At 73.0% G+C, this 223585-nt stretch carries 209 protein-coding genes, 1 tRNA gene and 7 pseudogenes (1 of these 217 cut by a window edge); 123 read left to right on the forward strand and 94 right to left on the reverse strand.

Going from position 1 to position 223585, the window contains the following annotated elements:
- The first annotated feature begins 241 nt into the window (after nucleotides 1-241).
- The 3 genes from lnt to FH608_RS15335 all read left to right on the forward strand — a co-directional run bounded on the left by lnt (nucleotide 242) and on the right by FH608_RS15335 (nucleotide 3619).
- A complete protein-coding gene (gene lnt / locus FH608_RS15325; protein WP_226899560.1) occupies nucleotides 242-2275 on the forward strand; it encodes an apolipoprotein N-acyltransferase in 2034 nt (677 codons plus the stop codon).
- The gene (locus FH608_RS15330; RefSeq protein WP_139631166.1) at nucleotides 2275-3030 is read left to right on the forward strand and encodes a polyprenol monophosphomannose synthase; all 756 of its coding nucleotides are present in this window, start codon (nucleotides 2275-2277) and stop codon (nucleotides 3028-3030) included. The genes lnt and FH608_RS15330 overlap by 1 nt, the downstream gene beginning before the upstream one ends.
- A gap of 118 nt (nucleotides 3031-3148) precedes the next feature.
- On the forward strand, nucleotides 3149-3619 hold the full coding sequence (locus FH608_RS15335) for an FxsA family protein (protein ID WP_139631167.1): 471 nt from the start codon (nucleotides 3149-3151) through the stop codon (nucleotides 3617-3619).
- Between the two features lie 69 nt (nucleotides 3620-3688).
- Here the strand turns inward: FH608_RS15335 and FH608_RS15340 are convergent, their stop codons facing one another.
- Entirely contained in the window at nucleotides 3689-4033 is a 345-nt protein-coding gene (locus FH608_RS15340) for an RNA polymerase-binding protein RbpA (protein ID WP_020539796.1), read from the reverse strand.
- 124 nt (nucleotides 4034-4157) lie between these two features.
- A complete protein-coding gene (locus tag FH608_RS15345; protein WP_139631168.1) occupies nucleotides 4158-4775 on the reverse strand; it encodes a hypothetical protein in 618 nt (205 codons plus the stop codon).
- Between the two features lie 129 nt (nucleotides 4776-4904).
- Between FH608_RS15345 and FH608_RS15350 the strand changes: the two genes are divergently transcribed.
- From FH608_RS15350 to FH608_RS15370, 5 genes are all read left to right on the forward strand, one after another.
- The gene (locus tag FH608_RS15350; RefSeq protein ID WP_226899561.1) at nucleotides 4905-5405 is read left to right on the forward strand and encodes a MarR family winged helix-turn-helix transcriptional regulator; all 501 of its coding nucleotides are present in this window, start codon (nucleotides 4905-4907) and stop codon (nucleotides 5403-5405) included.
- A complete protein-coding gene (locus tag FH608_RS15355; RefSeq protein ID WP_139631169.1) occupies nucleotides 5396-6646 on the forward strand; it encodes an MFS transporter in 1251 nt (416 codons plus the stop codon). Before FH608_RS15350 ends, FH608_RS15355 begins: the two co-directional genes overlap by 10 nt.
- A gap of 72 nt (nucleotides 6647-6718) precedes the next feature.
- Nucleotides 6719-7189 (forward strand): DoxX family protein, encoded by a 471-nt coding sequence (locus FH608_RS15360; protein WP_226899562.1) that lies wholly within the window; start codon nucleotides 6719-6721, stop codon nucleotides 7187-7189.
- 64 nt (nucleotides 7190-7253) lie between these two features.
- Complete coding sequence (locus FH608_RS15365; RefSeq protein ID WP_139631170.1) at nucleotides 7254-8738, forward strand: glycoside hydrolase family 3 protein; 1485 nt, start codon at nucleotides 7254-7256, stop codon at nucleotides 8736-8738.
- A 132-nt stretch (nucleotides 8739-8870) separates the two neighbouring features.
- Entirely contained in the window at nucleotides 8871-9224 is a 354-nt protein-coding gene (locus tag FH608_RS15370) for a DoxX family protein (protein WP_139631171.1), read from the forward strand.
- A 25-nt stretch (nucleotides 9225-9249) separates the two neighbouring features.
- Here the strand turns inward: FH608_RS15370 and FH608_RS15375 are convergent, their stop codons facing one another.
- The 8 genes from FH608_RS15375 to FH608_RS15405 all read right to left on the reverse strand — a co-directional run bounded on the left by FH608_RS15375 (nucleotide 9250) and on the right by FH608_RS15405 (nucleotide 15834).
- The gene (locus tag FH608_RS15375) at nucleotides 9250-10683 is read right to left on the reverse strand and encodes an MFS transporter (RefSeq protein ID WP_139631172.1); all 1434 of its coding nucleotides are present in this window, start codon (nucleotides 10681-10683) and stop codon (nucleotides 9250-9252) included.
- Nucleotides 10684-10775: 92 nt separating this feature from the next.
- The gene (locus tag FH608_RS15380) at nucleotides 10776-11576 is read right to left on the reverse strand and encodes a glycerophosphodiester phosphodiesterase family protein (protein ID WP_139631173.1); all 801 of its coding nucleotides are present in this window, start codon (nucleotides 11574-11576) and stop codon (nucleotides 10776-10778) included.
- Between the two features lie 36 nt (nucleotides 11577-11612).
- Complete coding sequence (locus FH608_RS15385; protein WP_139631174.1) at nucleotides 11613-12152, reverse strand: TrmH family RNA methyltransferase; 540 nt, start codon at nucleotides 12150-12152, stop codon at nucleotides 11613-11615.
- Nucleotides 12149-12739, reverse strand: coding sequence for a class I SAM-dependent methyltransferase (locus FH608_RS15390; RefSeq protein WP_139631175.1), 591 nt, complete (start codon nucleotides 12737-12739; stop codon nucleotides 12149-12151). Before FH608_RS15390 ends, FH608_RS15385 begins: the two co-directional genes overlap by 4 nt.
- A gap of 86 nt (nucleotides 12740-12825) precedes the next feature.
- The gene (locus FH608_RS15395; protein WP_139631176.1) at nucleotides 12826-13773 is read right to left on the reverse strand and encodes a VWA domain-containing protein; all 948 of its coding nucleotides are present in this window, start codon (nucleotides 13771-13773) and stop codon (nucleotides 12826-12828) included.
- Nucleotides 13770-13907: a hypothetical protein gene (locus FH608_RS51465; protein ID WP_153262664.1), complete on the reverse strand. Its 138-nt coding sequence runs from the start codon at nucleotides 13905-13907 to the stop codon at nucleotides 13770-13772. The genes FH608_RS15395 and FH608_RS51465 overlap by 4 nt, the downstream gene beginning before the upstream one ends.
- Nucleotides 13904-14836 carry a DUF58 domain-containing protein gene (locus FH608_RS15400; RefSeq protein WP_317135564.1) on the reverse strand — a complete coding sequence of 311 codons (933 nt, stop codon included), beginning with the start codon at nucleotides 14834-14836 and terminating at the stop codon, nucleotides 13904-13906. Before FH608_RS15400 ends, FH608_RS51465 begins: the two co-directional genes overlap by 4 nt.
- Nucleotides 14833-15834, reverse strand: coding sequence for an AAA family ATPase (locus FH608_RS15405; RefSeq protein ID WP_139631177.1), 1002 nt, complete (start codon nucleotides 15832-15834; stop codon nucleotides 14833-14835). The genes FH608_RS15400 and FH608_RS15405 overlap by 4 nt, the downstream gene beginning before the upstream one ends.
- A 55-nt stretch (nucleotides 15835-15889) precedes the next feature.
- Between FH608_RS15405 and FH608_RS15410 the strand changes: the two genes are divergently transcribed.
- Both FH608_RS15410 and FH608_RS15415 read left to right on the forward strand, forming a co-directional pair.
- On the forward strand, nucleotides 15890-16660 hold the full coding sequence (locus FH608_RS15410; RefSeq protein WP_193318433.1) for a hypothetical protein: 771 nt from the start codon (nucleotides 15890-15892) through the stop codon (nucleotides 16658-16660).
- A 44-nt stretch (nucleotides 16661-16704) separates the two neighbouring features.
- Nucleotides 16705-17568: a DUF2268 domain-containing protein gene (locus FH608_RS15415; RefSeq protein ID WP_139631178.1), complete on the forward strand. Its 864-nt coding sequence runs from the start codon at nucleotides 16705-16707 to the stop codon at nucleotides 17566-17568.
- A 176-nt stretch (nucleotides 17569-17744) separates the two neighbouring features.
- On the opposite strand, the gene FH608_RS15420 is transcribed toward FH608_RS15415, so the two are convergent.
- Nucleotides 17745-18389 carry a response regulator transcription factor gene (locus FH608_RS15420; protein ID WP_139631179.1) on the reverse strand — a complete coding sequence of 215 codons (645 nt, stop codon included), beginning with the start codon at nucleotides 18387-18389 and terminating at the stop codon, nucleotides 17745-17747.
- 149 nt (nucleotides 18390-18538) lie between these two features.
- On the opposite strand from FH608_RS15420, the pseudogene FH608_RS15425 reads away from it, so the two are divergent.
- Nucleotides 18539-19731, forward strand: a pseudogene (locus FH608_RS15425) (RNA-guided endonuclease InsQ/TnpB family protein); the annotation flags it as partial.
- Nucleotides 19732-19763: 32 nt separating this feature from the next.
- On the opposite strand, the gene FH608_RS15430 reads toward FH608_RS15425, so the two are convergent.
- On the reverse strand, nucleotides 19764-21218 hold the full coding sequence (locus FH608_RS15430) for a sensor histidine kinase (protein ID WP_139631180.1): 1455 nt from the start codon (nucleotides 21216-21218) through the stop codon (nucleotides 19764-19766).
- Between the two features lie 141 nt (nucleotides 21219-21359).
- Between FH608_RS15430 and FH608_RS15435 the strand changes: the two are divergent.
- Nucleotides 21360-21590, forward strand: a pseudogene (locus FH608_RS15435) (ATP-dependent Clp protease proteolytic subunit); the annotation flags it as partial.
- 679 nt (nucleotides 21591-22269) lie between these two features.
- Nucleotides 22270-22707, forward strand: a pseudogene (locus FH608_RS15440) (IS5 family transposase); the annotation flags it as partial.
- Between the two features lie 37 nt (nucleotides 22708-22744).
- On the opposite strand, the gene FH608_RS15445 reads toward FH608_RS15440, so the two are convergent.
- Nucleotides 22745-23074 carry a putative quinol monooxygenase gene (locus FH608_RS15445; protein WP_139631181.1) on the reverse strand — a complete coding sequence of 110 codons (330 nt, stop codon included), beginning with the start codon at nucleotides 23072-23074 and terminating at the stop codon, nucleotides 22745-22747.
- A 64-nt stretch (nucleotides 23075-23138) separates the two neighbouring features.
- On the opposite strand from FH608_RS15445, the gene FH608_RS15450 reads away from it, so the two are divergent.
- From FH608_RS15450 to FH608_RS15490, 9 genes and pseudogenes are all read left to right on the forward strand, one after another.
- Nucleotides 23139-23552 (forward strand): MerR family transcriptional regulator, encoded by a 414-nt coding sequence (locus tag FH608_RS15450; protein ID WP_139631182.1) that lies wholly within the window; start codon nucleotides 23139-23141, stop codon nucleotides 23550-23552.
- A gap of 656 nt (nucleotides 23553-24208) precedes the next feature.
- Nucleotides 24209-24436 (forward strand): integrase core domain-containing protein, encoded by a 228-nt coding sequence (locus FH608_RS15455; RefSeq protein WP_139631183.1) that lies wholly within the window; start codon nucleotides 24209-24211, stop codon nucleotides 24434-24436.
- A gap of 36 nt (nucleotides 24437-24472) precedes the next feature.
- Nucleotides 24473-26566 carry a SpoIIE family protein phosphatase gene (locus tag FH608_RS15460; protein WP_226899563.1) on the forward strand — a complete coding sequence of 698 codons (2094 nt, stop codon included), beginning with the start codon at nucleotides 24473-24475 and terminating at the stop codon, nucleotides 26564-26566.
- A 197-nt stretch (nucleotides 26567-26763) separates the two neighbouring features.
- The gene (locus FH608_RS15465) at nucleotides 26764-27336 is read left to right on the forward strand and encodes a DUF4158 domain-containing protein (RefSeq protein ID WP_226899564.1); all 573 of its coding nucleotides are present in this window, start codon (nucleotides 26764-26766) and stop codon (nucleotides 27334-27336) included.
- The gene (locus FH608_RS15470) at nucleotides 27251-27829 is read left to right on the forward strand and encodes a Tn3 family transposase (RefSeq protein ID WP_193318436.1); all 579 of its coding nucleotides are present in this window, start codon (nucleotides 27251-27253) and stop codon (nucleotides 27827-27829) included. Before FH608_RS15465 ends, FH608_RS15470 begins: the two co-directional genes overlap by 86 nt.
- Nucleotides 27830-28251: 422 nt before the next feature.
- Nucleotides 28252-28407 carry an acyl-CoA thioesterase domain-containing protein gene (locus FH608_RS15475; protein ID WP_193318437.1) on the forward strand — a complete coding sequence of 52 codons (156 nt, stop codon included), beginning with the start codon at nucleotides 28252-28254 and terminating at the stop codon, nucleotides 28405-28407.
- A 463-nt stretch (nucleotides 28408-28870) separates the two neighbouring features.
- A complete protein-coding gene (locus FH608_RS15480; protein ID WP_139631187.1) occupies nucleotides 28871-30487 on the forward strand; it encodes a phytoene desaturase family protein in 1617 nt (538 codons plus the stop codon).
- A gap of 455 nt (nucleotides 30488-30942) precedes the next feature.
- Nucleotides 30943-31335 (forward strand): annotated as a pseudogene (locus FH608_RS15485) (ATP-dependent Clp protease proteolytic subunit); the annotation flags it as partial.
- Between the two features lie 325 nt (nucleotides 31336-31660).
- Nucleotides 31661-32425, forward strand: a complete 765-nt coding sequence (locus FH608_RS15490) for a sulfite exporter TauE/SafE family protein (RefSeq protein WP_139631188.1) — start codon at nucleotides 31661-31663, stop codon at nucleotides 32423-32425.
- Nucleotides 32426-32740: 315 nt separating this feature from the next.
- Here FH608_RS15490 and FH608_RS15495 read toward each other — a convergent pair whose 3' ends face one another.
- Nucleotides 32741-33580, reverse strand: coding sequence for an SDR family oxidoreductase (locus tag FH608_RS15495; RefSeq protein ID WP_139631189.1), 840 nt, complete (start codon nucleotides 33578-33580; stop codon nucleotides 32741-32743).
- A gap of 75 nt (nucleotides 33581-33655) precedes the next feature.
- Here FH608_RS15495 and FH608_RS15500 point away from each other — a divergent pair, with 75 nt between their 5' ends.
- On the forward strand, nucleotides 33656-34027 hold the full coding sequence (locus tag FH608_RS15500; protein WP_139631190.1) for a winged helix-turn-helix transcriptional regulator: 372 nt from the start codon (nucleotides 33656-33658) through the stop codon (nucleotides 34025-34027).
- Nucleotides 34028-34110: 83 nt separating this feature from the next.
- Here FH608_RS15500 and FH608_RS15505 read toward each other — a convergent pair whose 3' ends face one another.
- Both FH608_RS15505 and FH608_RS15510 read right to left on the reverse strand, forming a co-directional pair.
- The gene (locus FH608_RS15505; protein WP_226899565.1) at nucleotides 34111-35262 is read right to left on the reverse strand and encodes an MFS transporter; all 1152 of its coding nucleotides are present in this window, start codon (nucleotides 35260-35262) and stop codon (nucleotides 34111-34113) included.
- Nucleotides 35259-36014 (reverse strand): DeoR/GlpR family DNA-binding transcription regulator, encoded by a 756-nt coding sequence (locus FH608_RS15510; protein ID WP_226899566.1) that lies wholly within the window; start codon nucleotides 36012-36014, stop codon nucleotides 35259-35261. The genes FH608_RS15505 and FH608_RS15510 overlap by 4 nt, the downstream gene beginning before the upstream one ends.
- A 43-nt stretch (nucleotides 36015-36057) precedes the next feature.
- Between FH608_RS15510 and FH608_RS15515 the strand changes: the two genes are divergently transcribed.
- The 4 genes from FH608_RS15515 (at nucleotide 36058) to FH608_RS15530 (ending at nucleotide 38721) form a co-directional block, all read left to right on the forward strand.
- Nucleotides 36058-37029: a helix-turn-helix transcriptional regulator gene (locus tag FH608_RS15515; RefSeq protein WP_139631191.1), complete on the forward strand. Its 972-nt coding sequence runs from the start codon at nucleotides 36058-36060 to the stop codon at nucleotides 37027-37029.
- Between the two features lie 133 nt (nucleotides 37030-37162).
- Nucleotides 37163-37774 carry a LysE family translocator gene (locus FH608_RS15520; RefSeq protein ID WP_139631192.1) on the forward strand — a complete coding sequence of 204 codons (612 nt, stop codon included), beginning with the start codon at nucleotides 37163-37165 and terminating at the stop codon, nucleotides 37772-37774.
- Nucleotides 37771-38505: an alpha/beta fold hydrolase gene (locus FH608_RS15525; RefSeq protein WP_139631193.1), complete on the forward strand. Its 735-nt coding sequence runs from the start codon at nucleotides 37771-37773 to the stop codon at nucleotides 38503-38505. Before FH608_RS15520 ends, FH608_RS15525 begins: the two co-directional genes overlap by 4 nt.
- A 3-nt stretch (nucleotides 38506-38508) precedes the next feature.
- The gene (locus FH608_RS15530) at nucleotides 38509-38721 is read left to right on the forward strand and encodes a hypothetical protein (protein WP_139631194.1); all 213 of its coding nucleotides are present in this window, start codon (nucleotides 38509-38511) and stop codon (nucleotides 38719-38721) included.
- A 101-nt stretch (nucleotides 38722-38822) separates the two neighbouring features.
- On the opposite strand, the gene FH608_RS15535 is transcribed toward FH608_RS15530, so the two are convergent.
- Nucleotides 38823-39293 carry a MarR family winged helix-turn-helix transcriptional regulator gene (locus FH608_RS15535; RefSeq protein WP_139631195.1) on the reverse strand — a complete coding sequence of 157 codons (471 nt, stop codon included), beginning with the start codon at nucleotides 39291-39293 and terminating at the stop codon, nucleotides 38823-38825.
- 84 nt (nucleotides 39294-39377) lie between these two features.
- Here FH608_RS15535 and FH608_RS15540 point away from each other — a divergent pair, with 84 nt between their 5' ends.
- The 5 genes from FH608_RS15540 to FH608_RS15560 all read left to right on the forward strand — a co-directional run bounded on the left by FH608_RS15540 (nucleotide 39378) and on the right by FH608_RS15560 (nucleotide 42583).
- Entirely contained in the window at nucleotides 39378-40025 is a 648-nt protein-coding gene (locus tag FH608_RS15540; protein WP_139631196.1) for an FMN-dependent NADH-azoreductase, read from the forward strand.
- A gap of 133 nt (nucleotides 40026-40158) precedes the next feature.
- The gene (locus FH608_RS15545) at nucleotides 40159-41133 is read left to right on the forward strand and encodes a zinc-binding alcohol dehydrogenase family protein (RefSeq protein ID WP_139631197.1); all 975 of its coding nucleotides are present in this window, start codon (nucleotides 40159-40161) and stop codon (nucleotides 41131-41133) included.
- A 69-nt stretch (nucleotides 41134-41202) separates the two neighbouring features.
- Complete coding sequence (locus FH608_RS15550) at nucleotides 41203-41772, forward strand: TetR/AcrR family transcriptional regulator (RefSeq protein ID WP_226899620.1); 570 nt, start codon at nucleotides 41203-41205, stop codon at nucleotides 41770-41772.
- Nucleotides 41773-41838: 66 nt separating this feature from the next.
- Nucleotides 41839-42180, forward strand: a complete 342-nt coding sequence (locus FH608_RS15555) for a cupin domain-containing protein (protein WP_139631199.1) — start codon at nucleotides 41839-41841, stop codon at nucleotides 42178-42180.
- Between the two features lie 4 nt (nucleotides 42181-42184).
- Nucleotides 42185-42583: a tautomerase family protein gene (locus FH608_RS15560; protein WP_139631200.1), complete on the forward strand. Its 399-nt coding sequence runs from the start codon at nucleotides 42185-42187 to the stop codon at nucleotides 42581-42583.
- 71 nt (nucleotides 42584-42654) lie between these two features.
- On the opposite strand, the gene FH608_RS15565 is transcribed toward FH608_RS15560, so the two are convergent.
- The 5 genes from FH608_RS15565 to FH608_RS15585 all read right to left on the reverse strand — a co-directional run bounded on the left by FH608_RS15565 (nucleotide 42655) and on the right by FH608_RS15585 (nucleotide 48914).
- Nucleotides 42655-43803: a LacI family DNA-binding transcriptional regulator gene (locus FH608_RS15565; protein WP_226899567.1), complete on the reverse strand. Its 1149-nt coding sequence runs from the start codon at nucleotides 43801-43803 to the stop codon at nucleotides 42655-42657.
- Between the two features lie 85 nt (nucleotides 43804-43888).
- Nucleotides 43889-45931 carry a hypothetical protein gene (locus tag FH608_RS15570; RefSeq protein ID WP_139631201.1) on the reverse strand — a complete coding sequence of 681 codons (2043 nt, stop codon included), beginning with the start codon at nucleotides 45929-45931 and terminating at the stop codon, nucleotides 43889-43891.
- The gene (locus FH608_RS15575) at nucleotides 45928-47196 is read right to left on the reverse strand and encodes an ABC transporter substrate-binding protein (protein WP_139631202.1); all 1269 of its coding nucleotides are present in this window, start codon (nucleotides 47194-47196) and stop codon (nucleotides 45928-45930) included. Before FH608_RS15575 ends, FH608_RS15570 begins: the two co-directional genes overlap by 4 nt.
- 19 nt (nucleotides 47197-47215) lie before the next feature.
- A complete protein-coding gene (locus FH608_RS15580) occupies nucleotides 47216-48040 on the reverse strand; it encodes a carbohydrate ABC transporter permease (protein WP_139631203.1) in 825 nt (274 codons plus the stop codon).
- Nucleotides 48030-48914, reverse strand: coding sequence for a carbohydrate ABC transporter permease (locus FH608_RS15585; RefSeq protein ID WP_139631204.1), 885 nt, complete (start codon nucleotides 48912-48914; stop codon nucleotides 48030-48032). The genes FH608_RS15580 and FH608_RS15585 overlap by 11 nt, the downstream gene beginning before the upstream one ends.
- Before the next feature lie 302 nt (nucleotides 48915-49216).
- On the opposite strand from FH608_RS15585, the gene FH608_RS15590 reads away from it, so the two are divergent.
- From FH608_RS15590 to FH608_RS15600, 3 genes are all read left to right on the forward strand, one after another.
- A complete protein-coding gene (locus FH608_RS15590) occupies nucleotides 49217-50413 on the forward strand; it encodes a cytochrome P450 (protein ID WP_139631205.1) in 1197 nt (398 codons plus the stop codon).
- Nucleotides 50414-50524: 111 nt separating this feature from the next.
- Nucleotides 50525-51382: an LLM class flavin-dependent oxidoreductase gene (locus FH608_RS15595; RefSeq protein WP_139631206.1), complete on the forward strand. Its 858-nt coding sequence runs from the start codon at nucleotides 50525-50527 to the stop codon at nucleotides 51380-51382.
- A 107-nt stretch (nucleotides 51383-51489) separates the two neighbouring features.
- Nucleotides 51490-53328, forward strand: coding sequence for a serine hydrolase domain-containing protein (locus tag FH608_RS15600; RefSeq protein WP_193318438.1), 1839 nt, complete (start codon nucleotides 51490-51492; stop codon nucleotides 53326-53328).
- Nucleotides 53329-53368: 40 nt separating this feature from the next.
- Here FH608_RS15600 and FH608_RS15605 read toward each other — a convergent pair whose 3' ends face one another.
- Nucleotides 53369-54025 (reverse strand): response regulator transcription factor, encoded by a 657-nt coding sequence (locus FH608_RS15605; RefSeq protein ID WP_139631208.1) that lies wholly within the window; start codon nucleotides 54023-54025, stop codon nucleotides 53369-53371.
- Entirely contained in the window at nucleotides 54022-55185 is a 1164-nt protein-coding gene (locus FH608_RS15610; protein ID WP_139631209.1) for an ATP-binding protein, read from the reverse strand. Before FH608_RS15610 ends, FH608_RS15605 begins: the two co-directional genes overlap by 4 nt.
- An 86-nt stretch (nucleotides 55186-55271) precedes the next feature.
- On the opposite strand from FH608_RS15610, the gene FH608_RS53825 reads away from it, so the two are divergent.
- Nucleotides 55272-56882, forward strand: a complete 1611-nt coding sequence (locus FH608_RS53825; protein WP_139631210.1) for a DUF1349 domain-containing protein — start codon at nucleotides 55272-55274, stop codon at nucleotides 56880-56882.
- 144 nt (nucleotides 56883-57026) lie between these two features.
- On the opposite strand, the gene FH608_RS15620 is transcribed toward FH608_RS53825, so the two are convergent.
- Nucleotides 57027-58598 (reverse strand): MDR family MFS transporter, encoded by a 1572-nt coding sequence (locus FH608_RS15620; RefSeq protein ID WP_139631211.1) that lies wholly within the window; start codon nucleotides 58596-58598, stop codon nucleotides 57027-57029.
- Between the two features lie 103 nt (nucleotides 58599-58701).
- On the opposite strand from FH608_RS15620, the gene FH608_RS15625 reads away from it, so the two are divergent.
- The 8 genes from FH608_RS15625 to FH608_RS15660 all read left to right on the forward strand — a co-directional run bounded on the left by FH608_RS15625 (nucleotide 58702) and on the right by FH608_RS15660 (nucleotide 67804).
- Nucleotides 58702-59286, forward strand: coding sequence for a TetR/AcrR family transcriptional regulator (locus FH608_RS15625; protein WP_139631212.1), 585 nt, complete (start codon nucleotides 58702-58704; stop codon nucleotides 59284-59286).
- A 424-nt stretch (nucleotides 59287-59710) separates the two neighbouring features.
- Nucleotides 59711-61033, forward strand: coding sequence for a nitroreductase/quinone reductase family protein (locus tag FH608_RS15630; protein ID WP_139631213.1), 1323 nt, complete (start codon nucleotides 59711-59713; stop codon nucleotides 61031-61033).
- Nucleotides 61034-61112: 79 nt separating this feature from the next.
- Nucleotides 61113-61814, forward strand: coding sequence for a response regulator transcription factor (locus tag FH608_RS15635; RefSeq protein WP_139631214.1), 702 nt, complete (start codon nucleotides 61113-61115; stop codon nucleotides 61812-61814).
- Nucleotides 61811-63271: a sensor histidine kinase gene (locus FH608_RS15640; protein ID WP_193318439.1), complete on the forward strand. Its 1461-nt coding sequence runs from the start codon at nucleotides 61811-61813 to the stop codon at nucleotides 63269-63271. The genes FH608_RS15635 and FH608_RS15640 overlap by 4 nt, the downstream gene beginning before the upstream one ends.
- A 90-nt stretch (nucleotides 63272-63361) precedes the next feature.
- The gene (locus FH608_RS15645) at nucleotides 63362-64291 is read left to right on the forward strand and encodes a polyphosphate polymerase domain-containing protein (protein WP_139631215.1); all 930 of its coding nucleotides are present in this window, start codon (nucleotides 63362-63364) and stop codon (nucleotides 64289-64291) included.
- Nucleotides 64292-64297: 6 nt separating this feature from the next.
- A complete protein-coding gene (locus tag FH608_RS15650) occupies nucleotides 64298-64975 on the forward strand; it encodes a DUF4956 domain-containing protein (RefSeq protein ID WP_139631216.1) in 678 nt (225 codons plus the stop codon).
- Nucleotides 64976-64983: 8 nt separating this feature from the next.
- Nucleotides 64984-66555: a CotH kinase family protein gene (locus FH608_RS15655; protein ID WP_139631217.1), complete on the forward strand. Its 1572-nt coding sequence runs from the start codon at nucleotides 64984-64986 to the stop codon at nucleotides 66553-66555.
- Between the two features lie 43 nt (nucleotides 66556-66598).
- The gene (locus tag FH608_RS15660) at nucleotides 66599-67804 is read left to right on the forward strand and encodes an acetate/propionate family kinase (protein ID WP_139631218.1); all 1206 of its coding nucleotides are present in this window, start codon (nucleotides 66599-66601) and stop codon (nucleotides 67802-67804) included.
- An 80-nt stretch (nucleotides 67805-67884) separates the two neighbouring features.
- On the opposite strand, the gene pta is transcribed toward FH608_RS15660, so the two are convergent.
- On the reverse strand, nucleotides 67885-69966 hold the full coding sequence (pta, locus tag FH608_RS15665) for a phosphate acetyltransferase (RefSeq protein ID WP_139631219.1): 2082 nt from the start codon (nucleotides 69964-69966) through the stop codon (nucleotides 67885-67887).
- Nucleotides 69967-70111: 145 nt separating this feature from the next.
- Here pta and FH608_RS15670 point away from each other — a divergent pair, with 145 nt between their 5' ends.
- A complete protein-coding gene (locus FH608_RS15670; RefSeq protein WP_139631220.1) occupies nucleotides 70112-71521 on the forward strand; it encodes a PP2C family protein-serine/threonine phosphatase in 1410 nt (469 codons plus the stop codon).
- 385 nt (nucleotides 71522-71906) lie between these two features.
- Here the strand turns inward: FH608_RS15670 and FH608_RS15680 are convergent, their stop codons facing one another.
- Nucleotides 71907-72617, reverse strand: coding sequence for a TetR/AcrR family transcriptional regulator (locus FH608_RS15680; RefSeq protein ID WP_139631221.1), 711 nt, complete (start codon nucleotides 72615-72617; stop codon nucleotides 71907-71909).
- A 133-nt stretch (nucleotides 72618-72750) separates the two neighbouring features.
- On the opposite strand from FH608_RS15680, the gene FH608_RS51470 reads away from it, so the two are divergent.
- Nucleotides 72751-73203: a hypothetical protein gene (locus FH608_RS51470; protein WP_226899568.1), complete on the forward strand. Its 453-nt coding sequence runs from the start codon at nucleotides 72751-72753 to the stop codon at nucleotides 73201-73203.
- Nucleotides 73200-73937: a nitroreductase family deazaflavin-dependent oxidoreductase gene (locus tag FH608_RS15695; protein WP_226899569.1), complete on the forward strand. Its 738-nt coding sequence runs from the start codon at nucleotides 73200-73202 to the stop codon at nucleotides 73935-73937. The genes FH608_RS51470 and FH608_RS15695 overlap by 4 nt, the downstream gene beginning before the upstream one ends.
- Here the strand turns inward: FH608_RS15695 and FH608_RS15700 are convergent.
- Nucleotides 73910-74485, reverse strand: coding sequence for a TetR/AcrR family transcriptional regulator (locus FH608_RS15700; RefSeq protein ID WP_139631222.1), 576 nt, complete (start codon nucleotides 74483-74485; stop codon nucleotides 73910-73912). The two genes, FH608_RS15695 and FH608_RS15700, sit on opposite strands and share 28 nt — an antisense overlap.
- Nucleotides 74486-74563: 78 nt before the next feature.
- On the opposite strand from FH608_RS15700, the gene FH608_RS15705 reads away from it, so the two are divergent.
- Nucleotides 74564-75712, forward strand: coding sequence for a serine hydrolase domain-containing protein (locus FH608_RS15705; RefSeq protein ID WP_226899570.1), 1149 nt, complete (start codon nucleotides 74564-74566; stop codon nucleotides 75710-75712).
- A 7-nt stretch (nucleotides 75713-75719) separates the two neighbouring features.
- Here FH608_RS15705 and FH608_RS15710 read toward each other — a convergent pair whose 3' ends face one another.
- On the reverse strand, nucleotides 75720-76598 hold the full coding sequence (locus FH608_RS15710) for an alpha/beta fold hydrolase (protein WP_139631223.1): 879 nt from the start codon (nucleotides 76596-76598) through the stop codon (nucleotides 75720-75722).
- 113 nt (nucleotides 76599-76711) lie between these two features.
- On the opposite strand from FH608_RS15710, the gene FH608_RS15715 reads away from it, so the two are divergent.
- The 3 genes from FH608_RS15715 to FH608_RS15725 all read left to right on the forward strand — a co-directional run bounded on the left by FH608_RS15715 (nucleotide 76712) and on the right by FH608_RS15725 (nucleotide 81168).
- Nucleotides 76712-78676 carry an AfsR/SARP family transcriptional regulator gene (locus FH608_RS15715; protein WP_139631224.1) on the forward strand — a complete coding sequence of 655 codons (1965 nt, stop codon included), beginning with the start codon at nucleotides 76712-76714 and terminating at the stop codon, nucleotides 78674-78676.
- A gap of 109 nt (nucleotides 78677-78785) precedes the next feature.
- Nucleotides 78786-79787: a BtrH N-terminal domain-containing protein gene (locus FH608_RS15720; protein WP_139631225.1), complete on the forward strand. Its 1002-nt coding sequence runs from the start codon at nucleotides 78786-78788 to the stop codon at nucleotides 79785-79787.
- Between the two features lie 16 nt (nucleotides 79788-79803).
- Complete coding sequence (locus FH608_RS15725; RefSeq protein WP_139631226.1) at nucleotides 79804-81168, forward strand: CBM96 family carbohydrate-binding protein; 1365 nt, start codon at nucleotides 79804-79806, stop codon at nucleotides 81166-81168.
- A 68-nt stretch (nucleotides 81169-81236) separates the two neighbouring features.
- Here the strand turns inward: FH608_RS15725 and gap are convergent, their stop codons facing one another.
- Nucleotides 81237-82241, reverse strand: a complete 1005-nt coding sequence (gene gap / locus FH608_RS15730; RefSeq protein WP_139631227.1) for a type I glyceraldehyde-3-phosphate dehydrogenase — start codon at nucleotides 82239-82241, stop codon at nucleotides 81237-81239.
- Nucleotides 82242-82332: 91 nt separating this feature from the next.
- Here gap and FH608_RS15735 point away from each other — a divergent pair, with 91 nt between their 5' ends.
- The 5 genes from FH608_RS15735 (at nucleotide 82333) to FH608_RS15755 (ending at nucleotide 86528) form a co-directional block, all read left to right on the forward strand.
- Nucleotides 82333-82800, forward strand: a complete 468-nt coding sequence (locus tag FH608_RS15735; protein WP_139631228.1) for a MarR family winged helix-turn-helix transcriptional regulator — start codon at nucleotides 82333-82335, stop codon at nucleotides 82798-82800.
- A gap of 144 nt (nucleotides 82801-82944) precedes the next feature.
- Nucleotides 82945-83796: an ABC transporter ATP-binding protein gene (locus FH608_RS15740; RefSeq protein WP_193318440.1), complete on the forward strand. Its 852-nt coding sequence runs from the start codon at nucleotides 82945-82947 to the stop codon at nucleotides 83794-83796.
- Nucleotides 83789-84643 (forward strand): ABC transporter permease, encoded by an 855-nt coding sequence (locus FH608_RS15745; protein WP_139631229.1) that lies wholly within the window; start codon nucleotides 83789-83791, stop codon nucleotides 84641-84643. The genes FH608_RS15740 and FH608_RS15745 overlap by 8 nt, the downstream gene beginning before the upstream one ends.
- Entirely contained in the window at nucleotides 84601-85881 is a 1281-nt protein-coding gene (locus tag FH608_RS15750; protein ID WP_139631230.1) for a sensor histidine kinase, read from the forward strand. Before FH608_RS15745 ends, FH608_RS15750 begins: the two co-directional genes overlap by 43 nt.
- Nucleotides 85878-86528 (forward strand): response regulator, encoded by a 651-nt coding sequence (locus FH608_RS15755; protein WP_139631231.1) that lies wholly within the window; start codon nucleotides 85878-85880, stop codon nucleotides 86526-86528. The genes FH608_RS15750 and FH608_RS15755 overlap by 4 nt, the downstream gene beginning before the upstream one ends.
- On the opposite strand, the gene FH608_RS15760 is transcribed toward FH608_RS15755, so the two are convergent.
- The 5 genes and pseudogenes from FH608_RS15760 to FH608_RS15780 all read right to left on the reverse strand — a co-directional run.
- Nucleotides 86520-88487 carry a S9 family peptidase gene (locus FH608_RS15760; protein WP_139631232.1) on the reverse strand — a complete coding sequence of 656 codons (1968 nt, stop codon included), beginning with the start codon at nucleotides 88485-88487 and terminating at the stop codon, nucleotides 86520-86522. The genes FH608_RS15755 and FH608_RS15760 overlap by 9 nt on opposite strands.
- Before the next feature lie 158 nt (nucleotides 88488-88645).
- Nucleotides 88646-88738: a hypothetical protein gene (locus FH608_RS54365; RefSeq protein ID WP_394367681.1), complete on the reverse strand. Its 93-nt coding sequence runs from the start codon at nucleotides 88736-88738 to the stop codon at nucleotides 88646-88648.
- An 85-nt stretch (nucleotides 88739-88823) separates the two neighbouring features.
- Nucleotides 88824-89936, reverse strand: coding sequence for a GTP-binding protein (locus FH608_RS15770; protein WP_139631234.1), 1113 nt, complete (start codon nucleotides 89934-89936; stop codon nucleotides 88824-88826).
- Nucleotides 89933-90160 carry a 30S ribosomal protein S18 gene (gene rpsR, locus FH608_RS15775; RefSeq protein WP_139631235.1) on the reverse strand — a complete coding sequence of 76 codons (228 nt, stop codon included), beginning with the start codon at nucleotides 90158-90160 and terminating at the stop codon, nucleotides 89933-89935. Before rpsR ends, FH608_RS15770 begins: the two co-directional genes overlap by 4 nt.
- A 98-nt stretch (nucleotides 90161-90258) precedes the next feature.
- Nucleotides 90259-91338, reverse strand: a pseudogene (locus FH608_RS15780) (CobW family GTP-binding protein); the annotation flags it as partial.
- A gap of 31 nt (nucleotides 91339-91369) precedes the next feature.
- On the opposite strand from FH608_RS15780, the gene rpmG reads away from it, so the two are divergent.
- Genes rpmG through rpmF form a run of 5 tightly spaced genes read left to right on the forward strand, consistent with a single transcriptional unit; the run spans nucleotide 91370 to nucleotide 92481 of the window.
- On the forward strand, nucleotides 91370-91534 hold the full coding sequence (gene rpmG, locus FH608_RS15785; RefSeq protein WP_139631237.1) for a 50S ribosomal protein L33: 165 nt from the start codon (nucleotides 91370-91372) through the stop codon (nucleotides 91532-91534).
- Entirely contained in the window at nucleotides 91531-91776 is a 246-nt protein-coding gene (locus FH608_RS15790) for a type B 50S ribosomal protein L31 (RefSeq protein WP_139631238.1), read from the forward strand. Before rpmG ends, FH608_RS15790 begins: the two co-directional genes overlap by 4 nt.
- Entirely contained in the window at nucleotides 91776-92012 is a 237-nt protein-coding gene (gene rpmB, locus FH608_RS15795) for a 50S ribosomal protein L28 (protein WP_139631239.1), read from the forward strand. Before FH608_RS15790 ends, rpmB begins: the two co-directional genes overlap by 1 nt.
- Nucleotides 92012-92311: a 30S ribosomal protein S14 gene (gene rpsN / locus FH608_RS15800; RefSeq protein WP_139631240.1), complete on the forward strand. Its 300-nt coding sequence runs from the start codon at nucleotides 92012-92014 to the stop codon at nucleotides 92309-92311. Before rpmB ends, rpsN begins: the two co-directional genes overlap by 1 nt.
- Nucleotides 92312-92313: 2 nt before the next feature.
- Complete coding sequence (gene rpmF / locus FH608_RS15805) at nucleotides 92314-92481, forward strand: 50S ribosomal protein L32 (protein ID WP_139631241.1); 168 nt, start codon at nucleotides 92314-92316, stop codon at nucleotides 92479-92481.
- A 97-nt stretch (nucleotides 92482-92578) separates the two neighbouring features.
- Here rpmF and FH608_RS15810 read toward each other — a convergent pair whose 3' ends face one another.
- From FH608_RS15810 to FH608_RS15825, 4 genes are all read right to left on the reverse strand, one after another.
- Nucleotides 92579-93364, reverse strand: coding sequence for an ABC transporter ATP-binding protein (locus FH608_RS15810; RefSeq protein WP_139631242.1), 786 nt, complete (start codon nucleotides 93362-93364; stop codon nucleotides 92579-92581).
- The gene (locus tag FH608_RS15815) at nucleotides 93361-94383 is read right to left on the reverse strand and encodes a FecCD family ABC transporter permease (protein ID WP_139631243.1); all 1023 of its coding nucleotides are present in this window, start codon (nucleotides 94381-94383) and stop codon (nucleotides 93361-93363) included. Before FH608_RS15815 ends, FH608_RS15810 begins: the two co-directional genes overlap by 4 nt.
- On the reverse strand, nucleotides 94380-95147 hold the full coding sequence (locus FH608_RS15820) for a class I SAM-dependent methyltransferase (RefSeq protein WP_226899572.1): 768 nt from the start codon (nucleotides 95145-95147) through the stop codon (nucleotides 94380-94382). Before FH608_RS15820 ends, FH608_RS15815 begins: the two co-directional genes overlap by 4 nt.
- A gap of 72 nt (nucleotides 95148-95219) precedes the next feature.
- The gene (locus FH608_RS15825; RefSeq protein ID WP_193318441.1) at nucleotides 95220-96080 is read right to left on the reverse strand and encodes an ABC transporter substrate-binding protein; all 861 of its coding nucleotides are present in this window, start codon (nucleotides 96078-96080) and stop codon (nucleotides 95220-95222) included.
- 313 nt (nucleotides 96081-96393) lie between these two features.
- On the opposite strand from FH608_RS15825, the gene FH608_RS15830 reads away from it, so the two are divergent.
- The 11 genes and pseudogenes from FH608_RS15830 (at nucleotide 96394) to FH608_RS15885 (ending at nucleotide 105856) form a co-directional block, all read left to right on the forward strand.
- A complete protein-coding gene (locus FH608_RS15830; protein ID WP_139631245.1) occupies nucleotides 96394-98130 on the forward strand; it encodes an ATP-binding cassette domain-containing protein in 1737 nt (578 codons plus the stop codon).
- Between the two features lie 395 nt (nucleotides 98131-98525).
- Nucleotides 98526-99884 (forward strand): annotated as a pseudogene (locus FH608_RS54370) (ATP-binding cassette domain-containing protein).
- Nucleotides 99885-99951: 67 nt separating this feature from the next.
- A complete protein-coding gene (locus FH608_RS15845; RefSeq protein WP_193318442.1) occupies nucleotides 99952-100467 on the forward strand; it encodes a MauE/DoxX family redox-associated membrane protein in 516 nt (171 codons plus the stop codon).
- Entirely contained in the window at nucleotides 100467-100976 is a 510-nt protein-coding gene (locus FH608_RS15850; protein WP_139631249.1) for a TlpA family protein disulfide reductase, read from the forward strand. Before FH608_RS15845 ends, FH608_RS15850 begins: the two co-directional genes overlap by 1 nt.
- Nucleotides 100973-102784 carry an ABC transporter ATP-binding protein gene (locus tag FH608_RS15855; protein ID WP_139631250.1) on the forward strand — a complete coding sequence of 604 codons (1812 nt, stop codon included), beginning with the start codon at nucleotides 100973-100975 and terminating at the stop codon, nucleotides 102782-102784. Before FH608_RS15850 ends, FH608_RS15855 begins: the two co-directional genes overlap by 4 nt.
- The gene (locus FH608_RS15860; RefSeq protein WP_139631251.1) at nucleotides 102781-103215 is read left to right on the forward strand and encodes a S26 family signal peptidase; all 435 of its coding nucleotides are present in this window, start codon (nucleotides 102781-102783) and stop codon (nucleotides 103213-103215) included. Before FH608_RS15855 ends, FH608_RS15860 begins: the two co-directional genes overlap by 4 nt.
- Nucleotides 103212-103433, forward strand: coding sequence for a hypothetical protein (locus tag FH608_RS15865; RefSeq protein WP_139631252.1), 222 nt, complete (start codon nucleotides 103212-103214; stop codon nucleotides 103431-103433). Before FH608_RS15860 ends, FH608_RS15865 begins: the two co-directional genes overlap by 4 nt.
- A 171-nt stretch (nucleotides 103434-103604) precedes the next feature.
- Nucleotides 103605-104480 carry an NmrA family NAD(P)-binding protein gene (locus FH608_RS15870; RefSeq protein ID WP_139631253.1) on the forward strand — a complete coding sequence of 292 codons (876 nt, stop codon included), beginning with the start codon at nucleotides 103605-103607 and terminating at the stop codon, nucleotides 104478-104480.
- 6 nt (nucleotides 104481-104486) lie between these two features.
- Entirely contained in the window at nucleotides 104487-104867 is a 381-nt protein-coding gene (locus tag FH608_RS15875) for a DoxX family protein (RefSeq protein ID WP_139631254.1), read from the forward strand.
- A 135-nt stretch (nucleotides 104868-105002) separates the two neighbouring features.
- Nucleotides 105003-105485, forward strand: a complete 483-nt coding sequence (locus FH608_RS15880; protein WP_226899573.1) for a MarR family winged helix-turn-helix transcriptional regulator — start codon at nucleotides 105003-105005, stop codon at nucleotides 105483-105485.
- Nucleotides 105482-105856 carry a nuclear transport factor 2-like protein gene (locus FH608_RS15885; RefSeq protein ID WP_139631256.1) on the forward strand — a complete coding sequence of 125 codons (375 nt, stop codon included), beginning with the start codon at nucleotides 105482-105484 and terminating at the stop codon, nucleotides 105854-105856. The genes FH608_RS15880 and FH608_RS15885 overlap by 4 nt, the downstream gene beginning before the upstream one ends.
- Nucleotides 105857-106115: 259 nt before the next feature.
- Here FH608_RS15885 and FH608_RS15890 read toward each other — a convergent pair whose 3' ends face one another.
- Complete coding sequence (locus tag FH608_RS15890; RefSeq protein WP_139631257.1) at nucleotides 106116-106985, reverse strand: GNAT family N-acetyltransferase; 870 nt, start codon at nucleotides 106983-106985, stop codon at nucleotides 106116-106118.
- Between the two features lie 238 nt (nucleotides 106986-107223).
- On the opposite strand from FH608_RS15890, the gene FH608_RS15895 reads away from it, so the two are divergent.
- Both FH608_RS15895 and FH608_RS54375 read left to right on the forward strand, forming a co-directional pair.
- Entirely contained in the window at nucleotides 107224-108627 is a 1404-nt protein-coding gene (locus FH608_RS15895) for a sensor histidine kinase (RefSeq protein WP_139631258.1), read from the forward strand.
- Nucleotides 108628-108742: 115 nt separating this feature from the next.
- Nucleotides 108743-108976, forward strand: a pseudogene (locus tag FH608_RS54375) (DUF5360 family protein); the annotation flags it as partial.
- 71 nt (nucleotides 108977-109047) lie between these two features.
- On the opposite strand, the gene FH608_RS15900 reads toward FH608_RS54375, so the two are convergent.
- Nucleotides 109048-109701: a response regulator gene (locus FH608_RS15900; protein ID WP_139631259.1), complete on the reverse strand. Its 654-nt coding sequence runs from the start codon at nucleotides 109699-109701 to the stop codon at nucleotides 109048-109050.
- 102 nt (nucleotides 109702-109803) lie between these two features.
- Complete coding sequence (locus FH608_RS15905) at nucleotides 109804-110922, reverse strand: sensor histidine kinase (RefSeq protein WP_139631522.1); 1119 nt, start codon at nucleotides 110920-110922, stop codon at nucleotides 109804-109806.
- Between the two features lie 152 nt (nucleotides 110923-111074).
- Here FH608_RS15905 and FH608_RS15910 point away from each other — a divergent pair, with 152 nt between their 5' ends.
- On the forward strand, nucleotides 111075-111446 hold the full coding sequence (locus tag FH608_RS15910; protein WP_226899574.1) for a DUF6069 family protein: 372 nt from the start codon (nucleotides 111075-111077) through the stop codon (nucleotides 111444-111446).
- Nucleotides 111447-111527: 81 nt separating this feature from the next.
- On the opposite strand, the gene FH608_RS15915 is transcribed toward FH608_RS15910, so the two are convergent.
- Both FH608_RS15915 and FH608_RS15920 read right to left on the reverse strand, forming a co-directional pair.
- The gene (locus FH608_RS15915; protein WP_139631261.1) at nucleotides 111528-111842 is read right to left on the reverse strand and encodes a DMT family transporter; all 315 of its coding nucleotides are present in this window, start codon (nucleotides 111840-111842) and stop codon (nucleotides 111528-111530) included.
- Complete coding sequence (locus FH608_RS15920; protein ID WP_139631262.1) at nucleotides 111839-112465, reverse strand: FMN-dependent NADH-azoreductase; 627 nt, start codon at nucleotides 112463-112465, stop codon at nucleotides 111839-111841. The genes FH608_RS15915 and FH608_RS15920 overlap by 4 nt, the downstream gene beginning before the upstream one ends.
- Nucleotides 112466-112540: 75 nt before the next feature.
- On the opposite strand from FH608_RS15920, the gene FH608_RS15925 reads away from it, so the two are divergent.
- The 3 genes from FH608_RS15925 to FH608_RS15935 all read left to right on the forward strand — a co-directional run bounded on the left by FH608_RS15925 (nucleotide 112541) and on the right by FH608_RS15935 (nucleotide 116136).
- The gene (locus FH608_RS15925; RefSeq protein WP_139631263.1) at nucleotides 112541-113101 is read left to right on the forward strand and encodes a TetR/AcrR family transcriptional regulator; all 561 of its coding nucleotides are present in this window, start codon (nucleotides 112541-112543) and stop codon (nucleotides 113099-113101) included.
- A gap of 120 nt (nucleotides 113102-113221) precedes the next feature.
- Entirely contained in the window at nucleotides 113222-113569 is a 348-nt protein-coding gene (locus tag FH608_RS15930) for a VOC family protein (RefSeq protein ID WP_139631264.1), read from the forward strand.
- A 173-nt stretch (nucleotides 113570-113742) separates the two neighbouring features.
- Nucleotides 113743-116136, forward strand: coding sequence for an ATP-binding cassette domain-containing protein (locus FH608_RS15935; RefSeq protein WP_139631265.1), 2394 nt, complete (start codon nucleotides 113743-113745; stop codon nucleotides 116134-116136).
- 25 nt (nucleotides 116137-116161) lie between these two features.
- On the opposite strand, the gene FH608_RS15940 is transcribed toward FH608_RS15935, so the two are convergent.
- The 3 genes from FH608_RS15940 to FH608_RS15950 all read right to left on the reverse strand — a co-directional run bounded on the left by FH608_RS15940 (nucleotide 116162) and on the right by FH608_RS15950 (nucleotide 119878).
- The gene (locus FH608_RS15940) at nucleotides 116162-116578 is read right to left on the reverse strand and encodes a VOC family protein (protein WP_139631266.1); all 417 of its coding nucleotides are present in this window, start codon (nucleotides 116576-116578) and stop codon (nucleotides 116162-116164) included.
- A gap of 10 nt (nucleotides 116579-116588) precedes the next feature.
- Entirely contained in the window at nucleotides 116589-116963 is a 375-nt protein-coding gene (locus FH608_RS15945; RefSeq protein ID WP_226899622.1) for a helix-turn-helix transcriptional regulator, read from the reverse strand.
- 92 nt (nucleotides 116964-117055) lie between these two features.
- Nucleotides 117056-119878, reverse strand: coding sequence for an AfsR/SARP family transcriptional regulator (locus tag FH608_RS15950; protein WP_193318443.1), 2823 nt, complete (start codon nucleotides 119876-119878; stop codon nucleotides 117056-117058).
- Nucleotides 119879-120117: 239 nt separating this feature from the next.
- On the opposite strand from FH608_RS15950, the gene FH608_RS15955 reads away from it, so the two are divergent.
- The 5 genes from FH608_RS15955 to FH608_RS15975 all read left to right on the forward strand — a co-directional run bounded on the left by FH608_RS15955 (nucleotide 120118) and on the right by FH608_RS15975 (nucleotide 124266).
- Complete coding sequence (locus FH608_RS15955; RefSeq protein WP_139631269.1) at nucleotides 120118-120774, forward strand: maleylpyruvate isomerase N-terminal domain-containing protein; 657 nt, start codon at nucleotides 120118-120120, stop codon at nucleotides 120772-120774.
- Nucleotides 120775-120999: 225 nt separating this feature from the next.
- Nucleotides 121000-122046 (forward strand): hypothetical protein, encoded by a 1047-nt coding sequence (locus tag FH608_RS51480; protein ID WP_193318444.1) that lies wholly within the window; start codon nucleotides 121000-121002, stop codon nucleotides 122044-122046.
- 2 nt (nucleotides 122047-122048) lie between these two features.
- A complete protein-coding gene (locus FH608_RS15965; protein ID WP_139631271.1) occupies nucleotides 122049-122441 on the forward strand; it encodes a GntR family transcriptional regulator in 393 nt (130 codons plus the stop codon).
- Nucleotides 122438-123316 carry an ABC transporter ATP-binding protein gene (locus FH608_RS15970; RefSeq protein WP_139631272.1) on the forward strand — a complete coding sequence of 293 codons (879 nt, stop codon included), beginning with the start codon at nucleotides 122438-122440 and terminating at the stop codon, nucleotides 123314-123316. The genes FH608_RS15965 and FH608_RS15970 overlap by 4 nt, the downstream gene beginning before the upstream one ends.
- The gene (locus FH608_RS15975; protein WP_139631273.1) at nucleotides 123313-124266 is read left to right on the forward strand and encodes an ABC transporter permease; all 954 of its coding nucleotides are present in this window, start codon (nucleotides 123313-123315) and stop codon (nucleotides 124264-124266) included. Before FH608_RS15970 ends, FH608_RS15975 begins: the two co-directional genes overlap by 4 nt.
- Before the next feature lie 38 nt (nucleotides 124267-124304).
- Here the strand turns inward: FH608_RS15975 and FH608_RS15980 are convergent, their stop codons facing one another.
- Nucleotides 124305-125330 (reverse strand): aldo/keto reductase, encoded by a 1026-nt coding sequence (locus tag FH608_RS15980; RefSeq protein WP_139631274.1) that lies wholly within the window; start codon nucleotides 125328-125330, stop codon nucleotides 124305-124307.
- Nucleotides 125331-125460: 130 nt separating this feature from the next.
- Here FH608_RS15980 and FH608_RS15985 point away from each other — a divergent pair, with 130 nt between their 5' ends.
- Nucleotides 125461-126054 (forward strand): TetR/AcrR family transcriptional regulator, encoded by a 594-nt coding sequence (locus FH608_RS15985; protein WP_226899575.1) that lies wholly within the window; start codon nucleotides 125461-125463, stop codon nucleotides 126052-126054.
- 25 nt (nucleotides 126055-126079) lie between these two features.
- On the opposite strand, the gene FH608_RS15990 is transcribed toward FH608_RS15985, so the two are convergent.
- On the reverse strand, nucleotides 126080-127012 hold the full coding sequence (locus tag FH608_RS15990; RefSeq protein ID WP_139631276.1) for an AraC family transcriptional regulator: 933 nt from the start codon (nucleotides 127010-127012) through the stop codon (nucleotides 126080-126082).
- Between the two features lie 82 nt (nucleotides 127013-127094).
- Between FH608_RS15990 and FH608_RS15995 the strand changes: the two genes are divergently transcribed.
- Both FH608_RS15995 and FH608_RS16000 read left to right on the forward strand, forming a co-directional pair.
- A complete protein-coding gene (locus FH608_RS15995) occupies nucleotides 127095-127823 on the forward strand; it encodes an SDR family NAD(P)-dependent oxidoreductase (protein ID WP_139631277.1) in 729 nt (242 codons plus the stop codon).
- 346 nt (nucleotides 127824-128169) lie between these two features.
- Entirely contained in the window at nucleotides 128170-129030 is an 861-nt protein-coding gene (locus tag FH608_RS16000) for an alpha/beta fold hydrolase (RefSeq protein WP_226899576.1), read from the forward strand.
- 37 nt (nucleotides 129031-129067) lie between these two features.
- Here the strand turns inward: FH608_RS16000 and FH608_RS16005 are convergent, their stop codons facing one another.
- Both FH608_RS16005 and FH608_RS16010 read right to left on the reverse strand, forming a co-directional pair.
- Entirely contained in the window at nucleotides 129068-130366 is a 1299-nt protein-coding gene (locus tag FH608_RS16005) for an FAD-binding oxidoreductase (protein ID WP_139631278.1), read from the reverse strand.
- A gap of 90 nt (nucleotides 130367-130456) precedes the next feature.
- Nucleotides 130457-130912, reverse strand: a complete 456-nt coding sequence (locus FH608_RS16010; protein ID WP_139631279.1) for a carboxymuconolactone decarboxylase family protein — start codon at nucleotides 130910-130912, stop codon at nucleotides 130457-130459.
- A gap of 157 nt (nucleotides 130913-131069) precedes the next feature.
- Between FH608_RS16010 and FH608_RS16015 the strand changes: the two genes are divergently transcribed.
- Nucleotides 131070-134177 carry an AfsR/SARP family transcriptional regulator gene (locus FH608_RS16015; protein ID WP_139631280.1) on the forward strand — a complete coding sequence of 1036 codons (3108 nt, stop codon included), beginning with the start codon at nucleotides 131070-131072 and terminating at the stop codon, nucleotides 134175-134177.
- A gap of 85 nt (nucleotides 134178-134262) precedes the next feature.
- On the opposite strand, the gene FH608_RS16020 is transcribed toward FH608_RS16015, so the two are convergent.
- The gene (locus tag FH608_RS16020) at nucleotides 134263-135015 is read right to left on the reverse strand and encodes an SDR family NAD(P)-dependent oxidoreductase (RefSeq protein ID WP_139631281.1); all 753 of its coding nucleotides are present in this window, start codon (nucleotides 135013-135015) and stop codon (nucleotides 134263-134265) included.
- 26 nt (nucleotides 135016-135041) lie between these two features.
- Complete coding sequence (locus FH608_RS16025) at nucleotides 135042-135911, reverse strand: helix-turn-helix transcriptional regulator (protein ID WP_139631282.1); 870 nt, start codon at nucleotides 135909-135911, stop codon at nucleotides 135042-135044.
- A 116-nt stretch (nucleotides 135912-136027) separates the two neighbouring features.
- Here FH608_RS16025 and FH608_RS16030 point away from each other — a divergent pair, with 116 nt between their 5' ends.
- Entirely contained in the window at nucleotides 136028-138817 is a 2790-nt protein-coding gene (locus FH608_RS16030; protein ID WP_226899577.1) for an AAA family ATPase, read from the forward strand.
- 7 nt (nucleotides 138818-138824) lie between these two features.
- Here FH608_RS16030 and FH608_RS16035 read toward each other — a convergent pair whose 3' ends face one another.
- From FH608_RS16035 to FH608_RS16045, 3 genes are all read right to left on the reverse strand, one after another.
- A complete protein-coding gene (locus tag FH608_RS16035; RefSeq protein ID WP_139631284.1) occupies nucleotides 138825-141164 on the reverse strand; it encodes a hypothetical protein in 2340 nt (779 codons plus the stop codon).
- Nucleotides 141165-141292: 128 nt separating this feature from the next.
- Nucleotides 141293-142534 carry an FG-GAP-like repeat-containing protein gene (locus FH608_RS16040; RefSeq protein WP_139631285.1) on the reverse strand — a complete coding sequence of 414 codons (1242 nt, stop codon included), beginning with the start codon at nucleotides 142532-142534 and terminating at the stop codon, nucleotides 141293-141295.
- Between the two features lie 77 nt (nucleotides 142535-142611).
- Nucleotides 142612-143292 (reverse strand): TetR/AcrR family transcriptional regulator, encoded by a 681-nt coding sequence (locus FH608_RS16045; protein ID WP_139631286.1) that lies wholly within the window; start codon nucleotides 143290-143292, stop codon nucleotides 142612-142614.
- A 97-nt stretch (nucleotides 143293-143389) separates the two neighbouring features.
- Between FH608_RS16045 and FH608_RS16050 the strand changes: the two genes are divergently transcribed.
- A complete protein-coding gene (locus tag FH608_RS16050) occupies nucleotides 143390-144343 on the forward strand; it encodes an NAD(P)-dependent alcohol dehydrogenase (protein ID WP_139631524.1) in 954 nt (317 codons plus the stop codon).
- A 44-nt stretch (nucleotides 144344-144387) separates the two neighbouring features.
- On the opposite strand, the gene FH608_RS16055 is transcribed toward FH608_RS16050, so the two are convergent.
- Nucleotides 144388-145125: an SDR family NAD(P)-dependent oxidoreductase gene (locus FH608_RS16055; RefSeq protein WP_193318445.1), complete on the reverse strand. Its 738-nt coding sequence runs from the start codon at nucleotides 145123-145125 to the stop codon at nucleotides 144388-144390.
- A 131-nt stretch (nucleotides 145126-145256) separates the two neighbouring features.
- Here FH608_RS16055 and FH608_RS16060 point away from each other — a divergent pair, with 131 nt between their 5' ends.
- The 4 genes from FH608_RS16060 to selB all read left to right on the forward strand — a co-directional run bounded on the left by FH608_RS16060 (nucleotide 145257) and on the right by selB (nucleotide 149177).
- Nucleotides 145257-145901, forward strand: a complete 645-nt coding sequence (locus tag FH608_RS16060; protein ID WP_193318446.1) for a TetR/AcrR family transcriptional regulator — start codon at nucleotides 145257-145259, stop codon at nucleotides 145899-145901.
- Nucleotides 145902-146050: 149 nt separating this feature from the next.
- Nucleotides 146051-146144 (forward strand) — tRNA-Sec (locus FH608_RS16065).
- 28 nt (nucleotides 146145-146172) lie between these two features.
- A complete protein-coding gene (selA, locus tag FH608_RS16070; RefSeq protein WP_226899578.1) occupies nucleotides 146173-147453 on the forward strand; it encodes an L-seryl-tRNA(Sec) selenium transferase in 1281 nt (426 codons plus the stop codon).
- A complete protein-coding gene (gene selB, locus FH608_RS16075; protein ID WP_139631289.1) occupies nucleotides 147444-149177 on the forward strand; it encodes a selenocysteine-specific translation elongation factor in 1734 nt (577 codons plus the stop codon). Before selA ends, selB begins: the two co-directional genes overlap by 10 nt.
- Nucleotides 149178-149203: 26 nt before the next feature.
- Here the strand turns inward: selB and FH608_RS16080 are convergent, their stop codons facing one another.
- The gene (locus FH608_RS16080) at nucleotides 149204-149608 is read right to left on the reverse strand and encodes a hypothetical protein (protein WP_139631290.1); all 405 of its coding nucleotides are present in this window, start codon (nucleotides 149606-149608) and stop codon (nucleotides 149204-149206) included.
- 140 nt (nucleotides 149609-149748) lie between these two features.
- On the opposite strand from FH608_RS16080, the gene FH608_RS16085 reads away from it, so the two are divergent.
- From FH608_RS16085 to FH608_RS51490, 9 genes are all read left to right on the forward strand, one after another.
- On the forward strand, nucleotides 149749-150273 hold the full coding sequence (locus FH608_RS16085; RefSeq protein ID WP_193318447.1) for a MauE/DoxX family redox-associated membrane protein: 525 nt from the start codon (nucleotides 149749-149751) through the stop codon (nucleotides 150271-150273).
- A gap of 1 nt (nucleotide 150274) precedes the next feature.
- On the forward strand, nucleotides 150275-150799 hold the full coding sequence (locus tag FH608_RS16090) for a hypothetical protein (protein WP_139631292.1): 525 nt from the start codon (nucleotides 150275-150277) through the stop codon (nucleotides 150797-150799).
- A gap of 11 nt (nucleotides 150800-150810) precedes the next feature.
- Nucleotides 150811-150969 (forward strand): hypothetical protein, encoded by a 159-nt coding sequence (locus FH608_RS51485; protein ID WP_193318448.1) that lies wholly within the window; start codon nucleotides 150811-150813, stop codon nucleotides 150967-150969.
- Between the two features lie 18 nt (nucleotides 150970-150987).
- Nucleotides 150988-151530: a hypothetical protein gene (locus FH608_RS16095; protein WP_139631293.1), complete on the forward strand. Its 543-nt coding sequence runs from the start codon at nucleotides 150988-150990 to the stop codon at nucleotides 151528-151530.
- Nucleotides 151531-151582: 52 nt separating this feature from the next.
- The gene (locus tag FH608_RS16100) at nucleotides 151583-152098 is read left to right on the forward strand and encodes a DUF5666 domain-containing protein (protein ID WP_139631294.1); all 516 of its coding nucleotides are present in this window, start codon (nucleotides 151583-151585) and stop codon (nucleotides 152096-152098) included.
- Nucleotides 152098-152625 carry a hypothetical protein gene (locus FH608_RS16105; protein WP_139631295.1) on the forward strand — a complete coding sequence of 176 codons (528 nt, stop codon included), beginning with the start codon at nucleotides 152098-152100 and terminating at the stop codon, nucleotides 152623-152625. The genes FH608_RS16100 and FH608_RS16105 overlap by 1 nt, the downstream gene beginning before the upstream one ends.
- A complete protein-coding gene (locus tag FH608_RS16110) occupies nucleotides 152622-152954 on the forward strand; it encodes a hypothetical protein (RefSeq protein WP_139631296.1) in 333 nt (110 codons plus the stop codon). The genes FH608_RS16105 and FH608_RS16110 overlap by 4 nt, the downstream gene beginning before the upstream one ends.
- 466 nt (nucleotides 152955-153420) lie before the next feature.
- On the forward strand, nucleotides 153421-153777 hold the full coding sequence (locus FH608_RS16115; protein WP_139631297.1) for a hypothetical protein: 357 nt from the start codon (nucleotides 153421-153423) through the stop codon (nucleotides 153775-153777).
- A 184-nt stretch (nucleotides 153778-153961) separates the two neighbouring features.
- Entirely contained in the window at nucleotides 153962-154129 is a 168-nt protein-coding gene (locus FH608_RS51490; protein ID WP_193318449.1) for a hypothetical protein, read from the forward strand.
- A gap of 21 nt (nucleotides 154130-154150) precedes the next feature.
- Here FH608_RS51490 and FH608_RS16120 read toward each other — a convergent pair whose 3' ends face one another.
- Nucleotides 154151-154552 carry a winged helix-turn-helix transcriptional regulator gene (locus tag FH608_RS16120; protein WP_139631298.1) on the reverse strand — a complete coding sequence of 134 codons (402 nt, stop codon included), beginning with the start codon at nucleotides 154550-154552 and terminating at the stop codon, nucleotides 154151-154153.
- A 106-nt stretch (nucleotides 154553-154658) separates the two neighbouring features.
- On the opposite strand from FH608_RS16120, the gene FH608_RS16125 reads away from it, so the two are divergent.
- Together FH608_RS16125 and FH608_RS16130 are read left to right on the forward strand one after the other, a co-directional pair.
- Nucleotides 154659-154976, forward strand: a complete 318-nt coding sequence (locus tag FH608_RS16125) for a hypothetical protein (protein WP_139631299.1) — start codon at nucleotides 154659-154661, stop codon at nucleotides 154974-154976.
- A 53-nt stretch (nucleotides 154977-155029) separates the two neighbouring features.
- Complete coding sequence (locus tag FH608_RS16130) at nucleotides 155030-155704, forward strand: SDR family NAD(P)-dependent oxidoreductase (protein WP_139631300.1); 675 nt, start codon at nucleotides 155030-155032, stop codon at nucleotides 155702-155704.
- A 112-nt stretch (nucleotides 155705-155816) separates the two neighbouring features.
- Here the strand turns inward: FH608_RS16130 and FH608_RS16135 are convergent, their stop codons facing one another.
- Nucleotides 155817-156098 carry a Rid family hydrolase gene (locus tag FH608_RS16135; RefSeq protein WP_139631301.1) on the reverse strand — a complete coding sequence of 94 codons (282 nt, stop codon included), beginning with the start codon at nucleotides 156096-156098 and terminating at the stop codon, nucleotides 155817-155819.
- Between the two features lie 56 nt (nucleotides 156099-156154).
- A complete protein-coding gene (locus FH608_RS16140; protein WP_226899623.1) occupies nucleotides 156155-156670 on the reverse strand; it encodes a TetR/AcrR family transcriptional regulator in 516 nt (171 codons plus the stop codon).
- Nucleotides 156671-157010: 340 nt separating this feature from the next.
- Here FH608_RS16140 and FH608_RS16145 point away from each other — a divergent pair, with 340 nt between their 5' ends.
- Together FH608_RS16145 and FH608_RS16150 are read left to right on the forward strand one after the other, a co-directional pair.
- Nucleotides 157011-157964 (forward strand): alpha/beta hydrolase family protein, encoded by a 954-nt coding sequence (locus FH608_RS16145; protein ID WP_139631303.1) that lies wholly within the window; start codon nucleotides 157011-157013, stop codon nucleotides 157962-157964.
- Between the two features lie 77 nt (nucleotides 157965-158041).
- Nucleotides 158042-158365 carry a rhodanese-like domain-containing protein gene (locus tag FH608_RS16150; RefSeq protein ID WP_226899579.1) on the forward strand — a complete coding sequence of 108 codons (324 nt, stop codon included), beginning with the start codon at nucleotides 158042-158044 and terminating at the stop codon, nucleotides 158363-158365.
- A 51-nt stretch (nucleotides 158366-158416) separates the two neighbouring features.
- Here FH608_RS16150 and FH608_RS16155 read toward each other — a convergent pair whose 3' ends face one another.
- From FH608_RS16155 to FH608_RS16165, 3 genes are all read right to left on the reverse strand, one after another.
- Nucleotides 158417-160408: a sensor histidine kinase gene (locus tag FH608_RS16155; protein WP_139631304.1), complete on the reverse strand. Its 1992-nt coding sequence runs from the start codon at nucleotides 160406-160408 to the stop codon at nucleotides 158417-158419.
- Complete coding sequence (locus FH608_RS16160) at nucleotides 160368-160832, reverse strand: response regulator (protein ID WP_226899580.1); 465 nt, start codon at nucleotides 160830-160832, stop codon at nucleotides 160368-160370. The genes FH608_RS16155 and FH608_RS16160 overlap by 41 nt, the downstream gene beginning before the upstream one ends.
- A 277-nt stretch (nucleotides 160833-161109) precedes the next feature.
- Entirely contained in the window at nucleotides 161110-162909 is a 1800-nt protein-coding gene (locus FH608_RS16165) for a DJ-1/PfpI family protein (protein WP_139631305.1), read from the reverse strand.
- A 329-nt stretch (nucleotides 162910-163238) separates the two neighbouring features.
- Between FH608_RS16165 and FH608_RS16170 the strand changes: the two genes are divergently transcribed.
- Nucleotides 163239-163844, forward strand: a complete 606-nt coding sequence (locus tag FH608_RS16170) for a response regulator transcription factor (protein WP_139631306.1) — start codon at nucleotides 163239-163241, stop codon at nucleotides 163842-163844.
- Between the two features lie 31 nt (nucleotides 163845-163875).
- Here the strand turns inward: FH608_RS16170 and FH608_RS16175 are convergent, their stop codons facing one another.
- From FH608_RS16175 to FH608_RS16190, 4 genes are all read right to left on the reverse strand, one after another.
- Nucleotides 163876-166656 (reverse strand): ATP-binding protein, encoded by a 2781-nt coding sequence (locus FH608_RS16175; RefSeq protein ID WP_139631307.1) that lies wholly within the window; start codon nucleotides 166654-166656, stop codon nucleotides 163876-163878.
- 70 nt (nucleotides 166657-166726) lie between these two features.
- Complete coding sequence (locus tag FH608_RS16180; protein WP_139631308.1) at nucleotides 166727-167527, reverse strand: GNAT family N-acetyltransferase; 801 nt, start codon at nucleotides 167525-167527, stop codon at nucleotides 166727-166729.
- Nucleotides 167528-167591: 64 nt separating this feature from the next.
- Nucleotides 167592-168437 carry an ABC transporter permease gene (locus FH608_RS16185; protein WP_139631309.1) on the reverse strand — a complete coding sequence of 282 codons (846 nt, stop codon included), beginning with the start codon at nucleotides 168435-168437 and terminating at the stop codon, nucleotides 167592-167594.
- On the reverse strand, nucleotides 168434-169450 hold the full coding sequence (locus FH608_RS16190) for an ATP-binding cassette domain-containing protein (RefSeq protein ID WP_139631310.1): 1017 nt from the start codon (nucleotides 169448-169450) through the stop codon (nucleotides 168434-168436). Before FH608_RS16190 ends, FH608_RS16185 begins: the two co-directional genes overlap by 4 nt.
- A gap of 63 nt (nucleotides 169451-169513) precedes the next feature.
- On the opposite strand from FH608_RS16190, the gene FH608_RS16195 reads away from it, so the two are divergent.
- Nucleotides 169514-170125, forward strand: a complete 612-nt coding sequence (locus FH608_RS16195) for a TetR/AcrR family transcriptional regulator (protein WP_139631311.1) — start codon at nucleotides 169514-169516, stop codon at nucleotides 170123-170125.
- On the opposite strand, the gene FH608_RS16200 is transcribed toward FH608_RS16195, so the two are convergent.
- Nucleotides 170122-171741: a multicopper oxidase family protein gene (locus FH608_RS16200; RefSeq protein WP_226899581.1), complete on the reverse strand. Its 1620-nt coding sequence runs from the start codon at nucleotides 171739-171741 to the stop codon at nucleotides 170122-170124. The genes FH608_RS16195 and FH608_RS16200 overlap by 4 nt on opposite strands.
- Nucleotides 171734-172135 (reverse strand): hypothetical protein, encoded by a 402-nt coding sequence (locus FH608_RS16205; RefSeq protein WP_139631312.1) that lies wholly within the window; start codon nucleotides 172133-172135, stop codon nucleotides 171734-171736. The genes FH608_RS16200 and FH608_RS16205 overlap by 8 nt, the downstream gene beginning before the upstream one ends.
- 110 nt (nucleotides 172136-172245) lie before the next feature.
- Here FH608_RS16205 and FH608_RS16210 point away from each other — a divergent pair, with 110 nt between their 5' ends.
- Nucleotides 172246-173160, forward strand: coding sequence for a LysR family transcriptional regulator (locus FH608_RS16210; protein WP_226899582.1), 915 nt, complete (start codon nucleotides 172246-172248; stop codon nucleotides 173158-173160).
- Nucleotides 173161-173201: 41 nt separating this feature from the next.
- Here FH608_RS16210 and FH608_RS16215 read toward each other — a convergent pair whose 3' ends face one another.
- From FH608_RS16215 to FH608_RS16225, 3 genes are all read right to left on the reverse strand, one after another.
- Nucleotides 173202-173429, reverse strand: a complete 228-nt coding sequence (locus FH608_RS16215; RefSeq protein WP_193318450.1) for a hypothetical protein — start codon at nucleotides 173427-173429, stop codon at nucleotides 173202-173204.
- Between the two features lie 230 nt (nucleotides 173430-173659).
- Nucleotides 173660-173899: a hypothetical protein gene (locus tag FH608_RS16220; protein WP_139631313.1), complete on the reverse strand. Its 240-nt coding sequence runs from the start codon at nucleotides 173897-173899 to the stop codon at nucleotides 173660-173662.
- Nucleotides 173900-173908: 9 nt separating this feature from the next.
- Nucleotides 173909-174199: a type II toxin-antitoxin system Phd/YefM family antitoxin gene (locus tag FH608_RS16225; RefSeq protein WP_139631314.1), complete on the reverse strand. Its 291-nt coding sequence runs from the start codon at nucleotides 174197-174199 to the stop codon at nucleotides 173909-173911.
- 481 nt (nucleotides 174200-174680) lie between these two features.
- Between FH608_RS16225 and FH608_RS16230 the strand changes: the two genes are divergently transcribed.
- Nucleotides 174681-174920 (forward strand): hypothetical protein, encoded by a 240-nt coding sequence (locus tag FH608_RS16230; protein WP_193318466.1) that lies wholly within the window; start codon nucleotides 174681-174683, stop codon nucleotides 174918-174920.
- Here FH608_RS16230 and FH608_RS54380 read toward each other — a convergent pair.
- The gene (locus tag FH608_RS54380; protein WP_394367684.1) at nucleotides 174841-175203 is read right to left on the reverse strand and encodes a helix-turn-helix domain-containing protein; all 363 of its coding nucleotides are present in this window, start codon (nucleotides 175201-175203) and stop codon (nucleotides 174841-174843) included. The genes FH608_RS16230 and FH608_RS54380 overlap by 80 nt on opposite strands.
- Nucleotides 175204-175323: 120 nt before the next feature.
- On the opposite strand from FH608_RS54380, the gene FH608_RS16240 reads away from it, so the two are divergent.
- Entirely contained in the window at nucleotides 175324-178095 is a 2772-nt protein-coding gene (locus tag FH608_RS16240) for a helix-turn-helix transcriptional regulator (RefSeq protein WP_139631316.1), read from the forward strand.
- A gap of 19 nt (nucleotides 178096-178114) precedes the next feature.
- On the opposite strand, the gene FH608_RS16245 is transcribed toward FH608_RS16240, so the two are convergent.
- From FH608_RS16245 to FH608_RS16255, 3 genes are all read right to left on the reverse strand, one after another.
- Entirely contained in the window at nucleotides 178115-179353 is a 1239-nt protein-coding gene (locus tag FH608_RS16245) for a carboxylesterase family protein (protein ID WP_226899583.1), read from the reverse strand.
- Nucleotides 179354-179356: 3 nt separating this feature from the next.
- Nucleotides 179357-180235, reverse strand: a complete 879-nt coding sequence (locus FH608_RS16250) for a VOC family protein (protein ID WP_139631317.1) — start codon at nucleotides 180233-180235, stop codon at nucleotides 179357-179359.
- Between the two features lie 115 nt (nucleotides 180236-180350).
- The gene (locus FH608_RS16255; protein ID WP_139631318.1) at nucleotides 180351-181001 is read right to left on the reverse strand and encodes a TetR/AcrR family transcriptional regulator C-terminal domain-containing protein; all 651 of its coding nucleotides are present in this window, start codon (nucleotides 180999-181001) and stop codon (nucleotides 180351-180353) included.
- A gap of 55 nt (nucleotides 181002-181056) precedes the next feature.
- Between FH608_RS16255 and FH608_RS16260 the strand changes: the two genes are divergently transcribed.
- The 3 genes from FH608_RS16260 (at nucleotide 181057) to FH608_RS16270 (ending at nucleotide 184528) form a co-directional block, all read left to right on the forward strand.
- The gene (locus FH608_RS16260) at nucleotides 181057-181869 is read left to right on the forward strand and encodes an alpha/beta fold hydrolase (RefSeq protein ID WP_139631319.1); all 813 of its coding nucleotides are present in this window, start codon (nucleotides 181057-181059) and stop codon (nucleotides 181867-181869) included.
- A 200-nt stretch (nucleotides 181870-182069) separates the two neighbouring features.
- Complete coding sequence (locus FH608_RS16265) at nucleotides 182070-183578, forward strand: carboxylesterase/lipase family protein (protein ID WP_139631320.1); 1509 nt, start codon at nucleotides 182070-182072, stop codon at nucleotides 183576-183578.
- Between the two features lie 134 nt (nucleotides 183579-183712).
- The gene (locus FH608_RS16270) at nucleotides 183713-184528 is read left to right on the forward strand and encodes an AraC family transcriptional regulator (protein WP_139631321.1); all 816 of its coding nucleotides are present in this window, start codon (nucleotides 183713-183715) and stop codon (nucleotides 184526-184528) included.
- A gap of 25 nt (nucleotides 184529-184553) precedes the next feature.
- Here FH608_RS16270 and FH608_RS16275 read toward each other — a convergent pair whose 3' ends face one another.
- The 3 genes from FH608_RS16275 to FH608_RS16285 form a co-directional block, all read right to left on the reverse strand.
- On the reverse strand, nucleotides 184554-185276 hold the full coding sequence (locus tag FH608_RS16275) for an SDR family oxidoreductase (RefSeq protein ID WP_139631533.1): 723 nt from the start codon (nucleotides 185274-185276) through the stop codon (nucleotides 184554-184556).
- Nucleotides 185277-185278: 2 nt separating this feature from the next.
- A complete protein-coding gene (locus tag FH608_RS16280) occupies nucleotides 185279-186115 on the reverse strand; it encodes an oxidoreductase (protein ID WP_139631322.1) in 837 nt (278 codons plus the stop codon).
- Between the two features lie 83 nt (nucleotides 186116-186198).
- Nucleotides 186199-187014: a helix-turn-helix domain-containing protein gene (locus tag FH608_RS16285; protein WP_139631323.1), complete on the reverse strand. Its 816-nt coding sequence runs from the start codon at nucleotides 187012-187014 to the stop codon at nucleotides 186199-186201.
- A gap of 250 nt (nucleotides 187015-187264) precedes the next feature.
- On the opposite strand from FH608_RS16285, the gene FH608_RS16290 reads away from it, so the two are divergent.
- From FH608_RS16290 to FH608_RS16305, 4 genes are all read left to right on the forward strand, one after another.
- On the forward strand, nucleotides 187265-188098 hold the full coding sequence (locus FH608_RS16290) for a class I SAM-dependent methyltransferase (RefSeq protein ID WP_139631324.1): 834 nt from the start codon (nucleotides 187265-187267) through the stop codon (nucleotides 188096-188098).
- 82 nt (nucleotides 188099-188180) lie between these two features.
- Entirely contained in the window at nucleotides 188181-188705 is a 525-nt protein-coding gene (locus FH608_RS16295) for an RNA polymerase sigma factor (RefSeq protein ID WP_139631325.1), read from the forward strand.
- Complete coding sequence (locus tag FH608_RS16300; RefSeq protein WP_139631326.1) at nucleotides 188702-189193, forward strand: hypothetical protein; 492 nt, start codon at nucleotides 188702-188704, stop codon at nucleotides 189191-189193. Before FH608_RS16295 ends, FH608_RS16300 begins: the two co-directional genes overlap by 4 nt.
- A 217-nt stretch (nucleotides 189194-189410) precedes the next feature.
- Entirely contained in the window at nucleotides 189411-190319 is a 909-nt protein-coding gene (locus FH608_RS16305) for a GNAT family N-acetyltransferase (RefSeq protein ID WP_139631327.1), read from the forward strand.
- A 63-nt stretch (nucleotides 190320-190382) separates the two neighbouring features.
- On the opposite strand, the gene FH608_RS16310 is transcribed toward FH608_RS16305, so the two are convergent.
- The 8 genes from FH608_RS16310 to FH608_RS16345 form a co-directional block, all read right to left on the reverse strand.
- Complete coding sequence (locus FH608_RS16310) at nucleotides 190383-191096, reverse strand: SDR family oxidoreductase (protein WP_139631328.1); 714 nt, start codon at nucleotides 191094-191096, stop codon at nucleotides 190383-190385.
- 25 nt (nucleotides 191097-191121) lie between these two features.
- On the reverse strand, nucleotides 191122-191730 hold the full coding sequence (locus FH608_RS16315; RefSeq protein WP_139631329.1) for a TetR family transcriptional regulator: 609 nt from the start codon (nucleotides 191728-191730) through the stop codon (nucleotides 191122-191124).
- Nucleotides 191731-191810: 80 nt separating this feature from the next.
- Nucleotides 191811-193040, reverse strand: a complete 1230-nt coding sequence (locus FH608_RS16320; protein WP_139631330.1) for an ROK family transcriptional regulator — start codon at nucleotides 193038-193040, stop codon at nucleotides 191811-191813.
- A gap of 59 nt (nucleotides 193041-193099) precedes the next feature.
- On the reverse strand, nucleotides 193100-194206 hold the full coding sequence (locus FH608_RS16325; protein ID WP_226899584.1) for a hypothetical protein: 1107 nt from the start codon (nucleotides 194204-194206) through the stop codon (nucleotides 193100-193102).
- 56 nt (nucleotides 194207-194262) lie between these two features.
- Entirely contained in the window at nucleotides 194263-196053 is a 1791-nt protein-coding gene (locus FH608_RS16330; protein ID WP_139631331.1) for an FtsX-like permease family protein, read from the reverse strand.
- 5 nt (nucleotides 196054-196058) lie between these two features.
- On the reverse strand, nucleotides 196059-196808 hold the full coding sequence (locus FH608_RS16335; RefSeq protein WP_139631332.1) for an ABC transporter ATP-binding protein: 750 nt from the start codon (nucleotides 196806-196808) through the stop codon (nucleotides 196059-196061).
- The gene (locus FH608_RS16340) at nucleotides 196805-197338 is read right to left on the reverse strand and encodes a PadR family transcriptional regulator (protein WP_139631333.1); all 534 of its coding nucleotides are present in this window, start codon (nucleotides 197336-197338) and stop codon (nucleotides 196805-196807) included. The genes FH608_RS16335 and FH608_RS16340 overlap by 4 nt, the downstream gene beginning before the upstream one ends.
- A 320-nt stretch (nucleotides 197339-197658) precedes the next feature.
- On the reverse strand, nucleotides 197659-197988 hold the full coding sequence (locus FH608_RS16345; RefSeq protein WP_139631334.1) for a helix-turn-helix transcriptional regulator: 330 nt from the start codon (nucleotides 197986-197988) through the stop codon (nucleotides 197659-197661).
- Nucleotides 197989-198147: 159 nt separating this feature from the next.
- Between FH608_RS16345 and FH608_RS16350 the strand changes: the two genes are divergently transcribed.
- A complete protein-coding gene (locus FH608_RS16350; protein ID WP_139631335.1) occupies nucleotides 198148-198579 on the forward strand; it encodes an STAS domain-containing protein in 432 nt (143 codons plus the stop codon).
- Between the two features lie 99 nt (nucleotides 198580-198678).
- Here the strand turns inward: FH608_RS16350 and FH608_RS16355 are convergent, their stop codons facing one another.
- Nucleotides 198679-201435 (reverse strand): LuxR family transcriptional regulator, encoded by a 2757-nt coding sequence (locus tag FH608_RS16355; protein WP_226899585.1) that lies wholly within the window; start codon nucleotides 201433-201435, stop codon nucleotides 198679-198681.
- Between the two features lie 304 nt (nucleotides 201436-201739).
- On the opposite strand from FH608_RS16355, the gene FH608_RS16360 reads away from it, so the two are divergent.
- Nucleotides 201740-204040 carry an ATP-binding protein gene (locus tag FH608_RS16360; protein ID WP_193318451.1) on the forward strand — a complete coding sequence of 767 codons (2301 nt, stop codon included), beginning with the start codon at nucleotides 201740-201742 and terminating at the stop codon, nucleotides 204038-204040.
- A 78-nt stretch (nucleotides 204041-204118) separates the two neighbouring features.
- Here the strand turns inward: FH608_RS16360 and FH608_RS16365 are convergent, their stop codons facing one another.
- The 4 genes from FH608_RS16365 to FH608_RS16380 all read right to left on the reverse strand — a co-directional run bounded on the left by FH608_RS16365 (nucleotide 204119) and on the right by FH608_RS16380 (nucleotide 219398).
- On the reverse strand, nucleotides 204119-205456 hold the full coding sequence (locus tag FH608_RS16365; RefSeq protein WP_139631338.1) for a hypothetical protein: 1338 nt from the start codon (nucleotides 205454-205456) through the stop codon (nucleotides 204119-204121).
- A gap of 188 nt (nucleotides 205457-205644) precedes the next feature.
- Nucleotides 205645-217200, reverse strand: coding sequence for a Tc toxin subunit A-related protein (locus tag FH608_RS16370; protein ID WP_193318452.1), 11556 nt, complete (start codon nucleotides 217198-217200; stop codon nucleotides 205645-205647).
- 441 nt (nucleotides 217201-217641) lie between these two features.
- Nucleotides 217642-218739: a sensor histidine kinase gene (locus FH608_RS16375; RefSeq protein WP_139631340.1), complete on the reverse strand. Its 1098-nt coding sequence runs from the start codon at nucleotides 218737-218739 to the stop codon at nucleotides 217642-217644.
- Nucleotides 218736-219398 (reverse strand): response regulator transcription factor, encoded by a 663-nt coding sequence (locus tag FH608_RS16380; RefSeq protein WP_139631341.1) that lies wholly within the window; start codon nucleotides 219396-219398, stop codon nucleotides 218736-218738. The genes FH608_RS16375 and FH608_RS16380 overlap by 4 nt, the downstream gene beginning before the upstream one ends.
- 118 nt (nucleotides 219399-219516) lie before the next feature.
- Between FH608_RS16380 and FH608_RS16385 the strand changes: the two genes are divergently transcribed.
- The gene (locus tag FH608_RS16385; protein ID WP_193318453.1) at nucleotides 219517-221109 is read left to right on the forward strand and encodes a DUF1349 domain-containing protein; all 1593 of its coding nucleotides are present in this window, start codon (nucleotides 219517-219519) and stop codon (nucleotides 221107-221109) included.
- Here FH608_RS16385 and FH608_RS16390 read toward each other — a convergent pair.
- Nucleotides 221037-222014 carry a phosphotransferase gene (locus FH608_RS16390; RefSeq protein WP_193318454.1) on the reverse strand — a complete coding sequence of 326 codons (978 nt, stop codon included), beginning with the start codon at nucleotides 222012-222014 and terminating at the stop codon, nucleotides 221037-221039. The two genes, FH608_RS16385 and FH608_RS16390, sit on opposite strands and share 73 nt — an antisense overlap.
- Nucleotides 222015-222241: 227 nt before the next feature.
- Between FH608_RS16390 and FH608_RS16395 the strand changes: the two genes are divergently transcribed.
- Both FH608_RS16395 and FH608_RS16400 read left to right on the forward strand, forming a co-directional pair.
- Nucleotides 222242-223561 carry a DUF1254 domain-containing protein gene (locus FH608_RS16395; RefSeq protein ID WP_226899586.1) on the forward strand — a complete coding sequence of 440 codons (1320 nt, stop codon included), beginning with the start codon at nucleotides 222242-222244 and terminating at the stop codon, nucleotides 223559-223561.
- A protein-coding gene (locus FH608_RS16400) for a hypothetical protein (protein ID WP_139631344.1) crosses the window boundary here: on the forward strand, nucleotides 223558-223585 show its beginning. 419 nt of this gene lie beyond the right edge of the window; the window shows 28 of its 447 coding nt (coding positions 1-28); its start codon is at nucleotides 223558-223560; its stop codon lies beyond the right edge, outside the window. The genes FH608_RS16395 and FH608_RS16400 overlap by 4 nt, the downstream gene beginning before the upstream one ends.

A 223585-nucleotide genomic window follows, 5' to 3' on the forward strand; every position in this document is an offset into this window, starting at 1 on the left:
GCCCTCTTCCCGCTCTCGTGCGCAGGACCGACATGTGCGCCGGGTGGTCCCGTCGGTCGCGGGATCACCCTGCCGCCTCCCGGCGGGGAAACGCCGATTTCTTCGATCTTCCGGTGCTGCGCTGGCTTGAGCGCCCCCGCGGGGCGGTAGCGTTTTCGCAAGCAGGCGTGCGATTCGGCTGAGGAGACCCGGAGTGGTTCAGGAGCGAACGAACCTACCGCCCACCCCCGGGGCGGATACGGTGCTCCCCGACGCGGATGTTCCGGAGGGCGCGCTGCCGGACGCCGAGCCACGTGACGAGGCGCTTTCCGGCGCGGCCGCCCAGGACAGGTCGCCCGGATCGACGGCCGTCCCAGAGGCAGCGGTCCCAGAGGCAGCGGTCCCGGATGCGGTCGCCCCGGATGCGGTCGCCCCGGACGCCGGGCTCACGCACACGGCGGCCGGCGACGCGCCTGGCCACGACGCGCCCGCTCAAGGCGCGGCTGCTCAGGAGGCGCCCGCTCAGGAGGCGGCCGGCCGTGGCGCGGCTGACCGTGGCGCGGCCGGCAGTGGTGCGGCTGACCGTGACGCGACGCTCTCGGGCACGGCGGGCCGGGCAGATGGCGAGCTCCCCGAGTCGGGCACCAAGCCCACGAAGGGCGACACGTCAGTGCCGGACACCCCCGCCAAGGGCAGGGAAGGGCGTTGGGTGCTGCTCGGACGGGTGGTCGCGGGCGTGCTCGGCGGGATCGCGCTCTACGCCGCCTTCCCCCCGCTCGACTGGTGGCTGTGCTCGCCCCTCGGCATCGCGCTCATCGTCCTGTCCCTGTACGGCACCAGGCCCAGGCGGGCCGCCTGGCTCGGCTACCTGATGGCCGCGGTGTTCCTGTTCCCCACCCTCGCCTGGGTGCGGACGATCGGCGACGACGTCTGGCTCATGCTGGTGGGCACGGAGAGCGTCTTCTACGCCGCGATGGCGGCCCTGGCGGCGCTGGTGTTCCGCCTGCGGGCCTGGCCGTTGTGGTTCGCCGGGCTGTGGGTGCTCATGGAATGGGCGCGCGGCCTGGTGCCCATCGGGGGGTTCCCGTGGGCGCGGGTGGCCTTCAGCCAGAGCGAGTCGCTGTTCACCGAGTACGCCGCGCTGGGCGGCGCGCCGCTGGTGTCGTTCGCCGTCACCCTGTGCGGCGCGCTGCTGGCCCAGGCCGTCCTGGCCGGGTCCGCGCCCGTCCGTGCCCGGGAAGGCGTGTGGGCCTCGGCGGGGTCGAGGGCCGGCGCCGCGAGGAGCGCGGTGTGGCTCACGAGGAGCGCGGTGTGGCTGAGGGGGGCGCCGGTGGCCATGGCGCTGGCCGTGCCGCTGCTGACGCTGGCGATTCCCCGGCCGGGCGACGAGGGGCGGACCGTCAACATCGGCATCGTCCAGGGGAACGTCCCGGGCAGGGGCATGGGCTTCATGGGCGACGAACCCGCCGTTGTCCTGAAAAATCATGCCAACGAGACGAAACGCCTCGCCCAGGCCGTACGCGAAGGAAAGCTTCCCAAGCCCGACCTGGTCGTCCTCCCCGAGAACTCCACCGACATCGACCCCTACCGCGACGCGTACGCCAGCCAGATCATCCAGGACTCCGTCACCGACGTCGGCGTGCCGACGCTGATCGGCGCGGTGGTCGCCATCGGCGACGAGCACCGCGCCACCCGCAGCCTCGTGTGGGACCCGGTGACCGGCCCGGGCGCGTACTACGACAAGCAGCACCTGGTGCCGTTCGGGGAGTACACCCCGTTCAAGGAGATCGTGCTGGCCCTGTGGGAGCGGGCCAACCTGGTCGGCCGGCAGTCGGTCGCGGGCGACAGGCCGGGCGACCTCAGGATGGGGCCGGTCACGGTCGGCGCGGTCAACTGCTACGAGGTGGCCTACGACGACACCGTGCGCCGCACCGTTCGCGCCGGCGGCACCCCGCTGGTGATGCAGGCCAACAACGCCACCTACGCCCTGTCCAACCTGCCGCCGCAGCAACTGGCCATGTACAAGCTGCGGGCCGTCGAGCACAACAGGGCGGTCGTGGCCGCCGCCACCACCGGGATCTCCGCCTCCATCGGACCTGACGGTAAGGTCTCCTGGCGGACCCGCGAACTGGTCGCGGACATGAACGTGGTCACGGTGCCCGTCCGCACCGAGGAAACGATCGCCACGAGGGTGGGCGCGGTTCCCGAGTGGGCATTGATGATGATGGGAGCGGCGGCGGCAGGAGTCGCCGCGTGGCGCGGCAGGCGGCGAGGCGATCGCATGAGGAACGACTGATGGTGGAGACTCTCGGCCGGGTGCTCGTCGTCGTGCCCACCTATGACGAACGCGACAATCTGCCCGCGATCGTCGGCCGGATCCGGGCCGCGGTGCCGGAGGTCCACGTACTGGTGGCCGACGACGCCAGCCCCGACGGCACCGGCGAGGTCGCCGACGAGCTGGCCGCCGGCGACGACCACGTGCACGTCATGCACAGGGAGTCCAAGCAGGGCCTCGGCGCCGCCTACATCGCCGGGTTCCGCTGGGGCCTGGACGAGGGCTTCGACGTCCTGGTCGAGATGGACGCCGACGGCTCCCACCAGCCCGAGGAGCTGCCCAAGCTGCTGGAGGCGCTGGCCGACGGCGCCGACCTGGCGATCGGCTCCCGCTACGTCGCGGGCGGCAAGGTGGTCAACTGGCCGCAGCGACGCGAGCTGCTGTCCAAGGGCGCCAACCTCTACACCCGGGTCATGCTCGGCCTGCCCGTACGCGACGCGACCGCCGGGTTCCGCGCCTACCGCGCCGCCACCCTGGAGAAGGTGGGCCTGGCCGGGGTGGAGTCGCAGGGCTACTGCTTCCAGGTGGACCTGACGCTGCGCACGTCCAAGCACGGGCTGCGGGTGGTGGAGGTGCCGATCACGTTCGTGGAGCGCACGGTCGGCAGGAGCAAGATGAGCGGCAAGGTCATGTCCGAGGCGCTGTGGCGCATCGGGATGTGGGGCGTCACGGGCCTGCCCAAGCGCCTGCGCGGCAGCGGCGGCGAGCGCCCCTAGACGGCGCGACCGACGGCCGGGCGGAGCAGCCTGGGCGGGATCTCCGCGCGGGCGGAACGGTTTGCGGGCCCCGGGCGTTGTTCCTGACGTAGCGCATGTGTGCGGAATCGAGGAAACGATGCGGCTGCTGCTCTTCCTGGCCTTCCTGGCCGTCCCCGTCCTGGAGATCTGGCTGATCATCCAGGTCGGCTCGGTGATCGGCGGGCCCGCGACCGTGGCCCTGCTCATCGCCGACAGCCTGTTCGGCGCCTGGCTGGTGCGCCGCGAGGGGCGCAGGGTCTGGCGGGCGCTGCAGGAGTCGCTGCGCTCCGGCCGGATGCCGGACCGGGAGCTGGCCGACGGCGGCCTGGTGCTGGTGGGCGGCACGCTGCTGCTGACGCCGGGCTTCTTCACCGACGTGCTCGGGTTCCTGTGCATCCTGCCGTTCACCCGGCCCCTGATGCGCCGTCTGGGCTCGTGGTTCTTCGACCGCAGGGTCAAGAAGATGGCCGCCGCCTCGCCGTACTCTCGTCTCTTCCCGCCCCGTGAGGACGCCTCGGCGCCGCACGGCGGCCGGGTGGTGCACGGGGAGGTCATCCGCGAGGACTGACCGCCGAGATTCGCGGAAACGAAGAACCCCCGGGAGGTGATGTCCCGGGGGTTCGACCGTGAGAGAAGGTCAGGCGCTCTTACGACGCTGGGCCCGCAGCACGGCGAGCCGCTCGTTGAGCACCTCCTCAAGGTCTTCGATGGACCGTCGCTCCAGGAGCATGTCCCAGTGGGTCCGCGGGGGCTTGGTCTTCTTCGACTCCGGCTGCTCACCGTCCACGCGCAACGCGGTCGCGCCGCACATGCGGCACTCCCAGGTCGCCGGGATCTCGGCTTCTGCTGCAAGCGGAACCTCGAAGCGATGGCCCTTAGGACAGGTGTAGGACACCTCCTGGCGCGGGGCCAGATCCGTGTTACGGTCGTTCTCGTAGCTGGTTGCCCCGAGCCGGGTGCCACGAAGCGCGCGCTCGCCCATGTCTAAATGCCTCCTACAGGGCCCCCTTGCGTGGGGGGTCTGTCTCCCACGGTGTCTAACGCTTGGTACCGTGATGGGATTCCCACCCTCGGGGTGATCCAATCGCGCTTGGGCCGTCGGTTCTTCACGCACTCGCCGATCGGGCCCGCGTTCCGGCGCCCATCAGGGCCGCCGCCAGCCAGAGCCCGCCGATCATGATCAGCACGCCATGGGCGATACGCAGCGGGTACGGCCCGAAGAACTGCGGGATGAACAGCGCGAACCCCACCGCCAGCGCCGTGCCGCTCCACCGGGGCAGCGTGCTGGAGCGCCAGATCGAGATCGCGGCCATGATCGTGCCGACGCCCAGCAGGACGAGCCCCGCGGCGAACATGGTGACCGGCACGGTTCCGAATCTGAATTCTCCGGCCAGCTCCATGAGCGCCGGTGCCTGGTCGCGCAGGGAGCGCTGGGCGATCACGTGGAGCCCGAAGTCCTCGGCGCCGTAGTAGGGGAGTGTCAGGCCCGCGCCCGCCCACGTCACCGCCGCGGCGCGCAGCGACAGGCGGTCGCCGAGCAGCTGGTGCAGCCCGAGCACGGCGAGGCCGAGCAGCACGAACCCGACCATGGCGGCGGCGTGCCCGGCGACCCACGCGCCGGAGGCCATGGCCGCGGCGTCGTCGCCGGAGGGGCGGATCGCGGGATAGACGAGGAAGAGGACGCCGGCGGCGGCGAAGGCGGCGGACGTGAGCCTGGGGGACATCGGTGCTCCTGAAAATGTACTCTGCTCTTATGCGAGAGCAATGCTCTCGCTTCAGTGCGCCGTTGTCAAGAGCGGTGCTCTCGCTTCCGATGTAACAGTGCTTATATAAGTGCTGTTATGATTCGGCTCATGACCGATCCCCGTGTCCCCGACCCCAGCGAGCAGAGCCTCTGGCGTCCCCTGCGGCTGCTCCAGGCCGCCATGGACGCCGACATCGCCCGCGTCTACGCCGACGGCCACATCGACGGGCTCAAGCCGAGCTACGTGATGGAGCTGCTCCGGCTGCACGCCCGCGGGCCGCTGACGATCACCGAGCTGGCCGAGTCGGTCGGCCGCACGCATTCGGCGCTCAGCCAGAAGGTGGCCGCGATGCGCACGGCCGGCTGGGTCGAAACCGTCGCGGGCGACGACGCGCGCAGCAAGAAGGTCGCGCTCACCGGAAAGGCCCGCGCCGTCGTGGGCCGCCTGGCGGCGGAGTGGCGGGCCACCGAGGCCGCCCTCGCCGACCTCGAGGCCGAGATCCCCTATCCGCTCTCCCGGGTCGTCACCGACATCGAGCGGGCCCTGGAGCGCAGGAGCTTCCACGACCGGATCGCCGAGAAGCTGGCGCAGGACCCCGCATGGGGCTGAGGCGCGCGCTGCTCGACGTGGCCCCGCTCCGCTCCTCGCCGGCGTTCCGGCGGTTATGGATCGGGCAGTCCCTGTCCGGCTTCGGCAGCCAGATGACGCTCGTCGCCGTCATGTTCCAGGTCTGGGAGACGACCAGGAGCACCGCCTGGACCGGCGCGGTCGGCCTGGCGCAGGCGCTGCCGATCGTCGTGCTCGGCCTCTTCGCCGGGACGGTCGTCGACCGCGTGGACCGCCGCAGGCTCTATCTGCTCACGACCGGCGGGACGACCGTGTGCCTGCTCCTGCTCACCCTGCAGGGCTTCCTCGGGCGTCTCCCGGCCGCCGGGGTCCTGGCGCTGGTCGTGGCGCAGGCCTGTTTCGGCGCCTTCGGCGGCCCGGCCTCGCGCTCCTTCATCCCGCAGCTGCTGCCCGAACACCAGGTGGCCGCCGGGCTGGCGCTGCGGCGGATCGCCTTCCAGGGCGCCATGCTGGTCGGCCCCGCGCTGGGCGGCCTCATCGTGGGCGCGTTCGGGGTCGGCGGCTGCTACCTGATCGACACGCTCACCTTCGCCGGCGCGCTCTACGGCGCCTTCGGCCTGCCGCCGCTGCGCCCGGGAGCCGGGCCCGCCCGTCCCGGGCTGCGCGGCGTGCTGGACGGCCTGGTCTTCCTGTCGGGCACTCCGGTCGTCCGGGGAGCGCTGCTCACCGACCTGGCCGTGACCGTGCTGTCGATGCCGATCAGCCTGTTCCCCCTGATCAACGCGGAGCGGTTCGGCGACGACCCGCGCACGCTGGGGCTGTTCCTCACCGCGATAGCCGTCGGCGGCGTCGTGGCCTCCGCGTTCTCTGGGGCGTTCACCCGGCTGCCCCGCCCCGGCCTGGTCATGCTCGCCGGGTCGGCCACGTGGGGCGCGGCGCTCACGTTGTTCGGCCTGTCGCCGCACCCGTGGGCCGGGCTGGCCTGCCTGGTCCTGGCCGGCGCCGCCGACACCGTGGCCGTGGTGTCGCGGAGCACCATCGTCCAGACGCGCACCCCGAACGAACTGCTCGGCCGGGTCGGCGCCGCCGAGCAGATCGTCGGCCAGGCCGGCCCCGACCTCGGCAACCTGCGCGGCGGCCTGGTCGCGCACGCCACCTCGGGTGCGGTGGCGCTGGTCAGCGGCGGCCTGCTGTGCCTGCTGGCGGTCGCGGCGGTGGCGATCGTCACGCCGGACCTCCGCCGCACCGCCGTGGCGTCCCCAACGCGGGCCTCTCAGTCCTGATCCCGACAAGCCTTTACTCTTAGGAAAGTTTCTTTTATATTTCGCGGTACCCCCCACGTAAGGAGCCTCTTCATGAGAAGGACGCTCACGTTGCTCGCCGGCGAAGGCTCCCGCTCCCCGGCGGCCGGGCCGGTCATGGGCAGGATCCGCGATGCCGTGGTGTCGCTGTTCCGCATCGTGGTGGGCCTGCTGTTCGCCTGCCACGGGGCCGCGACCCTGTTCGGCGTGCTCGGCGGCCCGCGCGGCGGCACGATCCCCGCGGTCGGGGAGTGGCCCTCGTGGTGGGCGGGGGTGATCGAGCTCGGCGCCGGCGGCCTGGTCGCCCTCGGGCTCGCCACCCGCGCCGCCGCGCTGGTCAGCTCCGGCACGATGGCCTACGCCTACGTCACCGTCCACCTTCCCAAGGGCGTGCTCCCGCTGACCAACGGGGGCGAGCCCGCCGCGCTGTTCTCCTGGTCGTTCCTGGTGCTGGCGCTGCTGGGCAGCGGCGCGTGGTCGCTGGACCGCCTCCTCGCCCGCGCCCGGCGCACGCACCAGACCTGAGCGGACCGGCCGGCACGGTCAAGGGCCGGCGCCGCACCACCCCGGCACCCGCGAAGGAGCGCTCATGGACGACCTCGAACGGCTCGCTCACGCCGTCCTCTTCCCCGCCCTGGGCCGGCCGGCCGTGCCCCGCTGGGTCGAACGGCCGGTCGCCGCCGGGCTCGGAGGGTTCGTCCTGTTCGGCAAGGACATCGTCACCGAGCCCGGGCTCCGCGACCTCACCGCCGGCCTGCGCGACCTTTCCCCCGCCCTCCACCTGGCCATCGACGAGGAGGGCGGCGACGTCAGCCGGCTGGAGGGCGCCGGCGGGCTCTCCACGCCCGGCAACCTCGCGCTCGGCCGGATCGACGACGTCGAGGCGACCCGGGCGTGCGCCCACCAGATCGGGCTCGCGCTGCGCTCGGCCGGCGTCACCTGGAACCTCGCCCCGGCGGCCGACACGGCCGTCAACCCCTTCAGCCCGAACGGCGTCCGCTGCTTCGGCGGGGACCGGGCCCACGTCGCCAGGCACGCCGCCGCCTGGATCGAGGGTCTCCAGGAGACCGGGGTGAGCGCGTGCGCCAAGCACTTCCCCGGCCACGGCCTCAGCGGCACCGACGCCCACCTCGGCACGCCGGTCATCGACCTCAGCCGCGACGAGCTCGTCGAGCACTACCTCGACCCCTTCCGCGCGGCCGTCGCGGCGGGCGCCGACTCCGTCATGGTCTCCCACCCGCGGGTCCCCGCCCTGGACGAGGCGCCGGCATCGATCAGCCCGGCGGTGGTGACCGGGCTCCTCAGGGACGAACTGGGCTTCGACGGGGTCGTCATCACGGACGCGCTGGAGATGCGCGGCGTGGCCGACGTGGCGCCGCTGCCCGAGACGGCGGTCCGCGCCCTGCGGGCCGGGGCGGACGCGCTGTGCCTGGGCGCGTGGGCGTACGGCGAGCAGGTACGGATCGCCGTACGGGCGATCACCGAGGCCGTCCGCGCGGGCGAGCTCCCGGTGGCGCGGCTGGAGCATGCCGCCGGCCGGCTGGCGCGGATGCGCCGGAGGGGCGCGTCGCGGCCCGGCGCCCGCGACGACGGCCTCGGGCTCCGGCTCGCCCGCCGCGCCCTGCGCCTGACCGGTGACCCGCGCCTTCGCGGTGCCGCCACCCTGGTGGTGCGCCTGGAGCCGGCCGCCTCGCCGGCCTCGGGCGACGGGCCGGGCCACGTGGAGTCCCTGCTCGCCACGCCCGGCCGTACGGTGGAGCGCGTGGCCGTCGCCGCCGGCACGTACAACGGCCCCGGCATCGTGCACGCGGCCATCGCGGAATTCCGCGACGAGTACGGCGCCGCCGGGGACGTGGTGGTCGTCGTCCGGAGCCCGCACCGGTACGCCTGGCAGGAACCCGTCCTCGACCGGATCCTGGCGACCACGCCCGGCGCCGTCGTCCTCGACATGGGCTTCGTCCACCGCGACTTCTCCGCCGCGCGCGGCTGGGTGCGCACCTACGGCGCGTCCCGGGTGTGCGCGGTGGCGGCGGTCGAGGTGCTCAACGGACGATCGGAGACCTCCATCGCGTGATCGCGACCTCACATTCCCGGTGGCTGCTCCGTCGGACGACTGGAGATCGCACGACTCCAACGTCCGTGAGGCCCGGAGGCCGGGTGGAAGAACCCGCCCGACCTCACGCCGGCCGTCACCAAAGGAGGGCTCATGTTCGCCGTCTATGCCACCGTCACCATCTTCGCCTCGCTCCTGTACGGCAGCGCCGCCGTCGTCTACCTGATCGGCCACGAGTTCCCCAAGGCCCAGCTGGACATGAAGCGCCTGCCGCGGTCGTGGGTGCCGGTGCTCGGCACGATGCTGGCGGCGGGCGCCCTGGGGCTGCTGGGCGGGTTCGCCGTGCCCATGCTGGGCATGCTCGCCGCCCTCTGCCTCGTGCTGTACTTCGTCGGCGCGCTGCTCGCGCACCTGCGGGTGGGGTCGCGCAAGCTCGCGAACTGGGCCGGGTTCTTCGCCACCGCCGTGGCCGCGCTCGGCGTGAACCTGGCCTACTACTGGACGTGACCCGCAGGCGACGGCCTCGCGCGGCTCAGATGCGGTCGGGGACCTCGTTGCCGGCCGCGCGGATGGCCTTGGGCAGGTTGGTGAGGGCCAGGAGCACGAAGCCGACGACGAAGAAGATGATCATGGAGACGATGGCGATGCGATAGCTGTTGGTCAGCTGCAGCGCGATGGTGACCGTCAGGGAGCCGATGAACGCCGACCCCTTGTCGCTGATCTGCAGCAGGCTGAAGTACTCGGCCTCGCGCCCCTTCGGGATCACCTGCGAGAACAGCGACCGCGACAGCGCCTGCGTGCCGCCCAGCACGATCGCGATCGCGAACGCCATCAGGTAGAACTGCAGGTCCTGCCCCTCCGCGACGAACATGGCGGCCGCCACGATCGCCGTCCACACCACCAGGCTCGCCAGGACGGTGCGCTTGGTCCCGAAGCCCCGCGCCAGCCACCCGAGCAGCAGCGCCCCGAAGAACGCCACGAACTGCACCATCAGGATGGCCGTGATCTGCACCGTCTTGTCCAGCTTGAGGGCCTCGGAGGCGAAGGCCGCGCTGTTGCCGATGACGGTCTGTACACCGTCGTTGTAGACGAGGTAGGCCACCAGGAACAGCAGCGTCAACGGGTAGCGGCGCAGCTCGGCCAGCGTGCGGCCGAGCTGGCGGAAGCTCCCGCTCACCGAGCGCAGCGCCGTGGTCTCGTGGGCGGGCACGGGCTGGTTGCGCAGCCGCAGCAGCGGCACGATCGTGAAGATCGCCCACCACAGCCCGGCCGACATCATGCTGATGCGCACCGCCATGCCCTCGGCCAGGCCCAGGCCGTCGTGGTTGAGGTAGAGGACGAGGTTGAGCGCCAGCAGCACGCCGCCGCCCAGATAGCCGATGGCCCAGCCACGCGAGGAGACCCCGTCGCGCTCGGCGGGCGTCGAGATCTGCGGCAGGAACGAGTCGTAGACCACCACCGAGGAGCCGTAGGCCAGGTTGGCGAGGACGAACAGCACCCCGCCCAGCATGTAGCGGTCGCCCTCGACGAAGTACAGGCCCATCGTGGCCAGCGCCCCGGCGTAGGCGAAGCCGCCGAGCAGCTGGCGCTTGCGGCCGGTGTGGTCGGCCAGCGCGCCCACGACGGGCAGCGCGACGATCTGCAGCAGCACCGCGACCGTCATCGTCAGCCCGAAGAACGCGGCCGGCCGGATGTCGGCGCCCAGCACGTCGACGTAGCCCAGGCCGGGGTTGTCGGCGGCCAGCTTGTCGAAGGTGTCCACGCACGTGGCGGAGGCGATGCCGGGGAAGTCCTTGGCGCAGGCCGCGGTCTTGGCGACCGGGATGAGGTACGGGCCGAGGAAGACCGAGATGATCGTGGTGTAGAAGGCGGAGTTGGCCCAGTCGTAGATGTACCAGCCGCGCTGCTCGCGCCTGCGCGCTGCGGGGGAGTCGTCGAGGGCCGCGGGGGGTGCGGGTACGGACATGGTGTCGGGTCGCTCCTCTGCGGTGGCGAGGGCCGGGCGGTCGTGGATGTGTCGGGTGTGCTCAGGGGGCGGGGCCCGCGGGGCGGAGGCGCTCAGGCGGCCAGGCTGCCGGGGTGCCACTGGCCGCGGCGTTCGAGCACCGCGCGCAGGCCCGTGACGTTGTCGGTCATGATGCCGTCCACGCCCAGGTCGAGCAGGTGCTCCATGCGGCCGGGGTCGTTGATGGTCCAGACGTGCACCTGCATGCCGATGGCGTGCGCCGTGCGCACCAGGTGGCGGGTGGTCACGCGCAGGCCGCGGAAGCCGACCGGCACCTGCGCGCACGGGACGCCTGAGCGCGACAGGCGGGTCAGCAGGCGGCCGTAGCCGGAGGTGGCGGCGGCGGCCCGCAGCGCGGCGACGCCGCGCGGGCCGAGCGCCGAGCAGACCTCCCTGCCTAGCGCCGCCCTGGCCAGCACCAGGCGCTCGTCGGAGAAGGAGGTCAGGCAGATCCGGTCATAGGCGTTGGTACGCCGGACCGCCTCGGCCAGCGGGGCGATGGCGGCGGCCTCCTTGACGTCGATGTTGAACCGGACCTCCGGCCAGGTGCCGAGCAGGTCCTCCAGCAGCGGGATCTCGTGGACCCCGCCGATGCGGGCCTGCCTGACCGCCCGGTAGGGCAGCTCGGAGATGCGGCCCCGCTGGTCGGTGACGCGGTCGAGCGTGTGGTCGTGGAAGGCGAGCAGCACGCCGTCGGAGGTGGCGTGCGCGTCGGTCTCGAGATAGGAGTAGCCGAGCCCGACCGCCCGCTCGAAGGCCGCGGCGGAGTTCTCGGCGCCCTCGGCGGCGCCGCCCCGGTGGGCGAAGGCCAGCGGGCCCGGGTGGTCGAGAAAGGCGAATCGACGGCTCAGCACGTACGGAAGTATGCCTTTCGTGGGTGAACGGTTCGGTTACGGTTCGGGGAGATTCTCCCACTCCTGGCGGCGCGCCTCGGACAGCGCGATGGCCGCGGCCACGGCGACGTTGAACGAGCCCACCCGCCCGACCTGCGGGATGTAGCAGACGCCGTCCACGGCGTCGAGCAGGGCGGGGGAGCAGCCGTGGTCCTCGCTGCCGACCACCAGGCACACGTCGCGGCCGAGCGCGGCGCGGTGCAGCGGCACGGCCTCGGCGGTCAGCTCGATGGCCAGCACGGTGTAGCCCTCCTCCCTCGCGGCCTTGACCGCCTCGGTGGCCGGGACCGGCTCGTGCCAGGTGACCAGGCGTTCGGTGCCGAGGGCGGTCTTGCCCGCCTTGGGGTTGGTCGGCGGGGTGGCGTTGCCGGCCAGCCAGATCTCGTCCACGCCGAACGCGGCGGCGCTGCGGAAGATCGAGCCGATGTTGAACGGGCCGGTGACCGACTCGATGATCATGGCCAGGCGGTTGGTGGTGTTTCTGCGCCAGGTGCGGTTGAGCCGCTTGACGTCGGTGGGGCGCAGCTGCCTTCTCATCGGGTCACCTTCAGGATGCGGTAGGAGGCCCGGCTGGCCTCGCGGGAGGCCTGCCAGCCCTGTTCGCCGAGCCAGCGTTGCAGGGAGTCGGAGCCGAGGTGTTTCTGGACGACCAGGTAGGCCACGCCGTCGGGGGTGAGCCGCGTGAGCCACCTGGTGAGCATCTCGTGCAGAGCCTGCTTCCCTATACGGATCGCAGGATTCGACCAGATTGCCCGAAATTTCACTTCTTCTGGTACGTCGTCGACATGTGCGGCCCTTACGTGGTGAAGGCCGAGGGTCCGGGCGTTTCGCGTGGTCAGCTCCAGGCTCCGCCGGTTCACGTCGACGGCCCACACCGTCGCGCCGGGCGCCCGCGAGGCCATGGTCAGCGCGATCGGGCCGTAGCCGCAGCCGAGGTCGAGCAGGTCGCCCTCCTGCGGCGGGGGCGGGACGCTCTCCAGCAGGACGCGGGTTCCCACGTCGACCCGCTCCGGCGAGAACACGCCGCTGTCGGTCTCCAGCCGCAGGTGCAGATCGGGCAGGACCAGGTCGACGGAGCCCGGCCTGCTCGCGGTGCTCGGCTGCTCGGAGAAGTAGTGGGCCACGTCGGAAAACGTTACCGGACCGCGCCGGGTCCGATCGTGGTCAGGGGATCCGGGGGCTCGTGGTCAGGGATCCCGTGAGCCCACGGTCAGGGGATCCGGGAGCCGAAGAGCACCGCCGCGCCCGCCACCATCAGGCCGGCGATGATGGCGGCGACGATGAACCACTGCGTGATCTCCTGGTTGACCACCTTGTAGCCGAGCGAGGTGCCGATCTGCTCGTAGACCTCACGCAGCTCGGTGCCCGACTCGGCGGTGTAGGCGCGGCCGCTGGTGCCGTCGGACAGCGACTGGAGGGTCTGCTTGTTGACGGGCACGTTGACCGGCCGGCCGTCGATGTTGACGGTGCCCTCCTGCGTGCCGTACGCGATGGTGGAGACCGGGACGCGGGCCTGCTGGGCCGCCTCGATGGCCTCGTTCACCGATCTGCCGGAGGTGTTGTCGCCGTCGGACAGCAGCACGACGGCGGCGGGCGGCGGGTCGGTGACGGCCTGCTGGTCGAAGGAGCGCAGGGAGTCGAGGGCGTTGAAGACCGCCTCCCCGATGGCGGTGCCGGGGCGGGTGGTGAGGGTGCCGAGCGCCGTGATGACGGCCTGGTGGTCGGCGGTGGGGGAGATGACGACGTTGGCGGAGCGGGCGAAGGAGACGACGCCGACGTTGAAGCGGTCGGGGAGCTCCTTGACGAAGGCCTGGGCGGCGGCCTTGGCGGCGCTGATGCGGTCGGGCTGCACGTCGGCGGCGTCCATGGACAGCGACACGTCGAGCGCGATCATGATGGTGGCGCGGTCGCGGGGCACGCGTACCTCGCCGGCGGGTTTCGCGGCGCCCACCACGAGCAGCGTCATCATGGCGAGGAAGAGCGCGGGGGCGACGTGGCGGCGCCAGCCCGGTCCGGCGGGGGCGACGAGGTTGAGCAGCGCGAGGTTGGTGAAGCGCACGGTGTAGCGGCGGCGGGCGAACATCGCGGCGATGTAGCCGGCCACCAGCAGCCCGATCAGGAGGAACAGCCACAGCCAGCCGGGGGCGAGGAAGGTCACCGATGGCCTCCGGCGCGCGGGCCGCGTCCTGCGGACTCCGGCCGGGCCGCGCGGGACTTCCCGGCCTCCCGGGCCTCCCGGGCCGCCATGGCCTTCTCGGCCTTCTCGGCCTCGCGGGCCGCGGTGGGTGTCACTTGGGTCTCCTGTGGGCGAGATGGCTCATGTGGCGCTGGCGCAGGACGAACTGCGCGACGTCGAACACCCAGTCGCGGTCGGTGCGCAGCACGAGGTGCGCGATGCCGGCGCGGCGCAGCGCGGCGCGGGTGCCCTCGCGCTGGAGGGCGGCGGCGTCCGCGTAGGCTTGCCGAACCTTGGGTGAAAGATGCACTTCGCGTACGTTCCCGGTCTCGGGGTCGGTGAACGCGACGCGGCCCACGTCGGGCAGTTCGAGCTCGCGGGGGTCGATGACCTCGACGGCCAGCACCTGGTGGCGGGCGGCCAGGCGCCTGATGGGGCGCTCCCAGGGGCGTTCCTCGTCTGGGTCGAGAGTGGGGTGGGCGTCGAGGAAGTCGGAGACGATCAGGCGCACGCCGCGGCGTCTGCGGCTGGCGGCCAGGACGTCGATGCCTTCGGCGAGGTCGGGCGGATCGGGCACGACGCGGCCGCGCGGGGCGTCCATGAGGGAGTGCAGCAGGCCGTAGAGGGCGGGGCGGCCGGTGCGGGCGGGCATGCGGTGGAGGTGCTCGTCGTGCAGGACGAGCGCGCCGAAGCGGTCGCCCATGCGGCTGGACAGGAAGCCGATGGCGCCGACGGCGGCGACGACGAGGTCGCGCTTGTCGGTGTCAGCGGTGCCGAAGTCCATGCTGGGTGACAGGTCGGCCAGGGCCCAGGTCTCGAGTTCGCGGTCGGCGATGAGGTCGCGGACGTGGGGGACGGTGGTGCGGGCGGTGACGTTCCAGTCCATGCGGCGTACGTCGTCCTCGCCGGGGACGTAGACGCGGCTGTCGCCGGCCTCGCTGCCGGGGCCGGGCAGGAGCCCCTGGTGGGCGCCGTGCAGCAGCCCGTCGAGGCGGCGGGTGACGGTGAGCTCCAGCCGTCTGAGCGCTTGTTCGGCGGTGCTCACCGGTTCTGGTTCCAGACGACGAGGGGCGGGGGGACGGCGTGCAGGATCTGCCTGACGACCTGTTCGGGGTCGACGCCGTCGGCCAGGGCGTCGAAGGTGAGCATGAGCCGGTGCGACATGACGTCGACGGCGACGTCGCGTACGTCGTCGGGCAGCAGGTAGTCGCGGCCGCGCAGCAGCGCCAGGGCGCGTCCGGCCGAGACCAGGCCGAGGGTGGCGCGCGGGCTGACGCCGATCTCGATGGTCTCGGCGAGGTCGCTCAGGCCGTATTCGGCGGGGTTGCGGGTGGACATGACGAGCCGTACGACGTAGTCGGCGACGAGCTGGTGGACCGAGACCTGCTCGGCGGCGTCCTGGAGGGCGAGAAGCTTGTCGGGTTCGAGCACGCGCTCGGGGACGGGCGGGGTGACGCTCATGCGCTGGAGGATCTCCAGCTCCTCGTGGGCGCTGGGGTGGGGGACGCGCACGCGGAACAGGAAGCGGTCGCGCTGCACCTCCGGCAGGGGGTAGACGCCCTCGGACTCGATGGGGTTCTGGGTGGCGAGCACGATGAACGGCCTGGGCAGGGGGTGGGTGACGCCGGCGAGGGTGACCTGGCGTTCGGCCATGACCTCCAGCAGGGCCGACTGGACCTTGGCGGGGGCGCGGTTGATCTCGTCGGCCAGCAGGAAGTTGACGAACACCGGGCCGAGCTCGACGTCGAACTTCTCGTTGGAGGGATGGTAGACGCGGGTGCCGATGATGTCGCTGGGCACGAGGTCGGGGGTGAACTGGATCCGGGCGAACGTGCCGCCCACGACGGTGGCCAGGGTGGAGGCGGCGAGGGTCTTGGCGACGCCTGGGACTCCTTCGAGCAGGCAGTGCCCGCGGGCGAGCAGGGCCACGATGAGCCTTTCGACCATGTGGTCCTGGCCGACGATGACACGCCGGACCTCGTCGAGACTTTGACGCAGCAGCGTGACGTCGTTTCCGCCTGGCAACTCTTCGGCGACGCTCATGACGCCATTCCACCAAACGCGCCGCAAACGTGCACGACGCCACGTCTGTGCTTTCATGGCAAACGTGGCAAGTCCCCTGCAGTTCGGCGATCCTCCCCGCCTGGGGCCGTACGTGGTCCAGGCGCGGCTGCACACGGCCGCGGCGGGCCTGGTGTATCTGGGACAGGGTCCGGACGGTCGCGCGGTGTCGCTGGCGGTGCTGACCCGGGGGGCGGCGTTCGACGCCGCGGCTCGGGATCGGTTCGTGACCACGGTGCGGGAGGCCAGGAGCGAGCGGTCGGGGGTGCGCGGCTGGTTCGCGCGGTCCGGGCGGTCGCGGGGCGCGGTGCTGGACGGCATGCCGGAGGTGCTGGGCTTCGACGGGGGTCCGGCGCCGTGGGTGGCGGTGCCGTACGTGCCGGGGCGGCCGGGGGCCGAGCGCTTCCTGGAGCCGGTCATGGTGGGCGGGACGCTGATCGGGCAGGCGCACGGGCCGGACTTCGTGCCGTACTGGCTGACCGACCGCGCGCCCGCGCTGCCGGGAGTGGTGCGGCGACGCAGGCCCCTGACCGAGACCCGCAAGCGGGTGCTGACGGCGGCGCTCGTGCTGGTGCTGCTGCTGATGCTGGTGACGGCTATCGTGCTGGTGCTCCTGCTGGGCAGGCAGGACAGCGAGCCGCAGCCCCGGCAGCTGCCGCCGACGGTGGTCGTCCCGTCGCCGCCGCCGACGCCGGCCAGCCCGGAGCCGCGGCCCTCGCGGACCCCGTCGCCGTCGCCGTCGGAGAGCGGGCAGGTCACGCCGGGGCAGACGCCGGGCGAGGACCTGGGCGACGAGGCTCCCCTTTAAATGATTTGAGCCTCACGTTACGGGAGGCTTTAGCGTTCCGCGGCATGGAGTTCATCGTTCACGACACGCTCGCGGCCATGGCCGCGCTTCTTGAGGGGCCGCTGGAGCGGCGGCCCGACGCGCTGCGGAAGATCATGGCGCCGACACGGGACGCGATACCGATGCCGGGCGACATCGTCGACATCCACCACCAGGGCGGCGGGTTCCGGGTCGACGTCGACGATCCGCGCTACCTGCCGGCCGTGCGGCGCATGATCGAGGCCGACGTGCTGGGGCAGGTGCGGCGCGAGCTGGAGCGCGCCTCCGACCGGCTCGGCGGGGCCAAGCAGGTCGACTCGCTGCAGGTCATGTTCATGCTGGGCAATCCGGACAACACGCACCTGATGGAGGTGGCCGGCGGCTACTACGGGATGGGCGGGGCGCCCGGCTGGCTGTACCTGCTCGCCTGGCCCACGGATGAGGTCATCGGGCGGATCGGGCACCTCGCCGTCCACGAGTTCCACCACAACGTCCGGTACACGAACGTCGAGTGGAACCCGGCGACGGTGACCGTGGGGGAGCACATCGTGGCGGAGGGGCTGGCGGAGGCCTTCGTCCGGGAGCTGTCGGGGGCCGAGGCGATGGGGCCGTGGTCGTCGATGGTGACGGGGGAGGCGTTCGATCGGGCGTACGAGCGGATCATGGCCGATTTCGAGGTGGAAGGGATGATGAACACGCCGGCGTACGTGCTGGGCGATACGGCGGTGCGGAACTTCGGGCAGGAGCCGCGCGGCATTCCCGACATGGCGGGATATGCGGTGGGGCTGCGGCTGGTCGACCAGGCGCTGGCCGCCACGGGACTGACCGCCACCGAGGCCACCGTCATCCCGGCCGCCGACCTCCTGCGCCGCGCCGGCATCCGCCCGTAACCGCCCGCCGGTCTCCTGCGCCGCGCCGGCATCCGCCCGTAACCGCCCGCCGGTCTCCTGCGCCGCGTCGGCCTTCGCCGGTGACCCGCCCGCCTGCCCGTGTCCCGCCCGCCTGCTCGCGCGTCGGGCGCCTCAGACCCGGAAGGCCGGCGGGTCGGCCTCGGCGAGGAGGCGGATCAGCGCGGGGAGACGAAGCCGGACTCGTAGGCGGCGATCACCGCCTGGGTCCGGTCCCGGGCGCCCAGCTTGGCCAGCACGTTCCCCACGTGGGTCTTGACCGTCTCCTGGCTGACCACCAGCTCGGCGGCGATCTCGTGGTTGGACAGCCCCCTGGTCATCAGGCGCAGCACGTCGCCCTCGCGCCCGGTCAGCCGGTCGATGCCGGGCACCCGCGCCGGAGCCCCGCGGCGGCGCCCGGCCAGCGACCTGATCGCGGCGGGGAAGAGCAGCGACTCGCCCGCCGCCACGAGCCGGACGGCCTGGACCAGGTCGTCCGGCCGGGTGCGCTTGAGCAGGAAACCGCTGGCACCGGCGCGCAGCGCGTCGTAGACGTAGTCGTCGTTCTCGAACGTCGTCACCACCAGCACCTTGGGCGGGTCGTCCAGGGCCAGGAGCCGCTCGGTGGCCTGGATGCCGTCGAGCGCGGGCATGCGTACGTCCATGAGGACGACGTCGGGCCGCTCCCGCCGCACCACGGGCAGCACGGCGGCGCCGTCGGAGGCTTCGCCGACCACGGCCAGGTCCGGCTCGGCGTCGATGATGATCCGCAGGCCCGCGCGGACGAGGTCCTCGTCGTCGGCGATCACGACTCTGAGCGTCACCAGATACCTCCGAGGAAACCCCCGCCTTTTGGCGGGGAGGGAATTCGACGCCTGCGGAGCAGGGCAGGGATAGGCGATTCGCCGTCAGGCGAACCGCTGTATCGAACAACTGCGCGACTCTCAGCTGATCGCGCGATAGAATGTGAGGCGTGGCGCAGATCGTGAAGCGGGCCTAAAAGTATCGCTTCTATCCGACCCCCGAGCAGGCCGAAGAGCTTGCGCGGACGTTCGGCTGTGTCCGCCTGGTCTACAACAAGGCCCTGGAGGAACGCACCCGCGCTTACACCCTGGAGGCGCGTCGTGTCTCCTATGTGGAGTCGTCGGCCCAGCTGACCGAGTGGAAGCGCAGCGGCGAGTTCGACTTCCTGTTCGAGGTGTCGTCGGTGCCGCTTCAGCAGGCGTTGCGCCACTTGCAGGCGGCGTTCGCGAACTTCTTCGCCAAGCGCGCCAAGTACCCCACGTTCAAGTCGCGCAAGAAGTCGCGGGCCTCGGCGGAGTACACCCGCTCGGCGTTCCGCTGGCGCGAGGGCGCGCTGACCCTGGCGAAGATGGACACGCCGTTGGCGATCGTGTGGTCGCGTCCCCTGCCTGAGGGGGCGCAGCCGTCCACGGTCACCGTCAGTCGGGACGCGGCCGGGCGGTGGTTCGTGTCCCTGCTGGTGGAGGAGAAGATCCGTCCGCTGCCGCGGGCCGAGCGGTCGGTAGGCGTGGACGCGGGCATCACCGCACTGGCCACACTCTCCACCGGCGAGAAGATCGTCAACCCTCGCCACGAACGGCGAGACCGTCGCACGCTGGCCAAGGCGCAACGTGCACTGGCCCGTAAGGAGAAGGGCTCGAACAACCGGGCCAAGGCCCGGCTGCGGGTGGCCAGGGTGTACGCCCGGATCGCCGACCGGCGCCGGGACCATCTGCACAAGGTCACCACACGGCTTGTTCGCGAAAACCAAGTGATCGCCGTGGAGGATCTGACCGTCCGCACCATGGTCAAGAACCGCTCGCTGGCCTGCGCCATCTCGGATGCGGCCTGGCGCGACCTGCGGATGATGCTGGAGTACAAGGCCGCCTGGTACGGGCGCACGCTGGTGGCGGTGGACCGCTGGTTCCCCTCCTCGAAGCTGTGCTCTGCGTGCGGCACCCTGCACGACACAATGCCGCTGAACGTCCGCGAGTGGACCTGCGCGTGTGGCGCGGCCCACGATCGAGACGTGAACGCGGCCAAGAACGTGCTCGCCGCCGGGCTGGCGGAGAGCTGAAACGCCTGTGGAGCTGGTGTAAGACCTCAACGAGAGTCCTCTCGGGCGGGCAACCGGCGGTGAAGCAGGAAACCTCACGGGCGACCGTGGGAATCCCCCTCGTTTACGAGGGGGGATGTCAAGGGCTCGACCGTAGCGGCAGGCGTACGGTGACCTTCCACCCGGTCTCGGTGGGACCGGCCTCCAGCTCGCCACGGAGCAGCCGGACCCGCTCGCGCATCCCGGTCACGCCCCTGCCACCGGAACGCGAGCCCTTCCCGGCTCCGGGGTTGGTGATCTCGAGGCGCAGGTCGTCACCCTGGACGGCGGCCCTCAGGCGTACGGGGCCGTGGCCGTGCTTGATGGCGTTGGTGAGCGCCTCCTGGACGATGCGGTAGGCCTCCCTGGAGACCACGGCGGGGACGGCGGACAGATCGCCCACCTCCTGGCGTACCTGCGCGCCTGAGGCGGTGACCAGCTCCCCGAGATCGGCCAGCGTGGCCACCGGTGCCCTGACCGGCCGCCCCCGCCCTTCCGCTGCCTCGCCCTGTCGCTCTGCCTCGCCTTGCCGGCCTGTCGCGCCCTGTCGGCCTGCCTCGCCCTGTTGGCCTGTCGCGTCATGCCGCGCCGCCACGCCTTCTCGCACCACCGGGTCGTGGTGCGCCGTCACACCGTCCCGCACCGCCGCGTCACGCCGTACCGCCGGGTCGTGGTGCGCTGCCGTGGCTTCCTGAGCTCGTGCCGGATCCCGACCGTCCCCTTCGCTCCTGGGCGGCGCGGCATCGGCCGGGGCGTCGTCGCGGAGGAGGCCCAGGACGTGGTCCAGGTCTTCCAGGGCGGTGCGCGCCGACTGCTCGATGGCGGACAGGGCGCCTCGCACCGTCTCCGGGTCGCGGTCGAGCACCCGCCCAGCGGCGGCGGCCTGCAGGGTGACGACGCTGAGTGCGTGGCCGACCGAGTCGTGCAGCTCGCGGGCCAGCCGGTTGCGTTCGGCGAGCGTACGGGCGTGCTGTTCCGCGGCGGCCAGGTGTTCGGCGGGGGTGGGTCCGAGCAGGACGGGAGCCAGCCTGGCCAGCAGCTCTCCCGCGCCCGCCGCCATCGCGACCAGCGCCGCCAGCAGCGCCAGGCCGCCTGCCGCCCACCCCACGGCCGGCCAGCCCGGCTCCACCGTGGTGCCGAGGATCGGCGTCGCCCGGCCGATGAACGGGAGCGCGAGCGTGACCGCCGTGAACGGCACGATCGCCAGCGTGCAGCCGCTGACCACGCCGCCGACCGCCAGGTGCAGGGTGAACCAGGCGGCGGTGCGGCGGCGTTCCTGCCAGGAGCGGCCCGCCTGCCGGGGCGGCGTCTCGACGTGCGCTCCGAGCAGGCCCTGCGCCGCGTTCACCTCCAGCGCGCGTACGGGCAGGAACAGCCCCGTCACGGCCACCACCGGCAGGACCGCCACGAACACCCCGAGCTGCACGGGCAGCAGCAGGTTGGCCTGCTGTCCCTGCCACTGGGCCGTGACGACCACCCCGGTCATCATGTACGGCATCAGCAGCGCGCCGCCCAGGACGAGGCACGCCCACCGGCGGGGCAGGTTCTTCCTCACATCGGCGATTGTATGTTGGTTATTCGCTCCCGGTGGAATGCGCCCTTAGAGTAATGCGCCGCCAGCGAAATGATTCCAGAATTCCGGCCGGCCGGGTCCAGCGTTTTCCCAGAAACAACCAGCACGGAAAGGCGGCCGGACATGACGGAGACCCAGCGCGTACCCTGGCCTGACCAGCTCAGTCAGCGCCTGCTGAAGGAGCGCATCCTCGTCCTGGGCCAGGAGGTCGACGACGACATTTGCAACCGGCTCTGCGGAAAGCTCCTCTTGCCGGCGGCCGAAGACCCCAAGCGCGACATAACGCTTTACATCAATTCGCCGGGCGGATCGGTGACCGCCGGGATGGCCCTCTACGACACGATGCAGTTCATTGAGCCTTTCCAACCTGATGATGCGGGTCAGTAGCGGTAGGTGCAGTCGAACATGATCCGATCCCCCATGGCAGCCTCGTTGTGGCCTTACCGGTTACGGGTGCCGCTGCCTCATCACACCGTGGTCCGGGTGGCTGTGCTGATCCAAGCGTCGCGGCCTGATCCCCTCGTCCAGGGCCGCGGGTCGGTCTTCTCTACCCCAGAGCTGGCTTATCAGGAGATCTGGGCCTACCTGCTGACGCACTGGGCGTTATGCACGCTGATCTGTACCGCCGCCACCGCTGCCGGGATCGATCCTCGACCGGATCACGTTCCTGGGCACCGTCGGCATCGTGCGTCGCTCGGTCACCGACTGCGCGGCTTTTCCCCCTGAGCCACCTCACGCGTCCTGGACGCGCGCCCTCCATGAGGTCGCACACCGACGGAACGTCAACCCGTGCCGTCGGCACCGCTCCTATCCGCGAGCCGTCAACGCTCGCGCCGCAGCAGCTACCGTGAACGCCGCCCTTCCGACAAGGGGATCCGGTACGCGGGGCCGCCGACCGTCGCGCTCTCGCCCACGCACCGGGCCACCCGAACGCCGTGATCATACTTATCCAATAAGTCCTAACAAAATGATCTAGGAATAACGGTGATCGTCCGCGGGTTGATCAGCGCGTGAGGAATGGCGAGCAGCCACCGTGGATCGTGCCCGAACAGGCTCGAAACATCGTCTGATCACCGAAGGGCACGGCATTCCGCTGATGGTGTCGCTGACCGGCGGGAACCGTAACGACGTCACCCAGCTCATGCCTCTGATCGAGGCCATCCCGCCGGTACGCGGCCGGCGAGGACGACCACACCGACGGCCGGATGCGATCTATGCCGACCGCGGCTACGACCACGACAAGTACCGCAAGAAGGTCCGAACTGCCGGGATCACTCCGGTCATCGCCCGGCGTGGCGTCGAGCACGGTTCGAGACTGGGCATGCATCGGTGGGTGGTCGAGCAGAGCTTCGCGCTGTTGGACTGGTTCCGCCGACTGCGCATCCACTGGGAGATCCGCGACGACATCCACGAAGCCCTTCTCAGCCTGGCCTGCGGCATCATCTGCTGGCGCCGACTGGCCGAACTCTGACTCCGTCAGGAACTCTTCGAGTCTGTCGCGAGCTCGGTCAGGCCACGATGGCCGGATAGGGACTCCTCATCGCGCCAAAGTAGGCCTCGGGCGCTCCTTCGATGTGCGCGGGCAGTTCGTCCATGAAGGCGCGCAGCAGTGGGGTCGCGTTGTGCCGGTCGAGGTCCTTCTGCGAACGCCAGACCTCATAGAGGAAGAATCGGCCGTCCTCCTGCTCGTGGAGGTGGTATTGAAGGTTGCCCTCGTGCCCTCGAGACGGCTCGACGAGGTCCATCAGGAGCTTCCTGAACTCGTCGGCGTGTCCGGGCTTGGGGGTCAGGAATCCGTAGAGCGAAACGGGCGCTGGTGCAGTCGAAGTCGTCGTCATGTGATCAACGTTAAGATGTGACATATATGTCAGATTCAAGCCGCTGACCTATGAGGTGGGTCACATGAAGATCGGGGAGTTGTCCCGCGAAACAGGCGTGGCCGTACGTCTCCTTCGCTACTACGAGGCCCAGGGGCTGCTCACCTCCCACCGCAGCGAAGGCGGCCACCGCCATTACGATCCCGAGGCCCCTGCCACCGTCGCCCGCATCCGTACCCTGCTCGCCGCAGGGCTTCCTACCAAGGTCATCCGCGAGCTCATGCCCTGCTTCGTCGGCAACGGCACCGAGCTCCAGGCCTGCGTTCTCGACCACCTCAGAACCCAGTACGCCGAGCTGGACTCCCGCATAGCCGACCTCACCCGAGCCCGCACCGCTCTGGGCGACATCCTCGAAGCCTCCGCCCGAGCACTCACCCACGTCCAAACCGGCCGTCACGCGTCGCAAAGCCGTGACCGAGCCTGCGCCGAACAACGGTGATCAACCTACGGAACAGAAGATCAATACCCATCCCGAGATCATTCTGTCAGGAGTTCTGAACGGCATTGGATCAACGCCCACTGCGCGTCGGATAAGTCGCTCGGGTATGGCTTGCGCTCAGTCGCGCGGCCATCCCAGCACATCCGGCCCCATCAGCCGGCGGTAACGCTACAAATCCATACGATCACAGCGACATCACGGGCATAGATTCGCGAACCGCGCTCTGATGAGACGGCGTCATGCCCGTATGTGCCGGCCGAAGCGGCCAGGGCGCCTGCCCACGGGTCCGCTCCATCCGAGTTCTCATCCTGCGCCTGGTCCGGGAGAACCGTCCTGGGGATATCGGCGCGTGCACGGCGAACTGGCCATGCTGGGCATCAAAGTCGCGTCCTCAACCGTGTGGGGGATCCTCTGAGACCGCCCCCCTCACGGGCAGCGCCAGTACATCTTGGCCGCCATCGACCGCACCACCCGGCGCTTCCGCGTGCTGGGCACCGCCTCACACCCGACCGCGAGCTGGGTCATCCAGGCGATGAGGAACCTCGTGACGGACCTGAAGGAGACCGGCTGCCAGACTCGCTACTTGATCCGGGACCAAGACGGGAAGTTCCCCGCCCTCATGGACGAGATCCTGGCCGAGGCCCGGCATACGGACCGTGCTCACCGGGATCCGGGTGTCGCGCATGAACGCGGTCATGGAGCGGTGGGTGCAGTTGTTCCGCCGCGAGCTGCTCGACCGCTGCCTGCTGTGGAACGAACATCGCCTGCGGTGCGCTCTGCGTGAGTACGGGCGGTTCTACAACCAGCACCGCGCCCATCCGGATCAGGCCCTGTACCAAGCGGCCGCGCTACGCGCCGTCCCGGACCCGATGCCAGCGCCGTAGTACGAAGGAGCTCGGTGAGCAATTCCTCATTCAAGCATGAACAAGGATCTTACTGGCTGTTTATTCAGTGAACGTAGCCTAACTGGACGAAAGCGCGACATGTGGAGGTTGCGGAAGACAATGTTTTTGCGCCTAGACCCCAACGCCCTTGATGTACTGCCCGTCGGCGTGTTGTTGACCGGCGGCTCGGATCACCGGCTGCTCTACACCAACCGCGCCTGCCAGGAGATGGTTGGCCAACTCGAGCTCGGAGTGCCGATTCAGGAGGCGTTGAGTGACGTATGTCTGGAGGACGATTTCGCGCCGTTCGACCGGGTGCTGGAAACAGGTGATGCTACGACGGTCGAGGCGATCCCCTTCAAATACGACGAGCAAGGACGCCTGCGTTTCGCTTCCCTGAGCATGTTGAAGATCATGCGGGAAGACGGGGAGGGTCTGCTGGTCGTGGCCGTCGAGGTCACCGACCGCGTCGCCGCCGGGCGGCCGACCGGCTCCGTCGCCGGGGACCAGGAGAGGTTGCTGCAGCGCTATCAGAGCTTGGTACAGCTGCAGACACAGGCGGTCTGGGTGGCCGACCCCATGGGCGCAGTGAGCGAGCCGATAGCCGGCTGGCAGCAGCTGACCGGCCAGTCATGGGAGGAGCACCGGGGCGACGGCTGGCTGAACGCCGTGCACCCGGATGACCGGGAATCGGCCAAGGAGAGATGGGCCGGAGCGGTGGAACGGAAGCGTAACCTGGATAAGGTACACCGCGTACGGACGCCGGACGGCGCCTACCGGCATGTCCGCGTGCGTGCCCTGCCGATCGTCGAGGACGGCGCGATAGTCGAGTGGGTTGGCACCATCGCCGACATCGAGCAGGAGTGGCAGGAGGAACAACACAGGCTGCTGCTTGACCAGGTCGCCGCGGCGACCGCCAATCTCGCGGATCTGGACGAGGTGCTGCGCGCACTGGCCGAGGTGATCGTGCCCAATCTGGCCGACGGGTGCAGCATCTACCTGCTGCCGGGGCTCGAGGACCAGTCCATTCCGCGGCCCGTGGTCGGCGAGCGCCTGGTCAGCCTCGTACCAGACGAGCCGATGTCGACCGGCCGACAGGTGTTCAGTCCTGCGAGTGCGTTCGCCAAGGCGATCAGGAGCCGCCGGCCGAGCCTCCACGTCTTTCCCGGGAAGCAGCCGCCACCGGGCATCACGCCACCGAACGTCGAGGATTGGTTGCGTCTCGCGGACGTCAACAGCGTCGCGCTGGTGCCGGTGATCGTGGACGGTGAGGTGGCGGCGATGCTGGTCGCCGGCGCGTGTGGCGAGCGCGAACCGCTCGGCAAGGCGGAGGTCGATCTGCTGGGCCGGATGCTGGATCACGCGCATGACCATCTCAGGAACGCGATGCAGTTCCAACGGACCCAGCGCATCGCGCTGGCGCTGCAGAATTGCCTGTTGCCGGATCCGCCGGACGTGCCCGGCCTGGAGGTCACGGCCCGGTACCGGCCGAGCGCGACCGCGGAGGAGGTCGGCGGCGACTGGTACGACTCGTTCGTGCTGCCGGACGGGTCCATGGTCCTGACCATCGGTGACGTGGCGGGGCACGACCTGACGGCCGCCGTCACCATGAGCCAGATGCGTAACGCGCTCAGGGGTCTGGCGATCGACCGGAGGGAGCCTCCCGGGGACATCCTGCGGCGCCTGAACGTCGCCACCGAGATCCTCTACCCCGAAGACACCGGCACTTGCATCCTCGCCCGGCTGGAATACCAGGGCAATCGCGAGTGGCAGCTCCACTACTCTGTGGCCGGCCACCCGCCACCTCTGCTCGTCACCCAAGACGGTGAGGCGCGTTACCTCGAAGACGCCGTCAATCCCATCCTGGGTGTGGGGTACGACATGCCGCGTACCAGCACCGTCGCGACGCTGCGGCCGGGCAGCACGCTGCTGCTCTACACCGACGGCCTCGTGGAAGTGCCAGGAGGGCACCTTGATGCGGGGCTGGAATGCCTGCGCCGCGCCGCCGCCTCCATGGCCGGCGCGTCCCTGGAGGCTCTTTGCGACGAACTGCTCAGCCGGATGCCGATGATGCCGGTCGCGCGCAGGGACGACATCGCCATCATCGCCGTACAACTGCCCCGCGTCTGAACCAGTCACAGCCCACCCCGTCGATGATGACCACCCACCCCACCCAGCGCTCCTGGAGCCTGTACGGAGTTCGGATCTTCACGCCATCTGCGCTCGTTCCCGGAGATCGGCGCAGATGAGGTGATCCGGTATTTCACGCCGACGGCGGCTGACGCGGCGTTCGTGAGTCCCGGCGGCGCCCTGTCGATCGGCTGGGCGTGGCGCCGGTGGCGCTGCGGCTGTACGGCAAGCGCGATCAGACCCGCTCGGACGATCTGGGCCTGGTCGCCAAGTATCTGGAGTGGCAGACCGCTGCGGCGGGCAGCCAGGCGATGAAGGAACTGGAGCAGTTCCTGCTGGACCGGGCGATGGAGCACGACTCGCCGACGCTGTTGTTCGACCTGGCGCGCGAGTATCTGATGGCGGCCAAGGTGATCCGGCCCGGCGTGTTCATCCTGGCCAAGATGGTCGGCATGGGCCGCAAGGGGGCCTCCGATCTGACCTCGCAGCTGGTGGGGCATCTGCTGGCGGCGGAGGTGTGCGCTGATCTGGAGCGGATGCCGGTGGTGGATGCGGGGCTGGGGATGACCCGGCTGGAGTGGCTGGTCAGCCCGGCCCGGGACGCGTCGGCGACCTCGGGTGAAGACCGCGATCGACAAGCTGACCTGGTTGCGCGCGATCGACGCCCGCCAGATGGATGTGTCGGTGCTGCCGAACGAGCGGCGCCGGTTCCTGGCCCAGGTCGCGCGCCGTTCGACCAACCAGGGGCTGGAGCGGCGCAAGGAGCGTAAGTTCCCGATCCTGCCGGCGTTCGTCGCCCAGGCCGTGGTCGACCAGCTCGATGAGGTGGTGGCCCTGTTCGACCAGGCCGTCAGCGCACGGGAGTCGCGGACGAAGTCCAAGACGGACGAGGCGCTGGTCGAGCGGGCCACGAAGGGCGAGGCCCGGCAACTGGTGATGGAGATGATCCTGCCGGTGCCGGCTGACCCGGCGATCCCCGACGATGAGGTGGGCGGGATGCTACGCGAGCGGATCGGCATGCGGATGGCCGGGTCGCTGAAGTACGGCCAGGCCACCGCCTCGCTGATCGTCGGCAAGTGGTCGGCCGCCTCGCGGCAGCACACCCTGGCCGCCGCGCTGAAGGAGTGGGGCATCCTGCGCAGGACCGTGCACCTGGCCAAATACCTGTCGGACCCGGCCTTCCGCAGGAGCCTGCACGCGCTGCGCCGCGACCTGCACTACGCCCCAGCGACTACCGCAACCGCGGCCGCACCGTACCAATAGATCGACGAATGTGGTGCCGGGGAAGCGTCCCCGCGCTTCGGCACGCGCTTGAGCAGGGTGCCAAGCCGCGCCAGACAACTCGAACCCGAAACTATTACTTGACGTACGGCATCACGGCATTGCGAGAAGAAGGGCCAATAGTGCCGCCGTCGTAGGACTGAATCTGCATTCGACGCGGTTGACTGGGATGCCCAAGTGGTCCGAGCCATGGACCATCTCCCGCTCCCGCGACGACGGGCTTGGAACACAGATGGGCACATTCCAGGAAGCGATGGCGATCCTGCGGCGTGGAGACGTCTACGAGACGGATCTGCGCCCACTGCGGAGCGTGGGTGGCCAGGTGCACGGCGGCTACCTGCTCGCGGTGATGAGCCGCATGGCCGGTGAGGGCGCTGTCGGGGAGCACCCGCATCCGAGCAGCGGTGCGTGGGCCCTTCGTCTCGGCGGCCGGTCCACGTCCCGCCGAGATCCACGTCGAGCCGCTGCGGGCCGGGCGGAACGCCACCCAGGTGCGGGTCCGCCTGTCTCAGGGCGGTGCCGTCCGCATCGAGGCGTTGATCACGCTGGAGCGGCTGTAGCGTACCGGGCTCCGGGTGGTCGGGGCCGGCGCGGGTATGGCTCCCTCGGAGCAAGAACGCCCAGCCCTCGGCCCGTACTGTCGGTCAACTTCGGCCTGGGCCTTCCGGGCTGGCGGATGGACGAGACCGCGCCCCCTGGGACAGCAAGGATCGTCTGGTCGCACAGGCCACGCAGCCACCGTGGGCAAGTGACGCAACAGCCGGACGCGGCCGCCGCCGCCCCATCCGGCTTTGCAGCGTTCCTGTCTCCAACAATCGCCCGAAGTGCTTCGGACAGCTGGGCCGGCGTGTCGGTGGCGTGCCGGGCACTCGAGGCGATGACACCGCTCGGGCCGCCCGACCGTGGCACCGGTGACAGGTCCAGGCGGAGCGCAGGGTTCAGCAGGCAAAAGCCCCGTGTCCGCGTCGCGCGGGTGGAGCCTTCGCCGGATGTGGTCGAACGATGGCGGCTCGGGGGTGAACGGTGCGCGACGAAGCCGATGCTGTAGTGATCGGAGCGGGCATCAACGGCCTGGTGGCCGCGGCCGAGCTCGCGGGCGCGGGATGGACATTGGTGCTGCTCGAAACGCGCGACCGTCTCGGCGGGTTCATCGACTCTGAGCAGCTCACCATCCCCGGGCACGTGCACGATACCTTCTCGTCGTGGCATCCGCTGTTCGTCGGAGGCGGCGCATACGCCGAGCTCGGCGCGGCGCTCCACGAGCGCGGCCTGGAGTACGCCAACACGGATGGCGCCGTGACCGCGTCGATCTCCGAGCGCGGCGTCGTCTTTGCCAACCGGGCCCCAGAGGCGACCGTCGCCCGTCTGGCCCACTCCGCCGATCAGGCGGCGTATCTCGCCATGCTCGATGAGCTCGACCGGCGTGCGGGCGTCGTGTTCGGAGTACTCGGCTCGGAGTTGCGCGCCCGGGACGTCGCGCGGCTTGGCGCGTCCGCGCTGCGGGGCCTGGGCGTGAGCGGAGCGATGGAGCTGGCTCGGGTCGCCGTGCAGAGCGGCCGCGGCTTCGTACGCGAGCGCTTCACCGGATGGGAGGCCGACCAACTCTGGACACCGTGGCTGCTGCATGCCGGGCTCGGCCCCGATCACGCCTGTGGCGGCCTGATGCTGCCGGTGATGGCGGCCACCGTACACCGCGTCGGCCTTCCGGTGGTGAAGGGCGGAGCGCGGCAGTTCATCGCGGCCTTCGAGCGCCTGCTCGCTGACCGGGGCGTCGAGGTCCGTCTGGGTGTCGTCGCCGAGCGTATCGAGGTCGCTGGCGGCCGTGCGGTCGCCGTCCACGCCGGCGGCCGGCGTATCGCCGCCCGAAAGGCGGTACTGGCCTCGACCTCGACCGGCGATCTCTACGACCGGTTGCTGGGCCGTGGCGCCGCAACCGAGAAGGGGCGGCGCGCGGCGCGGCTGCACCGGCCGGGCCGGGCCGCCATGCAGATCCACCTCGCCCTCGATGAGCGGCTGTGGTGGAGCGATGCCGGCCTGGACCCGGTGCCACTGGTGCACGTCTCGAACGGCGCCGACAGCACCGGCATCGCCTGTGCCCAGGCCGAGGCCGGGTTGTTGCCCGCTGCGCCTACGGTCGTCGTGGGACAGCAGACGGTTCTCGACCCCAGCCGCGCGCCGGAGGGCGCCGGCACGCTGTGGATTCAGCTCCAGGAACTGCCGTTCGTTCCCCGCGGCGACGCCGCGGGCGAGATCGACGTGGCCGATGGCTGGAGCGAGGAGGTCGTGGCGGCATACGTCGATCGGGTGATCGACCGGATCGCACAATTCGCCCCCGGTCTTCGCGACAGTATCCGCGGCAGCGTCGCCCTGCCGCCGCCCGCCCTGCTCGCCGCGAACCCGAATGCGGTCGCCGGTGACCCGTATGGCGGCGCCGCCGAACTCGACCAGAGCGTCTTGTGGCGTCCCGGCACCGGGACCGGCCACCGGACGGGCGTTGGCGGACTCTGGCACATCGGCGCCTTCACCCATCCGGGCGCCGGTCTCGGCGGCGGCTCGGGACACATCGTGGCCCAGCGACTCCTTTCGACCGGCAGCGTCCGGGCAAGGATCTGTCGCCTTCGCGAGGGCCTCGGGCAATGAGCATCGGCCTCCGCGGTCGGGCCCTGCTCCCGGGTGTGGACACCTTGAATACCGGATGATGGAGACAAGGAGTTCCAGCTGGCCACTGCCGGTCGCCCGCTCTGTGGGCGCGCATGACGGAGGCGGCCACCATGCCGGCAACCAGCAGGCTGGGCGTGAGCGGTGACGACGGTGGACACACGACGCAGCAGGTGGCCGTTGATCGCATGCAGCGGGCCAGACTCATCGTCGGCGGCATACCTCATCCATTCGCGGCACGAGGCCCACCTCCTGCCGTGAGAACGTTCCTGCGACCGCAGACGTGGGCGGAACTGCCGCAGAACGTGATCGACCATCCCCAGGCGCTGCGCACCTCCGGGCTCGGCGAGCGGTGCTGCTGGAACACCGTCATCGAGTATGCCTTGCCACAGCCCTTCGCTATCAAGACGGTCCTCAGCCCCCAAGACCACGACGTCGGTCGAATGTTGACCTCGATGACGGCCATCTACGACACGATGCAGTTCGTCCGGCCGGAGATCCACGCGGTCTGCGTCGGCGAGGCCTCCTCGGCGGCGGCCGTGCTGCTGGCGGCGGGCTCGCCCTGCAGGCGAGCCGCGCTCCCGCACGCCCGCGTCCTGCTGCACCAGCCCCACACGGAGGGCGGGCGCGGGCAGGGGAGCGACCTGGAGATCCACGCCAGGGAGATCCTGCGGATGCGCGACCAGCAGGAGGAGATCCTCGCCCGGCACACGGGGCGGGAGGTTCTGGACATCAGGAAGGACATTGAGCGGGATCGCATCTTCACGGCGGAGCAGGCGCGTGCGTATGGGCTGGTGGATGACGTCTACGCCTCCAGAAAGCGCGCCCTGACGGTGGCTCCTCCGCGACGTCGGCTCGTCCGTGACGGTGGCTCGCCTACGACGTTGGTTTGTCCGCGACCTCGGCGTGCTGGCAGCGGTGGCTCACCCGTTCACCTCGGCCCACCCGCTCACCGGACCACGGGACATTCACCGGGACCTTCACCGGGACCAACGGTGCACTGCTCTGCGCGCGGCGCTGCCCGCCGATCCCGGGTTCGCCCGCTCCGCTCGCTGGTGTCGTACCGTGCTCAGCCTGCGGGGGAGGGGAGTAATTGCGTTCAGAGTGCGACTTGTACACTCTTGCACGTTTCTTGGGGGAAATCGGGGGAGTGGCGTGCCGCTGGAGCAGATCCTCGTGTTGCTGGCGGCAGCCGCGGGAGCCGGGTGGGTCGACGCCGTCGTGGGCGGTGGCGGGCTGTTGCAACTGCCCGCCATCCTGATCACCGGAATGCCGACGGTCGAGGCGATGGCCACCAACAAACTGTCGTCCGTCTTCGGGACGGCGTCGGCGGCCGTCGCCTACGCCCGTTCCACCAAGGTCGACCGGCAGGTGGCGCTGCCGGGTGTCGGCCTGGCCGTGGTGAGCGCGGGGCTGGGGGCGTGGGCCGCGGCGTCGATCTCGACCGAGGTGCTGCGGCCGGCCGTCATGGTGGTGCTGCTCGGGGTGGCCGCGTTCGTGACGCTGCGTCCTGGGTTCGGGGCGGTGCCGGTGCCGCACCTGCGTACCAACGCCAGGGTGATCGCGGCCGTGGCGACGGCGGGGGTGGGGATCGCGTTCTACGACGGGATCATGGGGCCGGGTACGGGAACGTTCCTGATCATCGCCTTCACCACCATCCTCGGGCTGGACTTCGTGTCGGCGTCGGCCTCCGCCAAGATTATCAATATCGGGACGAATGTCGGTGCGCTGGCGGTGTTCGCCTCGCAGGGGCATGTGAACTGGGCGCTCGGGCTGGGGATGGCCGTCTGCAACGTGGCCGGGGCCCAGTTCGGGGCGCGGATGGCGCTCCGGCGCGGCACCTCGTTCGTACGGATCGTCCTGCTGTGCGTGGTAGTGGCCATGGTGGTTCGGCTGGGGTGGCAGCAGTTCGGGTCGTGAGCGGCCACGACCGACGCCTCTGCGAGATGGGGCCGCCGGGTCTGGCGGTGGCGTAGGTCGAACCGTGCCTCCCGGCCGTAGACGTGCGGACAGGCGAGCGGAAGGCGAGAGGCCGACTCCGTGAGCGGCGTCGTCTCATCACGGCCAGGCCGGCCGAAGAGCGGGGGTGTGAGCGCGTCCTCCGGTGACGGCCGGGCGAGGGTGGATGCGGGGTCGTGTCGTCTGGGCATGGTCGGGTGATCGTGGACGGCCGAAACGACTGGTGGCGGGCCGGTTGATGAGGGGCGGGTGGGCGCCCCTCACCGGTGCGCGCGGTCAGGCGGGTAGCAACGAGCGGACGTAGTCGCCGATCGGCTGGGGGCGGCGGCCGGCGATCTCGTGCAGCGTGCCCGGGGTGTCGGCGAGCCAGCCGCGGCCGATGTTGACGTCCACGTCGGCCATGATCCCCGCCATCGGGGCCGGCAGGCCGGCGCCGGCCAGGACGCGCGCGTACTCGTCCTCGGGCAGGTCCCGGTAGGCGACCTCCTTGCCGCTGGCCCGGGAGATCTCGGCGGCCAGCTCGGCGAGGCTCCACGCGGTGTCGCCGCCCAGCTCGTACACCTTGCCCTCATGCCCCTCGCCGGCCAGCACGGCGGCCGTGGCGGCGGCGTAGTCGGCGCGGGAGGCGGAGGCGATCCGGCCGTCCCCGGCGGCGCCGAAGACGGCGCCGAGCTGCGGTGCCGTGACGATCGCCCGCTCGTAGTTCTCGTGGTACCAATTGTTGCGCAGGATCGTGTACGTCACCCCCGACGCCTTGATGTACGCCTCCGTCGTCTTGTGGTCGGCGGCCAGCGCGGCCTCGGTGGTGTCGGCCTTGGGCGCGCTGGTGTAGACGAGCGTGGCCCCGGCCCGTTTGGCGGCGTCCACGACCGTGGCGTGCTGGCGGGCCCGCTGGGGCTCGATCCCGGAGATGAGCAGCACCTTGGTGGCGTCCCGCAGGGCCGTCTCGATCGTCTCGGGCCGGTCGTAGTCGGCCTGGCGTACCTCGACGCCCAGGCCGGCGGCCTTGTCGGGGGTGCGCGCGGCGGCGACGATCCGCGCGGCGGGCACCCGTGCGGCGAGTTCCCCGATCACCAGCCTGCCCAGGTGCCCGCCGGCTCCGGTTACCACGATCATGGTTACTCTCCCTCAGTACTTTCGATTGGTTAGTGCTTTCTATCAGAAAGTACATGCTGAGCGTAAGCTGGTCGCATGGAAGAGTTCGATCAGCTGGTGGCCGACGTCTTCTCGCGCCGATGCACCTCGCGCACGGTGCTGGAGACGCTCACCGGCCGCTGGGCCATCCTGGCGCTGGTGGCCCTGCACGAGGGGCCCTACCGCTTCAACGCGCTGCGCCGCCGCGTCGACGGGGTGAGCGAGAAGATGCTGTCCCAGACGCTGCACGCCCTCGAACGCGACGGCATGGTGCTGCGCGTGGCCGAGCCCTCGATCCCGCCCCGGGTCGAGTACAGCCTCACCCCGCTCGGACGCGAGGCCGCCGAGCGGCTGATCCCGCTGATCGAGTGGGTGGAGGAACGGATGCCGCAGGTCGCCTCCGCCCGCGAGGAGTACGCCTCGCGCTGATGCCCCGTTACGGCCGCGCCCGTTCCCCCGGCGCGGCGACCGTTCAGGCGCCCCGGCCGGGGTTCCTCCGGCGCGGCGACCCGTTAGGCGTCCTGGTCGTGCCGGCGGCGCAGGGCCGTGGCGGTGAGGGCGACGAAGGCGGCCAGCAGGGCGGGGATGCCCAGGGCGAGGGGGAGGCCGGCCAGCTGGGCCGCGGCCCCGATGAGCACCGGCCCCGACAGCATGCCGAGATACCCGATCGAGGCCACCCGCGCCAGCGCCCGGCCGGCGAAGGCCGGGTCGCGGTGCCCGGCGGCCGAGAACACCTGCGGCACGATGCACGACAGCCCCGCCCCGAAGGCGCCGAACCCGATCACCCCCGCCACCGGATGCCCGCCCAGCAGCGCCAGCCCGAGCCCCGCGGCGGCCAGCAGGCCGCAGCAGCGCACCAGCGGCACCGGGCCGAACCGGGCCGCGAGCCGGTCGCCCGCCAGCCGTCCCGCCGTCATCATGATCGAGAACGCGGCGTAGCCGGCGGCGGCGAACCCCGGTGAGGCGGCCAGGTCCTCGCGCAGGTAGACCGAGCTCCAGTCGGCCGAGGCCCCCTCGCCGACCAGGCAGCAGAACGCCAGCACGCCGAGGAACACGATCCCCTTGGGCCGCCCGGCCGGCGTGCCCGCGTCCTGGGCGGGGGCGGGCACCGGGCGCAGGGCCCAGCGGCCGGCCCACAGGGCGAGCAGCACCAGCACCACGCCCACCGACAGGAACGTGGCCCCCGGTGACACGTCCAGGTGCGCGAACACGCCGCCCGCCGTGGCCCCGGCGAAGCCGCCGATGCTGTAGACCGCGTGGAACGACGACATGATCGGCCGCCCGTGGGCCCGCTCGACCTCCACGGCGTTGGCGTTCATGGCCACGTCGAGCATCCCGTGCACGGCCCCGAACGCCAGCAGCGCCCCCGCCAGCGCGCCCAGGTTGGGGACGTGGGCGGGCGGGACGAGCACGAGGCCCTGCAGGAGAGCGGCCGGGATCATGACGCCGGCGCTGCCGCGGCGGTCCACCAGCGGGCCGATCGCCGTCATCCCCGCCATCGCCCCGGCGGCGATGGCCAGCAGGGCGAGGCTGAACTGGCCGTCGCTCAGCCCGAGATGTCCCTTGACGGCGGGAATGCGGGCCGTCCAGGTGCCCATGGCCGTGCCGGCCAGGAAGAACAGCAGGTAGACCGCCGTACGCTCCCGTACGAGCCCTCGCCTCACCCGGCCGCCACCCTGACCGTCACCCCGGCCGCGACCAGCGCCTCGCGCTCCTCACGGGGGATGCCCGGATCGGTGACCACCACGTCCAGCCGCGAGATCGGGCACACCGCGCCGAAGGCCGTGCGCGTGAACTTGCCCGAGTCGCAGGCCACGATCACCCGCCGTGCCGCGGCGATGGCCGCCTGCTTGACCGCCACCTCCGGCAGGTCGTGCGCGGTCAGCCCGTGCTCGGCCGACAGCCCGCAGCAGCCGATCACCGCCGTGTCGAACCGCAGCGCCCGCAGGGAGGTCTCGGTCAGCGGCCCCATGACGTTCAGCTCGCCGTGGCGCACCTCGCCGCCGGGCAGCACCAGGCGCACCCGCGGCGCCGTGGCCAGCAGCGCCACCGACTGCAGGGCCAGCGGCAGCACGGTCAGGCGGCGGTCGTGCAGCGCGCGGGCCACCTCCAGCGCGGTCGTGCCGCCGTCCAGCACCACCGCCTCGCCGTCGGCGATCAGGGCGGCCACCTCCGCGCCGATGAGCCGCTTGGCCTCCGCCGCCTCCCGTTCGCGCACGCCGAACGGCGGCTCCTCGCCGCGCAGCAGCAGCGACAGCGCTCCGCCCCTGACCCGGCGCACCACGCCCTGCTGGGCCAGCTCGTCCAGGTCGCGCCTGATGGTCATCTCCGACACGCCGTGCTCGGCGGCCAGCTCGGCGACCGAGACGCTGTCGTGGGTGCGCAGGGCGTCCATGATGGCTCGCAAACGTTCCATACGTTCATACAAACACGGTTCATGTGCGCAATACAATGGGCGCATGCGTGCCAGCCGCCTGCTCTCGCTGCTCCTCCTCCTGCAGACGCGGGGCCGCATGACCGCGCCCGAGCTGGCCGCCGAGCTGGAGGTGTCGGTCCGCACGGTCTACCGCGACGTCGAGGCGCTGTCGGCGGCCGGCGTGCCGGTCTACGCGGACCGGGGGCCGGCGGGCGGCTACCAGTTGCTCGACGGCTACCGCACCCGCCTGACCGGGCTGACGGCGGAGGAGGCCTCGTCGCTGTTCCTCGCGGGGTTGCCCGGGCCGGCGGCCGAGCTGGGGCTGGCCGACGTGGCCGCCACCGCCGAGCTGAAGCTGCTGGCCGCGCTGCCGCCCGAGCCGCGCTCGTACGCCTCGCGGATGCGCGAGCGGTTCCTGCTGGACGTGCCGAGCTGGTATCGCTCGGCCGACGACGTGCCGCATCTGAGCGAGGTGGCCGAGGCGGTGTGGGAGCGGCGGCCGCTGCGCATGACCTACCGTCGCTGGGGCCGGCAGGAGGTCGAGCGGCTGGTGCACCCGTACGGGCTGGTGCTCAAGGGCGGGTCGTGGTACATGGTGGCCGCGCCGCCGGACGGCAGCCCTCGCACGTACCGGGTGGCGCGGATCCTGACGCTGGAGACGGTGCCGGGCCACTTCGCCCCGCCCGCGGGGTTCGATCTGGGGACGTTCTGGCAGGAATACGCCAAGGAGTTCCGGGAGCGGATGTACACCGCGGAGGCCGTCATCCGGCTCGCGCCCGGCCGCGGCGACCTGCTGGCGTACACGATGGGCTCCGACGTGGTCGGCGCGGCGCTGGCCGCGGCGGGCGAGCCCGATCCCGAGGGCTGGCTGACGCTCACGCTGCCCGTCGAGTCGCTGACGCACGCGCGCTGGCAACTGCTGCGGATGGGGGCCGACGTCGAGGTGCTCGGGCCGCCGGAGCTGCGCGCGCTGATGTGCGAGGCGGTGGCGGAACTGCACAAGATGTACGGATGACGCACGATCGACCGGGCGCAGGTGACGACTGACCGGACAGGCGCGATGGCGCGCGTCATGGCGGCGAGCGGGCGGCGCCAGAGCGGTGATAAAGCGGGCGATATTTGGATGCCCGGTCTGCGAGCATCCTGCCATGTACATTGTCGCTTTCATAGGAGCGTGCGTCCTGGTGGCCATGGTCCCAGGAGTCAGCACAGCGATCATCCTGCGCCAGACGCTGCGCGCCGGCCGCGGGTCCGGCCTGGCGGCCACCCTGGGCAACGAGACGGGCATCCTGCTGTGGGGGCTGGCCGCGGCGTTCGGGCTGTCCGCGCTGCTGGTGGCCTCGCAGGTCGCCTATGACGTGATGCGCGTCGTGGGCGCCGTCGTGCTGGTGGTGATGGGCGCCCAGGCGCTCTGGCACGCGCGCAAGGGCGCGCCGCCGCAGGACGGGGCGGTCGTGCCAGGCCTGCGAGCCCCGTACCTGGCGGGCGTCGGGACGTGCCTGGCCAACCCCAAGGCGGCGGTGTTCGCGATGTCGTTCCTGCCGCAGTTCGTCCCGCCGGGGCAGAACGTGCCGCTGACGCTGGTGACCCTGGCCGCCGTCTGGGTGCTGGTCGACCTGCTCTGGTACGGGCTGCTCATCTGGATGGTCGACCGGGCCAAGGCGTGGCTCGGCAGGCCCGCGGTACGGCGGCGGCTGGAGCAGATCTCCGGCGCGGTGCTGATCGGCCTGGGCGTGCGGCTCGCCGTGGAGTCACGATGACGATCTGGCACGCCGAGCACGGCTCCGGCACGCCGGTGGTGCTGCTGCACTCCTCAGCGGCCGACTCGGGCATGTGGCAGGCGCAGGTGGAGGCGCTGTCCGGCCGGTTCCGGGTGATCACGGTGGACTTCCGCGGGTACGGACGCAGCGCGTACCGATCGGACGGCCCCTACAGCGACGCCGGTGACGTGACCCGGCTGCTGGCCGACCTGAAGGTGGACCGCGCGGCGGTGGTCGGGTCGTCGGGCGCGAGCCAGGCCGCGCTGGAACTGGCCGCGGCCGGGCTGGCCGACCGGCTGGTGCTGCTCAATCCCGTCTCCACGCTGGAGCCCACGGCCGACGTGCGGGCGTACTGGAGCGAGGAGAACCGCCTGCTGGAACTCGGCGACGTCCAGGGGGCGGCCGAGCTGAACGCCCGCACCCTGCTCGGGCCGGAGGCGACGCCTGAGGCGTTCGGGCGGGTGGTGGAGATGCAGCGGCACGCGTTCGAGGTGCAGCTGGCCGCCGATCCGGAGCCCGAGCAGGTCGAGGGGGAGGTCTCGCCGGCGGAGATCGACGTGCCCGCGCTGGTGGCGGTAGGCGCGCACGACCTGCCGTACTTCGTGGCCAGCGCCCGCCACCTGGCCGGCGAGCTGCCCCGCGCGCGGCTGGTGGAGCTGGAGTGGGCCGGGCATCTGCCGGCCATGGAGCGTCCTGATGAGATCAACCGGCTGCTCCTGGATTACCTTTAGTGCATGACGAACGACCTGGCGACCCTCGTGAGGCAGGCTCAGGACGACGACCCGGTGCTGGCGCTGCGCGCCACGACGTTGCTGCGCCGTGAGATCGAGCGCCTGGAGGCGGTCCAGGTGCGGCGGGCCAGGGTGGCCGGGCTGGCGTGGGCGCAGATCGCCGACGCGATCGGGGTGAGCAAGCAGGCCGTCCACAAGAAGTACGGCCGCCGCTGAGCCAGGCCGGACCATGTAACATGCCCGGCCGCTGCTGAGCCGGGCCGGATCACGTAACACGCCCGGTCGCCGATGTGCCGCGTGCGCATCGGCGGCCGGGCTCAACAGTCTTCGACGTTCTCCGTGCAGACGATCGTGCTGTTGCTGACGGCCTGCTGGAGCAGGGCGTAGAGCGCGTCACGCTGCGCGATGTCGAGCTTCCCGAGCACGTCCTCCTCGACCGCGGCGAGTTGTGTCTCGATGTAGGCGAGGCGTTCCTCGCCGATCTCCGTGAGCTGCACGACGTGACGGCGGCGGTCGTGCGGCGCCCGGCGCCGCTCGATGAGCTGCTGCGCCTCGAGGTCGTTGAGCAGGCCGACGACGTTGGTGCCGTCCATCTCGAGCACGGCGGCCAGATTCTGCTGCGTGCACGCGCCGCCGTCGCGCAGGACGGTGAGGGTCACGAGGTGACGTGGCCGTAGGCCGAGCGGGCCCAGCACGGACTCCGAACGCATGCGGATGCGCCGGGCCAGGTGATCGAGCAGGGGGCCGGAACGGCATTGGCTCTGGTCGGCGGCGGGCGGGGACGTCATGTCTCGAGTCTACCGGCTTGGCAGGATCGTCGATGTAGTGGTAATGATTAGTGCGTCACAAACGATTTATTGAGGAAGAACGATATGTCTCACCTCCTTCACATCGACTCCAGCATCCAGGGCGAGCGTTCGACCAGCCGCAAGCTCACCGCGCAGGCGGCCGCCGTCTGGCGGGCGGCACACCCCGGCGGCACCGTCACCTACCGCGACCTGGGCCGCAACCCGCTGCCGCACCTCGACGAGGCGGGCGGCCTGGCCCGGCTGGTGCCGGCCGAGCAGCACACGGCCGAGCAGGCCGTCTCGTGGAAGCTGACCGAGCAGCTGGTGGCCGAGGTCAAGCGGGCCGACACGATCGTGCTGGGCCTGCCGCTGTACAACTACAGCGCGCCGAGCGCCGTCAAGGCCTGGGTGGACCACCTGATCGCCCCGGGGCTCGCCTTCGATCCCGAGACCAGGGAGGGGCTGCTCGGCGGTCGCGACTTCATCGTCCTGGCCACCCGCGGCGGCGGCTACGGGGCGGGGACGCCGCGTGAGGGCTGGGACCACGCCGGGCCGTGGCTCCCCCACGGGCTGTCCGCGGTGGGGCTGGAGCCGCGGTTCATCACGGCCGAGCTGACGCTGGCCGAGACGACTCCGGCGATGTCCGGGCTGATCCCGCTGGCCGTCGAGAGCCTGGCGGCGGCGCAGCGCGAGATCGACACGCTCTGGTCCGCGGTACGGGTGTCCGCCTAAGCGTGGCCGAGGGATGACGGGCCGGTCGCGGGGGGCCGGTCCGTCGTCGTGCGGGGGCCGGATCTTGACCGGCGCCTGACGCGGGTCTTTCCAAGCCCGGCGTAGCGTGGACCGGAGACTCTGGGGGACCCTGATGCGTGCCATCGTCATCGAGAGATTCGGCGGGCCGGAGTGCCTGGTCTACACCGAACTGCCCGACCCTGAGCCGGTCGCCGGCCAGGTCGTCATCGACATCAAGGCGTTCGGCATCAACCACGCGGAGATGCACATGCGCCGGGGGGAGTGGGCGGAGGCCGCGAAGGTGAGCGGCATCGAGTGCGTGGGGCTGGTGAAGGCCTGTCCCGGCGGGGAGTTCCCCGTCGGGGCGAAGGTCGCGGCGCTCATGGGCGGGCTGGGGCGCACCATCAACGGCAGCTACGCCGAGCTGACGCGGGCGCCGGTGTCGAACGTGGCGCTCATCGAGTCGGACCTGCCCTGGGAGCAGCTCGCCGCGATCCCGGAGACGTACGCCACCGCCTGGACCTGCCTGTTCCGCAACCTGGAGATCGAGCCGGGGCAGCGGCTCGTGATCCGCGGCGCGACCTCGTCCTTCGGGCAGGCCGCGCTCGGCATGGCGGTCAACGCGGGCGCGCGGGTGATCGCCACCAGCCGCAACCCCGAACGGTTCGCCCTGCTGGAGGAGCTCGGCGCGGAGCGGGCCGAGCGGGAGGTACTGGATCTGTCACGGCACATCGCCGAGGCCAAGCAGCTGGACGCGGTGCTCGACCTGGTCGGCAACAGCACCATTCTCGACTCCCTCGACATGCTGCGGCGGGGCGGGCGCGCCTGCCTGGCGGGCTGGCTCGGCGGTCTCGACCCGATCGCCGACTTCAACCCGCTGCTGCAGATGGCGAGCGGCGTCTACCTGACGTTCTTCGGGAGCTTCGTGTTCGGCACTCCCGGGTTCCCGCTGTCGGACGTGCCGCTGCAGGAGATCGCCGAGCAGGTGGCGCAGGGCCGTCTCAAGGCCCGGCCGTCGCGGGTCTTCGGCTTCGAGGAGGTACGCGAGGCGCATCGCGTCATGGAGGCCAACGAGGCCAGGGGCAAGATGGTGGTCGTCAACGCCTGAACCGGCCGGACGATGCCGCCGCGGCGGTTGCCTCTGTACCTACTAGTATGTACGCTGGCGCTCGTGGACATGAGGGAACGGCTGATCGAGAGCACCAGGGAGCTCCTGTGGGAGCGCGGATACGTGGGCACCTCGCCCAGGGCGATCCAGGAGCGGTCGGGCGCCGGGCAGGGCAGCATGTACCACCACTTCCGCGGCAAACCCGATCTGGCGCTCGCCGCGATCACCCGTAGCGCCGAGGACCTGCGCGCCCGCGCCGAGGCGGAGCTGTCCGGCGGCGGGACGCCGCTGGAGCGGGTCGTGACCTACCTGCGCCGCGAGCGCGACGCCCTGCGCGGCTGCCCGGTCGGGCGGCTCACCCAGGATCCCGACGTGATGGCCGACCCCGCCCTGCGCCGCCCGGTCGAGGAGACGTTCTCCTGGCTGCGCGGCCGGCTGGCCGGGGTGCTCGCACAGGCCCAGGCCGGCGGCGAGCTGGCCGCCGCGCCCGACCCGGCGGCCACCGCCACGGCGCTGGTCGCGGTGCTGCAGGGCGGCTACGTGCTGGCCCGCGCCGCCGCCGACGCCGAGGTGTACGCCCAGGCGATCGACGGGGCGCTCGGCCTGCTCGTCCCCGCCGCGCCACCGCGGTCCCGCTGAGCCGCCGCAGTCGGTCCCATCCGCTGTGCCACACACGTCCGACATACGACAGACGGGAACGCAACGATGAGCGAGGTTCGCCGCCGGCACCTGCTGACGGGCGATGTGACCGGCCGGCCGGAGCCGGTCGAGCGGGTGGAGCTGCACCAGGTCACCCTGGCGCCGGGCCAGGCCAGCGGCCGGCACACCCATCCCGGCGGCGTCGCGGGCCACGTCACGGAGGGCCGGATCGTGTTCGAGCTCGACGGCGAGCCCCCGCGCGAACTCGGGGCGGGCAGCGCCTTCTTCGAGCCGCCGGGCGCGACGGTGCTCCGCTTCGACAACCTCTCGCCCGCCGAGCCGGCCACGTTCGTCGCCTGCTACCTGCTCGCGGGCGACCAGCCACTGATCGAACCACTGGAAGGATGATCCGATGCCTTTTGTCCGTATCGACGCGGTCCGCGCGGACGGCGAGCGGCTGGAGGCCCTGGGCCGGGCCGTGCACGACGCCCTGGTGGACGCCCTCGGCATCCCGCCGGACGACCTGTTCCAGGTGCTCAACGGCCACGACGGCACCCACCGCCTGGTCCGCTACGACCCCGCCTACCTCGGCATCCGCCGCGACGACGACCTGGTGTTCGTCTCCGTCACCATGCGCTCGGGGCGCACGCCCGAGCAGAAGCAGGCCCTCTACCGCAGGATCGCCGACCTGGCGGAGGAGTACGCCGGCACCGAGCCGCGCAACGTGTTCGTCTCGATCACCGAGTCGGAGCTGATCGACTGGTCGTTCGGCGAGGGCGTGGCGCAGTACGCGGCCCTCGACGCGAAATAGCGAGGTAGCGGCCGCCGTCGCGGAAGGAGCCCCGCACGATCGGGCGGGCCCGCGCGCCCCGTCCGGTTGGTCTACGCGTCCCGGCGCAGGGGGGCGGTGCTGTCGCGGATGAGCAGGCGGGGCTGGTAGCGCACGTCGTAACCGCCGCCCTCGCCGTTCATCAGCGCCCACAGACGCTGCCACGCCTGGGCGCCGAGCTCGTTCTTCGGGATGGACGCGGTCGTGAGCGGCGGGGTGGTGTAGCGGGCGAAGGCGATGTCGTCGAAGCCGGTGACCGAAACGTCGGCGGGCACGCGTACGCCCAGCTCGTGCAGCCCCGTCAGCGCGCCGGACGCGACCATGTCGTTGAAGGCGAGCACGGCGCTGGCGCCGCAGGCGGCCACCGCGCCGGCGGCGGCGTGGCCGTCGTCGAACATCGACCCGCACGCCAGCACCGTCAGCCGCAGGCCGGGATCGGCGGCCGCGGCGGCGCGCAGCGTGGCCAGCCGCTCGGCGTTGCCGGCGCTGCCCTCCGGTCCCGCCAGGTAGGCCAGGTGTCGGTGGCCCAGGGCGGTGAGGTGGGCGAGGATGGCGCTGATGCCGGCGGCGTTGTCGACGGTCAGCGACGGCGCGCCCGAACCGGGCACGTGCCGGTAGAGCAGCACGAACGGGGCGAGCCTGGCCGACAGGGCGACCAGGTGCTCGTCGGAGGCGCGGGGCGAGGCGAGCACGAGCCCGTCGGAGTTGCGCCGCGCCTCCAGCGCCAGCACGGTCTCCTCGTGCGGGTCCTCGTTGGACTCGGCCACCAGCAGCCGCCGCCCGGCCTGGCCCGCGGCCTGGCTGAGGCCGCGCAGCACGCCCTGGAACAGCGGGTTGGCCAGGTCGGGGACGATGAGAGCGATGGTGCCGGTACGGCCGAGCGCCAGGCTCCTGGCCGCCACGCTCGGCTCGTAGTCCAGCGCGCGGGCGGCGGCGCGGACCCGTTCGGCCAGCTGCGGGTTGACCGTGGTGGAGCCGTTCATCACCCGCGAGACGGTGGCGCGCGAGACGCCGGCCGCCTCGGCGACGCGGCTGATCGTGGCGCCCCCGGCCGGACGCGGCCCGCGCCGACCGGGCCGGGACGAGGCCTGCCGCTCCTGCCCGGCCTCTCCGGCGCTCCAGCCCGCGGCGCCCGCGTCTCCGGTGCCCGCGTCTCCGGTGCCCGCGTCTCCGGTGCCCGCGTCTCCGGTGCTCGCCCTCACTCCACTCTCCCGCACACTCGGGGGCACATTAGCGGCCCTGGCTGCATGCACTCATTCAAGCGCCCCCGGCGACCGGCCAGGACGGCTACGGCATCGGCCGCAGCCCTTCCCAGGCGACCGTCCAGGAGGCCGGGAAGCCGGGGGTGGGCGGCCCGCCGTCCCAGCCGGCCGCCATGAGCGCGACCGCCGCCAGCAGCCCGCCGTTGCCCGGCAGGTACGCCGGCAGGGTGGAGCTCTGCCGGTTGTGCCCGTTGGGCAGGTACGCGTTCTTGACGACGGGCATGAGCAGCGTCTCGATCGCGGTGTCCGGCTCGCCCAGGCGGGTGGCGGTCATGGCCATCGCCGGGTAGTCCCAGCCCCACGTGGTGTCCCACTGCCAGCCGGCCAGGACGTGGCGGAGCGTGGCGCGCATGACAGTGGGGTCGATGAGCCGGGTCGGCGGGACGAAGCCGAGCGCGTACAGCATGGAGGGGTGGTCGTCCGTCACCGTGTACGGCGGCACGGCCATCGCCGCGTACACCCCGTCGCGCACCAGCGGCGGGCGCATCCCGTCCGCGACCCGCGACCAGGACGGCTCGGGCGCCAGGCCGAGCAGGCGCCGCCAGCGCTGGGCCACCTCCAGCGCCCACGACCAGTAGGCCAGCTCGAACGTCGGGTCGGCGGCGCCGGCGCGTACGGCGGCGTAGGACTCCTGGGCGGGCACCAGCGGCGGGCCGAGCGTGTACCCGGCGGGGCCCTCGGCGGCGAAGGAGGCCATGAACGCGGCCGTCTCCAGCACGAGGGGGGCGTAGCGCTCGAGCGCGTGGCGGGTGCCGCGGGCCCGGCGCACCAGCTCGGCCAGGTAGATGGGGTGCGGCTGCTGCCAGATGAGGAACGGGCCGATCGGGCTGGGGCTCTCGCGGGCGTCGGGGCCGACCTGTTTGGGCCAGCGCGCGCCCGCGCAGCCCTGGGCGCGGGCGGTCCGCCTGGCGGCGGGCAGCGCCGTGCCGTACCAGGTGAGGCTGCGCTCCAGCAGCTCGGGGCGGCCCCACAGCGGGAAGTGCGCGGCGTGCCACCAGTGCATCTCCAGGTGGAAGCGGCCCCGCCAGCTGTTGGCCAGCAGCCCGGTCTCGGCGGGAGGCAGCGGGCCGGCGCTGTGGAGGGCGGTGAGGTACTGCGACAGGACGATGCGGCGCTCCAGTTCGGGGGCGCGCTCGTCGTGGGAGGCCGACAGGTCGACGGCGCCGCCGGTGCTCCAGAACCGGGCCCAGTGCTCCCTGGCGGCGGCGGCGACCTCCTCGAAGGAGGGGCGGGAGGCCGGGACCTCCTCCGAGGGGACGGCGGGGTGGAAGGCGATGACCAGGTCGGCGACGGTGGCGCCGGTGAAGGTGACGGTGAACTCGTGCGGCCCCGCCCGCCGCATCGTGCCGGAGGTGGCCACGGCCACGTCGTAGGAGGTCTCGTCGAGCACGCGCTCGACGGTGAACCCGCCGGGGGAGGGCCGCACGCGGGAGGTGTGGGCCTGCGGGCGGGTCCAGTCGGCGGCGTTGCCCCAGGCCTGCGACCCGTACGGGAAGGCCAGCCGCACCGGCGGCACGCGGGCGGACTCCATGCGCACGGCCAGCACGTCGAGGTCGGGGTGGCAGGCGGTGGTGACCCGCACCGGGATGCCGCGCAGCAGGTAGCGGCTGGTCAGCGTGCCGCTCCACAGGTCCAGCCGCTGCCGCACGTCGCTCACCTCGCCGGGGGCGACGCCGTCGAGGCCGACGCGGGCCAGGTCGAGCCGGTGCGGGTTGGCGCGCAGCCACGCCTCGGCGGCCGTGGCGGGCGACTCGCCGGAGCCGCTGAGGTCGCCGCGCATGTCGACGTACGGGGCCGGCCCGCGCGGTGTCCGGTACGCGCGCACCGAGTCGGCCACATCGTACGAGCCGGGCACGCTGTGCCAGCCCCAGGAGGACATGGTCGACAGCAGCGTGCCGGGCCCGGTCCCGGTGCGGTCCTCGACGGGGTAGCGGCCGGGGAAGGTCTGCAGCCCGGTGACGTCGGCGGTGAAGCACAGCCGGCCGTTGCCGACCGACAGCGGCGAGCGCGGGTCGATCCCCGTGACCTCCACCGCGTGCCGGTCGGCGAGCGCGCGCCGGTCGATCATTGCTTGATCGCCGTGGCGACCTGCTTGACGAAGTCCGCCGCGGCCTCGGCCGGGGTCTGGCGGTCGAACAGCACCTCGGCGTTGACCCGGTCGAGGATCTTGGGCGTGTCGGTGGAGCCGGTCGGGCCGATCACCAGCGGCGGGCCGGCCTTGGGCGTCAGCTCGTCGATGAACGCGGCCTGGGCCTTCTCGTCGTCGGTGAGGACGCTCTGGATGCCCTCGCGCACCTCGGAGTTGGCCGGGATGCCCCGGTCAGCCAGGATGATCTTGCCGGCGTCGACGCTGTTGACCAGGAAGTCGACGAGCTCGGCGGCCTCCGCGGGGTGCTCGCTCTTGGCGTTGATGCTGTAGATCTGGGAGGCCTGCAGCCACATGCCCGGCGTGGGGGTCTCGCCGGGCAGCCGGATGAGCTTCAGCGGCTGACCGGAGGCCTTGCGCAGCGCGGTGAGCTGGTTGCTCCAGTCGAACTGCATGGCGGCCAGGCCGCGGCCCATCAGCGACTGCTCGGGCGCGGGCTGGGTGATGAGCTCGGCCGTCTGCGAGGCCGGCGGGGTGGCCCGGGCGTCGCGCAGCTCCAGCGTCATGGTCCACCACTCGACGAGGGTCTGCTCGCTGATGCCGACCTTGCCGTCGGCCGTGTAGAGGGCCTCGCCGCGCTGGCGGGAGAAGGCGTCCAGCATGTCGGTACGGGTCGGGTCGGCCAGCGCGAAGCTGCCGTCGGGGAGCTTGGCGGCCAGGTCCCTGGCGATGCGCTTGAAGTCGTCCCAGGTCCAGGTGTCCTGGTCGGGCAGTTCGACGCCCGCCTTGTCGAAGACGGACTCGTTGACGACGACGGAGATGGCGTTGACGCCGGTCGGCACGCCGTACTGGACGCCGTCGAACATGCCGTTGCCGAGCGCGGCGGCGCCGATCTTGTCGGTCTTGAGGGCGACCTTGGACAGGTCGAGCAGCGCGCCGCGGTCGCCGTACTCGCGCGGGTAGGCGCCGCCGAGGGTGATGACGTCGGGGGCGCGCCCGCCGGCGACCTCGGTGGCCAGCCGGTCGAAGTACGAGTTGAAGTCGGTGTAGGTGCCCTTGACGGTGATGCCGGGGTTCTTGGCCTCGAAGGCGTCGATGACCTTCTGGGTGGCCGCCGCCCTGTCGTTGTTGCCCCACCAGCCGAAGCGCAGCTCGATGGTGCCGTCGTCGCCGCCGGACGAGCCCGAGCAGGCCGAGGCCGCCAGCACGAGGCCGGCCAGGCAGAGAGCGGTGAGTCTCCTTGGCATGACTCTCTCCTCAAACGTGTTACTTGAAGCCGGTGGTGGCGATGCCCTGCGTGAGGTAGCGCTGGCCGGCGAGGAAGAACCCGAAGATCGGGACCAGGCCCACGATCGACATGGCGAACAGCTGGCCCCAGGCCGTCTCGCCCTGCCCGTCCATGAACGAGCGCAGCGCCACCGGCATGGTCCACAGCTCGGGGTCGGTCAGGAAGACCAGCTGGCTGAAGAAGTCGTTCCAGGTCCAGATGAAGGTGAACAGCGCCGAGGTAGCCAGCGCCGGCACCGACAGCGGCATGATGATGCGCCAGTAGATGCGGATGTGCCCGCAGCCGTCGATGCGGGCCGCCTCGTCCAGCTCGCGCGGCAGGCCGCGGATGAACTGCACCATCAGGAAGATGAAGAACGCGTCGTGGGCCAGGAACTTCGGCACCACCAGCGGCAGGTCGGTGTTGATCCAGTCGAGCTGGGAGAACAGCACGTACTGCGGGACGATCAGCACGTGGATCGGCAGCATCAGCGTCGCGAGCATCGCGGCGAAGAACAGATTGCGGCCGGGGAAGCGCAGCCGGGCGAAGGCGTAGGCGGCCAGCGAGCACGACAGCAGGTTGCCCGCGACCGCCAGGACCGCGATCACGGCGGAGTTGAGCAGGTAGAAGTGGAAGGGGTGCTCCAGGGCCGTCCACCCGCCGGCGTAGTTGCCGAAATCGGTCTCGGTGGGCCAGATCGACGGGTCACGGAAGATCGTCTCGGTGGGTTTGACCGAGCTGGAGACCATCCACAGCAGCGGATAGAGCATCACCAGGCCGAAGCCGATGAGCAGCACGTGCTTGGACAGGCGTTCAGCTCCCATAGAAGACCCACCGCTTGGCGAAGAGGAAGTTGAGCCCGGTCAGCGCCGCGATGACGGCCAGCAGCACCCACGCCATCGCCGAGGCGTAGCCCATGTCGAAGGAGCCGAAGCCGCGCTGGTAGAGGTAGAGCGTGTAGAGCAGGGTGGAGTCGGACGGGCCGCCCTGCCCGCCGCTGATGACGAACGCCTGGGTGAAGCTCTGGAAGGCGCCGATCATCTGCAGCACCAGGTTGAAGAAGATGATGGGGGTCAGCAGCGGCAGCGTGATGTGGAAGAAGCGCGACACGGTGCCGGCGCCGTCGACCTGGGCGGCCTCGTAGTAGGTGGCGGGGATCTGGCGCAGCCCGGCCAGGAAGATCACCATGGGGGCGCCGAAGGTCCAGGCGTTGAGCACCACGAGGGTGCCCAGGGCGAAGTCGGGGTGGGCGACCCAGCTGACGCCCTCGACGCCGAACGGCTCCAGCAGCTGGTTGACCAGGCCGTCCTTGCCGAAGATCTGCCGCCACAGGATGGCGATCGACACGCTGCCGGCCAGCAGTGAGGGCAGGTAGTAGACGGAGCGGTAGAAGCTCAGGCCGCGTACGCCGCGGTTGAGCACGAGCGCCAGCGCCAGCGCCAGCACGAGCTGGACGGGCACCGACACGAACACGTAGACGAAGGTGACCGCCAGCGACTTGTGCAGCCGCGGGTCGGCCAGCATCTCGCGGTAGTTGTCCAGGCCCAGCCATTCGGGCGGCTTGAGCAGGGTGTACTCGGTGAACGACAGGTAGAGCGAGGCCAGGATGGGCCCCACGGTGAAGGCGGCCATGCCGATGAACCACGGCGTGAGGAAGAGATAGCCGATCCGGTCGGCTCTCTCCAGGCGTTTGCTCATGAATCACCCTTCGCCAGGGCATGCGAGGCGAGGTACGAGGGGGTGGGTGGCGTCGAGGGTGGGGGACGAGCGCTGGTCCAGACGCGAGTAACCAGTTTCTAACAGAGCCGGTCAATGGTGTCAACGGTGGGTGACCAAGCCCTTGAACTGGGTGAACGCCGGATAACCCCATGTCGGCAACCGGTTGCAAACCATAGGGAGAAACCGGTATCTCCGGCGGCGGTGCGGAGCGCCTCCGCCCGCCGGGCCGTACGCCGCCATAGACTCCAAGGGGTTGCAGGCGATCCCTTCGAGGAGCTGGCATGAGCGAGCCCATGACCGTGCCGCTGTACATGCGGCGCCACGCGTTCGACCCGGATCCCGAGCTCACCGCGGCCCGCGACGACGAGCCGGTCCGCAAGGAGAGCACCGCCTTCGGCCTCGACGTGTGGATGGTCACCCGCTTCTCCGACGTCAGGCAGGTGCTGGGTGACCCGGCCCGCTTCAGCAACGTCCAGCGCGCCATGCCGCGGCTGCCCGGCATGCCGGCGCTGAGCGAGGAGGAGCTCGCCCGGCTGCGGGCCGGCAACCTGCTGTCGGTCGACCCGCCCGAGCACACCCGGCTGCGCCGGATGCTGACCCCCGAGTTCACCATGCGGCGCATGCGCCGCATGCGGCCGCGCGTCGAGGACATCGTCACCGAGCACCTGGACGCCATGGAGGCCGCCGGCCCGCCCGCCGACCTCGTCACCTCCTTCGCCCTGCCGATCCCGTCCCTGGTGATCTGCGAGCTGCTGGGCGTCCCCTACGCCGACCGGGCCGGCTTCCAGCGCCGCTCGGGCGCCATCCTCGACATCTCGCTGCCCGTGCGCGAGCGCGCCGCGGCCCAGCTCGAATCGCGCGCCTACATGGCCGAGCTGGTCGCCCGCACCCAGGCCGAGCCGGGCGACGACCTGCTCGGCATGCTGGTACGCGAGCACGGCGACGACCTGAGCACCGACGAGCTCATCGGCATCGCCGGGCTGCTCCTGCTGGCCGGTCACGAGACGACCTCCAACATGCTCAGCCTGGGCACGCTGGCCCTGCTGCGCCACCCCGACCAGCTGGAGCAGCTCAGGAAGGAGCCCGAGCGCGTCGACGCCGCCGTGGAGGAGCTGCTGCGCTGGCTCAGCATCGTGCACTCGGGCACCTTCAAGATCACCACCGCCGACGTCGAGCTGGCCGGCCGGCACATCCCGGCGGGCGAGCTGGTGGTGTGCGCCCTGCCCGTGGCCAACCGCGATCCCGGCTTCATCGCCGATCCCGACCGGCTCGACATCGGGCGCGGCGAGATGGGGCACCTGGCCTTCGGCCACGGCGTGCACCACTGCCTGGGCGCGCCGCTGGCCCGCATGGAGATGCAGATCGCCTTCCCCGCCCTGTTCGAGCGGTTCCCCGGCCTGCGCGAGGCCGGGCCGCCCGCCGAGTTCCGCTCCTTCAACGTCGTGTACGGGCTCCGCTCGCTCCACGTGACCTGGTGAGCGGCCCCGACCGGCCCGGCCCGCCGGGGCCGGGCCGCCCCGGGCGCCCTCGCGGGCGACACGCCTGAAAGGCGTTTGCCGTCCCGCGCCGCCACCCAGCAGCATGGCGGGATGCGCTTTTCGGTCAACATCCCGAACTTCGGCGACTTCGCCGACCCCCGTACCGTCGCCTCGCTGGCCGTCACGGCGGAGCAGGCCGGCTGGGACGCCCTGTTCGTCTGGGATCACGTCGTCCACGCCAAGAGCCGGCGCCGCTCGTTCGGCGATCCCTGGATGCTGCTCACGGCGGCGGCGATGACGACCACCCGCCTCAAGCTCGGCACCCTGGTCACCCCGGTCGCGCGGCGCCGGCCCCACCAGCTGGCCCGCCAGGTCGCCACGCTCGACGTGCTCAGCGGCGGGCGGGTGATCTTCGGCGCGGGGCTGGGCGGGCCGATCGAGGACGAGTACGGCTCCTTCGGCGAGCCCACCGACCCCGTCGAGATCGCCCAGCGCCTCGACGAGGGGCTGGAGCTGCTGGCCCGCTACTGGAGCGGCGAGCAGGTGACCCATCACGGGCGTCACTACCGGGCCGAGGACGTGGCCCTGCTGCCCCCGACCGTGCAGCGCCCCCGACCGCCGGTGTGGATCGCCGGGTTCTGGCCCAACCGCAGGCCGATGCGCCGGGCCGCCCACTGGGACGGCGCGGTGCCGCTGTTCGGGCCGGGCTCGCACGGCCGCGCCCCGGACGCCGGCCAGGTGCGCGAGCTGGCCGGCTTCCTCGGAGAGCAGCGCGGCGAGGGCGGGCCCTTCGAGATCGTCGTCGGCGGCGTCAGCCCCGCCGAGCCGTCGCGTGCCCGCGACCTGCTCGGGCCGCTCCAGGAGGCCGGGGCCACCTGGTGGGACGAGCGCCAGCTCATCGACGGCCCCGACATCGACCGGCTCCCCGCCGTGCTGCGCCGCGTCGAGCAGGGCCCGCCGTCGGTCTAGTCGAGCAGGGCCCGCCCTCGGTCCGGCGGCCGCGGTGGCCTGATGGCCCGGCACGATGTGGTGGTCTGCCATGATTCATGGTGATCAGGACTTGGAGGAGCAGCACCGTGGACCGCAGACGTTTCCTCGCCGTGACCGGCGCCGCCGGCCTGGCCGCCGTGAGCGCGGCCGGGCCGGCCTACGCGGCGAGCTACCCGTACGCCACCAGCGGCGTGCCAGACGAGATGCGCACGAAGATGGGCCAGCTGGCGCCGTACGGCATCACGACCGTCGCGTTCACCCCGTCCGGCGGCTGGGTGATCGTCACCCAGGACGGCCGCTACTTCGCCCGCGGCGTGCCGGACGCGTGTTTCGCGGAGCTGGGCGCGATGGTCAAGGCCGGCACGAGGATCCACGGCGTGGCCTTCCCGCCCGAGGGCGGCGACCGCTGGGTGATCACCGGCGACCGTGACTGGTCGGCGCGCGGCCTGCCCGAGGAGTGCCACCAGCGCGTGGCCGACGTCTACGCCGCCGGCCGGCAGGTCGTGCAGGTCGCGTTCCCGCCGCGCGGCGGCAACAGCTGGGTGGTGGTCGACACGCGGACCACGTTCTCCCGCAACATCGACGACGAGTGCTACCAGATGATGCGGAACCTCACGCAGGGCGGGCGCCGGGTGAGCCAGGTCGCCTTCCCCAAGGCGGGCGGGTGGGCGGTGGTCGCGCAGGACGAGTTCTACGTGCGCCGCATCGACGAGGGCTGCTACACGCAGCTGAAGAAGCTCGACGCCGGCGGCTGGCAGGTGCACACCGTGGCCTTCTCGCCGGGCGGCGGCTGGTCGCTGAGCTCGCGCGGCAAGGCGCCCGCGCTGCCGGCCGACCGGGTCAGGCAGGTGGAGAACGCGGTGGGCGGCTCGACCATCTGGAGCCGGATGAGCGCGTGGAAGACGCCGGGCGTGGCCGTCGCGGTGGTGACCGGCAACACGATCTCCTGGTCCACCGGGTACGGCTGGCTGAAGGCCGGCGGCGCCGCGGCCACCCATCCCGAGTCCGCCTTCCAGGCCGCCTCCATCAGCAAGGCCGTGGCCTCCCTCGGCGTGCTGCGCCTCACCCAGACGCTCAAGCAGCCGCTGACCGGCGACATCCGCCCCCTGCTCAACTGGGAGCTGGGGCGCCGCTCCTGCGTCTCGGCCGGCGCCGTGCCCACCATCGAGCGCGTCATGACCCACCGGGCCGGGGTCATCGGCCGCGGCTCCACCACCCCCTCCGGCGCCTGCTCCGGCTTCGGCTCGGGCGGCGGCGGCTTCGCCGGTTACGGCCCGGGCGCCGACGTCCCGACGCTGCCGCAGGTCATGAACGGCGAGGGCAACTCCCCGAAGATCGAGCTCACCACCGACCCGGGCGCTGAGTACCACTACTCCGGGGCCGGGTTCGTCCTGCTGCAGCGCATGATCGAGGAGCAGGCCGGCCGGCCGCTGGCCCCGTACATGGACGAGCAGATCTTCGCGCCGCTGGGCATGAAGACCAGCTCGTACGAGCTGTCGCCCGGCTTCGAGCTGGCCGCCGGCCACACCGCGGCCGGCACCGTCATCCCCGGCGAGCGCAACCGCTACCCCGAGTCGGCCGCCGCCGGCCTCTACACCAACGTCCTCGACCTGTGCCGCCTGGTGTGCTACCTCAACAAGGCGTGGACCGCCTCCGGCGACATCGCGGGGCCGCTCACCAGGGCGTCCGTGCGGTCGCTGCTGACGCCCGGGCCCGAGCCCACCATGGGGCGCGGCTTCTTCGTCTCGGGCTCCGGCACCAAGAACTTCTCCTACACCCACGACGGCTCCAACTACGGCTTCAAGTCCGTCGTCAAGGGCTACCCGGAGCTCGGGGCCGGCTATGCCGTCCTGGCCAACGGCGACGACTTCGGCCTGGTCGGCGAGGTCGCCTCGGCCATCCGCGGGGTCTACGGCTGGGCCTGACCCGGACGGCGGCGCCCGCGCGGGCGCCGCGGAGCCCGGCTCAGGCGAGCCGGTAGCCCACACCCGGTGTCGTCGTGATGACCGGCGGCTCGCCGAGCTTGCGGCGCAGCCGCCCGACCGTCACGGTCACCGTGTTGGTGAAGGGGTCCGCGTTCTCGTCCCACACCCGCTCCAGCAGCGCCTCCGCGCTGAGGAAGCCGGGGCTGGCCCGCATCAGCGCCCCCAGCACCGCGAACTCCTTCACGGACAGGCTCAGCGGCCGGCCGTCGCGCACCGCGGTCCTGCGTACCGGGTCCAGCTCGATCCCGGCGGCGCGCAGGATCCGCGGCTGGGCGTCCGGCCGGCGGCGGGCCAGCGCCTGGACGCGCAGCACCAGCTCGGGGAAGTGGAACGGCTTGGCGAGGTAGTCGTCCGCGCCGAGCGTCAGGCCGCTGACGCGGTCGCCGGGGGCGGCGGCCGCGGTGAGCATCAGCACCATCGGGCGGGCCCGCCGCTCGGTGATCATCTGGCAGAGCGTGTCGCCGTGCAGGCCGGGCAGGTCGCGGTCCAGGACCACCACGTCGTACGCCGTGAGGTCGAGCTTGGCGGCGGCCGACAGCCCGTCGTACGCGAGGTCGACGGCCATCCCCTGGTCGCGCAGCCCCTCGGCGACGACCTCCGCGAGCGGCCGGGCGTCCTCGACGACCAGGACCCTCATGCCCCCGCCCCGGCCGGGACGGCGGCGGACGGCAGCGCGATCGAGACCCGCAGGCCGCCCTCCGGCCGGGCGAGCAGGTCGAGCCGCCCGCCGTGAGCGGCCGCGACCGCCGCCACGATGGACAGCCCGAGGCCGGAGCCGTCCCCGGACCCGGTGCGGTCCGTGCCGAGCCGCTCGAACGGCCGCGCGAGCCGGTCCACGTCCCGCTGGTCGAGCACGGGGCCGCCGGTCTCCACGACGAGCCGGACCTCGGCGTCCTCCCGGCGGGTCGCGACCCGGATCCAGCCGCCGTCCACGTTGTGCGCGACGGCGTTGGCGACCACGTTCGCCACCATCCGGGACAGCAGCGCGGCATCGCCGCGGACGGCCGCGCCGGCGCGCAGGTCCTCGGTCACGTCCAGCCGCTTCGCCGCGACCCCGGTGGTGTGGTCGCCCAGCGTCCGCGCGACCAGCAGGTCCACGTCGACGTCGGCGGCGCCGGTCAGCGCGCCGTGCTGCGCGCGGGCCAGCAGGAGGAAGCCGTCCAGCAGCCGGTCCACCTGGTCGAGCTGCGTGCGCAGCCGGTCGCCCAGCACGAGCGTCTGCCGGACGGCGCCGGGCTTGGCCACCGCGACGTCCAGGGACGCCCGCATGGTCGCCAGCGGGGTGCGCAGCTCGTGCGCGGCATTGGCGACGAACCGGCGCTGCGCCGCGAACGACGCCTCCAGCCGCTCCAGCAGGCCGTCGATGGTGTCGGCCAGGTCCTTCACCTCGTCCGCCGGGCCGCTCACGGCCAGCCGCCGGTCCAGGCTGTCGGCGGAGATGCGCCGGGTCGCCGCGGCGATCACTCGCAGCGGGCGCAGCACCCGGCGGGCCAGCGCGCGGCCGGCCAGCAGGGAGACGGCCGCCATCACCGCCAGCGCGAGCAGGGAGCCGTACAGCAGCTGCCGCGACTGCTGCGTGTGCACCTCGGCCAGCTGCTGCTCGAGCAGGCGGATGCGCAGGTGCGCCTCGTCCGTCGGGACGGCGGCCGGCGGTCCCAGGCCGGCCGGGACGCTGACCCCTGACTCGCCGGCCAGCAGGAAGGTGAGGGCCAGCAGCCCGATCGCGGACAGGAGGAACACCCCGGCGTACAAGATCGTGAACCGGAGTCCCACGGTCCCGTTGCGCAGCCTGAACATCCCTCCAGCATGCCCGGCCCCACCTAACAGCGATGTGACAGGTACGGTTCCGGCCGGGTTAGGTCCGTGCCCGTAGGAACGGCGGCATGCTCACCCGACAACTCCTGCACCGGCAGTGGACGGCCTTCCGCCGCCCCGCCCGGCTGATCGCCCTGGTGGCGGCGGCCCTCGCCGTCATCGCCATCGGCCTGCTCTTCGCCCTCGGCAACCAGGTGTCCTGCGACGGGCCCTGCCCGCGCGACCCGGTCGCCGCGGACGGCTCGACCGTCGGCGACCGGTTTTGGTTCCTGCACCGCGACCTCGGCCCGCGGGGCGTCATCACCGTACGGATGACCTCGATGACCGGCACGATCACCTACCCTCCGCCCGACCACGACCGGATCGTCCCCGGCCTGGTGCCGTGGGCCAAGGCCGGGATCATCATTAAGGACGGCGTGCGGCAGGGCTCCTCCTACGCTGCGCTCATGATGACCGGCGCTCACGGCGTGCGGATGCAGTACGACTACCGGCACGACGTCGCCGGGAGCGCCGGGGGCCCCGGTGGCCTGTCGGCACGGTCGCCGCGCTGGCTGCGCCTGGCGCGCTCCGGCGACACCGTCACCGGCTCGGAGTCGGCCGACGGGCGGCGCTGGAGCACCGTCGGGACGGTGACCGTGGCCGGCCTTCCGGAGACGGCGCAGGTCGGGCTCTTCGCCACGTCCCCCGGGGACCTCACCCTCCGGGAGGTCGGGCTGGGCGGAGCGGTCGAGGAGGTCCGCTTCACGCAGGCCACGGGCGTGTTCGACCACGTCACCGTGGAGGGCGCGGCCGGCGGCGGGTGGCGTGGCGAGGCGGTCGGCGAGATGAACAGGACCGACTGGGAGAAGTACCACAACGCCTCGGGTGCGGTGGAGAAGGACGGCGTCATCACCGTGAGCGGGACGGGGGACATCGGGCCGAGCGGGAGCGAGGGCGGGGTCAGCGCCGAACGGACGCTGTCCGGTCTGCTGATCATGCTCATCGTCGTCGTGGCCCTGTTCGCCCGCTTCGGCGCCCGCCCGGACGCGCGGCGCGCATCGCGAACCCCGGAGACGCCGGACGGCGCCCGCCCGGACATACGGGACGTCCCGGCCCCAGACGCCCCGGCCTCGGACGTCCCGGCCCCGGATGCGCCGGGTGCCGGGGTGTCTCGGCGCGTCGTAGCCGCGCGGGCCGTCGTCGTCGGGGGCGCGACCTTCGTGGCCGGGCTGGTCGCCGCCGGTGTGGTGCTCCCGGCGGCGCTCGCGATCCTGCGGGACAACGGCGTCCCCGTGCAGCCGGTCACCGCGCTGACCGGCGTCCGGGTCGTGGTCGGCGTGGCGGCGGTGCTCGCGCTCTGCGCCGTCCTGTCGTACGGGCTCGGCGTCCTGCTGCGGCGCGGCTGGGTGGCAATCGCCCTCGCGCTGGCGCTCGTCGCCGTACCCTACGCGGTGACCGCGGCGCCGTTCCTGCCCGACGCCGCGTCGCGGTGGCTGCTGCGGCTCACCCCGGCCGCGGGCTTCGCCGTCCAGCAGACGGCGGTGGAGTATCCGCAGGTGGTCGCCCACTACGCGCCGTCCGCCGGCTACTTCCCGCTTCCTGGCTGGGCGGGGCTGGCCGTGCTGTGCGCGTACACGCTGATGGTCGTGTGGCCCGCCGTCAACCGCGCGCCGCGCGCCCGCACGGCGAGCCGGCGGTAGCAGGCGGCGGACCCGGAAGGCGCGGCGGACGCGGAAGGCGCGGCGGACGCGGAAGGCGCGGCGGGCCTGGAAAGGGCGGTGTGGCTGAAAAGGCGGAAGGCCGTGCCGCCGCGGGCGATGCGGGGCACGGCCTTCCGGGTCCGGTCAGGCCCTGGCCGGGGCCTCCTGCCTGGGCTGTTCCGGCAGGTCCAGGCTGTCACGCAGTTTCGCGGGCTTGAGGAAGGCCGCGGCGACCAGGCCGACGACGGCGATCGCGGCCGAGATGAGGAAGATGTGGCCGGTGGCGTCCCCGTACGCGGACCGGACGATGCCCTTGATCGGCTCGGGCAGCGCGGCGATGTTGAGGCTGCCGCCCGCCGCGCTCGCGCCGGCCGGGATGCCGGCCTTGGCCAGGCCCTCGGCGATGCTGGTGGAGACCCGCCCGGCCAGCACCGCGCCGAGCACCGAGACACCGACGGTGCCGCCGAGCGAGCGGAAGAACGTGACCGCGCCGCTGGCGGCGCCGATCTCGCGCAGCGGGACGGTGTTCTGGATGACCAGGACGAGGTTCTGCATGGACATGCCGACACCGACGCCGACCGCCAGCATGTAAACCGAGACCAGCACGATCGGCGTCTCGTGGTCGATCGTGCCCAGCCCGGCGAAGCCCGCCAGCAGGACGATCAGGCCGACCAGGATGTACGGCTTGGTCCTGCCGCTCCTGGAGACCATCCGGCCGCTGACCGTCGAGGAGATCAGCACGCCCACCATCATGGGGATGGTCAGCAGGCCGGCGGCGGTGGGGCCGTAGCCGCGGCCGATCTGGAAGTACTGGCCCAGGAAGACCGATCCGCCGAACATGGCCATGCCGACCGCGAGGCTGGCCAGGATGGCGAGGGCGGGGGTGCGGCGGCGGATGACGTGCAGCGGGACCACCGGCTCCTTGACCCGGGACTCCACCCAGGTCGCCAGGACGAGCAGCAGCGCGCCGCCGCCCGCCATGACCGCGGTCTGCCAGGACAGCCAGTCGAAGGAGTTGCCGACGAAGGTGATCCAGATGAGCAGGACGCTGACGCCGGCGGCGATGAGGGTGGCGCCCCAGTAGTCGATGCTGACGTCGGTGCGGCGCACGTCCGGGATGCGCAGGGTCTTGGCCAGCAGCGCGAACGCCAGGACGGCGAACGGCACCGCCACGAAGAAGCACCAGCGCCAGCCGAGCCACGAGGTGTCGGCGATGAGGCCGCCGAGCAGGGGGCCGCCGACGGTGGCGACGGCCATGACCGCGCCGAGGTAGCCGTTGTAGCGGCCGCGCTCCTTGGGGGTGATCATCGCGGCGATGACGACCTGCGACAGGATCTGCAGGGCGCCCATGCCGAGGCCCTGCACGGCGCGGAAGGCGATGAGCTGCCCGGTGTTCTGGGCGAACCCGCAGGCCAGCGAGCTGAGCATGAACGTCGCGATGGAGATCTGCAGCAGCAGCTTCTTGTCGAACAGGTCGGCCAGCTTGCCCCAGATGGGGGTGGAGGCGGTCGAGGCCAGCAAGGACGCGGTGACGACCCAGGTGTACTGCGACTGGCTGCCGTTGAGGGCGCCGATGATCTGGGGGAGCGCCACGGAGACGATGGTGCCGCTGATCATCGCGACGAACAGGACCAGCAGCAGACCGCTGAGGGCCTCGAGGATCTGGCGGTGACTCATCGGCTCCGCCGTGGACGGCTCAGCCGTCTGTGCGCTCATGCGCGACCTCCAAGGTGATGGATATGACCGGGACACCATACATGCACATTGAGAAACTTTGCGCACTGGGCATCTATTCCCGGCGGGTAAGCTGGGCCGCGTCATGGACACCACAGTGGGGTTGCGCGAGCGCAAGAAAGCCGAGACCCGCCAGGCGGTGCACGAGGCCACGCTGCGGCTGGCGATCGAGCACGGCCTGGACAACGTCACGGTCGAGGCCATCGCCGACGCGGCCAACATCTCGCGCCGCACGTTCTCCAACTACTTCGACAACAAGGAGGACGCGCTGCTCTACGGAGACGAGCAGCGCATGGGCGAGCTGGTGCAGCGGGTGCGCGACCAGCCCGCCGGGCTGACCGGCTGGCAGGCGCTGCGCGCCGCCTTCGAGAGCCTCTACGCCGAGAGCGGCGACCCCGACCGCGAGTGGATGACCCGGGCCAGGCTGGTCAAGCAGCACCCCTCGCTGCTGGCCAGGCAGCTGGCCGGCCGCGTGCGCCTGGAGAACGAGCTGAGCCGGGTGGTCGGCGAGCGCGAGGCTGCGGCGGGCGTCGGCGCCGTGGTGCTCACGGCGGCCTTCCTGACCGCGCTGCGCATCGCCACCCTCCGGTGGGGGGCGGACCACGAGACCAGGTCGCTGTGGGAGCTCACGGACGAGACGCTCGACCAGATCGCCCGGCCCTTCACCTGACCGGCCCTTCACCTGACCGGCCCTTCACCTGACCGGCCCTTCACCTGACCGGCCCTTCACCTGACCGGCCCGCTCGCCGTGTCGCGACCGCCCGCCGTGCCGTGACCACCGGCGGACCCGGCCCGCGTCTTCCACCCTTGGGAACGGCCCGTGCGGACGGGCGCCACGTTGCTCAGCCGTCGATGGTGGCGATAACGTACAGAACGTGACTGCCGGGTCGGCCATGGGCCAAGAGCGAGTGAGGCACCCGGCCACGGCGTGAGCGCCGGGCGGGCGCGAGGCCCGCCACCTTTTCCGATGTGACGCCGACAGCCGGCGTACCCACCCTTCCTCGAACCACTGACGTCGTTTCGTCACGTGGTCGATGCGCCATGCCCGTGAACGCCCACCGCCCGACAAGAAACGCCCGACAAGAAAGCTGAGAATGCCGCACGACTTCAACCAGCAGATCATCCAGGAGTTCCGCGCCCGCGGCGGAAAGGTCGGGGGCCCCTTCGAGGGCGCCCGGCTGCTCCTGCTGACCACCACCGGCGCCCGCTCGGGCGCCCGCCACACCGTCCCGCTCGGCTACCTGCACGATGGCGCGGGCCGCGTCCTCGTCATCGCCTCGGCCGGCGGGGCGCCGCGCCACCCGGCCTGGTACCACAACCTGCGGGCCCATCCCCGGGTCACCGTGGAGACCGGGGCCCACACCGTCGAAGCCGAGGCCACCGTGCTGGAGGGCGAGGAACGCGACCGGTTCTTCGCCCGCGCCGTGGAGGCCGACCGGGGCTGGGCCGACTACGAGGCCAGGTCCGGCCGCGTCCTGCCCGTCGTCGCCCTGACCCCGGTCTCCGGCGCGTTCCCCGGCCCGGAGGGGGCGATCGACGCCGTGGAGACCCTCGTTCCCGCCGGGCCCGACGACCACGCGGCCGTCATGAACGAGATCCGGGCCCTGATGTCCCAGGCGCCGCCGCTCCCCGCCGGCGCCGACCCGGCCCCCGCGCTCCCGCGGACCGGCGGCGTGCCCGGACGGTGGGTCAACGCCACCGAGCGCTCGGCGGGCGAGGCGGGGGTGCTCCTGTACGTGCACGGAGGCGGATTCGAGCAGACCCAGCCCGAGCTGGAGCCGCTCATGGCCTACCGCCTGTCCCAGGCCGCCGGCCGCCCCGCCTTCAACATGGACCAGCGCCTGGCCCCCGCCCACCCGTACCCGGCGGCCCTCGACGACGTCGTGGCCGTCCACCGGAGCCTGCTCGACCAGGGCGTCCCCGCCGGCCGCGTCATCCTGTCGGGCGAGTCGTCCGGCGGCACCCTCGTCCTGTCGGCGCTGCTGGCGCTCAAGCAGGCAGGCGTCCCGCTGCCCGGCGCGGCCGTCGCGGTCTCCCCGCTCACCGACCTGACGCTGTCCAGCCCGTCCCTGGACGCGAACGACGGCCGGGACGTGGTCGGCCGCCCCGTGGTCGAGCACATCACCACCCAGTACCTGGCCGGCGCGGCGGCCGACCGGGCGCCCCAGTCGCCCCTCCACGGCGACCTGCGCGGCCTGCCCCCGCTGCTGCTCGTCGCCGGCACCCGGGAAGTGCTGCTGGACGACGCCCACCGCTTCGCGGCCGCCGCCTCGTCCGCCGGCGTCGACGTCACCCTCGACCTGTACGAGGACATGCCGCACGCCTTCCACACGGCCGTGATGTCGGAGGATCCGCCGCCCCCGGCCGCGACGTTCCTGCGCCGCCTCGCCGGCTGGATCGGCGGCACGGCCCCCTAGGCACGCACGCGGGCCGCGGCCTCCCGCTCCGGGCGGCGGTTCACACCTTTCTCTCACCAAGGGCAGGTAGAACGATGTCGTGAACCAACACCGTGCCGCGAAAGTGCTGGTGGTCGACGACGAGCCGAACATCCGCGAGCTGCTGTCGGAGGCTCTGGAGCTCAACGGCTTCGTCGTACGGACCGCCGCGAACGGCCGCCAGGCGCTGGAGGCGGTGGCCCGCGAGCGGCCCGACCTCATCGTGCTGGACGTGATGATGCCCGGCCTGGACGGATTCACGGTCGCGCGCAGGCTGCGCGAGGCCGGCGACAGCCCCATGATGCTCTTCCTGACCGCCAAGGACGCGGTCTCCGACCGCATCGCGGGGCTGACCGCCGGTGGCGACGACTACGTCACCAAGCCGTTCAGCCTGGAGGAGGTGGTGCTGCGGCTGCGCGCGATCATGCGCAGGATGCGGCCGGCGGAGGAGCAGGTCGACGACGGGGTGCTGCGGTACGCGGATCTGGAGCTGGACGAGCAGGCCCACACCGTACGGCGGGCCGGGCGGGCGATCCACCTGTCACCGACGGAGTTCAGCCTGCTGAGATACCTGATGATCAACGCCGAGCGGGTGGTCAGCAAGGCGCAGATCCTCGACCGCGTGTGGGACTACGACTTCGACGGCGAGAGCAGGATCGTCGAGTCCTACATCAGCTACCTGCGACGGAAGATCGACGCCGACGGGCCACCGCTGATCCACACGCTGCGCGGCGTCGGCTACCGGCTGCAGGGGCCCTCGTGAGACGCGCCTGGCCCCTGCGCCACCGGCTGCTGGCCGCGCTGCTCGGCCTGTGCGCTGTCGGCCTGGCGGCCTTCGCCACGGCGAGCGTGCTGCTCCTGGACCACTCGCTGCAGGCCAAGATGGACGCCCAGCTGACCGAGGCGGCCACCACCTTCGGCCGGCGCCCGCTGCCCCCTCCTCCGCCGCCGCCGGACAGGGGCGGGCCGGTCGAGCTGCCGACGCAGTACAGGATCGCGTTCTACAGCCCCGCCGGGGCGCTGCTGCGCGACCTGCCCTCCGGCACGGCCGGCGGGCCGGCCATCCCGCCCGAGGTGATCTCCGCGGCCCCGCTCGCCCCCGTCACCGTGCCCGCCACGACGGGGGCGGAGGAGTGGCGCGTGCTGGTCAGGCGCCTGCGCGACGGCACCAGGCTGGCGGTGTCGATGTCGCTGGAGCCCAACCGGGCGACCGTGCACCAGATCCTGGTCATCGAGGTGGCGGTGGGCGGTCTCGTGCTGCTGCTGCTCGGCACGCTGGCCCTCGCCGTCGTGCGGCTGGGGCTGCGCCCGCTCACCCGCATGGAACGTACGGCCGAGGCCATCGCGGGCGGCGACATCGACCGCAGGGTCGGCGACACCGATCCGCGCACCGAGACGGGACGGCTCGGCAGGGCGCTCAACGTCATGCTGGAGCGCCTGGCGACCGCGCTCCGCGAGTTCGAGCGCTCCGAGCGGCGGCTGCGCCGCTTCGTCGCCGACGCCTCCCACGAGCTGCGCACGCCGCTCACCTCCATCCGGGGCTTCGCCGAGCTCTACCACCACGGCCAGGGCACCCGCGACCCGGCGGCCGAGCGGCTGCTGCGCAGGATCGAGGCCGAGGCCGCGCGGATGGGCGTCCTGGTGGAGGACATGCTGCTGCTGGCCCGGATGGACCAGGAGCCCGCGCTGGAGCCCAGCACGGTGGACCTGCACGTGCTGGCGGGCGACGTGGTGCACGCCGCCCGGGCCCGCGATCGCGAGCGGCCGATCCGGCTGGCCGTCTCCGACGAGCCGGTGTTCGTGCTCGGCGACGAGCACCGGCTGCACCAGGTCATCGCCAACCTGGTCGGCAACGCCGTCCAGCACACCGATCCGGGCGCCGAGATCCGCGTCGAGGTCGGCCCGCGGGCGGTCGCCGGGGTGCCCGCTCCCGGGGTGGTGCACGCCGGGTCCGGGCCCGATCCCCGGGTCAGGGCCGCGCTGATCGAGGTACGCGACCAGGGCCAGGGCATCGATCCCGAGCACCTGCCGCACGTCTTCGACCGCTTCTACCGGGCCGACCCCGGCCGCTCCCGCGACAGCGGCGGAACCGGGCTGGGCCTGGCCATCGCCGCCGCCCTCGTACAGGCGCACGGCGGCCGGATCGAGGTGACGAGCACCCCCGGCCACGGCACCGCCTTCCGCGTGCTCCTCCCGCTCGAACAGCCCCAGGACGGCTGAGCACACCGCCGGTTCACCTCCGCGTCAGCCGCGGTTCACACACTTCTCCCAGCTTCGTGCTGTCAGATGTGTGCTGACGAAAGGAGGGACATGCTGGCAAGGTTCCGCAAACCAGCTGTTTCCGCAGGTCGCAGCGGTGATCAGCCGGTGTCGGGCGCCGAGGCGAACGGCGACCAGGGCCACCGGCTGCGGGCGCCGAGCGCGCTGCACGCCTTCAACCGGTACGAGATCAAATACCTCGTGGACACGGCCGAGGCGGCCGAACTGCGCGAGGAGATCGGGCAGCGGCTGGATCCCGACCGCCACAGCGGCGACCGCGGCTACGGCATCTGGAGCGTCTACTACGACACCCGGCAGCTCCGCTTCTACTGGGAGAAGATCGAAGGGCTGAAGTTCCGCAGGAAGCTGCGGGTGCGCCACTACGGCGACCGGTTCGCCGTGGAGGACGGCACGCCGGTGTTCGTCGAGATCAAGCAGCGGGTGAACCGGGTCACGCAGAAGCGCCGGGTGCGCCTGCCGTACCGGGACGCCCTGCGCCTGTGCGACGGACGGCGGATGGTCGAGCACGAGCCCGCCCAGCGCGCCTTCCTGGAGGAGGTGCTCGACCTGGTCCTCCGGCTGGACCTGCGGGCCGTCGCGATGACCGGCTACATCCGCCACGCCTACGTGGGCCGCGACGCCGACGTGGGCCTGCGCGTCACCTTCGACCACCGCGTCCGCGGCCGTGACCGGGACCTCCACCTCGGCGCCGACGCACAGAACCGGCTCATCGTCCCCGCCCGCAAGACGATCGTCGAGGTCAAGGCCAACGAGCGGGTGCCGTACTGGCTGACCGACCTGACCGCCAGGCGGAACCTGCAGGTGGTGCGGGTCTCCAAGTACTGCCAGAGCGTGGAGGCCCACGGGCTGGCCCCGCGCTCGATCTTCCACGTCCCCGGCCACGACCTCGACCTCCACCTCGACCACGACCTCGACCACGAATCCGGCCGCCCCAGGCCGGCCGCTCTCTCGGAGGCATGACCCCCCATGGACTTCTCCTTCCAGGATCTGTCCGGCACCTTCAGCGTGGCCGACATCGCGATCGCGATGTCGCTGTCGTTCGTGCTCAGCGCCATGATCGGCTGGGTGTACCGGGCCACGCACCGCAACGTGTCCTACAGCCAGTCGTACGTGCAGACACTGGTCGTCCTCGGCATGCTGATCTCGCTCATCATGCTGGTCGTCGGCTCGAACATCGCCCGCGCCTTCGCCCTGGTCGGCGCCCTGTCGGTGGTGCGCTTCCGCAACGCCATCAAGGAGACCCGCGACGTCGGGTTCATCTTCCTCGTCATGGGCGTCGGCATGGCGGTCGGCACCCGCTTCTACCTGCTGGCCGTCGTGGCCGCGATCGCGATCTCGCTGATCGTCATGGTCATGCACCGGTTCAACTGGTTCCAGCTCAACGTGCGGCGGCAGGTCGTCAAGGTCCAGGTGCCGCCGGACGAGGACTTCACCGCCACGGTCCAGGACGTGCTCATCCGGCACACCGACGAGTTCGAGCTGGTCAGCATGGAGTCGATCCGCGGGGGAGCGCTGACGGAGCTCATGTACACCGTCAAGATCAAGAAGGGCAGCGAGCCGGCCGACCTGATCGCCGGACTGCGCGAGCGCAACCACGGCCAGTCGGTCACGGTCCTGACCGGATACGACCAGACGGATCTGTAGGCCGGCACATGGCACCGTCCAAGCGGCTCAAGCATCGCATCCCCGTCAAACTCCGGCACAACTGGAAGCTGGTCGCGCTGTGCGTGGCGTTCCTGGCCGCCTGCTGGGGCGTGTTCGGCAGCGGGACGATCCGCCCGTACGTCACCAGCGCCCAGGCCGCCGAGGCCGGCACCGTCATCACCGACCTGACCGGCACCAAGGACCTCTTCGACCCCTCCGTGGCGCACGAGGTGACGCTGACCTTCGCCGACGCGGCGTACGAGGACATGCTGAACGAGTACTTCAAGGAGGGGGAGAAGGAGTACGTCGAGGCCGACCTGACCGTCGACGGCACCAGGATCCCCAGCGTGGGCGTACGGCTCAAGGGCAACTCCACCCTGATGAGCCTGACCTGGAAGGGGCAGTCCAAGCGGCGGAGCGTGCCCGGCGGCGGCCGGCAGCCCGCCGGGCCGCCGGAAGGCTTCCGCCCGCCCGGCGACGGACAGCAGCCCGTTGACGGACAGCAGCCCGTTGACGGACAGCAACCCCAGCAGGGGAACGGCCGGCCGCGCGGAGGCGGCGGGTTCGGCGTGTCGCTGAAGGGCGAGGAGCCGGAGAACCTGCCGTGGCTGATCAGCTTCGACGAGTTCGTGGAGGGCCGCCGCTACCAGGGCCACAGCCAGGTGGCCGTGCGGCCGGCCGCGACCGCCTCGCCGGCGATGCTGAACGAGGCACTCGGCATCGCGATGGTCGGCGCCTCCGATGAGCCGACCCAGCGCTCCGCCTACAGCTCCTTCACCGTCAACGGCCGCTCCTCGGCGCCGCGCCTGCTGGTGGAGTACCTCGACGAGGGCTACGCCGAGCGCCTCGGCGACGGGGTGCTGTACAAGTCGCTGGCCGGCGGCGGCTTCAGCTACAAGGGCGAGGACCAGACCGGCTACACCACCGACTTCAAACAGATCAACAAGGTCGGCGGCAAGGACCTGCAGCCGGTCATCGACCTGGTCAAATGGGTGAACGCGGCCTCCGACGCCGAGTTCGCCGAGGGCCTCGCCGAGCGCCTGGACGTGGAGTCGTTCGCCCGCTACCTGGTCCTGCAGAACATGATGGTCAACTTCGACGACATGGCCGGCCCCGGGCGCAACTACTACCTGTGGTACGACCTGGACAGCGAGAGGTTCACGGTCATCACCTGGGACCTCAACCTCGCCTTCAACGGCGACGCCGAGAGCGGCGTGAACGACGCCATCGGGATGGGCTTCGGCCGGGGACGCGCCGGGCAGCAGGGCGGGCCGCAAGCAGGACTGACGCAAGCGGAGCCGCCTCAGGGCGGTGGCATGAACCGCATGGGGCACCCCCTCAAGGAGAGGTTCCTCGCGAACGCCACGTTCAAGAAGATGTACGAGGAGCAGTACCGCGCCCTGTACGCCAAGCTGCTGAGCAGCGGCGCCGCCTCCCGCCTGCTCGACGAGCTCGTCGCGTCGTACGAGCTGAACGAGCGGGCCGACCCCGCCGAGGTCGGGGAGGAGGCGAAGACCCTGCGCACCTTCCTGCGGACCAGGACCGAGACACTCGGCTCCGACAAGGCGATCACGGGGTGACCTGCGGGTGATCGTGGAACCGGACGGACATAGGCTCGTGCCCATGGCCGACCCCATCCTCGTCCTGAACACGGGATCCTCCTCCATCAAGTACGAGCTCCTGGACCCGCACACCCGCACGCGCTCCGCCAGGGGCCTGGTCGAGCGCATCGGGGAGGCGCGGGGGCGGCTGACCCACCACGCGGGGGACGGGCCGCCGTACGTGCGTGACCGTCCCTTCCCCGGCCACGCCGACGGGCTGGAGGCGATGATGGAGGCGTTCGCCGCCGCGGGCCCGGAGCCGTCCCCCGTGGCGGTCGGGCACCGGGTGGTGCACGGCGGCACGCGCTTCACCGAGGCCGTGCTCATCGACGACGCCGTCATCGCCGCCATCGAGGAGCTGTCCCCGCTCGCCCCCCTGCACAACCCGGTCAACCTGACCGGCATCCGGCTCGCGCTCAAGGCGTTTCCCGAGGTGCCGCAGGTGGCCGTCTTCGACACCGCGTTCCACCGCACGCTGCCCCCGGAGGCGTACACGTACGCGGTGCCGCGAGAGTGGCGCGAGCGGCTCGGCGTGCGCCGGTTCGGCTTCCACGGCACCTCGTGCGCGTACGTCTCCCGCCGCGCCGCGGCCGTCCTGGGCCGCGACCTCGCCGAGCTCAACCTGATCGTGCTGCACCTGGGCAACGGCGCCAGCGCCACCGCGATCTCCGGCGGGCACAGCGTCGACACCTCCATGGGCATGACGCCGCTCGAAGGGCTGGTCATGGGCACCCGATCCGGCGACGTCGACCCCGCGCTCGCCGGTTACCTCGCCCGCACGGAGGGGCTGGACGCCCAGCAGGTGGAGCACGCGCTCAGCCACGGAGGCGGCCTGCTCGCGCTCGCCGGGTCCGGCGACATGCGGGAGGTGCGCGCCCGCGACGACGACGAGGCCGGGCTGGCGCTGGAGGTCTACACCAGGCGGATCCGCAAGTACGTCGGCGCCTACCACGCGCTGCTCGGCTGCCGGGTGGACGCGATCGTGTTCACCGGCGGCGTGGGGGAGCACGACGCCGCCACCCGCGCCGCCTCCCTGGCGGGGCTCGACCGGCTCGGCATCGCCGTGGACCCCGCCCTGAACGCGACGGCATCGCTGGAGGAGCGGGCGGTGTCGCTCCCCGGCGCCGAGGTGGCCGTCCTCGTCATCCCCACCGACGAGGAGTGGGAGATCGCCCACCAGACCCTCGCGCGACTGGCCGACTCGCCCTCGCCGACCGGCCGTCCCTGAGCGGAGCCCGTTCCTGAGTCTCCGAGCGGGGCCCGTTTCCTGGGGACGGCCGTCCCTCAACGAGCGGGTGCCCGCCGCGGTCAGTCGCGGGCCGCCGTCTCCAGCGGCTCCTCCTCATGAGGACGCGGCTCCTCGTCACGCACCTGCGCGGCCGTGACCGCGACGGTGGTGACGATGTCGGCGACGGTGGCGCCGCGCGACAGGTCGTTGACCGGCCTGCGCAGCCCCTGCAGCACCGGCCCGACCGCGACGGCGCCGGCGCTGCGCTGGACGGCCTTGTACAGGTTGTTGCCGGTGTTGAGGTCGGGCACCACGAAGACGGTGGCGTGGCCGGCCACCTGGCTGCCCGGCATCTTGGTCCGGGCCACCGAGGGGTCGACCGCGGCGTCGTACTGGATGGGCCCTTCCACCAGCAGGTCGGGCCGGAGGTCGCGGACCAGCTCGGTGGCGGTGCGCACCTTGTCGACGTCGGCGCCCGCGCCCGAGGCGCCCGTCGAGTACGACAGCATCGCGATCCTGGGCTCCACGCCGAACCGCGCGGCGGTGCCGGCCGAGGCGATCGCGATGCCGGCGAGCTGCTCGGCGCTCGGGTCGGGGTTGACCGCGCAGTCGCCGTACACCAGCACCCGATCGGCCAGGCACATGAAGAACACGCTGGAGACCAGCCCCAGGCGCAGGATCTCGAACGCCGGCCTGATGGTGTGCGCGGTGGTGTGCGCCGCGCCCGAGACCATGCCGTCGGCCAGGCCGGTGTGGACCATCAGCGTGCCGAAGTAGGAGACGTCCGTGACGGTGTCGCGGGCCAGCTCGACGGTCATCCCCCGGTGCGCCCGGACTCTGGCGTACTCGCGGGCGAACCGCTCGCGCAGCTCCGCGTCGAAGGGGCTGAGCACGCGGGCCTCGTCCAGGTCGAGACCGAGCTGGGCCGCGCTCGCCCTGATCCGCTCCTCGTCACCGAGCAGGGTGAGGTCGGCGACGCCACGGCGCAGCAGGACGTCGGCCGCCCGCAGGATGCGCGGCTCCTCTCCCTCGGGCAGCACGATGTGCCGCCGCGGGGAGCGCGCCCGGTCCAGCAGCTCGTACTCGAACATCAGCGGGGTGACGACGCCGGTCTTGGCGATGTCGAGGCGGTCGAGCAGCGACCGCCCGTCGACGTGCTCGGCGAACAGCCGCAGCGCCGTGTCGACCTTGCCGCCGGCCTCGGGCGTGAACTGGCCCTCCACCGCGGACAGGCGGGTCGCGGTGTCGAAGGTGTCGCGGTCGGTCGCGATCACCGGCAGGGGGATCGCCATGCCGCTCAGCAGCCGGTCGACCGGGGCCGGCAGATCGGTGCCGCCGGTGACCACGACCGCCGACAGGGCGGGGAAGCCCGGCGCGGTGTGCGCCGCGATCAGGCCCGGCAGGAGCGCGGCTGCCCGATCGGACGGGATGATCACCGCGGCGCCCTCGGTGCAGCGCTCCAGGATGCCGGGCAGCGACATGGCGCCCACCATCAGGTCGCTCGCCTCGCGGCCCAGCCCGTCGCGCTCGCCGAGGAAGAACCTGCCGTCGCACGCGTCGAGCAGGTCGGCGACGGTCGGCGCGCGCAGGGACGGCGTCTCCGGCAGCACGAACACCGGCGTCGGGTGCTCGACCGCGAGCGGCTCCGGGGCCTCCGACCGGGTCACCACGACGGCCAGCTCGTGGGCGTGATGCTGCGCCAGCTCCCTCGACGACAGCTCGATCGCGGCGGCGATCCGCGACGGCGTCCTGCCTCGCTCGCTCACCACGTTGACCACGGGCGTGCCCAGATCCGCCGCCAGCCTGGCGTTGAACTCCAGCTCCGTCGGCGCGCCCACGTCGGTGTAGTCGGTTCCCACCACGACCACCGCGTCGCACCGCAGCGCGAGCGCGCGGTAGCGGGCCACGATGTCACCGGCCGCACGCTCGGCGTCGGCGTGCACCTCGTCGTAGGTGACGCCCGCGCACATCTCGTAGGGCAGGGCGAGCTGGAACCTGCCGCGAATCGTGTTGACGAGGTTGTCCTCGCGGCCGGCCCGCACCACCGGCCGGAACACGCCCACGTTCTCCACCTGCCGTGACAGCAGCTCGACCAGGCCGAGGGCCACGGTCCCCTTGTTGCTTCCCGCCTCGCCCGCCGCGACGTACACCGCACGTGTCATGCCCCCATTGTCCACGGCATCGTCCACGGCCTCTCACGTGCGTGGACGGGCACGAGGCGGTGCGGCGCCGCTGTCGGTTCCCGGTCGGATGAGCGCGTACTGTGACAAGAAGGTGACGTGATGAGAGCGCCGGGAGGAAAGCACCATGGCGCACGATCGGGGGCGCGGCCAGGCCGGTGACGGCGAGGCCGCGTGGCCGCCGCAGCGCGTTCTGGACCGGCCCCGGCTGCGGCGGCTGCTGGACGGGGTGGTGGCGGTCAGCTCCGGCATGGACACCCGTACGGTGCTGCATCGCATCGTGGAGGCGGCCACCGACCTGGTCGCGGCGCGCTACGGGGCGCTGGGCGTGCTCTCGGAGAGCGGCGAGGTCATCGACCTGATCACCGTGGGCGTCGACGAGCAGCGCCTGTGCGCCGCCATGGGCCTGCCGCAGGGTCACGGCCTGCTGCACAGCATCGTGGACGAGCAGGCGCCGCTGCGGGTGGCGGATGTGGCCGGGCACCCTCACGCGGTCGGCTTCCCGGCGGGCCATCCCGTCATGCGGACCCTGCTGGGCGTCCCGCTCATGGTGCGCGGCACCGTCTACGGCGACCTCTACCTCGCCGACAAGCTGGACGGCACGCCCTTCGACGACGACGACGAGGGCCTGCTGATGGCCCTGGCCAGCGCCGCGGGCGTCAGCCTGGAGAACGCCCGCCTGTACGAACAGCTCAAACGCGCCGCCGAGCAGCTGCAGCGCGGCATGCTGCCCGTCCTGCCCGACCTCTCACCGTTCAGGGCCGCGGCCCGCTACGAGCCCGCCTCCGACCTGCCGAGGCTGGGCGGCGACTGGTACGACGCCATGATGCTGCCCGACGGCGCCACCTGCGTCGTGGTGGGTGACGTGACCGGCCACGACGTCGAGGCGGCCCCGCTGATGGGGCAGATCCGCAACATGCTGCGGGCCATCGCCGTCGATCGGTGCGGCCCGCCCGATCTGATCGTGTCGAGACTGGACCACGCGCTGACGATGTTCGACGAGCCGCCCATGGCCACGTTGCTGCTCGGCCGCATCGAGCGCGTCCGTGGCGGGGGCGTCGGTGGCGAGGGTGCCGGTGGCGAGGGTGCAGGTGGAGAGGGTGCAGGTGGAGAGGGTGTCGGTGGCGAGGGTGTCTGCGGCGAGGGCGGCGGGTGCGTCTTCAGCTGGAGCAACGCCGGGCACCTGCCGCCGCTCCTGCTCGGCGCGGACGGCGGCGCGCGCTACCTGGCGCCCGCCTGTCACGGGATCCCCGTGGGCATCGACGCGTCCGTCGCCCGGTTCAGTCACGAACAGTCCCTTGGGCCCGGCGACACCCTGCTGCTGTTCACCGACGGGCTGGTCGAGCGGCGCGACCAGGACATCGACACCGGGCTGGCCGACCTGGCCGAGCAGGCCGCCCTCCTGGCCGAGGCCCCGCTCGAGGAGCTGTGCGACACCCTGATCGGCCGGAGCCGGCGGGTGTTCGACGACGATGTCGCCCTGCTGGCGCTGCGCATCCCGGCGGACTCGCGGGGGCGGGCCGGCCCGCCGGCCTGAGCACGTCCGTAGCAGCGAGGAGGTCCACCCAGGCGTGGAGCATTCCCGTACGTCCCGGGCGACGTCCGCGTCCAGGACCGCCAGGACCCGCGGATCGAAGGCCCACGTACGCGCTCATCCGCCTGGCCGCCACCTGTGTGTGCGGCTCCGACGTGTGGCCGTATCGCGGCATCGCGCCCGTGGACGGGCCGACCCCGATGGGCCACCAGTAGGCCGGCGACCAGGCCACCACGGTCAGGCCGGGCCGGTTCGCGGTCGGCTCGTTCTTCGCCTCCGACAACACCAGACGTCCTGCGTCAACCGGGAGATCCGGTCCGCCGGTTCCTGCCGGAGCTGATCGGGCTGGTCTGGGAGCGGGAGATCGATCCCGGCAGGGTGTTCGCCCTCACCCCGCCCCTGGACCGGGCGGCTCCTGGCCGGGCGACGGCCAGATGCCGCGGAGCGGTCGCATGCCCTCCTCGACGTAGCCGGCGATGGGGCGGTCGCCTCCGTCGAGATACCACTGCTCGAGCGCGGCGAAGTAGCCGAAGGCGAGGGCGTTCGCGAGCACGCGGGCCTGCGTCTCCGTCAGCCCGCCGCTCGCCGCGATCAGGGGGGCGATCCGCTGGCCGGCGCGGTCGAGCGTGCCGCAGACGGCCGTGCGCACCGACGGCTCGGCGAAGAAGTAACGGACCCGGCGCCAGGGGCTCCGCTCGGTCCGGGAACGCCCGGCCCCGGAACCATCGGGACCGCCTGAACCATCAGGGTTGCCGGAACCATCGGGACCGCCGGAACCATCGGGATCACCGGAACCAGAGGCGGGTTCAGGGCCGGATTCGTACGCTCGCACGGCCCGCAGCAGGCTCCCGACGGGATCGCCGGGATCCAGGACGTCCTTGAGCGCCTCCGGGCTCATGCTGTCGAACTCGACGTCGGCGACCACGATGCCCTCCTTCGTGCCGAAGAAGCGGTACACCGACGACGGCGAGACCTCGGCGGCGGCCGCGATCTCCTCGATCGTGACGGCGGTGAACCCCTTCTCGTCGAACAGGTCGAGGGCGCGTTCCTGGATCGTGCGCATGGCCTTGAGTCGCCAGCGTTCGCGAAGCCCGCTCATGCGGCCAGCCTAACAGGAAGTCACTCCCAACAGACATTGACTGTCTGAAAACAGCGACGTACAGTCACTGTCTCAAGAAAGTGACTGTCTCAATCGGGCGAGTGGCCCGACCGAGGCTGGAAGGACTCATGTCATGACGACGACGAAGCAGAGATCACGCAACGGCGGAGCCCTGGCGGCGATGTACGTCGGGATGGGGCTCACCGTGATCGCCGCCCTCTTCCCGTACGTCGACCGGGCGACCACGACCGTGCTGGCGGACCATCTCAGGGCGGGCTATCCCGCCTACGGGCCGGACATGATCGACGCCGGCGTCACCGCGTACCTGACGATCCTGTCGATCGTCGGCGCGCTGGGCCTGCTCGGCTGGCTCGGCACCGTGTGGGCGGCGCGCGCCGGCAAGAGGTGGGCCTCCTGGCTGGCGGCCGTGCTGCTCGTGGTCGCGGCCTGCTTCGCGATCGCCGCGCTGACCATCCAGGACACCTCGGGTGATGTCGGGCTCGCGCCGCTGCTGGGCTGGCTGCAGGTCCTCCCGTGCGTCGCCGGTCTCGCCGCGGTCACGTTGCTGTGGCGCCGCGCGAAATGACCGACCGCGAAGCGGCCGGCCCGGAAGCGGCCGGCCCGGAAGCGGCCGGCCCGGAAGCGGCCGGCCCGGAAGCGGCCGGCCCGGAAGCGGCCGGCCCGGAAGCGGCCGGCCCGGAAGCGGCCGGCCCGGAAGCGGCCGATCCCGAACCGGCCGATCGCGAAAGGGCCGACCGCGAAAGGGCCGGCGTAGGGAGCGTGGTGTGGGGCGCCGGCCGTGCCGTCCTGCGCGGGGTGGGGGCGCTCAAGCGCGCGATGTATCGGGGCGGGCGGCCCGGCGGGCTCATGCGGCTCCTGAACCGGCTGGACGCCCTGATGTACGGGGCCCGGTGGCTGCCGCTGTCCCGGACCGCCGTGCTGAAGGTGGCCGGGCGCCGCAGCGGGGCCATCACCTCGGTCCCGGTCGCGGTCACCCGCCACCGCGGCGGTGAGTACCTCGTCTCGATGCTCGGCCCGGACGCGAACTGGGTGCGCAACGTCCGGGCCGCCGGCGGCAGGGCCGTGCTCCGCCGCCGGGGGAGCGAGCAGCCGATCCTGCTGAAGGAGATCCCGCCCGAGCACCGCGCCGAGATCCTGCGGCGCTACCTCGCCGTCGCGCCCGGCGCGCGGCCGCACCTGGGGCTGAGCCCGGAGTCGCCCCTGCCGGAGTTCCGCCGGATCGCGGCGGCTCATCCCGTCTTCCGCATCCGCCCCGCCGGAGGCGACGGCCTTCAGGCCGGGCAGGTGCCGCCGTCGTAGTAGGACAGGACCATCTCCACCAGCGCGGTGACGTCCGACTCGACCATCGGCTCGCCGGTCATGCCCATCCGGTGCAGCAGCGCCCCGACGACGACGTCGATGAAGAACAGGATCCGGCTGTCGGGCTCGCCGAGCGCGTCCCGGAGCGCGAGCCGGTACGGCTCCTGCAACCGCCCGGCCAGGATCACGCGCAACTCCGGGTCGCTGACCGCGTCGCTGAACACGCCCGCGAACGCGTCGCCCACCCCGGGCTCGCCGACCTTCGCCGCGATCCAGCGGATGGCCGAGGCCATGAGCTCGGCCCGGTCGGTGCCCTCCAGCGGCACCGGGCCGAACGCGTCCAGCAGGCAGTCGACGACGAGCGCGCCCTTGGTCGGCCAGCGGCGGTAGATCGTCGTCTTGGCGACGCCGGCCGCGGCCGCGATGCGGTCGACGGTGGCCCGCGCGTAGCCGAGCTCGTGCACCGTGCTCAGCGTCGCGGCGAAGACCTCGGCGGTGACGCCGGCGCGCGGGCGACCGGGCGGCCTGCCGGATGTGGGCGATGTCATGCGCACACGATACCGATTTACGCTACCTTAGGTATCGATACCTCTAGTAGCGAAACTCCCATCACGAGAGGACGTGTCGTGCAGAAGTCACTCGATGCCACCCGGCTGGACGCCGCCATGAAGAACGTCCACCGCGCGGGGATGCCCGGACTGTTCGCCGAGGTGCGCGACGGCGACCAGGTCTGGCGCGGCGCGGCCGGGCTCGCCGACGTCACCACCGGCCGCCCCATGACCGCCGGCCTGCGGCACCGCGTCGGCAGCATCACCAAGACCTTCACCGCCGCGGCCGTGCTGCGGCAGGTCGAGAGCGGCCGGATCGGGCTCGACACGCCGATCGGCCACTACCTGCCGCGGCTCGTCCCCGGGGAGCGCGGCGAGTCGGTCACGGTCCGGATGCTGATCAACCACACCAGCGGCTTCCCCGAATACCTCCCGTACGCGTACCCGTCGCTCAAGGCGTTCCCGGTCCTGGCGGACACCACGCCCGAGAGCCTGGACGACAACCGGTTCAGGCACTTCGACCCGGACGAGCTGATCGGGATGGGCGTCGGGGCGCCCCCCGTCAACGTGCCGGGCGGCACTCCGGGGGTGTACTCCAACACCAACTACCTGCTCCTCTGCCGGCTCCTGGAGCACGTGACCGGCACCACGGCGGCGGAGTACATCACGAAGGACGTCATCGAGCGCGCCGGACTCCAGGACACCGAGCTCCCGGACGGACCCGAGGTCGACGGCCCGCACGCGCGGCTCTACGAGTCGTGGTTCGGCATGATCGACCCGCCGCGCGACTACAGCGTCTTCGACATGTCCTGGGTCGGTCCGGCGGCCTCCCTGATCTCGACCGTCGCGGATCTCAACCGCTTCTTCGGCCTGCTGCTCGCCGGCGAGATCGTCGACCCCTCGTCGCTGGAGCAGATGCGGCGCACCGTCCCGGTCATCTCCTTCGAAGGCAAGATCATCGACTACGGCCTCGGCCTGATCAAGAAGGAGATCCCCGGTCACGGGACGTTCTGGGGCCACGACGGCTCCGTCTGGGGCGGCGGAGCGGTGTCCATGACGCGCGCCGACGGCGAGCGGCAGATGTCCGTCGCGGTGAATCTGCAGCGGTGGAACACCCTCGACGCCTCCGGCAAGCCGCAGCCCCACCCCATCGACGGCGCGCTCGCGGCCTTCCAGCAGCTGGCGATGTGCGGTGAGGCGGAGGAGCCTTCGCGGGAGGAGCGGTGAGGGCCGTTCAGCGGGCGAGCAGCTCGCGAAGCGCCCGCACGACCTGCTCGGGGGCCTCCTCGGCCATGAAGTGGCCGCAGGAGACCGTCGCGTGCCGCAGGCCGGGCGCCCACGCGCGCCACAGCTCGGCCGCGTCGTAGCCGAGGGCGGCCCCCCAATCCTGCTGGAGCACGGTGACCGGCATCCGCAGGCGGGTGCCGGCCGCCCTGTCGGCCTGGTCGTGCTCGACGTCGATGCCGGCCGAGGCGCGGTAGTCGGCGACGATCGAGGGCACCGCCTGGCGGCAGGCGTCCAGGTACGCGGTGCGGACGGCGGCCGGGACGGCCCCGGCGTCGCCGGCCCAGGCGTCGAGGAAGTGGCCGAAGAAGGCGTCCGCGCTCGCGGCGATCATCCGTTCCGGCAGGCCGGGGGGCTGCGCCATCAGATAGAGGTGGAAGCCGACGGCGGCCTCGCGCCCCCGCATCACCTCCCACATGTCCACCGTCGGCAGCACGTCCAGGCAGGCCAAGTGGGTGACGGCCGCCGGGTGGTCGAGGCCGGCGCGGAAGGCGACCAGCGCGCCCCGGTCGTGCCCGGCCAGCGCGAAGCGCTCGTGCCCCAGCGCGCCGGCCAGGGCCACGACGTCGGCGGCCATGGTGCGCTTGGCGTAGACAGCGGGACCGGTCTCGGCGGGCTTGTCGCTCGCGCCGTAGCCACGCAGGTCGGGGCAGATCACGGTGTGGTCGGCCGCCAGGTCGGCGGCGACGTGCCGCCACATCAGGTGGGTCTGGGGGAAGCCGTGCAGCAGCACGATCGGGCTGCCCGAGCCCGCGACGGCCACGTTCAGGGAGACGCCCTCGGCGACGGGGACCCGCCGGTAGTCGAAGCCGGCGATGGCAGAGGTCATGATGGTCCTTTTCCTTCGGTAGATGCCCAGGTGCTCCAGGCTGCCGGGCGCGAATGAGCATCCGATGAGCGCGCTACCGTGACGGAGGGCGGATACCGGGGAAAGTGGTCGGGGTGCGGGTCGGATTCGGGGTGCTCGGGCCGGTGACGGCCTGGAACGGCGCTGGAGACGCGATCGAGTTGAAGGGGCCGCGGCACCGCGCGGTGCTGGCCCGGCTGATCGTCGCCCGCCGCCGCGTCGTCCCGGTCACCCGCCTGGTCGAGGACCTGTGGGAGGACCCACCGCCGGGCGCGGTGGCCGCCCTCCGCACGTTCGTGGCCGCGCTGCGCCGCGCCCTGGAGCCGGAGCGCCCGCCCCGCGCCCCGGCCCGCCTGCTGGTCACCGAGGGGCCGGGCTACGCGCTGCGCGCCGGCCCCGACACGGTGGACGCCTGGCGCTTCGAGCAGGCGGTGGCCGCCGCCGCGACGCTCGCGCCCGCGGACGCGCTCGTACGGCTGGCCGAGGCGCAGGAGTGGTGGCGGGGGCCCGCCTACGCGGAGTTCGCCGAGGAGCACTGGGCCCGCGCGGAGCGTTCCCGCCTGGCCGAGCTGCGGCTGCGGGCCGTCGAGCGCCAGGCCGAGGCCCGCCTGGCCCTGGGGCGGGCGGCCGAGGCGGTGCCTGACCTGGACGCGCACGTGGCGGCGCACCCCTGGCGCGAGGACGCCTGGCGGCTGCTGGCGCTCGCGCTGTACCGGACCGGCCGCCAGGGCGACGCGCTCGCGGTGCTGCGCCGGGCACGCGAGCTGCTGGCCGAGCACCTCGGCGTGGATCCGGGCCCGCCGCTCCGCCGGCTGGAGGCCGACATCCTCCACCACGCCGATCACCTCGACGCGCCCCCCGGCCCGGCCGAGGCGGCGGCCCGCGTGTGGGCGCGGGCGGCGGCCGTCTACGACAGCACCGTGGCGTCCGGGGCGCGGGCGCGGCTGGAGTCGACGGTGGGCCTGCTGCGCGGCCTCGCGGTGACCGGGGGAGGCGGCCTGGAGGCCGCTCGCGAGCACCGCATGGCGGCCGTCACGGCGGCCGAGGAGCTGGGCGACGCCGAGCTGACCGCGCGGGTGATCGGCGCGTACGACGTACCGGCGATCTGGACCCGCTCGGACGACCCGCAGCAGGCCGCGAGCATCGTGGCGGCGGCCCGGCGCACCCTGGCCGCTCTCCCGCCCGGCGTGCACGAGGCGGCCAGGGCCCGCCTGCTCGCCACCATCGCCCTGGAGTCGCGCGGCGACCGCACCGATCACGGCGCGCGGGCCGCCCGCGAGGCCGAGGAGATCGCCCGCCGCCTGGACGACCCCGCGCTGCTGGCCTTCGCGCTCAACGGCGTCTTCATGCAGGCGTTCCACCGCGCGGGGCTGGCCCCGCGCCGCGACGAGATCGGCGCCGAGCTGATCGCCCTGTCCGCCAGGCACGGGCTGACCACGTTCGAGGCGCTCGGGCACCTCATCCAGCTCCAGGCCCGCAGCGCGCTCGCCGACTTCCCGGCTGCCGACGTCCACGCGGCCGCGGCCGACCGGCTGGCCGAGCGCCACGAGCTGCCGCTGCTGGGGGTCTTCACCCGGTGGTACCGGGCGCTGCGGCTCGACGCGACCGGACGCGCCCCGGTCGGCGAGGTGGAAGCGGCCTACCGGGCCGCCGCCGCGCGGCTGGACGGCGCCGGCATGCCCGGCCTGGAGCACGGCCTGCTGCCGCTCGCGCTGCTGTGCCTGCGCCTGCGGCACGGGCTGCCCCCGCCCGCCGTTGATCGCGCGGCCTGGGGCCCGTACGAGCCGTGGACCCGCCCCCTGCTCCTGCTGGCCGGCGGCCGCGAGGCGGAGGCGGCGCGGGCGCTGCGCGAGGCCCCCGATCCGCCACGCGACCTGCTGTTCGAGGCCACATGGTGCCTGATCGCCCGCGCGGCCGTCGCCGTCGGCGACCGCGAGACCATGGAGCGCGCCCGCGCCGAGCTCGCCCCCGCGGCGGCCGAGCTGGCGGGGGCCGGCAGCGGCCTCCTCACCCTGGGCCCGGTCTCCCGGCACCTCGCCGCCCTCCGCCCGGCCCGGTAGCCGCCGTACCGGACGCCCGGCCCGGTAGCCGCCGTACCGGATCGACCCTCCCCCCGGGGGAGACCCCATCCTTGATGCCGACGGCCGGCGAAGGAGAGCAGGACGACGTATGACCATCGTTAAGGACATCGAGGCGCGCGGCACGCACCACTGCGAGACCACGGCGCTGGGCGTGCTGCTGCGGCACGAGGGGCTCGACCTGTCCGAGCCGATGCTGTTCGGGCTGGGCTCCGGCCTGTCCTTCATCTACTGGGACAGCAAGGCCATGGCGTTCCCCTTCCTCGGAGGGCGGGTCAAGCCCTTCGAGCTCACCAGGAACCTGGCCGCCAGGCTGGGGCTGACCCTGCGGGTCGAGGAGACCACCTCGGCGCGCAGGGCGTGGGAGAACGTGGCCGCCCCCATCGACGCCGGCCGGCCGGTCGGCCTGCAGCTCGACTGCTACCACCTGGAGTACTTCCGCTCCCAGGTGCACTTCGGCGGCCACGTCGTCGCGATGTACGGCTACGACGAGCACGACGCGCACCTCGTGGACACCGGCCGGCAGGGGGGAGCGGTGCGCACCAGCAGGGACAGCCTGGCCAGGGCGCGGGCCGAACGCGGCCCGATGACCGCCAGGAACCGGTCCTTCACCATCACCCTGCCGGAGCGGCCGCCCCGCTGGCAGGACCAGATCGTCCCCGCCATCGAACAGTGCGCCGGCGCCTTCCTCGCCGCCCCCATCGCCAACCTCGGCCACCGCGGCATCGAGAAGGCGGCGCGGAAGGTGCCGACCTGGCTGAAGCGCACCGATGACCCGCGGCACGACCTCCCGCAGGCCGCCGTCCTCATGGAGGACGCCGGCACCGGCGGCGCCCTGTTCCGCGCCCTCTATCGCGACTTCCTCGGTGAGTGCGCCGAGCTGGTCGACGACGGCGCCCTGCGCACCGGCCACCGGCTGTACGGCGAGGCCGCCACCCTGTGGACGGAGGTGGCCACCCTGATCACGAAAGCCGGGGAGAGCGGCGACGCCAGGCGGCTGGAGCAGGCCGGCGCCGTGCTCCGCGACCTGTCGCGCGTCGAGAGGGAGGCCATGGAGGCGCTGCGCCGTTTGCAGTCCCCGCCACCGGCGTGATCATTATGGTGAGGGGATGCACTTACCTCAGGCCGCGGTCCTGGCTCTCAGCATGCTGGGCCCGCTCACCCTCGTGCCATCCCCCTCAGCCGCCGCCGCCCGTGACGGCATCGCCCCCGTGGCCGACACGTACGTCGTGACGGAGTCGCCCGGCAGCACGTACGGATCGGCCACCAAACTGGCGGCCTCCAACTGGAGCACCCCCTGGCACAGCCAGGCGTACCTCAGGTTCTCCGTGCCCGCCCCGCCCGCCGGCCGGAGCATCGCCTCGGCCCGGCTGGAGCTGCTCTATCAGAAGACCACCCAGCAGGCGTCGGTCACCGAACTGCACGCGGTGGCCGACAACACCTGGCCCGAGTCCATGACGTACACGGACCGCCCCGCGCTCGGCCCCGTCGTCGCGACCGTGACCCTGCCCGAGGCCGGCGCCACGAGCCTGTCCTTCGACGTCTCCGGCACGGTCCGCACGGCCGGCACGTACTCCTTCGCCATGACCAACCCGACCGCCCAGTCGGCCACCGTCGTGCACTCCCGCGAGGCCGGCGACCTCGGCCCCCGCCTCGTCGTCACCTACACCCAGCAGGCGCAGCCGACCCTGTGCGGGGCCTCCTTCATCCAGGAGGGCAGCGAGACCTACCAGCAGGCGCTGGCCCGCGAGGACGCGCTGTTCGGCGGCCTGAAGGCGGTGCGCGTCTTCTACGGCGGCCTGCCGCAGAGCTGGCCGGGCAAGCTGGACGCCGGCGGGCGGCCCATGGTCATCTCGTTCAAGGCCAGCCCCCGCGACATCATCGCCGGGACGCACGACGCCGCCATGCGCGCCTGGTTCCGCGGGGCGCCCGCCGGCCAGGACATCTACTGGACCTTCTACCACGAACCCGAGGACAACATCGCGAAGGGCGAGTTCAGCGCCGCCGACTACCGCGCCGCCTGGCAGCACCTGACCGCGCTGTCCCGCGAGGCGGCCAACCCCCGCCTGCGCGCCACGCTGATCCTCATGGGCTGGACGGTGGACCCTGCCTCGGGCCGCGACTGGCGCGACTACTACCCGGGACGCGGCGCGCTCGACGTGCTCGCCTGGGACATCTACAACTACGACTCGAAGGCCGCCAAGGGTGAGTACCTCGACGCGGGCTTCCTGCTCGACGCGAGCCTCGCCGTGAACCGGGCGGAGGGCCTGCCGTACGGGGTGGCCGAGCTGGGCAGCCACATCGCGGCGGGCGACGACGGCACCGGCCGGGCCGCCTGGCTGAGCCGGATGACCGCCCACCTGAGCGACAACGACGCCCTGTGGGCCCTGTACTTCGACATCGACTGGTCCAGCGGCGACTACCGCCTGCGCGACCCGGACGGCCGCGCCGTCTGGACCGCCTTCTGCGCCTGACCCGCTCCCGCTGACGGCCGCCACGGCACCGGCCCGCCAGGCCGGGTGCCGTGCGGCGGCGCGAGCGCCTACAGCCTGGCGCCGACCATGAGGGCCAGGTCGATGAGGCGGTTGGAGTAGCCCCACTCGTTGTCGTACCAGCCGACGACCTTGACCTGCGAGCCGAGCACGCGGGTGAGCTGGGCGTCGAAGACGCACGAGGCGGGATCGGTGACGATGTCCGTGCTGACGATCGGCGCCTCGGTGTAGGACAGCAGCCCCTTGTACGGCCCGGCCGCCGCCTCGGCGTACGCGTCCTTGACCTCCTGCACCGTCGTGGGCCGGCGGGTGGTGACGGTCAGGTCGGTGACCGAGCCGGTCGGGACGGGCACCCGCAGCGCGAAGGCGTCGAGCCGGCCCCGCAGCTCGGGCAGCACCAGGCCGATCGCCTTGGCGGCGCCGCTGGAGGTCGGGACGATGTTGAGCGCCGCCGCGCGGGCCCGGCGCAGGTCCTTGTGCGGGCCGTCCTGGAGGTTCTGGTCCTGGGTGTACGCGTGCACCGTGGTCATCATCCCGGAGTCGATGCCGACCGCGTCGTGCAGCACCTTCGCCAGCACGCCGAGGCAGTTGGTCGTGCACGAGGCGTTGGAGATGATCGTGTGGCGCTCCGGGTCGTAGGCGTCGTCATTCACGCCCAGCACGATCGTGACGTCCTCGCCGCTGGCCGGGGCCGCGATGACGACCTTCTTCGCGCCGCCCGCGACGTGCGCGCGGGCCCTGGCGGCGTCGGTGAAGACGCCGGTCGACTCGATCACCACGTCCACGCCCAGTTCGCCCCACGGCAGGTTGGCCGGGTCGCGCTCGGCCAGCACCTTCACCGTCGCGTCGCCGGCGCGGATGGCGCCCGGCTCGGCGGCGACCTCGCCGGGGAACCGGCCCAGGACCGAGTCGTAGGCCAGCAGATGGGCCATGGTCGCCACGTCGCCGAGGTCGTTGACGGCGACGATCTCCAGGTCGGCGCCGCGCGCGGCGGCGGCGCGGAAGACGTTGCGCCCGATCCGCCCGAAGCCGTTGATGCCAACGCGAACTGTCATGAGTGCTCCTAGCGTCGCGACGCCCCCTCTCGGGGCGCCTGCCATAACATCATAAGTACCTTATATAAATGCACGATATATCCTCTCTGGCATGGACCCCACCCCGGACGCTCTCCCGGACGACGACCTGGACGTGGACGCCTTCACCACGGCCATCGAGAGCTTCAACCGCTTCTACATCCGGCTGCCGACGCTGGAGAAGCTGTCGTTCACGACGCTGTCGGTGCTGGACACCCTCGCCTCCGCCGGCGGCCCCATACGGCTGACCGACCTGACCAGGACCGAGCAGGTCAGCCAGCCCGGCCTCACCCAGCTCGTCACCCGGCTGGAGCGCGACGGCCTGGTCGAGCGCCGGCCCGACCCGAGCGACGGGCGCGCGGTGCTGGTGCACCTCACCGAGGCCGGCCGCCAGGTGGGGCGCTCCCGGCACGCCGACCGTACGCGCCACCTGGCCCCGCTGATCGCCCGGCTGAGCCCCGAGCAGCGGCGCGCCATCGCCGGGGCGCTGCCCGCCCTGACCCGCCTGGCCGAGCTCGGGCGCGCCCGGCCGTCCGGGTGACGAGGGGCGGGACGGCCGGCAGGCCACCGGCGCGCGCCGTCCGCTGATCACGAGAGCCGGCCACGCGTGTCCACCGAACGGTGGACACGAACTGTCCACCGGTCGATGGTGCCGCGGCGGCCGTACACCGACGACGATCGAAGCATGACACAGACAGCGGTGAAGGTCCGCGGCCTGGCCAAGCGCTACGGCGACGTGCGGGCCGTCGGCGGGATCGACCTCGACATCCGCCAGGGCGAGGTCTTCGCGATCCTCGGGCCGAACGGGGCCGGGAAGTCCACCACGGTGGAGATCCTGGAAGGCTACCGCACGCGCGACGCGGGCGAGGTCAGCGTGCTCGGCACCGACCCCGGCCGCCCGACCCGCGCATGGCGGGCCAGGCTCGGCATCGTGCTCCAGACCGCGAACGACGCCGCCGAGCTGACGGTACGCGAGACGGTACGCCACTTCGCCACGTACTATCCCGACCCGCGCGACCCCGACGAGGTGATCGCCAGGGTGGGGCTGGAGGAGAAGGCGGGCAGCCGGATCCGCCAGCTGTCCGGCGGGCAGCGCCGCCGGGTGGACGTGGCGCTCGGCATCATCGGCCGGCCCGAGCTGATCTTCCTCGACGAGCCGACCACCGGGTTCGACCCCGAGGCGCGCCGGCGGTTCTGGGAGCTGATCGACAGCCTGGCCCACGACGGCACCACCATCCTGCTGACCACCCACTACCTGGACGAGGCCGAGGCGCTCGCCGACCGCGTCGCCGTGATCGCGCGGGGGCGGATCGCGGCCGAGGGCGAGCCGGCCACGCTGGGCGGCCGGGCCGCCGCCAAGGCCACCGTCGCCTGGGCCGAGGACGGCGTGCGCAGGACCGTCAAGACCGACGAGCCCACCAGGACCGTGGCCGAGCTGTCCCGCCGCTTCGACGGCGAGATCCCCGAGCTGACCGTCACGCGCCCGACCCTCGAAGACATCTACCTCGACCTCGTCCAGGGAGCCACGCATGAGTGAGAGCACCACGGCCGCCGTCACGGCGGACACCGCCCGGCGGGGCGGCGGCGAGCTGCCCTCGGCGCTGCGGATCGGGTGGGCCAGAGCGGTCGTGGAGACCAAGATGTTCTTCAGGGAGAAGGACTCGGCGATCTTCATCTTCGCCTTCCCGATCATCATGCTGATCATCTTCGGGACGATCTTCTCCGGGCAGTTCGAGGGCACCGGGGTCACCGTCTCGCAGGTGTACGTCGCCGGGCTGCTCGGTGCCGGCGTGATGACGGCCTTCCAGAGCCTGGCCATCGGCATCGCGGTGGACCGCGAGGACGGCACGCTCAAGCGGCTGGCGGGCACGCCGCTCCCGCGCTCCTCCTACTTCATCGGCAAGGCCGCGCAGGTCCTGCTCTCCTCGGCCATCCAGGCCGTCCTCCTGCTGGCCATCGGCTTCGCCTTCTACGACCTGCCCGTCCCCGCCGACGCCGGCAGGTGGATGACCTTCGCGTGGGTGGCGCTGCTCGGCATCAACGGCTCGGCGCTGCTGGGCGTGGCCGCGAGCAGCCTGCCCCGGTCGGGCAGGAGCGCGGCGGCGGTGGTCACGATGCCGTTCGTCGTCCTGCAGTTCATCTCCGGCGTCTACATCCCGATCTCCACGCTTCCCGAGTGGTTAGTGCGGATCGCGTCGTTCTTCCCGCTGAAGTGGATGTGCCAGGGGTTCCGGTCGGTCTTCCTGGGGGACGCGGGCCTGTCCCTTGAGGTGGCGAAGTCGTACGAACTGGACCGGGTGGCGCTCGTCCTGGGAGCCTGGGTCCTTGGAGGCTTGGTGCTGTGCCTGACGACATTCCGCTGGAAGAGCCGGCGCGACGGATGACCGCGGCCGGGCCCGCGGAGGCGGCCGGGCCTGTGGGCGGGGCCGGGCCTGTGGGCGGGGCCGGGCCTGTGGGCGGGGCCGGGCCGCACGCGTGGGAGCGGTGGCCCGGCTGGGACGTGATGCTGGTCGCCTCGGTGACGATCCCCACGGTGTTCGTCCTGCTGAGCGGCCGGCCGGCGGCGGACAAGGCCGTCGTGGCCGCGCTGCTGCTCGCCATCATCCCGCTGTACGTGTTCGTCGGGCGCCCGGCGATCCGGCGCGACGACCGGGGACCCGCGATCGTCTACCTGGTCCTTCTGGTGGCGCTGTTCACCCCGGCGGTGTTCGTCGCACCCGACGCGTCGTTCGCGCTGTTCGGGCTCTGCCCGCAGTGCTTCATGGCGCTGCCGCACCGGCCCGCGCTGGTCGGCGTGGTCGCGCTGAGCCTGGCCCCCGCGATCCGCTTCGTCGCCGTCGACTGGGACGAGAGCACGGCGTTCAACCTCCTGACCGTCGCCGCGATCACGATCTTCTTCAGCGTCGTGTTCGGCGACTGGCTGGAGCGGATCACCAAGCAGAGCCGGGAACGGGCCGAGCTCATCGCGGAGCTGGAGGCCAGCCGGGCGGAGGTGGCGCGGCTGTCGGCCGAGCGCGGCGCGCTGGCCGAGCGCGAACGCCTCGCCGGCGAGATCCACGACACCCTCGCCCAGGGCTTCACCAGTATCATCATGCTCGTCCAGGCCGCCCAGAAGCAGCCTGACCCGGCCCGGCACCTGGCGCTGACCGTACAGACCGCGCGGGAGAACCTCGCCGAGGCGCGGGCGCTGATCGACGCGCTCAGCCCGGCGCCGCTCGACGGCTCGTCCCTGGACGAGGCGCTGCGCCGGATCACCACCAGGGCCGGCGACGAGCTGGGCATCGAGGCGGCGTTCGCGGTGACGGGCCGCTCCCGCCCGCTGCCGCCGCGGACCGAGGTGGTGCTGATCAGGTCGGCCCAGGAGGCGCTGGCCAACGCCCGCAAGCACGCCGCCCCGGCGTCCGTGGCCGTCCACCTCGAGTACGGTGAGCGCGACGTCGCCCTGCGCGTCAGCGACGACGGCGGCGGCTTCTCGCCCGGATCCGTCGCCGGCACCGGCGGCTACGGCCTGCGGGCGATGCGGCAGCGGGCCGAGCAGGCGGCGGGCGCCTTCGAGGTGCGCAGCGCCCCCGGACAGGGGACCCAGGTGACCGTACGGCTGCCCGCGGAGGAGAAGGCGTGATCACGGTGCTGCTGGTCGACGATCACCCGGTCGTGCGGATGGGGCTGCGCGGCATGCTGGAGGCCGACCCGCGGATCACGGTGGCCGGCGAGGCCGGCTCCGGCGACGAGGCCGTGGCGCGGGCCAGACAGCTGGCCCCCGACGTCGTCCTGATGGACCTGCGCATGCCCGGCGGCGACGGAGTGAGCGCCACCGCCCGCATCCTCGCCGAGCGGCCGGAGAGCCGGGTGATCGTGCTGACCACGTACGAGAACGACCAGGACATCGTGCGCGCGGTCGAGGCCGGCGCCGCCGGCTACCTGCTCAAGGACACCTCCGTGGCCGACCTCGTGTCCGCCGTCGCCGCCGCCCACCGCGGCGAGACGGTCCTGTCGCCCTCCGTGGCCACCAGGCTGGTCGGCCGCATGCGGGCGCCCGCGGCCGAGACGCTGTCGCGGCGCGAGACCGAGGTGCTGGCGCTGGTGGCCAGGGGGCTGACCAACGCGGAGATCGGCAGGCGGCTGTTCATCAGCGAGGCCACCGTCAAGACCCACCTGCTGCGGATCTTCGGCAAGCTCGGCGTCTCCGACCGCACGGCGGCCGTCACCACCGCGCTCGACCGGGGCCTGCTCCCGCCCCTCAACCGAACCCCCGGCCACTCACCCTGACCCGGTGGGGCCGAGCCACCGGGCGAACCACGCCCGGGTGCGCCGGAGCACGTCGAGCTGGTGGCCCCGCTCCCGGATCACGTGGCCCTCGCGCGGATAGACGACGAACTCGTGCTCCACCCCGAACCGGCGCAGGGCCCGGTGGAAGTACACCGCCTGGCCGACCGGCACGTTCGTGTCGTCCTCGCCGTGCAGGATCAGCACCGGCGTGCGGACCCTGGAGGCGTACGAGATCGGGCTGACCCGGTCGTGCGGATGCGGCCCCGGCCCCTCCCAGCCGCAGCTGCCGCCGAGCCCCGCCTCCAGAACCCCGGCCTCGCCGGTCGCGACCAGCATGCCCCAGTCGCTGATGCCGGCGCCCATCAGCGCGGCCTTGAACCGGCCCGTCTGCCCGACGGCCCAGGCCGCCATGAACCCGCCGTGGCTCCACCCGCCGATCCCCAGCCGGTCGGGATCCGCCACGCCGTCGGCGACCAGCAGGTCGATCCCGCTGACGATGTCCGCCCATTCGTCCTGACCGACCGCCCCCGCCACGGCCGAGGCGAAGGCGTGACCGTGGCCCTCGCCACCCCGCGGGTTGGGCAGGAACACCGCGAACCCCGCCGTCGCGAGCCACTGCCCGGACGGGATGGCGCCGAGCGTGAACTGGTCGGCGTGCCTGGCGTACGGACCGCCGGGCACCAGCGTGCCCAGCGGGAAGGGCCCGTCCTCCCGGCCCTTGCCGGCCGGCAGGATCACCAGCCCGTCGAGCCCGAGCCCGTCACGGGCCCGGTAGGACAGGCGCTCGCGCACGCCCCACCTGACCTCGCGCAGCTCCGGCCTGGTGTCGCTGAGCCGGGCGAGTGGTCCGGCGAGCGGTCCGGCGTGGACGTTCACCGGCTCGTACGACGTGCTCACCAGCGCCGCGACGGCCTCGCCCGTACGGCTCGCGGTGAGCGCCCCGGCCCATCCCGCCACGGGTGACATCCGCCGGAACCGCCCCTCCCGGGGATCGAGCCGGTACATCGCGCTGTCGAGCCCTTCGGCGAACAACGCCAGCGGCGGCCCCTCCGCGACCTGCGCCAGCGCGGTGGGGCAGACGTCCATGCCGAGCGTCAGATTGCGGTGTTCATCCGCCTCACCCACGCCGAGCGTGAGATTGCGGTGTTCGCCCGCCTCGCCCACGATCAGGTCGAAGACGGCGCGACCGCCCACCGGGCCGGGCGGGGTCTGCGCCAGGTAGCCCAGGTGCCAGCCGTCGTCCGCGCGCCACCAGACCGGCGAGGACGCCTCAGGCGCGGTCCGGCCCAGCCGCGTCGCCTTCCCGGTCTCGAGGTCCACCAGCCACAGCTCGGAGCCGTCGGCGACCGGGTCGAGACCGGAGGAGGGCCGGGCGAGCACCGCGAGCGGCCCGCCGTCAGGACGCTGCGCCAGCTCGGCCACGTGCCTGTCGCCGAGCCCCGCCACCAGGTCCAGCTCGCCGGTCGCCAGGTCGAGCAGGCGTAACCGGGCGCGGGACGGCCGCTCGCCCCACACGATCGCGTCGTCGCCCTCGGCGGCCCGCCTGCGCTCGTCCTCCACGTCCGGCTCGTCGGCGGCCACCACCGCGACCAGCCGGCCGCCGGCCGGCGGAAGGAAGCCGGAGATCCCGCTCTCCCAGGCCGTCAGAGCCTCCGCCGCCCCGCCGTCGAGGCGGATCCGATGCAGCTGCGCGGTGCCCCGCCGCGTACGGTCCGACAAGAAGAAGAGCAACCCCGGATCTTCCGCCCATCGGGGGAGGACGTCGTACGCCGCGCCCGAGGTCAGCCGCCTGGGCGGCGTGCCGCCGTCCGTGGCGGCGACCCAGATCGCGCCGGCCGGATGCTCCCGCGCCCGGCCCATCGGCGTCACCGTCCAGGCGACGTGGCGGCCGTCCGGAGAGATCGCCGGATGCAGCGGCACGGCGCCGTCCACGATCAGCTCCGGGGTCACTTCACGCATCAGGGCCGTCCTCTCCTGTCACCGACCGCACGGCCCGCGCCGCCGTCTCCGTCGTCGCCGATCATGCCGCACGGCCGCTCGCGGTAGGCGAGGATCACGGCCGGATGCTCCACCGGCATTCAGCGCGGCCTGTCCGTGGGCTGGTTCGAGAGCCCTTCTCAGGCCAGTGGTTCGACCGTGCCGCGCTCGGCGTCCACCCTGATCCGGTCGCCGTCGCGCGGCCGCATGGTGGCGTTGGGGGTGCCGACCACGGCCGGGATGCCGAGCTCGCGCCACGATGGAGGCGTGGAAGCCGGACGTCCGTGCCGGTCCGATGCGGTGGCGGGCCGCCCCCGGTCATGTTCGGAGTCGGTACGGGGCGAACGGATCGTCGTAGCGGGCCCAGGCCGCGGCACCCGGCAGCAGGTCGCCCTGGCCGATCATGCAGGAGTCCAGCAGGCCGCAGATGCGGGCGCGGTCGATGCCGGGCCCGGTGAAGACGAGGTGCTGGACGCGGTCGCCGATGATCGGGTTCCAGTCCAGGGCGGCGGCGGCCCGGCGGGCCGGGGAGACCAGGTCCCAGGCGGCCTCGGGCAGGGCCGCGAGCCAGGGGCCGGCGTCCGTCACGGAGATCGCGCCGGCGACGGCGTCCCAGGCCAGCATCCGTTCGTGCCGGTTGGCCGGCCAGAAGCGGCCGCGGGAGCGGACCGTGGTGGTGACGAGCTCGTCCATGACGTCGAACAGGCGGCCGGGGTGGAGCGGGCGCAGGCGGTGCCAGACGACCGTGGTGACCTCGCCGGTCTGCCTGTCGGCGGGGAGCTGGGCGGTGGCCGGGTCGACGCGTGCGGCGAGTTCGTGGACGTCCAGCCCGGCCACGGTGGTCTCGGGGGTGGTGACGATCGGCGTGTGCGGCGCCAGGTGGCCCAGGACGGCGGCCGCCAGGTCGGCGTCCTCGGGGTCGCCCTCGTGCAGGGACAGGCTGGTGGCGTACTCGATCTGGCGCACCAGCACGCCGGCGAGGTGGCGTCGATCGCCGGCTGCCGTGGCCTGGCCGGACCCGGCCAGCCGGTCGCCCCGGCAGATGTCCACCGGCAGGTGCCGGGCGTCCAACGCCGCGTGCACGCAGGCCAGGCGGAGCCGGCCGGTGCGGGCCAGCGTCTCGGCCACCGGGCGCGGCTCGATCGAGTCCCAGAGGTCGATGACCAGCGGCGACGCGCCGGCTGCCGGCCCGGCGAGCATGTCGAGAAGATCTTCGCCGATGGTACGGGTGGCATCGCCGCGGGCGTCTCCCACCCCGGTACGGTCCAGGACGCCGGAGGCGTCGCGGACCACGCGCTCGACCCGGCCCGCGGCGACGGCGTGATGGATCGCGACGGCTCTCGGGTGGCGGCGCAGCAGCCGATCGACCGTGGCGGCCCGGGCCCTGCCGTACAGACCGCAGACCAGGGCAACGGGGACGGGCTCGTTCATGCGCTGGGGCGCGAGGCGTAGGGGAGCAGGGCCATCTCGCGGGCGTTCTTGACGGCTCTGGCGATCATGCGCTGCTGCTGCACGGTGACGCCGGTGACCCGGCGGCCGCGGATCTTGCCCCGGTCGGAGACGAACGTGCGCAGAAGGTTGACGTCCTTGTAGTCGACCCGGTCGACGTTCAGCAGGCGGTTGGGCTTCTTGCGCGGGGTGCGGCGGGTCTTCACGCGTTCTCCTTGATGAGGACGGGGGCGAACGGGTCGTCGTAGCGGGCCCAGGCGTCCATGCCCGCTTCCTCCTCCTCCGGGGTGAGCAGGCAGGAGCCGAGCAGGGCGTGGAAGCGGTCGGTGTCGAGGCCGGGCCCAGTGAAGACGAGGTGCTGGACGCGGTCGCCGTGCTCCGGGTCCCAGGCCAGGTCGGCGGCCAGGCGGCGGGCCGGGGAGACCAGGTCCCAGGCGGCTCGGGGCAGCGCGGCCAGCCAGGGGCCGGCGGCCTCGACGGAGACGATGCCGGCCACGGCGTCCCAGGCCAGCAGCTCGCTGGGGTGGTTGGCCAGCCAGAAGCGGCCGCGCGAGCGTACCGACTCGGTCACCAGCTCGTCGACGGCCTCGAACAGGCGTCCCGGGTGCAGCGGGCGGCGGCTGCGCCAGACGGTCGTGACGATCTCGTCGGTCTGAAGATCGCCGGGGAGCTGGGCGGTGGCGGGGTCCACGCGTTCGGCCAGTTCGCCGGTGCACACCGTGGCTCGGGCGACCGGAGGGAGGGCGCCGGCGCCGTGGACGGGGGTGAAGGGCGTGAGGTGGGCGAGCACCCGCAGCGCCAGCTCCCGGTCGTCCTCGTCGCCGCCGTGCAGCACCAGGCCGGTCGGGTATTCGAGCTGCCGGGCCAGCACCTCGGCCAGGTAACGCCGGTCACCGGCGGCCGCGGGCCTGCCGATCTCGGTGAGGCGCTCGCCGCGGGTGATGTCGTCGGGCAGGGCCGCGGCGTCCAGCGCGGTGAGCACCGCGGCCAGGCGCAGGACCTCCCGTGCCGCGTCGCAGTCGATGGCCTCGGCCACGGAGCGGGGCTCCACCGAGTCCCACAGGTCGACGATCAGCAGGGTGGCGGTGGGGGCCAGCGTGACGAGCCGGGGCAGGAGGTCCTCGCGCACGGTGCAGGTGACGCAGCCGTGCGCGAGGCGTACCTCGGCCGTGTCGAGTACGCCCGTGGTGTCTCGAACGGTGCGGCGCACGCGGCCGTGGGTGACGTGGCTCAGGTCGTGGTGGATGGCGAGTGAGCCGGGATGTTCGGCGAGCAGCCGGTCGACGGCGGTGGTGCGGGCGGCGGCGTGCAGGCCGGCGACGAGGACGACGGGGGTGGGCAAGGAGCCTCCCATTTCCGAAATGAAAACCGTTGTCGTTATCATGGCATACCACCGCAAGTGGAAAGGAACCGTCTTGGCCAGAAATGAGGTGCGCCCCGTGATCAAACTCAGATCCACGGCCGGCACCGGCTACACCTACGTGACCAGGAAGAACCGCCGCAACACCCCCGACAGGCTCACCCTGCGCAAGTACGACCCCACCGTCCGCCGGCACGTGCTCTTCCGGGAGGAACGATGAAGAAGGGCATCCACCCCGACTACCACCCCGTCGTCTTCCGCGATCCCGGCGCCGGCTTCGCCTTCCTCACCCGCTCGACGATCAGCAGCGACAAGACGATCGAGTGGACCGACGGCAATACCTACCCGGTAATCGACGTCGACGTGTCCTCGGCCAGCCACCCCTTCTACACCGGCCGCAGCCGCGTCCTGGACACCGCCGGCCGCGTCGAGCGGTTCAACCAGCGCTACGGAAGGACCTGATGTCCGCGTACTGCCTGCTCACCGGCGTCAAACCGGTCTTCGGCAACAACGTCTCCCACTCCCACCGCCGGACCCGGCGCCGCTGGAACCCCAACATCCAGCAGCGCCGCTACTGGCTGCCCAGCGAGGGCCGCCACGTCCGGCTCACCCTCAGCGCCCGCGCGATCAAGACCATCGACAGGATCGGCATCGAGCGGGCCGTCGCCGTGATCCGCGCGAGAGGAGAGAAGATCTGATGGCCAAGAAGAGCAAGATCGCCGCGAACGAGCGGCGCAAGGCCGTCGTCGCCCGCTACGCGGATCGGCGCGCCCGGCTGAAGGAGATCATCCGTACCGGCACGCCGGGGGAGCAGGCCGAAGCGGTCCGGGCGCTGGCCCGCCAGCCGCGCGACGCCAGCGCCACCCGCGTCCGCAACCGCGACTCCGTCGACGGCCGCCCCCGCGGGCACCTGACCCGGTTCGGCCTGTCCCGGGTGCGCTTCCGGGAGATGGCCCACCGCGGCGAGCTGCCGGGTGTCACGAAGGCGAGCTGGTAGCCGTGGCCGTGCCCAAGCGCAGGACCTCCCGCAGCAACACCCGCCACCGCCGCAGCCAGTGGAAGGCCACCGTGCCCGACCTCGTCCCCATCACCGTGGACGGACGGGACCTGCTCGTCCCCCGCCGCCTCGTCCGCGCCTACCAGCGGGGGCTGATCGCCATCAGCTGACGACCTGACCCGGTCACCGGGCTCCTGCCGTGCGCGGAAAGCCGGGCGCGGCGGCACGGCAGGACGCCTGGTGGCCGACACGGTGCTCACTCGATGCTCAGAGAGATGGTGCTCGGAGAGACGGGCCGAGGAAGTGCAGGCCGGGGCGGCCCGTCGGGGAGGTGGTGATCTCGGCCCGCACGCCGTAGACGCGTTCCACCGTCTCCCCGGTGAGGACCTGCTCGGGCGGGCCCGCGGCGACGAGCCGCCCCCGGTGCAGCAGGAGCAGGTGGTCGCAGTACCGGGCGGCGAGATTGAGGTCGTGCAGGGCGGTGACGACCGTGACGGGGATCGCCGCCAGCAGGTCCAGCAGGGCGAGCTGATGGGCGATGTCGAGGTGGTTGGTCGGCTCGTCCAGCAGCAGCTCGGTGGGCTCCTGGGCGAGCGCGCGGGCGATGTTCACCCGCTGGCGCTCCCCTCCGGAGAGCGTGGGCCAGCGGCGCTGCTCCAGCTCGGCCGCACCGCATCGGCCCAGGGCCCGGCGGGCGTACGTCAGGTCCTCCTCGCCGGCGACGGCCGCCAGGCGGCGGTGGTGCGGGATGCGCCCGAGCAGCACCACGTCCAGCACGGTCATCTCCACCTCGGAGCTCACCTCCTGGGCGACCACCGCCATGCGGCGGGCGACCGCGCGCCGCGGCAGGCGGTGCAGGTCGTGGCCGCTGAGGAGGACCGTGCCGCCCTCGGGCCGCAGCAGCCCCGCCAGCAGGCGCAGGAAGGTCGACTTGCCCGAGCCGTTGGGGCCGAGCAGCGCCGTGTGGCCACCGGGAGGGATCTCCACGGTGACCCCGTCGATGACCGGCCGGCCCTGGGCCGTCCACGTGACGTCATGGGCGCGCAGGCTCATGCGCGTGCCTCCTTGGTCCGGCGCAGGACGAGCGCGAAGGCGGGCACGCCGATCAGCGCCGTCAGCATGCCCACGGGTATCTCACGGGGCGCGAACGCGGTGCGGGCGACGGCGTCGGCGGCGAGCAGGAACACGCCGCCGTACAGGGCACAAGCCGGAAGCAGCACGCGGTGCCGGCCCCCGGTCAGGGCGCGGACGGCGTGCGGGACGATCAGGCCGACGAAGCCGATCGCGCCGCTCGCCGCCACCAGCACCGCCGTGGTGAGCGCGGTGACCGTGAACAGGAGCAGCTCCGTCCTGGCCGGGGCGATGCCCAGCGACGCGGCCGCCTCCCGGCCGAAGGCGAACGCGTCCAGCGCGGAGCAGGCCGGCAGGCAGGCGAGCATCCCCGCCGCCGCGACGGCCGCGCACAGGCCGGCACTCGCCCAGCTCGCCGAGGCCAGCGAGCCCAGCAGCCAGAAGGTCACGCCGCGGGTGCTCTGCGCGTCCGCCGCCCAGATCACCGTGAGACTGGTCAGGGCGCTGAACAACTGCGACACCATGACCCCTGCCAGCACGACCCGGACCGTGTTGCCGAACCCGCGGCCGATCACCGCCAGCACGCAGCAGAAGGCGAGCGCGCTTCCGGCGAACGCCCCCGCCGACAGCGCCGCGGCACCCGCGCCCAGGCCCAGGACCAGCACGGCGACCGCCCCGGTCGAGGCGCCCGAGGAGATCCCCAGCAGGTACGGATCGGCCAGCGGATTGCGGGCCAGCGCCTGCAGCACGGCGCCGCACACCGACAGGCCCGCCCCCACCAGCACGGCCAGCAGGACCCGCGGCAGGCGCAGCTCCCAGATGATGCCGTCGTCCAGCGGCGCGAGCGGCTCCACCGGCAGGCCCGCATGGGCGGCGACCGTGCGCACCACGTCGGCGGGCGACAGCCCGGCCGCCCCCACCACCGACGCGGCGGCGATCGACAGCAGCAGGAGCAGCAGGCCGAGGACGATCAGGAGGGCGGCGCCGGGTCGCCGCCTCATCGCCTGGCGAAGACGACGTAGTCGTCGAGGTACTGCCAGACGGTGCCGACCTCGGTGAAGCCGGCGGTACGCAGCGCGGCGTGGTGGAAGGCCGGCGAGGCCGGCGGCTGGGGCGGGCGGCCGGCGAAGCGCCGCTCGCGCTCGGCGACGCGGCCGGCGAGGTCGGGCACGCGCGCGGCCAGGGCCCACCATTCGTCCCAGGTGCCGGCGCCGGCCGTGAAGGCCGCCTGCTGCACCTGCTCGTCATGGCGGGCCGAGATCTCGGCGAGCGCGGGATGCTCCGGCCCGAAGCGGAGGTGGTCGGCGTTGAGCAGCACGGCGCCGGGCCGCAGCAGGGCGGCCAGTTCGGTGTAGACGCCGAGGAGTTGCTGCGGGGACAGCCAGTGCAGGGCGGTGGAGGTCAGGACGGCGTCGAAACGCCACTCGGTGAAGCGCCGGCTCCAGCCGCGTTCGGCGAGGTCCGCGTCGACCACGCGGGCGCGGTCGCCGTACTCGCCGAGCACGGTTTCGGCCAGCCGGGCCAGCACAGGGTCGTAGTCGGTGGCCACCACGCGAGAGGCGGGCACGCGGGACAGCACCCGGTCCGCGATCGAGCCGGGCCCGCAGGCCAGGTCCAGGACGGTCGGCTCGGCGGGGGCGTGCAGACGCAGGACGTCCAGCATGACCTCGAAGCGGTTCTCGCGGTGGGCGACGTAGGCGCTCTGCTGCTCCTCCCAGCGGGCAAGCAGATCGCGGGGGGACAGGGACGCCGTGGGGGCGGTCAAGGTGTTCTCCTTCGGTGGTGCCTCAGCCGTACGGGCCTGGTCGCGCTGCGGGCGTACAGGCTTGGTGGTGCTTCAGCCGTACAGGCGGGCCAGGCCCTGGCCGACCTGCTCGACGGCGGTGACGCTGCGGACGGACGGGTCCACGGATGAACCGGGGACGACGATGAAGCGGTCGTTCTTCACCGCGGTGAGCTTGGAGGCGACGGGGTCCTCGCGCAGGAAGCGCTTCTTGGCCTCGGCGCTGTCGCCGTCGCCGCCGCGGGTGAGGTCGGCGAGCACGATCACGTCGGGGTCGCGGGAGGCGATCTCTTCCCAGCTGCCCTCGGTCCACTGCCGCGCGACGTCGGCGAAGGCGTTGCGGACCCCTAGCAGTGCGGTGATCGTGGCGGGCAGGCCGGTGCTTCCGGCGATGGCGGGCGTCCTGGTCCCGGAGTAGTACCACATGACGGTGGCATCGAGATCCCGTGGTGCCGATCGCTCGGCCGCCTCCAGGCGCTCGCTGAGGCCGGCGACCACCGTACGGCCCCGGTCGGGCACCCCGAAGATCGAGGCGATGTCGCCGATCTCCTTGAAGATCGCCTCGAATTCCGCGGTGGCGGGGATGTCGGCCTGGTTCTCGCAGTCGTTGGACGACAGGTAGGCGGGGATGCCCAGCTTGGCGAGGTCCTGCCGGGCCCCGGCGGCCTCGGGAGCGAACGCCGAGGCGCGCATGGAGTAGACGAAGTCGGGTTTCTCGGCCAGCAGCGCCTCACGGCCCGGGTACTGCCGCGCGAGCACGGGCACGCGGTCGTAGGACTCGCGCAGCGCGGGCAGCACCGGGTCGGTCTGGTAGGCGGTGCCGGCCATGCGGTCGGCCAGCCCCAGAGTCAGCATGATCTCCGCCGCGTTCTGCTCCATGGCGACCGCCCGCCGGGGGACGGCCGGGATCTCCAACGTGATCCCGCAACTCGCCAGCCGGGTGTGCGGAGGAGCGGAGGCGGTGGAGGCCGCTTCGCCAGTGCCGCAGGACCACCGCGACGATCGACACCGCTCGCGGCAGGTCGATGAACCGCTCCCGCGACGGCGGTGTCCGCTCCGCGAGCCGCCGGACCTCTCGCAACGCGGTGCTTATGCCCTGCACCTGCCCAGCAGGCATGGAGGTTCCGGCGGACGGGTGCCGGAACGCCGCGTACGCGGAGCGGCCGGCGGACGGTGTGGCCTGGCCGGAAAGCCCGGCCTCACCGCCGATGCCGCGGATAAGGTGCGGATGGTGATCTTATCTCCCAGGCGCCGGCTCCTGGCCTTCCTCCTGCTCGCCGGCCGGCCGTGGCTGGCGGCCGTCGCCCTTCTCGAGCTGTTCCTCCTGGTGGAGCCGACCGCGGTGGCCCTGGCGATCGGCGAGCTGGTGGGCCGGCTGACGCAGGGCGCGGTCCGGCGCGATGCCGCCTGGAGCGACATCGGGACGCTGCTCGCGCTGCTCGGCGCACTGCTGGTCACGGGCAACGTGCTGCGCTCGATGTCCCAGCCGCTGGCCGAGCGGGTGGGATGGCGGATCGACGCCGCGGTGCGCGAGGAGCTCACCTCCCGGGTGCTGGCGCTGCCGAGCCTGGATCGGGTCGAGGCGGCCGCCGTCCAGGACGAGCTGGCCGTCATGCGCTCGCCGCTGCTGACCTGGACCGACGAGGGCATCGGCGCGGCGGCGGTGGGCCGGTTCAGAGCCGGCCTGACCATGGCGGGCCTGGTGACCGCGATGCTGGTGCTCTCCTCCGTGGTGTGGTGGTGGGGTCCGGCGACGGTCGCGGCGGCGCTGCTGCTGGGCCGCTACCGGTCCGGCATGTGGCGGGAGTTCTTCAAGGTCGTGTCCGGCACCATGCCGGCGGCGATGCGCGGACGCGCGTGGGCCGCGATGCTGTCGGACAACCGGGACGCCAAGGAGGTGCGGGTCTTCGGGCTGACCGGCTGGCTGGAGGAACACGCGGAGGAGAACATCGCCGACGCCGCGCGGCGGGTCGTCGACGCGAGGACCGCCCTGCTCCGGCGTGAGATGTCGGTCTTCCTCGGGTGGGCGGCGACCGCGTCGGTGGTGTACGTGGCGGTGGCCACCTCCGGCGAGGCGTCGGTCGGCCGGATCGCCGCGGCCGTCGGCGCGGTCTCCGCCATGTTCGTCATCTCCATGTCGAGCCAGGGTGAGGACATGGACGAGGTCGCGATGCCCGCGGTGGACGCGGTCACCCGGATTCGCGCCCTCGCGCCCGAGGTGACGCCGCCGCCCGCACCGGACGGAGCGCGCGAGATCGTCCTGCGGGACGTGGTCTTCGAGTACGGGCAGGTCCGCGTGCTGAACGGCGTGACGCTGACCCTCCGGCCCGGCGAGGTGATCGCGGTCGTGGGCGTGAACGGCGCGGGGAAGACGACCCTCGCCAAGCTCCTCACCGGGCAGTATCGGCCGAAGAGCGGCACTCTGGTCATCGAGCCCGCGGCGTACGCGGTCTACCAGGACTTCAACCGCTACGAGCTGAGCGCGTACGAGAACATCAGGATCGCGGCGCCGGAGGCGACACGGGAGCAGGTCGAGGCGGCGGCCGTCGCGGTGGGAGCGGCGGCGCTGATCGAGAGGCTGCCCCGAGGGTGGGCCACGGTCCTCTCGCCCAAGTACGCCGGCGGCGCCGACCTGTCCGGCGGGCAGTGGCAGAAGATCGCCCTGGCCCGGGCGGCGCTGGCGGCCGCTCGCGGGGCGCGGCTGCTCGTGCTGGACGAGCCGACCGCCAACCTGGACATCGAGGCGGAGCTGGAGACCTTCGACCGGATCCGCCAGGTCCGCGGGCGGGCGGCCGTGGTTCTCATCTCGCACCGGTTCTCCACGGTGCGCAAGGCGGACCGGATCGTCGTGCTGTCCGGCGGGCGGATCACCGAGGACGGCACCCACGACGACCTGCTCGCCGCAGACGGGGAGTACGCGCGCATGTTCCGCCTCCAGGCCCGGCAGTTCAAGGAGAGCGCATGAAGGTCGCCGAGATCCGTACCCTGCTGGGCGAGTGCCTGCGCCACGCGCCGGGCAGGACGTGGCTGCTGCTGGCCCTGATCCCGCTGCTGGCGCTGAGCCCCGGGTTGACCGCGCTGGGCCTGCGGTGGATCGTCGACGGCGTCCTGTCCGGGTCCCGCCCGCTGCTCGTCGGCGGAGCGGTCTGCGCCGCGACCGCGGGCGCCTTCGTCCTGGCCGGCGGACGAGTCGTCCAGGTGCAGACCGGCCTGCTGGGCAGCGAGGTCGGCACCGTCCTGGACCGGCGGATCATGCGGTGGTGCGCGACCCTGCCGACCACCGCCCACCTGGAGGACACCGGGTCGCTGCGCCGGATCGAGCAGATCCGCGGGCTGGGCCCCCGCACCATCGTCACCTCCATGTCCTTCCTGGGCGTGGCGCAGAGCGGACTCTGGCTGGTCGTCACGGCGATCCTGCTGGCCGGGGTGCATCCCCTGCTGCTCGTCCTGCCTCTCTTCGCGCTGCCGTCGATTCTGGTCACCCGTACCGCCTCCCGCAGGACCGAGGCGGCCAGGGTGCGGACCGCCGAGCACAACCGGGCCGAACAGCACCTCTTCACCACGATCACCGAGGCCACCTCGGCCAAGGAGCTCCGGCTCGGCAGCTCCGGCATTCACGCCGCGGCGCTCGCGCGCGGCCTGCGCGAGGAGCGGACCGCGATCCTGTGGCGGGCCACGCTCACCGTCACCGGCCTCCACCTCATCGGCTCGCTCGTCTTCGTGGCGGCCTTCATCGGGGCGCTGCTGCTCACCGCCCGGCTCGCGCTCTCCGGAGCGGTCAGCGCGGGCGCGCTGCTGCTGGTGGCCACGCTCGGCGGCCAGATCAGAGGCCAGCTCGACCTGCTCACCATGGCGATCACCCGCTCCGCCCGCGGGCTGACCATGGCGGGGCACTACCTCTGGCTACGCGGCCTGTACGAGGCGAGCACCACCGGCACGCTCTCCCCGCCTGAGCGGCTCCGCGACGGCATCACCCTGTCCGGCGTGGACTTCTCGTACGGCGGGCCGCCCGTGCTGCGCGGCATCGACCTGCGCCTGCCGTCCGGGGCCACGGTGGCGCTGGTCGGCGACCACGGCAGCGGGAAGACGACGCTGGTCAAGCTGCTGTGCGGGTTCTGCCGGCCCACCGGCGGAACCGTCACGGTGGACGGCACGCCTCTCACCGAGATCGACCCCGCGGCCTGGCGGGAGCGCGTGACCTCGGCCTTCCAGGACTTCAGCCGCTTCCCGTTCCTGGCCCGTGAGGGCGTCGGCGTGGGCGACCTGCCCAGGATGCACGAGATCGCGGAGGCCGCCGAGAAGGGCGGCGCCGCCCAGGTCTTCGCCCGCCTGCCGGAAGGCTAGCGGACCCGGCTCGGCAAGGTCCTCGGTGACGGCGTCGAGCTCTCCGGCGGCCAGTGGCAGAAGATCGCCCTGTCCCGGGCGTTCATGCGCTCCACGCCGCTTCTCGCCGTGCTCGACGAGCCGACGGCCGCCCTGGACGCGGCCAGCGAGCACGAGGTCTACCAGCGGTACGCGGAGGCGGCCCGGGAGTGGCAGCACGCCACCGGCGGCATCACCCTGCTGGTCTCGCACCGCTTCGCCACCATCCGGATGGCCGACCTGATCGTCGTGCTCGACGGCGGCCGCGTCATCGAATGCGGCACGCACGCCGAGCTCATCGCTCGCGCGGGCCGATATGCCCGCCTGTACGACCTGCAGGCCTCCGCCTACGAGTGACCACCTGGGACGACGGCGCTAGTGGCGCGCTAGGGAGCGGCTAGCGCGATCGAGAAGTATCCCCGCCGTGAGTCTTCTGCTCGTCGCGTGCCAGGTGCTGATCGGGGCCGTGTTCGCGGTCTCCGCGTTCACCAAGCTCCGCGGCCGCGCTGCCATGCGGTCGTTCGCGTCGTCCCTGACGATGCTGCCCGCGCGCCTCCGCCTTGCGGCGGCCGGCGTGGTGGCGGCGGGTGAAGCGGCCGTGGCCGCGCTCATGGTGGTCCCACGGGCGGGCCTGCCCCTGGCGGGGGTCCTGCTGTGCGGGTTCTGCGCCGTGATCGTCATCACGATGCGGCAAGGTCTGCGGGTGCCCTGCCGCTGCTTCGGCTCGTCGGGCTCCCACCTCGGCCCGGTGCACCTGGTCAGGAACGGCCTGCTGCTGACCGTGGTCGCCCTCGGCTGGACGGCGCTCGCCGTCTCCGGCGCGCCGCCCACCGTGGCGCAGCTGGCGATAGCGGTGCCCGCGGGCCTGGCCGGGGCGATCCTGATGATCGCCTGGGACGACATCGCTGATCTGTTCAAGGAAACCTCGGGGAGTGTGTGATGCCCTATCTGATTGCCGCGTCCGTCCTGGTCGGGCTGCTGAGCCTGGTCAACCTGCTGCTGCTCATCGGCGTGATCCGGCGGCTGCGCACGATGCGGGACACCTCCCGGATGCCGCTGGAGGGACTGCAGCCCGGTGAGGCGATCCCCGACTTCACCGCCACGGCCACCGACGGCGCGCCGGTCTCCGCGGCGTACCTGGAGGGGCGCGCCCTGATCGGCTTCTTCTCCCCTGGCTGCGGGCCCTGCAAGGAGCTGCTGCCGCGGTTCGTCGAGCAGGCCGAGCAGGCGCCGGGCCCGGTGCTCGCCGTCGTGGTCGCCACCTCGCAGGACGATCCCGCGGCGGACATCGCGCGGCTGGAGAAGGTGGCGCGCGTGGTGAGCGAGGCGCCCCAGGGCCCGGTCCAGCAGGTGTTCAAGGTCTCCGGCTACCCGACGGTGATCGCGACGGACGCCACGGGCACGGTGGTCTTCAGCGACGCGGACGTGCCGTCCCCGGTTCACGCATGATCGGTGCGGCCCGCGCGGCGGCCGACGTCGCGCTGCGGACGGCACCGGGCATGCTGGCCGCGTACGTCCTGGTGATGCTGGTCGAGGCGGTCACGCCGATCGCGATGGCCTGGCTGACCAAGCTGGTCGTGGACGACCTGGCCGGCGGCGGCCCGGCAGCGGAGCTGATCTCGCTCGCCGTCGCGCTGGCCGTGACCGGCGTGCTCATCGCGGCGCTTCCCCAGGTCAGCCAGTATCTGGGCAGCCAGATGGCCAGGGCGTTCACCGCGCGGACCACGGCGCAGCTGTTCACGGCGACCCTGCGCTTCGCCGGCCTGAAGCCCTTCGAGGACCCGGACTTCCACGACCGGCTGCGGCTCGCGCAGAGCAGCCTGCAGTCCGGCCAGAGCATCGTCGCCGGCTCGTTCGGCACCATCCGGTCGTCGATCACCCTGGTGGGGATGGTCGGCTCGCTCCTGGTGATCAGCCCGATCCTGACCGGGATCGTCCTGCTGACCGGAGTCCCCGCCCTGGTGGCCCAGCTGCGGCTGTCCCGCCGCCGCGCCTCCCTGATGTGGGAGATCGGCCCGACGGAGCGCCGCCAGATGTTCTACGGGTCGCTGCTGGGTACCGTCGAGGCCGCCAAGGAGATCAGGCTGTTCGACAGCGGCAGGTTCCTTCGCGGCCGGATGATGACCGAGCTGCGGACCGCCAACGCCGCCCACCGCCGGATGGACCTCAGGGAGCTGGCCGTCGAGGGCGCTCTGACGCTGATGGGCGCGGCGGTCGCCGGGGGCGGGCTGGTCTGGGCCGTGGCCGCCGCCAGGTCCGGCGCGCTGAGCGTGGGCGACGTGTCCCTGCTGATCGCGGCCGTGGCGGCGGTCCAGGGCGCACTCCACAACCTCGTCAGCGGCATCGCCGCCCTGCACCAGGACCTGATCCTGTTCGGCCACTACGTGGCGGTGACCCGGGCGGGCTCCGACCTGCCGGTCCCCGCCGAGCCCCGGCCACTGCCCCGGCTGAGCCACGGCATCGAGTTCTCCGACGTCTGGTTCCGCTACAGCGACCGGCATCCGTGGATCCTGCGCGGCGTGAACCTGTTCATCCCCGCCGGCCGGGCGGTGGCCGTCGTGGGCCTGAACGGCGCGGGCAAGAGCACCCTCGTCAAGCTGCTGTGCCGGTTCTACGACCCGCAGCGCGGCTCCATCACCTGGGACGGCGTGGACATCCGCCTGGTCCGCCCGGAGGACCTCCGGCATCGCCTCACCGGCCTCTTCCAGGACCACATGACCTACGACATGTCCGCGGCCGACAACGTCTCCATCGGCTTCGTCGCCGCCCGCGACGATCGCGAACGCATCCGCGCCGCCGCCCGGAGAGCGGGCATCGACGACAAGCTGGTCTCCCTTCCGCGCGGCTACGACACCCTGCTCACCAGGGTGTTCTTCGAGGAGGACGAAGCCGACGATCCCGAGATCGGCGTGCAGCTCTCCGGCGGCCAGTGGCAGCGCACCGCGCTCGCCAGGGCCATGTTCCGCGGCCACCGCGACCTGATGATCCTGGACGAGCCCTCCGCCGGGCTCGACCCCGAGGCGGAGGCCGACGTGCACGCCAGGACCCGGCACCAGCGCGAGGGCGCCACGAGCGTGCTCATCAGCCACCGGCTCAACACCGTCCGCGACGCCGACCACATCGTGGTCCTGGAGCACGGCCGCATCGTCGAGGCGGGGACCCACGACGAGCTCATGACCGCCGGCGGCCGGTACGCGCGCCTGTTCGGCCTGCAGGCCCAGGGGTACGCCGAGCCGCCCCGGGCAGTGGTCTCGTGACGCTCTGGCTCCTGCCAGGCGCGTGCCTGCTCGTCGCCCTGCTGGTACGGCTGCGCCGCACGTACTCGATCGTCCGCGTCGACGGCGACAGCATGGCCCCGGCCCTGGCCGACGGGGACAGGGTCCTCGCCCGCCGCGTCCCGCCGTCCCGGCTGCGGCGCGACCAGATCGCCGTGGTCGTAGACCGGTTCTCCGGCGGCGCGGGCTTCGTCATCAAGCGCATCGCCGCGCTCCCGGGAGACCGGGTGCCCGAGATCGCGAAGGACGTCATCGCCGACGAGCGGGTGCCCGAGGGGCGGCTCGTCCTGCTCGGCGACAACCCGAGCACGAGTTTCGACTCCCGTGCCCTCGGCTTCTTCGCGATGTCCGATGTCCACGCCGTCACCGTCAGGAAGGTGACGGCGCTGACCCAAGACGAAGGAGAAGGATGAAAACCATAGGAACACTGGCGGACCGCGCCCTGAGCTGGGTGATCCCCGCGGAAAGGGCCTCCGCCGTCACCTGCCCGTACGACGGCTACTCCTACTGGACCCGGTGCTACTACAACCCCGGCTGCAGCAGCGGGTACGAGAAGACGAAGCGCACCTGCTACTGCCCGCCGAACGGCGGTTGCTTCTGGTACAAGTACCCCTCGCGGAAGTGCTGCTGACCAGGTAGCGGCGGCAGCGGCCGGGCGCGCTCCGGCGACGGGGCCCGCCCGGCGCATCCCGCGGCAGGCACCGGGGGTGAGGCGCGCGTCACATTCACGCGGCGGGCGTCACACTCCCGGGCGCGCGGGACCTCTCAGGGGTGACCATCCACCCCCTAGGGAGGACACATCATGACGATCCTCGTCACCGGAGCCACCGGAACCGTCGGGCGCCACCTCGTCCGGCACCTGCTGGAGCGCGGCGCGCGCGTGCGCGCCCTGACGCGGGACCCCGCGACCGCGGCCCTCCCCGAGGGCGTCGAGGCGGTCGCGGGCGACCTCGCCGACACCACCACGCTGGAGCCCGCCTTCGACGGGGTCACCGCCGTGCACCTGATCAACTTCGCCGGCGACTACCGGCCGCTCCGCAACGGCGGGCAGATCGTGGACCTCGCCGTACGGGCCGGCGCCCGCAGGGCGACGGTGCTGGGCGGCTGGCGGGAGGGCACGCTGGAGCCCGCGGTCAGGGCGAGCGCCCTGGAGTGGACCGTGCTCAACCCGGTGAACTTCATGGCCAACGTCCTCACCGACTGGGGCGAGGCGCTGCGGAGCGGCGACCGGGTGCGCGAGCCGTACGGCGACCGCAAGAGCCCGGCGATCCACGAGGCCGACATCGCCGGCGTGGCCGCCACCGTGCTGGCGGAGGGCGGGCACGGCGGCGCGTCCTACCACCTCACCGGTCCGGAGGTGCTGACCGCCCGCCGGATGCTCGCGATCATCGGCGAGGCGACGGGCCGCCGGCTGCGGTTCGAGGAGCTCACGCCCGAGCAGGCGCGCGAGGAGTGGAGCCGGCCGGGGGAGCGGCCGGACCTGGCCGTCTTCCGGGCCTTCAACCAGGACCCTTCGGTCACCGCGGCGGACGTGGTGGAGATCGTCCTGAGGATGTACGCGGCGCCGAACGAGTACGCCACCACCCTGACCGGCCACGTGGAGCAGGTCACCGGCCGGCCGCCGCGCACGTTCGCGCAGTGGGCGGCCGAGCACGCCGCGGCCTTCCGGAGGCGGTGACCTCCCATGTCCACCGCCTATGTCGTCACCGCACTGGTGACCGTCGCCGCCAACGCCTTCTCCGGCTTCGCGGCCATGACCAGGCTCGGGCCGGTCATGCGCGTGCTCAGCCCGGCGCTGGCCAGGGCCGGCGTGCCGGAGTCGTGGCTGGTCTGGCCGATCGGCGCGCTGAAGGCGCTGGGCGCGCTCGGGCTGGCCGTCGGCCTGGCCGGTGTGCCGCTCGTCGGGACCGCTGCCGCCGCCGGTCTCGTGCTCTACTTCGTCTGCGCCCTCTACACCCACCTGCGCGTGAGCGACTTCTCTCCGCAGTTCTACCTGGCGATCGCGTTCCTGGGGCTGGCGGTGGCCACGCTGGCGCTCGACCCGGCGCTGCTGCTCGACCCCTGACCGCCCCTGCCCGGCCGCCGGCGAGGTGGCAAACTCTAGAAGTACGTACTATTCTCCAACTTTACTATGAATGATGTACACATCTTTGACACCGACGCGGACGGGCGCCTCTTCGATCCGCGGGTCAGAGCGTCCATGGCCCGGTTCATCGACGGCGACCTGCCGGTCTTCGAGGCGGGCGCCGCCGTGCGCACCGCCTATCACGCCGTCGAGCGCATGCGCTCCCACGGCTCCGAGGGCAGAGGGGTCAGCGCGGGCGCCCTCGACCTGCTGATCCGGCTCGGCGCCGCCGACCAGGGCATCAGCATCGGCGACCTGGCCAGGGCCGCCGGGGTCAGCTCCCGAAATGTCACAGGACTGGTGGACACGCTCGAACGCGACGGGCTGGTGCGCCGCGTTCCCGATCCGAAGGACCGGCGCTCGGTCCTCGCCGAGATCACGCCCGCCGGGCAGGCGTGGATCGAGGCGTTCCGCGAGCCGTCGCGCCTGGCGATGCGGGCCATGTTCGAGGGCTTCGCGCCCGAGGAACTCGTCGTCTTCCGCGACCTGTGCCTGCGCCTGGCCGCCAACCAGCACCGCCTCGCCGACCGCCTTCGCCAGATCGGATCCCGGCCGTGACCGCCCGGGAGCGGACCCGCCGCGCCGTACGCGGCTATCACGAGGCCCGCTTCCGCGGCGACGTGGACGCGGCGGCGGCGCACGTGGGGGAGCCGTTCCGGTTCCGGAGCCCGTTCATCGACTCCGCCGACAGGACGGGCCACCTGGCCACCCTGCCGGGGTTCGTGTCGATCGTGACCGGGGTCGAGCTCATCAGCGAGTTGTACGGCGACACCGAGGCGACGCTCGTGTACGACGTGCACACCGCCACACCGGCCGGCACGCAGCGCACGGCCGAGCACTTCCGCCTGGAGGACGGCAAGATCGTTTCGATCATGCTGGTGTTCGACGCCTCGCCCTGGCAGCCGATGAAGGCGCACATCGAGCCGTGAGGCGACGGGACGGCGCTTCATCGGCCGCCGGCCGTCCGGTCAGCCGACGGTGGCGGGCCGGGCGGGCAGCGGAATCCGGGTCCAGCCCCTGGCGTCGACGGTGTCCCGGCCTGTCGTAGGGGTCGCGGTCGATGTAGCGGCGGACCGAAGTGCACCGTACGCAGCCTGCCGGCGAAGCGGGCGGCTCTGCTCCAGTCGCCGTGGGCGTGCTTGATGCGCTCGGCGGCGCGGGAGAAGCCGGCCCCGCGCATCCGCGGCCTCAGGAAGCGTCGCGGTACAGGTCCCGTCTCTCGGGCAGCGTCTCGAGGCCGGCCGACCGGTAGGTGGCGACGGCGCCGACGTTGGAGCTCGGGGTGCACACGACCACGCTGGACGAACCCGACTCCCGCAGCGCGTGCGCCGCGGCGAGCGTGATCGCCCGGCCGTAACCGTGGCGGCGGTGGTCCCGGTGCACCCCCATCGGCTCGATCAGCCCCGGCCGGCCTTTACCCGCCGGCCACACCGCCACGGCCGCCACCGCCTCGCCCTTCTCATGGCGGATGACGAGGCACCGCGCGCCGGCGTACGGCGCGCCCGCCGCCATCGCGTGCCAGCGCTCCTCGGTGAACGTCGATCCGTCGAACGACGCGCGCAGGACAGCGGCCCACTCGCGCGCCCGCTCCGGCCCGATCACCTCGACGGGAACGCCGGGGTCGGGCACCGGGGCGCCGAGGTCACGCCGGAGCGGTGTCCACGGCTCGCCGCTCTCCCAGCCGCCCTCCAGCAACAGGTCCTGGACCAGCGCGCCCGTCGGCGCCTCGACGTGCACCTTGCCATCGGGGAGCACACCGTGCTCGGGCGCCGACACGTCCTGGGCCACCTGCCGGGCCACCTCCCGGTCGCGGAACGCCTCGGGCGCGAACGCCAGCCGCAGCAGGTCCGCACCGTCCAGCAGCCCGACCGCCACGACCTTCCCGGCCCGGCTCCAGGTTCGCGTGGCCTCCGCCGTCCGCTCCGCGCCGAACCGCCAGAACCACCCCACATCGCCCGGATGCAGCTGCACGGGCGCCGCGTCGTCCTGCCACTCCCGCAACACCCGCACCACGTCACCGAGGGCGCCGGCCTCCGGCCGCCCCATCTCGATCGCCATCCCTCGATCACACACCACCCCACCGGCCCGGCGCATCCGGATTTCCCGGCGTTGCGGGGCCCTGGAGCTCGCCGATCGGGACGGGGCACGGGCTGGTACAGGCACCGTGATGGCGTGCCATGGGCGTCCCGTGTGCCTGTGCTGACGTTTGCCGCTCGTTGGTACTGAGCCACCCTTGTGCCGGTAATGACCCGATAGGGATGGGATTGCGGTGCTTTTGATCATGAGGGGGTGATCAATGGTGAACGCATGGCATCGCTACTCGATCCGGGCCCGCCTGGCCATGGTGGCCACCGCCGCCATGGCCGTGATCTGCACCGCCGTCGCGGTGTTCGTCCTGCTGGAGGCCCACCACGCGGCCGTCGAGACCCGTGCGGATCAGCTGGCCGCCCACGCCGTGGCCTTCGGCAGCCGGGCGCGCCGGCAGGCGATCTCGCCGCGCCTCCTGCGGATCGGCTCGGGGCGGGTGGTGCAGGTGCTCAACCCGGCCGGCGCCGTCGTGCTGTCCACGCCCGGGATGGCGGGCAAGCCGCCGATGACCACGCTGCGCCCCGACCCCGACGCGTACACCACCACGCGCTCGTGCGGCGGACCGGTGTTCCCCGGCCGGTGCATGATCGTGCTGGCCTATCCGTTCCACCGCGCCGACGGCGTCTGGCAGCTCAACATGGCCGTCCCCGACATCCCCTGGTACGTCGGACCCCGCGTCCTGGCGCCCCTGGTCGCGGGCTGGCTGCTGCTCGTCGGAGCCACCGCCGCGGGCAGCTACCGGATCGTCGGCAAGACCCTGGAGCCGGTACGCGCCATCAACGGCAAACTCTCCCAGATCACCGCCAGCGACCTGGGCCACCGGGTTCCGGTGCCGAACTACCGGGACGAGCTGCGGGACCTGGCCGAGTCCGCGAACCGTACGCTGGACCGCGCCCAGTCGGCGGTCGAGCAGCAGCTCCGCTTCGCCTCCGACGCCTCCCACGACCTGCGCAACCCGCTGACCGCCATGCGGACGCGGATCGAGGAGATGCTGATGTGCCCGGGGGAGAGCGACTGGCCGGGGACCGCGGACGCGCTGCTGGACAGCGTGGAACGCATGCAGGCCCTGGTCGGCGACCTGCTGGAGACGGCGCGGCTGGACGCCGGCGTGACCGGCCGGCGCGAGGAGCTCGGCCTGACCGAGCTGGTGCGGTGCGAGGTGGAACGGCACCCCCGCAAGGTCGCCGTACGGCACCGCCTCGCCCCCGGGGTGATCGTGAACGGCGAGCGGGTGGGGCTGACCAGACTGCTGAACAACCTACTGGACAACGCCGAACGGCACGCCGCCTCCGCCGTCACCGTGACCCTGGAGCACCGTCCCGGGACGGCGGTGCTGGAGGTGTGCGACGACGGCGAGGGCGTCGCGCCCGAGCAGCGGGAGGTCATCTTCACGCGGTTCGCCCGGCTGGAGGCCTCCCGCGTCAGGGACCCCGGCGGCACCGGGCTCGGGCTGCCGATCGCGCGGCAGATCGCCGAAGCCCACGGCGGCACCCTGACCATGGAGGACAGCCCTCGCGGCGCGCGGTTCGTCCTCCGCCTGCCCGCCATGTGCGCGGGCCCTCCCTCCGGCGGGACGCTCGTGCCCGCCGATCCGGCGGCACCCGGCAAGTGAACTTTACCGGTCAGCCGGTATAGTTTCCGCCGTGCCGCGATCAGGCTCGAACGTACGGCTCCTCGGGCTCGGCGAACCCGGCGCGGCCCCGCACCAGCAGACCAGGCGCTACCTGATGGAGGAGATCGGCCGTGCTACGGGTCACCAAGGCGTCGGCGCCACGGGCCTGGCGAGCCTGCACCTGCTGCGCCGGGGCTCCCCGTTGGGTTCGGGGCTGATGCTGGTCTCGCTCGTGCTGACCATGGCCTCCGGCCTGATGGCGATCGCGTTCTGGACCCTGCGCGGCGACTTCTCGCTGATGTGGTGGCTGCCGAACCTCTACCTCATGCTCTTCCCGATCCCCGCGATCGTCCGCCTCGCGCGGGCGCGGCCGGACCTCGCCGCCTCGTCCGGATGGCCGCGGTGTCTTGATGGCCGCGGTCAGGTGAGGCCCGCGTCGTGGGCGAGCAGCGCGATCTGGGTGCGGTTGTCCAGGCCGAGCTTGGTCAGGATGCTGGAGACGTGCGCCTTGACGGTCGTGACGCCCATGGCGAGCTCCGCGGCGATGTCGGCGTTCGTCCGGCCGCGCGCGATCGCGAGGGCCACCTCGTGCTCGCGCGGGGTGAGGGCGGCCAGCGCGGCACGCGCCCGCTCGTAGGCGCCGGCCTGCGCGACCGCGCGCTCCATCAACCGCCGGGTGACGCGCGGGGACAGGATGGCGTCGCCCGCCGCGATCCGGGTGACCGCCTCCACGATCTGCGGCGGCGGCGTGTCCTTGAGCAGGAACCCGCTGGCGCCGGCCCGCAGCGCGTGCAGGATGTTCTCGTCGGTGTCGAAGGTGGTCAGCACGATCACCTCCGGCGGGCGGGCGCGGGCGCGCAGCCGGCGGGTGGCGGTGATGCCGTCGACCCGCGGCATCCGCAGGTCCATGAGCACGACGTCGGGGGCGTGGGCGTCGGTGGCGGTGACGGCCTCCTGGCCGTCGGCCGCCTCGCCGACGACGGTGATGCCGGCGGCGCCGTCCAGCATCATGGACAGCCCGGCACGGACCAGGGCGTCGTCGTCGACCAGCAGCACGCGGATCACGCGGGCCATGGTAACCGGGCCCGGAACACGCGGCTCGCGGCGGTCATGGCCGGCCGGATCCGGAGCACGCGGCTCGCGGCCTTCATGGCCGGCCGGATCCGGAGCAGCGGATCACGCCGGCCACGGTAGCCAGGCCTGGAGCCGGAAGCGCCCGCCGGTGCTCTCGTGGTCCAGTTGCCCGCCGGCCAGCCGGACCCGCTCGGTGAGCCCCACCAGCCCGAGGCCGCTGCCGGGCGCGGCCGGGTCCGAGCCGGGCGCGGGCAGCGGGTTGCTGACGTCGATCAGCAGGCGCGCGCCGGGAGCGCCGCGCAGCAGCACCTCCACCGGCTGGCCGGGGGCGTGCTTGCGGGCGTTGGTCAGCGCTTCCTGGACGACGCGGTAGCCGGTCCTCGCGGCGGCGGGCGGGGCGGCGCCGGAGGTCTCGTCGCTGATCCGTACGGACTGGCCCGCCCCACGCGCCTCGTCGGCCAGGCGCGGCAGGTCGGCCAGCCCGAGCCGGGGCTCCCGCTCGTCCAGCAGGTCGTCCTCCTCGCGCAGCAGGCCGATCACCTGCCGCAGCTCCTCCAGCGCCTGGTGCACCCCGGTGCGGACCACCCCGGCGGCGCGGGCGAGCTGGTCGGGGGAGGAGTCGGGACGGTACTCCAGCGCCCCGGCGTGGGTGGCCACCAGGGACAGGCGGTGGGCCAGCACGTCGTGCATCTCGCGGGCGAGCCGGCGGCGCTCGGCCATGCGCGCCTCGGCGACACGCCTGCCCTGCTCGGCCTCGGCGCGGCGGGCCCGCTCGCGCAGCGACATGAGCAGGGCGTGGCGGGAGCGGGCCAGCGCGCCCCAGCCGAGCAGCGCGCCGTACGAGGCGAAGATCAGCACCAGCCACCAGGTCAGTGAGATGCCGGAGTTCGGCCGCCACAGCCCCTGGACGACGTGGGCCGCCATGCCCGCCGCCGTCACCGCAGCCGCGACGGGGAACGGCCTGCGCCGGGCCACCTGCACCGCCGCCATCGTCGCCGCCGGCGTGGCGACCGGGGAGGCCACGGCGAGGACGGTGGCGGCGAGCGCCCCGGGGACCGGCCACCACAGCTGGGCGAGGGCCGCGGCCAGGCTCGCCACCGCGACCGCGAGGTCCAGCTCCGGCATGGGCCCGCCGGACAGGCCCCACCAGGTCACGGCGGTCAGCCCGCCCACCCCGAGGACCACGATCGTCACGGCCACGATCCACCGCGGGTATCCCATCACGCTCACCGGGCCAGGGTAGTCACCGGTACGGCGGCGCCATCACCTACCAAAGTCGGAGGCCGGCCCCACCGGCGGAGGACGAAGTCCGGCCGCGCGCCCGATGTGGCGGCCCGCCCCGCCCGGCCAGGCTGTCCGGCATGAACACCCCCATGAGAAGACTCCTCCTCACCGTGATCGGCGCACCGGCGGCCGCCCTGGCCGTGTGGGCCCTGGCGGTGCCGCTGGCCGGAATCACGCTGACCGCGCGGATGGGCGCCGCCCCGCAGCCGGTCGGCCCCGTGCTCGTCATCGTGGCCAGCCTGGTGGCCGGGCTCGCCGGCTGGGCGCTGCTGGCCGTCCTGGAACGCCGGGCCACCCGGCCCGGCCGCAACTGGACGATCATCGCGCTCGTCGTGCTCGTCCTGTCCCTGTCCGGCCCGCTCACCAGCGCCGTCGGCGCCGCTGCGACGGTGGTACTGCTGCTCATGCACCTGGTCGTGGGCGCCGTCCTGATCCCCGGGCTGGTACGCGCGGCCACCTGACCCCCGCCCGTCCGCGAGGCGCAATCGCCACGCGGCCGGGACCGTCGCGCGCGGCCTGCCGGCGGCTGAAGGGGGCCTGGGTCAGCTGGTGACGCGGGCCAGCACGATTCCGCCGACGATCAGGGCGAGCGCCGCTATCCTTCCCACGGAGACGGGGTCGTCGTGGAGCACGGCGCCCAGGACGATCGCGCCGACGGCGCCGATGCCGGTGAAGACGGCGTACGCGGTGCCGACCGGCAGCGTGTTCATGGCCTGCGAGAGCAGCCAGACGGCGGCGGCCATCAGCACCAGGCAGACCAGCGTGGGAACCGGGCGGGTGAAGTTGTGCGTCGGCCTGATGCTCTGCGACCACGCCACCTCCACCAGCCCGGCCAGCAGCAGGACCAGCCAGCTCACCGGGACACCTCCTTGATCGCCGCCGCCAGGGACTCCTCGTGCCGGTCGCGCAGGTGCGCCAGCGCCGGGTCCAGCCGGGCGTTGACCAGCTCGGCGTGGACGAACGTCACGTCCTCGACGCGGAAGTGGCCCCGGAAGAAGTCGCGCAGGTAGCGCTCCTGGTGGTCGTACGGCTCGCGCGGTGTGCCAGGGCCGTACGCGCCGCCGCGCGCGCCGGTCACCACGAACGACCGGCCCGCCAGCGACATCTTCGGGAACGTGATCTGGTCGATCCAGGCCTTGAGCGACGACGGGATCGAGTAGTTGTACATCGGCGTGCCGATCAGCACGACGTCGGCGGCCACCACCTCGTCGAGCAGCGGTTCCACAACCGCCCACGCCTCGCGCCGGGCGGGCGTGCGGACCGCCTCCCGGTAGCGGGAGATGTCGGTGATCTCGTGTTCCAGGATGTGGTCGCACAGCTCGGTCCACGCCTCGCCGATGTGCGGCACGGGCCGCGCGGCCAGGTCGCGGTAGACGTATCCGGCCTCGGGATGGGCGGCCCGCCAGGTCTCGGCGTACAGGTGCGACAACCTGCGCGAGATCGACGCGCGGCGGGCGCTGGCGTCCAGGTGCAACAGCATGATTTCTCCCCTTATAAGTGGACACCATGTCCGCATCACTATAAGCGGACATCGTGTCCATATACAATCCGTGGCATGGAGAGAGCCGACGCCGCGCGCAACCGCGCCAGGATCCTGGAGGCGGCCGCCCTGCTCTTCGCCGAGAAGGCGCCGCAGGACGTGACGATGGACGACATCGCGAAGAAGGCCGGGGTGGGCCGGGGCACGCTCTACCGCCGCTACCCCGACCGGGCCTCGATCGCCGTCGCCCTGCTCGACGAGCACGAGCGCGACCTGCAGGAGCGGCTGATCCGGGGCGACCCGCCGCTGGGTCCCGGCGCGCCGCCCGCCGAGCGGCTGGCCGCCTTCTACGCCGCCATGGTCCGGCTGCTGGAGGACCACCGGCACCTGGTGCTCGGCTCGGAAGTGGGCCGCTCCCGCTTCGAGACCGGCGCGTACGGGTTCTGGCGCGCCCACGTGCGCGCGCTGCTGGCCGCCGCCGGCACGCCCGGCCCCGACGCGCTGACCGACGTGCTGCTCGCGCCCCTGGCCCCCGAGGTGTACGGCTACCAGCGCGACGTGCTCGGGCTGACCCCCGCCCGGATCACCGCGGCGCTGGCGAGGCTCACGGCCACCCTCGCCCCCGGCGCCACGTGACCAGGGAAAGGGGCCGGCGGCGCGGGCGGCCGGATCGGTCAGGAATGGAGAAGCACCGGTCGCGGAGCCGCGACTAACGTCATGGGCAACGGCGCATCCGACCGACCATCAGGAGAAACCATGTCCACCCTGGGAATCAAGACCGTCCTGCACCCCGTGTCCGACCTGGAGAAGGCCAAGACGGTGTACACAGCGCTGCTCGGCACCCCGCCGCAGGCCGACTCGTCCTACTACGTCGGCTACGAGGCCGAGGGCCAGCACATCGGGCTGGTCCCGAACGGCGGGCCGCAGGGCATGACCTCGCCGGTGGCCTACTGGCACGTGACGGACATCGAGGCCAAACTGGCCGAGCTGACCGCCGCCGGGGCCACCGTCAAGGAGGCCGCGCACGACGTCGGCGGCGGCCGGCTGGTGGCCACCGTCACCGACCCCGACGGCAACGTCCTCGGACTGGTCCAGGACCAGTGATCGCACCGGCACCGGCCGCCCTCAGGCAGACCCATCAGGTAGACCCATCAGGTAGACCCATCAGGTAGACCCATCGGGTAGACAGGGAGCCGGTGCCATGGCCGCGCCGGCCGGGAGCCGGCAGCAACCGAGCCACCGAGAGCCGACGAGACCGCGAAGCAGATGGAGCCACGATGACCACGCCCACGAGGACGGACCCGCAGTCGCGCGAGCCGCACGTCGCCGACAGCCACGATCTGATCCGCGTGCACGGCGCGCACTCGAACAACCTCAAGGACGTCAGCCTCGATCTCCCGAAGCGCCGGTTGACGGTGTTCACCGGCGTCTCCGGCTCGGGCAAGAGCTCGCTGGTGTTCGACACGATCGCCGCCGAGTCGCAGCGGCTGATCAACGAGACCTACAGCACCTTCGTCCAGGGCTTCATGCCGTCGCTGGCGCGGCCGGAGGTGGACGTCCTCGAAGGGCTGACGACCGCGATCATCGTGGACCAGCAGCGGATGGGCGCCGATCCCCGCTCCACGGTCGGCACCGCCACCGACGCCAACGCGATGCTGCGCATCCTGTTCAGCAGGATCGGGCAGCCGCACATCGGCCCGCCCAGCGCGTTCGCGTTCAACGTCCCGTCGGTGCGGGCGAGCGGCGCGATCACCGTCGAACGCGGCGCGGGCAGCAAGGCCGTGAAGGCGACCTTCAACCGCCTCGGCGGCATGTGCACGCGCTGCGAGGGCCGCGGCACGGTCTCCGACATCGACCTCACGCAGCTCTACGACGACACCAAGTCGATCGCCGAGGGCGCGTTCACCATCCCCGGCTGGAAGTCGGACAGCTTCTGGACCGTGCGGGTCTACGCCGAGTCGGGCCTGCTCGACCCGGACAAGCCGATCCGCGAGTTCACCAAGGAGGAGATGCGCGACTTCCTGTACAGGGAGCCGACCAAGGTGAAGGTCGAGGGCGTGAACCTCACCTACGAGGGGCTGATCCCCAAGATCCAGAAGACGTTCCTGTCCAAGGACAAGGAGGCGATGCAGCCGCACATCCGGGCCTTCGTGGAGCGGGCGGTCACCTTCACGACCTGCCCCGACTGCGACGGCACCCGGCTCAGCGCGGAGGCCCGGTCGTCGAAGATCGACGGGGTCACCATCGCCGACGCGTGCGCGATGCAGATCAGCGACCTGGCCGACTGGGTCCGCGGCCTGGACGAGCCGTCGGTGGCGCCGCTGCTCGCCACGCTGCGGCGCACCCTCGACTCGTTCGTGGAGATCGGGCTCGGCTACCTGTCGCTCGACCGGTCCTCGGGCACCCTGTCGGGCGGCGAGGCGCAGCGGGTCAAGATGATCCGTCACCTCGGCTCCTCGCTCACCGACGTCACGTACGTCTTCGACGAGCCGACCGCCGGTCTGCACCCCCACGACGTCCAGCGGATGAACAAGCTGCTGCAGCGGCTGCGCGACAAGGGCAACACGGTGCTCGTCGTGGAGCACAAGCCGGAGACGATCGCGATCGCCGACCACGTCGTCGACCTCGGCCCCGGCGCCGGCACGGCGGGCGGCACCGTCTGTTTCGAGGGCACCGTCGAGGGACTGCGGGCCAGCGGCACCATCACCGGCCGCCATTTCGACGACCGGGCCGTCCTGAAGGAGACCGTGCGCCGATCCACCGGCGCGCTGGAGATCCGCGGCGCGACCACGCACAACCTGCGCGGCGTCGACGTCGACATCCCGCTCGGCGTGCTCGTGGTCATCACCGGCGTGGCCGGCTCGGGCAAGAGTTCGCTCGTGCACGGGTCGATCCCCGCCGGCGCGGGCGTGGTCTCGGTCGACCAGGGCGCGATCCGCGGCTCGCGCAGGAGCAACCCGGCCACGTACACCGGGCTGCTCGACCCGATCCGCAAGGCGTTCGCGAAGGCCAACGGCGTGAAGCCGGCGCTGTTCAGCGCCAACTCCGAGGGCGCCTGCCCCGCCTGCAACGGCGCCGGCGTCATCTACACCGACCTCGGGATGATGGCCGGCGTGGCCACCACCTGCGAGGAGTGCGACGGCAAGCGCTATCAGGCCGCCGTGCTGGAGCATCACCTCGGTGGCCGCGACATCAGCGAGGTGCTCGCGATGTCGGTGACCGAGGCCGAGGAGTTCTTCGGCGCGGGCGACGCGCGCACGCCGGCCGCGCACGCCATCCTCCGCCGGCTCGCCGACGTCGGGCTCGGCTACCTGAGCCTCGGCCAGCCGCTCACCACGCTGTCCGGCGGCGAGCGGCAGCGGCTCAAGCTGGCCACCCACATGGCCGAGAAGGGCGGCGTGTACGTGCTGGACGAGCCGACCAACGGCCTGCACCTCGCCGACGTGGAGCAGTTGCTCGGCCTGCTCGACCGGCTGGTCGACTCGGGCAAGTCGGTCATCGTCATCGAGCACCACCAGGCGGTGATGGCGCACGCCGACTGGATCATCGACCTGGGCCCCGGCGCCGGTCACGACGGCGGCCGGATCGTCTTCGAGGGCACCCCCGCCGACCTGGTCGCCGCCCGCTCCACCCTGACGGGGGAGCACCTGGCGGCCTACGTCGGCGCCTGACCGGGCGGGCGTCCGCCCCCTCGGCTCATCTGGCGAGGGGCTGGGTGAAGCGCAGCAGGTTGCCGGCGGGGTCGCGGAAGGCGCAGTCGCGCACGCCGTAGAACTGGTCCATCGGCTCCTGCAGCACCTCGCCGCCCGCGGCGCTGATGCGCTCGAAGGTGGCGTCGCAGTCGTCCGTCTCGAAGATGACGCCGCGCAGCAGGCCCTTGGCCAGCAGCTCCATCATGGCCTGCTTGTCGGCGGGTGACGCGTTGGGATCGGCGGCGGGCGGCTCCAGGACGATGTTCACGTCCGGCTGCGAGGGCGACCCGACGGTCACCCAGCGCATCCCCTCGTAGCCGACGTCGTCACGCACCTCGAGGCCGAGCGCGTCGCGGTAGAAGGCGATCGCCTTGTCGTGGTCGTCGACGGCGATGAAGCAGTGGGCGAGCTTGATGTCCATGCCGTTCAGGTTACGGCCGGGTCGCGGAGCCCGCTTCCCCGTTCTTGACCGGCCGGGTGTGGACCATGACCATGCACGCCGGGATCGCGGCGCCCTGGTCGTGGTCCCTGGCCCGGTAGGCGCTCGGGCTCTCGCCGACCAGCTGGGTGAAGCGCGAGCTGAACGACCCCAGCGACGTACAGCCGACCGCGAAGCAGACCTCGGTCACCGTGAGGTCGCCGCGCCGCAGCAGCGCCTTGGCCCGCTCGATGCGGCGGGTCATCAGATAGCTGTAGGGCGTCTCGCCGTACGCGGCGCGGAAGCTGCGGGAGAAGTGGCCGGGCGACATCAGCGCCTCGCGCGCCAGCGCCGGGACGTCGAGCGGCTCGGCGTAGTCGCGGTCCATCCGGTCGCGGGCCTTCCGCAGCCGGACGAGGTCGTCGAGGTCCTGCCGTTTCACCCGCCCAGTCTCCCACAGCCCCGCGGCGGGGGAGCAGGTCAGAGCATGTTCCTGAGAGGTGGCGGCATCTCGGGAACGGGCTGGGCGAGCAGCTCGTCGACCTCCTTGCGGGTGAGGAGGCGGGCGTCGAGCAGCAGTGAGGCGGACTCGCGCCAGGACTCCCCGGCCTCGGCGTGCCGTCCCAGGGCGTGCAGGGTGTCGCCATAGTGCCAGGCGGACACGGCGCACCCGATGCGGTAGCCCGCCTCGCGCAGGAACGTGAGCCCCGCTCGGTACTGCTCGGCGGCCTCGGTGAGCATCCCGGCGTGGCGGTAGGCGTCGGCCAGGGTGGAGTGGGCCGTCCCCTTCCCGTACAGAGTGCTCAGCCCGCCCCACATGTCGACGACCACCTCGGCCTCCGCGATCGCCTCGTCGTGGCGGCCCTGCCGGAAGAGGACGTGGGCGCGGTTGTTGCGGACGGCCGCCTGGTCGTAGCGCTTGCCGGTCTCCTCGGCGATGGCGAGCGCCCGCTCCAGATGGCCGATCGCGAGGTCGAACCTGCCCATCAGGGTGTGGACGATGCCGAGGTTGTTGTAGCTCCCGATCTTCCGCAGCGGCAGGCCGGCGCGGTCATAGCAGTGCAGCGCCTGCTCCAGGTGGGAGACCGCCAGCTCGTAGTTCCCCTGGTCACGGTAGGCCCAGCCCAGGAAGCTCAGCACCTGAGCCTGGCCGGCCGGGTCGCCGCAGCGCGCGGCGATGTCGATGGCGCCCCGGTGGACGTCGATCAGGTGCGTGAGCCAGCCCCGGTAGTTGAAGGGCCAGTGCAGCCCGATGGACAGGCCGATGGCCGTGCCGGGGTCGGCGGACTCGGCCGCCTGGTGCGCGGCGGCGAGGAGGTTGTCGCGCTCGTCCACGACCCAGCCGGACGCCTCACGCGCGTCGGCCAGCGCCAGGCCGGGCTCGTCGGACGGGTACACGGGCGGGGCCGGGAGATGCAGGATCAAGGTCGCGGTGTTGGCCGTGGCGAGGTAGTGGTGCAGGCCACGGCGCAGCGCGGCGGCCCGCTCGGGCGCGGGCAGGTGGGCCATGGCCTGCTCGCGGGCGTACAGACGGATGAGGTCGTGGAAGCGGTACCTGCTCCGTCCGGCGGGCTCCAGCAGCCGGGCGTCGAGGAGCCGCTCGAGGGCCGCCTCCGCCCGCGACTCCGGCCACCCGGCGAGCGCGGCGGTGGCGGCCGGGGTGTGGGTGGGGGTGTCCAGCAGGCCCAGGAGCGTGAGCGCCTGCGCGGCGTCCTGGCCGCTGGGCTCCTCGCGGAGATGCCGGTGGCTGACCGCGATGCTCGTGCGTACGGCGAGGTCGGCGTACTGGAGCGTGTCGAGGCGGCGGGCGGTGTCGGCGAGCCGGTCGGCGAGGTCGGACAGCGTCCAATGGGGCCGCGCCGCCAGGCGCGCCGCGGCGATGCGGATGGCCAGCGGGTAGCCGCCGCACAGCTCGGCGATCTTCGCCGCGACCGCCGGTTCGGCCTGGACCCGGGCGGGCCCGGCGATCCGGGCGAGCAGCGCGGTGGCGTCGCGATCGCCGAACCCGGCCAGGTGCAGGTGCCGGGCGTTGTCGAGCGTGGCCAGCATGTCGCGGCTGGTGATGAGGACCCGGCAGCCCGATCCGGCGGGGATGAGCGGGCGGACCTGGAGGGCGTCGTACGCGTTGTCGAGGATCATCAGCAGGTCGCTCGTCGCAGTGAGAGAGCGATACCGGGCGAGGGCCCCGTCGAGGTCGGCGGGCACGGCGTTGCCGTCGAGCCCCAGCTGGCGCAGCAACTGGCCCAGCGCCTCGATCACGGAGAGCGGCTGGAGCCCGGGGGTGGCGCCGTGCAGGTTGACGTAGACGACGCCGTCGGAGAAGCGGGAGGCCACCTCGCGCGCGACGTGAACGGCGAGCGCGGACTTGCCGAGACCGCCGGGACCGTCGATGACGGCCACGGTCGGCGCGCCGGGCGTGGACTCGGCCAGCACCACCTCCCGCACCCAGGTGATCTCCGCCTGACGGGCGGTGAACGCGTGGGTGTCGGCGGGCAGCTCGGCGGGCGCGACCGGCCGGGAGAGCGTGCTCTGCTGTGCCGGGGAGGTGAGGTCGAGCGCGGGATCGCCGGTCAGGATGGCGTGCTGCAGCCGGCGCAGCTGCGCGCCCGGCTCGATGCCGAGCTCCGCCACCATGACCTCGCGGATGTCCTGGTAGACGGCGAGCGCTTCCGACAGCCGGGCCGCCCGGTACAGCGCCAGCATCAGCTGGGCGCGCGGGCGTTCGCGCAGCGGCTGCGCCAGGACGTGGGTGGAGAGCTCCGGCACCACCGCATGGTGGTCGCCCGCGGCCAGCCGCAGGTCGAAATGGTCCTCGACGGCGGCGAGGCGCTGCTCCTCCAGCCGGCTGGACTCGATCTGCGCCCACGGCTCGGCCAGCTCGGCGAGGGCCCGGCCCCGCCACAGGGCGAGCGCCTGCCGGAACAGCTCGGCAGCCCCCGCCGTGTCGCCCTGGTCGCGGGCCAGCTGGGCCTGCCGGGCCAGGCGGGTGAACCGGTGCGCGTCGACCCGGTCGTGCGGCAGGTCGAGCCGGTATCCGCCGGCCACCGTCCCGATGACCTCGCCGCCCACGTACGGCTCCAGCGCGCGCCGCAGCTTCGACACGACGATCTGGAGCTGCTTGGCGGCCGTGGCCGCCGGGCTCTCCGCCCACACGTCGGTGAGGAGCTGCTGCGAGGTCACCGGCCGGCCGGCGTTGAGCGCCAGCCGCGTCAGGACCGCGATGCGGCGGCGGCCGGTCAGGCGCACGGGCAGCCCGTCCACCCTGATCTCCCAGGGTCCGAGAAACCCGATCTCCAATGTCACCGTGGAAGTCCCCCCATCCCGATCACACACCCCCACCAGGCCGCGCACCTCCCACCGGTGGCCGTGGAAGCGGGCGTCCTCGCCATCGCGGCCGATGCCACCGTACTGGAGGACGGGGGAGGAGACCGGATCTTCGCCCGAGCCGAGGGAAGCGCCGCCTGCCGGGAACCGGTGCCGTACGGTGCGGGTTGGCCCCGGGCCGGTTGTCGGCCATGGCGGCAGCACACTAGCGTGCCGATGTGGATCTCTTCTCACGCTCGTGGACGGCGTTGCGCGCGGCGGTCGCCGAACTCCCCGACGAGGACTTCGAGCGGCCCTCCGGGTGTGCCGGCTGGCTCGTCCGGGACCTGGCGTGCCACCTGGTCATCGACGCCCAGGACGTCCTGATCACGCTCGTGACGCCCGCCGCGACGGAGCCGACCCGCGACGCGGCGACCTACTGGGAGGTCGCCGACACGCCGCCCACCGGCGACGACCCGCTCGACGCGCTGATCGTCCGGCTGGCGGCCGCCTACGTGGAGCCCCGGCTGCTCAAGTTCCACCTCGACGACGTAGGGTCCGCGGCCGGCCGCGCCGCCGAACTCGCCGACCCGAACCTGCGGGTGGGCACCCGCGACCAGGTGCTCACCGCGGGCGACTACCTGTCCGCGTACGTCCTGGAATGGACGCTGCACCACCTCGACCTGGTCGCGGACCTCCCGGACGCGGCGGGTCCGCCCGCGGAGGGGCTGGCCGCGTCCCGCGAGCTGCTGGAGAGGATCGCCGGGGCCCCGTTCCCGGCGTCGTTCTCCGACACGGACGCGCTGCTGGTCGGCACCGGACGGCGCGCCCCGACCGAGGCGGAGCGGGCCGAGCTGGCCCGGTCGGCCGCGAAGGTCCCGCTCTACCTCGGATGACGGGACCCCGGCCGTCGGCGGGCCGGGCCGTGCCGGCGCAGGGGCGGCCTGCCGCAGTCGCCGTACGATGTCCAGCCGCCGTAGGCGTTGACGCTGGCGGTCCGCTATCACGTGAGCAAGACGCTCTGGGGCGAGTGCCGTTCGGGCCAGAAGATCATCCCGTTGGAGCTGCTGAAGCGGCTCGTACGCGACCACGCGCCGGACGAGCCCACCCGTCACCTTTAGATGGAGACCGCCGTCCGGCTGCACGCGGCGGCCCTCGAAGGAGCCCGCCGGCCACCCGAGCCCGAGCCCGAGCCCGGGCCTGGGCCTGGGCCTGGGCCTGGGCCCGAGACTCAACCTCGGCCCGAGCGCGAGCCCGGGTCTGAACCTGAACCTGAGCCCGTACTCGCGCTCGCCGATGGGCCGGTCCCGAACCCCCGGGAGGCCGAACCCGCGGGCAGGCGCCGCGGGTGGTCGCTCGCCGCCGGTGGCGCCGCGATCTCGGTCCTCGCGCTGCTCGCCCTGCTGCTCCGGCCGGGCCAGGCGAGCGGGGACGAGGTGTACGCCGTGGGCCCGGGCGGCCACGGCGTCTTCCGGCGGGACGGCACGGACGCGGCCGGCCGGACCAGGATCGGCGACGGGACCAAGCGCCTCTACGCCGGGCCCGCCGGGCTGTTCGCGACGGGCATGGACGACCGCCTGTACCGGTACGGGTGCCGCCCCGGCCGGTGGACGCTCATCAGCGAGCCGGGCGGCGGCTTCGCGGTCAGCGGCGCGCACCTGCACCGGATGCCGGCCGGCCGCCGGTCGGTGGAGGTGTGGGACGGGCACGGCACCTCGTGGACCGCGATCGGCGGCCCGGCCGCGCGCTTGTACGGCGGCGCGCCGGGGCTGTTCGCCACGAGTCCGAAGGACGGCTGGATCTTCCGTTACAGGGGCCGCTCCTTCGACTGGGAGGGCGTCGGCACGGCGGGAGCCTCGTTCGCGCTCACCGGCAGCCACCTGTACGGCCTCACCCCGGACCGCGCCATGGTCAACCGCTGGCTCACGGGCGGCCCGCCGGCACCGTGGCCGCCCTGGACCTGCGCGGCGGGCCCGGCGGGGGAGCTGTACGGCGGCCCCGCCGGGCTCTTCTCCACGGACCCGTCGGGCCGGCGCCTGCGCGTCCTCGCGGAGATGGAGACGGAGGCGGGGGAGGTGATGGGGGAGGCGGCGGGCCGAGCCGGAGTTGACAACGGAGGGCGGCATCCAACACCCTTTCCCTATTCCAATAGTGAAAGGGTGGTTTAAGGTTGATCGAGTTCACCCTCGACCGCGGCTCGGGCGTCTCGACGTACCTGCAGCTCGTTCACCAGGTCAAACAGGCCCTCCGGCTCGGCACGCTGCGGCCCGGCGACCAGTTGCCGACCGCCCGCCAGGTGGTCGAGAGCCTGGCCATCAACCCCAACACCGTGCTCAAGGCGTACCGGGAGCTGGAGCGCGAGGGGCTGGTCGAGGGGCGGCCGGGGATGGGGACGTTCGTCCGGCAGGGCGTCGCGGGCGCGACGCTCGCCGAGCACACGCGGCTGCGGCGCGCGCTGGAGGCGTGGGTGCGCGACGCCCGCGCGGCCGGGCTCGACCAGGAGGACCTGCGGGCGCTGTTCGCCGTGGTGCTGGCCGACGCGGCGAAGGAGGGCGTGGCATGAGTCCGGGGCTGGAGGTGACGGGTCCGCGCCGAGCGCCGGCGCTGGAGGTGACCGGCCTGGGAGTCCGCTACCGCCGTACGTGGGCGCTGCGCGACTGCTCGCTGTCCGTGCCGAAGGGGAGCGTGGCGGCGCTCGTCGGGCCCAACGGCGCGGGCAAGACCACGCTCATGCACGCGGCCGTCGGCCTGCTGCGGCCCGCGCTGGGCGGCGTCCGCGTGGCCGGCGAGGCGGCGTTCGTGGCGCAGGACAAGCCGCTGTACGAGAGCTTCACCGTCGCGGAGATGCTGGTCTTCGGCCGCCGCACGAACACCCGCTGGGACGGCGCCGCCGCCGCCGACCGGCTGGCCGGGCTGGGCATCCCGCCGGGGCGGAAGGTGGGCGCGCTGTCGGGCGGGCAGCGGGCGCAGGTGGCGGTCACGCTGGCGCTGGCCTGCCGGCCCGACCTGCTCGTGCTGGACGAGCCGCTGGCCAACCTCGATCCCCTGGCCCGCCACGACGTGATGCGCTCGATCATGGCGGAGGTGGCCGAGCGGGAGCTGACCGTGCTGCTGTCCTCGCACGTCGTCTCCGACCTGGAGGAGACGTGCGACTGGCTGGTCGTGCTGAACGGGGGGCGGTTGCAGGTCAGCGGCGACATCGAGGAACTGCTGGACGGACACCTCGTGCTCACCGGGCCGGACGGCGCGTCGGCGGCGGGGACGCGGGTGGTGGGCGCGAGCCGTACCGGCAGGCAGGTCACCATGCTGGTCAGGGGCGCGCCGCCGCTCGATCCGCGCTGGCAGGCGCGGCGGCCCGGGCTGGAGGAGCTGGTCATGGGCTACCTGCGCAGCCCCGAGTCGGCGGCGCTGCCGGGGCTGGCGGGGGTGGGCGCGTGATCTGGGTGACGTGGCGCCAGCACCGGGCGCAGATCATCGTGACGGCGGGCTTCCTGGCCGTGCTGGGGGTGCTGCTGCTGGGCTCGGCGGTGGAGGCGAGCCGGTACGTGGCCGAGCACGCCCCGCCCGGCTGCCCCGGCCCCGCGGTGGCCTGCGGCGAGGTGGCGGTGGCGCTCGGGCGGCGCTACGACGCGGTCTACTCGGTGTTCGGCTGGATGCCGCTGGTGCTGCCCGCGCTGATCGGGGCGTTCTGGGGCGCTCCGCTGCTCGCCCGCGAGTACGAGCGCGGCACCCACCGCCTGGCCTGGACGCAGTCCGTGCCCGTGTGGCGGTGGCTGGCGGTCAAGCTGTCGCTCCTGGGCGGGGCGGTCGTGGCCGGGGGGCTGCTGCTGTCGGTCATGGTGAGCCTGTGGCGGCCGGTGTTCAGGACGGGGGTCGACTCCACGTTCGGCAACATCGGCGTGTTCAACATGGTCGGGGTGGCGCCGGCGGCGTGGTGGCTGTACGCGTTCGCGCTCGGCACCGCCGCCGGCAGCCTGTTCCGGCGCACTCTGCCCGCGATGGCCCTGGTCGTGGCCGGGGTGGCGGTGTCGATGTTCACGCTGTTCCAGCTGAGCGACCACTACGCCGAGCCGGCGCGTGCGGAGCTGTCCGGCACGGTGCTGCTGGACGATCACGACGCCCGGCTGGTGAGAGCCGCCTGGGTGGAGCCGTCCGGGAGGGAGGTCGCCGAGCCGGCCGGCACCGGGTGCCCGCGCCGGGTGGATGTCGGGCAGAGCAGCAGGAACGCCGAGGCGTGGCAGGCGTGCCTGTTCGGCAAGGGATACCGGTACGCGGTGTACTACCACCCGCCGTCCAGGTTCTGGCGCTTCCAGTGGACGGAGGCGGGGATCCTGGCGCTGGCGTCGGCGGCCCTCGGAGCCCTGGCCGTGCGCCGCACCCTCCACTGAATCTACATTGTAAAGGCGTCGGCCCGGGTCGGGACCGGTCAGGCGGCGGCGCGTTCAGCGGTGGGGCGGCGGCGGAGGCCGGGGAGTTGGAGGGCCTGGGGGCGGTAGGCCATGTCGAGGGTGCCGACGTCGGTGCCGGGCGGGACGATCTCGTCGATCCGGTCGAGGAGGTCGTCGGTGAGGGTGACCTCGGTGCCGGCGATCAGGTCGTCGAGCTGTTCCATGGTGCGGGGGCCGATGATGGCGCTGGTCACGCCGGGGTGGGCGATGGCGAATGCCATGGCCAGGTGGGTGAGTGGCAGGCCGGCGTCCTCGGCGAGCGGGATGAGCCGTTCGACGGCGTCGAGGCGGCGCTCGTCGCTGAGGTGCTTGAAGTAGGCGGCGCGCCGGAGGTCGGTCTGCTGTCCCTTGCGGATGCGGCCGGTGAGCAGACCCTGCGCGAGGGGGCTCCAGACCAGGGTGCCCATGCCGTAGCGCTGGGTGACGGGGAGCACCTCGGTTTCGATGCCGCGGTTGAGGATCGAGTAGGTGGGTTGTTCGGTGCGGAAGCGTTCGAGGTTGCGGCGTTCGGCGACCCATTGGGCTTCGACGATGTCGGAGGCGGGCATGGTGGAGGAGCCGATGACGTGGACTTTGCCGCTGTGGACGAGGTCGGAGAGTGCGGAGAGGGTTTCTTCGACGTCGGTGTCGGGGTCGGGGCGGTGGATCTGGTAGAGGTCGATGTGGTCGGTCCGCAGGCGGCGCAGGGAGTTCTCGACGGCGGTCATGATCCAGCGTCTGGAGTTGCCGCGCTGGTTGGGGTCGTCGCCCATGGGGAGGTGCAGTTTGGTCGCCAGGACGACGTTGTCGCGGCGTCCTTTGAGTGCCTTTCCGATGATCTCCTCTGATTCTCCGTGGGCGTAGGCGTCGGCGGTGTCGATGAAGTTGATCCCGGCGTCGAGGGCTCTGTGGACGATGCGGATGGAGTCGTCGTGGTCGGGGTTGCCGATGGCTCCGAACATCATGGCGCCGAGGGCGTACGGGCTGACTTTGATGCCGGTGCGGCCGAGGGTGCGGTACTGCATGGGTTTCTCCGGGGATCGTGGCCGGGGGTGTAGCAGGCGGTTGTGGATGCCGTACTCTTGGAGCTAAGTGGAAAGCTCTTCCGGAACTATACGGAAAGGCTTTCCGTTTATGCAAGAGCGAAGGAGTGTCGTGACGGAGAACACGGCGCCGCGCCGGCTGCGCGCCGACGCGCAACGCAACGTCGACTCCTTGCTGGAGGCGGCCAAGGCGGTCTTCGGCACCTCGGGCGTGGACGCGCCCGCGAAGCAGATCGCCGATCTGGCCGGCGTGGGCGTCGGCACGCTGTACCGGCACTTCCCGCAGCGCTCTGACCTGGTCAAGGCCGTGTTCCAGCGCGAGGTGGACGCCTGCGCCGACGCGGCTCCGGCGCTGAGCGCGGCGCACGAGCCGGGAGTGGCGCTGGACAAGTGGCTCCAGCGCTACACCGAGTTCCTCGCCACGAAGCGGGGGCTCGCGAGCGCCCTGCACTCGGGTGATCCGGCGTTCGACGCCCTGCCCTGCTACTTCATGCAGCGGCTCGGGCCCACCTGCGCGTCGCTGCTCGAAGCGGCGGCGGCGAACGGCGAGGTGCGGGCCGACGTCAGTGCCAAGGACCTCCTGTACGCCGTCGCCAATCTGTGCCTGCCCGTGGAGGACGAGGGGGTCGCGTACAGCCGGCGCATGGTGGCGCTCCTCGTGGACGGGCTGCGTTACGGCGCCGCGGTGAGCCGGTCCGGCGCCTGATCCGGCGCGGTTCGGGGGCCGCCGGTCAGGGGGAGGAGCCGCGCCAGGCCGAGGGCGTGTGCCCGCGGGCGCGCTTGAACGCCACGCTGAACGCGAACGGATCCTGGTAGCCGACCTGGCGGGCCACGGCGGCGACGGTCTGCCGGGTGTCGCGCAGCAGGTCGGCGGCCAGGGTCATGCGCCACTCGGTGAGGTAGCCGAGCGGTGGCCGGCCGACCAGGGCGGTGAAGCGCTGGGCGAAGGCGGCGCGGGACATGCCGGCCTTGGCGGCCAGCGAGGCGACCGTCCACCGGTGGGCGGGATCCTCGTGCAGCAGGCGCAGCGCCTCGCCGATCGCCGGGTCGGCCAGCGCGCGGTACCAGGCGGGCGGCGTCGCCTCCGGTCTGGTGCACCAGGCCCGCAACGCGAGCACGAGGACCAGGTCGAGCAGCCGGGCGAGGACCGCGTCCTGGCCGGGCTCGTCGCGGGCGGCCTCGGCGGACAGCAGGTCGAGTGCCGCACGGGTGCGTGGCCCCGCGGGCACGACGGCCAGCGGCGGGAGCAGGTCGAGCAGGCGGGAGGCCGCGTCGCCGTGCAGGTCGTACACGCCGCGCAACATGACGGTGGCCCCGGGCGGGCCGGCGCCGTACGTGCGGGGGGCGAGCGCCGGGTGCGGGGCGGCCGGTGCGCCGGTCGGGAGGTGTTTGCGGCCGTCGCGGATCACGAAGCGGGGGACGGTCGCCGGGTCGTCCGCGATCGTGTAGCCGCCGGGGGCGGTGATGAGGGCGATGTCGCCGGCGGCGAGCCGGGTGGGAGCGGCGTCGCCGAGCCGGATCACGGCGTGACCGCCGAGCGTGGCCGCGACGGTGAGCGGCGGCGCGTCGGCGTAGGTCACGGCCCATGGTGGCGGCTGGATCAGCTGCCTGACGAGGGCGCTGTGCGCCCGGGCGCGGTGGAGCAGGTCGGTCAGCACGTCCACGTCCGTAGCGTAGACGATGGCAAAGGCATTTCGGTGTTTCGCCCATGGATCGTCTGGGGGCCGGTGGGATTGGCTGGGCGGCATGACGAAATCCATCGCAGTGTTCGGCACCGGTCCGGGCGTCGGCCAGGCCGTCGCCCGCCGATACGGCAAGGAGGGGTACGACGTCGTCCTCGTCGCCCGCCGCCAGGGGCCGTTGGACGAGCTCGCTCGGGAGCTGTCCGCCGGCGGCGTCACCGCCCATGCGGTCACCGCCGACCTCGACCGGACCGACGCCGTCCCGGCGCTCGCCCGGCGCATCCGCGCCCGCGTCGGGGATCCCACGGCGTTGTACTACGGGCCGGCGCCCACGGACCCGGCGTTCCTCCCCGCGGCCGACCTCACCCCTGAGGCGCTGCGCGATCGCCTGCCGATCACGCTGTACACGCTGCTGGCGCTGGTCGGGGAGTTCCTGCCGGCCATGGTCGAGCGGGGCGACGGCGCTCTCCTCAGCGCTCAGGGGGCCGCCGCCGTCCAGGGCCGGCCGTACATGAGCGGCTGGCCCACGATCCTGGCCGCCCAGCGCAACTACCTGCAGTCGCTCGCGGCCGAGGTCGCCGGCAAGGGCGTGTACGTCGGCGCGCTCTACATCGGAGCCCGCATCCTGGGCACCCCGTTCGAGGCGGACTACCGGCGGCGACAGGCCCAGGGCGAGCCCGTGCCCGAGATGGCCGCCGCCGACCCGGCCGAGCTGGCCGACATCCTGTGGGACATGCACGCCGGGCGGGACCGGCACGAAGCCGTCTTCCCTGCCGGTCTCCTGGACGGCTGACACCGCTTGCGGCGGCCCGGGTCACCACCTCGGAGGCGATCGGGTGGCCCGCGCCCTCGGTGCCGGGAGCAGTGACCGGCCGGCGCGCGGTGCGGGTGCTGCGCACCGTACGTACCTCGGGCAGTCTGACGGTCCGGGGGCCGAGCCCGCGCGGGTCGAGTCCCGGCCGCGGCATGGTGATCGGCGGCCGTGGCAGGTCGGGAGCGACCCCGGCGGGAAACGGGTCGACGGCGCGGTCGGCCATCACGATGTTCGACCGGCGATCGACGTCCGGCGCCCACCGCCCGACAGCGCCGGCGGGAAAACCGGGTGCGGCTGCGGCTCGGGCGCGGCCAGGATGGGGGTCATGAGCGTGCGCGTCGATGATCCCGCCCGGCTCGGGGAGAGCCGGCTCCCCGACGGACGGCTGCTCGGCTGGGCCGAGTGGGGGCCTTCGGACGGCATTCCGGTCGTGCTGTGCCCGGGGGCGGCCACCAGCCGGTGGCTCGGCTTCGGCGCGGATGCCGTGGACGCGCTCGGGGTGCGTCTGGTCTCCGTCGACCGTCCGGGGCTCGGCGCCTCGACCCCCGCGCCCGGCCGGACGTTCGGCGACTTCGCCGCCGATCTCCGCCATCTTTCCGAGGTGCGGGGGCTGGGGTCGCCGGCGGTGGTCGGCAACTCGCAGGGCGCGCCGTTCGCGCTGGCGTGCGCGGTGGAGGGCGTCGCGTCGGCGCTGGCCCTCGTGTCGGCCGCGGACGAGGTCGCCGCGCCGGAGTTCGCCGGGGCGCTGCCCGCCGAGCTGCGCGGGCTCGTCGACACGGTGGCCCGCGACCCGGCCGGAGCCGAGGAGATCTTCGCCGGCTTCGGCGCGGGCGCCATGCGGGACATGGTCATGCGGGGGAGTCCGGAGACCGACCTGGCGGTGTACCGGGAGCCCGGGTTCGAGGTGGCCTACGGCCGGGCCCTGGACGAGGGGTTCGCCCAGGGCCCGGCCGGCTACGCGCGCGACGCGGTGCTGGCCATGGGGCGCTGGCCGTTCGACCTCGCGAAGATCGCCGTCCCGGTCGACGTCTGGTACGGCGAGCAGGACACCGGCCACTCGCCGGACAACGGGGCGACGCTCGCCGCCCGCATTCCCGGCGCGGTCCGGCACCTCGTGCCGGGGATCGGCGGCGCGGTGCTGTGGACCCATGCCGGGCCCATCCTCCGCTCCCTGATCGGGCGCTAGCCGGCACGAGCCCCCCTCCGACCGGGGGCGCTCGCCCCTAGACGGGGAAGTTGGCCCGGAAGACGGCCTGCGGGTCGCGGGCGCGCTTGAGTTCGCGCAGCCGCGCCAGGCTCTCCTCCGTGACCGCCTGCGCCGCCGTCTCGCCCGGCGCCAGGAACGTGTACGGCTTGCGCCCGCTGACCGCCGCCCCGAGCCGGGCCGTCAGGGCGGCCTGCCTGGCCGCCACCGCCGCGGCCACGGCCGGGATGCCGAGCCCGAACATGTACAGCAGGTACGGCTCGGCGACGGCCCCGGCCGCCCCCTCCGAGGGGTCGGCGAGCGCGCCGCCCAGGTGCCGGAGCTGGACGTTGAGCAGCGGGTCCATGGGCTCGTCCAGCAGCGTGTCGATCGCCTGGTCGTCGAGCCCGGTCAGCAGTTCGACGCGGGAGGCGGCGGGGCTGGGGTCGACGGGTTCCGCGGTGATGTCGCCGAGGTCGGCCACGGCGATCACGCCGCGCTTGTCGGCGATCACGCCGTCGATCTTGCCGAGCCGGTCCAGCAGCGCCGCCCCGTCGTCGGGGTCGCCCAGGTAGGTGGCGTCGAGGGCGACCATCGGGGGCGCCTGGGGGATCTGCAGCCGGTTGACCCACAGCGACAGCTCCGGCGGGGCCTGGTCGGTCAGGTCGCGGAAGGCCTCGAACACCTCCCGCGTGCGGTCGCCCTGCCACATGATGCGCCCGCCGTACACGCTGGGCGCGGGGTACAGGTCGATCTCGACGGCGGTGACGACGGCGTAGTCGCCGCCGCCTCCGCGCAGCGCCCAGAACAGCTCGGCGTCGCTGGCGGCGCTCACGCGGGCCTGGCGGCCGTCGGCGTCGACGATCTCGAAGGCCCGCACGCTGCCGGAGGCCCAGCCGTACCTGCGGCTGAACCAGCTCAGCCCGCCGCCCAGCAGGTAGCCGACGACGCTGACGGCGGGCGTGCTGCCGGCCAGGCCGGTCAGCCCGTGGGCGCCGGCCTCGGCCTGCACGCGGCCCCACATGACGCCGGCGCCCACCCGCGCCCACCGCTCGTCCGGGTGAACGGTCAGCTCGTCCAGCCGCCCCGTGCGCAACAGGATCACGCCGTCGGTGTCGCCGGTGGCGCCGTGCCCGCTGGGCTGGGCGGTGATGGTCAGCCCGGCCTGGCGGGCGTAGCGGACCAGCGCCGCGACGTCCGCCGCGTCGGCGGCCTCGACCACGGCGGCCACCCGCTGCGTGACCGCGAGGTTCCACGGTCGGGCGGCCTGCTCGAACTCCGGCTCGCCGGGCAGCAGCACCCGGCCGGAGACGGCACGTCGCAATTCGGTGTCGGTCATCAAAGAGCTCCTTAGGTCATCACGGCAGGAGGCCGTGCTCGTAGCGGGGAAATGTCGCCGGCCGGGTTCGCGGATTGGCGAGGGCGACGGCTACGACGCCGTGCCCGCGATCTGCCGGGTGGCGGCGTTGAGCCGGTTCCACAGGTTGATGCCGGCGATCGCCATCAGCAGGGCGGCGAGTTCGGTCTCGGAGTAGTGGTCGGCGGCCTCGTCCCACACCTCGTCCGGCACCGCGTCGGCCGTGTCGGCCAGCCGGGTGACGGACTCGGCCAGCGAGAGGGCGGCGCGCTCGGCGTCGGTGAAGTACGACGTCTCGCGCCAGGCGGCCACCGCGAACAGCCGCTCGTCGCTCTCGCCCTGCTTGCGCAGGTCCTTGGCGTGCATGTCGACGCACACGCTGCAGCCGTTGATCTGGCTGGCCCGCAGCAGCACCAGGTCCACGGTCACCTTGGGCACCCCCGCCTGCTCGAAGGTCTTGCCCAGGCTCAGGAGCGCCTCCATCGCTCCGGGCAGGACCATGGCGGGGTGCTTCATACGTGCTTGCAAGGGTTCGTCTCCTCGGAGAAGGTTCTGTTCGCTGACATGACGACAGAGGGCGGGAAAAGGTGACCGCCGTGCCGTACGCCCAGCATCACGAGGGCCGTTAATACGTCCGCGATGTGCGGAAGATGCGGCGTTGGCCGCCGCCGATACACTTCTGCGAGTGTTTGAGGGGAATGTACGGTTCACGGTCCTGGGGGCGGTCGAGGTGTCCGTCGAGGGCCGGGCGCTTCCCCCGCTCGCGCCGCGGCACCGCGCCTTCCTCGGCTACCTGCTGCTGCACTCCGGCACGGCGATCGGCATCGAGCGGCTGAGCGAGGCGATCTGGGGTCCGACGCCGCCGGAGACCGCCAGGGCGCAGGTGCACGCGGCGCTGACCGCGATCCGGCGCACGCTGCGCGCGGCCGGCGCCGACCGGCTGCTGCGGACCCGCCCGGCGGGATACGTGATCGACCCGGAGCCGGGGCAGCTCGACGTACGGGAGTTCAGCGCGCTCGTGACCGGGGCGGAGTCCGAGCCGGACACGGCCGTGGGCAGGCTGCGCGAAGCGCTCGCGCTGTGGCGGGGACCCGCGTTCGCCGGCGTCCACGCCGCCTACACCGACGCGGCCCGAGCCCGGCTGGAGGACCGGCGGCTGGGAGCCCTGGAACGGCTGGCCGAACTCGAGCTCGCCGCCGGGCGGCACGAGCAGCTCCTCGATCAGCTGGCCGGCGAGGTGGCCGCGCACCCGCTGCGCGAGCGGCTGGCCAGGCAGTTGATGCTGGCCCTGCACCACGCCGGGCGCCAGGCCGACGCGCTGGCCGTTGGCCGCGACTACCGCCGCAACCTGGCCGACGCCCAGGGCCTCGACCCAGGCCCCGCCTTTCTGGCCGTGGAGAAGGCCGTCCTGCGGGGCGAACCCCCCACACCGCCCCCGTTCATGGTGGCGACCCCACCCACCGTCCCACCGTCCGCGCCGACCATCGCGCCGCCGACGGCTACATCCGCCGTCCCACCGGCCGCATCGCCCGGCGTCCCACCTGCGTCGGCGGGCGGGCCGGCCGCGATGGTGGGCGCGCCGGGGGCGACGAGTGGACCGGGCGCGTCGGCGGTCGGGACCGTTGCGTCGGTGGGTATGCCAGGCACGACGATGAGCCGGACTCCCGCGTCGGCGGGCGGGCCAGGTGTGACGGCGGGTGTGACCTCCGCGGTCGCGGCCGTGGCCGGGCCGGGCACCGTCACGGCGATCGGCAGGCCCCCGTCGGCCTTCCTCCCGTACGACGTCGCCGACTTCGCGGGCCGCTCCGTACAGGTGGAGGAGCTGTGCGAGCCCGCCCCCCAACCGGTGACGATCCACGCGATCGACGGCATGGCCGGCATCGGCAAGACGGCGCTGGCCGTCCACGCCGCGCACCGGCTCGCCGAGCGGTATCCCGACGCCCAGCTCTTCATCGACCTGCAGGCCCACACGGCGGGCCGGCCGCCGCTGGAGCCGGGCGAGGCGCTGGAGGTGCTGCTGCGGCAGGCCGGCGTGCCGGCCGAGCGCATCCCCGCCTCCGAGCCGGAACGGGCCGCGCTGTGGCGGGCCGAGCTGGCCGGCCGCCGGGTGCTGCTGGTGCTGGACAACGCCGTCGACGCCGCGCAGGTCCGTCCCCTGCTGCCGGGCGCCTCCACCAGCCTGGTGCTCATCACCAGCCGCCACCGGCTCACCGACCTGGACGGCGCGCGGCCCCTGTCCATGGACGTGCTGCCGCTCAGCGACGCCGCCGCGCTCTTCGCCGGCATCGTGGGGGAGCGCGCGGACGCCGAGCCGGAGACGGTCACCGAGGTGCTGCTGCTGTGCGGGTTCCTGCCGCTGGCCGTACGCATCGCCGCCACCCGCCTGCGCCACCGCCCCCGCTGGAGCGTGGCCCATCTCGCCGAGCGGCTGCGTGACGAGCGCCGCAGGCTCACCGAGCTGGCCACGTCGGAACGCGGGGTGGCCGCCGCGTTCACCCTGTCCTACCGGCAGCTCCCGGCCGAGCAGCAGCGGCTGTTTCGCCTGGTCGGGCTGCATCCCGGCCGCGACATCACCCCCCACGCCGCCGCCGCGCTGGCCGGCCTGTCGCCGGAGGACGCCGCGGACCTGCTGGAGGAGCTGCTGGACGCGCACATGCTCCAGCAGCACGCGTTCGGCCGCTACCTCTTCCACGACCTGCTGCGCCGCTACGCCGCGCAGCTGGCGGCCGAGCAGGAGCCGCCGGAGGCCCGGCAGGCCGCGCTGGCCCGGCTGCTGGGCCACCAGCTGTCCACGGCGGCCGCCGCGATGGACGTGCTCTATCCCGACAGCGCGCACCGCCGGCCGGGCGTCGAGCGCTCGGCCCGCCCGCCGTTCGCCCCGGGCGACGCGTCGGGGGCGCTGGCCTGGCTGGACGCCGAACGCGCCAACCTCGTCCTGGCCGCCGACCAGGACCCGGGGCACGCGAGCGCCCTGGCCACCACGCTGTATCGCTACCTCTACGACCACGCCCACCACGACGACGCGCTCATCCTGTACGGCAAGGCGCTGCGCGCCGCCCGGCACCGGGAGGACGCGGCGGGTGAGGGGCGGGCGCTGACCGACCTCGGCTGGGTCCATCAGGTACGGGGCCGCCACGACCTGGCCCGCGAGCACTTCGAGCGGGCGCTGGCCGCCTGCGCCGCGGCCGGGGACCGGCGGGGCGAGGCGAGGGCGCTGGTCGGGCTGGGCCGGGCGCGGTCGGAGGAGGGCGACCACGAGGCCGCCGGGGAGGCGAACCTGCGGGCGCTGCGGCTGTTCCGCGAGCTCGGCGACGCTTTCGGGGAGGCCGTGACACTGGATCGTCTCGGCGTGGTACGCGAGCGGCTCGGCCGGTACGCGCAGGCGGCCGATCTGCATCGCCAGGCGGTCGCCCTGTCGCGCGAGATCGGCAGCGGGGGCGTGGAGGCCGACGCCCTGGACAACCTCGGCGTGGCCTGCGCGCGGCTGGGCCGGCACGCCGAGGCCCGCGAGCACCATGAGCGCGCGCTGGAGCTGTATCGCCGGTTCGGCTACCGGCGCGGCGAGGCCAAGGCGCTCAACGGCCTGGCCGAGGCCACGGCCGCCATGGGGGAGCCGGGCCAGGCCGCGCGCCTGCGCGGTGCGGCGCTCGATCTGGCCGTGGAGCTGGGCGACCGGCGCGAGGCCGAGCGGGCCGCGGACGCCCTGCCCCGCGTGTCCGGAGCATCCTCACCGCGGCCTGGGGAAGGCGGCGCGCAGCCGGCGCCCGTTGACGAGGAAGGCGGCCCCACCTGAACGAGGTCACCGGTGATCGCCAGGACGGCGACCGCGGCGAGCAGGGCGGCGCTCGGCGCGCACTGCCACGACTGTTGTACGGCTGTCAAAGACGCAGCCCGAGGGGCGCCGCTCCCACGAGGCCGCCGTCGATGACGAGGTCCTGGCCGGTGATGTACGACGCGTCGTCCGAGGCCAGGAAGGCGACGGCGGCGGCGACATCGTCCGGGTGGCCGAGCGAGCCGAGCGGCACCTCCGCCGTGATGCGGGCCTCCGCGTCGGGGTCGATGGCGGACCGGTACATCTCGGTCTCGATGTAGCCGGGGCTGACGGAGTTGACGCGGATGCCGCGCGGCGCGAGGTCGGTGCCGAGCGTGCGGGCGAGATTGTGCACGGCGGCCTTGCTGGCGGCGTAGATCGAGGCCACCGGGAGGCCGCGGTGCAGGGTCCAGGAGGCGTTGATGACGACGGCGCCTCCGTCGCCCATCAGCGGCAGTGCCTTCTGGATCGTGAAGAACACTCCCTTGAAGTTGATTCCGACGGTGTGGTCGAAGTCCTTCGGGCTGAACTCCGGCCTGAAGTCCGCGATTCCGGCATTGGCGAAGACCGCGTCGAGGGCGCCGCGCCAGGTCTCGACGCGCCGCACGAGGAGATCGAGGTCGGCGTCGACGCTGACGTCCGCGCGGACGGGCAGGACCCGCCCGGAGCCCAGGCGTTCCGCCGCGGTGTCGAGGCGGGCCTGGTCGCGGCCGGTGATGACGACGTACGCGCCCTCGTCGAGGAGCCTGCGCGCGGTCGCGAAGCCGATGCCGCTGGTGCCGCCGGTGATCAAAGCTGTTCTGTTCGTGAATCGCTTCATGCCGACGATCCTCGAACGGTGCGAGCTCACGCGGCAGTGTTGGCCGAACCTGGGTCTGACACCACCACCAAGCGCTCCAGCAGAGCCTTCGTTCCCGTCCCTGGTGCGGGGGTGAGCAGCGACAGGCGGTGGCCGGGCAGTTCGGGCAGCGGCAGGACGGTGGCCTCGAAAGTCAGCGTCCCCAGGCCGGGAATCTCCAGGGCCTTGGTGCCGTGGGTGGAGCCGCCCACGGGGAGTTCCGCCCAGATCTCGGCGAAGGCGGGGCTCGCGGCGCACAGGTCCGCGGCCAGGCGGCCGAATTCGGGATCGTCCGGGTAGCGGGCGGCGTCCGCCCGGAACAGGCCGATCATCGCTCGCGCCGCGTCGTGCCAGTCCACGACCGCCGCACGGTAGCGGGCGTTGGTGAAGAAGCTGACCAGGCAGTTGTGGTCGTACTCGTTGCACTGGAACACGATCTCCGCCGCGCGGTTGACCGCGAGGACGTTCCAGTGCCGGTCGATGACGTACGCGGGCCGCGGCAGCCAGCCCTCCAGCAGTCGCCGCACGGCATCGGGGACCCGTCCTTCGGACGGCGGCGCCTGCGGCGGGTTGAGACCGGCGAGGAGGTACAGGTGCTCACGCTCCGCGGGCTCCAGGCGCAGCACCCTGGCGATGGCGTCCAGGACGTCGGCGGAGACGTTGATGTCGCGTCCCTGCTCGAGCCAGGTGTACCAGGACACCCCTACGCCGGCGAGCACCGCCACCTCCTCCCGCCGGAGCCCGGGCGTACGGCGGCCCCCGCCCGCCGGCAGACCCACGTCAGCGGGAGCCACCCGGGCTCGCCGCGACCGGAGGAATGCGCGCATCTCGGAACTGCGCCGCTGCCGCGCATCTGTGGAGAGCCGGGAAACACCCATCACGTCATGCTATGTCCCGGGCGACCGTGCGGGCGGTGGTGTCTGCGGCGCGGGCGTCTCGGCTAGTCTGCTGGACAGAGGCCCCATGCACCGCAAACACCACCGAAGGGGGCATCGTGCGCGATAGCGTGCCGCTGCGGGGACGGCGACGTGAGCTGGCGGAGCTGGACGCGCTGGTGCAGCATGCCCGCGCCGGCCGCAGCGGCGCACTGGTCGTCTCCGGCGAGGCGGGCGTCGGCAAGACCGCGCTCCTGGACCGCATGGCGGCCCGCGCCGCGACCGGCGTCCGGATCGAGCGCATCGTCGCGTCGGAGTCCGAGATGGAGCTCGCCTACGCCGGCCTGCAGCAGCTGTGCGGGCCGATGATGAGCTCGGCCGCGAGCCTGCCCGCCCCGCAGCGTGAGGCCATCGAGGCGGCGTTCGGGCTGCGCCGCGCCTCCGCGCCCAGCCCGTTCCTCGTCGGCCTCGCCCTGCTCGGGTTGCTCACCGAGCGCGCGGGCGAGCGGGCGCTGCTGTGCGTCATCGACGACGCCCAGTGGCTGGACGAGGCGTCGGCGCGCGCCGTCGCGTTCGCCGCCCGGCGCCTGGACGCCGAGGGCATCGCCGTCGTGCTCTCCATGCGCGCCGTCGGCGAGGCGTTCGCCGGGCTCCCGCAGCTGGTCGTCGAGGGGCTGGGCCACGAGGACGCGCGCGAGCTGCTGCGCCTGGCCGCGCCCGGCGGGCTCGACCGGCGGGTACGCGACCAGCTGATCGCCGAGGCGCGCGGCAACCCGCTCGCGCTGCGCGAGCTGCCCCGGGCGCTGAGCCCGGCGCAGGTCGCCGGCGGGTTCGCCTTCACCGGCTCGATGCCGCTGCAGAGCCGCATCGAGCAGAGCCTGGTCGCCCAGCTCGAACCGCTGCCCGGCTCGGCCCGCCTCCTCCTGCTGCTGGCCGCCGCGGACCCGACCGGCGACCCCGGGCTGCTGTGGCGGGCGAGCACCGCCCTGGGGCTCGGCCCGGAGGACTTCGACGCCGCCGAGGCCGCCGACGCGCTCGTCGTCGGCACGCGCGTCGGCTTTCGCCACCCGCTCGTGCGCTCGGCCGTCTACCGGGCCGCCTCGCCGGAGGAACGGCGGCGCGTGCACGCCGCGCTGGCCGGCGTCACCAGCGCCGAGCAGGACCCGGACCGCCGGGCCTGGCACCGGGCCGGCGCGACGCTGCTGCCGGACGAGGAGGTCGCCGCCGACCTCGAACGGTCCGCGGTGCGCGCCCGCCGCCGCGGCGGAGCGGCGGCGGCCGGCGCGTTCCTGGAGCGGGCGGCGGAGCTGACGCCCACGCCGGTCGCCCGCGGCCGGCGGCTGATCGCCGCCGCCGAGGCCAAGCACGACGCGGGCGCGCCCGCGCAGGCCCTGCGCCTGCTCGACACCGCCCGCGACCACCCCCTCACCCCGTTGCAGGAGGCGCTCGTCACCCGGCTGCGCGCCCGCGCCGGATACGCGCTGCGGCGCGACAGCAGCGGGGCCGGGCTCCTGCTCGCCGCCGCGCAGGGCCTGGAAGGGCTCGACCCGGTGCTGGCCCGCGACACCTACATCGAGGCGCTGTCGGCCGCGATCTACGGCGGCCGGCTCGGTGACGCCGAGCAGGTGGCCGCCGTCGCGAACGCGATCCTGGAGGCGACCGCCGCCGAGGAGGACTCCGACCGCGCGCGCGACCTGATCCTGCGCGGCCAGGCACTGCTGGCCGCCAAGGGGCAGGAGGCCGCGATCGCGACCCTGCGCCGGGCGCAGCGCGCGTTCCTCGACCAGGCCCCCGACGCGCTGGAGCTGCACTGGATGTGGTTCGCCTCCCGCGCCGCCCAGGACCTGTGGGACGCCCGAGCCCTGCGCGCCCTGGCCGACCGGCAGGTCGAGCTGGCCCGCGCCGAAGGCGTCGTGACCGTGCTGCCGATCGCGCTGAGCCTGCTGATGCTGGCCCAGACGGTCGACGGCGACCTGGACGCGGTCGAGGCCTCCTGCGACGAGATCGACGCCATCAAGGACGTCACCGGCCACCCGCTGCCGCCGTACGGGCGGCTTTTCCTGTGCGCCTACCGGGGGCAGGCCGGCGAGACGCTGCGCCTGGGCGAGCAGATCCGGGCCGACGCCCGGGAGCGCGGCGAGGGCTACGGGCTGAGCGCGGTCAACTTCGCCGAGGCCGTCCTCTACAACGGCCTGGGCCGCTTCGCCGATGCGGTGACCTCCGGCCGGCGCGAGCTGCCGTACACCCACGAGCTGAGCCACGCCATGCGCACCCTGCTCGAACTCGTGGAGGCCGCCGCGCACACCGGCGAGCAGGCGCTGGCCGAGCAGGCCTACGAGCAGCTGGCCGGCGTCACCCGGCCGGTGGGCACCAACTGGGCGCTGGCCGTGCTGGCCATGGCGCAGGCGCAGGTACGCGACGGCGACGAGGCCGAGACGCTCTACCGGGAGGCGATCGAGCGTTTCGAGTACGAGCGGATCCCGATCATGGTGGGGCGCTGCCGCCTGCTGTACGGGGAGACGCTCGGCCGCCAGGGCCGGCACGAGGACGCGCGCGGGCAGCTGCGGGCGGCGCACGAGGTGCTGTCGGTCTGCGGCCTGAACGGCTTCGCCGAGCGCGCGGCCCGAGAGCTGAGCGCCGGCGGCGAGACGCCACGCGTGCGCGCGCACCATCCGGCGGCGCGGCTGACCGACCAGGAGCTCAACGTGGCGCGCCTCGCCCGCGAAGGGCTCACCAACCGCGACATCGGCGCGCGGCTGTTCATCAGCTCGCGCACCGCCGAGTACCACCTGCGCAAGGTCTTCACGAAGCTCGGCATCAAGGGACGCGCCGAGCTGAGGACCGCGCTCGCCGAGCTCGACCAGGCCCCGCCGGCCCCCGCGCCGCGGCCGCCGGCCGGCCCCGCCTGAGACGCCCCTAGCCCCGCTCGCGCGGCTTGCGGTGCGTGACCGGCCTGTCCCCCTTGCCGGGGAACGCCATGATCAGCAGGCGCTGGCCACCCGTCTGCGGCCCCTTCCAGTCGAACCAGTCGTAGTGCACGCGGATCCGGTAGTGTCCCGCGCGGCCGTCGAGCGAGAGGTCGGGCAGTTCCGTGCCGCTCAGATCGTCCCGGAGCACGATCCGGCCGGTGGGGCTGAGGTAGCCGACCTCGGCGACGTGGTCCCAGCCCCTGGTCTCCACCGGCGGGCGGCGGTCGTAGGTCTCCAGCGTGACGCAGATGTCGAAGTCGGAGTGCGTCAGGACCATCAGGTGGCCGGGCAGCGCGGCCACCAGGCCGTCGTCCTGGGCCCGTTCGAGCAGGCCGTCATCGAACGGGTCCGCGCCGTCCTCGGTCGGCTCGTACGCGTCCAGCACCCCGTAGTCCGTCCACTGGGGCTCCCTGAGGCGGACGGCCCTGGCCGGTTCGATGCGCGGGCGGTGGCGCGGGCTCGCGTCGCACATGCGCCGGGCGTCGTCCTCCCACTCCTGGTTCTCCCGCTCCCGCTCGGCGGTGGCGGCGCTGACCACGGCCGCCGCGCTCGGGCAGACCTGCGCGAGCGGGTACGTCAGCACCTCGCGCGTCAGCCCCTCGACCGCCCGCAGGCGGGCCACCTCCTCGGGATCGTTGCGCGTGTAGACGCCGCACAGCCGGCGGGCGTGGGCCAGGATCACCGAGTCAGGCGTGGTGGCCGCGAACGCGATCACGTTCGCCTGCCGCAGCGAGCACACGAGCCGCTGGTCCCGGGTGAGCTCCGGCACCTGCGGCTCGCCCGTCCACCTGTCGTGCGGGACGCAGTCCTCGGCGGCGGTCACCGGGCCGCGCGTCTGGTCCGCCGCGGGCACGAAGGCGAGCGCCAGCAGCGTGGCGAGCCCGGCCGGCAGGACGTGGCGGCGTACGCGCCGGGCGGGCGCGGCCGGGTACAGCACCAGCAGGAGCAGGGCGGAGGCGAGCAGGGCCGCTCCGTACCACGACGGTGAGATGCCGAGGAACACCTCACCGTCCGCCCCCCGGGTGAACATGCCCTCCGGGTAGATCTGCGTGCCCTCGTAGCCGAACTCCCATGACGGCGGCGTCGCCCTGGACGCGCTGACCGCGGCCACGGCCGCCGCGACGCTCAGCGCGAGCGTCGTCGTCCGCAGGACGCGGCGGGTCCGGCGCAGGACGGCCACCAGGACCAGCAGCGCGGGGCCGCCGACGCCGACGAAGGCGTCCAGCGCGAACCAGGCCATGGCGTTCGTGCTGCCCCCGTTCACGCGGACGAACTCCTCGATCACGCCCCTGGGGCCGATCGAGAGGTACCGGCCGCGCGCGAGGTTGAGCGCCGCGGGGAGCAGCGGGAGCGCGACCGCCAGAGCGGCCAGCGGCCACCACCGCGCCGCCGCCCGCCCCGCCGCCCGCGCCGGCTCTCGCTGGGGGAGCGGTAGCGGAACGGGGCCGGCCAGCTCGTGGGCGGTCCTGGCCTCCCACACCAGCCCGAAGACGCTGACGGCGCCGAGGAGCGTGTAGAACGTGAGGATGGAGGGGAAGCCGTTGCCGCCGAAGGTGACGAACCCGTCGGGCTGCAGGAAGGCCACCACCTGCGCGATGACCCCGATCCGTACGGTCGCCGCGCTCCAGCGCCGGTCCCTGGCCTGGGCGATGAGGATGGACACGCACCACGCCATCGAGACGAACCCGTACCCTCCGGCGAGGTTGAGGATCCGCGTCGCGGAGAGTGCGTCGAACAGGCCGGCGATCTCCTGGCCGAGGCCGCTCACGCCGGCGACGGTCCCGGCGACGAGGGAGAACACCCGCAGACCGCGCGAGACGGTGTCACGCAGCACCAGGAAGAACAGCCAGACGACGGCCAGCTGCACGACAGCGGAGACGATTCCCATCGCCGACCAGATCCAGGAGATCCGCAGCGCGAGGATCAGCGGGGAGCCGGCGACGAGGACCAGGCCGCAGGCGACGCCGGCGTACAGGGCCAGCCGCAGCAGGGCGACGCTCCGGCCCCGGCGGGCCGGCTCGCCGCGGGCGGGGCCGCGCAGCACCTGCCACAGGGCCCACGCCTGGAGCGCCCCGATGGGGATCAGCAGGAGCGTCAGCCCCCAGGGAAGGGCGAAGGTGTCCTTGCCCGGCTCGGCGTACCAGTCCAGGCTGGAGTTGCGGGTGACGAGCTGCCACAGCAGGTCGCCCTGGTCGGTGGCCAGCGCGAGCGTGCCCAGCACGGTGACCGCGGCCAGGTGGACGAGCGCGATCAGGGCGGCGATCCCGCCGAATCGGTAGCGACGCATGGCCATCTCTCAGGGGGCGAGCGGTCGAAGCGCCCCACCTTAGCGAGCCGCCAGGAAGTCGATCAAACCGTGACGTGAGCCCGGAATTCATCGCCCTGCCGGGCGGCCGGTCGGCGCCGCGGGGTGCGTCAGCCGAGCGCCTCGCCGACGCCCTCCACCTCGCCGTTGGAGGTGATGACCCGCTTGTGCCTGCCGGTCGCCGGGTCGAAGACGGTCACCCCCTGGGGCGGCGTCTCGCCCGGCATGCCGAACACCAGCCGCGTCCCGTAGAAGGCCACCGGAAGGTTGCCGCCGGGCAGCGTGGGGACGATCGAGGCGGTCTCGTACTCCCTCATCGTCAGCACCTGCGCCGAGTCGCCCCACGCCACGGCCACCCGCCCGTCGGGCGCGGCGGCCAGCGCGGAGCGGCCGGCGGAGGTGCCGCACGCTCCGCACGTGCTGGTGTCGACGTATCGGTTCTCGTCGAGGACGTGCACGGTGCCGCATCGGCCCTCCGTGGCGGCCCACCTGCCCCCGGGGACGTAGACGACGGCGTCGCCGAGCGCGCACTCGTCGCCGCCCTCGTACTTGACGGCCTCGATCCCGGCGGCCCGCACGTCGGGGATCATGGTCAGGGCGCCGTCGTACGGCCCGATGCGGTTGCGCGTCTGCATGCCGCCGCCGTCCTGGCGCTCGTGCGGCGAGCCGACCAGCAGGCCCATGCGGCCGTCCGGCAGCGCTCCGATGGCGACCGAGGTGCCGAAACCGTCGTTCCACTCGCTGTTGCCGGGCACCCCTTCGGTGTCCTGGGTGATGCGCCGGAGTGGCGTGCCCTCGGCGCCGGCGACGTAGACCGCGCCGGCCCTCTCGGACCCGTCGTCGTTCTCCTGCGGCGCCCCGATGGCGATCATCCCGTCGTAGGCGGCCACGGCCGCGCCGAACCGCGCGTTCGCCCGGGGCTCGGGCGAGACGATCTTCCTGGGCGGGGCGGCGTCGCGGCCGTACAGGACGTACACGGCGCCCGCGCTGCCCTTGCCGTCCACTTTCGTGTACGGGGCCCCGACGACGAGATCCGCGCAGCCGTCGGCGTTGATCCGGGCCAGCGCCACCGAGGCGCCGACCGCCTCGGCGGCCGGGTCGGGAACGGTCAGCTGGACGAGCTTGTCCGCGCTCAGCAGCGACACCTGGCCGCCCATGGACATCCTGGTGCCGACGGCGACGTCGTCGCGGCCGTCGCCGTCGAAGTCCCGCGCGCTCGCCTTGGAGCAGTCGTTCGCCTGCGCCGCGCCGGACGGGCGCGCCGGCGAGGCGGGGGCGGCGCCCGCGCCCTGTTCGCACCCGGTCGTGACGAGGAGCAGCGCTGTGATCCCGAGCAGGAGCCGCCGTGACATAGGCCGATGATTGCGGATCCGGACCCGCGTATGCCACCGGAACGGGACAGTTCGCGGACGCCCGCGAACCCCCGGGGTCAGCGGCCGGAAGGGGCCGCGGGCGCGGGTGCGGGACGGCCGTAGAGGTGTTCGAGGCAGAACGGGGGCGCCGGCGGCAGCGGGGCGGTGCCGACCTCGGGGTCGGCCCTGGGGTCGGCGCGGAAGGCGCGCAGGAAGTAGGCGACCAGGCGGCGCGAGGCGGCCGGGGCGGCCTCGCCGGCGTCGGCGGTGGCGCCGTCATTGGCCTTGAGCAGCAGCACGAGGTCGGCCGGCTCGAAGCCGGGGTGCAGGTGGCCGGCCTCCTTGGCGCGCCGGACGATCTCGGCCAGGCCCCGCTCGGCGTGGGTGCGGAGGTCCTCGTAGTCGACCGCCTCCGGGAACGCGGTGAGGAACGCGGTGGTGAAGCCCCGGTCGGCGGCCTGCATCGCGCACACCTTCTCCACGACGGTACGGAAGGCCCGCCAGGCGTCCGGGTCGGCGACGGCCTCGTCGACGGCCGCCGCGCACTCGGCCAGCTGGTCGGTGAAGACCTCCGTGACCAGGGACTCGCGGGTGGGGAAGCGGCGGTAGAGGGTGGCCATGCCCACGCCGGCGCGGCGGGCGATCGCGGCCATGGGCACGTCCAGGCCGCGGGTCTCGAAGGCGTCGCGGGCCGCGCGCAGGATGCGCTCGCGGTTGGCCTGCGCGTCGGCGCGCAGGTGAGAGAGGTGAGCAGGCATGTTTCTCACATTAGCGTAAGTGGACAGGTCTATCCGCTTCGCGCATTAGTGTCGCTGGCGACGGGAATTCCAGGAGAGGAGACCGGTGAACGAGATGATGCGCGCGGCCCTGTACGACCGGTACGGGCCACCGGAGGTGCTGTACGAGGGCGGCCTCGCCAAGCCCGTCGCGGGTCCGGGCGAGGTGCTGGTCCGGGTGCACGCCTCCAGCGTGAACGGGGGCGAGCTGTATGGGCGGTCGGGACGGATGCGGCTGGTCACCGACCTGGTCGAGCGGGGCTTCCCGAAGCGGGTCGGGATCGACTTCGCCGGCGAGGTCGTCGCGGTGGGGCACGGCGTGGCCCGGCCCCGCGTGGGGGACCGGGTCTGGGGCGGGCTGGGGCGCCGGTTCGGGGCGGCGGCGGAGTACGTGGTCGTACGGCCCAGGAACATCGCGCTCGCGCCCGCCGGGCTGGATCTGGTGCAGGCCGCGGCGCTGCCCGGCGTGGGCACGACGGCGATCACCGCGCTGCGGGACAAGGCGGGGCTGCGGCCGGGGGAGCGGCTGCTGGTCAGGGGCGGCAGCGGCGGGGTGGGCAGCGTCGCCGTCCAGCTCGGGCGGGCGCTCGGGGCGCACGTCACCGCGCTGGCCGGTGGCAGGAACCTCGACTTCGTCCGCGAGCTCGGGGCCCACGAGGTGTTCGACTACGCGCGTACGGCTGCAAGTGAGCTCGGGCGCTTCGACGTGGTGCTCGACACGGTGGGGAGCGAGCCGCGGACCTACCGGGGGCTGCTGCGGCGGGGCGGGCGCATGGTGGCGATCGCCTTCGACGTCGACCACCTCGCCGGGTCGCTGGGCTACATCGCCGCCTCGGCCGTGTTCGGGTCGCGCCGGGTGCGGGCCTTCAGCGGCGATCCGACGCACCGGCTGTTCTCCGACCTGACGGCGTACGTGGAGTCGGGGGCGATCAGGCCGGTGGTCGACACGGTGTTCCCGCTGGCCGGCGTCGCCGAGGCGCACCGGGCGCTGGAGGCCGGAGGCGTGCGGGGCAAGCTGGTCATCCGCATCTGAGGGGGCGCGGTCCGGGCGCGCCCTCCGGCGTGCGGCCGGGAGGGTTACTGGGTCTGGTCGGTGGGGCGGATGAGGATCTCGTTCACCGCGACGTGCTCGGGCTGGGTCAGCGCGTACACGACGGCGTCGGCGATGTCCCCCGGCTGCAGGGTGCGCATGGAGGCGGCCAGCCGCCGCGCGGTGTCCCGCATCGTGGGGTCGGTGATGTGGCCGGTCAGTTCGGTGGCGACGAAGCCGGGCTCGACGACCACGACCCGCACCCCCTGGGCGGTGACCTCCTGTCGCAGCGCCTCGGAGAAGGCGGTGACCCCGAACTTGGTCGCGGCGTACACGCCGTTGCCCGCCGAGGCGATCCGGCCCGAGGTCGAGGAGACCTGCACGACGGCGCCCTTGCGCTCCAGCAGGTACGGCAGCGCCGCGTGAACGGTGTACATCGATCCGAGCAGGTTCGTCTCGACCATCCGCGTCCACTCGGAGACGTCCGCGCCCGCGATCGGGCCGGGGAGCATCACCCCGGCGTTGTTCACCAGGATGTCCAGGCCGCCGAAGCGCTCGACGGTCCGCCCGACCGCGGCGCGTACGGACTCCTGGTCGGTCACGTCCAGGTCGAGGGCGAGCATCTCGCCGGGCGCCTTGCCGGCCAGGGCCTCCAGCCGCTCGGAGCGCCGGGCCCCGGCCGCGACCCTGGCCCCCTCCGCCGACAGGGCCAGTGCGGTGGCCTCGCCGATGCCCGACGACGCCCCGGTGATGAGAACGACCTTGCCGTCCAGCGTGTTGCTCATGATTCTTCCTTTTCCGCAGGGAGCCGATGCGGCGGCCCACGAAAGCGGACCGCCCGGTCACCTTGAGGCTAGCACCGAACCGGACCGGCTGGTCACCTTGGGGGGTAGACTGGCGGGCGGAAGGGAGACCCATGACGGAGACGACGTCCGCCGGCCCCTCGCGCAGCGACGCGGTGCGCAACCGCCGGCTCCTGCTGGACGCCGCGGCCGAAGCCTTCGCCGAGTGCGGCGCGGACGTGTCCATCGGCGAGATCGCCCAGCGCGCCGGGGTGGGCAAGGGGACGGTCTTCCGCCACTTCTCCTCCAAGGAGGAGCTCCTGGCGGCGATCGTGCTCGGCATGCTCGACGAGCTCATCGAGACCGCCACGAAGCTGCTCACGGCCGGCGACCCCGGCGCGGCGCTGCGCGAGTTCATGGCCGCCGGCGTGCGGAGCTTCGTCAGGGACCGGGCCTTCTGCGAGGTCGTCGGCCGCCCGTCCGTGCGCCACCCGCAGGTGCGCGAGGCGATCGACCGGCTGTGCGACGTCGTCGAGGAGCTCACCGCCCGCGCCCGCCAGGAGGGCGCCGCCCGCCCCGACCTCACCGGCACCGACGTCGTCCTGCTGCTGAGCGGCATCCAGCACACGGCGGCGCCGCTGCTGGCCGCCGAGCCGCAGGCGTGGCACCGCTACCTCGACCTGGTCCTCGACGGCGTCGCCGCCTCCACGGGCCGGAGCCTGCCGTACCCGCCGCCACGCCACCTGTCCCTCACGGACCTGAACCCCGGCGAGCGCTGATCCCCGCCACGTGGTGAGCCGCCCGTCCCCGGCAGATCGCCGACGTCGCGGTGCCGGGCGGGCGACCTTCGATGCCGCGGGGGAAGAGCGTGCGGCTTCGACCGCTTGTGCGTGATCCTTATGGGGTTCATGGGTCTATGATCAATTTCGGAGGCGTCTGGGAGCCTGGTGGCCCTCCTGGTCTTCAAAACCAGTGGCGCCGAGTATCTCGGCGCGGCGGGTTCGATTCCCGTCCGCCTCCGCTGATCGGCGAAGCGGGGGATGGTCGCGAGTGGATCGACGCAGTGCTGTGCCGCGTACCGACGTCATGCTCAGCGACCCCCGGCTGGCCGCCGCGCAGGAGACGCTCGGCCGCGTCCTGGTCAAGGCCGCGGTGGCGAGTGCCCAGCAACGGGTCCGCGACGGCCTGGCCGAACCCGGCGCCGCCGTGGACGCCGCGCTCGCCCTCCTGCCCGCGACCGCCGGCGGCCTCAAGGGCGTCGTCAACGCCACGGGCGTGATCGTGCACACCAACCTGGGCAGGGCGCCGCTCTCGCCCGCCGCCGTAGCGGCGGTCGCCGCGGCCGCCGGCTACACCGACGTCGAGTTCGACCTGTCCGGCGGGCGGCGCGCCCGCCGCGGCCGCACGGCCCTGGCCGCCCTGGCGCAGGCGGTCCCCGAGGCGGGGGCCGTGCACGTGGTCAACAACAACGCGGCCGCCCTCGTGCTGGCCGCCACCGTGCTGGCGCCGGGCAAGGAGATCGTCATCAGCCGCGGCGAGCTGGTGGAGATCGGCGACGGGTTCCGCCTGCCCGAGCTGCTGGAGTCGGCCGGCAGCCGGCTCCGCGAGGTCGGCACCACCAACCGGACCGCCCTGCGCGACTACCAGGACGCCTGCGGCCCCGGCACCGGCTTCATCCTCAAGGTGCACCCGTCCAACTACCGGATCGAGGGATTCACCTCCGAGGTCCCGATCGAGCGGCTCACCACGATCGGGCCGCCCGTGGTGGCCGACATCGGCTCCGGGCTGCTGCGCCCCGACCCGCTGCTGCCCGGCGAGCCGGACGCGGCCGGCGCGCTGCTCCAAGGAGCGGCCCTGGTCACAGCCAGCGGCGACAAGCTCCTCGGAGGCCCGCAGGCCGGCCTGCTGCTCGGCGACGAGCACCTCGTCGAACGGCTGCGCCGCCACCCCCTGGCCCGCGCGCTGCGCGTGGACAAGCTCACCCTGGCCGCGCTCGAAGCGACCCTGCGCGGCCCCCTGCCGCCGGTGCACCGCTCGCTCCACGCGAACGTCACCGAGCTCACGCGGCGCGCCGAACGCCTCGCGCGCCGGCTCGGCGACCGCGCGGAGGCGGTGGCGACCATCGCCAGGGTCGGCGGCGGGGGCGCGCCAGGAGTGGAGCTGCCCAGCGCGGGAATCGCCGTGCACGAGAGCCTGGCCGCACGGCTGCGCTCCTACGACCCGCCCGTGGTCGGCCGGATCACGGGCGGGCGGCTGGTGCTCGACCTGCGCGCGGTCGAGCCCGGCCAGGACGACGTCATCGCCGCGGCCGTGGAACGCGCGTGCACGTGATCGCGACCGCCGGTCACGTCGACCACGGCAAGTCGACGCTGGTCCGCGCGCTGACCGGGATGGAGCCCGACCGCTGGGCGGAGGAGCGCCGCCGCGGCATGACCATCGACCTCGGCTTCGCCTGGACCACGCTCCGGTCGGGCGAGCGGATCGCGTTCGTCGACGTCCCCGGCCACGAGCGGTTCATCACCAACATGCTGGCCGGGGTGGGGCCGTGCCCGGCGGTCATGTTCGTCGTCGCCGCCGACGCCGGCTGGCAGGCCCAGTCGGCCGAGCACCTGGCCGCGCTCGACGCCCTCGGCGTACGGCACGGCCTGGCGGTCATCACCCGCTCCGACCTCGCCGACCCCGAGCCCGCCCGCGAGCAGGTCCGCCGCCGGCTCCGGGGAACCGGGCTGGCGGGCATCGACACCGTCGCCGTCAGCGGGCGGACCCGGCGAGGGCTCGGCGACCTGGAGGCGGCCCTGGCCCGGCTCGCCGCCGCGCTTCCCCCATCAGGAACGGAGGCCGCCGTCCGGCTCTGGATCGACCGGATCTTCACCGTCAAAGGCGCCGGGACCGTGGTCACCGGCACCCTCACCGGGGGAACGCTCCGCGTCGGCGACGAACTCGACGCCGGCCCGCGCCGCGTGCGGATCCGCGGCCTGCAGACCCTCGGCGAGCAGGCGGAACAGGTCCGCGCGACCGCCCGCGTCGCCGTCAACCTGCGCGGCGCCGACCGCGGCGACCTGTCGCGGGGCATGGCGCTGGTGACGCCCGGAGCCTGGCTGCCGGCCCAGGTCATCGACGTACGGCTGGACGCGGGCATGAACCATCGGGGGGACGCGGTCCTGCACATCGGGTCGGCCGCCGTACCCGTACGGCTGCGCTTCCTGGGCGCCGACACCGCCAGGCTCACCCTCGGCCGCGCCCTGCCGCTCCGGACGGGGGACCGGGGCCTGCTTCGCGACCCCGGCAGGCGGGAGATCGTCGCCGGGCTCCGCGTGCTGGACGTCCGTCCCCCCGCGCTGCGGCGCCGGGGCGCCGCGGCGGCCAGGGCGGCCGCGCTCGCCGCGGTGGACCTGCCCGACTCCGCCGCCCTGCTGCGCTGGCACGGCCTGCTGACGGGCGGCGAGCTCACCGCGATGGGCTGCCCGCCCGCCGGCCGGCCCGTGACCGGCGACTGGTACGCCGATCCTGAGCACTGGTCGTCGCTGGCCCGCCGCCTCGCCGACCACGTCTCGCGGCGGCCCGCCCTCGACCCGGGGATCACCGTTGAGGCCGCCGCCCAGTTGCTCGGCCTGCCCGACCGGCGGCTCGCCGAGGCGCTCGTGACGCCGCCGCTGGCCGTCGAGAGCGGGCGGATCCTGCCCGCCGGCAGGTCGCTGCCTCCGGCGATCGCCGCGGCCGTCGCGGAACTGGCCGGCGACCTCGCCGAGCACCCCTTCAGCGCCCCCACCGCCGAACGCCTGGACGAGCTCGGCCTCACCGGCAGGACGCTCGCGGCGGCGCTGCGCTCCGGCGCGCTGACCTCGGTCGGCAAGAACATCGTCCTGCTGCCCGACGCGCTGGACGAGGCCGCGCGGAGGCTAGCGCGGCTTCCCTCGCCCTTCACCGTCAGCCAGGCGCGGCTCGCCCTGGACACCAGCCGAAGGGTCGCCCTCCCCCTCCTGGAGTGTCTCGACGCCCGCGGCGTCACCCGGCGGACCGGCGACGGCCTGCGGGTCTGCCGCCCGCCCGGCTGACCTCGGTCGGCCTCGCCCTGGGGCGTCTACAGCCGCACCACGAAGCACCCCGAGCTGTCCCCGATCGTGACCGTGATGCGCACGGTCCCCTCCAAGGGGAGCATGATGCTGCCCGGGTACATGGGTTCGGGCAGAGGCTTGCCGTCGTCGTCGAGCGGCGTGGCGGTCGCCGCCTTGTCACGCACGTAGTACGCCACCGTGCCCGAGTTCACGTGATCGACCTTGATGAGCGCGTCCGCCGCCCCCCGGTACGGATCCTGGGCCACCCACAGCTTGGCCACGCCGCCCCGCTGCCCCTTCATCGTCTGCCCGAAGGGCCCCGCGCGTACGCCGCCCGCCGTGGCGCCCTTGTCGCCCGCGCCGCCGGTGTCCACGCAGGGCACCCCGTCCTTCGGCGTGGCGGGCGGCGTGACCGGACTGGTCCAGGACATCACCTTCACCGCCTCCCGAGGGGGCGGCGCGGACGCCGAGCAGGCCGTTTGACTCGCAGTGAGAACGACGGACAAGGCCAACGCGAATCGCATTCTCTTTCCCATTGATCGAAGTATGACGCTCGCCTATGATCACGTCCATGCACTTAGCCGATTTGGTCGGTGTGGGCTGCGGACTGCTGGCGGCCCTATTCGTGGCAAGTGGTATCCCCAAAATCAGGCGTCCCTTCGAACTCGCGATCGCACTCGTCCGCTTCGGCATTGTCAAGCGCGTACGACCCGCCCTCGGCCGGCTGCTCGGGGTCGTCGAGGTCGCCGTCGGCATCGCCGTCGCCCTCAGCCCCGCCCTGCTTCCCGCCTCGGTCGCCGCGCTCCTCCTCCTCGCCGCGTTCACGGCGGTGATCGTCCGCTCGCTCGCGGCGGGCCAGAACGTGGAGTGCGCCTGTTTCGGCACCGGAGAAAAGACGTCGTGGGCCACCGTCGCCAGAAACGGCGTCCTGATCGGCGTGGCGCTGTTCGTCGCGGTCGCGGGAGAAACCCCCACGGCCGATCAGAGAATTATCGGAATCCTCATCGGAACAGTATTGACCTGCGGCTATTTACTGCTGTCCACACTCGCGGTCGTAAAACCCTTCAGCGCCGGACTCGACCCCCAGGAGCGGTGACGTGGGATACACCGGCTTGACCATCGTGGCGCTCGTCTGGCTCGTTCTCCTCGGCTTCGGTCTCCTGGTCGTCCGGCGCGAGCTGTCGATCCTCCAGAGCCGCGTGGCGGCCAGCGGCAACGCCCCCGCCGACGGCCTGGCCATCGGCGCCATCGCCCCCCATTTCCCCGGCGTGCGCCGCGACGACGTGATCTTGTTCTTCTTCGGCGACTGCGCGCCCTGCCACGAACTCGCCGAAGAAGTGGCGGCCTCGGCCGATCCCCAGCAGTACGCCTGCGTGGTCAGCGACGGCACCCTGCCCGGTTCGTCCGCGAGCGTCCGGCAACTCCTGCCGGACGACGCGCGAGCCATCGCCGGCGAGGAGGCCGCCGCCATCAGGCAGCGGTACAAGATCCGCTCCGGCCCCTTCGGCGTGTCGGTCTCCGGCGGCCTGGTCGTGGCCAAGGGCGTCCTGCGCAACGTCGGCGACCTGGAACACCTCCGGCACATCACCTACGGCACAACCCCCTCTCTCGCCGACCGCTGAAAGAGAGCCCCATGGGTCACCTCGCCGGAAAACCGCTGTTCAGAACGGCCCTGGCCCTGCCCCTCGCCATGCTCGGCGTACTCGCCTGGCAGGGGGCCGGGCTGGAGCCATGGGCGCTGCTCGTCACGGCGGCGCTGATCGTGGGCCTCGCGCAGCAGACCCTCCCTTGAGGCCCGAACGTGATCATCATGATCACGCGCGCCCGCGTGTCCGGGTGCTTCGGTTCGTCCCTCGTGGCCGGCGCCGTTCTCGTGTCGTCCGCGATCGGCTCCGCCGTGCTCGCCGGAGCCGCCTTCGGCCTGCTCGGCGCGGCCCTGGAGCCGGCGTCACGGGCGCTGCTCGCCGGAGCGGCCGCGGCCGTCATCGTCGTGGGCGCGATCCTGCGGCCGGTGCCGTGGCAACTCGACCGCGAGACCGACACCGCCTGGCTGACCTACCAGGACTGGCGCACCGCCGCCTACAACGGCTTCGCGCTCGGGCTCGGCTTCACCACCCGCATCGGGTTCTGGCTGTTCTACCTCGTCCCGCTGACGGCCTTCGTGGTGGCCGACCCGCTCCTCGCCGCCCTCGGGTACGCCGCCTTCGCGCTGAGCAGGGTCGGTATGTCGGCACTGCTCGCGGCGCTGGACGTCTGGATCCCCGGCGGGATCGAGCGTGCCCGGTTCATCGCCGACCCGCTGGCCGTGATCGCCCTGGGCGCCCTGTTCGCCGTGGTCGTTCCCTGGCCATGACCCCTCAGGCCATCGCTGCGCGAAAGCAGCGACCAACAGAAAGGAAGCAGTGATGGAGGAAGGAACGAACCGGCGCGCCCTGTTCGGCGGGCTCTTCCGGGAAAGGTCCGGCGACTCGCCGCTGCCGCCGGCCGGCGCCCCCGTGGGGGTGCTCGTCACAGGCTCGGGCCGGGACGTCACCGTCCGCGGCTACGGCAACTCGGTCTCGCGCTTCGCGGACCAGCCCGTCGCCGCACAGGCCGAGGAACTCCCGTACGGCTGGACCCTCAGGCCGGGAGACCTCGTCCTGCTCGACGAGCCGACCCCCGGCACGAAGGTCGCCGTCGTCCTGCACCGCACGGTCACCGGCAAGGTCACGAAGGTCGCCCCCGACAGCATCACCGTCGGCGGGCAGACCTGCCGCCTCGACCCGAGAACCGTCCACTACGAAGGACAGTCCGGAGAGCCGTCGGCCAAGCCCCTGGCCGAGCCGCTGGCGCCCGGGGACTACGTCACCCTCGAATGCTTCGACAACCGGGTGGAGGGCACCCTGACCGTCCACTTCATGCGGCGGACCGGGCGCGCCTGATGGATCGCGTCCTCGCCGTACTGGTCGTGGCGGCGTGCGTCGTCCTCACGATCGCCTTCCTCGCCTGCCTACGAGGCATCGCCGAGCTGCGGCTGCGCCTCACCGGGCGCGGCGTCGACCCGTCGACCCAGCTCATCATCGGAAGGAGCCTGCCCGAACTGCTCGTCCGGCTCATCCCGGACCCGGCCGCGGACGCGCTGGTCGTCTTCATGTCCAGCACCTGCGGGACGTGTCACGGCCTGGCGTCCGAGATGGACAAGCTGGCGGGACGGCAGGTGGTGGCCTGCGTGCTCGGCGACGACAGCGCCGAACTCGTCTCGATGCTGCCGCCCGACGTGACGGTCATCCAAGGAGGGCAGGCCGCGGCCGTGGACAAGGAATTGCCCATGGCCATGTGGCCGAGTGCCATCCTGCAGCGCGACGGCTTCATGGTGGCCGTCGCGATGGGCGGCGACGCCAACAGCGCCGCCGCGCTCGAGAAGTTGTGGGAGCAGAGGCTGCCCGTACCGGAGGAGAGCCAAGCATGATCGTCGAACAGGCACAGAAGACGCGGCTGTCGAGGAGCAAGTTCCTCGCCGCAGCCGGGGCGACGCTCGTCGGCGTCGCCACCAAGGCGTGGTTCCCCGGACGGGCGGAAGCGGCCCCGGCCGGCTGCTACGGAGCTCCCACCTGCAGCTGCTGCAACGCCACCCGGTGCTGTTCGAGCGGCTGCTCGAACGCCTACGCCTGCAGCGGCAACCACTGCTGGACGAGCTGCGCCTACCTCGGCAGCTCGCTGTCCCGCTTCGACTGCTGCGACTTCTACCAGAGCGGCTCGCTGTGCATCTGCCGCGTCAACTACCGAGCCTGCACCTGAGGCTCGGCGAGTGCGGCGGGTCCGCCCCGCCGCACTCCACCGGAGGACATCCGGCACGAGGAACGCGCCAGACGCCGCCGGTCCACGCGGCGGCGACCGCCACCGTGGCGCAGTCCCCGCAACGGTGACGCAAGCGTGGTGCGGAGCTTCGCGAACCCGCCCCCGCCACGCTGTCGATGCGACCCACCAGGGCGCCGCGCCCGGTCGTACGTCCGGGATGGACGCCGCACGAAGCCGCTACCTGTGCCTCTCCTCCAGCGCTGTGCCCCCTTCTCGGCCTCGGCGCGGTACGGCGGACAAGCGGGCCGCGACGTCCGCGATCGCCTGACATGACCGCTGCTTCTCGCGCTCCCGAAGACGGACAGGCGGGAGAGGACGAGCCATGGCACGATCGGGATGACGTGGCGCCGATGTTCCCGGAAAGCCGGTTCCCGGAGAAGCCGATGCCGCTGGTGAAGGAGGACGCGTGACACAGGCACGAGTACTGGTGATCGGTCTCGATCCCGCCAAGCTCCAGGGCTGGGACCCCGAGCCGATCCAGGCGGCGATAGCGCGTGGCCGGGCCCGCTTCGACGATCACGGCATCGAGGCCGACTGGTGCGAGGTGGCACCGGACGAGAACCCCGAAGAGGCGATCGTGGAGGCGCTGACCGGCGGCCGTTACGCCTGCGTGGTGATCGGAGGCGGCATCCGCAAGCACGAGCCGCTGCTCGAACTCTTCGAGAAGGCGGTCAACCTGGTGCGGCGGCACGCCCCCGACGCGGCCATCGCCTTCAACAGCAGCCCCGAGGACTGCGCCGACGCCGCGCTGCGATGGCTGTGACCGCGTACGTCTCCCCGGCGACAGGCACGCCCGACGCCCGGAGAGCGCGGGCGTAGCGGCGAGCGGCCCCGGTTCCTCGGGCGATGCAACCCCACGCCGACCAGACCGGGCACCCCCGAGTGGGGGTGAAGAATGATCACGGTCCGGGAGGCGGTCCCGGGTCTCGGTGCGGTGAAGATGCGGCGTGCCCCGGCATCCGCTGGACGACCACACCGTCGAGCCGCTGGCGGCGTTGAGCGCCGTGGCGAGCGAGGGCACGAGCCGGAAGCGGGCGGTGTGGTGCTGGACGGCCGCCTTGCCGACTGACGAAACAGCGTTCGCCCTGGACGCGTCCGGCCGGAGGCATCGGTGAACACCTACAAGACGGCGGCCGTCAGGACCCCGCTGTGGCGCGGTCGCGGTGGGCGCGGATCTCGTCGTGGTGGTCGGAGGCCCAGCCGATCAGCTGTTTGACGATGTCGAGCAGGCCGCGGCCGAGGGGAGTGAGGGTGTACTCCACGCGCGGCGGGACCTCCGCGTAGGCCGTGCGGGTGATCAGCCCGTCCTGCTGAAGCTGGCGCAGGGTGTGGCTGAGCATGCGCTGGGAGATGCCGGGGACATCGCGCTGCAGGTCGGTGTAGCGCAGGGAGCCGTCCTCCAGGATCGCGATGATCAGCATGCTCCACTTGTCGCCGACCCGGTCCAGGATCTGGCGGATGAAGGCCATCTGGTCGGCCGGGATCGCCGCGCAGGGCCCCCGGCTCGCGGCGGCCGCCGATCCCCCTGCGTGCTCCATGACGCACATTCCTCTCCGTGACGCACAGTGATGTGCCTTTTGTAGGCCTCTCCATACTGTCCTATCTTGACGTTACGCACAAATAGTAGGAATTGGAGGGGGCGCCATGAGGGTCGAGATCTGGTCCGAGGTGACCTGCCCCTGGTGCGGGCTGGGTGGTCATCGCCTGCAGCGAGCCGTCGAGCGGTTCGAGCACGGCGAGCACGTGGAGGTGGCCGATCCGCTCGGCAGCGGCTTCCCAGAGGGCTCCGTCTTCACCGTCCGTGACGCTCTGCAAGGTCGAGACCTCGCCCCGGCGGATCGAAGCGCCGGCCGGTACGGTGTCGCCGGCGCGCAGGACAGCGACGGCCTGCTGCAGCTCCTGCGCAGAGCCTGGGACGAGACCCACCCGGTCACCCCCGCCCCCAGCGGCCCCGGCGGCTGAGCCGTCTCCTCCGCAACCTCCTGATCCCATACTCCATGGAAAGTGAACTGATCATGCCTACTCTCGCCATCGTCGGCGCCGGCCCCGGCATGGGCCTGGCCATCGCCCGCACCTTCGGCTCCCAGGGCTACAACGTCGCTCTCATCGCCCGCAACCGGGCCAAGCTCGACGACCTCGCCGGCCGGCTCGCCGCGGAGGGCATCACCGCCGCCGCGTTCCCGGCGGACGTGCTCGACCACGACGCGCTGGCCCAGGCCCTCAAGGACGCCGCCACGCTCTTCGGCGGCATCGACGTCCTGGAGCACTCCCCGGCCCCGAGCATCGACTCGATCGCGCTCGCCTCCCCGTCCCAGACCAGCCCGTCCGACGTGCAGGGCCTGATCGACCTGCTGCTCTACAGCGCCATCACCGCCACGCAGGCCGTCCTCCCCGCGATGCGTGAGACCGGCGCGGGCACCCTGCTCTACACCAACGGAGGCGGCTCGGTCGACCCCCACCCGATGCTCGGCAACGTCAACGCCGCCCAGGCGGCGCTGCGCAACTGGGTGCTCAACCTGCACAAGGAGCTGGCCGGCACCGGTATCCACGCCGCGCACGTCGCCATCGGCGTGTGGATCGGCGCGGGCGGCCCTCCCGGAGCCCCGACCGCGGAGGCCGAGGAGATCGCCCCGGTCTACTGGGACCTGCACACCCGACGCGACGAAGCCGAGCGCGTCTTCACGGTCTGAGGGCTCCCGGCTCTCCCTATGGAATCCTGATCCGCCACGCCGGCACCCCCGCGCCTATCAGGCCGGCGCGTCCACGCCCACGTCCGGACTCCGGCGTGGCGGAGGGCGGGAACTAGGAGTTGTCGAGGGCGGCGGTCAGGTCGTCGCCGACGACGTAGATGACCGATCGGACCACCTGTTCCGGCTGCGCGCCGGCCGCCCGGAGCGCGGCGAGCGCGTTGGCGACCTCCTGGTCCACCTGGGCCAGGAGGTCGCCTTCGCCCGCCAGCTTCCCGGTCACGTCCAGCGGGCACTGCCCGGCCAGGAAGGCCAGCCGTCCGGCGTCGACCACGGTGACGTGGCTGTAGCCGGGCGTCGCGTGCAGGCTCTCGGGGTTGAACCGGGAGATCGTCATGCGGCTCATTGTCTCGCAGGCGCCTTCCGCCGGCGCCCGGGGGCGACGGGCCGGGGTCAGCGGGGGCGGCGTAGCCCTGCGATGAGGAGGTCGACCATGCGGCGGGCGTCGTAGTGGGGGTCGCTCTCCGCGCCGATGCACAGGTTGCCGACGCCGCGCATGAGCTCATGGGGCGGCACGCCGGAGCATATCTCGCCGGATGAGGTCGCGGCGTCGAGCAGCCGGCCGCAGACGGGCACGAGCCGGTCGAGGAAGTACGCGTGCAGCGTGTCGAAGCCCGCGTTGTCGGAGCGGAGCACGGCGGCGAGCCCGTGCTTGGTGACCAGGAAGTCGACGAAGAGGCTGATCCACTGCCGCAGCGCGGCGTAGGGGGTCGCGCCGGACTCCAGCAGGGCCGGGCCGGCCTCGGCGCAGGCCTCGACCTGGTGCCGGTAGACGGCGATGATGAGGTCCGCCCGGGTCGGGAAGTGGCGGTAGATCGTGGCCGTCCCGACGCCGGCCCTGGCCGCGATGTCGCGTATCGGTGCCTCCACGCCCGAGGCGACGAAGACCGCGGCGGCCGCGTCGAGCAGGGTCTTCTCGTTGCGCCGGGCGTCGGCCCGCTTGGGCCGGGCGTCGGTCTGCTCGGGTCGGGCGTCGGCCTGCCTGGGCCGGGCGCCGGCCTTCTCCGGCCGGGCCGCCTGCCCCGCACTCCGGTCGCTGTCGTCCACCGCGCTGCTTCCCCTCCACCGATGAGCCGCTTCCCCATGACGAGCTTGCTAACCGGGACACTGTCCCGTATCGTCAAACGGGACAGGGTTCCGTTTGGCTCATGATGCCAGACCAGGACCCCGGCGACCAAGCCACGCCGTGCCACCGCGCACCGCGGGCCGTCCCGCCGACCCCACCCAGACTCCGAACGAAGGCACGTCCATGTCCTCCTCGACCATCACGCAACCACCCACCACGATCGTCTCCGCGAGGCCGGTCGTCCTGCCCGCCCCCGACCGCGGCGAGGACCTCCAGGTACGGGTCTCCGCTCCCGTGACCGGCGACGGCCTGCCCGTCGTCGTCTTCTCGCACGGCTTCGGCCAGTCGATGGACGCCTACGCCCCGCTCGCCGACCACTGGGCCGCCCACGGCTTCGCCGTCCTGCAGCCCACCCACCTCGACTCGCGGACGCTCGCCCTGCCCGCCGACGACCCCCGTACGCCACGCATCTGGCGCTTCCGCGTCGAGGACCTCAAGCGCGTCCTCGACGAGCTCGACCTGCTGGAGGCTTCCCTGCCGGGCCTCAAGGGACGCCTCGACCGCGACCGCGTCGCCGTCGCCGGCCACTCCTGGGGAGCCCAGACCGCGAGCACGCTGCTCGGCGCGCGCGTCCTCGACGCCGACGGCGTGCCAGGGGAGGACATGACCGACCCCCGGGTCAAGGCCGGCGTGCTGCTCGCCCTGCCCGGCCGGGGCGACGACCTGACGCCGTTCGCGGCCGAGCATTTCTCCTTCATGCGGCCGTCGTTCGACGACATGACCGCGCCCGCCCTCATCGTCGCCGGGGACCAGGACCGGTCCGCACTGTCCACCCGGGGGCCGGACTGGTTCACCGACCCCTACCTCCTCAGCCCGGGCAGCAAGAGCCTGCTCACGCTGTCGGGGGCGGAGCACTCGCTCGGCGGCATCTCCGGGTACGGGGCCGCCGAGACGACCGACGAGAGCCCCGAGCGCGTCACCCTGCTCCAGCACCTCACCTGGGCGTATCTGCGTACCGCCCTCGATCCGCGGGACACGAGCTGGCAGGCGGCGCGCTCCGCGCTGGAGGAGGACCCTCGCGGGCTCGGAAAGCTGCAGAGCAAGGAGCCGGGCCCGCGGAGCGGAATGTCCGGCTGATGTCCTCGGGGAGCCCTGGAAATCCGCCGCCGGCGACCTAGCATTTACAGGGCTCACGACAGAATGGGGGACACCCGGTGGACACCATCAGCCGAACCGAACTCGCCGAGATGATCGAGGCCGGGACGGTCGTGGTCGTCGACGCGCTGCCGGCCGCCCCGTACGCGAACCGGCACCTGCCCGGCGCGGTCAACCTGACCATCGAGGACATCGCCGACGCCGGCCAGGTGCTGCCCGACCGTACGGCCGCGATCGTCACCTACTCCACCGACTCCGCGTGCGGCCGCGGCCCCGAGCTGGCCCGGGCCCTCACCGGCGCGGGTTACGCGAACGTCCGCAACTACGCCGAGGGGATCGCCGGCTGGGCGGCCGCCGGCCTGCCGCTGGAAACGGGTGGCTGACGTACGAGGGAGCGAGGGTCCGGCCGGCCCGGTCGCCGAGGACCTGCTCGACTACTCCGGACAAGGAGACACCGGAGGCCGGCCGGCGGTCGCGGGGATGCGGGCCGACAGCTCGAAACGGTCCTCGCCCGCGGGCCCCGCCGCGAGCACGCCGCCGAGCGCGGCGACCCGGGCGGACATGTTGCGGATGCCGCTGCCCGCCTGATCGGCGTCGGCGGGCCGGGCCGCAGCCCCGTCGTTGGCGATCCGCAGCCGCACCCCGTCCCGGCCGCCCGCGACGGTGATCTCGCAGTGCCTGCCCCTGCTGTGCCGCAGCACGTTGGTGACGCCCTCGCGGAGCACCATGGCGAGCACGGTGCCGGTCTCGGCGGGCAGGTCGCCCTCCGTCCGTACGTCCATCCGCACGTCGAGCCCCGCGGCTTCCAGGAGCGAGCGCGTGGTCCGGCACTCCTCGTCGAGGGACATCCGCGGCCGGCCGCTGGTCACCGAGCGGACGTCGGCCAGGGCGTGCCGCGAGATCTCCAGCGCTTCGGCCAGCACGGTACGGGCCCGATCCGGATCGCGCGCGATCAGCCGGTGGGCCAGGTCGCACTTCAGCGTGATGGCCGAAAGGCTCAGCCCCAGCAGGTCGTGCACATCCTGGGCCCACCGCAGCCGCGCCTCGGCCAGCGCGAGCTCCGCGAGCTCGTCGCGCGCGGCCCGCAGCCGGCGTACCGAGCGCGCCATCCACGTCAGTCCGTACGTGATCAGGCCCAGATCCGCGGCGACGAGCATCTGGCCGAAGTCCGCGGGCAGGTCGCCGCCGAACGCGGCCTCCGCCCCCGCCATGGAGGCCATGACCGCGGCGAACACGCTCCAGCCGATGGCCGGTCGCAGCACCAGCAGCGCGCTGCCGGCCACGAAGCCGTGCATCCCCGTCCACGGCTGCTGGTACAGCAGCGTCGGCGCGTACACCAGAACGGCCTGCAGGGCGAGCAGCAGGTACGCCGCCGGCGGGCCCGGCCGGGCGGCCGGCCGGCTGAAGTAGCCCAGTTGCAGCGCCAGCGCGGCCAGCATGCATCCGGTGGCCAGGGAGATCTCCGCGACATCGCGGGTCCCGTCGAACTGGCGTAACACCCCCTGGAGGAAGAGCCCGGCGAAGACGGCCACGACCAGGCTGTCGGCCGGCCCGGTCGCGACGCGCGAGGTCGACGGCCCGGCCTCGGGCGAGGAAGAGGGGGAGGTCACCCGGTACTCCCTGGCGATCGAGCGCACGTCGGCCAGCATCCGCTGCGCGATCTCCAGGATCTCCGAGAGCTCCTGCCCGGCCCGGTCCGGGTTCGGCCGCAGCAGCCGCAGGGTCACCTGTCCCTTGAGGGCGATCGCCGACAGGTTCAGGCCGAGCAGGTCGTGCAGGCTCCGGGCGAAGCGCAGCCGCTCATGGGTCACCGCGCTGTTCGCCAGCTCGTCGCGGGCCTCGTACAGCGCTGTGACCAGCCGGGCCAGCCGGGTCAGGCCGTAGACGTACAGGCCGGCCGTCACCGAGTTCACGAAGATGTAGGTGATGTCGAGCGGCACGCCGGTGACGACGTACTGCGCGACCGCCGTGCCGGTCACCACGGCGCCGAACAGGGGCCAGGCCACCCGCGGCCTGAAGACCAGCAGCACGCTGCCGGCCAGGAACGGGGGCTGGCTGACCCACACCTGCCCGTACCAGAGCAGCGGCAGGTAGACCAGGCACGCCTGGGCGGCGAGCGCGAGATGGGCGGTGCGCGTGCGCAGGTTCCTGCCCGGCCGGGAGAAGTAGAAGAACTGCAGGCCCAGCAGGCCGGACAGGAGAGCGGCGGCCAGCGCGATCTCGCCGGCGTCATGCCCCAGGCCGGGCATGAGCAGCAGCGCGACCCCGGCGAAACCGCAGAACACGGCGGCGATGATCGCCCTGGCCAGCGTCGGCGCGATCAGCGGCGAGGTCGCCTCTGGTTCGCGGCCCCGCCGTGCGGAGTCGTGGCCGCCGCCGCGAGACCTACCCCGGGGGAGGATCCGGCGGGCCGATGAGCCGCTCACCACGGACGACCCTCCGGATCGCGTCGATGAGTACGTCGGCGGGGCCGCCCTTGGCCAGGAACGCCGACGCCCCGGCGGCCACCGCGCGGTGCAGGTTCGCCGGCCCGGCGAGCCCCGTGAGGATCACGGTACGGCAGGCGGGCAAGCGCCGGCGCAGCTCGGCGGCGGCGGTGAGCCCGTCCACGTGCGGCAGGTCGATGTCGAGCACCGCCACGTCGGGACAGTGCTGGAGCGCGGCGGGGACGATCCGGTCGCCGGACGCCAGCTCGGCCACGACCTCGAGGTCGTCCTCCAGTTCGAGCAGGGCGACCAGCGTGTCGCGTACGACGTCGGCGTCCTCGGCGATCAGCACGCGGGTCACCGGCGTCTCGCGTGGCGCGGCCGGCCGGGTTTCCGGGTGGCCGCGCGGAATCGTGCTGCCCATGCCTCAGCTTCGGTCCACCGGAAGGTCCGCCGCCAGTGCGACCGGACACGACTTCACCGTGCACAATGCACCTCGAGGATCGTGCGGATTGCCGGCAGGCGTCGCGCCCCTTCTGCGTGCCCACAGCTTCGAGACCGATTCTCACCCACGCGAAAGCGCCCGGCCAGGACAGCGGCCGGACATTCTCCGGACATCGAACGGCACCGGAGCCCCAAGCGGGCGCCGGCCGGATCGGCCGGCGGCCCGCGCGGTCAGGACTCCGGTGCGCGCACCGCTTTCACGACTGCGCGCTCACCACCTCGGCGGGCTCCGCCGGGGCGCCGGACGGCTCCGGGCGCCGGCCGCCGGCCCGGACCCGGCGGAACACCATGCCGGCGGCGAGGGCGGCGGCCACGCCCAGCAGCACCAGCAGCAGGGCCACGATCGTCGGGCCCCAGGGCCAGGCGCTGCCGGTGAGCTCGACGTCGAGCACCGGGTACTCCAGCGTCTTGGCGGCGAACCGGGCGGTCTGCACGTCGTAGGTGCGGGCGATGTCGCGCAGCACCGGGGTGAAGGCGAACTCCTCGGTGGTGTGGAGATACTCGGGCCGCAGCCCCCCGGCGCCCGGCGTGTGGCTGCGGGCGGCCTCCAGGCCGGGCACGAGCAGCCGGTCGAGTTCGCCGGCGGCCTGCGCGAGCGTCAGGCGGGGGACGAACGTCAGGCCGTGCTCGGAGCGGATCGGGCGGTCGCCGACCGCGATCGTGCGCCCGACCACGGACTGCTCGGTGTACGACATGAACGGGGAGGCGAGCTCCAGCTCGCCGACCCCGTCGGTGAGCCGCACGCCGATGTCCGTGGGTCCGGTCTGGTAGGAGGAGTTGAGCGCGGCGACCACGTCCGACGGCTCCAGGTGGGCGGCGGGCATGCGGGCGGGGACGCCGGGGGAGTAGTGGCGCCAGTGCACGGCCTCGGCCGCCGCGCGGGCGGTGCCGGTGTCGGCCAGCCGCTCGACGACGCGGAGGGCGCCGTCGATGCCGGACAGCACGCCGCCGGTGGTGATCACGTCGCCGTCTTCGACGTAGCGCACGCCGCTCGTCCAGTGGACCTGGGGGAAGTCCGCGCGCAGCCCGGACAGCCGCAGCCAGTGCGAGGTGGCGTTCCGGCCGTCCAGCAGCCCGCTCGCGGCGAACGCGCGGGCGCCGTTGCAGACGCTGACCATCACCGCGCCGGCCGCCGACTGCTGCCGCAGCCAGGCGTTCATGGCGTCGAACTCGGCCGGTTCGGGGGTCTGCAGGGCGGGGATGATCACGGCGTCCGGGGCGTCGCCCTCGCCCAGCAGCCGCCCCAGCTCGTCGAAGGTCAGGTCGGGCACGATGTCCAGGCCGCCGGTCAGCGGGACCAGCCGGGGGCCGGCCGAGACGACGTAGGCGTTGAAGCGGCCGGTGCTCGCCAGCACCTCGTACGGCCCGAGCAGGTCGGCCGCGTTGGCGCCCTTGCCGCCGACCAGGAGGGCCACGGTCGGCTTGGCCGGGTCGTGGGCCCTCGCCAGCGGCCGGACCGAGACGGCGTCCGGGCGCGCCCGGTACATGTCGCCGAACCTGCCGACGGTGTTGACCGCGGAGACCGCGCCCGGGACCAGCAGCGCGACCAGCACGACGGCCGCCGTCCTGACCCACTTCCACCGGATGCGGAAGCGGTGGTGATGGTGGAGATACTCGTCGCGCCGCCTGAGCATGGCCACCGCCATGAGGACGAACATCAGCAGGTGGCCGAGCGACATCACCAGGTGACCCGGTAACACGCCGAACCAGTAGGGGACGAGCAGGACGACGAACGGCAGGACCATCGCCAGGCTCATCTCCGCGATGGCGGCCCGGCTGTGGCGGCGGACGGCCATCCACACGGCCATGCCGATGGTCATGTCGGCGGCCATGACGAGGACGGCGACGTCGGTCCGGGTGATCTCGGGCAGGACCGCGCTCCACACCATGCCGAGCAGCAGCATGCCGAGCCCCATCGCGATGACCATCTCGATGTAGTGCCAGACGAACCGGCCGACCGTGCCGATCCTGCCGGGTCGTGTCCCGTGAACTGTCATGGCGGACTCCCTTACGCGTATGACGTGCCGTCGAGCCGTCGCCGCGACCGCTCCGGGCGCCGCGCGCGTGCCGGTGCGGGCGGGTCTCGTGCCCGATGAGGCGCGGGTCTGTCTCTGCCACCGAGTGTGGGCCGGTCGGGGCGTACGCAACCAGTGCTTGGAGCGCGAGCCCGCCATGGGAATCGCACCCGCGCGGATGTGCAACTTGCACGTCCGGGACGCGCGGGGGCGTCGCGTCGTGGTGTTAGGTTGAGGGCGCCCGGCAGCGACCGACGATCCTGTACGGATCGGCGCCGGGTCCCTGTGGCAGCGCCGGGAGGAAGAAACGGATGGTCCGGGTTCTGATCGCCGAGGACATGCGCATCCTGCGCGACACGCTGGCGGCCCTGCTCAACCTGGAAGACGATCTCGACGTGGTGGCCGAGCTGGGATCCGGCGACGAGATCGTGCCCGCCGCGCTCCGGCACCGCCCCGACGTCGCGGTTCTGGACATCGACCTGCCCGGCACCGACGGCCTGACCGCCGCGGCCCAGCTGCACCAGGCTCTTCCGGCATGCCGGACCCTGATCTTGACGGGTCTGGGCAGGCCCGGCACGTTACGCCGCGCCCTCGCCGCGCACGCGTCCGGGTTCGTGGTCAAGGACGCGCCCTCGCAGCAGCTGGTCGACGCCGTCCGGCGGGTGGCCGCCGGCGAGCGGGTGATCGACGCCGCGCTGGCGGTGGCCACGCTGGAGGCCTCCGACAACCCGCTCTCGCCCCGGGAGACCGAGGTGCTCAAGCGCCACGCCGGCGGCGCCTCGGCGGCCGAGATCGCCACCGCCATGCAGCTGTCGTACGGGACCGTGCGCAACTACCTGGCCTCGGCCGTGACGAAGCTGGGGGCGCGCAACCGCGTGGACGCCGCGCGCATCGCTGACGAGGCGGGCTGGCTGTAGGCCCGGGTAGGGTCCGCGGCATCCGCCGGGTTCAGGCGTCCAGCAGCGTGCGGATCTCCTCGGCCTCGGGGCCGGCGAGGCCGGTGAGCAGGTCCAGGGCCTCGTGCCAGCGGCGTACGGCCGCGCGGGGGTCGCCGGTGTCGCGGTGCGCGCAGCCGAGGATCCGCAGGGCCCGCGCTTCCCCCAGGCGGTGGCCGGAGCGCCGGTGGAGCTCGACGGCCTGCTGGGCGTGGGCGAGTGCCTGGTCGTGGTGGCCGAGCCGGTGGTGGGCGGCGGCCATGGTGATGTGGGCGCCGCCTTGCAGGATGCGCAGCCCGGTTCGAGCGGCGATGTCCTGCGCGTGGTGAGCGCGGTCGAGAGCCTGGTGAGGCCGGTCGAGGGCGAGGCGGACGTCGGCCAGCCCGAGCCCGGCGCGCACCTTGTTGATCGGGCTGGCGATCCGCTCCGCCAGCTTGAACGACTGCCGATACTGCGCGTCGGCGTCATGGGCGTGGCCGAGGCGCAGCTGGATGCTGGCCAGGACGGCACGCACCCAGGCCTCGGTGGAGGGGTCGCCGATCTCGCGGGCCAGCCGCAGCGCCTCGCGCGCCGTGGCCAGCGCCTCCTCCGGATGGCCCGCGTCGCGGTCGACCTCCGCCAGGCAGCGCAGGAAGTAGGCCTGGGGGAAGCGGATGCCCAGCTCCTGGTGGAGCCCCAGGGCGCTGGTGAGGTGCCGGCGGGCGGTGCCCAGGCGGCCCAGCTTGTGGTCGACCTCGCCCAGGGCGCCCAGCGCCGTGGCCTCCCCGAGCCGTGAGCCGATCCGCCGGTAGATCTCGAGCGCCTGGGCCTGGTGAGCGGCGGCCTCGTGCAGCCGGCCCAGCTCCCGCTCCACCAGGCCGAGGTCGGTCAGGCTGTCGGCCTGCCCTTCCACGGAGCCGTTCAGGCGGTACAGCGCCGCCGCCTGGGCGAGCTGGTGGGCGGCGTGCTGGGGGTCGCCCTGCGTCAGAGCCACTGTGGCGAGGCCGGCCAGGGCGGCGGCCTGGCCGTCCGTCCACCCGGCCTGGCGGGCCAGGGTGAGCGCGGTGGTGTGATGCCGGAGGGCCGGCTGCTGACGACCGGCGGCCCGGTTGGCCTGGCCGAGGTTGAGGTGGCCGGTGACCTGCGCGCGCACGTCGCCGGCGGCGGTGGCGGCGTCGAGTCCGGCCTGGGCGATCAGCTGCCACTCCACGGTGGGGCGCCAGTCCCAGAAGTACGTACGCAGCGCGTCGCCCACGAGCCAGGCGGCCGGGTGGGGGCCGTGGTCGGCGGCGTACCGGGTGGCGGCGACCAGGTTGGCCAGCTCGGCCTCGAGCCACGCCACGGCCTGCGAGCTGCCGGAGAACGCCGCCGGGGAGGCGGTGGCGGCTCCCGGCGGGAGGGGCAGGCGCACGGCCTTCGGGTACAGCAGGTTCGCGGCGGCGTCGACGCCGCCGAGGTACCAGCCGAGCAGCCGTTCCAGGGCGGCTTCGCATGCGGCGGGCCCGTCGTGCAGGTGGGCGCGCTCGCGGGCGTACGCCTTCAGCAGGTCGTGCATGGCGTACCGGTCGCGGCCGCGCGGCTGCACCAGATGCGCCTCCGCCAGCGCCTCCAGCGCCCGCTTCGCATCGCCCACCCCGATGCCGGCCAGCGAAGCGGCCGCGGCGGCGCACACGCTCGGCCCCGGCACCAGCCCCAGCAACCGGTAGAGCAGCCGCCGGCCGGGGTCGAGGCGGTGGTAGGAGTGGTCGAACGCCACCCGCACCGCGGCCTGCGGATCGTGGGCCACCGTCAGCCCGGTCAGGCGGTCACCGGCGCGCAACTCCGTCAGATATCCGGCGATCGGCTGCTGCGGGCGGCCGGCGAGGTTGGCCGCGGCGATCCGCAGCGCCAGCGGCAGGTGGCCGCACGCCTGGGCCAGCGCGGTCACCGCCGCCGGCTCGGCCGCGACCCGCCGCGGCCCGAGGATGTGCTCCAGCAGCGCCTCCGCCTCCTGGGCGTCCAGCACCTCCAGCGTCAGCCGGCGGGCGTCGTGGGTGGCCACCAGCCCGGTCAGCCGATCCCTGCTGGTGATCATCACCATGCATCCCGCGGCGCCCGGCAGCAGCGGGCGTACCTGCTCGGTGCTGTGGGCGTTGTCCAGCACCACCAGCACCCGCTTGCCCGCGAGCATCGACCGGTAGAGCCCGGCCGCCTCCTGCTGCTCCACCGGCACCTGATCGGGCGAGACACCCAGGGCGCGCAGCAGCGTGGCCAGTGCCTGCATCGGTGACAGCGGCGGGCCGGGCGCGTACCCCTGCAGGTTCACGTACAGCTGCCCGTCGGGGAAGCGGCCGGCCAGGCGGTGGGCGGCGTGCACCGCCAGCGCGGTCTTGCCCACCCCGCCCATGCCGTCGATCGCGGTGATCACCAGCGCGTCCCCGGCACGCGCCTCGTCCACCAGGGCCAGCTCCCGCGCCCGCCCCACGAACACCGCCACATCGGCCGGCAGCTGCCGCGGCACCACCCCCGCCGGACCCGGACCCGGACCCGGACGCGGACGTCGCGGGGCCGGGCTCGCCGCGCGCGCCAGCAACGACACCTCCGCGGCGTCCAGGCCCAGCGCCTCGGCCAGCGAGCGCACCGACGAACTGCGGGGCCGCTGTAACTCGCCCGTCTCCAACCGGCGCACGGTCCGCGCGTTGAGCCCCGCCAGCGCCGCCAGCTGCTCCTGCGTCAGCAGTGCCCGCTCGCGCCAGGCCCGCACCAGCGCCCCGACCGCCACTGCCCCCTGCACCGCGGGATCCCCCTGGCCGGCGACGCGCGCTATCGGTGGCATGAGCACTCCTCCCCACGTTCATGCCAGGCCGAGACTACGCCACAACCGCTCGGCGACTGCCCGGCCGCACCTACGAGCCCGCGCGGACCCAGTCATGATTCTCGCGCACGACGGTGAACCCGGCCGACCGATAGAGCGCCACCGCGGCCTCATTCGAGGACCGTGTCACGACGGCGACCGCGCTCGCACCCCGGCGGGCGAGAGCCGCGCACACGCCCAGCACGGCATCGCGACCGTAGCCGTGCCCGCGATGGTCCGGATGGGCGCCGACGGGTTCGAGCAGCCCGCACCTGCCCGCGCCCGCGAACCATCCGGTCGCGGCGGCCGCCGGCTCGCCCGCGGGCGTGCGCACGAGAGCCTCCACGGCGAGCTCGCCCGCCGGTGACCGCTTCATCGCGTGCCAGCGCTCGACGGTGAACGTGGACGCGGCGAAGGCGGAGCGCTGCACCAGCACCCGGTCGGCCGCGTCGGCCTCGTCGACCGGCTCGGCCCGGCTCGACACCGGTCGCGGGGTCCACGACAGAGCGAGCCAGGGCTCGTCCCGATCGAGCGTCCACCCGGGCACGGGCAGGCCGTCGGTCCGGTCGTTGCCGCGTTGGAGCAGCTCCCCGGCATCGGCCGCGAGCGCCCCGAGATCGGCTCCGGGCGCGGCGGTCACGCGCAGCACCGGCCCGTCGAGGAAGCCGGCCGCCACCGGCGCCCCCTCATCGGTCCACAGGAAGACGGTCGCGTCGTCGAACCGTAGGTACCACCCCACGTCGCCGGGATGCAGGCCGCCGCCTGGGACGTCGGCGGGCGTCCACTCCGACAGCGCGCGCAGCGCCGGGCCGGTCTCGTCGGGGGCCAGGTGGTGCCGCGCGAGCGAGCTCATGGACGGCAGGCTACGCAGCGACGCCACGGTGGCTCAAAGGCTTTTCGCCCGGCGCGCGCACGTCTCAGCCGCGCCTGCCGTAGAGGTGGAGGTCGAGCGGCGCGCACACCCCGGCGATGACCGCGGTCGCGACGAGCGACCAGGTGACGGCGCCGGTTCCGGCGCCGCCGTTCATGAGTTCCCTGGCCGCGGTCGCGACGTGGCTGAGCGGGTTGACCTCGACGACGGCCTGGAGCCAGCCGGGCATGGTGCTGGGCTGGACGAAGATGTTGCTGGCGAACGACAGCGGCATCAGCACGAGGTTGGCGATGCTGATGACGACGCCCTGGTCGGGAACGAGCAGGGCCACCGCGGCCCACAGCAGGGACAGGGAGAGCCCGAAGGCGACGACCAGGGCCACCGCGGCGAGCACGCCCGGCGCGCCGCCCTCGGGGCGGTAGCCCATGGCCAGCCCGAGGAGCACCACCATGGCGGAGGCGAACAGGTAGCGGGCGGCGTCGCTGAGCAGGCCGCCGAGCACGAAGGCGCCGCGCCAGACGGACAGGGAGCGGAAGCGGTCGAAGGCTCCGGTGGTCACGTCCTTGGCGAGCCGGGCGCCGCCGTACATGGTGACGATGGCGATGCTCATGCTCAGCGTGCCGGGCAGGAGCATCGTCAGGTAGTCGCCGGGGGAGCCGCCGAGCGCGCCGCCGAACAGGTAGGTGAACAGCACGGTGAACAGGATCGGGATGGCGATCGAGTCCACGAGCTGTTTGGGGTCGTGCTTGATCTTGAGCATGGCTCGCCGGCCGAAGGTCGCGGAGGCGGCGAGCGCCCCGGCGCGGCGGCGTGGCGGGCTCGCGGCGAGCAGGAGGTCGATCCGGTCGGTCCGCTCCGCGGCGGGACGGGTGATGGCGGCCGGGGTGCTCATGCGTTCACGTCCTCGTGGTCGGTGGGGGCCGGACCGGCGGGGTGGCCGGTCAGGGCGAGGAAGGCCTCGTCCAGGCTGGGCTGCCCGAGCGTGACCTCGGCGACGGCCACCCGGGCCTCGGCGAGCATGGTCATGGCCTGCCCGACCAGCCGTCCGACGTCCGTGGCGTCGGCCGGGGCCGGGAGCAGCACGGACAGGGTGAGTGGGTCGGCGGCGGGCCGGACCGTCCCGTCCAGGGCGCCGGCCAGCACCTGGCGCGCCCGCGGCCGCTGCTCGCCGTCGAGCAGCCGGACGTGCAGGGTGCCCGAGCCGACCCGGGACTTGAGCTGGGCGCTGGTGCCCTCGGCCACGATCCGGCCGTGGTCGATGACCGCGATCTGCTCGGCGAGCTGGTCGGCCTCCTCGAGGTACTGGGTGGTGAGCAGCACCGTGGTGCCGGCCTCGGCGATGCGGCGGACCAGCTCCCACACCTGGTTACGGCTGCGCGGGTCCAGCCCGGTGGTCGGCTCGTCGAGGAACAGCAGGTCGGGAGTCACGATCAGGCCGGCCGCGATGTCGAGCCGGCGGCGCATCCCGCCCGAGTAGCCGCCCACCGGGCGGCCGGCCGCGCCGGCCAGCTCGAAGGCGTCGAGCAGGTCGTCCGCACGCCGCCTGACGGCGGCGCCGGACAGGCCGTGCAGGCGGCCGAGGATGCTCAGGTTCTCGTATCCGGTCAGGTCGTCGTCCAGGGCGGCGAACTGCCCGGTCACGGCCGACCTGGCCCGGATCGCGTCCCGCTCGCCGATCAGGTCGTGGCCGAGGACGCGGGCGGTGCCGCCGTCAGGCCTGGTCAGGGTGGCCAGGATGCGGATCGTGGTGGTCTTGCCCGCCCCGTTGGGACCGAGGAACCCGAACACCTGGCCGCGCCGGACCGTGAGGTCGATCCCGTCCAGCGCGCGGTTCTCGCCGTAGACCTTGACCAGGCCGTACGCCTCGATCGCCGGATGATCCCGGCCCATGCTGTTCTTTGACATGGCGTAAGAGTTATCTATCTCTTACGAGTTGTCAAGGCTAAGGGCGTCGGATATCGTCGCTGGATGGCTGACTCGCTCGACACCGCCACGCGGTCCCGGTCCCGGCGATCCGACGCGCGGCGCAGCATCGACGCCATCCTCAACGCGGCCCGCACCGTCCTCGGCGAGCGACCCGACGCCGGCATGGAGGAGATCGCCACCACGGCCGGCGTCACCCGCCAGACCGTCTACGCGCACTTCCCCTCGCGCGACGCCCTCGTGGCCGCCCTCATCGAGACCGCCGCCGACGAGTACGCCGCCCTGCTCGACGCCGCCGGCCTCGACACCGCCCCGCCCGCCGACGCGCTGGCCCGCTTCCTCGACGCCGGCTGGCGGTTCCTGCGCCGCCACCCCCTGCTGCTCAACTCCGCCGTGACCCGCAACCACCGGCCCGAGAGCAACGACCCCCACGACGTCGTGCCGCCACGGCTCGAACGGCTCGTCCAGCGGGGCCAGCGCACGGGCGACTTCGACCCGTCACTTCCCGCCGACTGGCTCGCCGCCGCCGTCATCGGGCTCCAGCACACCGCCGCGGAGGAGATCGCCGACGGGCGCCGCCCGGCCGATGAGGCGGCGGCGCTGTGCCTGGAGAGCGCGCTGCGCCTCTGCGGCGGCGGCCAGGCCGCCCGCCGCTAGATGATCTCCAGGTTGGCCATCATGCCCATGTCCTCGTGCTCGGCGTTGTGACAGTGGAAGAGGTAGCGGCCGCGGTAGCCGTCGAAACGGGTGATGATCTCGGCCGCCTCGCCGGGCCGTAGCGCGATGGTGTCCTTGAGGCCCGCGTCGTGGGGGAGCGGCGGCCGGCCGCCGCGCGAGAGCACCTGGAAGCCGACCAGGTGCAGGTGGACGGGATGGTGGACGTCGGCGATCAGCCGCCACACCTCGACGTCGCCGAGCCGGGCGGTGACGTCGGCGCGCGCCGGGTCGAACGGCAGGCCGCCGATGACCCACCCGTGGCCCGCGTGCGTCCGCCCCGCGCGGAAGGAGAAGTCGCGCACCCTGACGGCGTCCGAACGGCGCCAGGCCGGCAGGTCGGCGCAGAGCGTGCCGGGGACACGACTCCCGTCGGGGGCGCGGCGGGCGACCCGGAACGCCATCACGTCCCTGGTACGCCCCGAGCCGAGCCGGTTGACGATCCTGACGCGGCCGCCGATCGGGACGCCGGAGAAGTCGATGACCACGTCGTAGCGTTCGGCCGGGGCCATCGGCAGGAGGCGGTGGGTGACAGGGGCGGCGAGCAGCCCCTGGTCGGAGCCGATCTGCACGAGGTCGAGGCGGCGCCCGCCGTCGGCGACGGCCTCCAGCTCGTAGTGGCGGGCGTTGGAGGCGTTGAGGAGGCGCAGCCGGTAGCGGGCCGCGTCGACCTCGTGCACGGGCCACGGCGCGCCGTTGACCAGGATGACGTCGCCGAGCACTCCGGCCAGGTACGGCTCGCGCACCCCCGGCCGTTGTCGCAGGGTGGGGTCGAGGGCGGGATAGGCGAGGCCGCCGTCCGCGTCGAACGCCCGGTCGGCGATCATGAGGGGCAGCTCGCGCGGCCCGGCGGGCAGGCCGAGCGCGTCCTCGGCGTCGTCGCGTACGAGGTGCAGCCCGGCCAGGCCGCGCCAGATCGCGGGAGCGGTGAAGTCCATCCGGTGGTCGTGGTACCACAGCAGCGTCGCCCGCTGGTCGAGCGGGAAGGTGTAGTCGCGCGTCAGCCTGGTCACCGCGGCCCGCGGATCGTGCATGCCGCCGCCGTGCCCCGTGTCGTGCCCCATGGCGCCGCTCGTGACGTCGCCCACGGCGTCGCCGTGCCAGTGTCCGGGCAGGACGAGGTCGGTGGGGTAGCCGTCGGAGGCCGCCGGGGTGCGTCCGCCGTGCAGGTGCACGACGGTCGGCACGGGCAGCTCGTTGCGGTGCGTCACGGTGACCGGCCGGCCGCGCCGCGACTCGATCGCCGGCCCCGGAAAGGTGCCCTCGTACGTCCACAGCGGCGTCCTCACGCCGGGCAGGATCTCCGCGACCGCCTCGCGCTGGGTGATCTCGTACCGGTCGACGCCGCCTGAGGTGCTGACCGGCTTCAGTACGGCGGGAAGCGGCAGCGGCACCTGGAACGGCGGCGGGAGCGGCACGGCGCTGCGCAGCTCGGCGCCGGTGATCGCGGGCCGGCGGGCCAGCGCGGCGGCGCTCGTCAGCCCGGTGGCCGCCATCAGCCCGAGCGCCCCGCCGATGCCCAGGGCCCGCCGCCTGCTCACGCCACGGTGGTCACGCACGGCCGGCCCCCTCGCGCACGAGCGGTCGCCGCCACACGTCGATGAACTGCACCACGACCGCGACGACGGTCGTCACCCCCAGCGGGAGGTGCAGCCAGAGCGCGCCGTCCAGCCCGGCGAAGTACTGCACCGTCTCGGCCGCCACCACCGCCATCGTGGCGACGAACGGCCAGGCCTGGCGCAGCCTGACCCACACCACGATCGCCGCGATCACCTGCAGGTATCCGATGGAGGTGGCGACGTCGGCGCCGGCCGCGTGCAGGCCCAGCCCGGCGTAGTCACCGCTCAGGTACACCCCGGCGAACACCGGCTGGCCGGCGATCGCCACCGCATGCGCGCTGACGGCGGCCCGCAGCGTCCACCCCGCGGGTGTCGTCCGGGACGCGGTGAGCATGTGGATCCCCCCTTACTCCGTATCCGCGATGCGCGAACGCCAGCGACACTATGGCTTGTGGGTTATCTTGTCTAAGATCAATATTGCTATGGTGTTATGCGCGGGGAGTCATGATGGATCTCAACACGCTCCGGCAGTTCCTGGTGGTGGCGCGGCTGGAGCACCTCAGCCGCGCGGCCGATGAGCTGCGCGTCGCCCAGCCGTCGCTGAGCCGTACCATCGCCAGGCTGGAGGGCGAGCTGGGCGCGCCGCTGTTCGACCGGAGCGGCCGGCTCCGGCTCAACGACGCGGGCAGGATCTTCCGCGATCACGTCGAGCGCTCGCTCGGCGAGCTGGAGGCGGGCAGGCGCGCCGTCGCCGAGGCGACCAGCGAGGGCCTGGGCACCGTACGGCTGGCGTCGGAGACCTTCCTCACCCTCGCCGGGCCGCTCGCGGCCTACAAGCGAGCCCATCCTTCGGTCGAGATCGAGCTCCACTGGTCCTCGGCCGAGGACATGGCCCGCCACCTGCGGGCCCAGGACGTCGACCTGTGCGTCGCCTCGCAGCCGATCCACGCCGACGGCCTGGAGTCGGCGCGGCTGTTCGAGGAGGCGGTCGGGGTGGGTGTGCCGCTCGATCATCCGCTGGCGGGCCGTACGTCCGTGAGCATCGACGAGCTCGCCGGCCAGCCCTTCATCACCGCCCGCAAGGGGCACTGGATCCGCCGCCTGCTCGACCGGCTCTTCGCCGCGAGGGGCGGCGCGCCGAAGATCGTCTGCGAGAGCGACGAGCCCGCCGCCATCGCCGAGCTGATCAGCGCGGGGCTCGGCATCGGCCTCGTGCCCGCCTTCGCGCGCCGCAGCGCCACGCGTACCCCCACCGCCGCCTGGATCGCGGTCGACAGCCCCGACTGCCGCCGCACGGTCACCCTGCACTGGGGCGCCGAGAGCCACCTGTCGCCCGCCGCCCGCCTGATGCGGGCCACGATCGCCGGCTGGGACTGGAGCGCCGGCGAACCCTCGACGAACACGGACGAACACGGATGAACGTTGAGGAACGCTGAACGCTCCGGCGCGGGCGATGGCGCTCAGCCCGCCGTCCAATGGCGGAGCTTGTCGCGGTTGCGCACGGCCCAGACGCGCGTGATCCGGTCGCCCGCGACCTCGAACGCGCACACGGACACGGTGACGCCGTCCTGCCGGGCGATCAGGCCCGGCTGCCCGTTGACCGCCCGCTCCAGGATCGTCAGGTCGCGCAGCCTGGCCTCCCAGGCGAGCTTGAAGTCCCTGACGACGCCGGCCTGCCGGCTCGCCACAGCGGCGGGGGCCCGCGAGGCGTCGATGCGGCGGCGCGCCGAGGACGCCGGCTTGCGGCAGGCCGCCGGGCTGCGGCCCCCTCTCCGCGGCCCGGTTGTTCGCGACGATGCTGGCGCGGGCGAGGAGAAAGGCCATCCGGGTGCGGGCGAGGAGCGCCATGGGCGGCATGAGATGTCCAGGAGTGGCGCGGGGCTCGTGGGCGCTCTCAGCGCGTTTCCGCTGTTCAGGGCTAGGTGTTGATCTCCATCACCCAGACCGAGACGTGATCGGGCCCGCACGTGTAGACCATCCGGAAGGTGTCAGTGCGGAGCTCGAACGCGTCGGGAATGCCTCCGTACGGCACGGCCGCGAGGGGTTCGGGTTCCTCGACCAGGTCGAGGAGGGTATTCGCGATGGCGGTCCGCAGGCCCGGCGCCGCTTGGCGAAGGATGTCGAGTACCGCGAGGTCGATGTGGAGGCGCCGTTTCAAGAGTGCTCGCTAGGGGGTCGGTAGGCCGAGGTCGGCATACAGGGCTTCTTCGCTGTCGTAGGTCGCCATTTCGCGATCGCCGCGCGCATGTGCTGCGATCGCTTCCCTTACCTGGCCGGCCTCCAGTTCCCGGCGTGCTCGGAGTAGTTCCTGGTAGTCGGCTTCGGAGATGAGGACGGCCCGCTCCGTGGTGGAGCGGCGGATGGTGGTGGGCTGGTGGCCGTGTACGGCGCGCGCTACGAGCGTGCCGAGTTGGCTGCGGGCTTCGGCAATTCCCAGTGGCTCATGCGTGGTGGTCATGCGGGTAACTCACTCCTGCTTGCCCGTGACCGGGTCGCTCTCCCGGTCTGCGGCTTGGTGGATGTCTCCACCATACGGAAATCTGAGCAGCTTGCACAGGGAGTTCAACATGTACATGTTGCTCAACTGTCCTGATCCTTATCACCGGGAATGTCGATTCCCGTCGATACGATCAAGGCGGTCACCAGCACGGGACAGCGAGGCGGAAGGGCAATGACGATCGAGCACCTGCCGGAAGCGGTCTCGAAGGGCCCGGAGAGCCTGCCCGCCGTGGCGACCTCACCCGAAGGAAGGACGCCGGCCCGGAACTTGGTCGACCGCGTACCGGCACAAAGCACATCGTCGCGCTGCGCCAAGTGCCCGACAAGGCGTGGCTCCTCGGGAACATGACTGCTGACGATCGCGACCGCGCTCAGCGCGTCGCCCAGTTCCGGTCGCCGCCCTGTTCTCGACCGGCGCCCGCCGGTCCGAACTGGCCGCGGTGGCGCTGGCCGACTACGAGCCGGTCGCCTGGTCCATGCGCATCCGGTACGGCAAACGGAACAAGGAACGGTACGTGTACCTCACCTCCAGCGCGGTCGGCCGTATCGAGGCATGGCCGGCCGTTCGTGGCAGCGACCGGGGCGGACTGTTCCCGCCGTTCACCCCACGCGGCGGCCACGACCGCGCGATACGACCTGCGGCCTGGCCCGTCGCCGCCGGCGCTGCGGGCCGCGGCTGACACCGCGCTCCATGTCACCGATCGCCCGCACGCTCACCCCGGAGGCATGGGAGAGCTCCTCGATCGTCAGACCCGCGGTCTGCCGGAAGGTCCTCAGCAGGATTCCGTAGGAGAACTCCTCGCCCGATCCCTCACCCCCTCGCCCTACGGCAGGCAGAACCGATCGGCTACTTATGCCTGCCGTTGTGCCTGGCTCTCCCGTGACCGCGCTTGCTTTCATGGTTCTGCGCGCCCGATCGGAACGGACCCGACCTGAGGGGCAGCACGGCTGCCGCGCGCGCATCAACCGTCTTGATTGTGTCGAACCGCTGACAGATGGGGAAGTTCATGATCTACTCCCAGCCTCTGGCCGAGCGGCGATCCACCGAAGCACGCGCCGCACGGTGCCGGCCGGGCGGTGCCGATGCCTGACGGGGATCCACTGGTGCGGCTGCACGGCCGGCAGGTCGAGTGCGAGCGGCTGGACCGGCTCGTCGCCTCGGTGCGGGACGGCCGCAGCGCGGTTCTGGTGCTGCGCGGCGAGTCCGGCATCGGCAAGACGGCGCTGCTGGAGCACGTACGGGCCGGCGCGTCCAGGTGCCGGATCGCCCGGGCGGCGGGCGTGGAGTCCGAGATGGAGCTGGCCTTCGGAGGGCTGCACCAGCTCTGCGCACCGTTCCTCGACCACCTGCCCCGGCTGCCGGAGCCGCAGCGCGACGCGCTCGGCACGGCCTTCGGCCTGAGCGCGGGCGGCGCGCCGGACCGCTTCCTGGTCGGCCTCGCGGTGCTGAGCCTGCTCGCCGACGTGGCGGAGAAGGAGCCGCTGGTCTGCCTCGTCGACGACGCCCAGTGGCTGGACCGGGTCTCCGCGCAGGTCCTCGCGTTCGTCGCGCGCCGCCTGCTCGCCGAGCGGATCGGGGTGGTGCTCGCGGTACGCGGGCCCGACCTGCACCAGGAGCTGGCGGGGCTGCCGGAGTTGGAGGTGGGGCGATTGAGCGATGGCGACGCCCGCGCCCTGCTGGACGTCATGACCCCCGGCCGGCTGGACGAGCGGGTACGCGACCGCATCGTCGCCGAGGCCCAGGGCAACCCCCTCGCCCTGCTGGAACTGCCGCGGGGGCTGACGCCGGCGGAGCTGGCCGGCGGATTCGGCCGGCCCGACGCGCGCCCGCCGGCCGGCCGGATCGAGCAGCACTTCCTGCGCCGCGTCCGGTCGCTCCCGGCCGACGCGCAGCGGCTGCTGCTCATCGCGGCGGCCGAGCCGCTGGGCGACGTGGCCCTGCTGACCCGCGCGGCGGAGCTGCTCGGCATCCCGGCCTCCGCGGCGGCGCCCGCCGAAGCGGCCGGACTGATCACCATCAGGACCCGGGTCCGGTTCCGCTACCTGCTGGTTCGCTCGGCCGCCTATCGTGCGGCGTCCCCGGCGGACCGGCAGAGCGTGCACCGCGCGCTGGCCGAGGCGACCGACCCGGGGGCCGACCCCGAGCGCCGGGCCTGGCATCTGGCCAACGCGACCGCCGGACCGGACGAGGCGGTGGCCGCCGAGCTGGCGCGCTGCGCCGACCTGGCCCAGGCGCGCGGCGGCGTCGCGGCGGCCGCGGCCTTCCTGGAACGGGCGGCCGAGCTGACCCCCGATCCCGCCCGCCGGGGTGCCAGAGCGCTGGCCGCGGCCCGGGCCAAGCACCAGGCCGGCGGGTTCGACGCCGCGCTGAAGCTGCTCGACGCCGCCGAGCTCAGCCCTCTCGACGAACGCGAGCTCGCCCGGGCCGGCCTGCTGCGCGGCCAGATCGTCTTCGCGGCCAGAAGCGCCCGCACAGCCCTTCCCCTGCTGCTCAAGGCGGCCGAACGGCTGGAGCCGGTGGATCCCGGGCGGGCCAGGGAGGCGTACCGCGACGCGCTGCACGCCGTCATGACCGCCGGCCGCCTGCCCGGCGGCACGCGGTTCGCGGACGTCGCCAGGGCGTCGCTCGCCACCCCGCCGGGGGCGGGGCCTGAGCGCAACGATCTGTTCATGGACGGCGTGGCCGTGCTGGCCACCGAGGGGTACGCGGCCGGCGTGCCGATGGTGCGCCAGGCCCTGGACGCCTTCCGCACCGGAGACCTCACCCGGGAAGAGGGCCTGAGCTGGCTCCCGTTCGCCTCCCGCATGGCCCACAACGTCTGGGACTTCGACGGCTGGACGGCGCTCTCGGCGAGGCTGGCCGCCCTGGCGCGCGAGACGGGGACGCTGTCGGTGCTGCCGGTGGCGCTGCTGCTGCTCGTGTCGAACCGGACCCTCGCCGGCGAGCTCGCCGGCGCCGACGCGCTGCTGGCCGAGGCGGTCACGATCGGCGAGGTGACGGGCAGCCGCTTCCTGGCCCAGTACGCGGCCCTCCTGCTCGAGCCCTGGAGAGGCAGGGAGGCCGCGACCCGCAGGGCGATCGAGGCCGTCAGGCACGAGGCCGCCCTGCGGGGGGAAGGCAAGGTGGAGACCGCCACCCAAGTGGCGAGCGCGGTGCTCTGCAACGGCCTCGGCCGCCACGAGGAGGCGTACGCCGCCGCCGAGCGGGGCGCCAGGCACCCGCAGGAGCTCGGCGGGCCGTTCATCAGGTCCCTCGTCGAGCTCGTGGAGGCCGCCTCCCGGAGCGGGCGGCCCGCCCGCGCCGCCCAGGCCGCCCGGCAACTCGACGAGCTGGCCCAGGCCGGCGGCACCGACTGGGCTCTGGGCACGTCCGCGAGCGCGCGGGCCCAGGTCAGCGAAGGGCCGGCCGCCGAGGCCCTGTACCGGGAGGCGATCGAGCGGCTCAACCGCACCGAGGCCAGGATGGTGGAGGCGCGCGCCCGGCTGCTCTACGGCGAGTGGCTGCGGCGGGAGAACCGCCGCGCCGACGCCCGCGAGCACCTGGGCACCGCGTACGAGCTGCTCGGCAAGATGGGCGCCGAGGCGTTCGCCGCGCGTGCCCGCCGCGAGCTGCAGGCCACCGGCGAGAAGGTGCGCAAGCGCGCCGCCGAGGTGGGCACGACCTTGACCGCCCAGGAAGCGGAGGTCGCGCGGCTGGCCGGTGAAGGGCTGACGAACCCCGAGATCGGCGCCCGGCTGCTCATCAGCCCGCACACCGTCGAATGGCACCTGCGCAAGGTCTTCGCGAAACTCGGCATCGTCTCGCGCAAGCAGATCCGTACGTCGCTGCTGAACGGTGCGATGGCGGTGGCCTGACGCCGACGCGTCCGCCTTCTCAGCCTCCGACGTGCCGCACGTGCGGGAAGGCCGGCCAGCCGGGCGATCCGCCGTGGACGAAGGCCGTCCAGGCCCGCTGCACCTGCTCCGTGAGCTGGCCGAGCCGGGCGGGTTCGGCGCCGGCCAGCATGGGGGAGTCACGCCAGGCCCGCTGGGTGCCGAAGACGAACGGCAGCTCGATGCAGTGGCAGGCGCCGTACGGGCTGCCCGGCGGCGACCAGTCGAACCGGTAGGCGTACGCCGAGCGCGCCTGTCCAGCCAGGCGCAGGCTGCCTTCGCTGAACAAGCGCTCGGTGAGCTCCGCGCCGGCCTGGGGGAAGAAGGCGCGCGCCTCGTCCCGGGTGGTGCCGATCAGCACGGGCGGCCGGATCCGGGTGCCGGTGGTCAGGTCGGCCGGCACGCCGTCGCCGGCGACGAGCTGGAAGGGCGGCGTGACCGCCATGGGCCGCGCGGTGCGGCGGGCGGTCTCCCCCTGGGCGGCCAGCAGGTCGGCGACCGGCAGGGCGCGCAGCCGTCCGGCGTCGGCGGGGCGCAGTCCGAGGACGTCCAGGAACACCCGTCCGATCTCGGCGGCCTCGCCGAGGCTGTACGGGGGGACCCCGGCCGGTGTGCTCTGCAGGATGACCTGGCGGAACAGGCCGTGACCGTCGGGGTGGCGCAGCAGGGCCAGCGCGGACAGCGCCCCGGCGGACTGGCCGGCCAGCGTGACCAGGCCGGGATCGCCGCCGAACGCGGCGATGTTCCGGCGCACCCAGCCCAGGGCGGCGAGCTGGTCGAGCAGGCCCAGGTTGGGCGGGGCGAACTCGGGCGACACGTACAGGTAGCCCAGGGCGCCCAGCCGGTAGTTGATCGTGACGACGACCATCCGGCCGCGTCCGGCCAGCAGCGCGCCGTCGTACCAGGCCTGGGAGCCTGACCCCGTCACGAAGCCGCCGCCGTGCAGCCACACCAGGACCGGCAACCCGCCGCCGCCCGGCGTCCAGACGTTCAGCGACAGGCAGTCCTCGCCCTGGCGCAGCTCCCCGCCGGGGCCGAGGACGCGTTCGAGGCGGGACACGGGCGGTTGCGGGGCCGCCGGGCCCGGACGGGCGGCATCCAGCACGCCGTCCCACCGCGCCGGCCCCGGCGCGGCGAACCGCTCGGCGCGGGCGTACGGGATGCCGAGACAGGCGGTGACGCCGCCGCCCGCCGGGCCGCCGCGCAGCGTCCCGGCCGGCGCGTGGATCGGACCGGTCACCGCTCACCCCTCCAGGAAGGCCAGCGCGGCGCCGCGGGCCTGGGCGGCTCCGACGTGGAAGCCGCCGGGCAGGTCGCCCGTGCTGAACCCGTTGCCCTCCACCAGCTCGCGGGCCGCGCGCACGTCTCGTACGGTCACAGTCTGCCCGGCCATGTACGGCAGCACGGGCACCGGCTCCCCGGGCAGCATCGCGCGGAAGGCGGACACCGCGACGATCTCCACCCGGCCCAGCGGGAGCGGCAGCACCCGCAGCGGCCCCTCGGCCGCCGGCTCGGTGTCCAGGATGAGGGCGTAGCGGGCGACGGTGTCCTCCAGGTCGGCGTCGTCCACCACGAGCAGCACGCTGTGCAGGCCGGTGGCGCCGTTGGCGTGCTCCAGATGGCGGGGCTGGTGGATGAGCTCGGGGGTCAGGTGGTGCGCGACGTGGATCAGCCCTTCCGGGGTGAGCGCGCGGTCGAGGTGGACCGCCTGGAAGCGGGCGGTCGCCACCCCGCCGGGTGTCGGCACGTCACGCTGCAGCGGCAGCACCCCGGAGGAGGACAGCCCGGCCGCCCGTAGCCGCTGCTCGGCGGCCTCGATGCCGGCGCAGCCGAAGGAGTAGCCGTGCAGGCCCTCGTACTGCTCGATGAGCGGGCGGACGTTCCAGGGGTCGGCCGAGCCGTCCCCGAACAGGCCCAGCAGTTCCAGGTAGGTGCGGCCGAACAGGGCACACCGGTTGCCGGCGCCCATCGGCCTGCGCTCGCCGCCGGGGCGGTCGGAGCCGAGGTGCATGGAGAGCGGGCTCAGCGTGAAGCCCAGCGCCTCGTAGGTCGCCGCGGTGGCGTCCATGTCGGTGGTGTAGAGGACGGAGTGGTCGATGCGGTCGATGTCAGAAGCGATCATGGCTCACAGGCTGCTGTCGCGGCGGCGCCGGCTCCAGCGGGCGGGTCATGATCGGCGCGTTTCGACGTTCGCGGGGCTGTGGTGACGGATTTCCGCGCATGCGGCGCCCGCCGGCTCAGCCCGGCGCGCTCGTGGGCCTCGCCAGGGCGGCGAGGGTGCCGTCGATGAACACGCGCAGGCCGTGCTCGAAGGCCCGCTCGCCGATCGGGCCGCCGCTTTCGCGCACGGCCGCCACGAGCGTGGCCCCTGCGCCGCCGTCCGCTGCACCGCCGTCCGGCGGCGGGGCGGCCTCCTGGAGGGCGGCCTGCTCCTGCAGGACGAACCCGTTCACGAAGTACGTCACGGACGCGATCGTGTGCAGGGCCATCGCCGGAGTGAATCCCCGCTCGACCATGGCGCTCAGTTCCTCGTCGAACAGCCGGACGGTCTCCGGGCTCAGGCTCCGGGCGTGCGCGACGACGCGGGCGCCGTCGCGGTGGGCGAGCAGGGACGCGCGGTACGCCCGCGCGCGGCGGGCGAGCCACTCCTGCCAGGATTCGCCGTCGCGGGGCGGCCCCATGCCGGGCGCCCGGCAGATCGCGTCGGCCATCCCGTCGAGCAGCTCCTGCTTGGTGCGGATGTGCCAGTACAGCGCGGGGGACCGCACGCCGAGTTCGGCGGCGAGCCTGCGCACCGTGAGCCCTTCCAGCCCCACCTCGTCGAGCAGCCGCAGCGCGGTGTCGATCAACAGCTGCCGGGTCAGGCCGGGCCGCTTGTCGGTACGCATGCCGGTACCTTAGCATTGCTAAGTTCGTCCTTAGCAGCGCTAAGTCGGAGGCGTGATGATCACAACCGTGTCGGCGGACGGCACCGGAGTCCGTGCGTACGATGACGGGCAGGGCCCGCCCATCGTGCTGGTCCACCCAGGGCTGTCCGACGGCACGCGGTGCGGGAAGATGGCCGCCATCCTGTCCGACCGCTACCGGGTGCTGCGCCCGGACCGCCGGCAGTACCGGCTCGATCTCAAGACGGGCGCGCCCGTGTGGGTCGAGCAGGAGGTCGAGGACGTGCTGGCGCTCGTACGCGCCGTCGGGTCGCCGGCCGTCCTCTACGGGCACTCCTCCGGCGGGGTCGTCGCGCTGGAGGCCCTGGTGGCGTCGCCGTCGTCGTTCGCGGGCGCCGTGATCTTCGAGCCGGCCGCGGTGATCGGTCCGCCGCTGTCGGGCGAGAACGGCGAGGTGCTGACGCGGGCCCGCGCGGCGATGGCGGCGGGCAGGCCGGGCAAGGCGTTGACGATCTTCATACGTGGCTCCGTCGGGCTGCCGGGCTGGCAGGCGTGGGCCGCCGGCGCGATCACGACCCTCATGCCGCGCTACAGGCGGCTCGTCCCCAGCCAGCTCGACGACCTGGAGGCGATGGACCGGCTCGGCGTGCGGCTCGACGCGTACGCCGGGATCGAGGTCCCGACGGTCCTGCTCGGCGGCGAGCGCAGCCCGGCGCACCTGGCCGAGCGGCTCGACGCGATCCAGCGTGTGATGCCGCGCGCCGAGCGGGTGGTGCTTCCCGGGCTCGACCACGGCGCCGACCTGAAGAAGCCCGGCGAGGTCGCCCGCGTCATCCGGCGGCTGGCCGAGGAGGTGCTGCCCGGGGCCTGACCCCGGAGCGCCGGACACCGCCAGCCCCTCCCCGCCCGGGACACCCTGACGCCGAGCCCCCTGGACCGGCAGCGCGAGGCGCCGGCCGGGAACGAAACATTCGTTCAAGACGCCCTGACCCTGAGCTTGTGATGCTCGCTCCCGTACCGGCACAGGCCCCACGTGCGGCGGCCGTGGAGCTCCGAGCGACAGGAGAGGCGATGACGAACACCGCGAACACCGCGAACACCGCGGACAGCGCGCCAGAAGTTCAGGTGACGGGTGGACGGCTGCGGGGGCGGATGGACGGGGAAGTAGCGGCGTTCCTCGGGATCCCGTACGCCGCCCCGCCCTTCGGGACGCGCCGCCTGCGGCCCCCCGAGCCGCCCGCGCGGTGGGAGGGGCTGCGCGCCGCCACCGGCTACGGGCCGACCTGCCCGAAGGGCGACTACGCTCCGGACAGCGCGGAGCTGTTCCCCGAGGTCGTGATCCCCGGCGAGGAATGCCTCAACCTCAACGTGTGGACCCCCGACCCCGGCGGCTCCGGCCTGCCGGTGCTGGTCTGGATCCACGGCGGCATGTTCACGAAGGGGTCGGGATCCGTCCCGGGCTACCGCGGCACCTCCTTCGCCCGCGACGGGGTCGTGTGCGTCACGATCAACTACCGGCTCGGCGCCGAGGGCTTCCTCCACCTCGATGACGGCATCTCGAACCTGGGCCTGCTGGACCAGATCGCCGCGCTCGAATGGGTCCGGCGCGAGATCGCGGCCTTCGGCGGCGATCCGGGGAAGGTGACCGTCGCCGGCCAGTCCGCCGGGGCCATGAGCGTCATCACCCTCATGGCCACGCCCCGCGCCCGGGGCCTGTTCAGCCAGGCGGTCGCCCAGAGCGGGGCGGTCGCCCAGACGCTGACGGCCGAGACCGCCGCGGGGATCGCCTCGCAGCTGGCCGGGTCGCTCGGAGTGGCCGCGACCCGCGAGGCCTTCCGCGAGGTGCCGGCCGCACGGCTCGCGCGGGCGGCGTCCGCGCTCGCCGACAAGTTCCAGACCGCCGCGAACCCGGCCGAGTGGGCGAGCCTTCCCTTCGCCCCGGTCATCGACGGCGACCTCCTCCCCGAGCACCCGCTCGACGCGCTGCGAAAGGGCGCCGGCCGGGGCGTGCGGCTCCTGGCCGGGGGAAACCGGCACGACACCCGGATCGGCCTCGTCCCCACCGGCATGATCGACCTCATCGACGAGAGCGCGCTCGCCGCGGTAGCGGCCGCCCTGGGCGCGCCCGACGGGACGGTCGAGCGCTATCGGGCGGCCCGGCCGGGAGCGAGCCCCGGGGAGCTGCTCGCCGCCGTCACCACCGACTGCTTCATCCGGGTTCCGGCGATCCGCGTCGCCGAGGCACGCATCGAGGCCGGCGCGGCCGACACCTGGCTGTACCGCTTCGACCACGAGTCGCCGAGCTTCGCCGGCCGGCTCGGCGCCGCGCACGCGGTGGAGCTCCCGTACGTGTTCGACCTCCTCGACGACGAGTCCGGCCACGCCCTCATCGGCGGCGAACCCCCGCAGGCCGTGGCCGACACGGCCCACGGCGCCTGGGTCCGCTTCGTCGCCGACGGCGACCCGGGCTGGCCCCGATACGACCTGGCCGGCCGGTCCACGGCGCTGATCGACGAGAAGATCACCGTCGCCGGCGACCCCGACGGCGCGGAGCGCGAGGCGTGGTCCGGGCGCCGCTGACCGGGAACCGGGTGGGCCCGCCGCGACATGGCTTCTACGATGTCGGAGTGCGACCTGCCGAGCCGGCTCGCGCCGGTACGCCCCGCTGGAAGATCACGGTTCCGCCGCGCCCTGGCCGGCTGCCGGGAGTGGTGATGGCGGGATTCAGCGATCAGGCGAACGAGTTCGCCGACGTCGCGCTGGTCCCGCACCCCGCCGTCACGGTGATCTTCGACCTCGGTGACCGGCCCTTCGTGGTGGAGGACGGCCGCGGAGCGCGGCAGCGCGAGCGCGTCGTCGCCGGGCTCGCGCCCGACGGGGCCCGGGGGAGGGGGCTGGCCAGGAGTTCCGAGTGCCTCCAGCTGCGGCTCTCGCCGATCGTGGCGCACGCGGTCCTGGGCGCGTCCTCGGAACTGGGCGGGACGCTGGCCGCCCTCGACGATCTTTGGGGACGGGACGCCGTACGCACCCAGGAGCGGCTGCGTGCCGCCAGGTCGTGGGACGACCGGTTCGCGATCGCGGAGGCCGCGCTGGCACGGCGGGTGGACGCGGGCCGGGCCGTCGACCCGGAGGTCGCCTTCTCCTGGAGGCGGATGGTGGCCACCGGGGGGCGGGTGCGCGTCGAGCGGCTGGTCGCCGAGCTCGGCTGGAGCCGCAAGCGGCTGTGGTCCCGCTTCCGCGCCCAGGTCGGCCTCACCCCCAAGCGGGTCGCCCAGCTCATCCGCTTCGACCACGCGGCCCGCCGCCTCGCCGCCGGCCACAGCGCCGCCCTGGTGGCCGCGGAGAGCGGCTACGCCGACCAGTCCCACCTCCACCGGGACGTCATGGCCTTCGCCGGGATGACGCCGGCCGGGGTCGCGGTCTCGCCGTTCCTCGCGCTGGACGATGTCGCCTGGCCGGCCGGACGCTCACCGCGCTCGACGATGTCGCCCGGCCGGCCGGACGCTCATCGCGCCAGTGACGCCCCCTGATGCCGTCGGCGCCGGCCCCGTCCGCTCACCGCTGTCTGGCCGGGCGGACGACCAGCTCGTTGACGTCCACCTCCGGCGGCTGCCCGATCGCGAAGGCGACGGCGTCGGCGATGGCCTCCGGCGGTATGGCCGCCGCCCGGTACGTCCGCATCGCCTCGCGCGCCCCCGGATCGGTGATCGTGCCGGCGAGTTCCGACTCCACGACGCCGGGAGAAACCGTGGTGACCCGGATGCCGGGGTCGAGCTCCTGGCGCAGGCCCTCGGTGATGGCCCAGGCGGCGTACTTCGTGGCGCAGTAGACCGCGCCCGTCGGCACCACCTGGTGCGCGCCGATGGAGGCGATCGTGACGAAGTGGCCCTCGCCCTGCCGCTGGAAGTGCGGCAGGGCGGCCGCGATGCCGTGCAGCAGGCCGCGGATGTTGACGTCGATCATCCGGTCCCACTCCTCGACCAGGAGTGAGTCCAGGCGTGACAGGGGCATCACGCCCGCGTTGCCGACCAGGACGTCGACCCGGCCGTGCTCCTCGGCGGCCCCGTCGACGAACGCCGCGACGTCCTCGCGGTCCGTCACGTCGAGGCGGCGCACGTCCACGCTGCCGCCGCCGTTCCTGATGGCCTCGGCGACGGCGGCCAGCCGGTCCTCGCGGCGGCCGCCGATGACCAGATGATGACCCTCGCGGGACAGGCGCAGCGCGGTGGCCCGGCCGATGCCGCTGCCCGCGCCGGTGACCAGGACGATCTTCTTCATGGTCACGCGCCCGCCGGGTAGTCGGCGCCGAGCGTGACGTCGCGCCACGCCTCGAACCCGGCCCGCAGCGTGTCGAGGCGGGCGGACGCGATGTCGTACGCGGCCCGGCCGAGCAGCAGCCGCAGCGGCGGCTCGTCGGCCTCGACCGCGGCGATGAGCGCCTCGGCCGCGCGGGCCGGGTCGCCGGGCTGGTGGCCGTAGGTGGCGAGGGTGGAGGCGCGGCGCGCGCCGGCGGTCTCCGCGTAGTCGTCGATGCTGACCGGCGACTGCCGCATGGAAGGGCCGGACCAGTTCGTACGGAACGCCGCCGGCTCGACGATCGTGACCTTGATGCCGAGCGGCGCGACCTCGGCCGCCAGCGACTCGGACAGGCCCTCCACGGCGAACTTGGTGGCGTGGTAGTAGCCGGTCGCGCCGAACGCGGCCAGGCCGCCCAGCGAGGAGACGTTCACGACGTGGCCGCTTCTGCGGGCGCGCATGCCCGGCAGCACGGCCTTCGTGACGTCGGCCAGCCCGAACACGTTGGTGTCGAACAGCGCGCGTACCTCGTCGTCCCGGCCCTCCTCGACGGCCGCGAGGTAGCCGTATCCGGCGTTGTTGACGAGGACGTCGATGCGGCCGAAGGCGGACTCGGCCTGCTCGACCGCCTCGGCGATCTGGGCCTGGTCGGTGACGTCGAGCGGGAGCGCGATGGCGCGGTCGCCGTGGCCGGCGACGAGGCCGGCGAGCTGCCGGGGGTCGCGGGCGGTGACGGCCGCGCGCTCGCCGCGTTCCAGCACGGCGGTGGCCAGGGCGCGGCCGAGGCCGGTGGAGCAGCCGGTGATGAACCAGACGGACATGATGGTCTTCCTCGGTGGTAGGGCATGGCGACATGGCGCCTCGGCCGGTGTCCGGCCGGGCGGGGTCGCCGATCAGGGATTCGCTAGGCGGTCAGCGAGCCGAGCAGGGACAGCGCGTCCTCGGACGGGCTGCCGGGGTCGGCCTGGTAGACGACCAGTTGCTGGCCCGGCGCGCTGTTGACGGTCAGTGATTCGTAGTGCAGGGTCAGCTCTCCCACCAGGGGATGGCGGAAGCGCTTGGTCTCGTGGGTCTTCTGGCGGATGTCGTGGCGGGCCCAGAGCCGGCGGAAGTCCTCGCTCTTGACCGACAGCTCCCCGACCACCTCGATCAGCCGGGGGTCGTCCTGGTCGGTGCCGGCCCCCGCCCGCAGGCCGGCGACGGTGTTGACCGCCACCCGGTCCCAGTCGGGGTAGAACTCCCTCGCGTCGGGATCGAGGAACACCAGCCGGACCAGGTTCCGGCTGTGGGCGTGGCCGTCGAACAGGGCGCCGCCGAGCGCGTTGCAGGCCAGCACGTCGAGACAGCGGCCGAGGACCACGGCCGGGGTGTGCGGCCAGAGGTCCATCATGCGCAGCAGGCGCGGGCTGACCTGCTCGTGCCCGCCGGCCGGCCGCCCGCGCCCGGCCGGGTGGGCCAGCCGGTGCAGGTGCTCGGCCGCGTCCGCCTCCAGATCGAGGGCGCGGGCGAGCGCGTCGACCACCTGGGCGGAGGGGTGGCGCTCGCGGCCCTGCTCCAGCCGTACGTAGTAGTCGGTGCTCATGCCCGCGCGCCGGGCGACCTCCTGCCTGCGCAGCCCCGCCACGCGCCGGCGGGCGCCGACGGGCACGCCGACGTCCTCCGGCCGCACCAGCTCGCGGCGGGCGCGCAGGAACTCTCCGAGCGGGTTCTGCCTGTCCATGCCTTCGAGGCTAGGCCAGGTTCGCGCCCGGCAGGAGCCCTCAAGGTGGCCGCGCCGCTCCCACCATCAGAGCCGGCGCACGGCCTCAAGCCCCGTGCCACGCGTCGGTCTACTCCGAAGGTCGTACACCGGCCTGCCTTCACTCCCGATGCGGTAGCCGGAACAGGCTTCCCCCGGCTGACGACGGCGGCGAGCCCGGCGCGGCAGCATCTCCTGTGACCATCTCCTCCCCGGAAAGGAAGCCGACGCGATGACGGGTACGGTCAACACCGCCCAGGAGCAGATGTGGAACGGCGAGGAAGGCCGGCGCTGGACGGAACATCACCGACACCTCGACCGGATGGCCGAACCCGCCAACGGGCACCTGTTCGCCGGCGCCGCCATCGCCGGGAGCGACCACGTGCTCGACATCGGCTGCGGCACCGGGCACACCACCCGGATCGCCGCCCGCCACGCCAGCAGCGGCCAGGCCGTCGGGATCGACCTGTCGGCCCCCATGCTGGAGCTCGCCCGGCGCATCGCCGCCGAGGAGTCCCTTGCCAACATCACCTTCGAGCGCGGCGACGCCCAGGTCCACCCGCTGCCCTCCGGCCGTTTCGATGTGGCGATCAGCCGGGCCGGGATCATGTTCTTCGACGATCCGGTGGCCGCGTTCGCCAACATCAGGCGGTCACTGCGGCGGAAGGGGCGGCTGGCGTTCCTGTGCCACCGCGACGGCGGCGAACAGATGCGCGGCGTCTTCACCGCGCTGGCGCGGCATCTGCCGAGCCTGGATCTCGACGGTCACCGGAAGGGAGTCGCGGACTTCACCGACGCAGGCCACATTCGCCGGGTGCTCGACCAGGCCGGCTTCACCGGCATCGCGACCTCCCCCGTGGAGTACCTCACCGTGCTCGGGCGCGATGCGATGGACGCCGCCGGCTTCCTGCTCGACGTCCAGCTGGCCGGCTTCGTCGCCGATGCCGAGAGCGCCGCCCTGACCCGGGCCAGGGACGCGCTGGCGTCGGCGCTGCGACCCTATGAGAGCGGCGACGCCGTACGACTCCCCGCCTCGGCGTGGATCGTCACGGCCCACTCCGGATGAGTCTCACTCAGCCGCGAGTGCCGCGGAACCCGTGAACCTTCCCGGCCCCTCGCCCGACTGTGCAGGATGACGGGAGGACGAGATGACCGATGAGCTGCTGGTGGTGCGTGCCCAGCTCGGCGAGCGCGCCGCGCTGGCCGAGCTGCTGGCCAGGTGGCAGGTGCCGGTGTGGACGTACGTACGGCGCATGCTGGACGCCGACCGGGCCGACGACGTGAGCCAGGAGATCTGGCTGGCCGTGGTCCGGGGCCTGCCCCGGCTCCGCGACCCGGAGCGGTTCGCGCCGTGGCTGTTCACCATCGCCCGGCGCTCGGTCACCGACCGGCTGCGCGGCGAGTACTCCCAGGCCGAGGAGAGGTCCGGAGCCGCCGACGCGGCCGTCGAGGACCCCGCTGAGGCCATGGTGGACCGCGCCGCCCTGGTGAGCGTGCTGTCGGACCTGCCGGTGCTCGAACGGGAGATCCTCGTCCTGTTCTACCTGGAGGACCTGCCCGTGGAGGAGTGCGCGTACATCTGCCGGATCCCGGCCGGGACGGTCAAGTCCAGGCTCAACCGCGCCCGTCGCCTGCTGCGTGACCACCTGGAGGAGAAGGGATACAGGCCATGACGGACGAGCCGCGCCTGTCGGCGCAGGACATGATCGAACGGCTCTCGCCGGCGCTGTCGCCGAGAACCCGGATCCGGGCCGTGACGGCGCTGCTGGCCGGCGCGGCGGGAGCGGTGTTCGTGGGCGCGTTGTGGTGGACGGAGCCCGGCCCGCTGCCCGGCCGTACGCATCTGGCGTTCGCGCTGTTCACCGCGTTCTGCCTGGCCTGGGCCGCGTACGGCGGGTGGCTGCTGACGCGCCGGGTCCCGCTGTTCGCGACCGACCGGGTGATCGCCGCCTGGATCGGCCTGGCCGCCTCGCTCGCCACCACGGCGGTCCTGACCGTTGTCGCCGCGCAACGCGGCACCGGGGTGGGGCCGGTCCTCGCGGTCGGGGGCGGGTTCGTCGCGGTCGCCCTGGTGCTAGTGGTGCGCGCCCAGGCCAGGCGCGCGGCGCTGCTGCGCCGCCGGCGCGAGCTGAGCGGCGCCCAGCCAGGGAGGACTTCATGATGGCCCACAACCCGAAATTCATCCGCCGCCGGTTCGGCACGACGGCCCTGGTCGTCGTGACCGTTCTCGTCGCGGCGATACTCCTGGCCGGCGTGATCACGCTGCTGGGCTGAGAAGTTTCTTGCGCGCAGCGCCGGTCCCGGTCGCCGGCCGCTCCAGGGCTGTAGGTGCGTTCGTGCCCTTTAATCCTAAAAATCCTGGCGGTTAGGGTGCCGTCATGAGCGACCTGATCAAGGATCACGCGGCCCGTGTGCGCTCCGCGGAGCCACTCCTCGCCGGCCAGGACGACCTGCCCGCCAAGGGAGAACTGCTCGAAGCGCCCGACGCCGTCGCGCGTGCGGTGGTGGACCGGCTGGACCCGGATGGCCTGCAGGCGTGCTGGTCGCCGCTGACCGTCCACCACCTCCGGGCGCGCGTCGCCGGCTCCGACCCCGAGGCCGCGCTCGGCGCGCTGCTCGACCAGTGGCTGGCCCGCCCCCGCCCCGCCGGGCCCGAGCAGGCGCTGAGTGTGTGGTGGCCGAGCCGCGACACCGAACCCGTCAGGGCGCTGGCCGTCCGGGGCTTCGCTCCCGTCACCGTGGTGGCCGCCCGCCGGCTCCGGCCCGGCACGGCGGTCACTTCCGGCTTCACTGCTGGTTCCGCTGCCGGCCCCGCTGCCGTCCGGGCCGCCGGGGCGGACGACCTGGAGGTGATGGCGCGGATGTACGAGCGGCTGGTGGCTTACGACGCGCAGTTCGGCTGGGTGACGGTGCGGGGGCGCACCGGGGAACTCCTGCGCGCGTACCTGTCCGAGGAGGCGCTGCCGCTGGAGTGGTGCTGGCTGGCCGAGCTGGACGGCCGCGCTGCGGGGTTCGCCGTCGTGCAGCCACCGGCTCGGTCCGGCTGGATCAGCGGGGGAGTGAACGACGCTCCGGTGGCGTACCTGGGAGCCATGTACGTCGAGCCGCGGGCGCGCGGCCTCGGCGTGGGCCCGGCGCTCACCGAGACGGCGCACCGCCGGGCCGGGGCCGCAGGCGTGTCCACCATGGTGCTGCACCACGCGCTGCCGAATCCGCTCTCGGCTCCGTTCTGGAACCGCCGCGGCTACCGCCCCCTGCTGACCCAGTGGGTCCGGCACCTGCGCTGAAGGGGCCGGTGCGGAAAAATCTACTTTGTAAAGGCGCTCGGATGGTGGAACAACAACGGCGGGTCATACGGGCTGTCCGATCGGCCGGATGGTCATGGTGTTGAGGTCGACGCCGGCCGGCTGGTCGAGGGCGAAGCAGATCGCTTCGGCGATGGGACCGGGAGGCAGGGCGAAGGAGGGGACGCTGCCCTCTTCCCAGAAGGGCGTGTCGATCATGCCGGGGTTGACGAGGGTGACGCCGATGCCGCGGGTGGTGGCGTGCATCCGCAGGTTCTCTGCGAGCCCGGTGACGGCCCATTTGGTGGCCGAGTAGAGGTTGCCGGGGCTGTTCTTCAGTCCGACGACGCTGCCGATGAGCACCAGCCGTCCGCCGGTGGCCTCGAGGTGCGGCAGGGTGGCTCTGGCGAGGAGGGCGGGGCCGAGGACGTTGGTCAGGATCATGGGCGGCCACAGTGCCGGGTCGCCGTCGCTGAGGGTCGCGCCCGCGCTGCGGTGCTGGTCGCTGGAGGTGAAGCCGGCGTTGGCGACCGCGGCGTGCAGGGCGCCGAAGTGTTCAACGGTGCGGGTCACGGCGGACTGGGTGGCCTGCCAGTCGGCGGCGTCGGCGATGAGGCCGAGGAGCCGGTCGGGGTGGCCGGTCTCGTCGAGGAAGGCCTTGAGTCTGGTCTCGCTGCGGCCGGTGACGGCTACGCGGTGGCCGCGGTCGAGGAGGAGTCGTGCGGTGTGGGCGCCGATGCCGCTGGTGGCGCCGGTGATCAGTACGGTCTTGGCGGTCATGGCCGTGCTCCTGGTGGTCGGGGAGTCAGGTGGTGGGTTTCGGTCGTGGCGTGGCGAGCTGCCGGGCGGCGTGGACGACGGCCGCGCGGCGCTGGGCGGTTTCGGTGGCGTCCTGGGCGTCCGTGCCGGAGAGCATGCGGGCGATCTGTGGTGCTGCGGACCAGTAGCTGGACAGGGCGATGATGAGGAACATGAGGTGGGCGGGGTCGAGGGTGTCGTCGATCAGTCCCGCCTGCTGGGCTGCCGCGACGGCGTTGGCCTTGCCGGTGTACAGCTCGGTTCGTGTGAGTTCGTCCGGGACGGTGCCCGTGTCGGACAGTCCTTCCCAGAGCACGAGCCGGGCGAGGTCGGGGTGGGCGCGCTGGTAGTCGAAGGTGCGGCCGGCGAATTCGGCGAGGTCGGTGGTGCGGGTGATGGTCAGGGGTACGGCCTGGGCGATCTTGTCGAGTTCGCTGCGGATCACTGCTGAGAACAGTGCTGATTTGTCGCCGAAGTAGTTGTAGACGCGTTCGCGGTTGACCTGGGCGCGCTTCGCGATCCGGTCGACGGTGGTGCCGTCGGGGCCGTGTGCGGCGAATTCGGCCAGTGCCGCCTGGTAGATGCGGTGCTTCGTTCCTTCGACATCCCAAGCCATGGTGCGGAGTCTACTCCAACAACAACGTTGTTGTTGGTTATAGGTCTGATTCTCCTGACGGGGGAGAGTGGAGCAAGCCCTCAGGCGTGGTCCATGACGCCCAGAGGATCGGCCAGGAGCGGGGCGAAGCCGAGTTCGGCGGCGCCCATCAGGGTGGCGTCGTAGCCGAGCGCGGCGGTGCGGAGGGCGACGCGTTCGCGGGAGACCGGCAGCCCGCCGGCGCGCACGCGGGCGCCGACCCGGGGGGCCGCTCCCCGGTAGATCTCGCTGAGCATGCCGCCGAAGACGACGACGCCGGGGTTGAAGAGGTTGATCAGGTTGACGACGCCGATGCCGAGCCAGCCGCCGACGCGGTCGAGGGCGTCGCGGGCCGCCGCGTCACCGTTCTCGGCTGCGGTCACCACGGCCCGGACGCCGTCCCGGCCGAGCGGCCCGCCGGCGCGTCCCGCGCTCTCCAGCAGTGCCGGTTCGCCGACCTCCGCCTCCAGGCAGCCGTGCGAGCCGCAGTTGCAGGGCCGGCCGTCGTAGGGGTTGACGATCATGTGGCCGAGTTCGGCGGCGTATCCCTCGTCGCCGTCCAGCAGCTTGCCGCCGACGATGATGCCGCCGCCCACTCCGACGTCCCCGTGCAGGTAGACGAGGTTCCGGCTGCCGGCTCCCGCACCGCGTACGTGTTCGGCCAGCGCGCCCAGGTGGGCCTCGTTGCCGACGGCCACGGGCAGGCCCAGCCCCAGTCGCCGGCCGAGCGCCGGGCCGATGTCGAGGTCGGTCCAGCCCATGGTGGGGGCCAGCCGGACCTTGCCGTCGGCGGCTCTGATCAGGCCGCAGTACGACATGCCGATGCCGACGCACGCGGCGTCCGGGGGCGCGGCGGTCACGAGCGCGTCACCGAATGCGGTGAGGACGCCGGTCACCTCGTCGAGGTCGTCCTGGCCTCGGCGCCGCGCGGCCTCCTTGCGTTCGAGCACGATGCCGCCGAGTCCGACCCTGGCGGCGACGAGCCGGTCCACCGCGACGTCGAAGGCCAGCACGTAGGCCCGGCCGCTCTCTGCGCGGACGACCAGTGAGGGCCGGCCGGCCCGTCCCGTGGCCGTGGCCGGCTCCTCCCGTACGAGGCCGGTGGCGGCGAGGCTGACGATCAGCGACAGGATCGTGCTCCGGTTGACGCCCATCCGCTCGGCGAGTTCGGCGCGTGACACGGCTCCGTCGCGGTGCACCTCCCGCAGCACGGCCCCGAGGTTGCGGCGGCGTGTCGACGGCGACGCCTGCCGTGCGGGGCCGGTGGCACCCGACACGAGAGAGGACGACATGCCTTAAAGCTACCCAAGGCGGCGTCCCGCGCCCCGGCATCGCCGGGGAGATCGTCGGATCATGCCCGTACGGCCGTGGCCGGGTTGGGCAGGAGCAGTGCGCCGAGGGCCAGGCCGATCAGCCCGGCCACGATGGGCGCGCCGGTCCACAGTTCGGGTACGGCGGGCAGGCGGCCGCTGGTGGCCGAGGCGACGCCGATGTACAGGGTCCAGGTGGCGAGGGCCGACAGCCCGGCGAAGGCCCAGTAGGCGGCGCGCCGCTCGCCTGAGGGCCGCAGCCGGCGGATCAGCAGATCGCTCACGAGCCCGGCGGCCACGAACGACAGCAGGGTCGGCAGGTTGCGCAAGGCCGTCTGGGCGGCCGGCATGAGGACCATGACCGCGTACATGATGGTGACCGAGCCGAACGGCAGCAGCCAGCGGCGCGCCAGCAGCAGCACGGGGCTGAGCATGACGACGTTGGTGACGACCATGGCGGTGGCCATCCGGTCGGCGCTCGGGGCGATCGGCCGGGGGCCGGCGCCGGGCGCGGCGCCGGTGTTCTGCGCCATGGAGAGTGCCTCGACGATCGCCTGGGGCCGGTAGTGCATGGCGCCGCCGTACGACAGGAACAGTGACACCAGGGCGGTGGCGAAGGCGAGCCCGAGCAGCGCGGGCAGCAGGCGGCCGAGCGAGGGCCGGGGGCCGATGCCGGGGGCGTTCCAGGCCGAGCGCAGCGGTGTGGTGAGGATGAGCGTCATCGTGACGATGAGGCCGAGGTGCGAGGGGCTGAAGAAGATGTCGATGGTCGTCTCGATGCCGAGGACGGTGTGCCAGAGCATGTCGGCGAACCCGAAGGCGGCGAACGCGGGAATGGCGGCGAGCCCGGCGAGGTATCCGGTGGGGACGGCGGCCAGGCCCTGGCGTCCGGCGCGGACGTTGCGCCACACCTGCCAGATGATCCAGCCGGAGACGACGGCGAAGCCGGAGTAGAACACCGCGTGCCAGGGGGTGAAGAAGGTCTCCAGCTCGGCGAGGTTGCTGTGCGCCCAGGCGTCGATCATCAGCCCGACCCCGAACCAGATGCCGAGCAGCGCCGTGACGAGGTCGGTGCTGTGGGACACCCGTCCGCGCGGCTGCCCGGTGCCCGCCATGAGTCGCCGGGTGCCGGCGGCGTCAGATGCCACTTGGGGGTCCTTTCGTCGAACATATGGAGGCGGGGGTCACGTCACGTGGAGGTGGGTCACGCGGTTTCGGCGCTGAGGGCGCGTGCGACGGGCCGGCGGGCGGCCAGGCGTGCGGGCAGGGCGGTCAGGGCCGCCGTCGCCAGGAGGGTCGCGAGTACGGCGGCGAGCAGCCACGAGGAGGGCGCTTCCACCGCGTTCCTGGCGGCGAAGAGGGAGAGCAGGCCGCTGCCCAGGGGGACGCCGAGGACGGCGCCGGGCAGGCCGGGCAGGAGTTGGGCGATGGACAGTCCGGCGGAGACCTGTCCCGGGGTGGCGCCGAGCGTGCGGGCGATGGCCATGTTCGCGCGGGCTTCGACGGCGGTGGTCCAGGTGAAGGTGATGGTGTTCACGACGGCGAGGGCGATCAGCAGGATGGCGACGGCGAGCATCAGGCGGCGGTCGTGCTCGCCGCGCAGGTTGGGCAGGACGGGGGAGCCGTTGAGGCCGTAGCCCCGTTCCTGCTGGGCGTGCATGGTGAGCAGGGCGACGATCGCGATCACGGTGGTGGCGGTGGAGCAGGCCTGCAGCAGGGCGCGGCCGGGCCTGCGGGCGGTCAGCCGCAGTCCGAGCAGCAGCGGGGTGGGCAGCAGCGCGGACAGGGCGGTGAGGTGGGGCCGGTGGCGGGGCTGGTGGGGGGTGGCGGTCAGCGCGGTGACGGTCGCCGTACGCATGGCCCGCAGGGTGGGGCGCAGCGTGGAGAGTACGGCGACCGCCACGGCCAGGACGGTGGCGGTGACGACGGTGGCGCCGGTCGGCCCGGCCGCGTCGCCGATGCGGCTGGCGGTGGGGCTGGCGATGGCGGGCGCGGTCAGGCGGGCGACCAGCAGCCCGAGCGCGTCGCCGGCCAGGGCCAGCGCCAGGTACTCGGTGAGCAGGACGGTGGCGATCAGGCCGGGGCCGGCGCCGACGGCTTTGAGGAGCCCGGCCCGGCGGGTCTGCTGGACGGCGCGTCCGGCGGCCAGCGCGGCCACTCCGGTGATGGCCAGGAAGCTGAGCAGCCAGCTGCCGACGACCAGGATGGGCCGGCTGCCCTTGAGCATGGCGAGGTCCTGCTGGGCCGTGAACTGCCAGGAGCGGAAGTTGATCCTGACGGTGGAGTCGTGGTGGGCGTCGCGGAAGGCCTGGGTGGCGGCGGGGTCGCGCAGTTCGAGGTCGACGGCCAGGGTCACCGGCAGGTCATGGGAGGACGCCAGGGCCCGGGCGTCCGATCGGGTCATCCAGGCCAGGCCGCTGTAGTCGCTGGGGCCGCCGTACGGGCCGATCTGCGAGGCTCCGGGGTAGATGGAGGTGGCGGCGGTGACGGCGATGCCGACGACGGGGTATGGGCGGCCGGCGATGGTGACGCGGTCGCCGACGCCGACGTGCAGCGCGGTGGCGAAGCCGCGTTCGAGGACCGTGCCGCCGGGCCGTATCCACTGGCCGGAGGTCACCAGCGGCCGGTTGACGGCGGCGGGCTTCTCGGCGAAGCCGTGGACCACCACCCGGGACGAGGTGGCGTCGCGCGTGGTGAGGTCGGCGTAGACGATGCGGTAGGGGCCGTGGTGGGCGGCCACGCCGGGGGAGCCGGCCAGCTCGGTCAGGGCCGAGGTCACAGCGGGGCCCGTCTCGCCCGACAGCGCCACCAGGTCGGGCCCGGCGGTGGCGGTGCGGGTCTGCTCGTACAGCGCTTCGCTCACCGACCGCAGGGACAGGCCGAGCGCCATCGTGGCGGTGGCCACGGTCACCGCGAGCAGGAGCATCGCGGCCTGGGCCTGGTGCCGGCGTACGTCGGCGAGCACCAGGCGGGCGACGAGCACGATGGAACCCATGTCGCTCAGCCCTCCAGCCCGATCAGCCCGCCGAGCCCGCCGAGGCCGGTCGTGGTGGAGCCGGCCAGCCGGGTGTCGTCGACGAACATGCCGTCGCGCATCGAGACCAGCCGGTCGGCGGTGGCCGCGACCCGCTCGTCGTGGGTGACGATGACGAAGGTCTGTCCCGCGGTGCGCAGCTCCTCGAAGATTCTCAGGACGTCGAGGGTCGCCGCGGTGTCGAGGTTGCCGGTCGGCTCGTCGGCCAGGACGACCAGCGGGTCGTTGACCAGCGCGCGGGCGACGGCGACGCGCTGGCGCTGCCCGCCCGACAGCTGTGAGGGCAGGTGCCGGGCGCGGTCGGCGAGCCCGACCCGTTCCAGCAGCAGGCCGGCGCGCCGCCTGGCCTGGCGGCGCGAGCGGCCGGCCAGCAGCGCGGGCAGCTCGACGTTCTCGGACGCCGACAGCTCCTCCATCAGGTGGAAGGCCTGGAAGACGAACCCCACCGAGCGGCGGCGCATGCGTGCCAGAGCTCGCTCGCTCAGCGTGTCGATGCGCCGCCCGGCCACCCACACCTGTCCGTCGGTGGGCCGTTCCAGGCCGCCGAGCAGGTGCAGCAGTGTGGACTTCCCGCAGCCGCTGGGCCCCATCACCGCGAGCATCTGCCCCTCGGGCACCTCCAGGTCGACCTCGTCCACCGCGCGGACCCGGCTCTGACCCTCACCATGCGTCCTCACCAGGCCGCAGGCCCGGACCGCGGCACGTGACACGTTCATCCGCCCTCTATTTCGTCGTCGAGGCTGGACCAGGCCCGCTCGCAGGCGTCCAGCCAGCGCAGGTCGGCCTGCAGCCGCAGCACGACCCCTTCGAGCAGCAGGCCGGCGCCCGGGCCCGCCGGCTCGGCCAGTGCCGCGCGCTGCGCCTCGCGCAGGCGGCGCAGCAGCTCGCGGCGCTGGGCAGCCACGAGTTCCACGGGGTCGGCCAGCCGGGCCGCGGCCGCGGCGGCGAGCTTGAGGTGGAACTCCGCCAGGTCCGGTTTCGGCCAGCCCACCTCGGCCAGCCAGGCGGCCACGCGCTGCTGCCCGGCCGGTGTCAGCGCGTAGACCTTGCGCTCCGGCCGCTCGGGCAGGCCGTCGGCGCGTTCGCACACGACGAGGCCCGCCTTTTCCAGCCTGGACAGGGTCACGTAGATCTGGCCGGGGTTCATCGACCCGCCCAGCGGGCCGAGACTGTGCCGCAGCCGTGCGCGCAGGTCGTACCCGTGCGTGGGCTCCTTGGCGAGCATCGCCAGCACCGCGTCCTGCACCTTCCACCCCCTAACGGTTAGCCAATAGATAGCGGTTATCCGTAGAAGGTGTCAAAACGCCGTCGCGGGAGCGCGCGCTCGGGCGCGGCATGGGGAAGCGGTTGACCAGGGGGAAGGCGGCCCGCATCTCGACACGGGGCAGCTGCTGTCCCAGGCGCCGGTGGATGCCGTGGCGCGGCCTCACCGTCGTCGAGGGCGCTCAGGTCATCGTGACCTGGCCATGCTGGTCGTGGGACAGGCCTTGCGCGTCCGGCAGCAGGGCATGTGCGGACAGTGGGTCCGGGTCGGCGGGCCGCCGGTGTCACCGGGCGGCGGGTGGATCAGTCGGTATCCGTCTCGTCCGGATTCGCCAGGTCGTGCTGGGTGAACATGTCGATGAGGAGGCGGACCGGCAGGTTCGCCTCCGTCCGGTAACGGAAGCGCGCATCAAGGTTGAGGCTGTACTCGTTGCGTCGGCCGACGCGGTCGATGGAGACGTATCCGGCCTGGTGCAGGTCGGAGACGATGCCCTGCACGGCTCGTTCGGTGATGCCTATGGTGGCGGCCATGTCGCGGACCCGTGCTTGAGGGTCGCGGGCGATCTCGAGCAGCACGCGCGCGTGGTGCGTCAGAAAGGTCCAGGCGCTGGGGCGGTTGGCGGACGTACTCACGAAACCTCAAGTTGTATCAGATGGGCCGCTCTCGCTGGCTGCACGCGTGGAGCCCTCCCATGCACAAGTTGCACGAACGATTCTTCCGGTATTATATTTCATGCATCCTGTTTCAGAAGAGGAGAAGTACTGAGACCCCTCGACGCCGAGAAGGACGCCATGCACCTTCACCTCGCTCACCTGCCTGACGACAGTCTGGAGTCCGTCGCGGCGCCCCTCACCCTGGGATGCCACCGCCTGGAAGGTGGCGTGCTGATCACCGTGATCGGGGAGGTGGACATAACCAACGCCGACCGACTGCAGCGTTATGTTCGTGAGCAGATGCTGCCAGGCAAGCCGGCAGTGCTCGACCTCAGCCTCCTCACCTTCATGGACAGCAACGGCGGGCGAGTTCTGAAGAGTCTCCACACCACTCTGCGCGACGAGGGGACGAGCCTCCACCTGGCGGGCGTCCACGGCATCTCGGCGCGGCTGCTGCAGATCATCGGCTTGTGGCCGCTGCTGAACATCCACGCCAGCGCGGCCGACGCCGTGATCGACGTTCTCAGCCACCAACCCGCACCTCTGCGCGGCGAGCCCGAGCACCTGTGACAGTCGCGGGCCCGGCAGACGCTCGGACACCTGTCACGCCCGCGGGACGGTGACCTGGCGTCCGGACGGGGTGGACGCCCGCTCGAAACGGCCGCGGTGTCAGGCGGTGGCGGCCATGCCGTCGAGCAGCGAGGGCCGGATCTGCTTGCGGGAGCTGATGCCGAGCTTGGCGAACACCTTGCGCAGGTGCCATTCGACGGTGTGCGGGCTGATGAACAGCTGGGCGCCGATCTCGGGGTTGGTCAGCCCTTCACCGGCCAGCCGCGCCACCTGCGCCTCCTGCGCGGTCAGGGTGCCCGCCTCGGCGGGGCGCCTGCGGATCGTCTCGCCGCTGCCCTGCAACTCCCGGCGGGCGCGTTCGGCGAAGGCGTCGGCCCCGATCTCGCCGAGGATCTCGTACGCGATGCCGAGCTGCTCCCGGGCGTCGCCCCGGCGGTTCTCGCGGCGCAGCCACTCGCCGTAGACGAGCCGGGCACGGCCGTAGGCGAGGCGCACGTCGGTACGGCCGAGCCGTTCGACGGCCTCGCGGTGCAGCGCTTCGGCGGCAGGACCGCTGCTGACCTGGGCGCGCACGGCCGCGGATGCGCCCAGCGCCCAGTCGGTGCCGACGGCCTGGGCCCGCTCGTCGATGCGGCGGGCCATCTCGGCGGCGCGTGCCGGCCTCTCGCTCCGTACGGCCGCCTCCACCAGCTCGGTCATGTGCCTGATGGACAGTCCCATCTCGTGGGAGTTCTCGTAGCCCTGCTCGGCGGCGGCGTAGGCCTCCTCGTGGCGGCCCAGGCCGTTGCCGAGCACGGCGCCGGCCCATCGGGCGGCGGCGAGCACCCCGCCCTCGCCCTGCGCGAGGGTGCCGCGGGTGACGGCTCCGACGGCCTGGCGGGTGGAGGTCTCCCGGCCGCGCCAGGGCTCGATCGCCAGGGCGGCGTAGTGGGAGATGACGCGGCTGCCGGTCGCCTGGCCGATGGCGGCCGCCTCGGCGGCCAAGGCGTCGGCGCCGGCGATGTCTCCGGCCTGGACGCGGTTGGACGCCAGCAGCAGCAGCGCCGAGGGCAGCACCGACAGGGCTCCGGTCTCGCGGGCCAGCTCCACCAGGCTCGTCGAGAGCGCGGTCCAGGTGTCGAACTCCCAGAGGTCGGCGGCCACGAGGCAGGCGAGGGGGAGCCAGCCGAGACCGTCCTCGCGGGAGATGCCCTGGGTGCGGAAGGCGTGCAGGGCCTGCCGGATCAGGGGCACGCCCGCCGCGTAACCGTCGGTGCTCGTCATGGCCAGGCCCGTCAGGAGCTGGTTGTAGCGCTCGGGCGCCGGTCCGGGCGGGGTGGCAAGCGCCGCCTTGGCGATGTCCCGCAGCCGGGTGCCGCCGGGCAGGCGGCCGGCGGTCAGCGCGGCGTGCAGCGCGTCGCGGTACGCCTCCCTGGCCGGCCCGGCGTCCAGGGGTTGCAGGCGGTGGGCCGCGCCGGCCAGGAGCGGCAGGGCGGTGGCGGCGCCTCGGGAGGCGAAGAGGATCTGCCCGCGCAGCAGGCCTGACCGGGCCAGGTCGCGCTCGTCCAGGAGGCTGAGTTCGGCCGCGTCCAGCAGCTGGAGCGCGGCGTCGTACCCGCCGGCCTGGTGCTTGGCCCGGGCGGCGGCCAGCGCCCTGGCTCCGCGGCGTGCCGGGTCGGGGGTCAGCTCGGCGGCTCGTTCCAGGAAGGCGGCCGCGGCGGCGACGCCGCTGCGTGCCTGTGCCCGGCCGGCCGAGCCTTCCAGGCCGGCGGCCACCGCCTCGTCGGGGCCGGCGCCGGCGTTGGCCAGGTGCCAGGCCCGCCGGTCGGGGTCGGCCTGCGCGTCGGTGGCGTCGGCCAGCGCGCGGTGCACGTGCTGGCGGTCCTCCTGCTCGGCCACCCGGTAGGCGGCCGCGCGCACCAGCGGATGGCGGAACCGCACCCGCGTCCCGAACGTGATCAGCTCCGCCGCCTCCGCCGGGGCCGCGGCCGACCCGTCGATGCCCAGCAACTCCGCGGCCCTGGTCACCAGCGCCACGTCGCCGACCGGTTCGGCCGCGGCGAGCAGGAGCAGGAGCCGCGTGGCCGCCGGGAGGAGCTTGATCTGCCGGAGGAAGGCGTACTCGACCGGGCTCACCAGCGGCCGCGCGTCCGGGCGTCCGAAGCCGCCCGCCAGCTCCGCCGCGGCCAGCCCGCACGGCAGTTCCAGCAGGGCGAGGGGGTTGCCCTGGGCCTCGGCGACGATGCGGTCGCGTACCCGCTCGTCCAGCCGTCCTGGGGTCGCGGAGTCCAGCAGGGCGCGGGCGTCGCCGTCGTTGAGGCGGCCGACCTCGAGCTGCGGCAGTCCGGACAGCTCGGTCTCCAGGTCGGGCTCGCGTACGGCGAGGACCAGCCCGATCGGCTCGACGAGCAGCCGCCGGGCCACGAAGGCGAGTGTCTGCGCGGAGACCTGGTCCAGCCACTGGGCGTCGTCGACGAGGCAGATCAGCGGCTCCTTCTCCGCCACCTCGGCCAGCAGGCTGAGCACCGCCAGCCCGACCAGGAACCGGTCCGGCGGCGTGCCCGCCCGCAGCCCGAACGCCGTCTCCAGCGCGACGCGCTGCGGCTCCGGCAGCTGCAAGAGGCGGTCCAGGAACGGCGCGCACAGCTGGTGCAGCCCGCCGAAGGCCAGCTCCATCTCCGACTCCACGCCCGCCGCCGAGGCGATCCGGCAGCCGGAGGCGCTGTCGCGTACGTGCTCCAGCAGCGCGGTCTTGCCGATGCCGGCCTCGCCGCGCAGCACCAGGGCCGCGCTGCGGCCGGTCTGCACCGCCGCCGCGATCCGGTCCAGCCTGTCGCACTCGATGCGCCGGCCGTGCAGCCGCACCGCGGAGGCCATGCCGGCCATCAGCGCCGCCCGGCCGGGCGCCGGACGCCGCAGCGCGGCGCGGAGTCCCTGCTCACGTGCTCGTCTCTTCCATAGGGGATCATGGAGTTCCACATCGGTCAGCGGTTCGGCGAATCGCGGCAACACATGGTTCAGGTGCAGGTGGGGGCCCGTCCGTTGGCGACGCCGGGCCCCCGGTACCCGCGAAATGGTGCGAGGACTACATGGAAACAGGCATGGTGGCCGGGAGACGAGGCAGAACAACAGGCAGAACTATTTGGCCGGTTCCGTTCCTTGCCGGGAGAGAGGCGAGGGGGTGAGCGACGGGGAGTCTTTCGCCGCGCTGCTGAGGGCCTTCCGGCAGGCGGCGGGTCTGACGATCGAGGAGCTCTCCCAGGCCTCCGGGGTGAGCGTGCGGGCGATCGGTGACATGGAGCGGGGCGTCAGCCGCGGCCCGCAGCGCCGTACGGTGGCCGCGCTGGCCGAGGTGCTGCGCCTGCCGCCGGACGAGCACGACGCGTTCCTCGCGGCCGCCCGGGTCGGGCGGCCGCGCTCCGCTCCCTCCGTGGCCGGGATCTGCGAGCTGCCCCGGGGCATCGGCGACTTCACCGGCCGCGAGCACGAGCTGGGCCTGTTGTGGGAGCTGGCCGCCCGCAACGCCGACGGGCCGGCCGTGCCGGTGACCATCTGGGGTACGCCGGGAATGGGCAAGACCACCCTGGCCGTGCACGCGGCCGGCCGGCTGGCCGATCTGTTCCCTGATGGGCAGTTCTTTCTCGATCTGCGCGGCATGGACGCCACCCCGCTGGCGAGCGGGGCCGGCCTGACGCGGCTGTTGAAGGCGCTGGGCATGGCCGAGCGAGGCATTCCGGCCGACGAGCAGCAGCGTGCCGGGCAGTACCGGGCGCTGTTGCGGGAGCGGCGCTGTCTCATCGTGCTGGACAACGCGGCGGGTGAGAGTCAGGTGCGTCCGCTGCTGCCGGGCGGTGGGCCGAGCATGACTTTGATCACGAGCCGTCGCCCGCTGTCGGGGCTGGAGGGCGTGCAGCAGTTGCCGCTAGCCCAACTCGCTCAGGAGGAGTCGGCCGCGTTGCTGCGGGCCATCGTGGGCGAGCCGCGCTCGGCGGCCGAGCCGGACGCGGTGAGCGAGCTGGCGCGGTTGTGCGGGCACCTGCCGCTGGCGATGCGCATCGCCGGCAACCGGCTGCAGAGCCGGCCCGGATGGACGATCCGGCATCTGGCCGGCCGGCTCGACGACGAGGGCCGCCGTCTGGACGCCCTGGCCGCCGGGGATTTGCAGGTCGCGGCCGCGTTCGCGCTGTCGTATGAGCAGGTCACCCCGACCGCCCGGCGCACCTTCCGAAGGCTCGCCCTGTCCACCGCGCCCGACTTCGGCATCCCGCTGGCCGCCGTCCTGACCGAGCTCGACCTGGACGATGCCGAGGACGCCCTGGAAGAACTGGTCGACCTGGGCCTGCTCACCTCCCCGTACGCGGGCCGCTACCTCTTCCACGACCTCGTCCGCCTGTACGCCCGCGCCCGGCTGGAACAGGAGGAACCGGCCGAAGCGCAGGAGCAGGCGCGGCGGCGGATGGAAGCCTGGCTGCTGGAAGTGGCCGTGGTGGCCGGACGCTGGTTCGAACCGGGCTACGGCGCGCCACCACCACAGTGGCACTCCCTCGTGACCCTCGACAGCCGGGCGGAGGCCGGCAAGTGGCTACGGGCCGAAGGCACGGCCTGGCTGGACGCCCTGCGCTCGGCGGCAAGACGCGGAGAACACGCCACCGTGATCGAGGTGGCCGAGTCCATGAACTGGTTCTCCGACCAGTGGGTCCCTTGGGAGCACTGGCACGAGGTGTTCGAACTGTCCTCCGGCGCGGCACGGGCCATGGGCGACCGGGTGCAGGAAGCGGCGCATCTCATCCACCTGTCCTCGGTGCTGTCCGATCACCGGCGCACCGAGGAGGGCGAGGCGACCGCGCTGCGGGCACTGGAGCTGGCCCGCGAGACCGGCGACGTACGCCAGCAGGGCAGAGCCCTGTTCCACGCCGTCCAGCCCACCGTGCACGCCTTCCTCAACGATCCGGCGAGCGTGGATCCGGCGACCCTGGAGCGGGCGCTCGACGACAGCCGGCGGGCCGCCGACTTCCTCCTGCAGGCGGGGGACCTGGAGGCTTACCCCCAGGCCATGGCCAGCTACATCAACGTCCTGCGGCTGGCGGGGCACGCCGAGGCGGCGCTGGAACAGAGCCTGGCCCTGGTGGCGACGCTGCGTGATCCCGCCTACGGCGGCTTCCCCGCCCACGTCAGCCAGGCGCTCGGGATCGCCCTGGCCCAGCTCGGCGCCGCCCACCTCGCCCTCGAGCGCTGGGAGGACGCGGTCGGCGCCTTCCACGAGGCGTTGGGGGAGATGGCACGCGCCCGCCCACATGCGGAGGTCGTGGGGCGGGCCCAGCGCAGGCTGGGCACCGCGCTGCGACACCTGGGGCGGGTCGAGGAAGCCCGCCGGGCGCTGGCGGAAGGGCAGCGGCTGCTGGAGGAAGGCGGCCGTCCCGAGCAGGCGGCCGAGGTGGCCGAAGAGCTTCAGGAGCTGACCGGGCCGGGCAACGGAGCCTAGCGCGGCCTCCGGCCCGAAGGATGACGTCACCAGCCTTTGCTTCGCCGCGTCGGCTGGAGACGTCATCAAGGTCGGACGTCACTTGAACGTGGACCCGGGATTCGACGTGCTGTTCGGCCGCCCGCCCGGCTGGGGGGTGGATGCCGGGGTGTGGACCTTGGCGGTCTTGAAGAAGGCGTCCAGCGGGCCTCGTTCGACCTTCAATTCCGGCTTCTTGGTGCTCTTGGTGAGGGATTTCTTCTTCTCCTTCTTGACCACGGGGGTAGGTGTCGACATGGTCCTTTTCAGGGGCTGGACGGTGGCGGTGTTCTCCGTGTCGTTCTTCGTGTCGTTCTTCGTGTTGTTCGCCGTGCCGGGTGTTTCGTTGACCCGACTTGGCTTCGAGGGCGTGTCGCCCGTGAGGATGTCGCTGCTCGGCGCGGTTGATGTGGTGAAATAATTCTTCTGCTTTCTGACGACTCTGGTTTTTCCGCCCTCGGTGAGGTACAGCCTTTTTCCGACGGCTTCCAGTTTTTCCGCGGCGGCCTGGAGCTTGGCGAACACCCAGTCGGGGGTGGCGCCCGGAAAGGCATAGCGCAGGTGGTAGGGCTGGGCGGCCTGCGAAACCATCGCGACGTAGTCATCGAGCTGTTCCTGGAAGCTCTTCTGGATCTTTGCGTCGGATTTCTGTTTCGTGCTGTACGCCTTGTACTCACAGAAGCAGGGTATCGGCTCCGGGTTCGTGTTGGTGAATATCAGCTCGATGGAGTCCACGTATCTCGTCTTGTTGGAGATCGGGCCCTTACTTGGTTTTTCGAAATCTTTGAGGAGATAATTGCTGCGCGCCGCCAGAGTCTCGTTGAGCTGGAATATGTAGCCCTGCAGCTTCGCCCATGCGTCGGGTTTCGTCTTCTCTCCGAACTCTTTCGACAGGTCGTTGATGTTCGCCCGTATCCCGTCCACGTCGAAGCCGTCGCCATCGAGGATGCTGAGCCTCTCCTTGAGACGGGCGATGGCATCGACGGCCCGGGAGCTCTCGTCGTCCGCCTTCTCCTGCCTCTGCAGTACGTAGGGCTCGAGCGGCGGACGGGTCATGATGAGGTAGTCGCGGACCGCCTTGGTGAGCGTCCCGATGTCCTGGTCGGCCTCCTCGAGGGTGCGCGCCGGCTGGTGATGAATGATGTTCGCCATCAGGGTCAGTTGACTGTTCGGAAATTCCTTCATCGAGCTCCGGGCCATCTTGGCCAGGTCAAGCAGTTGTGACGCGTATTCGTACGCCTCCGATCCCTTCTCGTGCCTGCTCGTGATTCCGTTGGAGAGCGAATCGATGCGGTTTTCCAGATCTCCCCTCGTCTCGGCCTTGGGCTGCGGAGCAGGGGTCAGGAACGACGTCGTCTGCCCGGGCTTGGTGATCGTGCTGTTCTGCTCGATGTCCATGCTCGATGACCGAGAGGCCAGCGAGATCGTGGGTTGCGGCGCGTCGGGGCCGGACGTGTCCGTACGGGTCGTGTGGGTGTTGACCAGCAGACGGTTCGGGGGCTGGGAATGGTGCTGACCTTGGTCCTGATTCCTGGGCGGCCTGGTCGGCGACGTCCGTTTTCTCTTCATGATCGTGGTCCGTCCTGTCAGCGGGCGCGGTAGAGGAGGGCGAGCCTCAGCCCGCGCAGGGTGGCGCGGTCGCCGGTGAAGGTGAGCGCCAAGGGAGCGGTCGCGGGCAGCCCCGGGGTGGGCAGGAGCCGGCCGTCGACCAGCGGGTTGCCGTGGACGGCGAACTGGGCGGTGCCGGGCGTGTCCGTGTCGTACACCGCGAAGATGCCGCTGATCTGCGGGGTGTACAGGTCGGGCAGCAGGGCGGGGGACAGGGGGAGGGTGAGCGTGCCGGTGAAGGACTCCCACTCCTCGGGGAACTCCGCGGCGACGTCGATGAAGCGCGCCGCGTCGTACGGCTGCAGCAACCCCTTCACGCCGGCCGCGAACGTCTCGCCGCCGTGGTCCGCCTCGTAGCGCAGCGTGATCCTGGCGTCGTACAGGTCGGCGGGGCGATCGGCGGAACGCAGGCCGGGCAGCGTCAGGCGCCAGGTGGAGACCGCGCCCGTGCCCTCGAACGGCAGGTAGCGGTCCTCGTCGTAGCGCAGCTCGAACAGGCCGTTGTTCTCCCAGCCCTCGGGCGGCTGCGACAGCGCGATCTGCCGGCCCGCCCGCCAGTCGGTACGGACGCTGCCCGGCGGCGTGCCGGTGGGGGTGAGCAGGTACTGCACGCCCTTGGGGTCGGGCGTCAGCACGGTGTGGTGGGTGAGCTGGGCGAGGGTGGCGTTGAGCGGCAGTGTCGTGCCGTCGGGGCCGGCGAACGTGATCGCGACGGTGCGGAGCTGGCGGCGGTAGTGGCCGGGGAAGTCGCGGTCGAAGAAGTCCTCGGTGAGCGCGAACTCGCAGCTGCCCGTCGTGCGCAGCGTCAGCAGCGCCACCGGGTCCAGCTCCAGCAGCGAGATCTGCCGCGTGATCTCCAGGCGCCGCCCGTCCCCGGCCGTGTACGCCTGCCCCAGCCGGTCCAGGTCGTGCGCGAGGAGCTGCCCGGCCAGCAGGCCCTTGCGCCTGCTGTCCCAGTGCGCGGAGGTGATCACGCTGTCGGTGGCGCCGCGCTCGTACTGGTAGGCACGTTCCGCGGCGCGGGCCAGGTCGGCCGCCATGCCGTAGGTCTGGAAGTACAGCCCGGCGAGCCGGCCCGACATCCACTGGTACAGGTCGGCGCCGGTGAACTTCTCCCGCAGGAACGCCGACACCGCTTCCTGGTCGGCGATCTGCCGGTTGAGGATGTCCAGCTCGCGCCGCGCGACGGCCAGCCGCGCCTCGGCGCCGGTGACCTGGTGCTCGATCTGGGCGGCCTCGTTGGTGGCGATGGCCAGCTGCAGCTGGTTGTCCTGCATGGCCCGCTCCTGCTCCGCGCGTACGCCGAGCAGCTCGCCCAGGACCGACAGCCCTTCGCCGAGTGACTCGGCGATTCCGGCGACGCTGTCGAGGGCGTCGCCGATCTCGTCGCCGCCGGCCATCGTGCCCAGGATGAACGGGCCGGCGAGGATCTGCGGCGCGCCGTGCGCGACGGACGCGCCGATCCGCAGGCCGCTGGAGGTCAGGTGGGCGGTGGAGGCGGCGGCCATCATGGCCAGCTGGGCGGCCTGGATCGGCGTGACGCCGGCGTCGATCACCTGCTGGTAGTGGGTGATGCGCCCGCGCGCCCCGGCCAGCCCGGCCTGCAGCGCGGCCAGGCTCTCCTCGGCGTCGGTGATCTGCGCCTCCTTGATGGCGCGGGTGAGGTCGAGGATGCCCGACTCCTGGGCGGACTGCAGCTGGCTGAGGGCCTCGGCGTCGCTGCGCTCCAGCACCTCCAGCAGGTTCGCGCCGAACTGGCAGACCCGGTCGGTCAGCTCCTGCGCCCTGCGGTACAGGTAGGCGAACCGGTGCTGCGGCACCTCGGCGGCCGGTGCGGCGGTCACGCCGTCCAGCGCGCCCGCGTACGCGCCCGCCACCAGCGTCATCGGGTCGATGGGCGGCTCGAACAGCGGCAGCGGCCGGCTGATGCCCATGATGTCCAGCGACGCCCTGATCTTGGTGAGGCGGTCGGCGACCAGGTCCCAGTAGCCGAGCAGCGTGGCGTTGACCGGCGCGTAGAAGTACGGGTGCCCGATGCTTTCGTGCACCCGGGCCAGCGGCCCGAACAGCTCGTCGCCGGCCGAGACCTTCTCCAGCTCGGCGAAGCTCATCGCCGCCTCCAGCGGCATCGGCCCGAGCTCCTGCGGGCGCCGCCCGAGCAGGTCGAAGGCGAAGATGTACAGCATCCGCGCCTCGTCCACGCTCTCGGGGGTGTAGCGCCGGAAGAGCTGGTCGCCCCAGTCGAGCAGGTTGTCGATGTACGCGCTCACCACCGCCCGCCGGTAGGCCACCGGCCGCAGCGCCGCGATCGCGTGCGGATCGAACGGATCGTCGCGGTAGGCCTCGCGCAGGCCGACCACGTCGCCCGTCACGTCGTACACGCGGGGCAGCTCCATGGCGATCGCGAGCTCCTCGCCGGGCGGCAGCGCGGCCAGCGCGGCGAGGTTCTCGCGCTGCTCGCCGGTGAGCGGCGCGCCGCCCCGGAACACCGGCACGAGCGAGTCGAGCAGCGCGATCGCGCCGGCGAGCTCCGGATCGCCGTGGGCCCGCAGCGCGTCGGCCAGCGCGGCCGGGTCGGCGCCGAGGAAGGGCAGGAACCGCCACGGCTGGCCCGGCCCCGTGGGGTCGAAGATGTACTCGTACCAGGTCCGGGCCTCGTCGAAGCGCTGCGCGGCGTTGAGCGCCTGCGCGATCAGCAGCGGCGCGTGGAAGAAGATCTCCCAGTAGTAGAGGCCGTTCGCGCTGGTGAAGTCCAGGTGGGAGCGGCCGGGCAGCCACGCCGCCTTGACGCGCTTCTTGCGGACCTTGATGGTGACGGCGTCGGAGTTGTCGGTGTCGAAGGCGGGCAGCTCGTCGGTCTCCTGGGTGTAGGTGTCCAGCAGCGCGGGCACGCCGCCGGCCAGCAGGCGCTGGTTCAGCTTGTAGGCCGTGCTGGTGGTGAGCCGGACGATGTCGTGCGGCACCTCGGTGTACTCGTACGGGCGCGGGAGGGTGCCGCCCTTGGCGTACACCGCGTACCGGTCGCCGGTGAACAGGTACACCTCGGTGTCGGTCTCCAGCGCGCCGGTGATTCCGGCGGGCAGCTCGCCCCAGTTGCCGGCGACCGGCCGCCAGGACCACTCGCCGACCCTGGCGTACTCGGCGCCGCTGAAGGCGTAGCCGCGGAAGACGGCGTCGATCTTGAGGGTGAGCGGCTGCGGGTATCCGGCGTCCATCACCTCGGGGATGGCGTATTCCGGGCCGAGGGTGTAGCGGGCGAGCTGGAGGCCGCTGGCGAGGAACAGGTACGTGCCGTCGACGACCCAGGCCGCGTCCACCGAGGTCCAGCCGGGCCCGTCGGAGGTTTCACGCCGAGGCGCCGAGGAGGCCGCGCCGTCCGGCTGGGGATCGGGGCCGGGGTCGGGTTCGGCCCGCCGCGAGCGCGAGGGGTGCGAAGGATGCGCGGGGCCTGTCCCGTCCGGCGGGCCGGACGGCTGGAGCGGCTCGGATGGCTGGAGCGGCTCGGTGAGCCCCCAGCGCCAGGAGATGTACCGGCTGCCGTCCGCCGTGTTCGACCCGGGCGCCATCCGGGTGAAGCGGCCGCCCCGGTTGTTGCTGAAGAAGTAGCGCGTGCCGTCGGGCAGCGCGAACGCGGCGTCCACGCGCACCCAGTTGGGCAGCCCGGCGGCCCCCTTGATCGGCGCCGGCGTGACCGGCTCCTGCTCGCCGGGCATGATCGGCCGGCACAGGAAGCTGCCGCCCTTGTGGTCCATGCTGAACCAGGACCCCTCGCCGATCCCGAACCCGGCGGGCCGGTTGAACCAGATCACCGACGCGGACTCGATCCCGTCGGGTTCGTCGAAGATCGTCGTCACGTCGCCCGTGGGCGGCCGCACGACGATCCCGGGCACCGGTACGGTGTACAGCTCGGGAGTGAGCGCGAACGACTCGCCCGCGTCGCCGCCCGCGGTCGTGGCCGCGTACGAGACGATGATCGCCTGGTGGTCGCCCCCGGGCAGCGGGCCGGGCCGCACCCCGAGGGTGACGCCGAGGATCGGCTCGCCCGTCGGCGCGCCGGTGGCCAGCAGCTGCGCGGGCATCCACTCCTCGTTGAGGTTCACGTACGAGAAGTAGATCTTGACGGCGTGCCGCAGCGGCGCGGACACCCGCTGGGTGCTGCCGGTCTCCACGACCGCGATGGACGTGGTGCCGCTCCGCTCGGGCGGCAGGTCCTCGACGGTGGCCCAGAACACGAAGGTCCGGTCGAAGGCGCGGACGGGCTGGACGCGGTCGGCGTCGATGCGCACGTCCACCTTCTGCCAGGGGCGCCAGGTGGCCGACAGCTTGTCGCCGTCGCGGAAGGTGGCCGTGCGGCAGTAGTAGCGCCGCGGGTCGCTGCGCGTGAGCCCGAACAGGACCAACTCGCGCGCCCCCGCCTCGGCGGCGTCGACGTACCCGCCGGCGATCTGCAGCCGCGACACCTCGGTGTACTCGTCCAGGTAGCGCTTGTACGCGCGCTGCGCGGTGGCGGAGGTGACGCCGCTCTGCAGCAGGTCGTTCTCCAGGTCGGCGAAGCCCGGCGTCTTGGTGTCGCGCAGCTCGGGGCGCAGGTAGTTCTCGGGATACAGGTAGACCTTCCGGTTGGCCTCCCACACCCGGTAGTTCTTCATCCACGACCACCAGCGGCGCAGCCGCGCCCGCGTGTCCGGGTCGGCGAGGCCGGGCGCCTGTTCCAGGTCCAGCAGGCAGCGGTGCAGGTAGAGCTGCACGGCGGCGATGGCCTCGCGGACGCGCGAGGTGACGCCCTGGCCGCCCATGTCGACGTCGATGAGCTGCCGGTCGAACAGGTCGGTGGAGTCGGCCAGGTCCGGGTCGGCGGCCAGCACGACCGACAGCAGCGCGTCGCGCCGCAGCACGCTGTCGCGCTCGCCGGTCAGGCCGGGCAGCGCCGACGGCGGGACGCCGGCCCTGCGGGCGAGCGCGAACAGCTCGCGCGCCGCCAGCACGAAGCCCATCGCCGACTCCGACGGCATGGTGCGCTGCGCCCACATCAGCTCGCCGACGTCCCAGCCGAAGATGCCCGCCATGGTCGTGTACGGGTCCTCGTCGGCGGCGGTCAGGGCGTCGGCCGGGGCGGGGCCGAGCGCGGCGAAGCGGATGATCGTGAACAGGTCGGCCAGGCGGTGGTCGGCGGCGTCGGCGAACCCGTCGGCGATCGCGCGCACCAGGCCGGCATCGCTGACGTACTCGTCGCCGCGCACCAGGTAGAGCCGTCCGGCCAGGGTGAACGCGGCGTCCAGGCCGGTCTCGAAGGCCGGCGGCACGGCGCCCCAGTCGTCCTTGATCGTGCGGGGGAAGCCGGGGTCGGCCAGATGCAGGACGCCCGCCCGGTCCCGCGCCGCGGGCCACCGGTCCTCCTCGGGACGGTCCGCGCCGATCGTGTAGCGGACGTACTGGTCGCCGCGGAAGGCGTACACCTCCTGCCCGACGGCCACCACCGCGTCCACCGTCCCGTCCACCGTCCCGTCCACCGTGCCGTCCACCGTCCCGTTCATCGGGCCGTCCGCTGGGCCGGCGAATGCGTTGCGCACCCGCCCCCACACCGGTGGCGGAGAGCCGGGGGCGTCGGCCCGCAGGTAGCTCGTCCCGGCGAACAGGTGGATGCCGTTGCCCGCGAATCCCGCGTCGACCCCGTCGCGGAACTCCTCGGGCAGCGGCGCGACCCGCAGGTCGTCGGCGAGCCCGGTGAAGATCGCCCGCGGGTAGCCCTCGTCGGGGCGGGTGTAGTCGTTGCCGGTGTAGCGGCTGTAACGCCCGCCGGACAGCAGGTAGGTGTGCTCGCCGACGATCAGCGCGGCGTCCAGCGGGCCGCCCAGCGGCCGGGTCCGCCCGGCGACGTCCTCGTAGGCGGCCTCGTGGCCGAGCTCGTCGCCGGAGGCGAACGCGGTGTCCAGGACCGCCTGCCGGCCGGCCGAGACGACGTGGCAGCGGCCGTTCATGAACAGGTACAGGCTGCGCCGCCCGGTCACCGCGGCGTCCACCCTGGCGTCCGGGGCGGCGAGGGCGTCCTCGAAGGACTCGGCCAACCCAGGAAACTCAGTCCTGAAATTTCGGGACATGGGCTTGGGGTAGCCGGGGTCGGCGTAGGCGTACTCGTCGGTGGAGTAGCGCGCGTACCGGTCGCCGCTGATCAGGTACGTGCGCCCCGCCCAGGTGAACGCCGCGTCCACCCGCTCGAACGACTCCCCGGCCGGGTCGGTGAGCGGCCCGAAGGCGCCGTCGGCGTAACGCCGGTACCGCTCGCCGAAGCAGAAGTACGTCGCGCCGTCGCCGCCGACGTACGCGCTGGTCAGCGTGCCCTCGAAGCCGCGCCACAGCCGGCCGACGGGCCGCGGCGCCGACCCGTCGGGCAGCGTGTACGTCCGCCCGGACAGCAGGACCAGCGTGTCGCCCACCGGCAGCACCGCCCGCGGCGCCTCGTCGGCGTTCCAGTACGACGCGTCGGCGACCTGCGGATAGCCGGGATCGGGCGCGGCGTAGTCGTCGCCGGAGTAGACCACGTACCGCATGAACCCGTCGTCGTCGGGCCGGTCGAACAGGTAGGTCGCCTCCTGCCACACGTAGGCGATCGCGACGCTGGTCAGGCCGCCCCAGTCGCCGGCGACGTCGCGCGGCCGCCCGCCGTCCACCGTGTACCGGCCGCCGCCGAACAGGTAGGTCCGCCCGTCGCGCCCGGTGAAGCCGGCCTCGACGGCGCCCAGCCCGCGCGGCCTGCCCCACGCCTCGGCGATCGGGTACTCGCGATCGACGAGCGTGTCGTAGCAGGCGTCGCCCTTGAAGGCGTAGGTGACGCCGTCGGTGCCGAACAGGAGCGCGTCCAGGCCGGTCCTGAACCGCTCGGGCACCTCGCGCAGCACCCTGGGCCGGGCCGGGCCGGTCACCGTGCCGAGCCCTTCGACCGACCCCTGCCGGCGCCAGCCGTCCCGCCCCTCGACGACGAGCTGCCCGTCCTCGACGAAGGCGCACGACACGTCGGGCACCTCGTACGTGCGGTGCAGCGCGTCGGAGACCACGTGGCAGGTGTGCCCGCGGAAGAAGTAGACGTTGCCCCGGTCGGCGAAGGCCGCGTCCACCGCGTCCAGCTCCGCCGTCAGCCGGCCCAGCCGCGGCTCGCGCTTCAGGTCCGCCAGCGGGCGCGGGTAGCCGAGGTCGGGCGTGGTGCCGGTGTAGCGGATGAACTGGTCGCCGGAGAACAGGTAGGTGTGCCCGTCCAGTTGCAGCGCCGCGTCCACCCGCCCGGTACGTACCAGGTTGTTGCGGGTGCGCCCCCAGAAGGTGGCCACCGGCGCGGGATAGCTGTCGTCGGTCCGGCTGTAGTCGCCGCCGGAGTAGCGCACGTACTGCTCGCCCGAGAACACGTAGGTGCGCCCGTCGCGCCCCGCGAACGCGGCGTCCACCGAGGCGAACGGCACGCTGTCCCACTGCTCGGCCAGCTTGTGCGGCGCCGACCACCAGCGCCGCCTGGCGTCGAACTCGACGTACCGGTCGCCGCGGAACAGGTAGGTGCGGCCCTCGGGCGAGGTGAACACCGCGTCCACCTCCGGCCCGAACGAGTCCGGCAGGTTCCACCAGTTGCCCGGCAGCTCCCGCGGGTAGCCCTCGTCCGGCTCGGTGTAGTCGCCGGTGGAGTAGCGCACGAACTGGCCGCCGCCGAACAGGTACGTCTCGCCGTCCAGCACGAAGGCGGCGTTCACGCTGGTCAGGCCGCCCCAGTCGGGGGAGATGCGGCGCGGGTGGCCGAGGTCGACGCGCGAGTAGTCGGTGCCGGAGTAGCGCAGGTAGGTCTCGCCGCTGAACAGGTACGTCCGCCCGTCCAGGCCGACGAACGCGGCGTCGACCCGGCCGCTCGGGAAGGCGGCCGGCATGGCGCCCCAGCGCTGCACGGTCGGCACGATCGGCGCGTCCCCGGTGAGCGCGACGGTGCGGCCGTCCTTGAACAGGTGCACCACGTTGCCGGCGTCGGCGAAGGCGGCCTCGATGTCGCGCTCGAACTCGGCCGGCACGCCCGGGAACTTCGTCTCGATCGTCAGCGGGTAGCCGTCGTCGGCCTGCGCGCCCTCGTTCTCCAGGGACGCGGTGTGCAGGACGACGCGGTCGCCGCGGAAGACGTACACGCCGGTGGGGTCGGCGTAGGCGGCGTCCACCAGCCCGTCGAAGCCCTGCCCGTGCAACTCCTGCCCGTTCAACTCCTGCCCGTCGAATCCGGGCGTGTCGTTGTCACCCGTGCCACGCCAGAACGCGGCCTCGTCGGTGAAGGCGTGGAACTGGCCGTCGCGTCCGAAGAATCCGGGTTCGCCGAACTCCTCCGCGGGCCGGGGGAACCCCTCGTCCACCGCGCCGAAGTCGCCGGTGGAGTAGCGGACGTACTGGTCGCCGCAGAACAGGTAGGTCCGCCCGTCGTCGTCCACCAGCGCGGCGGTGATCTCGCCGCCGCCGGCGAACTCGTCCCTGAAGCGCCCCCAGACCTGCTCGTGGGCCGCCCACCGCGCGCTGCCGGGCTCGCGCACGTACACCCGCGGCCCGCTCACCAGCCAGTCGGCGCCCGCCGGGTGCCGGAAGGCGGCGTCCACCCGGGTCAGCCCGTCCGTGAGCTCCGCCAGCGGCGCGCCGCCGTTCGTCCGGCCGTCGTGGAAGCGCCAGTACCGGTCGCCGCGGAAGACGTACACGTCGCCGTCCGCGCTCTCCAGCATCGCGTCGATGCCTCCTGCCTCGGCCGGCAGCGCCAGCGGCTCGGGGTAGCGCGCGGCCAGCCGCAGGTCGCCGAAGGCCAGCGCGACCCGCCGCTCGTCCATGCCGAGCTTGGCGGCCAGCCGGGCGAACGCCCTGATCCGCCGGTAGGCCGCCGTCGGCGGCTCCAGCAGATCGGTCAGCTCGGCCCCGGCCCCGGCGCAGATCGCGGTGACGACCGCGGCGGGCACGCCCAGCGCCTCCTGCGCGACCGCTGCCAGCGCCGCCGCCTGCGCCTCCCGCTGGGCGGCGAGCGCCGTCTCGATCTCGGCGACGCCGTCACCGGTGGCCATGGCGACCGCGTTCAGCAGGCCGAACACCTGCGCGCTGTAGTCGGCGGCGCCCGGCAGGTAGAACTCCACCACGCTGTTCGGCTCGCTGAAGAACGGCAGCCGCTCCTCGGGCACGGCCAGCCCCTCGTCCAGGTCGCCGCCCTGGATCAGGGCGTCCAGCAGGGCCTGCGCGTCGGCCTCGCCCAGCCCGAGCGCGAGCAGCGCCGCCCGGTCGAGCCGGTAGGGCCGCTGCTCATCCGCGATGGCGCGCAGCCGTTCCTCGACGACCGGGTCGTCCCCGTCCGGCCCGCCAGTGTCGATGATCCGCCGCGCGACGGCCAGCTCGGCGATCTCGACGAACGCCTCCGGCGGGAAGACGCAGACCTGCTCCCACCGCTCGGCGACCTGCGCCTGCATGAGCGCGAGGACGTCCGCCTTGTACGGCTCGAACTCGGCGGCCAGGGAGAAGTCGCCGGCCGCCAGCTCGGTCACCGCCTCCTTGTCGCGGTAGTTGCCGTCGCCGTCGACGAAGCCGTTGAACCGCAGGTTCTCCAGCAGCCCGTCCGGCGCCGCGCCCAGCTCGATCGCCAGCGGCTCCTCCAGGTAGGCGTCGCCGCCGGCCCTGATCAGCGCGATGACGTCGCCCGCGACGTCGCCGAGGTCGGCGTTGAGCTCGCCGATCTCGGCGTTCAGCACCACGCCCTCGCGGTCGATGTAGCCGTTGCAGACGAGGTTGTCGTACAGCTCGGCGCGCTGCGCGATCGACAGGCCGGTCAGCTGCTCCAGGTGCGACGGGTAGCACGTGCCGTCCAGGTCGCCGAACAGCTCCGCCACCTTGTCGCGGTACGGGGAGAAGTCCGTGGCCAGCTCCGAGGGGACCTCGACCAGGGAGCCGTCCGCCGTGAGGTTGCCGCGCAGCACGAGGTTGGTGAAGATCTTCACGGCCAGTCGGTCGCCCAGGCCCAGCCCGGTGAAGTCGGCCGGCGTGACGCGTGCCGCCCCGATCAGTGCCCCGTACGGCTCCGCCTCGGCCAGCCCGTCCCAGATCGCCCGGGACGCGCGCTCGCTGAACCGGTCGGAGACGAACATCCGCGGCCCCGGCGCCACCTGCGCCAGCGCCTCGCCGAGCGCGGCGGCGAGCTCCTCCTCGCCCTCGGCCGGCTCGCCGGGCCCGGCACCGGAGGCGGTGGTGCCGGACGTGGGGCGGCCCGCGAACTCGGCCAGGTCCTGCGCCGACAGCCCGGCGTCGCGCATCCACCGCACCACCAGCGGCAGCGCCTGGGCCAGCCACAGCCCCGGGCCCGCGTCCGGCGCGGCCAGGATCCGCCGGCAGTCGACCGTCGCGCGCGGCGTCGCCGGTGGCACCGCGAGCGGCACCACGAACGGCACCGCGATCGACCCGTCGAGCAGCCGCAGCAGGTCGAACAGCTCGTCCGCGGTGAGTCCCAGCACGGCCATCAGCCGGGCCGCCCGGTGCAGCGCCGACAGCCCCGCCTCGCCCGCGACGACCTCGGCGAAGCGCGCCCGCAGCCGCTCCAGCTCCGCGGCCCCGATCCCGAGGCCCTCGGCGACCGTGACGCCGGCGAACGTGCGGACCTCCAGCTCGGCCGGCATCGGCGCGGCCAGGCTCACCGTGACGTCCATCGGCAGCGCGAGCGAGCGGCTGACGTGCACGGCCGCGGCCAGCACGCCCAGCGCCGCCGCGTCCAGCCGGTTCGCGCAGCAGCCGCTCAGCACGAGGTCCAGGTCCTCGAACGGTATCGCGGCCCGCCGCGCGAGGCGTACGAACCGGTTGAAACGGTCCAGCCAGGCGAGCAGCTCGTCGCCCTGGGGCAGGCTCGGCCGCCCGTCCACCACCGCGACGGCCGCGCCGCCCTGCCGGACGAACGCCGCGCCGAGGACCCGCGTCAGCTCGACCTCCGACAGCCCCGCCGCCCGGCGCAGCCGCTCCGCGTCCGCCAGCACGGTGAGCTGCTGGTCCTGGCCGACCTGGAAGGCTGCCCGCAGGTGGTCCTCCTGCGGCCGCGCGGTCGCCACCACGTCGGCCACCTCGGGCGACAGGCCCAGGAACTGGGTCGCGAGCTCGGCCGCCGCCGCCCCGAACAGGCGCGGGATCTCCTCGCGCCCGATGCCGTGCCGCCCCAGGAACGTTCCAAGCTCCTCGTAGGCGAGGTCGAAGGGCTTGTCGAACGGGAAGAGCATGGTCCTCATCCGCCCGTACGGGTCCGGCCCGGCCAGCCGCTCGAGGATCTCGACCACGATGTCGATGTACGGGAGCTCGGTGAAGGTGTGCTCGGCGTCGAGCGGGATCTCCCGGATGTCGGGCCGCCGCTCGTGCAGCCGCGCCCCGTCGGCGTCGACCTCCTCGTCCAGCAGTCGCAGCAGATCGGCCAGGTACGCCGCCGGCGAGTTCACCGTCCGCCCCTCGTCCCCGGGCCGGAAATCCAGGTTTCCGAACAGCAGCTGATAGTTGGGCAGGCTGTCGCCGACGCGCATATGAATGACCTCCGAAGAGCGGGCACGCGCCATTCACGGCAGGCGGGCGGCGCGCCGCCTCGCGTGCACGTGAATACGTCGTCCGAAAATAGGGAAATGGTTTCGACGGCAGGGGCGGCATATTCCCCCGCCGTCCTGGCAGCCGCCCTCTGGTGGCGCGACCCGTAACAGCCGGTCCCTCCCCGACGGCACCGGCTCAAAGCCCCGCCCGGCCCTCGCCACGGCAGCGCACCGGACTCAGGACGGGCAGTAGCCAGAATGCATCGACTTCAAAGGTCCGTCAATGCGCTACGGCATTGCAACTTCGGCGGGATTCTTCACCCGGTGAACGTCCGGAGGAAGGCGCGGCCGAATAACACCCCCACAATGACGTGGGCCGCAAAGAGGCGATCGCATTTCAGGACGGCCGGCCCCGCGCCGCCCATCGCTCTCCCACCGCGGTCAGGCACGGGCGAACCGGACGGTGATGGACAGGCCGCCCTCGGGATGCGCGGTGGCGGCGAGGCCGGCCTGGTGGGCCTGGGCGACGGCGTGGACGATGGCCAGGCCGAGGCCGTAGCCGTCGTGGCGGCCGTGACGGTCGGCGGCCAGCTTCTCGAACGGGTGGAAGAGACGCTGGACCTGGTGGGCGGGGATGACCGGGCCGCTGTTGGCGATCGTGAGGAAGGCCTGCGTATCAGAGACGCCGGTGGTGATCGTCACGTGCCCGCCCGGGTGGTTGTGGCGGACGGCGTTGTCGATGAGGTTGGCGGCGAGGCTCTCCAGGAGTTTCGGGTCGCCGGCGGTCACGGCGGCGTCCAGGTGGTCGGCGAGGTCGATGCCTCGCTCCGCCGCGCGGTCGCGGCGGGAGGCGAGGACGTCTCCGGCGAGGTGGGCGAGGTCCACGGGGTCGCGCCGGGTGATGCCCGCCTCGCTGGTGGCCAAAGTCAGCAGCGCCTGGACGAGCCGCTCCTGGTGCCGGCCGAGGGCCAGGGCCTCCTGACAGGCCGAGCGCAGGGTGGCGGCGTCGGCGTCGGGGTCGGCGAGGGTGACTTCGAGGAGGGTGCGCAGGCCGGCGAGGGGAGTGCGCAGCTCGTGGGAGGCGTTGGCGACGAAGTGGCGCTGGGCGTCGAAGGAGTCTTGCAGGCGGGCGAACAGGTCGTCGAGGGTGTGGCCGAGCTCGGTCAGCTCGTCGGCGGGCTCGCCCAGGTCGAGGCGCCGGTGGAGGTTTCCCGCCGAGATGACCTTGGCGGTGGCGGTGATGGCGCGCAGCGGGTGCAGGAAGCGGCCGGCGACGAGCCAGCCCAGCGCCAGCGCGACGGGGACCAGCAGGATCAGGGCGACCGCGGATCCGGTGAGGAGCTGGGGGACGGGGATGCCGGGCCCCGGCTCGGTGATCGCGCCGGCCGGGGAGCCGCCTGCCGGGGTGGCCGCATCGACGGTGGCGAGCGGCACGGCGACGAACGCCAGCACGAGGGCCCCGGCGGCGTAGATGCCCGCCGCGTAGGCGAGCGCGAGCCGTGCCTGCAAGGATTTTCCGGCCAGGTGAGGGAAGGTCATGACGGTCCGATGCGGTAGCCGCCTTCGCGGATGGTCTCGATCACCGGCGGGTCGCCGAGCTTGGCGCGCAACCGGTGCATGGTGTGCTTGACGGCGCTGCTGAAGGGGTCGGCGTTCTCGTCCCAGACGCGTTCGAGCAGCTCCTCGGCGGAGAGCACCAGGCCGGGCGTGGCGAGCAGGCATTCCAGCAGGGCGAACTCGCGGGGGCTCAGGTCGAGGCGGCGGCCGGCCCGGAACGCGGCCCGGCGGGCCGGATCGAGAGTGATGTCCCCGTATGCCAGGGTGGGCGGCACCGGCGGGGTGGCGCGGCGGGCCAGGGCGCGGACGCGGGCGACGAGTTCGGCGAAGGCGAACGGCTTGGGCAGGTAGTCGTCGGCGCCGAGGCCGAGCCCGTGGACGCGGTCCTCGATCGTGCCGGAGGCCGTCAGCATCAGGACGCGGGTCTGGCAGCGGTCGTGGGCCAGCCGCCGGCAGATCTCGTCCCCGTGGACGCCGGGCAGGTCGCGGTCGAGGATCACCACGTCGTAGCGGGTGGCGGCCAGCCGGTCGCAGGCGGCGCTCCCGTCCAGGACGACGTCGACGGCCATGCCCTCGCGGCGCAGCCCCGTACCGATGGATCGGGCCAGGACCTCGAAGTCCTCCACGACCAGCACCCTCACCGCACCTCACCGCCACGAAATCGAGCCGCCATGCCTCAACGATGGCAGACCCCCGGTTCCAGCCAGGTCGCAACCGCCGCGACCCGGCTGGAACCGGGCAGCGCGTACAACCGCCGGCATGACTTCTTTCACGCCTCACCGCTCCGGCCGGCGAGCCGGGCCGGACGGCTTCCTCCAGGTGCTGCGCGCCGAGTGGGCCAGGTTCCGCGGCGCGCGCGGCCTGGTGCTCACCATGGCGGCCTCCGTCCTGGTCACCGTGTCGCTCGGACTGCTGGTCGCCGGGGGCGCCCGCAGCACCTGCGTCACCGGCACGGGCGAGGGCCGCTGCCCAGCGCCCCTGCTGGGACCCGACGGCACGGCGGTGAGGGACAAGTACTACTTCGTGCACCAGCCGCTCACGGGGAACGGCACCATCACCGCCCGCGTGACGAACATGACCGGGCAGATCCGGCTGCCGGACGTCATCCCCGGGGTGCGCAACGTCAAGGAGGGGGTGGTGCCCTGGGCGAAGGCCGGGCTCCTCGTCAGGCAGAGCCTCCGGCAGGGCACGCCGTACGCCGCCGTCATGCTCACCGGCGGCCACGGCGTGCGGATGCAGCACGACTTCACCCACGACGTGGCCGGCGGCCCGCACAACGGCCCGCAGTGGCTGCGGCTGACCAGGTCGGGCGACACCGTCACCGGGTACGAGTCGGACGACGGCACGACGTGGACCGTGGTCGGCACCGTCACGCTGGCTGGGCTGCCGCGCACGGTCGAGATCGGGCTGTTCGCCACCTCGCCCGGCGTGCTGTGGCAGGCGGCCGAAGCCTTCTCCCAGGTCACCGCCACCTTCGACCGGATCACGCTGCGGGGGGCGGACGGCCCGTGGCGCCGCGACGACGTCGGCGTCGTCATGGAGTCCGACGGCACGACCCCGCACCACCCGGGCGGGGCCGTCGAGTCCGGCGGCAAGGTCATCGTGACCGGGGGAGGCGACATCGGGCCCGCCACGCTGGACGGCGGCCTGCGCGCCGACCTCACGCTGGTCGGCGGGGCCGTGGGACTGGTCCTGGTGCTCGTGGCGGCGGCCATGTCCGGCGCGGCGGGACGCCGGCGCCGGCCGATCGGGGCCGGCCTGCCGGGCGAGCCGCGTCCGGCGGGGCTGCCGGCGGCCAGGGCGGCGGTGCTCGGCGCGGTCGCGTTCGTGGCGGGGCTGGTGGCCTCGGGGGTCGTGGTCCCTGTCGGGCTGGCGCTGCTGCGCGCCAACGGGAACCCGGTCCAGCCGATCACCGTGGGCACCGAGCTACGGGTGATCGCCGGCTACGCGGCCTTCACCGCGGCCGCCGCCGTGCTGGCTCTGGGCCTCGCCGCGCTGGTCAGGCGGGCCGTGGTCGCCATCGGCCTGGCCGTCGCGCTGGTCGTCGTGCCGTACCTGCTGGCGACGGCGGGCGTGATGCCCTGGCTGCTGGCGGTCACCCCGGCCGCCGGGTTCGCGATCACGCAGAGCGTCCCCACGTTCGCGCACGTGGACGTCACGCCCTCGCTGATCGGCGGCTACTACCCGCTCCCGCCGTGGGCGGGGCTGGCCGTGACCTGCGGGTATGCCGCCCTCGCCGTCGCGGCGGCGGTCGCCGCGCACCGCGGGAAGGGGCCTGGTCAGGCGGCCGGGTCATCAGGCCGGGACGGCGCGGCGGCAGAGAGCGCCGGGCGCGACGGCTCCAGCGGGTAGCGCGTGACGTCCACGGTGAGGAGATCCGCGAGGAAGGCCGCCTGCCGCGGATCGTCCCAGTCGCCGGCCTCGCCCCCGTTGACGGCCGTCCACACCCCCCACTCCAGCAGCATGTACGTCAGAGCGACCGGCCACAGCTCCCGCTCCCGCGCCGTCACCCGCACGTGCCCGAGGTAGGCGTCGCGGAAGGCGGCCCACTCGCTCTCGTCGAACAGCCTCCCCGGACGATCGGCCGCGTCGTTGTGGAACAGCAGCACGGCCAGCGCCAGGTCGAGCAGCCTCGGCGCCCGCTCGCCGTTGTCGGGGTCGACGAGCACGGGGCCGGCCTGGCCGTACACGAGGTTGACGGCCTTGAAGTCCATGGTCACGTCGGCCACGGGCAGGTCGGCGTCGCGGACGGCCGGGAGCGTGGTCGCCATGAACGACCGCAGCAGCGGCTCCAACCGGCCGAGCACCTCCTCCCGCAGGTCCGGCCGGTAGGCCCTGAGAACCTTGTCGAGGCCCGTGACGTCCTCCTCGACCGACTCCTCGTCGTGGTCGGGCCACTCGAAGCCGGGCAGCCCGGGTGAGCCGTCGGCGTCACCTGCCGCGTGCAGGCGGCCCAGCAGCTCGCCGGCGGCGCGTATGTCCGCCGGCGAGCCGTCATAGGCGCGCCCGTCGATCCAGGGGTAGGCGACCCAGTCGTCCCCGCCGATCCGGCGCGGCCCGGCCAGCGGCGTCACCACCGGCATCCCGAGGCGCGCGAGATGCCGCACCCACCTGCCCATGGCCTCGGGCGCGTGGGTCCGCTTGACGGCGACGGCCACGCCGTCGATCGCACCGCGGAAGACGGGTGCGTAGGGGTACACCGACTCCTGCGGCTCGATCCCGAACTGCCGGAACACCTCGGAGTAGTCGTTGGTCACAAGCCCCGACCCTAACGGGAGCATCAGGCGCGAATCCGCCGAATTTCCGGCGCACCACACGAGCCACCGGCCTTCCCCGTCTGACTGGCGGCCGGGCAGACCGACGGCTGCCGACCGGCACAACCATGGGACACGGTTTACCTTTCGGGACTGTTGACGGCTTATGGGCCATTGAAGAATGGGATGGCGAAGGCTCCACGAGTCTTCCTCTCATGGGAGGAGGCACCATGGACCCCACCTCTGTCCGGCACCGCGCCGTCCAGGCCTACATCTACGGCTATCCCCTGGTCCTGATGGAGATCTCCAAGAAGACCATGACCAACGTGGAGAAGCCGGATCCGCTCACCTTCAGGGCGCCGATCAACCAGTTCGGGAAGGGCGACGGCATCCCCGGGCCCGAGTTCAGAGGCGTGGTGTCGCCGAACGTCGACACCCTCTACACCTCTGCCTGGCTGGATGTGGCCGAGGAACCCGTCGTGCTGCACGTGCCGGACACCCACGGCCGCTACTACCTGATGCCCATGCTGGACGGCTGGACCAACGTCTTCGCCTCACCCGGCAAGCGGACCACCGGCACGGGTGAGGGCGATTTCGCCATCACCGGCCCGAACTGGCGCGGCTCCCTTCCCGGCGGGGTCAGGCAGCTCAGGTCGCCCACCGACACGGTGTGGATCCTCGGCCGTACCCAGCTCAACGGACCTTCGGACCTGCCCGCCGTCCACGAGCTCGTGGCCCGGTACACCCTCCGGCCGCTCAGCGGGTACGGCGAGGGCACGCACACGCCTCCGCCCGGGAAAGCCGATCCCACCCTTTCCGCGGCCTCTCCACCGGCCCAGGTCGAGCAGATGGACGCCCGGACCTTCTTCTCCCACCTGGCCACCGCCATGCGGGCCAACCCTCCGGCCCCGGCGGACGCCCCTATGGTGGCCACGCTGGCGGGGCTCGGCATCCGGCCGGGCCGGCCGTTCGACGCCGACACCCTCGGCGAGACCACGGCGGAGGCGCTCGACCAGGCGCCGGCCGAGGCGCAGAAGCAGATCAAGGCGGGCGTCGCCGCGCTGGGCGAGGACGTCAACGGCTGGCGGTACGCCGCCGATCTGGGCAGCTACGGCACCGACTATCTCCGGCGCGCGGCCACCGCCTGGCAGGGCCTGGGCGCCAACCTGCCCCAGGACGCCATCTACCCGCTGACCTTCGTCGACGGCGGGAAGCGGCAGCTTAACGGCGCCCACCAGTACGCCATCCACTTCGCACCCGGCCGGACTCCGCCGGCCAGCGCGTTCTGGTCGATCACGATCTACGACGCCCAAGGATTCCTGATCGAAAACCCCATCGACCGGTACGAGATCGGGCACACGACCACGCCGGTCGCCAACGCGGACGGGTCGGTGGATCTGTCCATCCAGCACGACCCGCCCGCGGGCGGCCAGGCCAACTGGCTACCCGCCCCGATCGGCGACTTCACCCTGATGCTCCGCATGTACTGGCCCCAACAGGGCGCCATCGACGGCACCTGGAAACCTCCCGCGGTCACCAGGGTCTCGTGAAGCCGCCCGACAGCGCGGGCGGAA

It is taken from the genome of Nonomuraea phyllanthi (assembly GCF_006334985.2).
Classification (GTDB): domain Bacteria; phylum Actinomycetota; class Actinomycetes; order Streptosporangiales; family Streptosporangiaceae; genus Nonomuraea; species Nonomuraea phyllanthi.

What these genes read in the sequence shown, in the direction of transcription:
- FH608_RS16375 (WP_139631340.1), bottom strand. Translation starts at nt 218,739, where the DNA reads ATGACCTTCCCTCACCTGGCCGGAAAATCCTTGCAGGCACGGCTCGCG.
- FH608_RS16035 (WP_139631284.1), bottom strand. Translation starts at nt 141,164, where the DNA reads ATGCGTCGCTACCGATTCGGCGGGATCGCCGCCCTGATCGCGCTCGTC.
- FH608_RS15625 (WP_139631212.1), top strand. Translation starts at nt 58,702, where the DNA reads ATGGACACCACAGTGGGGTTGCGCGAGCGCAAGAAAGCCGAGACCCGC.
- FH608_RS15605 (WP_139631208.1), bottom strand. Translation starts at nt 54,025, where the DNA reads ATGAGGGTCCTGGTCGTCGAGGACGCCCGGCCGCTCGCGGAGGTCGTC.
- FH608_RS16165 (WP_139631305.1), bottom strand. Translation starts at nt 162,909, where the DNA reads ATGACAGTTCACGGGACACGACCCGGCAGGATCGGCACGGTCGGCCGG.
- FH608_RS53825 (WP_139631210.1), top strand. Translation starts at nt 55,272, where the DNA reads ATGCTCACCCGACAACTCCTGCACCGGCAGTGGACGGCCTTCCGCCGC.
- FH608_RS51485 (WP_193318448.1), top strand. Translation starts at nt 150,811, where the DNA reads ATGGGTCACCTCGCCGGAAAACCGCTGTTCAGAACGGCCCTGGCCCTG.
- FH608_RS16040 (WP_139631285.1), bottom strand. Translation starts at nt 142,534, where the DNA reads ATGTCACGGCGGCTCCTGCTCGGGATCACAGCGCTGCTCCTCGTCACG.
- FH608_RS16315 (WP_139631329.1), bottom strand. Translation starts at nt 191,730, where the DNA reads ATGGCTTGGGATGTCGAAGGAACGAAGCACCGCATCTACCAGGCGGCA.
- FH608_RS15445 (WP_139631181.1), bottom strand. Translation starts at nt 23,074, where the DNA reads ATGACGACGACTTCGACTGCACCAGCGCCCGTTTCGCTCTACGGATTC.
- FH608_RS16370 (WP_193318452.1), bottom strand. Translation starts at nt 217,200, where the DNA reads ATGCGCGTCGGCGACAGCCTGCCCAACTATCAGCTGCTGTTCGGAAAC.
- FH608_RS16020 (WP_139631281.1), bottom strand. Translation starts at nt 135,015, where the DNA reads ATGAAGCGATTCACGAACAGAACAGCTTTGATCACCGGCGGCACCAGC.
- FH608_RS51470 (WP_226899568.1), top strand. Translation starts at nt 72,751, where the DNA reads ATGACGACGACGAAGCAGAGATCACGCAACGGCGGAGCCCTGGCGGCG.
- FH608_RS15650 (WP_139631216.1), top strand. Translation starts at nt 64,298, where the DNA reads ATGGACTTCTCCTTCCAGGATCTGTCCGGCACCTTCAGCGTGGCCGAC.
- FH608_RS15895 (WP_139631258.1), top strand. Translation starts at nt 107,224, where the DNA reads ATGGTGAACGCATGGCATCGCTACTCGATCCGGGCCCGCCTGGCCATG.
- FH608_RS16210 (WP_226899582.1), top strand. Translation starts at nt 172,246, where the DNA reads ATGATGGATCTCAACACGCTCCGGCAGTTCCTGGTGGTGGCGCGGCTG.
- FH608_RS16120 (WP_139631298.1), bottom strand. Translation starts at nt 154,552, where the DNA reads ATGGAGCACGCAGGGGGATCGGCGGCCGCCGCGAGCCGGGGGCCCTGC.
- rpmB (WP_139631239.1), top strand. Translation starts at nt 91,776, where the DNA reads ATGTCCGCGTACTGCCTGCTCACCGGCGTCAAACCGGTCTTCGGCAAC.
- FH608_RS15670 (WP_139631220.1), top strand. Translation starts at nt 70,112, where the DNA reads ATGGCGCACGATCGGGGGCGCGGCCAGGCCGGTGACGGCGAGGCCGCG.
- FH608_RS16240 (WP_139631316.1), top strand. Translation starts at nt 175,324, where the DNA reads ATGCCTGACGGGGATCCACTGGTGCGGCTGCACGGCCGGCAGGTCGAG.
- FH608_RS16190 (WP_139631310.1), bottom strand. Translation starts at nt 169,450, where the DNA reads ATGTCAAAGAACAGCATGGGCCGGGATCATCCGGCGATCGAGGCGTAC.
- FH608_RS15655 (WP_139631217.1), top strand. Translation starts at nt 64,984, where the DNA reads ATGGCACCGTCCAAGCGGCTCAAGCATCGCATCCCCGTCAAACTCCGG.
- FH608_RS15345 (WP_139631168.1), bottom strand. Translation starts at nt 4,775, where the DNA reads ATGTCCCCCAGGCTCACGTCCGCCGCCTTCGCCGCCGCCGGCGTCCTC.
- FH608_RS15370 (WP_139631171.1), top strand. Translation starts at nt 8,871, where the DNA reads ATGTTCGCCGTCTATGCCACCGTCACCATCTTCGCCTCGCTCCTGTAC.
- FH608_RS16395 (WP_226899586.1), top strand. Translation starts at nt 222,242, where the DNA reads ATGGACCCCACCTCTGTCCGGCACCGCGCCGTCCAGGCCTACATCTAC.
- FH608_RS15660 (WP_139631218.1), top strand. Translation starts at nt 66,599, where the DNA reads ATGGCCGACCCCATCCTCGTCCTGAACACGGGATCCTCCTCCATCAAG.
- FH608_RS16085 (WP_193318447.1), top strand. Translation starts at nt 149,749, where the DNA reads ATGCACTTAGCCGATTTGGTCGGTGTGGGCTGCGGACTGCTGGCGGCC.
- FH608_RS16305 (WP_139631327.1), top strand. Translation starts at nt 189,411, where the DNA reads ATGAGCGACCTGATCAAGGATCACGCGGCCCGTGTGCGCTCCGCGGAG.
- FH608_RS15920 (WP_139631262.1), bottom strand. Translation starts at nt 112,465, where the DNA reads ATGCTGTTGCACCTGGACGCCAGCGCCCGCCGCGCGTCGATCTCGCGC.
- FH608_RS16170 (WP_139631306.1), top strand. Translation starts at nt 163,239, where the DNA reads ATGGTCCGGGTTCTGATCGCCGAGGACATGCGCATCCTGCGCGACACG.
- FH608_RS15365 (WP_139631170.1), top strand. Translation starts at nt 7,254, where the DNA reads ATGGACGACCTCGAACGGCTCGCTCACGCCGTCCTCTTCCCCGCCCTG.
- FH608_RS15630 (WP_139631213.1), top strand. Translation starts at nt 59,711, where the DNA reads ATGCCGCACGACTTCAACCAGCAGATCATCCAGGAGTTCCGCGCCCGC.
- FH608_RS16350 (WP_139631335.1), top strand. Translation starts at nt 198,148, where the DNA reads ATGCACCTTCACCTCGCTCACCTGCCTGACGACAGTCTGGAGTCCGTC.
- FH608_RS15935 (WP_139631265.1), top strand. Translation starts at nt 113,743, where the DNA reads ATGACCACGCCCACGAGGACGGACCCGCAGTCGCGCGAGCCGCACGTC.
- FH608_RS15680 (WP_139631221.1), bottom strand. Translation starts at nt 72,617, where the DNA reads ATGAGCGGGCTTCGCGAACGCTGGCGACTCAAGGCCATGCGCACGATC.
- FH608_RS15980 (WP_139631274.1), bottom strand. Translation starts at nt 125,330, where the DNA reads ATGCAGTACCGCACCCTCGGCCGCACCGGCATCAAAGTCAGCCCGTAC.
- FH608_RS16110 (WP_139631296.1), top strand. Translation starts at nt 152,622, where the DNA reads ATGATCGTCGAACAGGCACAGAAGACGCGGCTGTCGAGGAGCAAGTTC.
- FH608_RS16105 (WP_139631295.1), top strand. Translation starts at nt 152,098, where the DNA reads ATGGATCGCGTCCTCGCCGTACTGGTCGTGGCGGCGTGCGTCGTCCTC.
- FH608_RS15725 (WP_139631226.1), top strand. Translation starts at nt 79,804, where the DNA reads ATGCACTTACCTCAGGCCGCGGTCCTGGCTCTCAGCATGCTGGGCCCG.
- FH608_RS16130 (WP_139631300.1), top strand. Translation starts at nt 155,030, where the DNA reads ATGCCTACTCTCGCCATCGTCGGCGCCGGCCCCGGCATGGGCCTGGCC.
- FH608_RS54380 (WP_394367684.1), bottom strand. Translation starts at nt 175,203, where the DNA reads ATGCGCGCGCGGCAGCCGTGCTGCCCCTCAGGTCGGGTCCGTTCCGAT.
- FH608_RS16045 (WP_139631286.1), bottom strand. Translation starts at nt 143,292, where the DNA reads ATGCCTGCTCACCTCTCTCACCTGCGCGCCGACGCGCAGGCCAACCGC.
- FH608_RS15700 (WP_139631222.1), bottom strand. Translation starts at nt 74,485, where the DNA reads ATGACATCGCCCACATCCGGCAGGCCGCCCGGTCGCCCGCGCGCCGGC.
- FH608_RS16255 (WP_139631318.1), bottom strand. Translation starts at nt 181,001, where the DNA reads ATGCGTACCGACAAGCGGCCCGGCCTGACCCGGCAGCTGTTGATCGAC.
- FH608_RS16290 (WP_139631324.1), top strand. Translation starts at nt 187,265, where the DNA reads ATGACGGGTACGGTCAACACCGCCCAGGAGCAGATGTGGAACGGCGAG.
- FH608_RS16125 (WP_139631299.1), top strand. Translation starts at nt 154,659, where the DNA reads ATGAGGGTCGAGATCTGGTCCGAGGTGACCTGCCCCTGGTGCGGGCTG.
- rpsN (WP_139631240.1), top strand. Translation starts at nt 92,012, where the DNA reads ATGGCCAAGAAGAGCAAGATCGCCGCGAACGAGCGGCGCAAGGCCGTC.
- FH608_RS15865 (WP_139631252.1), top strand. Translation starts at nt 103,212, where the DNA reads ATGAAAACCATAGGAACACTGGCGGACCGCGCCCTGAGCTGGGTGATC.
- FH608_RS15875 (WP_139631254.1), top strand. Translation starts at nt 104,487, where the DNA reads ATGTCCACCGCCTATGTCGTCACCGCACTGGTGACCGTCGCCGCCAAC.
- FH608_RS15460 (WP_226899563.1), top strand. Translation starts at nt 24,473, where the DNA reads ATGAACAAGGATCTTACTGGCTGTTTATTCAGTGAACGTAGCCTAACT.
- FH608_RS15375 (WP_139631172.1), bottom strand. Translation starts at nt 10,683, where the DNA reads ATGTCCGTACCCGCACCCCCCGCGGCCCTCGACGACTCCCCCGCAGCG.
- FH608_RS15450 (WP_139631182.1), top strand. Translation starts at nt 23,139, where the DNA reads ATGAAGATCGGGGAGTTGTCCCGCGAAACAGGCGTGGCCGTACGTCTC.
- FH608_RS15770 (WP_139631234.1), bottom strand. Translation starts at nt 89,936, where the DNA reads ATGAACGAGCCCGTCCCCGTTGCCCTGGTCTGCGGTCTGTACGGCAGG.
- FH608_RS15530 (WP_139631194.1), top strand. Translation starts at nt 38,509, where the DNA reads ATGACGAACGACCTGGCGACCCTCGTGAGGCAGGCTCAGGACGACGAC.
- FH608_RS15925 (WP_139631263.1), top strand. Translation starts at nt 112,541, where the DNA reads ATGGAGAGAGCCGACGCCGCGCGCAACCGCGCCAGGATCCTGGAGGCG.
- FH608_RS15520 (WP_139631192.1), top strand. Translation starts at nt 37,163, where the DNA reads ATGTACATTGTCGCTTTCATAGGAGCGTGCGTCCTGGTGGCCATGGTC.
- FH608_RS15995 (WP_139631277.1), top strand. Translation starts at nt 127,095, where the DNA reads ATGACGAAATCCATCGCAGTGTTCGGCACCGGTCCGGGCGTCGGCCAG.
- FH608_RS16185 (WP_139631309.1), bottom strand. Translation starts at nt 168,437, where the DNA reads ATGAGCACCCCGGCCGCCATCACCCGTCCCGCCGCGGAGCGGACCGAC.
- FH608_RS15720 (WP_139631225.1), top strand. Translation starts at nt 78,786, where the DNA reads ATGACCATCGTTAAGGACATCGAGGCGCGCGGCACGCACCACTGCGAG.
- FH608_RS15735 (WP_139631228.1), top strand. Translation starts at nt 82,333, where the DNA reads ATGGACCCCACCCCGGACGCTCTCCCGGACGACGACCTGGACGTGGAC.
- FH608_RS16055 (WP_193318445.1), bottom strand. Translation starts at nt 145,125, where the DNA reads ATGAGCAACACGCTGGACGGCAAGGTCGTTCTCATCACCGGGGCGTCG.
- FH608_RS15940 (WP_139631266.1), bottom strand. Translation starts at nt 116,578, where the DNA reads ATGGACATCAAGCTCGCCCACTGCTTCATCGCCGTCGACGACCACGAC.
- FH608_RS15740 (WP_193318440.1), top strand. Translation starts at nt 82,945, where the DNA reads ATGACACAGACAGCGGTGAAGGTCCGCGGCCTGGCCAAGCGCTACGGC.
- FH608_RS15610 (WP_139631209.1), bottom strand. Translation starts at nt 55,185, where the DNA reads ATGTTCAGGCTGCGCAACGGGACCGTGGGACTCCGGTTCACGATCTTG.
- FH608_RS16000 (WP_226899576.1), top strand. Translation starts at nt 128,170, where the DNA reads ATGAGCGTGCGCGTCGATGATCCCGCCCGGCTCGGGGAGAGCCGGCTC.
- FH608_RS15335 (WP_139631167.1), top strand. Translation starts at nt 3,149, where the DNA reads ATGCGGCTGCTGCTCTTCCTGGCCTTCCTGGCCGTCCCCGTCCTGGAG.
- FH608_RS15745 (WP_139631229.1), top strand. Translation starts at nt 83,789, where the DNA reads ATGAGTGAGAGCACCACGGCCGCCGTCACGGCGGACACCGCCCGGCGG.
- FH608_RS15360 (WP_226899562.1), top strand. Translation starts at nt 6,719, where the DNA reads ATGAGAAGGACGCTCACGTTGCTCGCCGGCGAAGGCTCCCGCTCCCCG.
- FH608_RS15695 (WP_226899569.1), top strand. Translation starts at nt 73,200, where the DNA reads ATGACCGACCGCGAAGCGGCCGGCCCGGAAGCGGCCGGCCCGGAAGCG.
- FH608_RS16355 (WP_226899585.1), bottom strand. Translation starts at nt 201,435, where the DNA reads ATGGCCTCCGCGGTGCGGCTGCACGGCCGGCGCATCGAGTGCGACAGG.
- FH608_RS15970 (WP_139631272.1), top strand. Translation starts at nt 122,438, where the DNA reads ATGAGTCCGGGGCTGGAGGTGACGGGTCCGCGCCGAGCGCCGGCGCTG.
- FH608_RS15810 (WP_139631242.1), bottom strand. Translation starts at nt 93,364, where the DNA reads ATGAGCCTGCGCGCCCATGACGTCACGTGGACGGCCCAGGGCCGGCCG.
- FH608_RS15570 (WP_139631201.1), bottom strand. Translation starts at nt 45,931, where the DNA reads ATGATCGACCGGCGCGCGCTCGCCGACCGGCACGCGGTGGAGGTCACG.
- FH608_RS16295 (WP_139631325.1), top strand. Translation starts at nt 188,181, where the DNA reads ATGACCGATGAGCTGCTGGTGGTGCGTGCCCAGCTCGGCGAGCGCGCC.
- FH608_RS15535 (WP_139631195.1), bottom strand. Translation starts at nt 39,293, where the DNA reads ATGACGTCCCCGCCCGCCGCCGACCAGAGCCAATGCCGTTCCGGCCCC.
- FH608_RS16320 (WP_139631330.1), bottom strand. Translation starts at nt 193,040, where the DNA reads ATGTCGTCCTCTCTCGTGTCGGGTGCCACCGGCCCCGCACGGCAGGCG.
- FH608_RS15415 (WP_139631178.1), top strand. Translation starts at nt 16,705, where the DNA reads ATGGAGTTCATCGTTCACGACACGCTCGCGGCCATGGCCGCGCTTCTT.
- FH608_RS16060 (WP_193318446.1), top strand. Translation starts at nt 145,257, where the DNA reads ATGACGGAGACGACGTCCGCCGGCCCCTCGCGCAGCGACGCGGTGCGC.
- FH608_RS15595 (WP_139631206.1), top strand. Translation starts at nt 50,525, where the DNA reads ATGCGCTTTTCGGTCAACATCCCGAACTTCGGCGACTTCGCCGACCCC.
- FH608_RS15945 (WP_226899622.1), bottom strand. Translation starts at nt 116,963, where the DNA reads ATGGACCGCGACTACGCCGAGCCGCTCGACGTCCCGGCGCTGGCGCGC.
- FH608_RS15910 (WP_226899574.1), top strand. Translation starts at nt 111,075, where the DNA reads ATGAGAAGACTCCTCCTCACCGTGATCGGCGCACCGGCGGCCGCCCTG.
- FH608_RS16175 (WP_139631307.1), bottom strand. Translation starts at nt 166,656, where the DNA reads ATGCCACCGATAGCGCGCGTCGCCGGCCAGGGGGATCCCGCGGTGCAG.
- FH608_RS16275 (WP_139631533.1), bottom strand. Translation starts at nt 185,276, where the DNA reads ATGAAGAAGATCGTCCTGGTCACCGGCGCGGGCAGCGGCATCGGCCGG.
- FH608_RS16330 (WP_139631331.1), bottom strand. Translation starts at nt 196,053, where the DNA reads ATGGGTTCCATCGTGCTCGTCGCCCGCCTGGTGCTCGCCGACGTACGC.
- FH608_RS15355 (WP_139631169.1), top strand. Translation starts at nt 5,396, where the DNA reads ATGGGGCTGAGGCGCGCGCTGCTCGACGTGGCCCCGCTCCGCTCCTCG.
- FH608_RS15760 (WP_139631232.1), bottom strand. Translation starts at nt 88,487, where the DNA reads ATGCGTGAAGTGACCCCGGAGCTGATCGTGGACGGCGCCGTGCCGCTG.
- FH608_RS16145 (WP_139631303.1), top strand. Translation starts at nt 157,011, where the DNA reads ATGTCCTCCTCGACCATCACGCAACCACCCACCACGATCGTCTCCGCG.
- FH608_RS15890 (WP_139631257.1), bottom strand. Translation starts at nt 106,985, where the DNA reads ATGGCGATCGAGATGGGGCGGCCGGAGGCCGGCGCCCTCGGTGACGTG.
- FH608_RS15855 (WP_139631250.1), top strand. Translation starts at nt 100,973, where the DNA reads ATGATCGGTGCGGCCCGCGCGGCGGCCGACGTCGCGCTGCGGACGGCA.
- FH608_RS15350 (WP_226899561.1), top strand. Translation starts at nt 4,905, where the DNA reads ATGACCGATCCCCGTGTCCCCGACCCCAGCGAGCAGAGCCTCTGGCGT.
- FH608_RS15545 (WP_139631197.1), top strand. Translation starts at nt 40,159, where the DNA reads ATGCGTGCCATCGTCATCGAGAGATTCGGCGGGCCGGAGTGCCTGGTC.
- FH608_RS16100 (WP_139631294.1), top strand. Translation starts at nt 151,583, where the DNA reads ATGGAGGAAGGAACGAACCGGCGCGCCCTGTTCGGCGGGCTCTTCCGG.
- FH608_RS16385 (WP_193318453.1), top strand. Translation starts at nt 219,517, where the DNA reads ATGACTTCTTTCACGCCTCACCGCTCCGGCCGGCGAGCCGGGCCGGAC.
- FH608_RS51480 (WP_193318444.1), top strand. Translation starts at nt 121,000, where the DNA reads ATGGAGACCGCCGTCCGGCTGCACGCGGCGGCCCTCGAAGGAGCCCGC.
- FH608_RS16250 (WP_139631317.1), bottom strand. Translation starts at nt 180,235, where the DNA reads ATGATCGCTTCTGACATCGACCGCATCGACCACTCCGTCCTCTACACC.
- FH608_RS16310 (WP_139631328.1), bottom strand. Translation starts at nt 191,096, where the DNA reads ATGACCGCCAAGACCGTACTGATCACCGGCGCCACCAGCGGCATCGGC.
- FH608_RS15550 (WP_226899620.1), top strand. Translation starts at nt 41,203, where the DNA reads ATGAGGGAACGGCTGATCGAGAGCACCAGGGAGCTCCTGTGGGAGCGC.
- FH608_RS15870 (WP_139631253.1), top strand. Translation starts at nt 103,605, where the DNA reads ATGACGATCCTCGTCACCGGAGCCACCGGAACCGTCGGGCGCCACCTC.
- FH608_RS16285 (WP_139631323.1), bottom strand. Translation starts at nt 187,014, where the DNA reads ATGGACAGGCAGAACCCGCTCGGAGAGTTCCTGCGCGCCCGCCGCGAG.
- FH608_RS16225 (WP_139631314.1), bottom strand. Translation starts at nt 174,199, where the DNA reads ATGACCACCACGCATGAGCCACTGGGAATTGCCGAAGCCCGCAGCCAA.
- gap (WP_139631227.1), bottom strand. Translation starts at nt 82,241, where the DNA reads ATGACAGTTCGCGTTGGCATCAACGGCTTCGGGCGGATCGGGCGCAAC.
- FH608_RS16195 (WP_139631311.1), top strand. Translation starts at nt 169,514, where the DNA reads ATGGCTGACTCGCTCGACACCGCCACGCGGTCCCGGTCCCGGCGATCC.
- FH608_RS16270 (WP_139631321.1), top strand. Translation starts at nt 183,713, where the DNA reads ATGGCGGGATTCAGCGATCAGGCGAACGAGTTCGCCGACGTCGCGCTG.
- FH608_RS16205 (WP_139631312.1), bottom strand. Translation starts at nt 172,135, where the DNA reads ATGCTCACCGCGTCCCGGACGACACCCGCGGGGTGGACGCTGCGGGCC.
- FH608_RS15495 (WP_139631189.1), bottom strand. Translation starts at nt 33,580, where the DNA reads ATGATCGTGGTAACCGGAGCCGGCGGGCACCTGGGCAGGCTGGTGATC.
- pta (WP_139631219.1), bottom strand. Translation starts at nt 69,966, where the DNA reads ATGACACGTGCGGTGTACGTCGCGGCGGGCGAGGCGGGAAGCAACAAG.
- FH608_RS15580 (WP_139631203.1), bottom strand. Translation starts at nt 48,040, where the DNA reads ATGGGAGCTGAACGCCTGTCCAAGCACGTGCTGCTCATCGGCTTCGGC.
- FH608_RS16160 (WP_226899580.1), bottom strand. Translation starts at nt 160,832, where the DNA reads ATGGGCAGCACGATTCCGCGCGGCCACCCGGAAACCCGGCCGGCCGCG.
- FH608_RS16280 (WP_139631322.1), bottom strand. Translation starts at nt 186,115, where the DNA reads ATGTCCGTCTGGTTCATCACCGGCTGCTCCACCGGCCTCGGCCGCGCC.
- FH608_RS16135 (WP_139631301.1), bottom strand. Translation starts at nt 156,098, where the DNA reads ATGACGATCTCCCGGTTCAACCCCGAGAGCCTGCACGCGACGCCCGGC.
- FH608_RS15510 (WP_226899566.1), bottom strand. Translation starts at nt 36,014, where the DNA reads ATGGAACGTTTGCGAGCCATCATGGACGCCCTGCGCACCCACGACAGC.
- FH608_RS15850 (WP_139631249.1), top strand. Translation starts at nt 100,467, where the DNA reads ATGCCCTATCTGATTGCCGCGTCCGTCCTGGTCGGGCTGCTGAGCCTG.
- FH608_RS16050 (WP_139631524.1), top strand. Translation starts at nt 143,390, where the DNA reads ATGCGCGCGGCCCTGTACGACCGGTACGGGCCACCGGAGGTGCTGTAC.
- FH608_RS15340 (WP_020539796.1), bottom strand. Translation starts at nt 4,033, where the DNA reads ATGGGCGAGCGCGCGCTTCGTGGCACCCGGCTCGGGGCAACCAGCTAC.
- FH608_RS15575 (WP_139631202.1), bottom strand. Translation starts at nt 47,196, where the DNA reads ATGCCAAGGAGACTCACCGCTCTCTGCCTGGCCGGCCTCGTGCTGGCG.
- FH608_RS15815 (WP_139631243.1), bottom strand. Translation starts at nt 94,383, where the DNA reads ATGAGGCGGCGACCCGGCGCCGCCCTCCTGATCGTCCTCGGCCTGCTG.
- FH608_RS16095 (WP_139631293.1), top strand. Translation starts at nt 150,988, where the DNA reads ATGATCACGCGCGCCCGCGTGTCCGGGTGCTTCGGTTCGTCCCTCGTG.
- FH608_RS15905 (WP_139631522.1), bottom strand. Translation starts at nt 110,922, where the DNA reads ATGGGATACCCGCGGTGGATCGTGGCCGTGACGATCGTGGTCCTCGGG.
- FH608_RS15560 (WP_139631200.1), top strand. Translation starts at nt 42,185, where the DNA reads ATGCCTTTTGTCCGTATCGACGCGGTCCGCGCGGACGGCGAGCGGCTG.
- FH608_RS15880 (WP_226899573.1), top strand. Translation starts at nt 105,003, where the DNA reads ATGGCCCGGTTCATCGACGGCGACCTGCCGGTCTTCGAGGCGGGCGCC.
- FH608_RS15500 (WP_139631190.1), top strand. Translation starts at nt 33,656, where the DNA reads ATGGAAGAGTTCGATCAGCTGGTGGCCGACGTCTTCTCGCGCCGATGC.
- FH608_RS16300 (WP_139631326.1), top strand. Translation starts at nt 188,702, where the DNA reads ATGACGGACGAGCCGCGCCTGTCGGCGCAGGACATGATCGAACGGCTC.
- FH608_RS15830 (WP_139631245.1), top strand. Translation starts at nt 96,394, where the DNA reads ATGGTGATCTTATCTCCCAGGCGCCGGCTCCTGGCCTTCCTCCTGCTC.
- FH608_RS15620 (WP_139631211.1), bottom strand. Translation starts at nt 58,598, where the DNA reads ATGAGCGCACAGACGGCTGAGCCGTCCACGGCGGAGCCGATGAGTCAC.
- FH608_RS15930 (WP_139631264.1), top strand. Translation starts at nt 113,222, where the DNA reads ATGTCCACCCTGGGAATCAAGACCGTCCTGCACCCCGTGTCCGACCTG.
- FH608_RS15590 (WP_139631205.1), top strand. Translation starts at nt 49,217, where the DNA reads ATGAGCGAGCCCATGACCGTGCCGCTGTACATGCGGCGCCACGCGTTC.
- FH608_RS16365 (WP_139631338.1), bottom strand. Translation starts at nt 205,456, where the DNA reads ATGGACATCGAGCAGAACAGCACGATCACCAAGCCCGGGCAGACGACG.
- FH608_RS15410 (WP_193318433.1), top strand. Translation starts at nt 15,890, where the DNA reads ATGGCAAACGTGGCAAGTCCCCTGCAGTTCGGCGATCCTCCCCGCCTG.
- FH608_RS15515 (WP_139631191.1), top strand. Translation starts at nt 36,058, where the DNA reads ATGCGTGCCAGCCGCCTGCTCTCGCTGCTCCTCCTCCTGCAGACGCGG.
- FH608_RS15900 (WP_139631259.1), bottom strand. Translation starts at nt 109,701, where the DNA reads ATGGCCCGCGTGATCCGCGTGCTGCTGGTCGACGACGACGCCCTGGTC.
- FH608_RS15585 (WP_139631204.1), bottom strand. Translation starts at nt 48,914, where the DNA reads ATGAGCAAACGCCTGGAGAGAGCCGACCGGATCGGCTATCTCTTCCTC.
- FH608_RS16080 (WP_139631290.1), bottom strand. Translation starts at nt 149,608, where the DNA reads ATGTCCTGGACCAGTCCGGTCACGCCGCCCGCCACGCCGAAGGACGGG.
- FH608_RS16025 (WP_139631282.1), bottom strand. Translation starts at nt 135,911, where the DNA reads ATGGGTGTTTCCCGGCTCTCCACAGATGCGCGGCAGCGGCGCAGTTCC.
- FH608_RS15405 (WP_139631177.1), bottom strand. Translation starts at nt 15,834, where the DNA reads ATGAGCGTCGCCGAAGAGTTGCCAGGCGGAAACGACGTCACGCTGCTG.
- FH608_RS15385 (WP_139631174.1), bottom strand. Translation starts at nt 12,152, where the DNA reads ATGAGAAGGCAGCTGCGCCCCACCGACGTCAAGCGGCTCAACCGCACC.
- FH608_RS15790 (WP_139631238.1), top strand. Translation starts at nt 91,531, where the DNA reads ATGAAGAAGGGCATCCACCCCGACTACCACCCCGTCGTCTTCCGCGAT.
- FH608_RS16335 (WP_139631332.1), bottom strand. Translation starts at nt 196,808, where the DNA reads ATGAACGTGTCACGTGCCGCGGTCCGGGCCTGCGGCCTGGTGAGGACG.
- FH608_RS15540 (WP_139631196.1), top strand. Translation starts at nt 39,378, where the DNA reads ATGTCTCACCTCCTTCACATCGACTCCAGCATCCAGGGCGAGCGTTCG.
- FH608_RS15555 (WP_139631199.1), top strand. Translation starts at nt 41,839, where the DNA reads ATGAGCGAGGTTCGCCGCCGGCACCTGCTGACGGGCGATGTGACCGGC.
- FH608_RS15525 (WP_139631193.1), top strand. Translation starts at nt 37,771, where the DNA reads ATGACGATCTGGCACGCCGAGCACGGCTCCGGCACGCCGGTGGTGCTG.
- FH608_RS16180 (WP_139631308.1), bottom strand. Translation starts at nt 167,527, where the DNA reads ATGAGCTCGCTCGCGCGGCACCACCTGGCCCCCGACGAGACCGGCCCG.
- FH608_RS16265 (WP_139631320.1), top strand. Translation starts at nt 182,070, where the DNA reads ATGACGAACACCGCGAACACCGCGAACACCGCGGACAGCGCGCCAGAA.
- FH608_RS15330 (WP_139631166.1), top strand. Translation starts at nt 2,275, where the DNA reads ATGGTGGAGACTCTCGGCCGGGTGCTCGTCGTCGTGCCCACCTATGAC.
- FH608_RS15710 (WP_139631223.1), bottom strand. Translation starts at nt 76,598, where the DNA reads ATGACCTCTGCCATCGCCGGCTTCGACTACCGGCGGGTCCCCGTCGCC.
- FH608_RS16260 (WP_139631319.1), top strand. Translation starts at nt 181,057, where the DNA reads ATGATCACAACCGTGTCGGCGGACGGCACCGGAGTCCGTGCGTACGAT.
- FH608_RS16005 (WP_139631278.1), bottom strand. Translation starts at nt 130,366, where the DNA reads ATGACCGACACCGAATTGCGACGTGCCGTCTCCGGCCGGGTGCTGCTG.
- FH608_RS15645 (WP_139631215.1), top strand. Translation starts at nt 63,362, where the DNA reads ATGCTGGCAAGGTTCCGCAAACCAGCTGTTTCCGCAGGTCGCAGCGGT.